This is a genomic window from Streptomyces sp. NPDC101776 (genome assembly GCF_044766845.1).
Classification (GTDB): domain Bacteria; phylum Actinomycetota; class Actinomycetes; order Streptomycetales; family Streptomycetaceae; genus Streptomyces.
In genome coordinates, this window is record NZ_JBIWMV010000010.1 from 1 (window position 1) to 227,582 (window position 227,582).

197 protein-coding genes, 8 pseudogenes and 1 riboswitch (1 of these 206 running past the window's edge) are annotated in these 227,582 nt (G+C 70.4%); of the genes and pseudogenes, 89 read left to right on the top strand and 116 right to left on the bottom strand.

What is annotated here, in order from left to right; genetic code table 11:
- Positions 1-149: 149 nt before the first annotated feature.
- A complete protein-coding gene (locus tag ACIRRY_RS28105; RefSeq protein WP_403977603.1) occupies positions 150-953 on the top strand; it encodes an SAM-dependent methyltransferase in 804 nt (267 codons plus the stop codon).
- A gap of 17 nt (positions 954-970) precedes the next feature.
- On the opposite strand, the gene ACIRRY_RS28110 is transcribed toward ACIRRY_RS28105, so the two are convergent.
- Both ACIRRY_RS28110 and ACIRRY_RS28115 read right to left on the bottom strand, forming a co-directional pair.
- Positions 971-1,861 (bottom strand): helix-turn-helix domain-containing protein, encoded by an 891-nt coding sequence (locus ACIRRY_RS28110; RefSeq protein WP_403978344.1) that lies wholly within the window; start codon positions 1,859-1,861, stop codon positions 971-973.
- A 164-nt stretch (positions 1,862-2,025) separates the two neighbouring features.
- Entirely contained in the window at positions 2,026-2,340 is a 315-nt protein-coding gene (locus tag ACIRRY_RS28115; RefSeq protein WP_403977605.1) for a DUF397 domain-containing protein, read from the bottom strand.
- A 196-nt stretch (positions 2,341-2,536) separates the two neighbouring features.
- Here ACIRRY_RS28115 and ACIRRY_RS28120 point away from each other — a divergent pair, with 196 nt between their 5' ends.
- Both ACIRRY_RS28120 and ACIRRY_RS28125 read left to right on the top strand, forming a co-directional pair.
- Entirely contained in the window at positions 2,537-3,364 is an 828-nt protein-coding gene (locus tag ACIRRY_RS28120) for a DUF1684 domain-containing protein (RefSeq protein WP_403977607.1), read from the top strand.
- A gap of 130 nt (positions 3,365-3,494) precedes the next feature.
- Positions 3,495-4,475 carry a helix-turn-helix domain-containing protein gene (locus ACIRRY_RS28125; RefSeq protein ID WP_403977609.1) on the top strand — a complete coding sequence of 327 codons (981 nt, stop codon included), beginning with the start codon at positions 3,495-3,497 and terminating at the stop codon, positions 4,473-4,475.
- Positions 4,476-4,499: 24 nt separating this feature from the next.
- On the opposite strand, the gene ACIRRY_RS28130 is transcribed toward ACIRRY_RS28125, so the two are convergent.
- The gene (locus ACIRRY_RS28130; RefSeq protein ID WP_403977611.1) at positions 4,500-5,879 is read right to left on the bottom strand and encodes an NtaA/DmoA family FMN-dependent monooxygenase; all 1,380 of its coding nucleotides are present in this window, start codon (positions 5,877-5,879) and stop codon (positions 4,500-4,502) included.
- Positions 5,876-6,976 carry an LLM class flavin-dependent oxidoreductase gene (locus ACIRRY_RS28135; protein ID WP_403977613.1) on the bottom strand — a complete coding sequence of 367 codons (1,101 nt, stop codon included), beginning with the start codon at positions 6,974-6,976 and terminating at the stop codon, positions 5,876-5,878. Before ACIRRY_RS28135 ends, ACIRRY_RS28130 begins: the two co-directional genes overlap by 4 nt.
- 469 nt (positions 6,977-7,445) lie before the next feature.
- Between ACIRRY_RS28135 and ACIRRY_RS28140 the strand changes: the two genes are divergently transcribed.
- A complete protein-coding gene (locus tag ACIRRY_RS28140; RefSeq protein WP_403977615.1) occupies positions 7,446-8,216 on the top strand; it encodes an alpha/beta hydrolase in 771 nt (256 codons plus the stop codon).
- Here the strand turns inward: ACIRRY_RS28140 and ACIRRY_RS28145 are convergent.
- Positions 8,205-9,454: pseudogene (locus ACIRRY_RS28145) on the bottom strand (4-hydroxybenzoate 3-monooxygenase). The gene ACIRRY_RS28140 and the pseudogene ACIRRY_RS28145 sit on opposite strands and share 12 nt — an antisense overlap.
- A 56-nt stretch (positions 9,455-9,510) precedes the next feature.
- Positions 9,511-9,933, bottom strand: a complete 423-nt coding sequence (locus tag ACIRRY_RS28150) for a hypothetical protein (protein ID WP_403977617.1) — start codon at positions 9,931-9,933, stop codon at positions 9,511-9,513.
- A 268-nt stretch (positions 9,934-10,201) separates the two neighbouring features.
- Between ACIRRY_RS28150 and ACIRRY_RS28155 the strand changes: the two genes are divergently transcribed.
- A complete protein-coding gene (locus tag ACIRRY_RS28155) occupies positions 10,202-12,388 on the top strand; it encodes an MMPL family transporter (RefSeq protein WP_403977619.1) in 2,187 nt (728 codons plus the stop codon).
- 151 nt (positions 12,389-12,539) lie between these two features.
- Here the strand turns inward: ACIRRY_RS28155 and ACIRRY_RS28160 are convergent, their stop codons facing one another.
- Entirely contained in the window at positions 12,540-12,902 is a 363-nt protein-coding gene (locus ACIRRY_RS28160; protein WP_403977621.1) for an STAS domain-containing protein, read from the bottom strand.
- A gap of 170 nt (positions 12,903-13,072) precedes the next feature.
- Here ACIRRY_RS28160 and ACIRRY_RS28165 point away from each other — a divergent pair, with 170 nt between their 5' ends.
- On the top strand, positions 13,073-13,582 hold the full coding sequence (locus ACIRRY_RS28165) for an ATP-binding protein (protein WP_403977623.1): 510 nt from the start codon (positions 13,073-13,075) through the stop codon (positions 13,580-13,582).
- A gap of 5 nt (positions 13,583-13,587) precedes the next feature.
- Here ACIRRY_RS28165 and ACIRRY_RS28170 read toward each other — a convergent pair whose 3' ends face one another.
- On the bottom strand, positions 13,588-14,331 hold the full coding sequence (locus ACIRRY_RS28170; protein WP_403977625.1) for a class I SAM-dependent methyltransferase: 744 nt from the start codon (positions 14,329-14,331) through the stop codon (positions 13,588-13,590).
- A 302-nt stretch (positions 14,332-14,633) separates the two neighbouring features.
- On the opposite strand from ACIRRY_RS28170, the gene ACIRRY_RS28175 reads away from it, so the two are divergent.
- Complete coding sequence (locus tag ACIRRY_RS28175; RefSeq protein WP_403977627.1) at positions 14,634-15,710, top strand: hypothetical protein; 1,077 nt, start codon at positions 14,634-14,636, stop codon at positions 15,708-15,710.
- 3 nt (positions 15,711-15,713) lie between these two features.
- On the opposite strand, the gene ACIRRY_RS28180 is transcribed toward ACIRRY_RS28175, so the two are convergent.
- Positions 15,714-16,610 (bottom strand): alpha/beta fold hydrolase, encoded by an 897-nt coding sequence (locus ACIRRY_RS28180; RefSeq protein ID WP_403977629.1) that lies wholly within the window; start codon positions 16,608-16,610, stop codon positions 15,714-15,716.
- 241 nt (positions 16,611-16,851) lie between these two features.
- On the opposite strand from ACIRRY_RS28180, the gene ACIRRY_RS28185 reads away from it, so the two are divergent.
- Together ACIRRY_RS28185 and ACIRRY_RS28190 are read left to right on the top strand one after the other, a co-directional pair.
- Positions 16,852-17,679, top strand: coding sequence for an alpha/beta fold hydrolase (locus ACIRRY_RS28185; RefSeq protein ID WP_403977631.1), 828 nt, complete (start codon positions 16,852-16,854; stop codon positions 17,677-17,679).
- A 177-nt stretch (positions 17,680-17,856) separates the two neighbouring features.
- Complete coding sequence (locus ACIRRY_RS28190) at positions 17,857-18,429, top strand: Dps family protein (protein WP_403977633.1); 573 nt, start codon at positions 17,857-17,859, stop codon at positions 18,427-18,429.
- Between the two features lie 220 nt (positions 18,430-18,649).
- Here the strand turns inward: ACIRRY_RS28190 and ACIRRY_RS28195 are convergent, their stop codons facing one another.
- Positions 18,650-19,135 carry a MarR family transcriptional regulator gene (locus tag ACIRRY_RS28195; RefSeq protein WP_403977635.1) on the bottom strand — a complete coding sequence of 162 codons (486 nt, stop codon included), beginning with the start codon at positions 19,133-19,135 and terminating at the stop codon, positions 18,650-18,652.
- Positions 19,136-19,295: 160 nt separating this feature from the next.
- Here ACIRRY_RS28195 and ACIRRY_RS28200 point away from each other — a divergent pair, with 160 nt between their 5' ends.
- Positions 19,296-20,447: a PP2C family protein-serine/threonine phosphatase gene (locus ACIRRY_RS28200; RefSeq protein ID WP_403977637.1), complete on the top strand. Its 1,152-nt coding sequence runs from the start codon at positions 19,296-19,298 to the stop codon at positions 20,445-20,447.
- Between the two features lie 65 nt (positions 20,448-20,512).
- On the top strand, positions 20,513-21,706 hold the full coding sequence (locus tag ACIRRY_RS28205; RefSeq protein ID WP_403977639.1) for a PP2C family protein-serine/threonine phosphatase: 1,194 nt from the start codon (positions 20,513-20,515) through the stop codon (positions 21,704-21,706).
- Here the strand turns inward: ACIRRY_RS28205 and ACIRRY_RS28210 are convergent, their stop codons facing one another.
- The 5 genes from ACIRRY_RS28210 to ACIRRY_RS28230 all read right to left on the bottom strand — a co-directional run bounded on the left by ACIRRY_RS28210 (position 21,707) and on the right by ACIRRY_RS28230 (position 27,029).
- On the bottom strand, positions 21,707-22,195 hold the full coding sequence (locus ACIRRY_RS28210; RefSeq protein WP_403977641.1) for a MarR family winged helix-turn-helix transcriptional regulator: 489 nt from the start codon (positions 22,193-22,195) through the stop codon (positions 21,707-21,709).
- A gap of 142 nt (positions 22,196-22,337) precedes the next feature.
- Positions 22,338-22,787: a response regulator gene (locus tag ACIRRY_RS28215; protein ID WP_393761039.1), complete on the bottom strand. Its 450-nt coding sequence runs from the start codon at positions 22,785-22,787 to the stop codon at positions 22,338-22,340.
- On the bottom strand, positions 22,784-24,442 hold the full coding sequence (locus ACIRRY_RS28220) for an ATP-binding protein (protein WP_403977643.1): 1,659 nt from the start codon (positions 24,440-24,442) through the stop codon (positions 22,784-22,786). The genes ACIRRY_RS28215 and ACIRRY_RS28220 overlap by 4 nt, the downstream gene beginning before the upstream one ends.
- Before the next feature lie 129 nt (positions 24,443-24,571).
- The gene (locus ACIRRY_RS28225; protein WP_403977645.1) at positions 24,572-25,798 is read right to left on the bottom strand and encodes a PP2C family protein-serine/threonine phosphatase; all 1,227 of its coding nucleotides are present in this window, start codon (positions 25,796-25,798) and stop codon (positions 24,572-24,574) included.
- 202 nt (positions 25,799-26,000) lie between these two features.
- Positions 26,001-27,029: a Ppx/GppA family phosphatase gene (locus ACIRRY_RS28230; RefSeq protein WP_403977647.1), complete on the bottom strand. Its 1,029-nt coding sequence runs from the start codon at positions 27,027-27,029 to the stop codon at positions 26,001-26,003.
- Positions 27,030-27,169: 140 nt separating this feature from the next.
- Here ACIRRY_RS28230 and ACIRRY_RS28235 point away from each other — a divergent pair, with 140 nt between their 5' ends.
- The 5 genes from ACIRRY_RS28235 to ACIRRY_RS28255 all read left to right on the top strand — a co-directional run bounded on the left by ACIRRY_RS28235 (position 27,170) and on the right by ACIRRY_RS28255 (position 34,043).
- Positions 27,170-27,754 carry a carboxymuconolactone decarboxylase family protein gene (locus tag ACIRRY_RS28235; RefSeq protein WP_403978348.1) on the top strand — a complete coding sequence of 195 codons (585 nt, stop codon included), beginning with the start codon at positions 27,170-27,172 and terminating at the stop codon, positions 27,752-27,754.
- Entirely contained in the window at positions 27,751-28,617 is an 867-nt protein-coding gene (locus ACIRRY_RS28240; protein ID WP_403977648.1) for an RNA polymerase sigma-70 factor, read from the top strand. The genes ACIRRY_RS28235 and ACIRRY_RS28240 overlap by 4 nt, the downstream gene beginning before the upstream one ends.
- 186 nt (positions 28,618-28,803) lie before the next feature.
- A complete protein-coding gene (locus ACIRRY_RS28245; protein WP_403977650.1) occupies positions 28,804-29,652 on the top strand; it encodes a hypothetical protein in 849 nt (282 codons plus the stop codon).
- A complete protein-coding gene (locus ACIRRY_RS28250) occupies positions 29,652-31,802 on the top strand; it encodes a bifunctional serine/threonine-protein kinase/ABC transporter substrate-binding protein (protein ID WP_403977652.1) in 2,151 nt (716 codons plus the stop codon). The genes ACIRRY_RS28245 and ACIRRY_RS28250 overlap by 1 nt, the downstream gene beginning before the upstream one ends.
- Positions 31,803-31,844: 42 nt before the next feature.
- Positions 31,845-34,043 carry a bifunctional serine/threonine-protein kinase/ABC transporter substrate-binding protein gene (locus ACIRRY_RS28255; protein ID WP_403977654.1) on the top strand — a complete coding sequence of 733 codons (2,199 nt, stop codon included), beginning with the start codon at positions 31,845-31,847 and terminating at the stop codon, positions 34,041-34,043.
- A 44-nt stretch (positions 34,044-34,087) separates the two neighbouring features.
- On the opposite strand, the gene ACIRRY_RS28260 is transcribed toward ACIRRY_RS28255, so the two are convergent.
- The 6 genes from ACIRRY_RS28260 to ACIRRY_RS28285 all read right to left on the bottom strand — a co-directional run bounded on the left by ACIRRY_RS28260 (position 34,088) and on the right by ACIRRY_RS28285 (position 39,585).
- Positions 34,088-35,098: an ABC transporter substrate-binding protein gene (locus tag ACIRRY_RS28260; RefSeq protein ID WP_403977656.1), complete on the bottom strand. Its 1,011-nt coding sequence runs from the start codon at positions 35,096-35,098 to the stop codon at positions 34,088-34,090.
- 14 nt (positions 35,099-35,112) lie between these two features.
- Positions 35,113-35,880, bottom strand: coding sequence for an ABC transporter ATP-binding protein (locus ACIRRY_RS28265; RefSeq protein ID WP_403977658.1), 768 nt, complete (start codon positions 35,878-35,880; stop codon positions 35,113-35,115).
- A complete protein-coding gene (locus ACIRRY_RS28270) occupies positions 35,880-36,917 on the bottom strand; it encodes a FecCD family ABC transporter permease (RefSeq protein ID WP_403977660.1) in 1,038 nt (345 codons plus the stop codon). Before ACIRRY_RS28270 ends, ACIRRY_RS28265 begins: the two co-directional genes overlap by 1 nt.
- A 128-nt stretch (positions 36,918-37,045) precedes the next feature.
- Positions 37,046-37,126, bottom strand: a riboswitch (cobalamin riboswitch).
- A 54-nt stretch (positions 37,127-37,180) separates the two neighbouring features.
- Positions 37,181-38,071 (bottom strand): helix-turn-helix transcriptional regulator, encoded by an 891-nt coding sequence (locus ACIRRY_RS28275; protein ID WP_403977662.1) that lies wholly within the window; start codon positions 38,069-38,071, stop codon positions 37,181-37,183.
- A gap of 64 nt (positions 38,072-38,135) precedes the next feature.
- Positions 38,136-39,062, bottom strand: coding sequence for an alpha/beta hydrolase (locus ACIRRY_RS28280; protein ID WP_403977664.1), 927 nt, complete (start codon positions 39,060-39,062; stop codon positions 38,136-38,138).
- Between the two features lie 55 nt (positions 39,063-39,117).
- Positions 39,118-39,585 (bottom strand): cupin domain-containing protein, encoded by a 468-nt coding sequence (locus ACIRRY_RS28285; protein ID WP_403977666.1) that lies wholly within the window; start codon positions 39,583-39,585, stop codon positions 39,118-39,120.
- Between the two features lie 146 nt (positions 39,586-39,731).
- Between ACIRRY_RS28285 and ACIRRY_RS28290 the strand changes: the two genes are divergently transcribed.
- The gene (locus ACIRRY_RS28290) at positions 39,732-40,394 is read left to right on the top strand and encodes a TMEM175 family protein (protein ID WP_403977668.1); all 663 of its coding nucleotides are present in this window, start codon (positions 39,732-39,734) and stop codon (positions 40,392-40,394) included.
- Positions 40,395-40,404: 10 nt separating this feature from the next.
- Here ACIRRY_RS28290 and ACIRRY_RS28295 read toward each other — a convergent pair whose 3' ends face one another.
- Together ACIRRY_RS28295 and ACIRRY_RS28300 are read right to left on the bottom strand one after the other, a co-directional pair.
- Positions 40,405-40,635 (bottom strand): NAD(P)-binding protein, encoded by a 231-nt coding sequence (locus ACIRRY_RS28295; protein ID WP_403977670.1) that lies wholly within the window; start codon positions 40,633-40,635, stop codon positions 40,405-40,407.
- Positions 40,636-40,756: 121 nt separating this feature from the next.
- Positions 40,757-43,435: a LuxR C-terminal-related transcriptional regulator gene (locus tag ACIRRY_RS28300; protein WP_403977672.1), complete on the bottom strand. Its 2,679-nt coding sequence runs from the start codon at positions 43,433-43,435 to the stop codon at positions 40,757-40,759.
- Between the two features lie 221 nt (positions 43,436-43,656).
- Between ACIRRY_RS28300 and ACIRRY_RS28305 the strand changes: the two genes are divergently transcribed.
- Positions 43,657-43,923: a hypothetical protein gene (locus ACIRRY_RS28305; protein ID WP_403977674.1), complete on the top strand. Its 267-nt coding sequence runs from the start codon at positions 43,657-43,659 to the stop codon at positions 43,921-43,923.
- Positions 43,924-43,963: 40 nt separating this feature from the next.
- Here ACIRRY_RS28305 and ACIRRY_RS28310 read toward each other — a convergent pair whose 3' ends face one another.
- The 3 genes from ACIRRY_RS28310 to ACIRRY_RS28320 all read right to left on the bottom strand — a co-directional run bounded on the left by ACIRRY_RS28310 (position 43,964) and on the right by ACIRRY_RS28320 (position 46,573).
- Positions 43,964-45,019: an MBL fold metallo-hydrolase gene (locus ACIRRY_RS28310; protein ID WP_403977676.1), complete on the bottom strand. Its 1,056-nt coding sequence runs from the start codon at positions 45,017-45,019 to the stop codon at positions 43,964-43,966.
- Between the two features lie 76 nt (positions 45,020-45,095).
- A complete protein-coding gene (locus ACIRRY_RS28315) occupies positions 45,096-45,776 on the bottom strand; it encodes an SDR family NAD(P)-dependent oxidoreductase (protein ID WP_403977678.1) in 681 nt (226 codons plus the stop codon).
- 137 nt (positions 45,777-45,913) lie between these two features.
- Positions 45,914-46,573 (bottom strand): ScbR family autoregulator-binding transcription factor, encoded by a 660-nt coding sequence (locus ACIRRY_RS28320; RefSeq protein WP_403977680.1) that lies wholly within the window; start codon positions 46,571-46,573, stop codon positions 45,914-45,916.
- Positions 46,574-46,682: 109 nt separating this feature from the next.
- On the opposite strand from ACIRRY_RS28320, the gene ACIRRY_RS28325 reads away from it, so the two are divergent.
- Together ACIRRY_RS28325 and ACIRRY_RS28330 are read left to right on the top strand one after the other, a co-directional pair.
- A complete protein-coding gene (locus ACIRRY_RS28325; protein WP_403977682.1) occupies positions 46,683-47,654 on the top strand; it encodes a ScbA/BarX family gamma-butyrolactone biosynthesis protein in 972 nt (323 codons plus the stop codon).
- Positions 47,655-47,798: 144 nt separating this feature from the next.
- Positions 47,799-48,182 (top strand): DUF6086 family protein, encoded by a 384-nt coding sequence (locus ACIRRY_RS28330; protein ID WP_403977684.1) that lies wholly within the window; start codon positions 47,799-47,801, stop codon positions 48,180-48,182.
- A 166-nt stretch (positions 48,183-48,348) separates the two neighbouring features.
- On the opposite strand, the gene ACIRRY_RS28335 is transcribed toward ACIRRY_RS28330, so the two are convergent.
- Both ACIRRY_RS28335 and ACIRRY_RS28340 read right to left on the bottom strand, forming a co-directional pair.
- Positions 48,349-48,642, bottom strand: coding sequence for a DUF1330 domain-containing protein (locus tag ACIRRY_RS28335; protein WP_403977686.1), 294 nt, complete (start codon positions 48,640-48,642; stop codon positions 48,349-48,351).
- 312 nt (positions 48,643-48,954) lie between these two features.
- Positions 48,955-49,212 (bottom strand): annotated as a pseudogene (locus ACIRRY_RS28340) (MarR family winged helix-turn-helix transcriptional regulator); the annotation flags it as partial.
- Positions 49,213-49,460: 248 nt separating this feature from the next.
- Here ACIRRY_RS28340 and ACIRRY_RS28345 point away from each other — a divergent pair.
- The 4 genes and pseudogenes from ACIRRY_RS28345 (at position 49,461) to ACIRRY_RS28360 (ending at position 53,414) form a co-directional block, all read left to right on the top strand.
- Positions 49,461-50,207, top strand: coding sequence for a dienelactone hydrolase family protein (locus tag ACIRRY_RS28345; RefSeq protein WP_403977688.1), 747 nt, complete (start codon positions 49,461-49,463; stop codon positions 50,205-50,207).
- A 199-nt stretch (positions 50,208-50,406) separates the two neighbouring features.
- Positions 50,407-50,988 (top strand): annotated as a pseudogene (locus ACIRRY_RS28350) (glutaminase); the annotation flags it as partial.
- Positions 50,989-51,136: 148 nt separating this feature from the next.
- The gene (locus ACIRRY_RS28355) at positions 51,137-51,829 is read left to right on the top strand and encodes an aminotransferase class V-fold PLP-dependent enzyme (RefSeq protein ID WP_403978350.1); all 693 of its coding nucleotides are present in this window, start codon (positions 51,137-51,139) and stop codon (positions 51,827-51,829) included.
- Positions 51,830-52,013: 184 nt separating this feature from the next.
- Positions 52,014-53,414 carry a glutamate decarboxylase gene (locus ACIRRY_RS28360; protein ID WP_403977690.1) on the top strand — a complete coding sequence of 467 codons (1,401 nt, stop codon included), beginning with the start codon at positions 52,014-52,016 and terminating at the stop codon, positions 53,412-53,414.
- A gap of 69 nt (positions 53,415-53,483) precedes the next feature.
- On the opposite strand, the gene ACIRRY_RS28365 is transcribed toward ACIRRY_RS28360, so the two are convergent.
- Positions 53,484-53,675, bottom strand: a complete 192-nt coding sequence (locus ACIRRY_RS28365; RefSeq protein ID WP_403977692.1) for a hypothetical protein — start codon at positions 53,673-53,675, stop codon at positions 53,484-53,486.
- Between the two features lie 162 nt (positions 53,676-53,837).
- On the opposite strand from ACIRRY_RS28365, the gene ACIRRY_RS28370 reads away from it, so the two are divergent.
- The gene (locus tag ACIRRY_RS28370) at positions 53,838-54,635 is read left to right on the top strand and encodes an inositol monophosphatase family protein (RefSeq protein WP_403977694.1); all 798 of its coding nucleotides are present in this window, start codon (positions 53,838-53,840) and stop codon (positions 54,633-54,635) included.
- 31 nt (positions 54,636-54,666) lie between these two features.
- Here ACIRRY_RS28370 and ACIRRY_RS28375 read toward each other — a convergent pair whose 3' ends face one another.
- The 14 genes from ACIRRY_RS28375 to ACIRRY_RS28440 form a co-directional block, all read right to left on the bottom strand.
- Positions 54,667-55,080: a DUF6069 family protein gene (locus tag ACIRRY_RS28375; RefSeq protein ID WP_403977696.1), complete on the bottom strand. Its 414-nt coding sequence runs from the start codon at positions 55,078-55,080 to the stop codon at positions 54,667-54,669.
- 124 nt (positions 55,081-55,204) lie between these two features.
- On the bottom strand, positions 55,205-57,868 hold the full coding sequence (locus tag ACIRRY_RS28380) for a family 78 glycoside hydrolase catalytic domain (protein WP_403977698.1): 2,664 nt from the start codon (positions 57,866-57,868) through the stop codon (positions 55,205-55,207).
- A gap of 5 nt (positions 57,869-57,873) precedes the next feature.
- Complete coding sequence (locus ACIRRY_RS28385; protein WP_403977700.1) at positions 57,874-59,448, bottom strand: DUF4038 domain-containing protein; 1,575 nt, start codon at positions 59,446-59,448, stop codon at positions 57,874-57,876.
- A complete protein-coding gene (locus ACIRRY_RS28390) occupies positions 59,445-61,955 on the bottom strand; it encodes a beta-glucosidase (RefSeq protein ID WP_403977702.1) in 2,511 nt (836 codons plus the stop codon). Before ACIRRY_RS28390 ends, ACIRRY_RS28385 begins: the two co-directional genes overlap by 4 nt.
- Positions 61,952-64,132 carry a beta-galactosidase gene (locus ACIRRY_RS28395; protein WP_403977704.1) on the bottom strand — a complete coding sequence of 727 codons (2,181 nt, stop codon included), beginning with the start codon at positions 64,130-64,132 and terminating at the stop codon, positions 61,952-61,954. The genes ACIRRY_RS28390 and ACIRRY_RS28395 overlap by 4 nt, the downstream gene beginning before the upstream one ends.
- Before the next feature lie 59 nt (positions 64,133-64,191).
- Entirely contained in the window at positions 64,192-65,691 is a 1,500-nt protein-coding gene (locus ACIRRY_RS28400) for a glycoside hydrolase family 43 protein (protein WP_403977706.1), read from the bottom strand.
- Positions 65,688-66,614 carry an ATP-binding cassette domain-containing protein gene (locus ACIRRY_RS28405; RefSeq protein WP_403977708.1) on the bottom strand — a complete coding sequence of 309 codons (927 nt, stop codon included), beginning with the start codon at positions 66,612-66,614 and terminating at the stop codon, positions 65,688-65,690. Before ACIRRY_RS28405 ends, ACIRRY_RS28400 begins: the two co-directional genes overlap by 4 nt.
- The gene (locus ACIRRY_RS28410) at positions 66,611-68,485 is read right to left on the bottom strand and encodes a dipeptide/oligopeptide/nickel ABC transporter permease/ATP-binding protein (RefSeq protein WP_403977710.1); all 1,875 of its coding nucleotides are present in this window, start codon (positions 68,483-68,485) and stop codon (positions 66,611-66,613) included. The genes ACIRRY_RS28405 and ACIRRY_RS28410 overlap by 4 nt, the downstream gene beginning before the upstream one ends.
- Positions 68,482-69,423, bottom strand: coding sequence for an ABC transporter permease (locus ACIRRY_RS28415; RefSeq protein ID WP_403977712.1), 942 nt, complete (start codon positions 69,421-69,423; stop codon positions 68,482-68,484). Before ACIRRY_RS28415 ends, ACIRRY_RS28410 begins: the two co-directional genes overlap by 4 nt.
- A gap of 87 nt (positions 69,424-69,510) precedes the next feature.
- Positions 69,511-71,040 (bottom strand): ABC transporter substrate-binding protein, encoded by a 1,530-nt coding sequence (locus ACIRRY_RS28420; protein WP_403977714.1) that lies wholly within the window; start codon positions 71,038-71,040, stop codon positions 69,511-69,513.
- 471 nt (positions 71,041-71,511) lie between these two features.
- Complete coding sequence (locus ACIRRY_RS28425; RefSeq protein ID WP_403977716.1) at positions 71,512-72,507, bottom strand: LacI family DNA-binding transcriptional regulator; 996 nt, start codon at positions 72,505-72,507, stop codon at positions 71,512-71,514.
- A 168-nt stretch (positions 72,508-72,675) separates the two neighbouring features.
- Positions 72,676-72,906 (bottom strand): hypothetical protein, encoded by a 231-nt coding sequence (locus ACIRRY_RS28430; protein WP_403977718.1) that lies wholly within the window; start codon positions 72,904-72,906, stop codon positions 72,676-72,678.
- A gap of 76 nt (positions 72,907-72,982) precedes the next feature.
- Entirely contained in the window at positions 72,983-73,468 is a 486-nt protein-coding gene (locus ACIRRY_RS28435) for a hypothetical protein (protein ID WP_403977720.1), read from the bottom strand.
- Positions 73,469-73,651: 183 nt separating this feature from the next.
- Positions 73,652-74,128 carry a DUF6194 family protein gene (locus ACIRRY_RS28440; protein ID WP_403978352.1) on the bottom strand — a complete coding sequence of 159 codons (477 nt, stop codon included), beginning with the start codon at positions 74,126-74,128 and terminating at the stop codon, positions 73,652-73,654.
- 59 nt (positions 74,129-74,187) lie between these two features.
- Between ACIRRY_RS28440 and ACIRRY_RS28445 the strand changes: the two genes are divergently transcribed.
- Entirely contained in the window at positions 74,188-75,033 is an 846-nt protein-coding gene (locus ACIRRY_RS28445) for a MerR family transcriptional regulator (protein WP_403977722.1), read from the top strand.
- On the top strand, positions 75,030-75,806 hold the full coding sequence (locus ACIRRY_RS28450; protein WP_403977724.1) for an SDR family oxidoreductase: 777 nt from the start codon (positions 75,030-75,032) through the stop codon (positions 75,804-75,806). Before ACIRRY_RS28445 ends, ACIRRY_RS28450 begins: the two co-directional genes overlap by 4 nt.
- Positions 75,807-75,822: 16 nt before the next feature.
- Here the strand turns inward: ACIRRY_RS28450 and ACIRRY_RS28455 are convergent, their stop codons facing one another.
- The gene (locus tag ACIRRY_RS28455; protein ID WP_403977726.1) at positions 75,823-76,692 is read right to left on the bottom strand and encodes a winged helix-turn-helix transcriptional regulator; all 870 of its coding nucleotides are present in this window, start codon (positions 76,690-76,692) and stop codon (positions 75,823-75,825) included.
- 100 nt (positions 76,693-76,792) lie between these two features.
- Between ACIRRY_RS28455 and eno the strand changes: the two genes are divergently transcribed.
- Entirely contained in the window at positions 76,793-78,076 is a 1,284-nt protein-coding gene (gene eno, locus ACIRRY_RS28460) for a phosphopyruvate hydratase (protein ID WP_403977728.1), read from the top strand.
- 24 nt (positions 78,077-78,100) lie between these two features.
- Here the strand turns inward: eno and ACIRRY_RS28465 are convergent, their stop codons facing one another.
- On the bottom strand, positions 78,101-78,397 hold the full coding sequence (locus tag ACIRRY_RS28465) for a putative quinol monooxygenase (RefSeq protein WP_403977730.1): 297 nt from the start codon (positions 78,395-78,397) through the stop codon (positions 78,101-78,103).
- A 146-nt stretch (positions 78,398-78,543) separates the two neighbouring features.
- Between ACIRRY_RS28465 and ACIRRY_RS28470 the strand changes: the two genes are divergently transcribed.
- On the top strand, positions 78,544-79,506 hold the full coding sequence (locus ACIRRY_RS28470) for a GlxA family transcriptional regulator (protein WP_403977732.1): 963 nt from the start codon (positions 78,544-78,546) through the stop codon (positions 79,504-79,506).
- A gap of 12 nt (positions 79,507-79,518) precedes the next feature.
- Here the strand turns inward: ACIRRY_RS28470 and ACIRRY_RS28475 are convergent, their stop codons facing one another.
- Genes ACIRRY_RS28475 through ACIRRY_RS28485 form a run of 3 tightly spaced genes read right to left on the bottom strand, consistent with a single transcriptional unit; the run spans position 79,519 to position 83,171 of the window.
- Positions 79,519-80,451 carry an NADP-dependent oxidoreductase gene (locus ACIRRY_RS28475; protein ID WP_403977734.1) on the bottom strand — a complete coding sequence of 311 codons (933 nt, stop codon included), beginning with the start codon at positions 80,449-80,451 and terminating at the stop codon, positions 79,519-79,521.
- A complete protein-coding gene (locus tag ACIRRY_RS28480; protein WP_403977736.1) occupies positions 80,451-80,906 on the bottom strand; it encodes a MarR family winged helix-turn-helix transcriptional regulator in 456 nt (151 codons plus the stop codon). The genes ACIRRY_RS28475 and ACIRRY_RS28480 overlap by 1 nt, the downstream gene beginning before the upstream one ends.
- Positions 80,907-80,951: 45 nt before the next feature.
- Positions 80,952-83,171 carry an MMPL family transporter gene (locus ACIRRY_RS28485; protein ID WP_403977738.1) on the bottom strand — a complete coding sequence of 740 codons (2,220 nt, stop codon included), beginning with the start codon at positions 83,169-83,171 and terminating at the stop codon, positions 80,952-80,954.
- Positions 83,172-83,355: 184 nt separating this feature from the next.
- Between ACIRRY_RS28485 and ACIRRY_RS28490 the strand changes: the two genes are divergently transcribed.
- Complete coding sequence (locus tag ACIRRY_RS28490; RefSeq protein ID WP_403977740.1) at positions 83,356-84,078, top strand: TetR/AcrR family transcriptional regulator; 723 nt, start codon at positions 83,356-83,358, stop codon at positions 84,076-84,078.
- 32 nt (positions 84,079-84,110) lie between these two features.
- Complete coding sequence (locus tag ACIRRY_RS28495) at positions 84,111-84,767, top strand: maleylpyruvate isomerase N-terminal domain-containing protein (RefSeq protein WP_403977742.1); 657 nt, start codon at positions 84,111-84,113, stop codon at positions 84,765-84,767.
- A gap of 62 nt (positions 84,768-84,829) precedes the next feature.
- Here ACIRRY_RS28495 and ACIRRY_RS28500 read toward each other — a convergent pair whose 3' ends face one another.
- The 4 genes from ACIRRY_RS28500 to ACIRRY_RS28515 all read right to left on the bottom strand — a co-directional run bounded on the left by ACIRRY_RS28500 (position 84,830) and on the right by ACIRRY_RS28515 (position 89,801).
- Entirely contained in the window at positions 84,830-86,608 is a 1,779-nt protein-coding gene (locus ACIRRY_RS28500) for an FAD-binding dehydrogenase (protein ID WP_403977744.1), read from the bottom strand.
- A 156-nt stretch (positions 86,609-86,764) separates the two neighbouring features.
- Positions 86,765-87,688: an expansin EXLX1 family cellulose-binding protein gene (locus ACIRRY_RS28505; protein ID WP_403977746.1), complete on the bottom strand. Its 924-nt coding sequence runs from the start codon at positions 87,686-87,688 to the stop codon at positions 86,765-86,767.
- A gap of 151 nt (positions 87,689-87,839) precedes the next feature.
- A complete protein-coding gene (locus tag ACIRRY_RS28510) occupies positions 87,840-88,805 on the bottom strand; it encodes an SMP-30/gluconolactonase/LRE family protein (protein ID WP_403977748.1) in 966 nt (321 codons plus the stop codon).
- A gap of 108 nt (positions 88,806-88,913) precedes the next feature.
- Positions 88,914-89,801 carry a helix-turn-helix domain-containing protein gene (locus ACIRRY_RS28515; RefSeq protein WP_403977750.1) on the bottom strand — a complete coding sequence of 296 codons (888 nt, stop codon included), beginning with the start codon at positions 89,799-89,801 and terminating at the stop codon, positions 88,914-88,916.
- Positions 89,802-90,393: 592 nt separating this feature from the next.
- Here ACIRRY_RS28515 and ACIRRY_RS28520 point away from each other — a divergent pair.
- From ACIRRY_RS28520 to ACIRRY_RS28530, 3 genes and pseudogenes are all read left to right on the top strand, one after another.
- Positions 90,394-90,813, top strand: a pseudogene (locus ACIRRY_RS28520) (hypothetical protein); the annotation flags it as partial.
- A 56-nt stretch (positions 90,814-90,869) separates the two neighbouring features.
- Entirely contained in the window at positions 90,870-91,139 is a 270-nt protein-coding gene (locus ACIRRY_RS28525) for a helix-turn-helix domain-containing protein (RefSeq protein WP_403978355.1), read from the top strand.
- A 288-nt stretch (positions 91,140-91,427) separates the two neighbouring features.
- On the top strand, positions 91,428-91,799 hold the full coding sequence (locus ACIRRY_RS28530; protein WP_403977752.1) for a hypothetical protein: 372 nt from the start codon (positions 91,428-91,430) through the stop codon (positions 91,797-91,799).
- Positions 91,800-91,805: 6 nt separating this feature from the next.
- On the opposite strand, the gene ACIRRY_RS28535 is transcribed toward ACIRRY_RS28530, so the two are convergent.
- The 3 genes from ACIRRY_RS28535 to ACIRRY_RS28545 all read right to left on the bottom strand — a co-directional run bounded on the left by ACIRRY_RS28535 (position 91,806) and on the right by ACIRRY_RS28545 (position 95,256).
- Positions 91,806-92,408 carry a hypothetical protein gene (locus tag ACIRRY_RS28535; RefSeq protein WP_403977754.1) on the bottom strand — a complete coding sequence of 201 codons (603 nt, stop codon included), beginning with the start codon at positions 92,406-92,408 and terminating at the stop codon, positions 91,806-91,808.
- A gap of 73 nt (positions 92,409-92,481) precedes the next feature.
- Positions 92,482-93,918, bottom strand: a complete 1,437-nt coding sequence (locus ACIRRY_RS28540; protein ID WP_403977756.1) for a carboxylesterase/lipase family protein — start codon at positions 93,916-93,918, stop codon at positions 92,482-92,484.
- A gap of 63 nt (positions 93,919-93,981) precedes the next feature.
- Positions 93,982-95,256: an MFS transporter gene (locus ACIRRY_RS28545; protein WP_403977758.1), complete on the bottom strand. Its 1,275-nt coding sequence runs from the start codon at positions 95,254-95,256 to the stop codon at positions 93,982-93,984.
- 139 nt (positions 95,257-95,395) lie between these two features.
- On the opposite strand from ACIRRY_RS28545, the gene ACIRRY_RS28550 reads away from it, so the two are divergent.
- The 8 genes from ACIRRY_RS28550 to ACIRRY_RS28585 all read left to right on the top strand — a co-directional run bounded on the left by ACIRRY_RS28550 (position 95,396) and on the right by ACIRRY_RS28585 (position 109,101).
- Positions 95,396-96,649 (top strand): ROK family transcriptional regulator, encoded by a 1,254-nt coding sequence (locus ACIRRY_RS28550; RefSeq protein ID WP_403977760.1) that lies wholly within the window; start codon positions 95,396-95,398, stop codon positions 96,647-96,649.
- A gap of 391 nt (positions 96,650-97,040) precedes the next feature.
- Positions 97,041-98,048 (top strand): LacI family DNA-binding transcriptional regulator, encoded by a 1,008-nt coding sequence (locus tag ACIRRY_RS28555; protein ID WP_403977762.1) that lies wholly within the window; start codon positions 97,041-97,043, stop codon positions 98,046-98,048.
- A gap of 257 nt (positions 98,049-98,305) precedes the next feature.
- Positions 98,306-99,640, top strand: coding sequence for an ABC transporter substrate-binding protein (locus ACIRRY_RS28560; RefSeq protein ID WP_403977764.1), 1,335 nt, complete (start codon positions 98,306-98,308; stop codon positions 99,638-99,640).
- A 7-nt stretch (positions 99,641-99,647) separates the two neighbouring features.
- On the top strand, positions 99,648-100,595 hold the full coding sequence (locus ACIRRY_RS28565; RefSeq protein ID WP_403977766.1) for a carbohydrate ABC transporter permease: 948 nt from the start codon (positions 99,648-99,650) through the stop codon (positions 100,593-100,595).
- A complete protein-coding gene (locus ACIRRY_RS28570; RefSeq protein ID WP_403977768.1) occupies positions 100,592-101,449 on the top strand; it encodes a carbohydrate ABC transporter permease in 858 nt (285 codons plus the stop codon). Before ACIRRY_RS28565 ends, ACIRRY_RS28570 begins: the two co-directional genes overlap by 4 nt.
- A gap of 29 nt (positions 101,450-101,478) precedes the next feature.
- Positions 101,479-104,217: an alpha-mannosidase gene (locus ACIRRY_RS28575; protein ID WP_403977770.1), complete on the top strand. Its 2,739-nt coding sequence runs from the start codon at positions 101,479-101,481 to the stop codon at positions 104,215-104,217.
- Positions 104,218-104,274: 57 nt separating this feature from the next.
- The gene (locus ACIRRY_RS28580; protein ID WP_403977772.1) at positions 104,275-107,256 is read left to right on the top strand and encodes a glycoside hydrolase family 2 TIM barrel-domain containing protein; all 2,982 of its coding nucleotides are present in this window, start codon (positions 104,275-104,277) and stop codon (positions 107,254-107,256) included.
- A 120-nt stretch (positions 107,257-107,376) separates the two neighbouring features.
- Entirely contained in the window at positions 107,377-109,101 is a 1,725-nt protein-coding gene (locus ACIRRY_RS28585) for an MOSC domain-containing protein (protein ID WP_403977774.1), read from the top strand.
- Between the two features lie 18 nt (positions 109,102-109,119).
- On the opposite strand, the gene ACIRRY_RS28590 is transcribed toward ACIRRY_RS28585, so the two are convergent.
- The 11 genes from ACIRRY_RS28590 to ACIRRY_RS28640 all read right to left on the bottom strand — a co-directional run bounded on the left by ACIRRY_RS28590 (position 109,120) and on the right by ACIRRY_RS28640 (position 121,678).
- Positions 109,120-110,109, bottom strand: coding sequence for a sugar kinase (locus ACIRRY_RS28590; protein WP_403977776.1), 990 nt, complete (start codon positions 110,107-110,109; stop codon positions 109,120-109,122).
- The gene (locus tag ACIRRY_RS28595) at positions 110,106-110,765 is read right to left on the bottom strand and encodes a bifunctional 4-hydroxy-2-oxoglutarate aldolase/2-dehydro-3-deoxy-phosphogluconate aldolase (RefSeq protein WP_403977778.1); all 660 of its coding nucleotides are present in this window, start codon (positions 110,763-110,765) and stop codon (positions 110,106-110,108) included. Before ACIRRY_RS28595 ends, ACIRRY_RS28590 begins: the two co-directional genes overlap by 4 nt.
- A gap of 30 nt (positions 110,766-110,795) precedes the next feature.
- Positions 110,796-111,614 (bottom strand): hypothetical protein, encoded by an 819-nt coding sequence (locus ACIRRY_RS28600; RefSeq protein WP_403977780.1) that lies wholly within the window; start codon positions 111,612-111,614, stop codon positions 110,796-110,798.
- Positions 111,611-112,756, bottom strand: coding sequence for a galactonate dehydratase (dgoD, locus tag ACIRRY_RS28605; protein ID WP_403977782.1), 1,146 nt, complete (start codon positions 112,754-112,756; stop codon positions 111,611-111,613). The genes ACIRRY_RS28600 and dgoD overlap by 4 nt, the downstream gene beginning before the upstream one ends.
- The gene (locus ACIRRY_RS28610; RefSeq protein ID WP_403977784.1) at positions 112,753-113,511 is read right to left on the bottom strand and encodes a FadR/GntR family transcriptional regulator; all 759 of its coding nucleotides are present in this window, start codon (positions 113,509-113,511) and stop codon (positions 112,753-112,755) included. The genes dgoD and ACIRRY_RS28610 overlap by 4 nt, the downstream gene beginning before the upstream one ends.
- A gap of 34 nt (positions 113,512-113,545) precedes the next feature.
- Positions 113,546-114,289, bottom strand: coding sequence for an SDR family NAD(P)-dependent oxidoreductase (locus ACIRRY_RS28615; RefSeq protein ID WP_403977786.1), 744 nt, complete (start codon positions 114,287-114,289; stop codon positions 113,546-113,548).
- 51 nt (positions 114,290-114,340) lie between these two features.
- Positions 114,341-116,401 (bottom strand): alpha-galactosidase, encoded by a 2,061-nt coding sequence (locus ACIRRY_RS28620; RefSeq protein ID WP_403977788.1) that lies wholly within the window; start codon positions 116,399-116,401, stop codon positions 114,341-114,343.
- Entirely contained in the window at positions 116,398-117,246 is an 849-nt protein-coding gene (locus tag ACIRRY_RS28625; RefSeq protein WP_403977790.1) for a carbohydrate ABC transporter permease, read from the bottom strand. Before ACIRRY_RS28625 ends, ACIRRY_RS28620 begins: the two co-directional genes overlap by 4 nt.
- Positions 117,246-118,181, bottom strand: a complete 936-nt coding sequence (locus ACIRRY_RS28630) for a carbohydrate ABC transporter permease (RefSeq protein ID WP_403977792.1) — start codon at positions 118,179-118,181, stop codon at positions 117,246-117,248. The genes ACIRRY_RS28625 and ACIRRY_RS28630 overlap by 1 nt, the downstream gene beginning before the upstream one ends.
- A gap of 1 nt (position 118,182) precedes the next feature.
- Positions 118,183-119,475 carry an ABC transporter substrate-binding protein gene (locus tag ACIRRY_RS28635; RefSeq protein ID WP_403977794.1) on the bottom strand — a complete coding sequence of 431 codons (1,293 nt, stop codon included), beginning with the start codon at positions 119,473-119,475 and terminating at the stop codon, positions 118,183-118,185.
- 73 nt (positions 119,476-119,548) lie between these two features.
- Entirely contained in the window at positions 119,549-121,678 is a 2,130-nt protein-coding gene (locus ACIRRY_RS28640; protein ID WP_403977796.1) for a glycoside hydrolase family 27 protein, read from the bottom strand.
- A 223-nt stretch (positions 121,679-121,901) separates the two neighbouring features.
- Between ACIRRY_RS28640 and ACIRRY_RS28645 the strand changes: the two genes are divergently transcribed.
- The gene (locus tag ACIRRY_RS28645) at positions 121,902-125,954 is read left to right on the top strand and encodes a discoidin domain-containing protein (RefSeq protein WP_403977798.1); all 4,053 of its coding nucleotides are present in this window, start codon (positions 121,902-121,904) and stop codon (positions 125,952-125,954) included.
- Between the two features lie 45 nt (positions 125,955-125,999).
- On the opposite strand, the gene ACIRRY_RS28650 is transcribed toward ACIRRY_RS28645, so the two are convergent.
- Entirely contained in the window at positions 126,000-126,446 is a 447-nt protein-coding gene (locus ACIRRY_RS28650; RefSeq protein ID WP_403977800.1) for an SRPBCC family protein, read from the bottom strand.
- Positions 126,447-126,619: 173 nt separating this feature from the next.
- On the opposite strand from ACIRRY_RS28650, the gene ACIRRY_RS28655 reads away from it, so the two are divergent.
- Both ACIRRY_RS28655 and ACIRRY_RS28660 read left to right on the top strand, forming a co-directional pair.
- A complete protein-coding gene (locus ACIRRY_RS28655) occupies positions 126,620-127,615 on the top strand; it encodes an ATP-binding cassette domain-containing protein (RefSeq protein WP_403977802.1) in 996 nt (331 codons plus the stop codon).
- Positions 127,612-128,397, top strand: a complete 786-nt coding sequence (locus ACIRRY_RS28660) for an ABC transporter permease (RefSeq protein ID WP_403977804.1) — start codon at positions 127,612-127,614, stop codon at positions 128,395-128,397. Before ACIRRY_RS28655 ends, ACIRRY_RS28660 begins: the two co-directional genes overlap by 4 nt.
- Here ACIRRY_RS28660 and ACIRRY_RS28665 read toward each other — a convergent pair.
- From ACIRRY_RS28665 to ACIRRY_RS28680, 4 genes are all read right to left on the bottom strand, one after another.
- Positions 128,378-131,509 carry an ATP-binding protein gene (locus ACIRRY_RS28665; protein WP_403977806.1) on the bottom strand — a complete coding sequence of 1,044 codons (3,132 nt, stop codon included), beginning with the start codon at positions 131,507-131,509 and terminating at the stop codon, positions 128,378-128,380. The genes ACIRRY_RS28660 and ACIRRY_RS28665 overlap by 20 nt on opposite strands.
- A 9-nt stretch (positions 131,510-131,518) precedes the next feature.
- Positions 131,519-132,745 (bottom strand): MFS transporter, encoded by a 1,227-nt coding sequence (locus ACIRRY_RS28670; RefSeq protein ID WP_403977809.1) that lies wholly within the window; start codon positions 132,743-132,745, stop codon positions 131,519-131,521.
- 243 nt (positions 132,746-132,988) lie between these two features.
- Positions 132,989-133,570 (bottom strand): LuxR C-terminal-related transcriptional regulator, encoded by a 582-nt coding sequence (locus tag ACIRRY_RS28675; protein ID WP_403978358.1) that lies wholly within the window; start codon positions 133,568-133,570, stop codon positions 132,989-132,991.
- A 50-nt stretch (positions 133,571-133,620) separates the two neighbouring features.
- Complete coding sequence (locus ACIRRY_RS28680) at positions 133,621-134,817, bottom strand: histidine kinase (protein WP_403977811.1); 1,197 nt, start codon at positions 134,815-134,817, stop codon at positions 133,621-133,623.
- Positions 134,818-134,950: 133 nt separating this feature from the next.
- On the opposite strand from ACIRRY_RS28680, the gene ACIRRY_RS28685 reads away from it, so the two are divergent.
- The 5 genes from ACIRRY_RS28685 to ACIRRY_RS28705 are packed head-to-tail and all read left to right on the top strand — an operon-like array spanning position 134,951 to position 138,789.
- The gene (locus tag ACIRRY_RS28685; protein WP_403977813.1) at positions 134,951-135,331 is read left to right on the top strand and encodes a hypothetical protein; all 381 of its coding nucleotides are present in this window, start codon (positions 134,951-134,953) and stop codon (positions 135,329-135,331) included.
- A 52-nt stretch (positions 135,332-135,383) separates the two neighbouring features.
- Positions 135,384-135,824, top strand: a complete 441-nt coding sequence (locus ACIRRY_RS28690; RefSeq protein WP_403977815.1) for a MarR family winged helix-turn-helix transcriptional regulator — start codon at positions 135,384-135,386, stop codon at positions 135,822-135,824.
- Positions 135,825-135,852: 28 nt separating this feature from the next.
- On the top strand, positions 135,853-137,610 hold the full coding sequence (locus ACIRRY_RS28695; protein ID WP_403977817.1) for an MFS transporter: 1,758 nt from the start codon (positions 135,853-135,855) through the stop codon (positions 137,608-137,610).
- Positions 137,611-137,650: 40 nt separating this feature from the next.
- Entirely contained in the window at positions 137,651-138,220 is a 570-nt protein-coding gene (locus tag ACIRRY_RS28700; protein ID WP_403977819.1) for a cysteine hydrolase family protein, read from the top strand.
- Positions 138,217-138,789: a YbhB/YbcL family Raf kinase inhibitor-like protein gene (locus tag ACIRRY_RS28705; protein WP_403977822.1), complete on the top strand. Its 573-nt coding sequence runs from the start codon at positions 138,217-138,219 to the stop codon at positions 138,787-138,789. The genes ACIRRY_RS28700 and ACIRRY_RS28705 overlap by 4 nt, the downstream gene beginning before the upstream one ends.
- Positions 138,790-138,817: 28 nt before the next feature.
- Here the strand turns inward: ACIRRY_RS28705 and ACIRRY_RS28710 are convergent, their stop codons facing one another.
- The gene (locus tag ACIRRY_RS28710; RefSeq protein ID WP_403977825.1) at positions 138,818-139,864 is read right to left on the bottom strand and encodes a LacI family DNA-binding transcriptional regulator; all 1,047 of its coding nucleotides are present in this window, start codon (positions 139,862-139,864) and stop codon (positions 138,818-138,820) included.
- Between the two features lie 108 nt (positions 139,865-139,972).
- Here ACIRRY_RS28710 and ACIRRY_RS28715 point away from each other — a divergent pair, with 108 nt between their 5' ends.
- From ACIRRY_RS28715 to ACIRRY_RS28730, 4 genes are read left to right on the top strand one after another with little or no spacing between them, the layout of a single operon-like run.
- Positions 139,973-141,151 (top strand): phytanoyl-CoA dioxygenase family protein, encoded by a 1,179-nt coding sequence (locus tag ACIRRY_RS28715; protein ID WP_403977827.1) that lies wholly within the window; start codon positions 139,973-139,975, stop codon positions 141,149-141,151.
- Between the two features lie 18 nt (positions 141,152-141,169).
- The gene (locus tag ACIRRY_RS28720; protein WP_403977829.1) at positions 141,170-141,931 is read left to right on the top strand and encodes an SDR family oxidoreductase; all 762 of its coding nucleotides are present in this window, start codon (positions 141,170-141,172) and stop codon (positions 141,929-141,931) included.
- 31 nt (positions 141,932-141,962) lie between these two features.
- Positions 141,963-142,964 carry a Gfo/Idh/MocA family oxidoreductase gene (locus ACIRRY_RS28725; RefSeq protein WP_403977832.1) on the top strand — a complete coding sequence of 334 codons (1,002 nt, stop codon included), beginning with the start codon at positions 141,963-141,965 and terminating at the stop codon, positions 142,962-142,964.
- The gene (locus ACIRRY_RS28730) at positions 142,961-143,983 is read left to right on the top strand and encodes a Gfo/Idh/MocA family protein (protein ID WP_403977834.1); all 1,023 of its coding nucleotides are present in this window, start codon (positions 142,961-142,963) and stop codon (positions 143,981-143,983) included. The genes ACIRRY_RS28725 and ACIRRY_RS28730 overlap by 4 nt, the downstream gene beginning before the upstream one ends.
- Before the next feature lie 55 nt (positions 143,984-144,038).
- On the opposite strand, the gene ACIRRY_RS28735 is transcribed toward ACIRRY_RS28730, so the two are convergent.
- From ACIRRY_RS28735 to ACIRRY_RS28775, 9 genes and pseudogenes are all read right to left on the bottom strand, one after another.
- Entirely contained in the window at positions 144,039-144,926 is an 888-nt protein-coding gene (locus tag ACIRRY_RS28735; RefSeq protein WP_403977836.1) for an ATP-binding cassette domain-containing protein, read from the bottom strand.
- A 5-nt stretch (positions 144,927-144,931) separates the two neighbouring features.
- Positions 144,932-146,005, bottom strand: a complete 1,074-nt coding sequence (locus ACIRRY_RS28740) for an ABC transporter permease (protein ID WP_403977838.1) — start codon at positions 146,003-146,005, stop codon at positions 144,932-144,934.
- Positions 145,950-146,591: pseudogene (locus ACIRRY_RS28745) on the bottom strand (substrate-binding domain-containing protein); the annotation flags it as partial. The pseudogene ACIRRY_RS28745 and the gene ACIRRY_RS28740, both read right to left, overlap by 56 nt.
- A gap of 307 nt (positions 146,592-146,898) precedes the next feature.
- On the bottom strand, positions 146,899-147,747 hold the full coding sequence (locus tag ACIRRY_RS28750; protein WP_403977841.1) for a sugar phosphate isomerase/epimerase family protein: 849 nt from the start codon (positions 147,745-147,747) through the stop codon (positions 146,899-146,901).
- 141 nt (positions 147,748-147,888) lie between these two features.
- Positions 147,889-148,776 carry a sugar phosphate isomerase/epimerase family protein gene (locus ACIRRY_RS28755; protein WP_403977843.1) on the bottom strand — a complete coding sequence of 296 codons (888 nt, stop codon included), beginning with the start codon at positions 148,774-148,776 and terminating at the stop codon, positions 147,889-147,891.
- Positions 148,773-148,937: a hypothetical protein gene (locus ACIRRY_RS28760; RefSeq protein WP_403977846.1), complete on the bottom strand. Its 165-nt coding sequence runs from the start codon at positions 148,935-148,937 to the stop codon at positions 148,773-148,775. The genes ACIRRY_RS28755 and ACIRRY_RS28760 overlap by 4 nt, the downstream gene beginning before the upstream one ends.
- A 184-nt stretch (positions 148,938-149,121) precedes the next feature.
- Complete coding sequence (locus ACIRRY_RS28765) at positions 149,122-150,345, bottom strand: cysteine desulfurase-like protein (RefSeq protein ID WP_403977849.1); 1,224 nt, start codon at positions 150,343-150,345, stop codon at positions 149,122-149,124.
- Positions 150,346-150,478: 133 nt separating this feature from the next.
- Positions 150,479-151,273, bottom strand: a complete 795-nt coding sequence (locus ACIRRY_RS28770) for a response regulator transcription factor (protein ID WP_403977851.1) — start codon at positions 151,271-151,273, stop codon at positions 150,479-150,481.
- Positions 151,274-151,459: 186 nt separating this feature from the next.
- On the bottom strand, positions 151,460-151,954 hold the full coding sequence (locus ACIRRY_RS28775) for a PaaI family thioesterase (RefSeq protein WP_403977853.1): 495 nt from the start codon (positions 151,952-151,954) through the stop codon (positions 151,460-151,462).
- Positions 151,955-152,047: 93 nt separating this feature from the next.
- Here ACIRRY_RS28775 and ACIRRY_RS28780 point away from each other — a divergent pair, with 93 nt between their 5' ends.
- The gene (locus ACIRRY_RS28780; protein WP_403977855.1) at positions 152,048-152,530 is read left to right on the top strand and encodes a winged helix-turn-helix transcriptional regulator; all 483 of its coding nucleotides are present in this window, start codon (positions 152,048-152,050) and stop codon (positions 152,528-152,530) included.
- Here ACIRRY_RS28780 and ACIRRY_RS28785 read toward each other — a convergent pair.
- Complete coding sequence (locus ACIRRY_RS28785; RefSeq protein WP_403977857.1) at positions 152,519-154,579, bottom strand: GH92 family glycosyl hydrolase; 2,061 nt, start codon at positions 154,577-154,579, stop codon at positions 152,519-152,521. The genes ACIRRY_RS28780 and ACIRRY_RS28785 overlap by 12 nt on opposite strands.
- Before the next feature lie 210 nt (positions 154,580-154,789).
- Here ACIRRY_RS28785 and ACIRRY_RS28790 point away from each other — a divergent pair, with 210 nt between their 5' ends.
- Positions 154,790-155,752, top strand: coding sequence for a phosphotransferase family protein (locus ACIRRY_RS28790; RefSeq protein WP_403977859.1), 963 nt, complete (start codon positions 154,790-154,792; stop codon positions 155,750-155,752).
- Between the two features lie 79 nt (positions 155,753-155,831).
- Here the strand turns inward: ACIRRY_RS28790 and ACIRRY_RS28795 are convergent, their stop codons facing one another.
- Positions 155,832-156,989 (bottom strand): ATP-binding protein, encoded by a 1,158-nt coding sequence (locus tag ACIRRY_RS28795; protein ID WP_403977862.1) that lies wholly within the window; start codon positions 156,987-156,989, stop codon positions 155,832-155,834.
- 337 nt (positions 156,990-157,326) lie between these two features.
- On the opposite strand from ACIRRY_RS28795, the gene ACIRRY_RS28800 reads away from it, so the two are divergent.
- Positions 157,327-157,911, top strand: coding sequence for a hypothetical protein (locus ACIRRY_RS28800; RefSeq protein WP_403977865.1), 585 nt, complete (start codon positions 157,327-157,329; stop codon positions 157,909-157,911).
- A 50-nt stretch (positions 157,912-157,961) separates the two neighbouring features.
- Here the strand turns inward: ACIRRY_RS28800 and ACIRRY_RS28805 are convergent, their stop codons facing one another.
- Positions 157,962-158,615 carry a TetR/AcrR family transcriptional regulator gene (locus ACIRRY_RS28805; RefSeq protein WP_403977868.1) on the bottom strand — a complete coding sequence of 218 codons (654 nt, stop codon included), beginning with the start codon at positions 158,613-158,615 and terminating at the stop codon, positions 157,962-157,964.
- Positions 158,616-158,766: 151 nt separating this feature from the next.
- Here ACIRRY_RS28805 and ACIRRY_RS28810 point away from each other — a divergent pair, with 151 nt between their 5' ends.
- Positions 158,767-159,822: a medium chain dehydrogenase/reductase family protein gene (locus ACIRRY_RS28810; RefSeq protein ID WP_403977869.1), complete on the top strand. Its 1,056-nt coding sequence runs from the start codon at positions 158,767-158,769 to the stop codon at positions 159,820-159,822.
- Positions 159,823-159,874: 52 nt separating this feature from the next.
- Positions 159,875-160,462 carry an ester cyclase gene (locus ACIRRY_RS28815; protein ID WP_403977871.1) on the top strand — a complete coding sequence of 196 codons (588 nt, stop codon included), beginning with the start codon at positions 159,875-159,877 and terminating at the stop codon, positions 160,460-160,462.
- Positions 160,463-160,510: 48 nt separating this feature from the next.
- Here the strand turns inward: ACIRRY_RS28815 and ACIRRY_RS28820 are convergent, their stop codons facing one another.
- The 7 genes from ACIRRY_RS28820 to ACIRRY_RS28850 form a co-directional block, all read right to left on the bottom strand.
- Positions 160,511-160,945: an NUDIX domain-containing protein gene (locus tag ACIRRY_RS28820; RefSeq protein WP_403977874.1), complete on the bottom strand. Its 435-nt coding sequence runs from the start codon at positions 160,943-160,945 to the stop codon at positions 160,511-160,513.
- 9 nt (positions 160,946-160,954) lie between these two features.
- On the bottom strand, positions 160,955-162,709 hold the full coding sequence (locus ACIRRY_RS28825; RefSeq protein ID WP_403978361.1) for an RICIN domain-containing protein: 1,755 nt from the start codon (positions 162,707-162,709) through the stop codon (positions 160,955-160,957).
- Positions 162,710-162,741: 32 nt separating this feature from the next.
- The gene (locus tag ACIRRY_RS28830) at positions 162,742-164,991 is read right to left on the bottom strand and encodes a beta-galactosidase (RefSeq protein ID WP_403977877.1); all 2,250 of its coding nucleotides are present in this window, start codon (positions 164,989-164,991) and stop codon (positions 162,742-162,744) included.
- A 46-nt stretch (positions 164,992-165,037) separates the two neighbouring features.
- Positions 165,038-165,973, bottom strand: coding sequence for a carbohydrate ABC transporter permease (locus ACIRRY_RS28835; protein WP_403977880.1), 936 nt, complete (start codon positions 165,971-165,973; stop codon positions 165,038-165,040).
- Positions 165,970-166,884, bottom strand: a complete 915-nt coding sequence (locus ACIRRY_RS28840; RefSeq protein WP_403977883.1) for a carbohydrate ABC transporter permease — start codon at positions 166,882-166,884, stop codon at positions 165,970-165,972. Before ACIRRY_RS28840 ends, ACIRRY_RS28835 begins: the two co-directional genes overlap by 4 nt.
- A gap of 2 nt (positions 166,885-166,886) precedes the next feature.
- Positions 166,887-168,275 carry an ABC transporter substrate-binding protein gene (locus tag ACIRRY_RS28845; protein WP_403977886.1) on the bottom strand — a complete coding sequence of 463 codons (1,389 nt, stop codon included), beginning with the start codon at positions 168,273-168,275 and terminating at the stop codon, positions 166,887-166,889.
- Positions 168,276-168,429: 154 nt separating this feature from the next.
- Complete coding sequence (locus tag ACIRRY_RS28850) at positions 168,430-169,467, bottom strand: LacI family DNA-binding transcriptional regulator (RefSeq protein ID WP_403977889.1); 1,038 nt, start codon at positions 169,465-169,467, stop codon at positions 168,430-168,432.
- 348 nt (positions 169,468-169,815) lie between these two features.
- On the opposite strand from ACIRRY_RS28850, the gene ACIRRY_RS28855 reads away from it, so the two are divergent.
- Both ACIRRY_RS28855 and ACIRRY_RS28860 read left to right on the top strand, forming a co-directional pair.
- Positions 169,816-170,670, top strand: a complete 855-nt coding sequence (locus ACIRRY_RS28855) for a chitosanase (RefSeq protein ID WP_403977891.1) — start codon at positions 169,816-169,818, stop codon at positions 170,668-170,670.
- Between the two features lie 218 nt (positions 170,671-170,888).
- Positions 170,889-171,812 carry an SDR family oxidoreductase gene (locus ACIRRY_RS28860; protein ID WP_403977893.1) on the top strand — a complete coding sequence of 308 codons (924 nt, stop codon included), beginning with the start codon at positions 170,889-170,891 and terminating at the stop codon, positions 171,810-171,812.
- Here ACIRRY_RS28860 and ACIRRY_RS28865 read toward each other — a convergent pair.
- Both ACIRRY_RS28865 and ACIRRY_RS28870 read right to left on the bottom strand, forming a co-directional pair.
- Positions 171,796-172,203, bottom strand: coding sequence for a sigma factor-like helix-turn-helix DNA-binding protein (locus ACIRRY_RS28865; protein ID WP_403977895.1), 408 nt, complete (start codon positions 172,201-172,203; stop codon positions 171,796-171,798). The two genes, ACIRRY_RS28860 and ACIRRY_RS28865, sit on opposite strands and share 17 nt — an antisense overlap.
- An 86-nt stretch (positions 172,204-172,289) precedes the next feature.
- Positions 172,290-172,514: pseudogene (locus tag ACIRRY_RS28870) on the bottom strand (RNA polymerase sigma factor); the annotation flags it as partial.
- A 218-nt stretch (positions 172,515-172,732) separates the two neighbouring features.
- Here ACIRRY_RS28870 and ACIRRY_RS28875 point away from each other — a divergent pair.
- The 4 genes from ACIRRY_RS28875 (at position 172,733) to ACIRRY_RS28890 (ending at position 177,345) form a co-directional block, all read left to right on the top strand.
- On the top strand, positions 172,733-173,569 hold the full coding sequence (locus ACIRRY_RS28875) for an alpha/beta hydrolase fold domain-containing protein (RefSeq protein ID WP_403978364.1): 837 nt from the start codon (positions 172,733-172,735) through the stop codon (positions 173,567-173,569).
- Between the two features lie 191 nt (positions 173,570-173,760).
- The gene (locus ACIRRY_RS28880) at positions 173,761-174,408 is read left to right on the top strand and encodes a TetR/AcrR family transcriptional regulator C-terminal domain-containing protein (protein ID WP_403977898.1); all 648 of its coding nucleotides are present in this window, start codon (positions 173,761-173,763) and stop codon (positions 174,406-174,408) included.
- A 376-nt stretch (positions 174,409-174,784) separates the two neighbouring features.
- Positions 174,785-175,519 (top strand): acetate uptake transporter, encoded by a 735-nt coding sequence (locus ACIRRY_RS28885; RefSeq protein ID WP_403977901.1) that lies wholly within the window; start codon positions 174,785-174,787, stop codon positions 175,517-175,519.
- Between the two features lie 32 nt (positions 175,520-175,551).
- Positions 175,552-177,345 carry a CocE/NonD family hydrolase gene (locus tag ACIRRY_RS28890; protein ID WP_403977904.1) on the top strand — a complete coding sequence of 598 codons (1,794 nt, stop codon included), beginning with the start codon at positions 175,552-175,554 and terminating at the stop codon, positions 177,343-177,345.
- A gap of 36 nt (positions 177,346-177,381) precedes the next feature.
- Here ACIRRY_RS28890 and ACIRRY_RS28895 read toward each other — a convergent pair whose 3' ends face one another.
- Entirely contained in the window at positions 177,382-178,071 is a 690-nt protein-coding gene (locus tag ACIRRY_RS28895; RefSeq protein ID WP_403977906.1) for a TetR/AcrR family transcriptional regulator, read from the bottom strand.
- A gap of 158 nt (positions 178,072-178,229) precedes the next feature.
- Between ACIRRY_RS28895 and ACIRRY_RS28900 the strand changes: the two genes are divergently transcribed.
- A complete protein-coding gene (locus ACIRRY_RS28900; protein WP_403977909.1) occupies positions 178,230-179,255 on the top strand; it encodes a LacI family DNA-binding transcriptional regulator in 1,026 nt (341 codons plus the stop codon).
- On the opposite strand, the gene ACIRRY_RS28905 is transcribed toward ACIRRY_RS28900, so the two are convergent.
- Entirely contained in the window at positions 179,238-183,191 is a 3,954-nt protein-coding gene (locus ACIRRY_RS28905) for a glycosyl hydrolase (RefSeq protein WP_403977912.1), read from the bottom strand. The two genes, ACIRRY_RS28900 and ACIRRY_RS28905, sit on opposite strands and share 18 nt — an antisense overlap.
- Before the next feature lie 230 nt (positions 183,192-183,421).
- Between ACIRRY_RS28905 and ACIRRY_RS28910 the strand changes: the two genes are divergently transcribed.
- Both ACIRRY_RS28910 and ACIRRY_RS28915 read left to right on the top strand, forming a co-directional pair.
- Positions 183,422-184,711 (top strand): MFS transporter, encoded by a 1,290-nt coding sequence (locus ACIRRY_RS28910; RefSeq protein WP_403977915.1) that lies wholly within the window; start codon positions 183,422-183,424, stop codon positions 184,709-184,711.
- Between the two features lie 32 nt (positions 184,712-184,743).
- A complete protein-coding gene (locus tag ACIRRY_RS28915) occupies positions 184,744-186,213 on the top strand; it encodes an arabinose isomerase (RefSeq protein WP_403977918.1) in 1,470 nt (489 codons plus the stop codon).
- Between the two features lie 44 nt (positions 186,214-186,257).
- Here the strand turns inward: ACIRRY_RS28915 and ACIRRY_RS28920 are convergent, their stop codons facing one another.
- Entirely contained in the window at positions 186,258-186,524 is a 267-nt protein-coding gene (locus ACIRRY_RS28920) for a DUF6959 family protein (protein ID WP_403977920.1), read from the bottom strand.
- A 94-nt stretch (positions 186,525-186,618) separates the two neighbouring features.
- Between ACIRRY_RS28920 and ACIRRY_RS28925 the strand changes: the two are divergent.
- Positions 186,619-186,837 (top strand): annotated as a pseudogene (locus ACIRRY_RS28925) (hypothetical protein); the annotation flags it as partial.
- On the opposite strand, the gene ACIRRY_RS28930 reads toward ACIRRY_RS28925, so the two are convergent.
- Positions 186,806-187,468: a DUF6629 family protein gene (locus tag ACIRRY_RS28930; RefSeq protein WP_403977923.1), complete on the bottom strand. Its 663-nt coding sequence runs from the start codon at positions 187,466-187,468 to the stop codon at positions 186,806-186,808. The pseudogene ACIRRY_RS28925 and the gene ACIRRY_RS28930 sit on opposite strands and share 32 nt — an antisense overlap.
- Before the next feature lie 275 nt (positions 187,469-187,743).
- Here ACIRRY_RS28930 and ACIRRY_RS28935 point away from each other — a divergent pair, with 275 nt between their 5' ends.
- The gene (locus tag ACIRRY_RS28935) at positions 187,744-187,959 is read left to right on the top strand and encodes a DUF4177 domain-containing protein (protein ID WP_019056094.1); all 216 of its coding nucleotides are present in this window, start codon (positions 187,744-187,746) and stop codon (positions 187,957-187,959) included.
- Between the two features lie 37 nt (positions 187,960-187,996).
- Here ACIRRY_RS28935 and ACIRRY_RS28940 read toward each other — a convergent pair whose 3' ends face one another.
- The gene (locus ACIRRY_RS28940; RefSeq protein ID WP_403977926.1) at positions 187,997-188,992 is read right to left on the bottom strand and encodes a LacI family DNA-binding transcriptional regulator; all 996 of its coding nucleotides are present in this window, start codon (positions 188,990-188,992) and stop codon (positions 187,997-187,999) included.
- A 165-nt stretch (positions 188,993-189,157) separates the two neighbouring features.
- Here ACIRRY_RS28940 and ACIRRY_RS28945 point away from each other — a divergent pair, with 165 nt between their 5' ends.
- From ACIRRY_RS28945 to ACIRRY_RS28970, 6 genes are all read left to right on the top strand, one after another.
- Entirely contained in the window at positions 189,158-189,979 is an 822-nt protein-coding gene (locus ACIRRY_RS28945; protein WP_403977929.1) for an ATP-binding cassette domain-containing protein, read from the top strand.
- A complete protein-coding gene (locus ACIRRY_RS28950; protein ID WP_403977931.1) occupies positions 189,976-191,037 on the top strand; it encodes an ABC transporter permease in 1,062 nt (353 codons plus the stop codon). Before ACIRRY_RS28945 ends, ACIRRY_RS28950 begins: the two co-directional genes overlap by 4 nt.
- Before the next feature lie 100 nt (positions 191,038-191,137).
- Positions 191,138-192,139 (top strand): ABC transporter substrate-binding protein, encoded by a 1,002-nt coding sequence (locus tag ACIRRY_RS28955; RefSeq protein WP_403977933.1) that lies wholly within the window; start codon positions 191,138-191,140, stop codon positions 192,137-192,139.
- A 532-nt stretch (positions 192,140-192,671) separates the two neighbouring features.
- Complete coding sequence (gene argG / locus ACIRRY_RS28960; protein WP_403977935.1) at positions 192,672-194,117, top strand: argininosuccinate synthase; 1,446 nt, start codon at positions 192,672-192,674, stop codon at positions 194,115-194,117.
- A gap of 106 nt (positions 194,118-194,223) precedes the next feature.
- Entirely contained in the window at positions 194,224-195,324 is a 1,101-nt protein-coding gene (locus ACIRRY_RS28965; protein ID WP_403977938.1) for a M20 family metallopeptidase, read from the top strand.
- A gap of 108 nt (positions 195,325-195,432) precedes the next feature.
- A complete protein-coding gene (locus tag ACIRRY_RS28970) occupies positions 195,433-195,966 on the top strand; it encodes a TerD family protein (RefSeq protein WP_329264001.1) in 534 nt (177 codons plus the stop codon).
- Here ACIRRY_RS28970 and ACIRRY_RS28975 read toward each other — a convergent pair.
- Positions 195,932-196,693 carry a hypothetical protein gene (locus tag ACIRRY_RS28975; RefSeq protein WP_403977942.1) on the bottom strand — a complete coding sequence of 254 codons (762 nt, stop codon included), beginning with the start codon at positions 196,691-196,693 and terminating at the stop codon, positions 195,932-195,934. The genes ACIRRY_RS28970 and ACIRRY_RS28975 overlap by 35 nt on opposite strands.
- Positions 196,694-196,847: 154 nt before the next feature.
- On the opposite strand from ACIRRY_RS28975, the gene ACIRRY_RS28980 reads away from it, so the two are divergent.
- Complete coding sequence (locus ACIRRY_RS28980; protein ID WP_403977946.1) at positions 196,848-197,984, top strand: PP2C family protein-serine/threonine phosphatase; 1,137 nt, start codon at positions 196,848-196,850, stop codon at positions 197,982-197,984.
- A 23-nt stretch (positions 197,985-198,007) separates the two neighbouring features.
- On the opposite strand, the gene ACIRRY_RS28985 is transcribed toward ACIRRY_RS28980, so the two are convergent.
- The 8 genes from ACIRRY_RS28985 to ACIRRY_RS29020 form a co-directional block, all read right to left on the bottom strand.
- On the bottom strand, positions 198,008-198,982 hold the full coding sequence (locus ACIRRY_RS28985) for an MASE1 domain-containing protein (protein WP_403977949.1): 975 nt from the start codon (positions 198,980-198,982) through the stop codon (positions 198,008-198,010).
- Between the two features lie 655 nt (positions 198,983-199,637).
- Positions 199,638-200,489 carry a PP2C family protein-serine/threonine phosphatase gene (locus ACIRRY_RS28990; RefSeq protein WP_403977951.1) on the bottom strand — a complete coding sequence of 284 codons (852 nt, stop codon included), beginning with the start codon at positions 200,487-200,489 and terminating at the stop codon, positions 199,638-199,640.
- A gap of 140 nt (positions 200,490-200,629) precedes the next feature.
- Entirely contained in the window at positions 200,630-200,752 is a 123-nt protein-coding gene (ykgO, locus tag ACIRRY_RS28995; protein WP_014669332.1) for a type B 50S ribosomal protein L36, read from the bottom strand.
- The gene (locus ACIRRY_RS29000) at positions 200,749-200,997 is read right to left on the bottom strand and encodes a type B 50S ribosomal protein L31 (RefSeq protein ID WP_403977955.1); all 249 of its coding nucleotides are present in this window, start codon (positions 200,995-200,997) and stop codon (positions 200,749-200,751) included. The genes ykgO and ACIRRY_RS29000 overlap by 4 nt, the downstream gene beginning before the upstream one ends.
- A gap of 171 nt (positions 200,998-201,168) precedes the next feature.
- Positions 201,169-201,333: a 50S ribosomal protein L33 gene (rpmG, locus tag ACIRRY_RS29005; protein WP_403977958.1), complete on the bottom strand. Its 165-nt coding sequence runs from the start codon at positions 201,331-201,333 to the stop codon at positions 201,169-201,171.
- A gap of 94 nt (positions 201,334-201,427) precedes the next feature.
- Positions 201,428-203,311, bottom strand: coding sequence for a Na+/H+ antiporter NhaA (gene nhaA / locus ACIRRY_RS29010; RefSeq protein WP_403977960.1), 1,884 nt, complete (start codon positions 203,309-203,311; stop codon positions 201,428-201,430).
- A 104-nt stretch (positions 203,312-203,415) separates the two neighbouring features.
- Positions 203,416-205,056 (bottom strand): phosphoglucomutase (alpha-D-glucose-1,6-bisphosphate-dependent), encoded by a 1,641-nt coding sequence (gene pgm, locus ACIRRY_RS29015; protein WP_403977962.1) that lies wholly within the window; start codon positions 205,054-205,056, stop codon positions 203,416-203,418.
- Between the two features lie 154 nt (positions 205,057-205,210).
- Positions 205,211-206,134 carry an SGNH/GDSL hydrolase family protein gene (locus ACIRRY_RS29020; RefSeq protein WP_403977964.1) on the bottom strand — a complete coding sequence of 308 codons (924 nt, stop codon included), beginning with the start codon at positions 206,132-206,134 and terminating at the stop codon, positions 205,211-205,213.
- Positions 206,135-206,426: 292 nt separating this feature from the next.
- Between ACIRRY_RS29020 and ACIRRY_RS29025 the strand changes: the two genes are divergently transcribed.
- Positions 206,427-207,074 carry a hypothetical protein gene (locus ACIRRY_RS29025; RefSeq protein ID WP_403977967.1) on the top strand — a complete coding sequence of 216 codons (648 nt, stop codon included), beginning with the start codon at positions 206,427-206,429 and terminating at the stop codon, positions 207,072-207,074.
- A 78-nt stretch (positions 207,075-207,152) separates the two neighbouring features.
- Here ACIRRY_RS29025 and ACIRRY_RS29030 read toward each other — a convergent pair whose 3' ends face one another.
- The 7 genes from ACIRRY_RS29030 to ACIRRY_RS29060 form a co-directional block, all read right to left on the bottom strand.
- The gene (locus ACIRRY_RS29030; protein ID WP_403977970.1) at positions 207,153-207,383 is read right to left on the bottom strand and encodes a chaplin; all 231 of its coding nucleotides are present in this window, start codon (positions 207,381-207,383) and stop codon (positions 207,153-207,155) included.
- 100 nt (positions 207,384-207,483) lie between these two features.
- The gene (locus ACIRRY_RS29035; RefSeq protein ID WP_403977973.1) at positions 207,484-207,936 is read right to left on the bottom strand and encodes a flavodoxin family protein; all 453 of its coding nucleotides are present in this window, start codon (positions 207,934-207,936) and stop codon (positions 207,484-207,486) included.
- Between the two features lie 9 nt (positions 207,937-207,945).
- On the bottom strand, positions 207,946-209,550 hold the full coding sequence (locus ACIRRY_RS29040) for a serine/threonine-protein kinase (protein WP_403977976.1): 1,605 nt from the start codon (positions 209,548-209,550) through the stop codon (positions 207,946-207,948).
- 111 nt (positions 209,551-209,661) lie between these two features.
- On the bottom strand, positions 209,662-211,872 hold the full coding sequence (gene katG / locus ACIRRY_RS29045; protein WP_403977979.1) for a catalase/peroxidase HPI: 2,211 nt from the start codon (positions 211,870-211,872) through the stop codon (positions 209,662-209,664).
- Between the two features lie 34 nt (positions 211,873-211,906).
- Positions 211,907-212,344, bottom strand: a complete 438-nt coding sequence (locus tag ACIRRY_RS29050; protein WP_403977982.1) for a Fur family transcriptional regulator — start codon at positions 212,342-212,344, stop codon at positions 211,907-211,909.
- A 50-nt stretch (positions 212,345-212,394) separates the two neighbouring features.
- Positions 212,395-213,912: an AMP-binding protein gene (locus tag ACIRRY_RS29055; protein WP_403977985.1), complete on the bottom strand. Its 1,518-nt coding sequence runs from the start codon at positions 213,910-213,912 to the stop codon at positions 212,395-212,397.
- On the bottom strand, positions 213,909-214,820 hold the full coding sequence (locus ACIRRY_RS29060) for a CaiB/BaiF CoA transferase family protein (protein WP_403977988.1): 912 nt from the start codon (positions 214,818-214,820) through the stop codon (positions 213,909-213,911). Before ACIRRY_RS29060 ends, ACIRRY_RS29055 begins: the two co-directional genes overlap by 4 nt.
- A gap of 8 nt (positions 214,821-214,828) precedes the next feature.
- Between ACIRRY_RS29060 and ACIRRY_RS29065 the strand changes: the two are divergent.
- Positions 214,829-215,209: pseudogene (locus ACIRRY_RS29065) on the top strand (amidohydrolase family protein); the annotation flags it as partial.
- A gap of 5 nt (positions 215,210-215,214) precedes the next feature.
- On the opposite strand, the gene ACIRRY_RS29070 reads toward ACIRRY_RS29065, so the two are convergent.
- Positions 215,215-216,285: an LLM class flavin-dependent oxidoreductase gene (locus ACIRRY_RS29070; protein ID WP_403977991.1), complete on the bottom strand. Its 1,071-nt coding sequence runs from the start codon at positions 216,283-216,285 to the stop codon at positions 215,215-215,217.
- 161 nt (positions 216,286-216,446) lie between these two features.
- On the opposite strand from ACIRRY_RS29070, the gene mgrA reads away from it, so the two are divergent.
- The 9 genes from mgrA to ACIRRY_RS29115 all read left to right on the top strand — a co-directional run bounded on the left by mgrA (position 216,447) and on the right by ACIRRY_RS29115 (position 226,258).
- Entirely contained in the window at positions 216,447-217,490 is a 1,044-nt protein-coding gene (gene mgrA, locus ACIRRY_RS29075) for an L-glyceraldehyde 3-phosphate reductase (RefSeq protein WP_403977994.1), read from the top strand.
- Positions 217,491-217,542: 52 nt separating this feature from the next.
- Entirely contained in the window at positions 217,543-218,553 is a 1,011-nt protein-coding gene (locus ACIRRY_RS29080) for a Dyp-type peroxidase (RefSeq protein ID WP_403977997.1), read from the top strand.
- A 106-nt stretch (positions 218,554-218,659) separates the two neighbouring features.
- Entirely contained in the window at positions 218,660-219,541 is an 882-nt protein-coding gene (locus ACIRRY_RS29085) for an FAD binding domain-containing protein (RefSeq protein WP_403977999.1), read from the top strand.
- A gap of 2 nt (positions 219,542-219,543) precedes the next feature.
- Complete coding sequence (locus tag ACIRRY_RS29090; protein ID WP_403978001.1) at positions 219,544-220,083, top strand: (2Fe-2S)-binding protein; 540 nt, start codon at positions 219,544-219,546, stop codon at positions 220,081-220,083.
- Positions 220,080-222,476: an aerobic carbon-monoxide dehydrogenase large subunit gene (locus ACIRRY_RS29095; protein ID WP_403978004.1), complete on the top strand. Its 2,397-nt coding sequence runs from the start codon at positions 220,080-220,082 to the stop codon at positions 222,474-222,476. Before ACIRRY_RS29090 ends, ACIRRY_RS29095 begins: the two co-directional genes overlap by 4 nt.
- Positions 222,437-223,369 carry an XdhC family protein gene (locus ACIRRY_RS29100; protein ID WP_403978007.1) on the top strand — a complete coding sequence of 311 codons (933 nt, stop codon included), beginning with the start codon at positions 222,437-222,439 and terminating at the stop codon, positions 223,367-223,369. Before ACIRRY_RS29095 ends, ACIRRY_RS29100 begins: the two co-directional genes overlap by 40 nt.
- Positions 223,366-224,259, top strand: coding sequence for an AAA family ATPase (locus tag ACIRRY_RS29105; protein WP_403978009.1), 894 nt, complete (start codon positions 223,366-223,368; stop codon positions 224,257-224,259). Before ACIRRY_RS29100 ends, ACIRRY_RS29105 begins: the two co-directional genes overlap by 4 nt.
- Positions 224,256-224,921, top strand: a complete 666-nt coding sequence (locus ACIRRY_RS29110) for an SRPBCC family protein (protein ID WP_403978012.1) — start codon at positions 224,256-224,258, stop codon at positions 224,919-224,921. Before ACIRRY_RS29105 ends, ACIRRY_RS29110 begins: the two co-directional genes overlap by 4 nt.
- Complete coding sequence (locus tag ACIRRY_RS29115) at positions 224,918-226,258, top strand: VWA domain-containing protein (protein WP_403978015.1); 1,341 nt, start codon at positions 224,918-224,920, stop codon at positions 226,256-226,258. Before ACIRRY_RS29110 ends, ACIRRY_RS29115 begins: the two co-directional genes overlap by 4 nt.
- On the opposite strand, the gene ACIRRY_RS29120 is transcribed toward ACIRRY_RS29115, so the two are convergent.
- Complete coding sequence (locus ACIRRY_RS29120) at positions 226,209-227,174, bottom strand: LysR family transcriptional regulator (protein ID WP_403978018.1); 966 nt, start codon at positions 227,172-227,174, stop codon at positions 226,209-226,211. The two genes, ACIRRY_RS29115 and ACIRRY_RS29120, sit on opposite strands and share 50 nt — an antisense overlap.
- 248 nt (positions 227,175-227,422) lie before the next feature.
- Between ACIRRY_RS29120 and ACIRRY_RS29125 the strand changes: the two genes are divergently transcribed.
- Positions 227,423-227,582: the 5' end (the start) of an NPP1 family protein gene (locus ACIRRY_RS29125; protein WP_403978021.1), read on the top strand. The gene runs 656 nt beyond the window's last position; 160 of the gene's 816 nt are visible here — the first part of the coding sequence; the start codon lies at positions 227,423-227,425; its stop codon lies beyond the right edge, outside the window.

Genomic DNA, 227,582 nt, shown 5'->3' on the forward strand with positions numbered 1-227,582 from the left:
GGCCGAAAGCGTGCCCCAACCCCGAAAAGACCGCACCTCACAAACACAGAGTCCCCGTCAGCACACCGACGAGGACTCATGAACGATCGAGGCTAGGATGGGCAACTCCCCTTCGGACGGGGCGGAATCGGCGAGGGGACGGGCCGTTGGTGGAGAACAATCATGTCGATCTGTCGTTGCCCAGTGCGGCACGGATGTACGACTGGCTGCTGGGTGGCAGCAACAACTTCGAAGCGGACCGGAATGCCTGCGAGTTATTGCTCGAGGTGGCACCCACCTCGCGTGAGATCGCGCTGAACAACCGGTGGTTCCTCCAGCGTGTGGTCCGGGTGCTGGCCGAGGAACACGGGATAAGGCAGTTCATCGATTTCGGCTCGGGTCTTCCGACGCAGCGCAATGTGCACCAGATCGCGCAGGAAGTCGACCCCGATTCCCATGTCGTCTATATCGACAACGATCCCGTGGTCCTGTCGCTGGGCCAGTCCCTGCTCGACGAGAACGACAACACCGCGATCCTGTCGGTCGACATGACGGACACCGACACGATCTTCGGGCACCCGGACTTCACCCGGCTCATCGACTTCACCCGGCCGGCGGTCGCCCTGTTCATCTCCGTACTGCACTGCCTGCCGGACAGCGCCGGCCCAAAGGCCTTGGTGGAGCGGGTCGTCGACAGGCTCGTCCCGGGCAGCTTCGTCGTCGTGTGCCAGCTCGTGAGCGACGATCCCAAGGTGCGCGATGACGTCACCGAACTCATGCGGGTCCAGACCGGGGGCCATTGGGGCAGGGTCCGGGAGGAGGCCGACGTGGCGGAGATCTTCGAGGGGCTCCTCGTGGAGGATCCGGGACTCGTCGACGTGACCGACTGGCGACCCGAGTCCGAGCTCCAGCAGCGCCAACGGAGCATCGAGTGGACCGAGTTCGGCGGGCTGGGGAGAGTTCCGCCCCGGTAGCGGACCGTGCTCGGCGACTAGGAGTACCGCTCGACGGCCTCGTCCAGCATGCGTCGGCTCTCCATGGGTGAGGCACACGCCTCGCCCTGGATGCGCAGCAGGAGCTGGAGATGCCGCTCGAAGTCGTTCTCCTTCGTCGGCCAGGGCCGGGCCCGCTCCTCGGCGCTCAGCGCGGGCTTGTTGTAGTAGTCGGCCTTGCGGTAGCCCTCGACGTAGACGAGGTCGGGAAGGCCGCCGCGACCGAACTGGAGGTGGGCCATGCCGCCCGCCATCGAGGCCTCGTTGCCCGCGATCATCCGGTCGAGGAGCACGAACCGGACGGTGATGTGCGGGAGTCGGGCCATCGCCGCCAGGTGGCGCATCTGGTCGCGCATCACCTGGTCCGAGCCGGCCCGCCGCAACAGGACGGACTCGTCCATGAGGAACACGCAGCGCGGCGGTTCGGCCTGGCCGAACACCCGTTCCTGACGCTCCCGGCGCATGGCGACCCGGAGCGCCATCTCGGGGCTGTCCCACTCCGTGAGGTGCAGGCCCGTGCGGAGGATGCAGCTCGCGTACTCGGGAGTCTGCAACAGGCCCGACACCAGACGTACGTCGTACGTGGTGAGCCCGATGGCGACGGACTCCAGGCCGAGGAGCCGTCGCAGGTAGTCGGGGGTGCAGTCGTCGAATCTGTTCTGGAACCATTCCGGTTCCTGGGCGCGGGAGAACAACATCGTCAACTCGTCCCGGACCGGTCCGTCGAGTTTCAGACAGGTCATCACCGCTTCGACCGTGCGCCTTTCGGGCATGGAATCGGCGTTTTCCAGGCGACTGATCGTCGAGTTCGAAACGAGGATGGCTTTCGCCAGCTCTTTCTGTGTGAGACCGGCCGTATCACGCACATCCTTGACGGCAAGACCGAGCATGATGACGGCCGCTGTCTTTGTCGTGTCCGGCCCGACCGTATGCCGGGCCAGACGATTGATCGGAATCAGATCCGGGGACACGCCTTCTCCTTCGGCGGGCAGTCAGCTTCACATGATGACACGCCCGATCCGGAGGAGTTGCCCGAACTTGTCTACTCCGCCGCCTAGTTGGACGTGGCGAGGGTGTCGAACTCGCCCCTCTTCGCACCGTCGAGGAAAGCGTTCATCTCCTCCGCGGTAAAGATCAGTGCGGGTCCGGTGGGGTCGGTCGAGTTCCGTACGGCCACGCCGCCCCGGGGCAGCGCGGCCAGTTCGACGCACATGCCGTTCGCTTCGGACATGCGGCTCTTCACCCATGTTCCCGGGATGAGATCGGAAGCCATTCCGTTCGTGAAGTTCTGCATCGGGGACGGACCCTCTCCGCTCGACAAGACCGCTTTTCGACCAGCACACACGACAGCCCCATGAAATCCCGTCATGCAATTTCATGGCTCGACGTGGAAGAAATGCTAGCGGCTGGAAATCGAACAATGCCGTCCCACGTACGGGTGGAAGGTGCCCCGGCTGACACAAAGCTGTCACACGCGCACCGGAATCCCGCGCCGGGCGGCCGGGGTTGGCACTGGTACGACCCCGCTCAGAGGCCGGGGCCCGCACGACGAAGGAGCGACGACCATGACCGTTGACCTGACGACGACGGATCTCCAGGCTTTCACCCAGGACTGGCTGGAGTGGTATCGCGGGCAGGAGGAACGGCTCGCCGCTCCGCACGGGTTCCTGGCGATCACCGGGCTGCACTGGCTCGACGACCGGCCGCAGCGGTTCCCGGACGCGCCGGGCGCCTGGTGGACCGACGCGGCCGGGGTCGCCGTGGCCCTCGACGACGGTGAGGAACTCGTCGTGGACGGAACGCCGGTGCGGGGTGAGCACCGCTTCGGTGTACTGCCCGAGCGGGGCGGGGTCGACGCGGTCTGGGGCGATGCCGTGATCGAGGTCGCCAAGCGCGGCGGGAACGACATCGTGCGGCCCCGGCATCCGGACACGCCGCTGCGCACCGACTTCGCCGGTACGCCCGCCTACGCGCCGGATCCCCGCTGGGTGGTCCAGGGCCGCTACACGGCCTTCGACACACCGCGTCCGACGACCGTGGGCGCGGCGGTCGAGGGACTTGAGCACGTGTACGACGCCCCGGGCCGGGTCGAGTTCGAACTGGACGGGCGTCCGCTGGCCCTGACCGCGTTCCCCGGACGGGGGCCGGGCAGCCTGCTGGTGCTCTTCACCGACGCCACCTCCGGGGTGACCACCTACGCCGCGAACCGGGCCCTCGCCCTCACCCCGCCGGCCGCCGACGGCACGGTCGTCCTGGACTTCAACCGCGCGACGAACCTGCCGTGCGCCTACACCGACCTGGCCACCTGCCCGCTGCCCCCGGCGGAGAACCGGCTGCCGGTGGCCGTCGAGGCCGGGCAGAAGACACCCCGTGAGCGCGGAGGCGCTGCCTGACACGACCCTGCGTCCCCCGTCGACAACCATGCGCGCCCCTCAGTCGTCCCCTCATAGGGGCGCGCCGGTTCTCGCGCGGTCCTGCCCCTCACCGGCACTGCGTACCGATGTCGAGCGGGAAAGAGGCCGCATGCTCCGTATCCACTTCACCTCGCGGGACCTGCAGCACATCTGGGTCGCCCGTCGGCCGCACGTTCTCTGGGAACTCGTGTGCGGTGTCTGCCGGTTGGACGCGCGGCAGGGGGCGCTGGAGTTCGGGCACTGGCGCCGGTCGGTGCGTGAGGGGTTGGCGGAGGATCCGCGTGCGCGGCGCGCCCTGTCGCCGTTACAGACCCTGATTCCCTCCGTGGGGTACATCCCCGACTTCCTCACGCCGTCGGTCCCGGACGGCGGGCTGGCCGCAGGGCTCGACGAGGTGCGGGCCACGTCTCGCACCCGGCTGACCCGTGAGCTGTCCCGGCTCGCCGAGTCGCAGCCGCTGCCGCCCTGGGTGTCCACCCTCGACAGGCCGGGCAGCAAAGGCCTGGTGGCATTCACGCGAGCCCTGGAGGTGTCCGCCGAGACGCTGCTCGAACCGTACTGGCCGCGTATCCGGACAGCCGTCGGCGACGACGTCGAGCTGCGGTCACGGGCGCTCCTGGACGGCGGCACCTCCGCGCTGCTCAACACGCTGCGCCCGCACGCCCGTTGGCAGGCCCCCGTCCTAGAGGTGGACTATCCCGTCGACCGGGAACTCCACCTCGAAGGGCGCGGCCTGCTGCTCGTCCCGTCGTACTTCTGCTGGCGCAGACCCACCGCGCTCGCCGACCCCACGCTCGGGCCGGTGCTGGTCTACCCGGTCGCCAAACATCCCCTGGAGATCGTCCGCGCGAGCCGGGACGGGCTGGAGCGGCTGCTGGGCCGTACCCGGACGGTCGTCCTCGCCCATCTCGCCGACCATGGCGCGCGGACGACGTCCGAGGTGGCCGCGGCAGCCGACATCGCGCTGCCCGGCGCCAGTTACCAGCTCGGCATCCTGCGCGAGGGAGGCCTGATCGCCAGTCGCCGGGAGGGCCAGTACGTACGGCACTCGGCAACTACCCTGGGTCTGCGCCTCCTTGACGAGCACTGACCGCCCGGGCGATGCCGAGTCGGTCTACAGGGCGCGGCGGGTGAGGGGTTCGCGCAGGCCCAGGTGTTCGCGGAGCGTCGTACCGGTGTAGTCGGTGCGGTAGACGCCGCGTTCCTGGAGTGCGGGCACGAGCAGGTCGACGATGTCGTCCAGGCCGTCGGGGATCAGGTACGGCGTGACGTTGAAGCCGTCGACCGCGCCGTGCCGGACGTAGTGGGCGAACTTGTCCGCGAGGCCTTCCGGGGTGCCGACATGGCCGCGCTGGGGGCCGAGCGCGATGACGGTCTCGCGCAGCGACCATCGGTTCGCGTCGGCCTTCTCCCGCCATTCGGCGACGACTTGGCGGGGGTCGGTGATCCGCCGGGCGCCGAAGGAACCGTCGTTCTCGGCGACGACCGGGTCCTCCTTGGGCAACGGCCCGTCGGCGTCGCGGCCGGAGAGGTCGATGCCCCACAGCAGTCCGGCGATGCCCAACGCCGTTGCGGGGGTGACCTGTTGGAGACGGATCCAGCGCTTCTTCTCCAGGGCCTCCTCCTCCGTGGCGCCGATGATGATCTCGGTGCCCGGGAGGATGCGCAGGTCGTCCTCGGGGCGGCCGACGGCCCGCAGCCGGGCCCGTAGGTCGTCGGCGAAGGCGAGCGCGTCGTCGAAGTCGTTGCCGTGCGCGGAGAAGATGACGTCGGCGTTGCGGGCGGCGAAGTCGCGGCCCTCGCCCGAGTCCCCGGCCTGGAAGATCACCGGGTGTCCCTGGGCGCTGCGCGGCAGGGTGGGGGCGAGGTCGACGTCGAACTGCGGTCCCTGGTGGCGGACTTGGCGCACGGCGTCGGATGCCGCCCAGGTCTCGGCGCCGGCCGAGCCGGAGACGGCGCCGTCCGTCCAGCCGTCCCAGAGCGCGCGGGCGACGGTGAGGAACTCCTCGGCGCGCCGGTAGCGGTCGGCGTGGTCGAGGTAGCCGCCGCGGCGGAAGTTGGCGCCGGTCCAGGCGTTGTCGGTGGTCACCACGTTCCAGCCGGCGCGGCCCTCGGAGAGCAGGTCGAGGCCGGACAGGCGGCGGGCGAGGTCGGTGGGTTCGTTGAAGGTGGTGTTGGAGGTGCTGACCAGGCCGATGCGGTCGGTCATGGCGGCGAGCGCGGCGAGTTGGGTGATGGCGTCGGGCCGTCCGGCGACGTCGAGGTCGTGGATCTGGCCGTCGACCTCGCGCAGCCGCAGCCCCTCCCCCAGGAAGAACGCGTCGAACAGGCCGCGTTCGGCGGTCTGGGCGACGCGCCGGAAGTTCGCGGGGTCGATCTGGGAGCCGCTGGCCGGGTCGGACCAGACGGTCCAGTGGTTGACGCCCTGGAAGAAGACGCCCAAGTGGAGTTGCGCGTCGGGGCGGGGGACGTCGAGGGGGTCGGTGCGGGTCATCGGGCTTCCTCCTGGGCGGCCGCGGCGGCGTACCGGTTCGCGGGCCGGTCGAGGCCCAGGTGTGTGCGCAAGGTCGCGGCGGGCAGGGGCCGTAGTGCGTGCCGTCGTTCGAAGAGGTGGGGCAGGACCAGCCGGGACAGTTCCGGCAGGTCCTCGTCCAGGACGAGCGGGTGCAGGCGCACTCCGTCCACCACGTCCCTCAACTCCCCCAGCAGCGCGGCGAGTCCGGCGGCGGAGCCGATGTGGCGCAGCCGTCCGCGGTCGGTCCAGGGCGTGTGGCGTTCGAGGTCGGCGACGCGTTCCTCGGCGGTGGCGTCCGCGGTGTCGAGGGCGATCTCGATCTCGGCGAAGGTGCGGGGTGTTCCGGCGGCGGACGCGCTCGCCGTGACGGCGGCGAGGTCGTGGCCGTCGACGAGTGCGACGTCGAGGAGTTCGCCGGGCACGCGGTCGGGCCGGCCGAGCACGACGAGTTGGCCCTGCGGCGGACGCGGCACGATCGCCGGGCCCTTCACGGTGTAGGTGTCGCCGGTGAAGTCGACGTAGTGCAGCCGGTCGCGGTCGAGGTAGCGGCTGGTGGCGACCGAGCGGATGACCGCGTCGTCCTCCCACGAGTCCCACAGCTCCCGGACGACCTCGACGCCGTCACGGGACTCACGGGCACGGGCCGCTGCCCCGTCCACTAGCGGGCGCCCCCAGACGGAGGCCGCCTCGGACCGTGTCTCCTCGCTCACCAGCCACCCGGCGCGGCCGACCGAGATGTGGTCCAGGGACGCCAACTGGCTTGAGACATGGAAGGGTTCGGCGTAGGTGAGCGGTACGACGGGCGCGATACCGACGACACTCGTCGACGCGGCGATGAACGCGGCCCGCTCCACCGCGCCGATCCGGCCGACCGCGTCGGGTCCGGCGCCGGGCGGGAGTGCGCCGTCGTCCAGGGTGAGCAGGGTGAACCCGGCGTTCTCCGCGTCGACGGCGACCCGGGCCACGCGGCGCGGGCTCAGCAGATGGTCGGGCGAGTGGGCGGCGCGGCGCCAGGCCGCGGGATGGGCGCCGTCACCGTCGATTTCGAGGGCGAGCCGCAGGGCGGGGCCGGACATGGTGGTTCCTTCCGAGAACACGTGGAGACGGCCGGCCCGAGGGACCGACACGGGTCAGGGACGTACGGAAGGACAGACCGCGGAGGCGGTACGGCAGTAGTCGACATGCCGCCGGATGATCAGCCGCGCGCCCGGGACGACACCATGAGGTGCGGCGTCACGTGCGCGCATGGGGGCCTCCACCCGTCCGGGAGCGATCGCCTCAACCTACGTCGTCGGCCCCGGAAGATGTCAAGACATTAGATGCACACGCATACGGCAGTACGGCGACGGCCTGCGAGCAACAAAGCGTTGGCCGCGCTCACGGGCGGGCTGCTAACTTGCCGTAGGCCGTGACAGCACGCGAGGAGGTGAGACCCATGAACACAGTATCCAGGTGGGTGCTCCCCCTCTTCTCCACGGTTGGGCCAGCGACCTAGAGGTCGCCGGGAGCGCCGCACGACAAGGCGATCCCGAAGGGCAACACCCCATGAATTCACAGCACTTCCACTTCACCGCGGAGACGACGTCGAACGGCGTCATCCAGCACGACTTCACCATGGGTGAGGTCACCGGCGCCCTCTGGTCACCCGCATCCGGTGCCGATCGCGCGCCCCTGGTCCTGATGGGACACGGCGGCGGCAACCACCGGAAGTCCCCCGCCATGACGGGCCGCGCCCAACTCCTCGTGGCGCACGGCGGTTTCCACGTCGCCGTCATCGACGCACCCGGCCACGGCGGTCGCCCCCGCACAGCGCACGACGAGCGCGAGATCGCCACGATGCAGAAGGCGATGGCGGCGGGCGAACCCGTCGGTGAGATCGTCGTCCGGTACAACGCCCACCTCGCGGAGCGTGCCGTACCGGAGTGGCTGGCGACCCTCGACGCCCTCCAGGAGCTGCCGGAGATCGGTGCCGACGGACCCGTCGGCTACTACGGCCTCAATATGGGCACCGCGATCGGGGTGCCGCTGACGGCGGCCGAACCCCGCATCACCGCCGCGGTGTTCGGCCTCTTCTGGTACGACGAGTCGCTCGCCGAGTCGGCGCGGCGGATCACCGTTCCGATCGAGTTCGCGCTCCAGTGGGACGACGAACACATCCCCCGCCCGTCCGGTCTCGCGTTGTTCGACGCCTTCGCCTCGAAGGAGAAGTCGTTGCACATCAACTCGGGCGCGCACAAGGAGCTGCCCAGGTTCGAGGCGGACAGCGCGGTCCGGTTCTTCGCCCGGCATCTGACCGGCGGCGGCTCAACTGCCTGACAGGTCAACGCGGTTGCGCCCGGTGTCCTCTCCGAAGTCCATGCCCGTCATGAGTTCGGAGAAGGCGCCGGCCGCGCCGGGGGACGTGAAGAGCCGGTCGAGCCGGGCGCGGGCCAAACTGCGGTGAAAAGGACCGGAGTTGGTGGCATCACCGGCGTCGTGGAGCATGCGGGTCATCCAGTGGGAGAACTCCTGGTCGTTCCAGACCCGGCGCAGGCACCGCTCCGAATAGGTGCGCAGGGCCGTGTCGTCGTCGTCGCGGACGGAGTCCCGCACGGCTCGGGCGAAGAGATCGGCGTCGTAGAGAGCGAGGTTCATGCCCTTGCCGCCCATCGGCGAGACGATGTGCGCGGCGTCGCCGACGAGGAAGAGGCTGCCGTAGTGCATCGGGTCGTGGACCAGGCTGCGGAGGCGGAAGATCTCGCGTTCGGTGATCGGGCCGGAGACGAGGGCCGGGTCGCCGAGCCGGGTGCGCAGCGCGTCCCAGACGCGGGTGTCGGACCAGGCGTCGGGGTGGTCGTCGGGCGGGCACTGGAGGTAGTAGCGGCTGGCGTACGGGCCGCGCGGGAAGTGCGCGGCGAAGCCCTGCGGACTCACGGCCAGGAGCGGATGGGCCGGCGGCGGGGCGTCGGCCATGACCGTCAGCCACCCGATCCCGTGATCGAAGGCGTACGGCGTGAGCGCCCCGTCGGGGACGGACGTGCGGCTGATGCCGTGGTCGCCGTCGCAGCCCGCGACGAAGGAGCAGGTGATCGTACGGAGTTCGCCGTCCGCGGTGCGGTAGCGGACGGTGGGGTGCTCGCCGGTCAGGTCGTGCAGGGAGACGTCCGCGGCCTCGAAGCGCAGGTCGCCGCCGTCCTCCAGATACGCGGCGGTGAGTTCTGGACCAGCATCTGCTGGGGGCAGAGGCGGGCGGTGGGGCCCTCGGAGCCGTCGTAGTCGTTCACCAGATGTGTCTCGCCGTCGACCCGGAGTTCCAGGATGCCGTCGTGCGGGACACCGCCCAGGACACGGTCGGCGAGCCCCCAGGAGGCGAACATGCGGACGGCGCGGGTCTCGACGATGCCGGCTCGCTGGCGCTGTGCCACGTACTCGCGGGTCTGCCGTTCCAGGACGACGCAGTCGATCCCGCTGCGCCGCAGCAGGTTCGCGACGGTCAGTCCGGCCGGGCCCGCACCGATGACCACTACCGTCGTGGATTCCGGCGACCCGCTCAACTCCCGCACTCTGTCGGTCACTTGACCACCTCCGGAAGCACCCTACCGACGCCGGGGCCCGGCCGGCCGGTGGCCGGTCACTTCACCTCGATCGTCACCTTCCAGGTCTCGACGATCAGGGGGCAGAGGCTGCCGGGGTCGGGGACGCAGCGGCGTTGTGCGCTGACGGTGGCGACGCCCGCGGATACCGCGTGGAAGACGGCCGTGGCGTCTCCGGACGGGTATGTGGCGTCGGAAGCATGTGTGAGCACCGCGGAGTTGCCGGATTCCGGAGCGGTCCAGGTGTAGGTGAATCCGCGCTCGCGGGAGTGGGTGAGCCGGATCTCCACATCGCCACCGGAACTCGCGGGCACCGTGCGGCCGTTGTCCGAGTTCGTGAGCACGGCGCGCCCGACCACGCGTACGTGCGGCGGCTGACCCTGGGCGGCGGCGGACGTCGTGACCGCCACGAGGACCAACCCCGCGGCTCCAAAAGCCGTGGACCACTTCGCTGTTCCCATGATTCCCTCTCCTCGCACCCGCCGGGCCGGCGGTCGTGCCGCCCAGCGGGTCAACGGGGCGGAGGAGGACGGGTCACCGACAACCACCCGTTCGTGCGGACCCTGTGCCGCAGCAATGCGCGTGTGATGAATCGTCACGCGTGACCGATAGGACAAGAAGACAGACAACCGTTCGACCGGACCCACGGGTGAGGACCGGTCGGGGTCGCCGATGCCGGGGTCCGCTCCCCGGGCTGCGGTGATCTTCCTTCCCAGGAGGACCTCCCGCATGTTTCGACGTATTGGCAAGGGCGTCGTCAGACACCCTGTCTGGACGATCGTGGCATGGCTGATCGCGGCGGTGGCGATTGTCGCCACCGCCCCGGGCCTGCCGTCCAACAGCGACGAGAGCAGTTTCCTGCCCAAGAGCTACGAGTCCATCAAAGCGGCGGATCTCCAGGTGAAGGCGTTCCCCAGCGCCTTCACCCCGTCCGCGATCGCGCTGTACCAACGCACCGACGGCGGAAAGCTCACCGCCGCCGACAAGAAGGACGTCGCCCGGATCACGACCGAACTGGGCGAGAAGCACATCGACCAGGTGCAGAAGGTGGTCCCCGGCCAGCCGTCGAAGGACGGCAGGTACACCATGACCCTGGTCCAGATGGACAGCAAGAACGCCGGTCAGCCCGTACAGGCGGATGCCGCGAAGGTGCTGCGGGACGACGTGAAGCAACTGGCCAAGGGCACGGACCTCGACGTGAAGCTGGGCGGTTCCGCCGCGCAGGCCCTCGACCAGCAGGACTCCTCCAAGCGCGGTGAGGCGCTGATCGGCATCGGCACCTTCCTCATCATCCTGGTGACCCTGCTGATCATCTTCCGCGCGCCGATCCTCGCGTTCCTGCCGCTGGTGCTGATCGGAGTGGTGGCGTCCATCGCCAACGGGCTGATCGCGTACGCCACCAAGCTGTTCGGCCTCCAGGCCAACAGTTCCGTCTCGTCGATCCTGATCGTCGTGCTGTTCGGCGTGGGCACGGACTACTTCCTGTTCCTGATGTTCCGCTACCGGGAACGCCTGCGGGCGGGTGACGAGCCGAAGCAGGCCATGGTCAACGCGGTCGCCCGGGTCGGCGAGGCCATCGCGTCGGCGGCCGGCGCGGTCATCATCGCGTTCCTCGCGCTGGTGCTGTCGACACTGGGCTTCCTCAAGCAGATGGGGCCGGCGCTGGCCATCTCGGTCACCGTCACGCTGATCGCCGGCCTGACCCTGATCCCGGCCGTGGTGTCGCTGATCGGACCGAAGGTCTTCTGGCCCTCCAAGTCGTGGCAACGGGAGCCGGAGAACGCCCGGTTCGCCGCCCTCGGCCGCGGTGTGCAGCGCCGGCCCGCGCTGACGGCCGCGCTCTCCGGGCTCGTCCTCGTGGCGCTGTCGCTGGGCACCCTCGGCTACAAGGCCACCTTCGACCTGGCCTCGGGTTCCATGCCCAAGACCAAGGAGTCGATGGTCGTCCAGGACGAGATGCAGAAGGCGTACTCGGCGGGTGCCGCCGCCCCCACCGACGTCTATCTCTCCAGCACCGACGGCGGGCCGCTCGACAAGTCCGCCTTCACCTCCTACGCGGAGAAGCTCGGGGCCGTCGACGGTGTGGCGAGCGCCCGGATGAGCCAGGTCAACCCGGGCGGCACCACGGCCGACTTCACCGTCACGCTGAAGTACGAGGCGTCCACGGAGAAGGCGATCGACGCGGTGGGCCGGGTGCGCGAGGTCGCGCACTCCGCCGCGCCCGACGGCACCGAGGCGCTGGTCGGCGGTATGTCCTCGATCTACAAGGACATCGACTCCGCGGTCAACCACGACTACCGGACCGTCTTCCCCGTCGCCGCCCTGCTGATCATGCTGATCCTGGGGCTGCTGCTGCGCAGTGTGGTCGCGCCCTGGTACCTCATCGCCTCGGTGGGGCTCGGCTTCGGCGCCACCCTCGGCGCGACCGTCTGGATCTTCCAGGACGCGCAGGGCCACCCCGGGCTGATGTTCATGCTCCCGGTGATCATGTATCTGTTCGTGGTCGCCATCGGCACGGACTACAACATCCTGATGATCGCCCGGCTCCGAGAGGAGGCCCGCGAGGGCCGCGATCCGCGCGAGGCGGCGAGCATGGCGCTACGGCACGCGGGGCCCACCGTGGCCGCGGCCGGTTTCATCCTCGCGGCGACCTTCGCGACGATGATGCTGGCGGGCAACGCGCTGCTCACCGAGATGGGTTTCGCCGTCTCCTTCGGCATCGCCGTCGCCGCGTTCGTGATGGCGATGTTCTTCACGCCCAGCCTCACCGCCCTGATCGGCCACGCCGCCTGGTGGCCCGGGAACGCCGACCGCTCCAGGGAGACCACGGCCGACCCGGACACCGTTTCCGACACCTCCTCCGACACCGGAGAACAGGACTCGGTCACCCAGGGTCCGACGGGCCGTCGCGGGTAGTACGGCGCGGGGGCCCGTCCGCCGGTCCGTACGACCGGCGGACAGGCCCCACGTCGTGAAACGCCGTCCACCTCAAGGGAGTTCACCAGGATACGGCAGTTGACGGGCTCGTGCGGCCAAGGGTCCGTTCCCGTGCGGCAGGTGGCAACGGTCAGTTCTCGAGGGCCTGTTGGACGGTCGGGTGGCAGTCGATGAATCCGTCGATCCCGACGAGTTGGATGATGCGCAGCACGGACGGGGCGGCCCCGGCCAGTCGCAGCCAACCGCCCGATTCGGCGAGCGAGCTGTGCACGGCGATGAGGATGTTGATGCCGCTGGAGTCCATGAAGGTGACAGCGCTCAGGTCGATGACAACGCGAGGCGCGGCGCCCTCCGGTGGGTCCAGCGCCTCCCGCAGCGAGCCGCCTGTCTGATGGTCGATCTCTCCGGCCGCGGCCACGACCAAGGTGCCGTCGACGATGTCGGTCCTGACCGACAACCGCCCCGGCTGCCCCGCTTGTTCGGTGTTCACCATCGGTCCTCATACACAAGTCGGTGAGCGATACGGATCAGGATTTCATCCGAAGTGCTGCCCCGCATCGTACGGTTGATGCTTGTGTCCGGTGGAGCCGACAGAAAATGACGGAGTGCGCGTTGCCTCACGGGGTATGCGCCGGGCACGCGGAAGGCGGTGAAACGATCCGGATGGAACCAGATTCATCGGAGGACGATGACACAGCGCCGCAGGCCCAGGCCTTGCGGTCCACCGTGGCGTTGGACGGGGACGGCTCGTGCATCGCCGAGGCCCGTCGGCTGGCCGCGCTGTTCCTCGCCCGGGCGCGGACCGAGTACGGGCTGCCGGTGTCTGCCCGCGCCATGGATCTCACGCAGCTGGTGGTGAGCGAGTTGGTCACCAACGCCCGTAAGTACGCGCCCGGTCCGGTGTTGATGGATCTACGGATCGTCGATTCCCTGGTCGAGGTGGAGGTGTGGGACTCCGACCCGGTGCTGCCGGTCGCCCGTGCCGCCGATGCCCAACGGGTGGGGCAGCACGGCCTGGAGATCGTACGGGCCGTGGCACGAGGCTTCGAGGTCCGGCGCGAACCCGTCGGCAAACGCATCACCGCCCGCATCCCGTTGACGGATGCCGCGGACGGCGCGGACGGCGCGGACGGCGCGCACGGCGCCAAGAACCCGCTCACACCGCCCAGTTGAGGCGGCTACGGCATCGCAGGGATCTGGTAGACGGAGACGTGATCACGCGACTCGGCGGTGAACTCCGCGCCGGACCAGTCCCCATGCCTGCTCTCCAGCTCGAACCCGGCCAGTTGGCCCATGAGGTCGAGTTCGGCCGGCCAGATGTAGCGGTGCGGGCTGCGCCCCAGATGCGCCTGCTCGGTCTCGTCGTACCGGAAGTGGTGCGACACGACGCGCTGGTGCAGGACGTCGTAGGTGTCCAGGCCGATGTAGTCGGCGTCGGTCCGCCAGACGGTCGCCGTCTGTCCCGGCGGAAGTCTGCGCAACTCCGGTACCCAGAGCTCGACCACGAACCGGCCGCCCGGCATCAGATGGCGCGCGGCGTTGCGGAAGCACTCGACCTGTTCGGCCTGGGTGAGCAGGTTCGAGATCGTGTTGTAGACGAGATAGACCAGGCTGTACGTCCCGGGCGCCACGGTGGTCGCCATGTCACCGATGATCACGGGGATCGTCGTCTCGTCGGCCTTGGTGCGCAGTCGCTCCACCATCGGCACCGACAACTCGATACCCGTGACAGGGACTCCAAGCTCGGCGAGCGGCACGGCCACCCGCCCGGTCCCGATGGCGAATTCGAGCGCCGCCCCGTCGCCCGCGAGTTGCGCGAGACGGTCCACGGTCGGTTCCAGAGTGCCGGGCGCGAACATGCCGGTGCCGGGGGTGTCGTACCGCTGGGCAACGTCGGCGTTCCAGATCGTCTCCTGTCGCATTGGGTCAACGCTCGCCGCCCGCCGATGTGTTGTCCAACGAATTTCCCTGCCACGGGCTCACTCCGTGACTCACTCCGGTGGCTCACTCCGGTGCCCCAGGCCGCTGCCGCCGGCATCGCGTGAGCGGGCGTCGCCGAGCCGGGTGAAGCGTTCGAAGCCCCGCTCGACGGGTTTCTCTGTCAGCGCGCTCGCCGGAATGGAGCTTCCCGTCCGTCCGTGTCCGCAACTACGTTGCCAGTCCCGCGACTTGAGATGAGAGCCGGTCGGCGGGCACACCAACGGTCCATTGCATACTGACGCCCATGCAGACAACGGAGCGCGCGCTCAGACGCGCTTGGCACAACGTAACGGCGGGCTCCGACCTGCTCGACGACATCATGTTCCCGCCCGTCGGCACATCGGGGGACCACTACACACAGCGCGTGGGCGACTCCGGTAGCCTCTTCCTCGTTCCGGACGAGGACGGCACCGTGCGCGGATACCGCGGCCCGCACTGGGAGTTCTTCGCCACCCGGGACCACGACCAGGTGCTGTACTTCGTCGCGGAGCAAGCGGTCCGTGATCTCGCCGAACACATCGTGGCCCACTCCCCCGGCCGCGGACCCGCCGTCAATCTCGTCACCGGTCAGGCCGAGTTGCTGGACCGGATCAACCCCGCGTGGGGCAGCAGATTCCGCGACGGCGGCATGGACAACGTGGACGGTGCGGACCGTACGCGACCGTGCGGACGCGACCCCCTGGAGCGCTTCGCCTGGATCGTCCGCGAGTGGCGCGACCAGAATCCCTACACCACCCTGGCCTTCTTTCGCGGCGAGGACGTCAGCGCCGAACAGATCACCCTGCTCCACGGGGCCGACCCGGAGCAGATCTCCACCAGGACACGCCTGTTGGATCTGCATGACCTGGACGAGTTGGGCCACGAGTACGGGGACCTCGCCTGGCAGACATTCTGCTTCGGCGACGCGGGCGGTTGGGCGTTCCTGATGTACCACGAGACACCACCCGGTTTCCGGGCCGACGCTGAGGCTCTCGCCCGGCTCGGCGTCACGGAGACCGTGCGGCTGACCGCCACGTCCGCGAAGGGCCTCTACTCCTTCACCTACACGCGGGAGGGGCGTCGCGTCGACGAAGGCCGGGGCACACCGGAGTTGCTCGGGTACGAACGGGGCCGCGCCCCCTATTACCGTGGCGGCCAACTCGACTTCCTCAACCGGGCGTTGCGCCGCGCCGAACTGGACCACCCTTACCTGATGGACGACTTCGAGCTGTACTTCCACGCTCTGGAGGTCTCGCTCGGTCTTCAACTCCCCCAGCAGGACATCAAGGACGGAAAGGTCCGAGCCGCGCGGTGGGCGCGCGGCGACACGGGCCGGGCTTAGCGGTCAGGCGGTCACCGTCTCGACGTGGTGGACGAACTCGCCAATGTGGTTGGCGAGTTCGGGCCACAGTTCCTGCGGAAGGCCGTGGCCCATTCCGGCCAGGATCAGCAGTTCGGCGCCGGGGACGGCGGCTGCCGTGGCTCGGCCTCCGCTGACGTCGCACACGAGGTCGTCCGCGCCGTGCACCACCAGTGTCGGCACCCGCAGTGACCGCAGCCGTTCGGTGCGGTCGCCCGTGGCCACGACGGCGAGGCCCTGGCGCTGGATGCCGAGGGGGTCGTATCCGCGGTCGAAGACCCGGCCGGCCCGCTCGGCCGCCGCGGCCGTGTCGAAAGCGAAGCCCGGGGACGCGACCAGCCGCAGGGCGCGCACCTGCCACTCGACGAAGGCCTCCCGTTCCCGCGGCGGTGCTCCCAGTCCGGCGAACACGGAGAAGTCGGCCTCCCCCACTCCGGGTTCACCGGTCGTGGACATCATCGAGGTGAGCGAGCGGGCCCGGTCCGGGTACTCGATCGCGATCATCTGGGCGATCATGCCGCCCATCGAGGAGCCGACGAGGTGCACGCCGGTGAGGCCGAGCGCGTCGAGCAGACCGACGGTGTCGGCCGCCAGGTCGGAGAGCGTGTAGGACGCCGAGGAGAGGTCGCCGGCCAGGGCCGCCGCGAAGTCCGGCACGGGTGCGTCGGGGAAGTGGGTCGAGCGGCCGGCGTCGCGGGTGTCGAAGCGGATCACGTGCAGGCCCCGGTCGACCAGCGCCCGGCAGAATCCCTCGGGCCAATTGATCATCTGGGCGCCCGCTCCCATGATCAGCAGGACCGGAGTGGCCTCCGGGTCACCGAAGCGTTCGTAGGCGATCTCGATTCCGGACGGGCCGACGTTCCGCGCTGTCATTTCTGGCATGGCCGAAACGGTAGCCATCGCACGGGCGGGAAAGATCGATCCACGGTCCGACGTTTTTCCCTGGCCCCCGGGTTACGGTGGAAGCGGCCCAGGAATTCGCTCGACACGCGGGAGCACCGCGACTCACCTAGAGTGTTGTGGTCGACGTGTTGATTCCGGTCGGCTCTCGCCGCCGACCCCTTTCCGTCGGTTCCCCGTGTGACGTACTCAAGCAGTCCGAGCATTTCGGGAGGAAAACACCATGCCCTTCGCCACCAGTACGGACGGCACGCAGATCTTCTACAAGGACTGGGGAGCGGGACAGCCCGTCGTCTTCTCCCACGGCTGGCCACTGACCGCCGACGCGTGGGATCCCCAACTGAAGGTGATGGCCGACAACGGCTTCCGGGCCGTGGCCCACGACCGGCGCGGGGGCGGCCGTTCCGGCCAGCCCTGGGACGGCAACAACCTCGACACGTACGCCGACGACCTGGCCTCGGTCATCGAGGCCCTGGACCTCCACGACGTGATCCTGGTCGGGCACTCGACCGGTGGCGGTGAGGTCACCCGCTACCTCGGCCGGCACGGTTCCGGCCGGGTCGCCAAGGCCGTGCTGGTCGGGGCGATCCCGCCGCTCATGCTCAAGACGGACGCCAATCCGGAGGGGCTGCCGATCGAGGTCTTCGACGGGATCCGCGACGGTGTGGAGACGGACCGTTCGCAGTTCTACAAAGATCTCAGTGCCACGTTCTACGGCGCCAACCGGGACGACTCGACCGTCACCCAGGGAACCCGTGACGAGTTCTGGCTCTGGAGCATGACCGTGGGAATCAAGGGCGCTTATGACTGCGTCAAGGCATTCTCCGAGACCGATCTCACCGAGGACCTGAAGAAGATCGACGTCCCCACTTTGATCGTGCACGGCGACGACGACCAGATCGTTCCCATCGTGGCCTCCGGCGACAAATCGTCCAAGCTCGTCAAGGACGCGATCTACAAGGTCTATCCGGGCGCTCCGCACGGCCTGGCGATGGTGCCCAGGTTCGCCGAGCGGTTCAACGCGGATCTGCTGGAATTCGCCCGGAGTTGATTCGCGGAGACAGGGGCCGGACGACGGGCCGGAGGCCGAGGGCTTGCGGCCCGTCGCCATGTCGGGCGGCCCGCACGTGACGTATCACGCAGCGACGGCATGTCTGACCGCGTCGGACCCGGGCACCCGAGTGCAGGTAAGGAACCGCACGCCCTACCGAATTGCCTGAGGTGAACCATGACCGAGGAGATCAAGGACCTGACCCCGAAGTACACCGTTCCCGGCATCGAGCGCGAGGCCGCGGGCCGGCTGATCGGTGTGCTGCGACTGCGGCTCCACTCGCTGAACGATCTCCACCTGACGTTGAAGCACGTGCACTGGAACGTCGTCGGGCCGCACTTCATCGCCGTGCACGAGATGATCGACCCGCAGGTCGACCGGGTACGGGAGATGGCCGACGACGTGGCCGAGCGCATCGCCGCGCTCGGCGGGATCGCGCCGGGCACACCGGGGACGCTGGTGACCGAGCGGACCTGGGACGACTACTCGATCGGCCGGGCCGACGCCATCGCGCACCTCGGCGCGCTCGACCTCGTCTACACGGGGTTGGTCGAGGACCTCCGCGCCGGGATCAAGGAGGCGGGCGCGATCGACCCCGCCACCGAGGACCTGCTGATCGGGCAACTGCGCGACCTGGAGCAGTTCCAGTGGTTCGTGCGGGCGCATCTTGAGAGCTCGGGCGGCACGCTCGCCACCGGTGACGCGCACTCCGAGTCCGAGGCGGCGACAAAGGGCGCCGGACTCGGCTGACCGGCCCGCAACCTGCACCGAACTTCCCCCGCTCGACCACACGTCGGCACCGGCACCCGCGAAACTTGCCGTTTGACAACTATGGCCATGAGGCAAGAAAGTAGCGGGTGTCGTCGCAGCAGGGGGAAGGATCTGGGATGTCCCGGTCGGCGGGGGCCACTCCGTGCGCCGGCCACGAACAACGGGCGGCCGCCGAGCGGTCGGCTGCCGGACGGACCGGTCAGGCGGTACGGCTGCCCGAGGACTCGTCGTGGTCGTGTATCTGCGCCGACGCCACCGCGCAGAACGCCTCAAGACCGGTCAGCAGCGCGTTGCGCCCGGCGGCCGGCATCTGCGCAAGCACCGCACCGAGCGCCTCCTCGCGCCGGGCCCGCAGGTCCGACAGGAAGGCCCGCCCCAGGTTGCTGAGGTACAGGCGCACCTCGCGCCGGTCCGTGGGACTCACCTCGCGGTCGACGAACCCGGCGGCCTGCAGACGGTCGCACAGTCGGCTGGTCGACGGCGGTGTCGAGGCGAGGTGGTCGGCGAGGGTGCGCAGGTTGATGCCCTCGTGGTGTTCCAGGATGAACAGGACCCGCAGCTGCGAGGCGGACGCGGGCGCCGTCGAGGCGCGCCCCCACAGCACTTCCAGTAGTTCCGCGGCCGTCGAGGTGACGCGCGCTACCTCGGCGGGTTCGGGGCGGGGGTGGAAGGACGTCACGGTCACACTCTCGCAGGCACAGGGACGGGCCCCAGCCTACTAGGCACCCGCGACCGACACCGATGGACGAGACCACACGCGACGACGGGGCCGTACGGCCCACCGCAGGGCGGGCGACGCGTGCCCCGGGCGAGAGATTGGCATACCTACGATCGTGAACAGATTCATGGCTGTCGAGCGGGCGCTGCGCACAGCGGCTCCCCACGAACTGCCCGACGTCGTCGGCCGGGAGCTGGGCCTGCGGTACGCGGCGGACTCCGTGGACCTGCTCGTGGCCGACTACGGCCTGACCGTGCTGCAGCCCGTGACCGACCTGCCGCACACCCTGCCGGCGGTCTCCGTGCACAACACCCCGGCGGGCCGCGCCTTCGGAGCCCAAGAGCCGTTCGTGGAAGGGAACTTCGGCGACGGAAGCGTGCGGGTGCACCTTCCGATCAGCGTGCGCGGGGACCGTCTCGGCGTGCTCTCGGTGACGCTGCCCGGCGGCGAGCACGCACGTGACTGTCTGCCCGAACTGACCGAGCTGGCCGAGGTGTTGGGACACGAAGTGCTGGTCGCCGAGCGCGACACCGACCTCTATCTGCGGGCCCGGCGCAAGGACCGGCTGACGCTCGCGGCGGAGATGCAGTGGCAGTTGCTGCCCGGCCGCTCGTGCTCGCGCTCCGAGTTCGACCTGGGCGCGCAGTTGGAGCCCGCGTACGCGATCCACGGCGACAACTTCGACTGGTCCGCCACGGCCGACCACCTCACGCTCTACGTCTCGAACGGCATGGGCGAGGGCATAGAGGCCTCGCTCCTGACGAACCTCGTGGTCAACGCCCTGCGCAACGCACGCCGGGCGGGCATCCCGCTCGGCGACCAGGCGGCCCTCGCGGACCAGGCCGTGTACGCGCACTACCGGGGCCGTAGCCATATGTCCGTGTTGATGTTCGACTTCGACCTCACCACCGGGCGGGCGCGGGTGGTGGACGCCGGATCGCCGCAGACGCTGCGGCTGCGGGACGGGGTGGTGGAACGGATCGCGTTCGAGGCGCAGTTGCCGCTGGGCATGTTCGAGGAGACCGACTACGTCGAGCAGGACTTCCTGATCGCGCCCGGGGACCGGCTGCTGTTCGTCAGCGACGGGGTGTACGCCGTCGCCTCCCCCAAGGGCGAGGCCTACGGCGACGCGGCCCTGGCGCGGGCGATCCAGCACACGCGACTGCTGCCCGCCGCCGAGGTGCCGCGAGCGGTGCTGCGCGAGCTGACCGGCCATCGCGGCACGCCGACCCCGGACGACGACGCCTTGGTGGTGTGCCTGGACTGGCGGGGGCGGTGAGGTGTGCGGCGTCGTACCCCGCGACCAGCGGCGTGACGCTAGTGTGAAGACACTGAGCCGGAAGGGTGAACGCCGTGAGCACCTCTGAGCCGCTCCCCTCCGTGGAGAGCGAGTTGCGCTCGGCCCCGCCCAACGCTCTCGTGGAGGCGGCCCGCCGCCTGCTCGGTGACCGCGCCGGAGCCCGGGAGGTCACCCTCCTCCTCGCCGACTACGGCCTGCGCGTGCTGCGTCCGGTCGCCCCGCTGCCGGGCACCGGTGAGACCGTCTCCGCCTACGACGGCCCGTCGGGACGGGCGTTCACCATGCAGACGCCCGTCGTCGAACCGTCGGCGGACGGGACGGCCACCGTGCACGTCCCGGTGACCGTGCGCGGCGACCGGCTCGGTGTCCTCTCCGTCCGGCTGCCCGCCGCCGGCGCCGACGCGGCCGGGGTGCGCGGGCTCGCCGAGTTCGCCACCGCGCTGGGCCACGAGATCGGCACGGCGGAACGCGACACCGACCTCTACCTCCTGGCCCGCCGTACCCGGCGTCTCACGCTCGCCGCCGAGATGCAGTGGCAGCTCCTGCCGGGGCGCGGCTGCGAACGCCCGGAGTTCGTGATCGGCGCCCATCTGGAGCCCGCGTACACCGTCGGCGGCGACAACTTCGACTGGAGCACCGACGGCGGCCGGCTGACCGTGACGGTGACCGACGGCATGGGCCGGGGCATCGACGCCTCGCTGCTCACCAGCGTCACGGTGGGCGCCCTGCGCAACGCCCGCCGGGCCGGCCTCGGCCTCGCGGACCAGGCCCGCCTGGCCGACCAGGCCGTCTACGCCCAGTTCGGCGGCAAGGTGTACGCCTCGACCCTGCTGCTCCGCTTCGACCTCGCGACGGGCACGGTCCAGGCCGTCGACGCGGGCTCGCCCCGGCTCTACCGCCGGCGCGGCGACACGGTGAAGCACATCGAGCTTGAGGCACAGCTCCCGCTCGGCATGTTCGAGGAGACCGCGTACGAGGAGCAGATCTTCAGCGTACGACCCGGTGACCGGCTCGTGGCCGTGAGCACCGGCGTCCACGGGGCCCGCTCGCCGGAGGGCGCCGCGTTCGGCGAGGAGGCGCTGCGCCGGGCTCTCGACACGGCGCCGGCCCAGACTCCGCAGGAGGTCGCGCGCTCGGTGGTGGCGCGGCTGGCCGAGCACTTCGGCAGCACGGACCTGGCCGCGGATGCCGCCGTGGTCTGCCTGGACTGGAACGGGCGCGCCCCCACGACCCCGTGATCATCCGCCCTCTGCGGACGGCCGCCGCCGCTGCGCCTCGACGAACGCCCGCAGGCCGCGCTCCAGGGCCGCACGGTCGTCCGGTTCCATCCCGCGTACGATCTCGGTCAGCGCCCGGGACCTGAGCTCGGCCACTTCGGCGAGGACGTCCCGGCCGTGCGCGGTGAGCCGCAGTTGGATCTCCCTGCGGTTGTGCGCCGCGGCCTCCCTGAGCAGCAGCCCGGCCGCCTCCAGGCGGTCGCACAGTCTGCTCACCGTCGGCAGCCCGGCCTCCAGGCGCTCCGCCAGCATGGTCAGATTCGCGCCCGGTGTGGTCTCCAGGGCGTGCAGGGCGCGCAGTTGATGCGGGGAGAGTCGTACGGACGCCTCGGTCGCCGCCGTGGTCCACAGGTCGGCCAGGCCGTCCACGGCATCGGCGATCCCGCCCGCGACGGCGTCCGCGCCCTCCGCCTGCGCCGGTTTCCGGTCCGCCTCCCCGGGCGCTGCCACGAGTTCGACACCTCAAGGAAGTCGGCAGTGTGGTGATTCGCCGCTCATGGGGTTGGCCTACCCGAGATTCCCGCGCCCAAGCGGCCGGGATCCGCTGGAGCGGCAACCCGATGCGTCACCTCCCGCGAAACCCCGCGGCGCCTCAGCCGAAGCGGTGGGGCAGCCGGACGACCTGCACGAAGAAGTCGTCGATCTGCCGGACCGCGGCGATGAACTGGTCGAGGTCGACCGGCTTGGTGACATACGCGTTGGCGTGCAGTTTGTAGCTGCGCAGAATGTCCTCCTCGGCCGACGAGGTGGTCAGGACGACCACCGGGATGTGCGCCAGCTCGGGGTCGGACTTGATCTTCTCCAGGACCTGACGGCCGTCGTACTTGGGCAGGTTGAGGTCGAGGAGGATGAGGTCCGGCTGCGGGGCGTCGGTGTGCTCGCCGCGCTTGTAGAGGAAGTCGAGGGCCTCCTCGCCGTCCCGGACGACGTGGAGGGTGTTGCCGATCTTGTTGTCCTCGAAGGCTTCCCGGGTCATCAGTTCGTCGCCCGGGTCGTCCTCTACGAGGAGGACGTCGATCGGGGTCGCGTCAGGGAGGGTCATGTGAGGGCCTTCTCGTCGTCGGTGACTTCAGGGGCTTCAGGATCTGAGGCGGCTTCGGTGGATTCTGTGGTTCCGGTGGGTTCCGCGGTCTCCTCGGCGTAGGGGAGCGTGAAGCAGAAGCGGGTGCCCTCGGCGGTCTCGGTGTCGAGCCAGATTCGGCCGCCGTGGTGTTCGACGATCTTCTTGCACAGGGCGAGTCCGATGCCGGTGCCGCCGTAGGCGTCGCGGCTGTGCAGCCGCTGGAAGATGACGAAGACCTTGTCCGCGAACTCCGGGGGGATGCCGATGCCGTTGTCGCCGACGCTCAGGCGCCACATGCCGGGGTTCTCGGGGTCGGGGTCGCAGGTGACGGAGACGTGCGGGGCACGGTCCGGGTGCCGGAACTTCAGGGCGTTGCCCACCAGGTTCTGCCAGAGCATCGTCAGCAGCGTCGGGTCGCCGACGATCTCGGGCAGGGTCTCGGGCCGGTCGATCCGGGCGTCCGACTCCTCGACGGCCGCCGCGAGGTTCCGCAGACCCTTGTCCAGCGCCGGGCCGAGGCCGACCCGCTCCCGGGTGTCGTCGAGGCGCCCGACGCGGGAGAAGGTGAGCAGGTCGTTGATGAGGACCTGCATGCGTTTGGCGCCGTCCACGGCGAAGTCGATGTACTGCAGACCGCGGTCGTCCAGCTTGTCGCCGTAGCGTTTCTCCAGGAGCTGGCAGAACGAGGCGACCTTGCGCAGCGGCTCCTGCAGATCGTGCGAGGCGACGTAGGCGAACTGCTCCAACTCGGCGTTGGACCGGCGCAGTTCCACGGCCTGGGCGTCCAGCTCGTCGGCCTGCCGGCTCAGTGCCTCCTCCTTGTCGCGGGAGACGTCGAGTTCGGCCACGATCCGTCTGCGCATGCCCTCGACGGCTCCGGCCACCGCGATGAGGTCGGCCGGGCCGTCCCCGTGGATGTGGTGCGCGAAGTCGCCGGCCGCGACCTGTTCCGACGCCTTGGTCAGCGCCTCCAGGGGACGGGTCACCAGGAGGCGTACGAGTACGGCGAGGGCGACACCGGTGAGCAGGAAGGCGGCGACCATCGCGCTCAGGACGACGTTGCGTACCGTCCGCTGGTGGGCGAGGTGGGCCCGGCCCTCCTTCACGGCCTTCGCGAGGTCGACGTTCTGCTTCGCCCAGAGACCGCGCAGGTGGTCGAACTCGTGCTTGCCGCTGTCCACGGTGGCCTGGTCGACGGCCCCCGGCCGGCCGGGGGTGACGGCGGCGGCGAGGGGCTCGGCGTAGTCCTGTCGCCAGGCGGCCGCGCCGTGCTCCACCGCCAGCAGATCGGCGAGGAGTTCGGGCCGGTCCTGGAGCTGTGCGCGCAGCCGTGCCGCCGAGCGGGCCTCGTCCTGTTTGCCGCTGGTGTACGGGGTGAGGAACTGCCGGTCGGCGGCGATCGCGTAGCCGCGGACGCCGGTCTCCTGGTTGACCAGGGCGGCCTGCAGTCGGTACACCTCGGTCTGGGCCGGCTGGACGCGCCGGAGCAGATCGTCGGTGACGGCGGCCGTCCGGCTCAGCAGGTTGGCGCCGATCGCGGTGCCGATCACCACCAGCAGCACCATGAGCGACAGCGCCAGGAAGAACCATCTCTGCACCGTCAGCCGGCGCCCGATCCCCGTTCCGCCCGTCATGTCCCTCATCGTTCGTCCCGTCACCGTTCGTCCCGTCTCGACATCCTCTCGTCCCACCTGCTCTTTTCCGACGCGGTGAATCACGTCCGGGGCAGCTGCCGCTTCCTGTCCCGCGCGGGTGCGTCACCTTCATGTCCAGTGCAGATGCATCACGGCCACGTCGTCGGCCAGGCCGCCCTGTGCCTCGGCGAGGCTCTCGGCGCAGGCGATCAGTTCGTCGACGAACGGCTCCGGGGCCAGTGCGGCCCGCTCCCGCGCGAGCCGCAGCAGCCCGTCCTCCCCGAGCCGCTCCGAACCCCGCCCGACATGCCCCTCGAACAGGCCGTCGGTGAACAGCACCACGGCGGCGTCCGCCGGTACGGCGAGGTCCTCGACCGGCCAGTCCGCGAGGCCGGGCACCACGCCCAGGGCCGGACCGCCGGACACCTCGACCCACTCCACACGGCCGCCGTCGCGCATCAGCAGTCCGTGGTGCCCGGCGCGCACCACCCGGGCCGTGCGCTCGCCGGGTGCGGCGGAGAGGCTGACGAGGGTCGCGAAGACCTCGCTCCGGGCGCGCTCGGCGACGAGGAGTTCCTCCAGCCGGGCCACCTGTTCGGCGCCCGTGACACCGCTGAGCACCAGCGTGCGCCAGGCGATCCGCAGGGCCACACCGAGGGCGGCCTCGTCGGGACCGTGCCCGGAGACATCGCCGACCACCGCGTGGACGGTGCCGTCGACGCTCTGCACGATGTCGTAGAAGTCGCCGCCCAGCAGCGCCTGCGCGCGCCCGGGGCGGTAGCGGGCCACCGCCTCCACGCCCTCGCCGCGCAACAGGGGTCTGGGCAGCAGGCCCCGTTCCAGGCGGGCGTTCTCCTGCGCCTGCATACGACTGGCCTGGAGCGCGACGGCCGCCCGCTCGGCCTGCTTGCGCTGGATCGCGTAGCGCACCGCCCGTCCGAACAGTCCCGGCTCGACCCGGCCCTTGATCAGGTAGTCCTGCGCGCCGGCGGCGACGGCGGCCAGTCCGGTCTCCTCCTCGGCGAGGCCGGTGAGGACCACGACGGCCGCGCGCTCGGCGCTCGCGCGTACCCGGGACAGCGCCTCGAGCCCTTGCGCGTCCGGCAGATGCAGGTCGAGCAGGACGCAGTCCGGCACGTCGGCGGCGAGCACCTCGGCTGCCTCGGCCATCGACCGCACCCATTGCAGACGTATCTTCAGCGCGCTGTCGGCGACCAGTTCCTCCACCAGCAGCGCGTCACCGGCGTCGTCCTCGACCAGCAGAACAGTGGGCTCCCAGACCGCCCAGGTCTCCGGGCCGGCTCCTACGCCACCCACCGACAGCAGGTCGTCGGCCCGCGGCTGTGGCACCACCATGGCCCTGCCCTCCCCACCGATCGGTCTCCCACGACCCCTGTCGACATAGTTGCCGTCAGACAACAGTCGAGAGCATACCGGTACGCCGGGACGTCCCGTACGCACTCGCCCTGACCGTAAGCGGAACCGCTCAACAGGCCCTGCGTTCCGCGTCGTTGAGGGTACGACGGTCAGCGGGAGATCGGTGCGACGCGGGCGTCCCCTACCCCCCGACGGGTGTCGGCCCCGGCATCGGCGCGATGCGCAGGGCGACCGCCCCCGCGGCTTCGGTGTCGTCGCTGCGCCGTGCCATCTCCGCCCACCACGAGCCGCCGTCCTCGATGTACCGCAACATGACTCCTTCACGGATGCCCCAGGGACAGACGGTGACGTTCTTGATGCCCGTGAGCTTCATGGCCGTGTGCCCGACCACGGCTCCGGCGAGGCTCTGCGCGGCCCGTGGTGCCGAGACACCGGGGAGCAGGGCACGCTCGGAGGCCGCGAGGGCGGCCAGCCGGTCGAGGCCCACGCGCAGTTCCGACCGCGCCAACCGCCTTTCCACAAAGGGACCTTGGCGTCCGGGAGCGGCACCGCAGAGCCGGGCCAACTGCTGAAAGGTACGGGAGGTCACGACCGTGGTCCGGGGCCCTTCCCAGCGGATCCGTGCGGCCACGTCCCGCAGCTGGTGCCGAACCTCGCGCCGCAGCGCCTTGACCGCGCGCTCGGGCGGCGGGTCCTGGCCGTCGAGGAAGTCCCGGGTGAGCCGGCCCGCGCCGAGCGGCAGGGATGCGACGAAGTCGGGCAACCGGCCACGTCCGAAGGCGACCTCGAAGGATCCGCCGCCGATGTCGAACAGGGCCAGCGGTCCCGCGCGCCAGCCCATCCAGCGCCGCGCGCCGAGGAACGTCAGCTCGCCCTCCACCTCTCCGGGCAGCGTGCACAGTCGTACGCCGGTCTCGGCGCGCACCGCGTGCAGCACGTCGGGCCGGTTCGGCGCGCCGCGAACCACCGCTGTGGCAAAGGCGAGTGGCCCTGCGGCGCCCCATCGCCGGGCGGTCTCCGCGGCGGCCGACACCGCCTTCACGAGATGGCGTACGGAGTCCTCGGGGAGCTCCCCGTACGGCTGCCCGACGCGCTCGGAGAGCCGCAGCTTCCACTTGGCCGTGTGCACCGGCAGGGGTACGCCGTCCACCAGGTCCGCCACCACGAGCCGAACCGTGTTCGAGCCCACGTCCACCACGCTCATCCGCATGGAGCGGTGAGTACCCCGAGCCGGGGTCGTCAGTCGTCCTGCCGGGCCTCTACCGATCTTCGTCCCCGTGTCACATCCGCGAGCCCGCCGGTGTCTTCATGTCCGAACCGCCGATCCGGCGCACCGACAAGGAGAACACCGTGACACTCCGCGTTCCGAAGGCCGAGCTTCCCGCCGAACTGCGGGAGACCATGATCAAGCAGCTCGGGGCCGTTCCCGAGCCCGTCGAAGTGCTGTGGAACAACCCCGAACTCGCCGCGGCCAACCAGGAGTTCTCGGCCCAGGTGGGCACGTGGAACGCGGCCGACGCGAGTCTCAAGACCTTCGCGCACATGGCCGTCGCCGCACAGATCGGCTGCAGTTGGTGTCTCGACATCACCTACTTCCAGGCGCTGAACCAGAGCCTGGACCTGACCAAGGCGAGCCAGGTGCCGCGCTGGCGGCAGTCGGAGGTGTTCACACCGCTGGAGCGGGACGTGCTCGCGTACGCGGAGGCCATGACGAACACACCGCCGACCGTCACCGACGACCTGTCCAAGAGCCTGCTCGACCGGCTCGGCCCGGCGGCGCTGGTCGAACTCACCGTGTTCATCGGCTTCGCCAACATGGCGGCCAGGTGCAACACCGCGCACGGGATCACCTCCCAGGGCTACGCGGACTCGTGCGAGATTCCACCGGCGCTCCGGACAGGGCCCGCCGGAGCCGACGTAGCGTCGACGGCATGACCCAGGACCCGTTCGTCACCCACCGCGGCCTGCTGTTCACCGTCGCCTACGAGATGCTCGGGTCGGCGGCCGACGCGGAGGACGTGCTCCAGGAGTCCTGGCTGCGGTGGGCCGACGTCGACCGGTCCCAGGTGCGGGACCCGCGCTCGTACCTCGTCCGGCTCGTCACCCGGCAGGCGCTCAACCGGCTGCGCACGGTGTCGCGCCGCCGCGAGGACTATGTGGGCGAGTGGCTGCCGGAACCGTTGCTGACCGGTCCCGATGTGGCCGAGGACGTCGAACTCGCGGAGAACGTCTCGATCGCGATGCTGACCGTGCTGGAGACGCTCGGGCCCACCGAGCGGGCGGTGTTCGTGCTGCGCGAGGTCTTCGAGCTGCCGTACGACGAGATCGCCGAGGTCGTCGGGAAGTCCGCGGCAGCGGTGCGGCAGGTCGCGCGGCGGGCCCGGGAGCATGTGGCGGCGCGGCGGCCACGGGTGCGGGTGAGCCGGGCGGAGCAGCAGGCAGTGGTGGAGCGGTTCCTGCGGGCGCTGCGGACCGGGCAGTTGCAGGAACTGCTGGCGGTGATGGCGCCGGACGTGGTGCTGGTGACCGACGGTGGCGGAGTGGTCGCCGCCGCGCTCGCCCCGGTCCACGGGGCCGAACTGGTGGCGCCGATCCTTGCCCGCGCGCACCGGTCGGTAGCCGCGTTCGACACCGTTCCCGTGTGGCTCAACGGTGAGCCGGCGGGTCTGATGGAGACCGACGGCGAGCCGTCCGCGATCAGCCTCGTGGTGGAGGACGGCCGGATCACCACGATCTACGTGGTGCGCAATCCGCGGAAGCTGACGCAACTGGGCGAGTCGACCGAACTCGTCAGGTGAGACCGCCGTTTCGAACTTCGCTTCGCACAGCGGGAGTTGAGGAGTCCGACACTACGATCGACGTGTCCGTACGAATCCTGTGCGAAACCGGAAACAGAAGCGGAGGGCCGGGAACCGTCCCCCGACCGAGCGCATCGGTACTGGCATGGATTCGGCCGCACGACAGGCCGTAGAGGGGGCGACGTCGTGGCGTATGCCAGAGCGGTGCGTGTCGGCGGGGTGGTGGCGGCCTGCGGGGCGCTGGTGCTGGGGTGCACGGGGGGTGGTGGTTCCGCGTCGCCGCCACCGACGATGTCGGGGGCGTCTCGGGGCGGCACCCCCACCGCCGGCTCCCGGTCTTCCGCGTCGGCGACCCCGGAGGCCGATCCGGGCAAGGAGCCGAAGACCGCCGCGCAGGCCCGGGCGCTGATCGAACAGGTCATCTCCGGGCCGGAGTTGTTCGGGACCGGCGTGACACGGGCGACGCCGTACGAGAGCGATCCCGCGCAGTGGGCCGTGCTGGGTGACGACTGTCTGTGGCGGCTGGAGCCGTTACCCGGGGACGCGCTGGCCACGCTGACCCGGCACTTCCAGGTGCCGGCCGCCGGCGCGAAGGGAGCCGTGCGGCTGTCGGCCACGGTCACCGTGCACCGCGCCGCGTTGGACGCGTCGTGGGAACAGGCCCGGATGCTGGAGGAGGACCTCGACTGCACGGAGCAGACACAGCGGCCGGGTGAGCGCCTGACCGGGCTCCAGTCGCTGTCGTTCGCCCGGGGCGAGGGCGGCAACACCAGCGGCGACGATCTGCTGCTGGAGACCGGACAGTGCGTCAGCGACACACACGGGGGCCCGTACCCGTACTGGTGGCAGCAGGCGGTACTGGGCTCGGTGGTGGCCGGTACGTCCGTGTGCGGCGGGCGCGGTCGTAGCCAGGAGGAGCTCAACTCCCTTGTGGCGGAGGTACTTCCGAGGATGCTGCTGCGGGTGCAGGAGGAGATCGGAAGCACCGCCGGTGGGGCGAGCCCCTCCGTGTCGGCCACGAAGGGCGGGTCGTGATGGAGCGGCTCCTTCCCAACGATCCGTCGCGGCTCGGCGGTTACCGGCTGCTCGGGCGGCTCGGCGCGGGCGGCATGGGTGTGGTCTACCTGGCGCGCGGTGCGGCCGGGGAACTCGCCGCGGTGAAGGTGATCCAGCCCGAGTTCGCCCAACAGGCGGAGTTCCGGGCCCGGTTCCGGCGTGAGGCGGAGTCCGCACGCGGGGTGGACAGCCCGTGGGTGGTGCCCGTGCTGGGCGCCGACACGGAGGGCCCGGCGCCCTGGCTGGCGACCGCGTTCGTGCCGGGGCCGTCGCTGGCCGAGGCGGTGCTGGAGTGCGGGCCCTTGCCCGCCCGGGTGGTACGCGTGCTGGGCAAGGTGTTGGCGCGGGCCCTGGAGGCCGTACACCAGGCGGGGCTGGTGCACCGGGACGTGAAGCCGGGCAATGTGCTGCTCGCGCTGGACGGACCGCGGCTGATCGACTTCGGTATCGCCCGGCCCACGGCCGCCGGGGAGACGGAGTTGACCTCGGACAGCATGGTGGTGGGCACGCCTGGCTTCCTCTCCCCCGAGCAGGCAAGGGCGTTGCCGGTGGGTCCGGCGAGCGATGTGTTCTCGCTGGGCTGTGTGCTGGCGTACACGGCGACCGGGCGCCTGCCCTTCGGCAGTGGCACGGCGGACGCGTTGCTGTACCGGACCGTGCACGACGCGCCGGAACTGGAGGGGGTCGAGGATGTCGAGCTGCGGGACCTGTTGGCACGCTGTCTCGCCAAGGAACCCGAGGATCGACCCCAACTGAGCGCGCTGGACGCGGAGTTGGTGGAGGACGCGCCGACCGGTTCGATCGGCTGGCTGCCGGATCCGGTGGTCCGGATGGTCGCCGACCGGTCGGCGGAGATGCTGGCCCTTCCCGGAATCGAACCGACCGAGATCTCCGGCGCACCGGAGGTCGCGGGCCCGGGCCGTCGTCGGGTACTGGCCCTCGCCGCGGGCGGTACGGCACTGCTCGCGGCCGGTGGTGGCACGGCGCTGTGGGCGGCCCTGCGGGACAACGGCGGGAAGACACCGGCGAGTTCGGTCACCGGGCGCGCCTGGACCATCGGGGTGCAGGCCGATCTGAGCGGCCCGCTGAAGGCGGCGGGGACCGCACAGGCGCGGGCCGCGCGACTGGCCGTCGAGCAGTTCAACTCCCGCAAGGACAAGGCGTTTCCGCTCACCCTGCGGATCGTGGACGACCGGGGCGAGCCGGCCCGGGCCCAGGCGGTGGCCCGTCAACTCACCGGCGACCGCAATGTGTTCGCCGTGCTCGGCCCCACCGGTTACGCCTCGGCGCAGAGTGCCGTAGAGGTGTACGAGAGCGCCAAGCTGCCTCTGGTGACCGTGTCCGAACTCTCGGTCTCCGCAGTCCAGTCGGCCCTCCTCGCCAAGCCGAGAAGCTACTTCCGGGCCGCCCCGCTGGCCGCGTACTCCGCGTTCGCCACCGTCACCGCGCTGGCCACCCACAGGTCACGCCGACCGGGACTGCTGGTCGACCGCGCGGGCGGGATCACCGGCATGGAGTCCGTCAACGTCGTCCACAGCGCGACGGGCGCGGTCGGCATGGCGCTGTACGCCAGGGTCGTCCCCGCTCTCGCACCGGACGTGTCGACCGTCGTCGCCGACATGCTCGCCCACGGCGTCGACAGCTTCTACTACACCGGTACTCCCGAACGTGCCGCCCCGCTCGCCCGGGCCCTGGCAGCACGGGACTTCACCGGCCCGCGGTTCCTGGACGTCTCCTCGGCGACGCCCGCGTTCCTCTCGGCGGCGGGCCCGGCGAGCGAGGGCTGGCAGGTCCTGGCTCCGTACATCGACCCGGGCGCCGCGGCCGTACGGTCGTTCGCCACCGCCTATCGGAAACGGTACGGCGCCGCGCCGGGCGACTGGGCGGCCGAGGCCTACGACGTCACCCGCCTGCTGGCCGACCGGCTCACCGCATTCGCCGGGACCGCCAAGCGGCGTCCCACTCGCACCCAGCTCGCCGACGCGCTCGCCAAGGCCAGGTTCAAGGGGCTGGTCGCCACCTACGCGTTCGACGCCGACCACCAGCTCATCACCCGGCAGGTACAGCACTACGAGGTCAGGGACGGGCGCTTCGTCTACGCCGGTCCGGTGGGAGTCACCGCTTCCTGACCAGCAGGGAGGCCAACGCGGAGCGTCAACAGGAGCCACACCATGCAGGCATTGCGGGCCGAGGACCCGGAGACCCTGGGCGGACACCGGCTGCTCGCGCGGCTCGGCGTGGGCGGTATGGGCGTGGTCTATCTGGCCCGCACCACCGACGGGACTCCGGTCGCGCTGAAGGTGATCCGCGCCGAGTACGCGGCCGACCCCGCGTTCCGCGCCCGGTTCCGGCGCGAGGTGCGGCTGGCCACCGGGCTCACCGGCCGCTGGGTGGTCGCGGTGACGGCCGCGGACACCGAGGCGCGTGAACCGTGGCTGGCCACCGCTTTCGTCCCCGGCCCGTCGCTGGCCGAGGCGGTGGACGGCCTCGGCCCGCTGCCCGCCGACACGGTCGTCGCGCTCGGCGCCCGACTCGCCCTGGCGCTGCGCGAGTTGCACGCCGTGGACCTGGTGCACCGGGACGTCAAGCCCGGCAACATCCTGCTGGTCCCGGACGGCCCCCGGCTCATCGACTTCGGCATCGCCAAGGGCGCCGGCGCGACCGCGCTCACCGCTCCCGACGCGGTCATCGGCACCCCCGGCTACCTCTCCCCCGAGCAGGCCCTGACCCGGGGCGGCGAGGTCGGCCCCGCCAGCGACCTGTTCTCCCTCGGCTGCGTGCTGGCGTACGCGGCCACCGGCCGACGCCCCTTCGGCACCGGCGAGCCACCCGCGGTCCTCTACCGCACCGTGCACGAAGCCCCGGACCCCACCGGCCTCGCCCAACTCCCGCCGCCTCTGCGGACGGTGATCGACGGCTGCCTCGCCAAGGACCCCGCGCTACGGCCGACGGCAGCGGCGCTCCACTCCGCGCTGACGGACGAGAAGCACCCGGCCGACGGCCCACCGTCGCCAACCGAATGGCTGCCGCCCGCCGTCCTACGGCTGGTCGCCGAGCGCTCCGCCCGCGCCCTCGACCCACCGCCCCGCACGGCAGGACCGTCCGTCCCCGAGCCGCTCAACACACGCACGCCACAAGGGATTTCACGCCGCCGCATCCTGGCCGTCGGCGGCTCGGCAGCCGCCGTGCTCGCCGCGTCCGGCACCGGCGCGGCCGTCCTGCTCGCCCGAGGACACACGGCGACGGGCGGCTCACGCCACGACGTCCCCACCCACACTCTCGCCCTCCACGCCGACCTGACGGGCACTCAGAAGACGCTGGGCCAGGCGCAGAAGCGGGGCGCGCTGCTAGCGGTCGCCGCCCACAACGCCCGCAAGAACGTCACCTACCGCCTCGCCCTCTCCTCCTTCGACGACGGAGGCGACGCGACCCGAGCGCGGGACGCGGCCCGCCGGGTGCTCGCCCAACCCTCCGTCAGCGCGGTCATCGGCCCGAGCACCACGGCCGGTGCCCGCGCCGCCGCCCCGCTCTACTCGGCCGCGTCCATGCCGGTGGTCCTGGTGTCGGTCGCCGACGACGCCGCCGGACTGTCCACCACGTCCCTGCGCACGCTCTGTACGACCAGGGCGTCCGACACCTCACAGACCCTGCCGATCCTCTTCTACCTGACCAGGACCCGCCCCAGCAGTCGCACGGCGATCATCCAGGACGGCGCGGCGGGCGAGACGGCCGTCGACATCAGCCGGAACCTGGTCGAGACACCGCCCAGCGGTGGCACCGTCACCGTCCACCAAATCGCCGCGAACAGGGACGACTTCGGCCCCGCCGTGGCCAAGGCGCTCGCCACCCGTCCGCAGGCCGTGGTCTACGGCGGCACGTCACCGCTCCGTGCGGCGGCCTGCGCCCGCGCCTTGGCCACGGCACGGTTCACGGGACCGGTGACCGGCTTCGAGCCCGTCATGCGCGCCGACTTCCTCAACGCGGCGGGGGAAGCTGCCGAGGGCTGGGTCTTCGAAGCGCCGTACACCGAGGCACAGTCGGCCGGCACCCCGGCGGCGAAGGCGTTCACCGCGGCCTACCGGGCACGCAACGGCGAGCCGCCCGGCCGGTGGTCCGCCGAGGCGTACGACGCCGTGGGCCTGATCGCCCGAGCCCTGGACGCGCTCGGGACCACCACCTCGATCGAGCCCGCGCAGGTCGCCGAGCGCCTCTTCCACACCTCGTACGACGGCGTGGCCAAGCCGATCCGTTTCGTCCAGGGCACCACCCACGCGCTGAACCCGGAGAACGGCGCCTTCCTGTACCGGGTCAGGGACGGCGCGTTCCGTTTCCTGGGCCGCTACGACCAGGTGCGCGCGGGCGGGTCTTAGAGACTTCCAGGGGCTGAGCGTGCCCAACCCCCTTGAGACAGCCTCTAGTTGGCGGTCTGCGTCGCGGCCACGGTCCGCAGATACGCGCCGAGGCGGGCGATGGCCGACGGGTTGCGGGGGCTCTCGACGAGGTCGACGTAGTCGAGGACGAAGATCCGGCGGTGCTTGACGGCGGAGACGTTGCGCAGTGGGGCGTAGGAGAGGAGGAACTTCTTCTTCTGTTCGGCGCTGACGTCGCCGTAGTTACAGATCACGATGACGTCGGGGTCGCGTTGCACGACGGTCTCCCAACCGACCGTGGTCCAGGAGTCGTTGACGTCGTGCATGACGTTGACACCGCCGGCCTCGCTGATGATCTGGTCGGGGGCGGCATAGCGGCCGGAGGTGAACGGGGCGTCCTGGCCGCTGTCGTAGAGGAAGACCTTGGGGCTCTTCGCGGGGGCATTGCTGTGGACGGTGGCTGTCTGCTTCTTGAAGTCGGCGATCAGTGTGGCCGCGCGCTTCTCGACGCCGAAGAGCTTTCCGAGGTTGGTGAGGTCGGCGTAGAGGGCGTCCAGGGGCGGCATGATGCCGCGTGAGGTGTCGGTGCGGCCGTTGCGGCAGGACTCGGTGAGGATGTACGAGGGGATGCCGAGCTTCTTGAGGGCGTCGGGGGTGAAGCCGCTGTCGTCGCGGAAACCGTAGTTCCAGCCGGCGAAGACCAGGTCGGCGCGGGCGTCGAGGACGTTCTCCTTGGTGAGTTGGTCCTTGGACAGCCACTTCACCTTCTCGTAGCCGTCCTTCCAGGGCACGTCGGTCAGGTCGCCCTTGTCGTCGGGCATGGCGAACCCGGCCATGCGGTTCTCCAGTCCGAGCGCGAACATCAGCTCGGTGATGCCGACGTCGTTGGTGACGACGCGCTTCGGGACCGTCCTGTACGTCACCCGCTGACCGCAGTTGGTGAGGGTGACGGCGGCGGACGACTTGGCGTCCTGCGGCGAGGTCTCGACCGTGGCGCCGCAGCCGGCGGTGGCGGTCGCGGCGAGGCAGAGGGCGGCGGCAAGCAGCTTGCGCATGGGGGCGGTTGTCCTTACGGGGTGGGCGGGAGCAGGTCGAACAGGAGCTGGAGGGCGCCGGTCTCGGGGTGTCGTACCGGGTGGGCGCGGACCCCGAACACCTCGGCGAGCAGGGCGGGTTGGAGCACGTCGTGGGGTGGTCCCGACGCGACGATCCGGCCGCCGGCGATCACGTACAGCAGGTCGCAGTGGGCGGCGGCGAGGTTGAGGTCGTGCAGGGCCGCAAGAACGGTCGGGCCGCTGCCGCGCACCAGGGAGAGCACGTCCAACTGGTGCCCGATGTCCAGGTGGTTGGTGGGTTCGTCGAGGACCAGGACCCGGGGTTGTTGGGCGAGTGCGCGGGCGATCAGGACGCGTTGGCGTTCACCGCCGGACAGGGCGAGGAATCCGCGGTCGGCAAGGTGGGTGACGCCGGTGCGTGCCATGGCTGCGGCGCAGATCTCCCGGTCCGACGCGGCCGTCCGGTCCCGGTGCGGGAACCGTCCCATGGCGACCACTTCGGCGACGGTGAAGTCGAACTCGGCGGACGACTCCTGCGGCAGCGCGGCCAACTTCCGTGCGACGGCGCGCGGTTCCATGGTGTGCACGTCGTCGCCGTCGACCCGGATAACGCCCTCGGCCGGTCGCAGCGCCCGGTACACACACCTCAACAGGGTCGATTTTCCGCTGCCGTTGGGGCCGACGAGCCCGACGAAGGCCCCGCTGTCCACGACGAGCCGGATGTCGTGCACCAGCCGCGTCGCGCCCGCGTCGACGGACAGTCCCTCGATGTCGAGTCGCATCAACGCCCCCCGAACGCATAGCCGCCACGCCGCATCAGCAGCAGGAAAGCGGGCACTCCCACGACGGCGGTGATCACGCCGACCGGCAGTTCGGCCGGCGCCAGCAGCAGCCGGGACAGCACGTCCGCCCAGACCAGGAGCACCGCTCCGGCGAGCGGTGCGACCGCGAGGACCCTGCGGTGATCGGCGCCGACGAGCATCCGTACGAGGTGCGGCACCATCAGCCCGACGAAGCCGATGGCCCCGCTGACCGCGACCACGGTCCCCGTGACGGCGGCGGTGACGAGGAACAACTCCCGGCGCAGTCGGCCCGGTTGGACGCCGAGCGCGGCGGAGGTCTCGTCGCCCATGGCGAGGGCGTCGAGCGACTCCGCCCGCCGGCGCAGCCAGGCCCAGCCAGCCGCCACGGTGCCGGCGGCCAGCGGCACCTGCGCCCAGGTCGCCCCGCCCAGGCTGCCCAGCAGCCACATCATCGCGGAACGGGCCGCCTCGCCCCGGGCCGCGCCGAACACCATCACGGTGGTGACGGCTTCGAAGCCGTACGCCAGCGCGGTGCCCGTCAGGATCAGCCGCAGCGGGGTGAGGCCTTGCGGCGAGCGGGCCACGGCGTACACCAGGACCATGGCCGCGAGTGCCGAGGCGAACGCCGACACCGACAGCGCCCACACCCCCAGACCCGCGAACGCGCCCAGCAGGATGACGGCGTTGGCGCCCACCGCGGCGCCCGAGGAGATGCCCAGCACGAAGGGATCGGCGAGCGCGTTGCGGACCATGGCCTGTACGGCGACGCCGACGGACGAGAGTCCCGCCCCGACGACGGCCGCGAGCACGACGCGCGGCAGCCGGATCTCCCAGACGATGGTGTAGGCGGCGGCGTCGGTGGCGTGCACGGTCCCGCCGGTGACTCCGGCCCACAGGAACCGGAACATGTCCGCCGTGCCGATCCCGGCGGCCCCGAGCCCGACCCCGCACAACAGCGACACAAAGAGCAGGAGGACCAGCCCGAGGAGCAAGGGCGGCAAGGGTATTCGGCGCACGGCGGGCGGTCCTTCACCTGGGGCCGCCTGGTGAGCCTCGATCGAGGAGACAGCCCCGGACGACCGTGGAGGCCGCTCGGTCCCCTCTCGCAGTCCACGGCGAGCAGTCAACGGGTCGCACCACCCACGGGCGATCGGACTCGCGCGACGACCAGGGGTCGCCACGCACACCGTTGCGGGTCAGCGCCGGACTCTCACCGGACTTCCCCCGCGGGAGGCCTGGGGAGCGTAACAAACCGGAGCAACCGGTTCATCCGCACCCCTCAACTCGGACCGCCCGTACGTGACATGGCGTGGGCCTGCTGCGGACAGGCGGCCCGCAGGGTGTCCAGCTTCTCCGCGTCGGTCGTCCCGGCGGCCGCCGTGTACGTGACGATCCTGAGGTCGGTGCCGGCGGCCATCACGACGTCGAGATCGAGGTCGAGGTCGCCCACCCGGGGGTGTTCGACGGTCTTGCGGTCGCCGACATGGGTGCGCGCGGTGCCGTTGGACCACAGGTGGGCGAAGCGCGGGCTGTCGTGCAGCATGCGGTCGACGAGGGCGGCGAGCCGCGCGTCATGGGGATGGGCGGCGGCCGTCACCCGCAGGTCGGCGACGAGGTCCTCCTCCTCGACCTCGTCGCCCGCCCAGGACCGGACCGGCCAGGCCGCGATCGGTGCCCGGCCCAGTGCGCCCCTCGGCCGGAACATGCCGGCCACGAGATTGCGCTCGCCCCAGCCGTACGTGCGGGGATCGCCGATCACCTCGGACCACATGTCGTTCCAGCTGACGAGGGTCCAGTCGGCGGCGAACACCGCGGTTGGGTTTCCCGCCAGTTGACCCACCAGCCGGTGCACTCTCGCGGGCACGTGCAGGGACACGTTCCCGGCCGAGGGCGGCGCGAGGTGCGCGCAGCGGAACAGATGGTCGCGCTCGGACGGTTGGAGCCGCAGCGCCCTGGCCAGCGCGGTGACCACCTGGACCGAGGGGTTGCGGGCGCGGCCCTGCTCCAGCCGGACCACGTAGTCGACGGACAGGCCGGCCAGCCCGGCCAGTTCCTCCCGGCGCAGCCCGGGGATACGCCGGTCCCCGCCCGCCTCCAGCCCGCTGTCCTGCGGCGACACCCGCTCGCGCCACCCCCGCAGAGCGATGCCGAAGTGGTTCGTCGTAGCCATGGAGCACATTGTCGTTCAACTGGCGTGCCGCACACGGCTGTTCACCCGCCGGTCGGCGGAGTCTTTACTCGCCGGACGCGTCCCCTTCGGCCGCGTCCCCGTCGGCCCACCGGGCCCGGATGAACGCGCCCGCGGCGTCGAGCGCGGCGGCGCCCTCGTCGAGCATCGCGGCGAACGCCTGGAAGACGTGCGGTACTTGGGGCCAGACCTGCAGTTCGACGTGGACGTCGTGCTCGGCGGCGCGCGCGGCCAGGCGTACGGCGTCGTCCAGGAGGATCTCGTAGGAGCCGACCTGGATGAACAGGGGCGCGAGGCCGGTCAGTTCGGCGAAGACGGGGCTGGCGTGCGGGTCGGTGGGGTCCGTGTCGCCGAGGTAGTCGCGGGCCCGGGCGCGCAGGCCTTCCGGGGTGAGGGAGGCGTCGACGTCGGCCTTGCTCTTCGCGCTGTCGCCGGACACGCTCAGGTCGGCCCACGGGGAGAAGACCGCGGCCGAGGCGGGCTGGGGCAGGCCCGCGTCCTTGGCGGCGACCAGCGTCGCGGCGACGAGCCCGCCGCCCGCGGACTCACCGACGAAGGCGATGGCGGAACTGGGCACGCCGTCGTCCAGCAGGGCCCGGTACACGGCGAGGGCGTCGTCGACCGCGGCGGGGAACGGGTGCTCGGGCGCCAGCCGGTAGTCGACGCAGACCGCGCGCGCACCGGTGCGCCGGGAGACCTCGCCGGCCAGCCCCGCCGCGTCGGCAGCGGAGCCGATGACGTACGCGCCACCGTGCAGGTAGAGCAGGACGGTCGCCGGGTCGGTCGCCGGCGTCTCGACGATGACGACCGGTACGCCGCCCAGTTCGCCCTCGGTGGTCGAGACGTCGGGCGGCAGCGGGATGGACGTCATCATGTCGTGGAAGAGGGCGCGCTGTTCGACGACGTCCCCGCCGAGGTCGAGCGGGCCGTGCCGCAGCATCTCGAGGAGGGCCTGGCGCTGTTGCCGGGACATGGTGATGCCTTTCGTGGTTCCGGTCGATGCGGTGGAGCGGTCGAGCGGGCGTCGGTCAGCGGGGCGGGCCGACGATGACCTGGCCGTACAGGTCGGCGGCCTCGGCCATGATGTCCCGCGAGATCTCGAAGCCCTCGGGGCGCGGGGTCGTGAGGTCACGTCCCGCGTGCCGGAACATGCCCTCGATGCCGCCGGGCGTGCAGATCATCAGCAGGTCGGCCGTGTCGGAGGTGATCCGGTAACCGTGCGGCACGTTCCGCGGCAGGAAGACGATGCCGCCCTCCGACAGCTCCATCTCCTCGTCGTCGCACCACAGCAGCGCACTCCCCTTGATGAGCATGAAGACCTCGTCCTCACGGGTGTGCTTGTGGTACGGCGGTGCCTCGCCCTTGGCGACGGAGAACCGTCCCACGGTCAACTGGCCGCCGGTGGCCGCCGCGTCCAGGAGGACGGCGAACTCGCCGCCGTCGAGCCATTCGAGCTTCTGCTGCTGCTCGGGCTGTGCGAGGTAGGCCATGGTCATGTGGCGTTCCGTTCTGCGCGATCAGCGGTCTCCGGTCGGGGCCGTGCACTGTCCGTCCCATGATCCGCTTCCGCACACGCCGGTAGCCAGCCGTCTGGGTAGGACCAGCAGTACCACTCCCACCACGTGTGGCATTCTCTGCTGCCATGGATGTCTCGACTGATCGACAACTGCCGTCCGAGGACGAGGACATGGAGATCCGGGCCGTCTCCGGCGACCGGCTCACGTTCTTCGGGGACGCGGTGGTCGCCATCGCGCTCACACTGCTGGCGCTGGAACTGCCGGTGCCGGAGGGGTCGACCAACTCCGAGCTGTGGCACTCGGCCACGTCACACCGTGAGAGCTATCTGGCGTTCATGATCAGTTTCGTGGTGATCGCCGCGCACTGGCGCTCGCACCACCGGGTGTTCCGCTATGTCACGGCGACCAACAGCCGCTTGACGTCGCTGACCATGTACTGGCTGCTCACACTGGTGATCACCCCGTTCGCGACGGACGTGATCGGCGGCGAGGGAGCGTTCCAGGCCCGGTTCGTCTTCTACGCCGCCGTACAGTTCGCGTCCTGTCTCCTGTTCATCCTGATGGTCCGCGAGGTCCGCCGCGACGGCCTCCACCGCGTCAGCACCCCGCCCGAGGTCTTCACCCGGTCCATCCGGCGCATCGGCATGGTGGCGCTGGGCTTCCTGCTCTCGATCCCGGTCTCGCTCGTCACGCACTGGGCGTACCTGTGCTGGATCGTGGTGCCGGTCGCCGACACCGTGCTCGACGCCCGGCGCAAACGCTCCGCCCGGCAGGGCCTGGCGGACTGAGCATCCGGGGTCAACTGCCCCGGTCGGTGCCGCGTGAGGTGTGGCCCCAGTCGTGTTCCGGGTCGGCGATCCGGTCGGCGTCGAGCAGGGCGGCCGGGTAGGCGTCGGCGGCGTAGACGTGCCCGGCTTCGAGCAACAGGACCGTGCGCGCGGGGTCCTGGCTGAGGCGGGCCGCGAGGACCGCGCCGGCGGAACCTCCGCCGACGACCACGACATCGGCGGTCGCGGGTACGTCGGCCATGACGAACTCCTCCTGTTGCGCACGGTGTTGGCGAACAGGCCGCGGGTGGAGGGGACTTGGACCCATGGTCGGGGGCGGACAGGTGAGGCCGCGTCGCCGGAATCCGGTGATCGTGCGGCCCTCAGCCGCGGCCGTTCGACAGGAGGCGCAGCTCACGGCCGCGTTGTACCGCCGCGGAGCGGTCGCCGGCGCCGAGCTTGGCGTAGATCCGGCGGATGTGGGTGTTGACGGTGTTGAGGGACACGGACAGTTCGGTGGCGATCTCGGGGCGGGTGAGGTTCGTCGGGAGGTAGCGCAGGACGCGCAGTTCGCTCGGGCTGAGGTGTTCGGCCGGTTCCGTGGCCGGGCGGTCCGGTCCGGCCGGGGTGTTTCCGCGGACGACGTCGAGGATGTCGGAGACCAACGCGGCGTGCGAGGTGCGCTGTTGGAGGTTCTCCAGCAGTTCCCAGGCGCCGGTCATCGCGAAGGGCAGGATCATCCGGTCCGGTTCGGCGAGGTGCAGCGCCTGTTCCACGGCGGTCGCCGTCGCGTGCTCGTCGCCGAGGTCGCGGCAGGCGAGCGCGTCCAGGAGTCGGGCCTCGATCGGGGTGAGGAAGGAGTTGACGGGGGCGGTGCCGTCGAGGACCGGCCCGAGCTCGCGGCGGGCGGCCATGGGGTCCCGCTCGGCGAGGCGGACCACCGCGGCGGCGGCGCGGATCTCGCCGGTGGCGGCCCGCCGTTCGTCGAGGGCGGCGAGGGTGGCCCACGCCTGCTCGACCATGCCGAGGCGGGCCTGGGTGGCCACCGTCCAGGCGGTCACCTGGGACCAGAGCCCGTGCTCGCCTCTCATGTGTGTCTGCACCTGCTCGGCGGCGGTCAACTCGGCCAGGGCGTCGCGGTGTCGACCGCGCGCCGCGAGAAGCATCGCGGACATCAGATGCACCAGCAGCCGGACACCGGGCTCGCCCTCGGACCGGGTGGCGTGCCGGGCGCGCTCCAGCCACTGTTCCCCCTGGTCGAAATCGCCCGCGCAGATCAGCGTCCCGGCGAAGGACACCTGCGCGGGGACGATGACCGCCTCGGCGCCCCAGCCGTACCGGTCGGCCAGCGCCAGAGCCTGCTCGCAGCGCTGCCTGACCAGGGTGAAGGAACGGTTGCCGGAGGCGAAGCCCAGGTGGGCGCGGCAGGCGACCTCCAGATAGGGGCGGTCGATGTCCTGGGCGAGCGCGGCGCCCTCCAGCAGGTGGCGTTCGCTGGCGTCGAGCCGCAGCGACCAGGCCTCGCTGACGCCCAGGTTGAGGAGGGCGAGGGCTCGTAGGTCACCGGCGAGCGCGATCTCCGTGGTGGACCGGCCGGTGGTGGGGGACGGCAGTGCGTCGGCCTGCTCGAACACGGCGTCGAAGTGCCCGCGCAGCCGGGCCAGTAACAGGTCCAGGCACGCGATCGCCATCCGCAGCCGCTGCCGGTGGTCGGGTGCCGTCGTGTCGGCGTACGCCCTGACGAGTTCGAGGTGTGCCTGGGCCTCGTCGAGGCGGTGCTGGTGCAGCTCGGCGTTGGCGTGCACGAGGGCCAGCTCCGGGGGTTCCTCTCCGGTGCGGGCCGGGAAGGCGTGCAGCAGCGCCACGACCGTTCCGGCCTGTCCGTCCAGGGTGAGGCTGACGGTGTGATCGGCGAGCAGCCGGGCCGCCTCGGTCCAGTCGCCGGCGGCCTGCAGATGCCGTACGGCGTCGGCGGCCTGGCCGTGTTCGGCGAACCAGCGGGCGGCCGGCCGGTGCAGTTCCGGGATGTCCCCGGGGAGTGTGCGGCGCAGTTCCAGCCGGAGCAGGTCGGCGAACATGTGGTGGTAGCGGAACCAGGTCCGGCCGGGATCGAGCGCCACGACGAACGCGTTGGCGTCCTCCAGTTCCAGCAGGATGCGTTCCGAGCCGGTCGCGCCCGTGAGGAGGTCCGCCAGTTCGCCGTTGACCCGGTCGAGCAGCGAGGTGCGCAGGAGCAGCCGCTGTACGTCGGGCGGCTGCCGCTCCAGCATCTCGGCCAGCAGGTATTCGGCGACCGTACGGTGGCTGCCGGAGAACTCGGCGACGAACCGTTCCGGATCGGAATGCCCGGCCAGGGAGAGCACGGCGAGCCGCAGCCCGGCCGCCCAGCCCTCGGTGCGCCGGTGCAGGAGACCGGCCACGTCGTCGGACAGCACGATCTTGGCGGCGGCCAGCAGCTCGCGGGTCTCGGCCTCGGTGAAGCGCAGGTGCGCGGCGCGGATCTCGGCCAGTTCGCCGTCCAGCCGCAGCTTGTGCAGACGCAGCGCCGGGTCACGGCGGGTGGCCACGATCGCGTGGGCGCCCGGGGGAAGACAGCTCAGCAGTGTCCCCAACTGCTCGACGGCCGCTGCGGAACCGAGCTCGTGCAGATCGTCGATGACGAGGAAGAAGGGCTTCGGGGACGCCGTGATCTCGGACAGCACCTTGCCCATGACGGCGTCGCCGTCGAAACCGGGCGTCACGGCCGACGGCTCCGCGGCACCCTCGGCGCCGGCCGCCGCGCGGACCTCGTCCAGCAGCGCGAGCCAGAACAACTGCGCGTCCCACTGGCCCGGCCGTACGGACATGAAGGCGATACGGCGGCTCCGGTCCGGCCGGTCCGCCCAGGTGCGCAGCAGCGAGGTCTTTCCGCTGCCGGCGGGCGCGGACACCAGCGTCACCTGCTTCTCGGCCGCGCGGTCCAGGACGGTGACCAGGTCACGGCGGTCGATGAGCCCAGGTCGCCCCCGGCCCGAACCCGCTGCGGCCCGTGGGGCGGGGGGCGCGCGATGTCCATCAGGCACGCGGTCAGCGTAACCGAGCGCTCTGATCATTCCCACGGGAAACAGACCGTCGCTCCCCCGACGTGGTGGCGTGGCTCGGGTCGTCGGGGTCGACGCGCTGCCGGCCGCGCGCGAGGCGAGTCTGCGCGACCGGCCGGGTCTCTACGCCGACTACGTGGTCGGCGACTTCCTGCGTCCCGACGCGCTCCGTGAGGCTCTGCTCCCGTACGCGCTCGGGGGGGGTGTCGGCGGGGGCGTTCGGCGGCACGCACGCCACGCCTCGGGCCCTCGACAACGCGCTCGCGGTGCTGCCGTCCGGCACTCCCGTGGCCTTCACGATCAGCGAGCGGTGGATGGACGTATCCGATCCGGACGGGTTCGGCGTCGCGGTCGAACGGCTGGTGGCCGAGGGACGCCTCTCGGTGCTGGAACGCACACGGTTCCAGCACCGGGTGACGACGACCGGCGAGCCGATCTTCTACGAGCTCCTCGTGGGCGCGACCGGCTGATCCGGGTGGGTTCAACTCCCTTGCCCGCGCCGGACTTTGATCAGGCGTGGACCTGCGAACCCAGGCCGAGGTCGAGGCGGAGCGACTCGAGGACGATGAACGTCGTGCTGGCCGTGTAGACGTCGGCGGCGGCCAGGACGCCGGTGTACTTCTTGATGACCGGGTCGGCGGCGTAGGCGACTTGGGCGGCCTGGTACTCCTTGACCGCGGCCCAGGCGTTGTCGCCGTACTTGACGAAGTACGGCGTGGGGTCGATCGTCGCCAGCGCCTTCTTGACGTTCTCGACGATGTCGTTCACGTACTGCTGGTAGACGACCATGTCCTGGCGGGTGCCGAGCCGGCCCATGTGGCCGCCGATGTAGTGCTTCCACGGATACGTCAGGGACTTGGCCGGGGCGGCTATGGAGGCGGGCACGTCCTCGTTCAGGTTGAAGCTGTCGAAGGGGACCCAGCCGGGCAGGTTGACGTCGACCAGCATGAGCGTGTCGTGGTCCGGCAGGTGGATGTAGATGTTGTCGGGCGAGTGGTTGGTGCCGCGCCACGCCAGGTCGACGCGCTCGCCGCCCACGCGCAGCGTGTAGCGCTTCTCGAACGTCACGTCGGGCAGCGGCCGGGTCGGGTCGTTGTCGCGGGCCAGGAGCCGCCGGTTCTCGGCGTGGCCGATCCGGGTCACATGCCGGCCGAACAGCGACGACGCTCCGAGGTGGTCGGCGTGGTGGTGGGAGTAGATCAGGTGGGTCACTCTGTTGGAGACACCGTTGGCGGCGGCTATCTCGTCGATGGCGCGCTGGAGGTTGTGCTCGATGGTGGGCGGCGCGTCGAACAGCACGACACCCTCACGGGTCGTCAGGAAGGCCGCCTGGTAGGTGCCGTCGGTCACCCAGTACAGGTTCTTCGTGACCCGACCGATGTGGTAGCCCTGCGCGTTGACGGCGGGACCGAGCGCGGACGGCGGGATCGGCGCGTAGTCGGGCAGCGTGGGAGTGGCGGCGGAGGCCTGGCCGGCGAGCGCGCCGTCGGCCAGCGCGGCAACCGTCGGAACGGCCGCCAGCACCGCGCTTCGGGCGAGGAACGAGCGGCGGTTCGTCGATGACATGGTGGATCCCCTCGGACAGTGGTGAGGTACGGGTGACGGTGGCGTGGATCGAGGTGGGGGCGTCGGACCTGCCCGGCTACACGCCGTGGGCCGGCACGATCGCGCCGCTGATGTTCGTCGCGAGGTCGCCGACGAGAAACGCGATGACGTTCGCGATCGTCTCCGGCGGTACGGCGTGCGCGAGCGCCTCCGGAGGGAGCATCGCCCGGTTCTTGGCCGTGTCGAGGAGCTGCGGCGCCACCGCGTTCACACGGATGCCGTGCGGGCGCAGCTCCAGGTCGAGAACGCGGACGAGGTGATTGAGTGCCGCCTTGCTGAGGCTGTAGGCGGCCACGCCGAGGGTCGGCTCGCTGGCCGGCCGCGCGGACACGTGCACGATGGCGCCTCCGCCGCGCCCGCGCATGTACGGCGCCACGGCCTGGCTCAGCCACAGCGCGGCGCCGAGGTTGACGTCCATCATGAGCCGCAGGTCCTCGGGGGTCGCGGCGAGCGCCTCTCCCGGGCGGAACACACCGAGGGTGTTCACCAGCACCTCGGGAGGTCCGGACTCGGTGGCGATCCGGTCGATGACGTTCCTGGCCACGGTGGGGTCGGTCGCGTCGCCCTCTTCCCGCCGGATGCCGTCGGGCACTGCGTCCAGCGCCTTCTCCGTGCGGTCGACCGCCGTCACCGTGAACCCGGCGTCCGCGAGCAGCAGCGCCGTGGCAAGACCCAGGTCACCGCCCGCACCGACCACCACTGCTACGCGCTCGCTCATGAGACCGCCTCCTTGCCGGGCGTTGCCAGGCTTGCCCGGCATTGCCGAAGTCCCTTGCCGTTCCTGTGCGTTGGCACGCACCCAGGTTTGTCGCGGGACAGGTGAGCGATCCTCACCGGATTCCGGTGATCTGGTGATCAGGCGCTAGCCGCAGGCTGCCCCGGAGTACCCGCAAGGAGCTTCCGGGCCCCCTCCAGACACTTCGCCGGATCGACCGGCGCCGCCTGGAGCCCGGGCAGCAGCAGAATCCACAGGTCGGTCACCGCGTCCTCGATGTTGCGGCGGTCGTCCAGTGCGTCGGAGACGGTGTGCGTGCCGAAGAAGCTGGAGACGAGGACCCGCGCGGCGCGCTCGGCATCGATGCCGGGGGCGAGTTCACCCGCTTCCGTGGCGGCGGCCAGCATGCGGGCAGCCGCGTCGATCCACCCCACGAAGGGCCGGGGCAGGGACACGGGGATGGATCTGCGCTCGCTCCAGAGTCTGTTGCCGGCGCGGACGATCACGTTGTCCCGGAATTCCCGGGCCACGGCGAGACTCAACCCCACCAGTCGGTCGAGAACCGGGGCATTCCGGGATTCCCAGTGCTCCACATAGCGCGGCCATTCGGCGAAATGGGCTTCCAGAACGCCCCGGGCCAGCCCTTCTTTACTGCCGAAATGGAAATAGATCGCGCCGCTGGTGTACCCGCTCGTACGCGCCACATCGCTGATGCTCGTACCGACGTACCCGTGCTGTTCGAACAGCACCGCGGCCGTCGCCAGAACAGCCCGCCGGGTGACTTCCGCACGTTCCTGCATTTTCTCGGTCGCCCCTGTCCTGCGTGCCGGATCGTCTTTTCCGGTGAATCTAGCCGACAGGCCGACGTTTCCCGCACGTATGCCGGAGAACCATAGCTTCTATTATTTTATGACCGACTCACGCTCTCTCGCACCGCCCGAAGCCACCCCGGAACATCTGACGCTGAACTGGGACAGCTGTGTGTCCCGGACCCTCGTGCACCGCAGAGCGGTCGCCGAAGTCCTGCTCACCGACGCCCGGGCACTGGGCGACGACCAGTTCCTCCTCGCCGCCCAGTGGCCGCGCTCGTACGCCACGTCCCGTACTGGTGCCGGTGGCGGTCCCGGGTCCAGTTCCGGTTCCGGTTGCGACGAACGGCACGATCCGATACTGGCCGCCGAGACCATTCGCCAGGTCGGCCTCTACATCTGCCAGCGCTTTCTCGGCGCCCCGAGCACGAGCAGACCCGTCATCAGGAGCGTCGGGTTCCGGCTCGACAACGACACGGAGCCGGTGGTGGGTTACGGCGCCACCGATGTGCTGTGCCGGGCCGAGGTGTTCGACGTGCGCCGCGCTGACGACGTGCCGTGGCCGGTCGCGCTGAGCGTACGGATCCAACTCTCCGCCGCCGGGCGTGAGTTCGGCTCGGCCTTCGGACGCGTCCGGGTCCTGTCCGAGGAGGAGTACGAGACGTTCCGCGGCCCGAACGCCGCCGCCGGCCCCGTTCCGGACGACGTGCACCGGCGCCCTTCGCCCACCGAGGTGTGGGTCCCGTCCCCCGGCGACGTGATGCTCGTCCGCGACCCTTCCGGAGCTCTGCTGGTGGCGCCCGCGGACCTGCGCCACCCACGGTTCTTCGACCACCCCAGCGACCACGTACCCGGCATGGTCCTGCTGGAGGCGGCCCGACAGGCGGCCTGCCTGGCGGGGGCCTCCCCCGGCCGACTGAGCGGCTGCCACATGCGGGCCCTGCGCTTCACCGAGTGGAACTCCCCCGTCCATGTCGAATGCGGACCGGCCGAGGACGGCTGGGCCTTCCAGGTCACCCAGGACGGCGATACGACAGCCTCCGGCACCCTGTCGTTCGCGACACAGGGGTAACTCACCCGCGATGGACGCCTGTTCACGCGAAGAACGGGCGCCCATCGCAAAGAGCGCAACGCGGTGACCACCGACATACCCAAGTGCCGACCGTTCCCCGATCTCCTACTCTGTGCCGGGGCCGTCGATCAGGGGGAACCGACGATGAGCATGTACTTCGACATCGGCGACGAGACGCTCTGGAACCCGTCGAACGGCGCGGGACGCCTCTTTCTACGACAACTCGAGCTCTTCGAGGCGGAGTTGAACCTGCCCTCGGGAATCGGCCAGGGCAAGTACTGGGGCGACCCCGACACACTCGAGGTCGATCCGGCCGTATACGCGGAGTTCGTACGCGCCCTGGTCGCCCGTCATCGCCGTACAGCGCACTCCGTGATCCTCGCGCTCTCCGAGGGGTTCGTGGCAACGGCGGTCGCACTCGCCCGGCGCGCCGAAATCGACGTCCGGATTCCCGACGACCCGCGCACCACATCAGCCGCCGTCGTCACCGCACTGGCCACCCGGGCAAGGGAGTTGGACGGGCTGTGACCCAGATACGCGCCAAAGGGGCAACGAGATGATCTTGAAGCCTGAGCGCCCGTCGGTCATCACCCTTTCCGTTCAGTGTCGTTGGTGGTGATGCTGAAGTCGTACCGGCGGACGGGGTGTTTCCCCGCAGTCGGCTTCGTCTTCGTCGCCGACGCAGCCTCGGTCGTCAGTCGAGGCCTTCGATGATGCGGAAGTCGCGCTCGACGCCGTCGGCAAGTGCGGTCAGCGCCTCCTGGTAGGCCGCGCTCTCGTGCGCCGCGACGGCCTGCTCGAAGCTGTCGAACTCGATCAGGACGGTGCGCTCGGCGATTCCGGCGTCGTGTGCGACGATCCGGCCGCCGCGGGCGAGCGGCCGCCCGCCCGCGGCCTTGACGGCCGGAGCAGCCAGCTCGTTGTAGGCAGCCAGCTTCTCGGGGTCCGCGATGGTGCGGTAGGCGCTGACCCAATAGCCCTTGGCCACGGTTACCTCCTGTGTTCGGAATTGATGCTCAGAAGCATGTTCAGATCCATGGTCGGCGCGCTGTGGGTCAGCGAGCCGGAGACGGCATCGAAGTCGGACAGCTTCGATCCTCAGTCTTCCGTTCGACTCGACCGGCCCGAACCCGGCACACCGACCGGGGCTGTGATCGGATCGTCAGCGTCCACTGCGCGCTGTCGAGGGAGACGTGGAACGTGGTCGCCACGCTGATGATGAGCGGCGTCCCGAGGCTGGCGACCGCCGCCACGACCAGGGCGGTGGACATCAGGGCGGGGACCAGCAGACGTGTCCGTCGATCAATCGCGCGTACGCGTCGACGCCCGCCTGGCGTCGCGTCCGGACGTACGACGCGCCGGCCCCGGTCAGGCACACCAGCCTGACCCGCTTGTCGGACGGATCGCCCTTCCGCTCGACCAGCCCGGATTCCTCCATCACCCGGACCAGGACGGTCATCGCGGGCTGGGTGACGCCCCCGGCCACCGCCAGATCGGTGATCCGTCGCGGGCCGGTCTTGTCCAGGGTGGCCAAGGTGGCGGCGGACGTCAGACTCATGTCGCGGGGAAGGCGTCTCACGGCCCTGGTGGCCAGACCGTAGAGGGCTGACCCGATGGCATCGGAAGCGCCGTGCGCGGCGTCTCGGCGACTCACGCCTGAAGCATTGGCACTATATGAATCCTTTATGCATCTCCGGGTCGGGGTTCTCGTGAGCCCTCGCCGTATGCCAGAGGGATACCCGCGCTGATCTGCCAGCGGCAGAACACCGGCCGAACCAGGCTCGACGATCACTACAGTCCAGTCTCATGGCGACGATTACGACGCGTACGGTCGAGTATCCGGCCGACGGTCTGACGATGATCGGGCACCTCGCGCTCCCGGCCGGTGTCGACCGCCGGCCCGCGGTGCTGCTCGGACCGGAGGGGATGGGCCTCAGCGACGTCGAGCGCCGCCGGGCCGATGCCCTCGCCGAACTGGGATATACAACGCTGGCCTTCGACCTTCACGGCGGGCGCTATCTGGGCGACCCCGAGGAGATGCTGGCCCGCTGCCTGCCGCTGCTCGCTGATCCCGACCGGATGCGCGTCATCGGCCATGCGGCGCTCGACGTGTTGCGCACCGAACCCCGGACCGACCCCGACCGGATCGCCGTCGTCGGCTACGGCACCGGGGGCGCCGTCGGGCTGGAACTCGGGCGCGACGGCGTCAGCCTGCGCGCGATCGGGACAGTCAACGCACTGACCACGGGCCGACCGGGCGAGGCGGCGCGCATTCGCTGCCCGGTGTGGGCCGGGGTCGGATCGGAAGACCCGATCATGCCGCCCGCGCAACGGAACGCGTTCACCGCCGAGATGCAGGCCGCGGGCGTCGACTGGCGCCTCACGGTCTACGGCGGCGCCCTGCACGCCTTCCACCACCCGCCGGTCGACCACCCCATCGTCCCCGGCGTCGGCTACCACCCACGGCACGCGCGGCGAGCCTGGCGCGACGTCGTCGACCTGCTCGCCGAGTGCCTGCCCGTGACGGAGGATCTCGGGCCATGCCCCAGGTAAGCATGCTGGCGCCGGGCATGGTCGGCGCCGGGCACTGACAATCCTCTCCCCTCAAGTCCGCACAGCAGAAACGCATTCGGGCGGATGATCGATCGCGGAAACGCGCTCGCAACTGCCGCAGAAAATGCCGGATTTACCGCGACAGAGCCCCTGCCGTGATCACCGCGACCTGCGGCGGGCCATTCCGGCCGCCGGGGCGATGCGTACGCATTCACTGCGTGCGGCAGTGTCAGGAGGACGGGGCGCCGTGACGATCGAATCGGTGACCGATCTCGGGAGTGGGGACGCGCTTCGGTTGCCGCGCTCGGGTCGTACCTCTGTCCGCCCCGGGAATCACCGGCAGTCCAGCACCGCCCAGCTACTGCCCCGGCTCATCGCCCGCCGCACGTGCGGCCCGCTGTGTCTCACCGCCCGCAAGGCACCAGCCGGAGCACCCCCGGATCCAGGGAATTCTCGACGCGACCCAGGACGGTCCAGGCGAACGGGAAATGGATTTCCGGGAGTTCGTCGCCCTGATCCAGCATCACAGCGGTCTGATCCAGCGGGCCATGCGGAACTCCCTGATCGTTCCCGATTTCCAGTCCCTGACCTCGGAGATCGACCAGATCCACCACGACCTGATTCCGGCGCGCGCGGCGGCGCCGTGGCCGACTGCATCCCCCAACTGGCCCGTATCAACCCGGAACAGTTCGCGATCCCGCTGTGCACCATCGACGGCCAGCGGTACACCGTGGGCGACAGCGAGGTCCCCTTCTGCGTGCAGTCCGTCTCCAAGACGGTGAGCTACCGCATGGCCCTCGAAGAGCAGGGCGTCGAGACCGCCCACCGGCACATCGGCCGTGTCGAAACTCCTCGGCACCCGGTCGTCCGGCGTGCCCTCGCAGAATTCCGCCCCGGCCGGCAAGACCTCCGCCCCGGCCCCCGCCTGAATTTCCGCGTCCTTTCACCGGACTCACAAAAATTACACTGGGTTCCCGGTTCAGGCCGGCCACCCAGCACCTCGCGAGCGCGTCCGGGCCGTCCCCCATCTCCGCGTGGCCGTGGGCGAGTTGGGCGCCGACTTCTACGTCCTGCCCGGCCACAAGCTCTTCGGCCCGACCGGAATCGGTGTCCTGTACGGCCGTTCGGAACTCCTTGGGGAGATACCGCCCTGGCAGGGCGGTGGCGCGATGATCAAGTCCGTCAGTTTCGAGCAGACCCAATACGCCCCGCCCCCACAGAAGTTCGAGGCGGGCACCGGCCACATCGCCGGCGCGATCGGGCTCGGCGCAGCCGCCGACCATCTCGAATCCATCGGCCTGGACGCGGCCCACGCCCACGAGAGGGCACTCGTCGCGTACGCCCGACACCGCCTCGCCGAGGATGTGCCGGGCCTGCGCCCGCTCGGCTCCTCGAACGGGGTCGGCGTCACGGCCTTCACCATCGACGGCACCGACCCCGCCCATATCGCCAGGACGCTGGACACCGCCGGTATCGCGGTCCGGGCCGGCCACCACTGCGCCCAGCCCGTCCTACGGCGCTACGGCCTCACCGCCGCCGTCCGCCCTTCCTTCGCCTTCTACAACACCCACGGCGAATTCGACCGACTGGTACAGGAGCTGAGCCAGGTCCGACGGCGCTGACCTCGCCGTGTCGGGGGCTTCTGCTCTGCAAAAAGTAATGTCCAGTATGTACAAGGGAAAATCCAGTTCATCAGTCCGCAAATCGATCACTGGATCGGTGTAATCGACACATACGCCGCACCTCTCAGCGATCTAGCGTCGGAGTGCACGGGGCCGCACGGACCAGAAAGGCATCCAGACACTCATGCCCATCCCGCATACCGACGTCATGCCCGAAGCCGAGTTCGACACCCTGACCCTTTCCCGCGGCGGCGGTCTCCCGCCGGCCGTCGATCTCCTCCAGCCCGTCGACGAGCTGCCCGAGTTCGCGTCGGAACCCGACCTGGTCTGCCGCCGCGTACGCGACGAGCTGATGCTCGACGGCAACGCCCGGCTGAACCTCGCCACCTTCGTGACGACCTGGATGGAGCCGCAGGCAAGGGAGTTGATGGCGGAAACCGCCGAGAAGAACCTCGCCGACCGCGCCGAGTACCCGCAGATCACGGCGATGGAGGAGCGCTGCGTACGGATGCTCGCCCGACTGTGGCACGCGCCGCGGCCGGAGCAGGTCCACGGCTGCTCGACGACCGGTTCCAGCGAGGCCGCGATGCTCGGCGGCCTCGCGCTCAAGCGCCGCTGGCAGGAACGCCGGCGTGCCCAGGGCAAGGACACCGCGCGCCCGAACATCGTGATGGGCGCGAACGTCCAGGTGTGCTGGAAGAAGTTCGCCAACTACTTCGAGGTGGAGCCGCGTTACGTCCCGATGGAACCGGGCCGCTACCACCTCACGGCCGACACGCTCACCGCGTACTGCGACGACAACACCATCGGCGTGGTGACGATCCTCGGGTCCACGTTCGACGGTTCCTACGAGCCCGTCGCGGACGTCTGCATGGCACTGGACGGCTACCAGGCCGCCACCGGCACCGACATCCCCGTGCATGTCGACGGCGCGTCCGGCGCGATGGTCGCCCCGTTCCTCGACCCGGGCCTCATGTGGGACTTCCAGCTCGAACGCGTCGCCTCCATCAACACCTCGGGGCACAAGTACGGCCATGTCTTCCCCGGCCTGGGCTGGGCCCTGTGGCGCGACGCCGAAGCCCTCCCCGACGACCTGGTGTTCGAGGTCGACTACCTCGGTGGCAGCTCCCCCAGCTTCACCCTCAACTTCTCCCGCCCGGGCGCGCATGTCGTCGCGCAGTACTACAGCTTCCTCCGCTACGGCTTCGAAGGGCTGCGCGATCTGGCGGCCCAGAGCCGCGCCACGGCCCGCGCACTCGCCGCACGCATCCAGGCCGTCGCCCCCTACGAGTTGATCACGGACGGCTCCGAACTCCCGGCGTTCGCCTTCCGGTTGGTGCCCGGCGCGCAGAGCTTCACGGTCTTCGACGTCTCCCACGCGATGCGCACCCGCGGCTGGCATCTGCCCGCCTACAGTTTCCCCGCGCCCTGCCAGGACGTCTCCGTACTGCGTCTGGTGGTGCGCACCGGATTCACCGCGGAACTCGCGGGCATGTTCATCGCCGACCTGACCGAGGTCACCAGGAGCCTGCACACCACCCTGCCGACCCCCGCACCACCGCTCAAGCCACTCGTCACCGCCTGACAAGGAGAGTCCGAGTCGGCGTCAACTCGCCTTGAATGAGCGGGAGTTCGACGGTCCCGCCGCCGCGGATCAGTGGGTGTGGCGGCGGACCGCGTCCAGGAGCCGGTCGATGTCGTCGGCGCTGTGGGAGAAGGCGGTGACGAGGCGGACGATGCCCGGCTCCCACCGGTCGTGGTAGAAGGCGTAGCCCTCGGCGAGGAGTCCTTCGGTGACCTGCTGGGGTAGGCGGCAGAAGAGGATGTTGGCCTGCGGGGTGGCCAACGGGCCTGCTCCGGCGATGGACTTACAGCGCCGCCCTGCCGAAGTGAGCCCCGCCCCGCCCAGGTGTCGCCCTGCGGAAAGTCCACGTTCATCCGGCCGTTCTGGTCTCCTGGGACGTGGACGCGATCATGAGGGACGACCTGGACGGGGTGGTGAAGAGCTGTGCCGAACGGACATGACCTGGACGGTGCTCTGCGGGTGGCCGTGGAGCTGGCCGAGTGGGCATCGGACGCGATTCGTGACGGGAACCGAGGAGGTACGGGTCCGGTCCGGCAGAAAGCGGGCCCGGCCGACATCGTCACGGACACGGACGAGGCGGTGGAGCGACACGTACGGGCGGTGCTGCGGCGGGAGTTCCCCGACTGGGGGATCGACGGCGAGGAGTACGGCGCCGAGGCAGGCACGTCGGACGACGCCCCGCACTGGGTGATCGACCCCGTGGACGGAACGACCAACTACGCCCACGGACTGGGCTGGTGCTCCTTCTCCCTGGGCCTGGCGGAGCCGGACGGCGGTCCACTGCTGGGCCTGGTGGCGGACCCCTGGCGGGGCGAGGTCTTCACGGCGGTACGCGGCAAGGGCGCGCACCTCAACGGGTCTCCGATCCACGCGGCGGACCACACCACCCTCACGGGCCATGTGTTCCTCACCGAATGGGCGGCACACGCCCACTGGCCCGGCCTGGACGCGCTGCTCGCGAAACTCGCCGAACGGCACTGCACGGCCCGCGTGATGGGCTCGACCGCGCTGTCCCTGGTCCAGGTCGCGGCGGGCCGGGCGACGGCCGCAGCCATCGGCGAGTTCCACCCGGTGGACGGCCTGCCCGCCCTGCTCATCGCGACCGAGGCGGGGGCGGTGGCGCTGCCGCAACTCCCTTCGTACGGCGAGCCGTTGCTGCTCGTGGCGCCGGAAGCGGCGGCGGAGGCCGGGGAGTTGTGGCGTACGACGGTCGCACTGTAACGGTTCGGAATCCGGCGGCCCCGGTGGGCGCCTACGACAGGGGCATGACCTTGCGGTAGGCGAACACCGCGGCCGTCGCGACCACCACGTGCATCAGGAGCAGCGCTCCGACACCGGTCGCGCCACCGTCGCCGTACAGCAGGAAGTCGGGGACGAAGGACACCACGACGACGGTCGGCACCAGCCACCGCACCAGCGCCGCCGGGTCCTTCGACACCCTGCGCATGATGGCCCACCCGACGGCACCCGCGATCACCCCGACCGCCGTCAGGAAGATGTACGACGAGGCCTTCAGCGGCTGGAAGTCGTCGGGCGCGCCCGCCGTCCGGGCGAGGAGAGCGAGCACGGCGTCCGCCGTCGAGGCCACCACGATCGCGGCGAGCACGCCGCCGACCACGGCGAGCGGACCACGGCGGACGGCGACGGCATCAGAGGCAAAGGACATGGCAACTCCAGGACAGGGTGACTGCGGGAAGAGTCCCCAAAGACCCACGACGGATCGCTTGAAGTCTCAAACGAGAGTCTGACCGACTCCGCTTGAAACTTCAAGCGGAGTCGGGGGCCGGCAGTCAGGGATGCCGGATCGCCGTCGGCGGCCAGGCCGGGGAGGCGTAGGGGCGGGAAAGCACATGCCGTCCCGAGCCGACCTCGAACGGCGCGCTGCCGTCCGGCAGTTGGACCTCCGCCCGGGTGTTCGGGGGGATCAACGCCTCGACGACGAGGTCGTCGCCCTCGATGCGCCAGCCCGCCTCCGCTCTCCCGTACGGAGTGTCGTGGGCCGCCTTCGCCCAGGTCAGATCGCCGCCCGGGTCCGGGGCGACGCGCAGTCGCCGCCAGCCGGGCGCCGCTGCGGCGAGACCCGCGACCGTACGGTGCAGCCAATCGGCGACGGCGCCAAGGGCGTAGTGGTTGAAGGAGGTCATCTCGCCGGGGTTGACGGTGCCGTCGGGCAGCATCGAGTCCCAGCGCTCCCAGACGGTGGTGGCTCCCATGGTCACCGGGTAGAGCCACGACGGGCAGCTCTTCTCCAGGAGCATGCGGTAGGCGAGTTGGGGTTCGTCCGCCGCGCACAGGGCGTCGCAGATCAGGGGTGTGCCCGTGAATCCGGTGGCGATACGGAAGGACGCGCGGCGCACGATGTGCGCCAACCGTTCGGCCGCGCCCCGCCGTTGGCGTTCCGTAGGGAGGAGCGCGAAGGCGATGGCCAGGGCGTACGCGGTCTGGGTGTCCGAGGACAGTCGGCCGTCCGGCGTGACGAACCGGTCCGCGAATCGCCCGCGCACGGCCTGTGCGTGCGCACGGAACCGGACGGCGTCCTCCTTGCCGTCCAACTCCCCGGCACCGTCCAGGAGTTCGGCGACCTCGGCCAGCACCTCGGCGGAACGGACGACATAGGCGTTGGCGACGAGATCGCCGTCGGTCCGCGCCTCCCCCGGCCGGTCCGGCGGGGCCTGCGGGTCGAGCCAGTCGCCGAGTTGGAAGTCCTGCTGCCACAACCCGTCACCCTCGGCGGTGAGTCGGATCGTCGCCTCGCCCCACGCCCGCATGCTCGGGTACTGGGTGCGCAGCACCTCCAGGTCCCCGAACCGCTGGTACAGGGTCCACGGCAGGAGCACCGCGACATCGGCCCACACCGCCTGAGCGCCTACGCCCTCGAAGGCATCCGGCAACACATCGGGCACGACGAGGGGCGGCACGCCGTCCGGGCGCGCCAACTGCTCCGCGGACAGGTCGCGCAGCCAGCCGGTCAGCATGCCGGAGCAGTCGTGGAGGAAGGACGCGGTGGGCGCGAAGACCTGTATGTCACCGGTCCAGCCCATGCGTTCGTCGCGCTGAGGGCAGTCCGTGGGGACGTCGAGGAAGTTGCCGCGCATTCCCTGCACGACGTTCTCGTGCAGCCGGTTCACCAGCGGGTCGGAGCACTCGAACCAGCCGGTGCGGGCCATGTCGGTGTGCAGTACGACCGCCTCGATGTCGGCGGGGTCGAGCGGTCCGGGCCAGTTCCCGATCTCGGCGTAGCGGAAGCCGTGGAAGGTGAAGTGGGGTTCGTACACCTCCACGTTCTCGCTACCGTCCACCCCTTCGCCGCGCAGCACGTAGGTGTCCGTGGCAGCCGCGAACCGCAGCGGGCGGGTGCTCAGTTCACCGTTCTCCAGCACCTCCGCGTGGCGCAGGGTGACCTCGTGTCCGGCGGCACCCTTGACGCGGATGCGCAGTCTCCCGACCAGGTTCTGTCCGAAGTCCAGGACGGTCTTCCCGGACGGCGTCGTGACGACCTGCACCGGGCCGAGGGTCTGGGTGCGTCGGACGGGCGGTCCCGTCGGCGCCACCAACTCCGCGCTGGGGGGCGGGAGTTCGCCAACGGTCGCCCACTCGGACGTGTCGTGTCCCGGCATGGACCAGCCCGCCCGTTCGCTCCGGGCGTCGTAGACCTCGCCGTCGTAGATCTCCGAACGCAGGACGGGGCTCGACGCCGTGCGCCAGTGCTCGTCGGTGACGACGGTCTGGGTCGTGCCGTCCGCGTATGCGATCTCCAACTGGGCGAGGAGCGCGCGGTGTTCGCCGTAGATGGCACGTCTTCCGCCGTGGAAACCGAGGCGGCCGGTGTACCAGCCCTCGCCGAGAAGTGCTCCGATGGTGTTCTCGCCGGTGCGCAGCAGTGGGGTGACGTCGAACGTCTGGTAGCGCAGGCGGTGTTGGTAGGAGGTCCAGCCGGGGGCCATGACGTGGTCGCCCACGCGCTCGCCGTTGATCTCGGCTTCGTAGACGCCGTACGCGGTGATGTACAGACGGGCGGAGACGGCTCGGCCGGCGAGGATGAAGTCGCGGCGGAGCAGCGCTGCGGGGATCGGTTCTCCGGTGGGAGCGTCTCGGTCGGGGGTGACGGGGTGGGCCGTCCAGTCGGCCGGTTCCAGGAGGCCGGTCTCGGCGTACGTGCGCTCCGACCAGGGCGACGGGTCGTCCTCGGTGTCCCCCCAGACGCGTACGCGTACGCCGACGCGCTCCCGGGAGCCGAGGTGCGGCCCTGGCCAGGGGACGAGGACGGACTCGGCGGACTCCACGCGGCCGGTGTCGGTGAGGACCGTGCCGTCGGCGGCGGTGATCTCCAGCTGGTGGGCGGTCTGCCGCCAGCCCCCGGCATCGGCGACCGTGCGCCAGCTGAGGCGTGGTGCGGACTCGCCGATGCCGAGGGGTTCGCGGTGGTGCTCGAAGGTCGGGGGTGTGACCTGCACGGGGATCAACTCCGGTTCGGGGCGTGGCAGATGTACACCCGGGGGGCTCCGCCCTCGTCGGGCACGGGGTCTCCGGCGTCGGCGCGCACGCCCTCGCGGACGGTCTCGCCGGTGCGGGGATCGATCACTCGGTAAGGGAGCGGGACGTTCTCCGGGGCGGTGATGAACAGCGGGCCGCCCTCCTCCGCGTAGCAGAGGTACAGCTCGCCGGGGACGGACAGTCCCCGGGGCGCCAGGGCGAATCGCCAGTCGGGCCGCATGTCCGTCAGGGGGAGGCCGTCGAGGATGCGGGAGATCAGCCCGACGTGGCGTGAGCCCTCGAAGTCCAGGGCCTCTCGCCAGCCGGCGCCCTCGGCCAGGAAGAACTCCTGGTGGCCGGGTTCGCCGGCGTGCAGCCGCCACTGCCACAGGCTCGCCGCGCCGTACACGACGCCCATCGTGCCGCCGGCGCAGAGGTTGCTCCAGGCCTCGTGCCCCTGCCACCAGCCCGCGGCACGGCCGGGGCGGCCGGTGTTCTCGTACGTCGGCTCGGCGTTGGCGACCGCCTTGGCGGGAGTGTTGCGCCACATGTCGGCGACGCGTTCCTGGACGTGGCCGCCCATGTGGCCGGTCTGGCACCACTGGAAGTGCAGCCAACTCTCGCTCTGGTGGGCGCTGTTGTCGGCGTGCGGGCGGTAGTGGATGCCGCAGGGCTGGCCGTAGCCGTCCCAGCGGCCGACCTCCGCACCGCCCGCCGCGATCTGCGGTTCACGGCCCTCGCCGTCGGCGCCGACCAGGTAGACGACGGGGGCGGCGCCGTAACGGGCCACGAGGTAGCGGCAGTAGCGCGCGTACTCCTGCGGGGGCACCACCGGTCCCGCCACGCGCTGGCCCTTCCAGCCGAACCCGTGGAAGAGCGGCTGGAGTACGGGGACGATCCCGTGGTCGCGGAGGATACCGAGCAGGCGGTCGAGGTACTGGAAATAGGCCGGGTTGAGCACATTGACGTGGCCGGTGGGCAGGTCCTCGAAGCCGACGTCGAACCCCTCGTCGGCGGTGCGGTCGCGTGGTCCGCGTGCGTCCATGTCGGGCTGGACACTCATCAGCAGCGCCGCGTTGAAGCCCTTGGCCCGGCGGTCGGCGGCGTACTCCTCGACCTGTTCCTCGGTGGCCCGCCAGGGCAGGGCCCAGGCGGTGTCGCCGACCAACAGCGCGGGCGTCCCGTCGGCGTGCACCAGGCTGCGCCCGCCGGGCGACATCCGCCAGAACCCGTGCCGGTGAAAGGAGTTGGCGTCGCCGTCGACGGCAGGGCGTACGACGAGCGTGCCGCCCTGTCCGGACAGTCCTTCGTCCGCGACCGAACTGCCGCTGCGCCAGGTCCAGTTGCCGTATACCTCCGGGGAGGCGAACCGGATCTTCCAGACCCGGCCGCCGTCCCAGAAGGCGGGACGGCGCAGGACCGTCCCTGACTCGTGTGTGAACTCGGCCCATACGTCGATGTCGGTGTACGGGTTGGCGTGGTCTCGGACCCCGGTGAGGGTGATCTCGGTCTGCCGCCAGGGGGCGAGCACCGGGTCCGCTTCCGGCTTGGGCTCGCTCATGGCCGGCTGACGATGACGTCGGCGGTGAGCGGCAACGTGGTCGACGACGGGCCGGCTTCCAAGGTGTAGGTCCCCAACTCGGTTGCCCAGGCGCCTGCTTCGGTGTCCCAGTGCTCGAACGTCCGCGCGGCCACGGTGACCGTCGCGACGACCTCCTCGCCGGGCGCCGCCTCGATCACGGCGAACCCGGCGAGCCAGCGGAGCGGGCGCTCCACGGCACCGCCCGGGCGGGAGGCGTAGACCTGCACGACCTCCTTGCCGAGCCGGGTACCGCTGTTGCGGATCCGTACGTCCAGGGCGAGTTCGGCGCCGGACGGCACCTCACCGGGGACGTCGACCGAGACGTAGTCCCAGGTGGTGTAGCCGAGTCCGTGGCCGAAGGCGTAGCGGGGCGGCTGGTATCCCGTGCGGCCGTTGCCGCGGTAGCCGATGAACAGCCCCTCGTCGTAGGCGAGTACGCCGTCGATCGGCTCGGTGGAGGGAAGTCCGTGCTCGGAGACGGGCCAGCCGGTGGGCAGTCGGCCGCCCGGCTCCGCGAGGCCCAGCAGGACGTCGGCGAGCGCGTTGCCGAACTCCTGCCCTGGGAACCAGGCGAGCAGAACCGCCGCCACGTCGTCCGCCCACGGAAGCAGCACCGGGGCACCGGAGTTGACCACGACGACGGTACGGGGGTTGGCCTCGGCGACCCGGCGGACGAGTTCGTCCTGCCGGCCGGGCAGGGCGAGGGTGTCACGGTCGAAGCCCTCGCTCTCGACCTCCTCGGTGGTGCCGACGACGACCACGGCGACCTCGGCCTCGCGGGCGAGTGCCACGGCCCGCTCGATCTCCTCGTCGTCGCTGCCGTGCGGGGGCTGGACGTTGAGCTGGAACATGGTGACGGCGTCACCGAGGGCCTCGTCCGACGAGACGATGTCGTGGGTGAGGACGACCTCGGTCTCCTCGCCCTCCGCCAGCTCGACGGTGTGGAGATGTTGCGGCGGGGTCATCAGACCTTCCACCAGGTCGGCGCCCGGCGGGAGTTGGAGGCGTACGTCGAACACCTCGGCGCCCGCGACGGACAGCCGGAAGCGTCCGATGCCCGAGCCGCCGATGGCGTACCGGCCGGCGACGGTCGCGCGGGCCACGGTGCGCGCCTCCACCCGGGCGACCTGGCCGGTCGGCACTCCGTGACCGTACGAGCCCATCCAGGTGTAGGCGCCGCCGGTGCGGCGTTCGGAGCCGAGCAGGATTCCGTCCTCGGACAGGAAGCTCACCTCCACGCCCGCGCCGGAGCCGTCGGGGTGGCGCAGGTGGGTAAGTGCCGCCGCCGGTACGCGAGTTTGCGGGGTGACGCCGATGCCGTGGGTGACCTCGACGTCGTCGCCCAGGGCGGCGCGGATGCCGTCGAGGGGCGAGACGGTGTAGGACGGGAAGACGGTGGCGCTGCCGCCGCCGAGAGTGCGGGCCGTGGCGGCATTGGGTCCGAGGACGGCGACCCGGCTCAAGGCCGCGCGGTCCAGAGGCAGTTGGGCACCCTCGTTGCGGGCCAGTACGAATCCGGCGGCGGCGGTCTCGCGCAGTCGGGCCGCCACGGAAGCGGTGTCGTAGTGGGGCGGCCGGGCGGGTGCGGGTATGTCGCTCAGCGCGCCGACGCGGGCGGCGAGGCGCAGCAGCCGCAGCACCTTGTCGTCGACGAGTGACTCGTCGACCTTGCCCTTGCGTACGGCGGCGACCAGCGCGTCGCCCCATGGGCCGATCGGGCCGGGCATCACCAGGTCGAGCGCGGCACGGGCGGACGGCTCGGTGGTGCGGGCGGCGAACCAGTCCGTCATCACCAGACCGTCGAAGTCCCAGTCGTCGTGCAGTACTTCGCGCAGCAGCGGGCTCTCGGTCATCGAGTGCCCGTTGACCCCGTTGTAGGCGGCCATCACCGCCCAGACCCCGCCCTCGCCGACGATCCGCTCGAAGGGCGCCAAGTACAGCTCCCGCAGGGCGCGTTCACCGATCCGCGCGTCGAGCGTCATGCGCTGGGTCTCGGAGTCGTTGCCGACGAAGTGCTTGACGGTGGCCGCCACTCCGCCGCCCTGGACGCCTCGGACATAGGCGACGCCGACCCGGGCGGTGAGCAGCGGGTCCTCGCTGAAGCACTCGAAGTGCCGTCCGCCGTAGGGGGTTCGGTGCAGGTTCACGGTGGGGGCGAGGAGGACATCGACGTCCTTGGCGCGTGCCTCGTGGGCGAGGAGTCCGCCGAGTTGCTCGACCAGGGGTTCGTCCCAGGTGGCGGCCAGTGCGGTGGGCGAGGGCACGTTGGCGGAGGGGCTGCGCTCGTCCCACAGCTCGCCGCGGACTCCGGCGGGGCCGTCCGAGACGACCAACCGGCGCAGGCCGACGGCGGGTTCGGGGTGGAGGGACCAGAAGTCCGCGCCGGTCAGCAGTCGTACCTTCTGCTCCAGGGTGAGCGCGCCGAGGCGCCTGGCGAACTCGGCCTCGTCGGCGGAGGGGGCGTCGGTGGTGGGCTGCCGGTTCACGGAGTGCTCCTCGGTGAAGTGGGGTCGGTGGAGGAAAGGGGTGCAGCAAGCGCGTCGCCGTCGCGCTGGACGAGCAACCGGACGTCCCAGGGCCCGAGTTCGAGCGTGGTGCCCGCGGGGAGGTGTTCACCGGTGAACAGGTCGGTGGTGTCCGCCGGGAGGCGGTAACCGACTGGATCCCAGGCCCAGTTGTGGACGAAGCGCAGGACCGCTCCGTCGGCGGTGGTGGCGGCTGTGCAGGTGACGGAGGCCGGGCGGTCCGCGCGCCAGGCGTCGGCGGGGAGCGAGACCGTGGCGATCCAGTCGGCGAGGCTGTGCGAGAGTTCGCGGTCCGGGACCGTGCCGACGTAGGTGACCCGGCCCTCGCCGTGCTCGTGCGTGGTGACGGCGGCGAACTGGCCCAGGTGCGGATGCTCGTAGCCGGCCAGTACGGTGGCGCCCTCCGCGATCAGTCCGTCGGCCCAGGCGGTGGCCCGTCCGTGCAGGGCGGGGCCGTCAGCCGTCCCCTCGCCCTTGGTGATCGTGACCGGGGTCAGCACATTGGTGAACTCCTGGTAGCGCGCTCCCACGACGGGGCGCAGCACTCCGGGCATGACCGTGTGCCGGGCGACGGCCTCCTCGTCGGCGTAGCCGGTGCGTGGGGTGAGGACGAGATGGCCGCCGGCTTCGGCGTACCGGCGCAGCAGGTCGAGTGTCGTGTCGTCCGCGATGTACAGCGCGGGGACGACGAGCACCGGCCAGCGGTCGACCAACTCCTCCGGATCGGACGGGAGTTGCTCCGGGGAAACGATGTCGACGGACAGTCCGGCGTCGAACAGCCCCCGGTAGAAGGCGGCGACGATGCGGTCGTAGGACTGCGGATCGCCGAACCAGGCAGGGGCGTTACCCCTGAGCGGGCCCATGAACTCCATGGCCCAGCGGCTGTCGGCGGACAGCAGCATCGCGACGTCGCTGCGTGGACGCAGGCCCTCGATCGCACTGCCCGCCCGCTCGAACTCCCCGGCGATGACGGCGAGTTCGTCGTAGGTCCGGCCGGGTTCCAGGCTGTGGCCGAGGATGCCGCCCCAGTAGGTCTCGGCGCCGTAGTGCAGGGAGTGCCAGTGCCAGTACTCGATCATCCGGGCGCCGCGCGCGACCATGCTCCACACGGCCTGCCGGGCCTGGCCCCGGTAGAGGGGGAAGTTGTCCGCGGAGCCGCCGATCGAGGTGGCGTTGGTCTCCATGACGAGGAAGGGTTCCTGGCGGATGCCGCGTGCCATGTCGTTCTGGAGGTAGAGCCAGGCGGGTCCCGACCAGGCGACGAAGAACGGGTACAGACCGCCGTCCGGCTCGTCGGAGCCCGGCAGCGCCAGGCCGTCCTGGGTGGCGTAGTAGATGTTCGCGCCGGCGACGTCGAGGGGCCGGCCGATCGCCGAGATGTCCAGGCCCTGCTGGCCGAGCGCGACGCAGGTGGTGACGAAATGCTGCTCCGCGACGAGGCCGCGGACCAACTCGGCGTGCCAGGTGATGTATTCCTGCGTCAGCCGGGACTGGTAGCGGCGCCAGGCGAGGTCGTACGACGGGGTGGAGTTGCCGTCGGGGGTCCACAGGTCCGCCCAGTCCTGCAAGCGGTGGGACCAATAGGTCAGCCCCCAGCGGCGGTTGAGCGTCTCGACGTCGCCGTAGCGGTCGCGGAGGTGGTCGAGGAAGCCCTGGAACACCGAGTCGTTGTGGAAGAGCCGTAGTCCGGGTTCGTTGTCGACCTGCCAGCCGATGACCGCCGGGTGGTCGGCGTAGCGCCCGACGATCTTGCGGACCAGTCGCTCGGCGAGGTGCCGGAAGGCGGGGTGCGAGTAGTCCGCGTCCTGTCGCATGCCGTACGGGATCGGCTCGCCGGTGCGTGAACGGGCCGCCGTTTCCGGGTACTTGCGGCGCAGCCAGGGCGGGACGGCGTACGTCGGGGTGCCGATGATCGCCTTGATGCCGCGCTCCTGGGCGGCGTCGAGCACCGGTTGCAGCCAGTCGAGTTCGAAGTGGCCCTCGCGGGGTTCCCAGGTCGACCAGACCGACTCGCCGACCCGGATGACGCTGAACCCGGCCTCGGCCATCAGATCGAGGTCCTGCGCGAGCCGCTCGTACGGCTGGTACTCGGTGTAGTACGCGGCTCCGAAGAGCATGCGTGAGGAGGAAGTGCCCATACGGTGCTGGTGGCTTTCTTTCAGGTACCGGTCGGCTGGTTCGGGACGGGACGTGGGCGTCAGTCCTCGCCCCGGTAGCTGAACTGCTCGAAGGCGACCGAGCCTTCGACGGCGTACATGCCGACGACCCGGCCCGTGAAGGACGCGGCGGTCTCGGCGGAGACGTAGCGGCCGTCGAGGGCCGCGAGTTCGACCGGCCCGGTCCCGGAGTCGTCGCCGGGTTCGACGGACAGCCGGACCGTGTCGGGGCCCAGGGCGTCGAGGCCCATGCCGCGCACCGGCTCCGTCTCGATCCGTACGGTCACCGGTCCCGGGGGAATCGGCTGCTCCCAGGTCTGGGAGAGCCCGCCCACCCGGGCGCGGGCACGGGCCAGGCCGGCGCCCACCTCGATGTCGTAGTGATGGCGTTCGTCGATGCGCAGGCTCAGCCCGCCGACTCCCTCGGCGCTGTCGACGCGCACCGAGAAGACGGCCGACTCGTGCTGCTGGCGGCGGCCGACGAACCGTGGCCGGGGGTCGTCCATGGTGGAGCCGTCGGCGTGGATGACGAGGTGGCCCGGGCGCTCGGTGAGCGAGGACCAGTCGGCGGCCGGTGTCCGTATCGAGAGCCATTCCAGGCCGAGTTGGGCGCCGCTGAAGGTGTCGTGGTGCTCGACCGGGGCGGTGGGCGGGGTCAGTTCGACCGGCTGCACGACCGGCCAGCCGTCGACCCATTCGAACGTGGTGCTGAACGTCTCCCGGCCCATGGGCGAGAAGGCCCTGGTCAGACCGCCGGGCCGCATCCCCAGCAGGATGAGGGCCCAGCCGTCGTCCGGAGTGCGGACGAGGTCGGCGTGGCCGGTGTTCTGGACCTTACGGGCGGTGCTGCGGGCGCTGAGCACGGGATTGGCCGGGCAGCCCTCGAAGGGGCCGACGGGGCTGGGACCCCGGGCGATGCTCACGGAGTGGCCGCGCTCGGTGCCGCCCTCGGCGATCAGGAGATACCAGGTGCCGTCGATCTCGTAGAGGTGCGGCGCCTCGGGGAACATCAGGCCCGTGCCGGACCACAACGACCGTGGTTCTTCGAGGGCTTGGCCTGTTTCGAGGTCCATGCGGACCTGTTGGACGCCCAGGTGTTCGCCGGCGTGGTCGCCGTCGAGTTGGAGCCCGGAGTAGGTGACGTAGCAGGTGCCGTCGGCGTCCCAGGCGAGGTCGGGGTCGATGCCGGGCGCTCCCTGCATGGCGACGCCGTCGGACCAGGGGCCCTCGGCGCGGTCGGCGGTGAAAATGAGGCTGCCGCGCCCCATCGCGTCGGTGACGACCAGCCAGAAGCGGCCGTCGTGGAAACGGATGGTGGGCGCCCAGGCACCGCCGAGCGTGGGGACCTTCTCGACCGCCAACTGCCCCGGGCGGGTGACCACATGGCCGATCGGCTCCCAGTGGACCATGTCGCGGCTGTGGAACAGCGGAATGCCGGGGAGGTACTCGAAGCTGGAGCAGGCGAGGTAGTAGTCGTCGCCGACACGGGTGACGCTGGGGTCCGGGTGGAAGCCGGGGACGGTGGGGTTGGGCAGGGTCATGCTCGGTCTCCCGACGTCGCGGCGATAGCGGGGGTGGTCGTGGAGGCGTCGGCCGCCGTGGCCGCCGCCAGTCGGCGCCGTTCGGCCCGGCGCTCCGCCTGCCGCTGCGGGTCCGGCACCGGCGCGGCGAGCAACAGGCGCTGGGTATAGGGGTGTTGGGGTGTGGTGGTGACGGTCGCCGCGTCCCCGGTCTCGATGATCTCGCCGCCCTGCATGACCGCCACCCGGTGGCTGATGCGCCGGACCACGGACAGGTCGTGGGTGACGAAGAGGTAGGCGACGCCGGTGCGTTCCTGGATCTCCACGAACAGGTCCAGGACCCGGGCCTGGGTCGACAGGTCCAGTGCGCTGACCGGTTCGTCGCAGACGATGACCCGGGGGTCGCGTGACAACGCCCGTGCGATGGCGATGCGTTGGCGCTGTCCGCCGGAGAACTCGCGCGGCAGCCGGTCCCCCGCGTCGGCGGGCAGCCGTACGTGGTCGAGGAGGTCCCGGACCCGCTTCTCGGCCTCCGCGCGAGGGGTGCCCGCTACGCGCAGGGGTTCGCTGAGGATGTCGTTCACGGTCATCGCCGGGTTGAGGGAGGTGTACGGGTCCTGGAACACCACCTGGATGTCGCTGCTGAGCGCCCGGCGTTCCTTCGCGCCCAGGTCCGAGATGACCTTGCCGTCGTAGCGGACGGTGCCGGAGGTGATCGGGGCCAGTCCGAGGACGGCCCGGCCCAGGGTGGTCTTGCCGGAGCCGGACTCACCGACCAGCCCGAGCGTCTCGCCCGCGCCGATGGTGATCGACACCCCCTTCAGCACCCGGAACGGCGGCCTGCGCCAGCCCTTCGACGGGTACTCGACGACCAAGTCGTCGACCACGAGCAGGGGTTCGGCCGGGAGTTCCTTCTTCGGTGTCCCGTTCATGGTCGCGGTCATGCCGGACCCTCCTGACGTCCGGTGTGGGTGATGCCCGCGCCGCTCGCCGAGACGGCGCGGCTCGGATCGAGCGCGGGCCGCGGCTCGGCGTCCTCCAGCGTGGACGCCAGGAGCATGCGGGTGTACGGGTGTTGGGGATCGGCGAACAACCGGTCCACCGGTGCGGACTCGACGACGGCACCGGTCTGCATCACCGTCACGCGGTCGCAGAGGTCGGCCACGACGCCGAAGTCGTGGGTCACCAGGATCAGGCCCATGTTCCGCTCGCGCTGCAAGGAGCGCATCAGGTCGAGCACCTCGGCCTGCACGGTCACGTCGAGGGCCGTGGTCGGCTCGTCGGCGATCAGCAGGTCCGGTTCGCAGGAGACGGCACCGGCGATGAGGACGCGCTGCGCCATGCCGCCGGAGATCTGGTGCGGATAGGAGCGGAAGACGCGTTCCGGGTCGGAGATGCCGACCCGCTCCAACAGGCCCAGCGTCTTCGCCCGCGCCTCGGCGGCCGACAGCCCGAGGTGCCGGCGTACCGGTTCGACCAGTTGGGCGCCGATACGGAAGGACGGGTCGAGGTTGGACATGGGTTCCTGCGGGACGTAGGCGATCCGGTGGCCGCGGTAGCGGTTCATCGCCGCGCGGCCGAGGCGGCCCAGTTCCGTGCCGTCGAACAGAAGGCGGTCGGTGGTGACTTGGGCCTCGCGGGGCAGCAACCCGAGGATGGCGAAGGCTGTTTGGCTCTTGCCCGAGCCCGACTCCCCCACGAGTCCGAGGACTTCGCCCCGGCGCACTGTCAGGGAGACCCCGTCGACGACGGTCTTCTCGCCCTGGGCCGTCGGATAGGAGACCGTCAGGCCGTCGAGGACGAGCAGGGCGTCGTCCGTCTCGGGCGGGGCGGGCTCTGCCTTCTTGTTCGCTTGCGGCGCCTTCTTGTCGGCGTGCGGTGCCTTCTTGTCGGCGGCCGGTCCGCGGGACGCGGCGCCACGCGACGGCTTCCGCACCGCGACCGCGGTCCCGTCCAGCGCGTCCCGCAGGGCGTTGCCCAGCAGACCGAACGCGGCGACGGTGATCGCGAGGGCCGCTCCGGGCCAGACCATCAACTCCGGCTTGGTGTAGATGTTGCCGAAGGCGTCGTTGAGCATGGAGCCCCAGCTCGCCTGGGTCGCCGAGCCCAGACCGAGGAACTCCAGCCCGGACTGGATGACGATGCCGAGTCCGAGCATCTGGGCGGCCTGGATGATGGTCGGCGCCTGCACCACGGGCAGGATGTGACGACGGATGATCCGGGAGTCCGACAGGCCGGACACCCGGGCCGCGTCGACGTACAGCTCCTCGCGTACGGAGATCACCGAGGCGCGGATCAGCCGGAAGACACCCGGTGACATCAGCACGCCGAAGACCGCCATGGCGAGGTACGTGTTCTGGCCCAGCGCGGACATCACGACGAGCAGCACGATGATCGCCGGTACGGCCATCAGCAGGTTGGACAGCCAACTGCTCACGGCGTCGAACCACTTGCGGTAGTAGCCGGCCACCAGACCGGCGGGTACGCCGATCACCACGGCGACGGCCACCGCGATCAGGGCACCCAGCAGGCTGGTGCGGCCGCCGTAGAGGAGCCGGGCCAGGACGTCGCGGCCGACGCCGTCGCCGCCGAGCGGGTGCTTGCCGCTCATCGGGGCGAGGCTGTCGGTCAGCGAGGAGCGGGCCGGGTCCTGACTGGTGAGCAGGGGGGCGAACAGGCTGGCCAGCGCGATGATCGCGAGGACCACCAGGCAGGCCACGGCCACCGGGTTGCGCAGCAGCCGGCGCAGGAGTCCCGCCCGCCCCTGCGCGGCGACGGCGGGGGCCACCGTTTCTTCGGACTGGGGAAGCGTCATCCCACACGCACCTTCGGGTTGAGCCAGCCGTATGCGAGGTCCATCAGGATGTTGACCACCACGACGAGGGCGACCATGACCACGACGACGCCCATGACCACCGGGGTGTCGCCCTGGGAGCCGGCGGTCGTGGCCTGGCTGCCGATGCCGTTGAGGCCGAAGACCTTCTCGACGACCACCGCGCCGCCGACCAGGCCGATGAACTGGAGGGCCAGCACGGTCAGCGCGGCCGGGGCAGCGTTGCGCAGCGCGTGCCGGAACAGCAGGCTCCGCTCGCTGATGCCACGGCTGCGGAGGGTGCGTACGTAGTCCGCGCGCAGGACGTCGACCATGGAGCCGCGCACCTGTTGGGCGGTGGCGGCGATCGCGCCGACGGAGAGCGACAGCGCGGGGAGGGTGATCGACTTGAGCCAGCCGCCCGCCGAGTCCGCCAGCGGCACGTATCCGGTCGCGGGCAGCCAGCCCAGGTCGACGCCGATCACGACGGCGAACACCAGGGCGACCAGGAAGCTGGGCACCGCGAACCCGAGGACCGCCAGCAGTTGCACCACCTGGTCGAGGGCGCCCCGGCGGACCGCGGCGGCCACGCCCAGCACCGTGCTCAGTACCGCCGACACCAGGAGTGCCGCCAGCACGATCGACAGGGTGACCGGCAGCTTGTTCTCGAGTGAGCTCGTCACGGACTCACCGCTGAACCACGAGCTGCCGAGGTTGCCGTGCACCGCGTCCGCGAGCCAGTGGCCGTAGCGGACCACGAAGGACTGGTCGAGCCCGAGTTCGGCGGACTTCGCCGTCACCTGCTGCTGGGTGGCGGTCTGTCCGACGATCTGGCGCACCGGATCGGAGCCGGTGAGGCTCATCAACGCGAAGGTCGTGGTCGCGATCACCAGGACCAGGACCAGCCCGGCGGCGATGCGCCGGACCAAGAAAACGATCATTAGTCTCTCCACCTTGCCTTTCCCTGACCGGTGTTGGTCGGCGGGCCGGGCGGACGGGTCACCGTCCCGCCCGGCACGCCGACCCGATCAGCCGGCGGGCCTGAAGTTGTAGATCGGCGGGACGGCGGCGAACTCCTGCGGGGTGAAGGTGATCCCCTTGGTCGTCGCGTAGGTGTTCTCCACGGAGTCCCAGGGCGCGTTCCACGCCTGGTCCACGAGGTAGGTGTTGAGCTGCTTGAACAGCGCGTCCTGGGCGGCGCCGGTCGCCGACTGGGCCTTCGTGATGAGGTCGGTGACCTTCGGGTCCGAGCTGTGCAGCGGGTTCCACAGCGCGCTCTTGGCGACCTCGATCTGGATGGTGTCCCAGGGCCGGAAGGAGGCCAACGTCATGTACGACAAGGGGTACTTGCCCGCGAGAAGCGCGCTGATGAATTGACTGACCGGGATCTTGTCGACCTTGACCTTGATCCCGATGTCCTCCAACTGCTGGACCATCGCGGCCTGTTGGTCGGGGAAGACCGACGAGACGTCCGGGACGGTGACCGAGAAACCGTGCGGATAGCCTGCCTCGGCCAGCAGTTGCTTGGCCTTGGCCGGGTCGTAGGAGTACTTGGAGTCGAGCGATTCGTCGAAGGCCGAGCCGGCCGGGTTGAAGATCTGGGTCGTCGCCTTGCCCAGTCCCTGCTTCGCCGTCTTGACGATCGTGGAACGGTCGAACGCGTAGTTCAGGGCCTGGCGGACCCGGACGTCGCCGAGCGCCTTGACGATCTTTCCCTCACGGTCCCAGATGTAGACGCCCTCGACGTCACCGGAGGTGAACTTGGTGACGGTCAGCCCGCTGCTCTTGGCCGGCGCGATGTTCTTGGCGCTGGCCAGCAGGGCGCCGTTGACCTGCCCGGAGCGCAGCGCGTTGAGCACGGCGGTCGGGTCGGTGAGCGGCTTGAGGACGATCTTGTCGAAGGGGAAGGCGGCCTTGTTCCAGTAGCCCTGGTTGCGCACGAAGGTGTACGTACTGCCGTCCGTGGTCGCGGACTTGTCCAGGGTGTACGGCCCCGAGCCCACCGGCGTGGTCTTGATCGTCCCCGCGTCGATGGCCTTCGGGCTGGCCATCATTCCGGCCACGTTGCCGAGGTTCGGCACCAGGGAGGGGTCGGGGGCGGAGAGCTTGATCGCGACCGTGGTGGCGTTGACGACGTCGATGCCGGTGATGCCCTTGAGCTGGCCGGCGGCCTCGCTGGTGCCCTTCTCTGTGTGCAGCAGATTGGTCTTGACCGCCGTCGCGTCCAAGGCGGTGCCGTCGGTGAACTTGACGCCGCTGCGCAGGGTCATCGTGAGCACCGTACGGGCCGCGTTGTACGACCACTTGGTCGCCAGGTTGGGCTTGACGTCGGCCGTCGGGGACAGCCGGAGCAGCGAGTCGTATACGGGCTGGTAGTACTGCGCGTTGTTACCGAGACCGGCGTCGGCCAGATCCCACGGCTGCGCGGCGACCAGGGGGGCCAGGGTGAGGGTGCCGCCGGTGGCCGCCTTGCCCGAACCGGAACCCGATCCCGAGCCGCACGCGGCCGCGGACAACATCAGGACAGCCGATACGGCGGTCAGCGCGATTCTTCGCATGGGTGCTCCGCTGGTGAGTGGATGACCGGGCGGCATCGGTCGACGAGCCGCCCTCAAGGGCCTCGGAGGGAGTGGGAAACCAGGTCCTGACGCGGCCTGGACCGTTCTTGGCGGTCAGCCGTTCCTGGCGGAAGGGGCTATGCATCCACCGTGTTTCGGTGGGTCGAAATCAGCCACTGATACGTACAAGTGAAACGTATGCGTAACGTAGCCCCGCGGTTGGTGGACCACAAGGGGCGTGCGGGAGGTTTTTGGGAAGGGGGGATTCGGACGAACGGGGAGGGGGTGTGAGGGGCGCGGGCGTGAGGGGCCGGGGTGGTGACAGGGACCCACCGCTTGCGCAGAACCGGCCTCGCTTGCGCAGACCTGTCCCCCGTCAGACGAACCCGCGGCTTTGCGCGGACCCGTCCCACGTCAAGCTGACTCGCGGCTTGTGAAGTGCGGGCCTCGCTCGAGCAGACCCGTCCCCCGTCAGGCGGACTCGCGTACCACCAGCGTCAGCGGGGTCACCTGGGGTGCCTGTGGCTGGGATTGGCCGGTCACGCCGCCGACGATCATGCGGGCGATGCGGCCCACGGCGACATCGAGGTTGTTGTCGATCGTCGTCAGCGGCGGTACCGCGAACGGCGCCAACTTGTCGTTGTCGACGCCGATCACGGCCAGGTCGCCGGGGGCGGCGAGGCCCACTCTGCGCATACCCGCGAGGAGGGCGAAGGCCGTCTCGTCGTTGTAGGCACACACTCCCGTGACAGCGGGGACGGCCGAGTGCCACTGCTCCGCCGCCGCGGCGGCCGCCGAGATGTCGAGCGGCACCTCCAGCACGACCGGCGGCTCAAGACCGCGCTCCGCGCAGGCGGCACGGGCACCGTCGAGCCGTAGCGCCAGGAAGTCGACGAGTCGGGGATCCCCGGGCGCGGCGTACCCGATGCGCGTGTGTCCCGTCGCGGCGAGGCGCTCGACCTGCATCGAGCCGATCAGGGTCTGGGGAACGGTCAGGACACCCGGGGTGACCGCAGGGCCCATCCCGGTGCTGACCACGTGGATTCCGGCTGCCCGCATGCTGGCCACATCGTCGGCGGCGACCTCGAAGGTCGTCATCACGGCCGCCGGCATGAGCTCACGCCACAGCGACTTGAGCGGGGCGTGCCGCTCGCGCCTGGTGACGAGGTTCAGGCCGTGCCGCTCCAGTTCGTCACCGAGCAGTTCGACCAGGGCGGTCAGCGTGCCGCCGACGGGAACGTCCGGGAGGAACAGCAGCACCAGGTCACTGCGGCCCAGGCGCAGGGCGCGTGCGGCGGCCGACGGTTCGTAGCCCAGTTTCGCCACGGCGTCGAGCACCTTGCGCCGGGTCTGCTCGGAGATCTTCTGGTGCGACACGTCGTTCAGCACATAGCTGACGGTCGTCTGCGAGACCCCTGCCTCCTTGGCGACGTCGGTCGCCGTCACACGGGCGGTCCTGCGCGCCATGGGGGTCTCCTGTGGAAGATCTTGGACAGTCCTGGTGGGGGGCGTCCGAGTGAGCGGCGAGAGCTACTGAATCGTAACAGTGGGCATGTGGAATGTCCGATACTCCAGACGGCCCGGGCTGTGAAAATCCGGTGCGCGCGGCTCGCCGTCCGGTGTCGGTGCCGTGGCTCATTCGCCGTTGTCGATGCTCCAGGCCCAGAATCCGCCCTTGGCGATCCGCTTGAGGAGGGTGTTGAAGTCGGCTTTGACTGCTTCCGGGGTCTTCTCCGGCGGGAACAGGGGTTTCATCGGCTGCCGTTCCAGTGGCAGGTTCTGGGAGAGGCGGGCCTTGTAGGCGTTGTACACGGCCGCGATGTCCTTACGGATCGTCTCGCCCTCGGTGTTGCCCAGGATCGGCATGCCGCGCCCGCCATCTCCAGGGTGACGAGACCCGGCACCGGGTACGGCACGCCCCTGAAGTTCTCCTCCTCCTCGTTCATCTCGGGTCGGCTTCCGCCATCGGATGCATACCGAACTCATGGCACAGCATGCCCACGATGTAGCCGATGTCGTAGTTCTCGAGGTAGTAGGACGCCAGGGTGACGAAAACGCCTTCGGTCCCCTTGTCGACCACGTTCGCCGGCGTCTCCTTCGTCCGCTTCTCCAGCATGATCCGGCAAGGCCGGTCGCCGAGAAAAGACTTGATCGCCGTGTTGGAGGTCAGGAGGTCCAGAATCCGCGTGGCCTTGCCCTGCGACCCGGGAAACTTGAGGGACACGTTGGTGAGGGTGATGTTCCCGTGCGACAGCTTGTTGCGCTGAACCACCGCCCGCTGTACGGCCGGTGCCGGATCGGCCGCCCGCCCGGCCCACCCATGGCCCCCCTCGCCGAGCATCCGCACGACTCCGGCATTGCCCGCCCTGGCCTGGAGCGACAGCAACTCGTGCGACGGGGTGACGGTACGGACTGCGGGAGCGCTCACCGCGGTACACCTGGCTCCGGCATCCTCCGGTCGGACTTCAACTCGGGCGTGCACGTGCTCACTTCCTGGCCTGGAATCGTGATCATCGCTGTACAACCGCCGACCGGACACCTTCACCAGGTCTTCCGGGGCAATGACGCCCGCCCTGAGATCCACTCCAACTGCCTGTAGGGACACGGAGGTTCAAGGAGTGCGAGACCTTCCCTGCCCATCCCGCCGCGCACACCTGACACGGGCATCACCATGCGCGCCACGCAACAGCTCCACCACCAACTCCCCAGTCCCCTCACCGGGATTGACGACGCAGACCCAGCCGAGCGCCCCGTACACCGGGTGCGGCAGCACGCTGTCGGTGACCGTGAAGTCGCGCGTCCGGACGACACTGCGCGGCTCCTCTCCCGTGAGTTCGCGGAACGCCGTACGGCCGACGTGGATGTTCACGCGCCAGCGGCCCGGAGGATCGAGGTCGGAAGCGGTGTCGCCGGGGAGGTTCTTGGTGACGACGGTCCCGTACGGCTGGACGTGCTGGGGCAGTTGACCGTCGGGGGCGTAGTAGAAGAACGCGTCGCCCCAGGCGAGTTCGGGAAAGTCGCCACCCGGTTCCGGTACGACCACGAGCGCGCCGGTGAAGTCTCGTACGGTCGCGATGATCTGTTCCATACTCATGTCCGTATTCATGGTTCGAGCATGACCTTCAAGTGCTTATGTGGGGTTGGCCGATGGATGAGCCGGTGAGCGCTCCGCGACGCGAGCCGCTCAGGACCGCCGATGTCGCACGGGAGTCGGGGTACTCGGTGCAGCAGGTCCGCGACCTGGAACGGCTGGGCGTCATCCCTCCGGCGGCCCGGGCGAGCAACGGATACCGCTCCTACACACCGCTGCACCTCCACGCCCTTCGGGCCTATCGAGGACTCGCAGGTGCCGTCGGGCCAGTCGTAGCAAGGCAGTTGCTCACCGAGCTGCACACGCGGAGGCTCACGGAGGCGGCCTCGGCGATCAACGAGATCCATGTGCGGCTGGCGCGGGAACGCGAGGAGGCGTTGCGTGCAGGAGAGGCCTTGCGTGCGATCCAAGCCGAAGCGGACACACCGGAGTTCGAGCAGGACTCCGCGCAGGACAGCGACGCGATGACGATCACCGAACTCTCCAGAGCACTCGGCGTGCGCCCTTCGACCCTGCGGTTCTGGGAACAGGAAGGGCTCGTCACCCCCGAACGCGTGACCTCCCTGCGGGCACGCCGCTACGGCCTCTCCGCGATCAGGGCGGCCCGTATCGTCACGGCCCTCCGGAGCAGCGGTTACGGCATCCCCGCGGTGCGCGAGATCGTGGGGTCCCTGCATCAACTCGACGGCACGGAAGAGGCCCGACGCGTCCTGCGTGAGCGTCTCGACGACATCGCGCTACGGACCGTAGGGCTGCTGCGAGCGGGAACGGATCTGGCAGCCGTCGTCACGGCCGCCCAGGAATCACCGGAGGCACCTCCACCGAAGCCGCCGCGCAGAAGTAACCCTGCGAAGAAGGCAGTTGCCCATCCGATTCCGGTCCTGAACGATCTCGGTACATGACACCCCGACCCACTCACCCGTCTACCCGCCCGCTCGCCCTGATCACCGGAGTAGGACGCACCGTCGGCATCGGTGCGGGTATCGCCCGTCGGCTGGCGGCCTCAGGCTGGGACGTCGCCTTCACCTACTGGACGCCCTACGACGAACGCATGGCCTGGGGCCCCGAGTCCGGCGCGGCCTCGGCCATCGCCGACTCACTCACCCAACATGGCGCCAGAACAACGACAGTTGAGGCGGACCTGGCAGACCCGGACACTCCGGCCCGTGTCTTCGACGAGGCCGAGCGCGAACTGGGCGGGGTCACGGCCCTGGTGATGTGCCACTGCGAGTCGGTCGACTCCGGCATCCTCGACACCACCGTGGAGAGCTTCGACCGGCACTTCGCGGTCAACGCCCGCGCCACCTGGCTGCTGATCCGCGAGTACGGCCGGCGGTTCGCCGCCACCCCGGGCACCGGCCGGATCATCGCCCTCACCAGCGATCACACCGTGGGCAACCTTCCCTACGGCGCCAGCAAGGGCGCCCTGGACCGCATCACCCTGGCCGCCGCGCACGAACTCGCCCACCTCGGCATCACCGCCAACGTCATCAACCCCGGCCCGGTGGACACCGGTTGGATGACCGACGAGGGCCGCGCGCAGGTGCTCCGGCAGACGCCGCTCAACCGTCTCGGCACCCCGCAGGACACCGCCCATCTCGTCGACTTCCTCTGCTCGCCGGAAGGCCAGTGGATCAACGGCCAACTCCTCATGAGCAACGGTGGATTCGCCTAGGATCCGCTCACCCGGCTCACGTGGCACGAGCGCGGTCCGCGGCCAGTCGTAGGCCCTCCGCGACCGCGTGCGGGATGTCGTCGACCGGGAACAGGGTGTGTCGTACGGTCCGTTCGGCGTCGACGATCAGGATCAGACGTTTGTGGCGCAGCCGGCCGGCGCCTCGGAAGGTCGGCAACCGCAGGGCCGCGCCCAGTTGGTGGTGGGCGTCGGAGAGAAGGGCGTACGGGATCTCCTCGGCTCGGGCGAACTCCGCCTGTTCGTGCGGGAGTTGGGTGCTGATTCCGCGTATCTCCACGCCCGCTCGGCGGAAGTCGGGCCAGGCGTCGCGAAAGAGCCGGTTCTCCAGGGTGCAGCCCTCGGCCCCGGGGATCGGCGGCTCGCCCCACCCGATGCCTGTGCCGGGGTAGGTGAACAGCACGGTCGCGGCGGCGTCCGGCGGTACCACGGGCAGGTCGGTGCCCTGGGTGCCAGGGAGTCGAAGATCCTCGGGCAGCCGGGCACCGGGGAGGGCGTGCACGCGGGCGTGTTCGGCGCTGTCCTCAGCCGCGGTCGCGGTGAGGCTTCCGTCGCCGAGCCCCCATCGGTCGCCCCAGTCCTGCATCGCGACGAGTAGCGGCAGCAGCGCGAGACCGGCATCCGTGAGCACGTACTCGTAGCGCACCGGGCGCCGCTGATAGAGGCTGCGGCGCAGGACGCCCTGGGCGACGAGCCGGCCGAGGCGCTCGGTGAGGACGTTGCGGGACAGGCCGATCTCGGCGGCCAGCGCGTCGAAGCGGACATGGCCGCGGGCGATCTCCCGCAGGATCAGAACGTTCCACCAGTCCCCCATGACCTCGGCGGCCTGCGCGATGCCACAGGTTTCGTCGGCGTTGTGCTTCCTCATGCGCCCATAGTAGGTTCTCTTTCAGGACTCACTTTGTTTCCGAATGGAACTTACCGCCCGCCGATGCCAGAGAAGCGGGCCCTGCGTGAGGAGTTGCATCGTGACCGCCATCAGCCGGGTCGTCGCACGGGAGATCATCGACAGCCGGGGCAATCCCACCGTCGAGGTGGACGTGGAACTGAAGGACGACTCGCTCGGCCGGGCCGCCGTACCCTCGGGCGCCTCCACCGGCGCCAGGGAAGCCGTCGAACTGCGCGACGGCGATCCAACCCGCTTCCACGGCAAGGGAGTTCGGCGCGCAGTCGACGCCGTCAACGAGAGCATCGCGGACGCCGTGATCGGGCTCGACGCCGAGGCCCAGGCGACCGTGGACCGGACCATGATCGAGCTGGACGGCACGGACACCAAGTCGCGCCTCGGCGCCAACGCCCTGCTCGGTGTCTCCCTGGCCACCGCCAAGGCCGCCGCGGCCGCCCACCGACTGCCGCTGTACCGCTACATCGGCGGCGTCGACGCCCGCCTGCTGCCGGTGCCGATGATGAACATCGTCAACGGCGGCGCCCACGCCGACAACCCGCTGGACTTCCAGGAGTTCATGCTCGCCCCGATCGGCGCGAGCACCTTCGCCGAGGCCGTCCGGATGGGCTCCGAGGTCTTCCACACCCTGCGCCGCGACCTGCTCGCGGCCGGCCACAGCGCGAACGTCGGCGACGAGGGCGGCTTCGCCCCCGACCTGCGCACCGCCGACGAGGCTCTCGACTTCGTCGTGAACGCCATCGAGAAGACCGGCTACAAACCCGGCACCGACATCACCCTCGTCCTGGACCCGGCCACCTCCGAGTTCTTCCACGACGGCGTCTACGACTACACCGGCGAGGGCGTCCGCCGCACCCCCGCCCAACACGCCGACTACCTGGCCGAGTTGGTCGACCGCTACCCGATCGCGTCGATCGAGGACCCGATGGCCGAGGACGACCACGCCGGCTGGCGCGACCTGACCGAGCGGCTCGGCGGGCGCTGCCAGCTCACCGGCGACGACGTCTTCTGCACCAACGAGACGCTGTTGAGCGCCGGGATCCGCGACGGGATCGCCAACTCGATCCTGGTGAAGGTCAATCAGATCGGCACCCTCACCGAGACCCTGGCCACGGTCGCGACGGCCCACCGCGCCGGCTACACCGTCGTCATGTCCCACCGCTCCGGCGAGACCGAGGACACCACCATCGCCGACCTCGCCGTCGCCACCGGCTGCGGCCAGATCAAGACCGGTTCGCTCTCCCGGTCCGACCGCACCGCCAAGTACAACCAACTCGTGCGCATCGAGGAGGACTTGGGCGACCAGGCGCGGTACGCGGGACGGGCCGCGCTGGGGCTGCGCCGCTGACAGCGGGGCGGCGTGCGGTCCCGGTCAGGAGACCTTGGTCGCCAGCAGGTCCACCGGGGCGATCACCGGCGGCGCGCTGAGCTTCGTCTGTGCGGCGTCCCCCAGGGCGGCGGCGATCCGGCCCGTCAAGTGCGCCTGGCGGCCCTGTTCGTCCTCGAAGGTGTCGAACACCCCGAAGACGGTGGCGCTCTCGCGGAACGCGAACCAGGTCACCGTGCCCTCTTCCTGTTCGGCCAACTCCTGGGCGCCGCGCAGCAGGGCCTCCACCTCGTCGGCGTACTCCGGCTTGGCCTCGACGCGTACCAACAGACCGACCTTCACTGTGACCACTCCTTGCATATGAACCGCATGAACCACACGAACCGCCGGACTCCCGGACTCCCGGACTCCCGGCGCACAACGAACCTATGGCGGCCCCCGGTGATCACATCAGCGGCAGAAACGACACGGTTGATAGTGTTTCCGCCATGCGGGTAGCGGTGGTCGTCTACGACGGGGTGTTCGACTCGGGGCTCTCGGCGATCCTCGACGTGCTGAGCAACGCCAACGCGCTGGGCGGACAGATCCACGAGTTGTCGCCCACCTGGAACGTGACACTGGTGGGCCCGGCTCCGCAGGTGCGGACGGGTGCGGGATTCCTCGTGGCGCCTGAGCCGCTCGATGCCGCCGACGCCGCCGACCTCCTGGTCGTACCGGCACTCGCGGCGAGCGATGCCTCGGTGTTGCTCGACCATGTCGGTGGCGGGGCGTCCCTGCCCGTGCGCGAGCTGATCGTGCGAACTCGCCTTCGTGGTACGGCGATTACCTCGGCGTGCGCGGGTACCTTCCTGCTGGCCGAGACCGGAGTGCTGGACGGGCTGCGTGCCACGACGACCTGGTGGCTGTCGCCGGCGTTCCGGAACCGGTATCCCAAGGTCGAGCTGGATCACAGCCGGATGGTCATCGGCTGCGAGGGCATCACCACCGCCGGTGCGGCCTTCGGCCATGTCGACCTCGCGCTGTCGATCGTCCGGACCGGCAGCCCCGCGCTCGCCGACCTGGTCGCCCGCTATCTCGTGGTCGACGAGCGCCCGTCGCAGGCGGCGTACGCGATTCCCAGCGCGCTGGCCCAGAGTGATCCGACCGTCGCGGCCTTCGAGGTCTGGGCCCGCGAGCATCTGGCCGCGCCCATCAGCATCCCCGAGGCCGCCAAGGCCATCGGCGTCAGCGAGCGGACCCTCCAGCGCGCCGTGCAGCGCACCGTCGGGACCTCCCCCATCCGGTTCGTCCAGGACCTGAGGATCGAACGCGCCTCCCATCTCCTGCGCACCACCGGCCTCTCCCTGGAGACGATCTCCAGGAAGGTCGGCTACGAGCACCCCAACACACTGCGGGTGCTCCTGCGCGAACGCACCGGGAAGACGACGTCGGCGCTGCGCGGCAGCAAGTGAGGCCGGCTCGCGTCAGGGAATGAGCACGATCTTTCCGCGGGTGTGACGCTTCTCGAGTTCGGCGAACGCGTCGCGGACGTCGTCGAGCGGGTAGGTGGCGGCGATGGGGATCTCGATACGGCCGGAGGCGACGAGGTCGGCCATCTCGGTGAGGACCTCGCGGTTGGATGCCTCGGCGCTGCCGGCGCTCTTGGTGCCGAGTTCCTGGGCCTTCTGGAACGAGATGATCGTCTCGATCCGGTCCCGGGAAATGCCCAGATCCACGGCGAGTTGGACGTAGTCGGGGCCGAAGAGGTCGATGAAGGCGTCGATCCCGTCGGGCGCCGCCGCGGTGAGCGCACCGGCGAGGTCGTCGCCGTACGGGACCGGGGTCGCGCCGTGGTCGGTGAGCCAGTCGGCGTTGGCGGGCGAGGCGATGCCGAGGACGTGCGCCCCGCGTACGGCGAGGAGTTGGACGACGACGGTGCCCACTCCGCCGGCCGCGGCCGACACGGCGACGGTCTCACCTGGCTTCGGCGCGACCGCTTCGACGGCGGCCCACGCGGTGCAGCCGACGACGTAGAGGGCGCCGGCCGCCTCCCAACTCAGGGCCTGTGGCTTGAGGATGAGCTGCGACACCGGTACGACGACGTGGGTGGCCTGGCTGGAGCGCTGCCAGGAGAAGCCGAGAACCTCGTCGCCGAGGGCGAAGTCGCTGACGCCTTCGCCGAGTTCGGTGACGACGCCGGCGAGGTCGCTGCCCTGGCCGGACGGGAAGGTCGCGGGGAACATCGCGTGCATCGCGCCCGAACGGATCGCCGCCTCCCCGGGGTTGATGCCGGCGGCCCGTACCTCGACGAGGACTTCTCCCGCGGCGGGTCGGGGAATCGGCACCTCGGTGACATGGAGGACGGCACGGTCGCCGTACTCGTCGAAGCGCACTGCTCGGGCTCGGGTGGTGCTCATCAGGTCTCCTTCGTCAGGGGTGTCGGTCCGGGGTCCGGGGTGGTGGCGCGGAGCACGGCGAGCGTGCCGGCGAGGTGGGCGAGTGCCGTGTCCGGGAGCGGGGCGGCCAGCCGGGTCGCGAGTTCGCGGTCGAGGACGGGACCGGCCTCGTCCACCAACTCCCGCCCTGCCGCCGTCAGTTCGACGATCGAGGAGCGGCGGTCGGCGGGATGGGGGCGCCGGGTGCAGTGGCCGAGCCTCTCCAGCCGGTCGACGGCCTGGCTGGCGCCGCCGACTGTGATCGAGAGGGCGGCGGCTATGTCGTTCACCCGGCAGGAGCCCGCGCGTTCGACGACGAGCATCACGTTCAGACCGCCCAGGGTCACCTCGCACTCCTGCCGGAGCCGGGCGTCGATCCCGTTCCACAGGTCGGTCTCGAAGCGCACCAGGTCGTCGAACACTTGCCGCAGGTCCACGGGCGGGCCTCCCCGCTAGATGCATTAGCTCTAATCATATTAGAGCTAATGCACTGTGGACGCATCCCTCGCGGCCAACCCGGGCTCGGGGGTGGGACCGCCCTCGCTCAGACCGAACCGCGCATGGAACCTGCGCAGGAAGCCGGGCGCGTACCAGGCCGAGCGGCCGAGGACGCGCATCGCGGCGGGGACGAGGATGCCGCGTACGGCGACGGCGTCGATGAGGATGGCCAGTCCACTGCCCAGACCGAACAGCTGCATGAAGCTGAGCTTCGCCGTCCCGAAGGCGAAGAAGCTCACCGCGAGCAGGCAGGCGGCGGCGGTGACGATGCGTCCCGTGTGCCCGAGGCCGTTGGTGACGGCGGACTCGTTGTCCTCGCCCAGGTCGTGGAGTTCCTTGATCCGGCTGGTGACGAAGACCTCGTAGTCCATCGAGAGGCCGAAGGCGATGCAGAACATCAGCACCGTCATCGAGACGTCCATGGGCTGTGCCGTGAAGCCGAGCAGGGAGGAGAGATGGCCGTCCTGGAAGATCCAGGTCATGACACCGAGGGTCGCGCCCAGGCTGACCATGTTGAGGAACAGCGCGCGCAGCGGCTGGACGACGCTGCCGGTGAACAGGAAGAGCAGGAGGAAGGTGGTGAGGGCGACCAGGGCCACGGCGAGCGGGAGGCGGCTGCCGACGGAGTGCTTGGAGTCGACCAGGACGGCGTCAACTCCCCCTACGAGTGGGTGTGTTGCGGCGGGCGGGACGACCGCGCGTACGTCCCGGACCAGGCTCTGGGCCGCGTCGGACTTCGGTGTCAGGGTGCTCACCACGTTGAGCTGCTGCGCGTCGGGGCGGCCGAGAGCGGGGTTGCCGGGGTCGGTCGCGGTCGACTGACCGTCGGCGTAGGTTCCCGCACTGGTCTCGACGCGGACGACGCCCTCGATCCCGGACAGTTCGGTCGCGTACGACTCCAGCGGGGCCTTGCTCAGGGGGGCGTCGATGACGATGTGGAGGGCGGAGTCGTCGTTGCCGTTGAACTTCTCGCGCAGTACGGAGGAGACCTGGCGGCTCGCGGCGTCCTCGGGCAGGACGCGTTCGTCCGGTGTGCCGAAGGTGATGCCGAGGAGCGGGCTCGCCGCGGCGAACAGGACCGCGAGGACAGGCAGCGCGGTGAGTGCGGGGCGGCGCATGACGGTGGCGGCCAGCCGTCCCCACAGGGGTGCCCGGCCGGCGGGGCGGCGGCGGTTCGCCCAGGGCAGCCGTCCGCCGTTGACCCGGTGGCCGAGGACGACGAACAGGGCCGGCATGACGAAGAGGGTGCTGACGGCCGCGATGACGACGACCCCGACACCGGCGTAGCCGAACGAGCGCAGGAAGTACTGCGGGAACACCAGGAGTGCCGCAAGCGCTGCGGCCACGGTCGCGGCGGAGAACGCGACGGTACGGCCCGCCGTACTGACCGTGCGCCGTACGGCGTCGTCCACGCTCGCCCCGGTCGCGAGTTGCTCCCGGAACCGGCTGACCATCAACAGGGCGTAGTCGATGCCGAGGCCGAGGCCCAGTGCCGTGGTCAGGTTGATCGCGAAGACGGAGACGTCGGTGACGCTGCCGAGGAGGTACAGCTCCGCGAAGGTGCCCGCGATGGCGGTGGTGCCGATGGCCAGCGGCAGCAGGGCCGCGACCATGCTGCCGAAGACGAGCACGAGCAGGAGCAGAGTGAGCGGGACGGCGATCGACTCGGCCTGGACGAGGTCCTTGGCCGACTGGGTGCCCATGTCGCTGGTGACGGCGGCACCGCCGCCCGCCCGGACCGTGAGGGCCTTCTCGTACGGTCCGGTGTAGGCGTCGATGACGCTCTTCGCGTTCTCGTCCCGCTCGGTGTCGTTGCCCTTCACATGGGCGAGGACCATGGCGTCGCGACCGTCCTTGGAGCGGAGGTCCGAACTGCCCGTGTCCCAGTACGAGATCACGTTCTCCAGGTGCCGGTCCTTCTTGAGGCGCGTCACCAGGTCCCGGCCGCTCCGCCGGGCGGCCGAGTCGTCGACGCGGCCTTCGGAGGCGCTCACCAGCAGGACCAGGTTGGTCTCCCCGCCGAACTTCTCGTCGATGGCCTGCGCGGCCCGGCTGGACTGGGAGGCCGGGTCGTCGTAGCCGCCGCCCAGCAGCTTGCCGAACGCGCCGGCGCCCAGGACGCCCATGAGGGCCACCGCCACGACGGCGGCGACGAGGACCAGCCGGGACCGGCGGATCACCAGCTCGGCTATGCGTTCAAACACGCCCAGTCTCCTTTGCTGTCCATACGGTGAAAGAGGCGCGAAACAGCCGGGGTTGACCACCGGGACACTCTTCGTCGCCGCGTCCGACGTTAGTGAGGAGCAAGAAGATTTGGCAGTGTTAGATTTTCCTCACACATGACACATTCGTTGCAGGCCCCGGGAGTTGGCGCCGTACGGTCGACGCATGCCCGTCGACGAAGCCACGACCGCCCCGCCCTCCCTGCGCCAGCGGCGCCGGGCCGCAGCCACGCACGAGATAGTGGAAGCGGCCGAACGCCATCTCACCGAACACGGGCCCGCGGCCCTGTCGTTGCGCGCGGTCGCCCGCGGTCTCGGCATGACCGTGCAGGCGCTCTACCACTACTTCCCGAGCCGGGACGCCCTGGTCACCGCGCTCGTCACGAAGGCGTACGACGACCTGGCCGACGCCGTGCAGGCCGCCGTCGACACCCCCGACGACCCGGATCTGCCCCGCCTGGTGGTCGCGGCCGAGGGCTACCGGCGCTGGGGCATCGCGAACCCCGAGCGCTTCCAACTCCTCTACGGCACACCGCTGCGGGACTACGCGGCACCCACCGACGGACCGACCACCCAGGCGACGCGTCGGATGAGCGCGATCTTCGAGCGCGAGATGTTCGAGGGGTTCACCGCGGAGCAGCTCGCCGCGACCGACACCTCCACGCTGTCACCCGAACTCCGTTCCTATTTCGAGCAGTTGCCGCACTACGGCCAAGGGCATCTGCCCGCGCCCGCGACCGCGCTGCTGATGAGCGCGTGGGGACATCTGCACGGTCTCGTCGCCCTGGAGGTGTTCGGACACACCGTCTTCCTCGGCGAGCACCAGGGCGAGCTGTTCCGCATGGCGATGCGGAACCTGTTGGCGGACATCCACCGCCGGATCACGTGACACGGTCCGCCCGGGCGCCGTAGCGTGCCGAGATGGATCTCTTCTCAAGCTCCTGGACGGCGCTGCTCACGGCGGTCGCCGGCCTCGCGGACGAGGATTTCGAGCGGCCGTCCGGTTGCGCCGGCTGGCTGGTGCGGGACCTGGTCTGTCATCTGGTCATCGACGCCCAGGACGTCCTGATCACCCTCGTGACGCCCGCCGACACGGAGCCGACCCGCGACGCGGTGACCTACTGGGCCGTCACGCGGACACGGCCCACCGGTGACGATCCGCTCGACGCGCTGATCGTCCGGCTGGCCGCCGCGTACGAGGAGCCCTCGCTGCTCAAGTTCCATCTGGACGACGTCGGTTCGGCCGCCGGCCGTGCCGCTCGACTCGCGGATCCGGGTCTGCGGGTCAGCACCCAGGACGAGGTTCTCACCGCGGGCGACTACCTCTCCGCGTTCGTCCTGGAGTGGACGCTGCACCACCTCGACCTGGTCGCCCGCGTCCCGGGTGCGGCCGGGCCGCCCGCGGAAACACTCGCCGGGGCCCGCGAGTTGCTGGAGAAGATCGCCGGGGCCGCCTTCCCCGAGTCGTTCTCCGACCGGGACGCGCTGCTCGTCGGCACCGGGCGGCGCGCTCCGACGGATGAGGAGAAAGCCCAACTGGGCGCGTTGAGCGCGAAGTTGCCGATGGTCCTCGGGTGATCCGTCGGCAACTCGGTCCGGGTGCGCCCGAGTTGCCGACGGGTGGCGAGCGGCCGTAGCGCTCAGATCGCGGCAGCCGCCGCGCGGCCCGCCTGGCGGCCGGAGAACAGGCAGCCGCCGAGGAAGGTGCCCTCCATCGAGCGGTAGCCGTGGACTCCCCCGCCGCCGAACCCGGAGACCTCACCGGCCGCGTACAGACCGGGAATCGCCGTACCCGTGGCGTCCAGGACGCGGCCCGAGAGGTCGGTCTGCAGACCGCCCAGTGTCTTGCGGGTGAGGATGTTGAGGCGGACGGCGATCAGCGGTCCGGCACTCGTGTCCAGGATCTTGTGGATCGCGGCGGTGCGGCTGAGTGAATCCCCAGGGTAGGAAAGGGCGTTGCGGATGCCCATCACCTGGGCGTCCTTCGAGTACGCGTTGTCGATCTCCCGGTCCCGGGCCTCGATCTGCCGCTGGAGGTCGGCCAGTTTGATCAGGCCGTCGCCGGTCAACTTGTTCATTCCGAGGACCAGTTCGGAGAGCGTGGTGGCGGTGATGAAGTCGACGCCGTTCTTCCTGAACTTCTCGATCGGCTCCGGCGTCTGCCAGATGCGCGAGAGGAGCATCAGGATGTCCTTGTTGGTGAGATCCGGGTTCTGCTCGGACCCGGAGAGCGCGAACTCCTTCGCGATGATCTTGCTCGTGGTGACGAACCACGAGTAGTCGTAGCCGCTGGCGGTGATCGAACCCAGGGTGTGGAGCGTGTCGTAGCCCGGCATGTCGGGGGCGGAGAAGCGCTTGCCCTTGGCGTCGAACCACATCGACGACGGTCCCGGCAGGATGCGGATGCCGTGGTTGGGCCAGATCGGGTCGTAGTTCCTGAGGCCCTCGGTGTAGTGCCACATCCGGTCGGGGTTGACGATACGGCCGCCCGCCGCCGAGGTGATCCCCAGCATCCGGCCGTCCACGTACGCCGGCACACCGGTGATCATGGTCTTGGGTGCGTTGCCGAGCCGGGCCGGCCAGTTCTGCCGTACGAGATCGTGGTTGGCGCCTATGCCGCCCGAAGTCACGATCACCACAGGGGCCTTGAGGTCGAAGTCGCCCACCACGGTGCGGGAGGTGGCCTTGCCGCGCTGGGCGGTGCTGGGTTCGAGGATCGAGCCGCGGACTCCGGTGACGGCTCCGCCGGTGCGGACGATCTCGTTGACCTGGTGGCGGAACTTGAAGACCACCTTGCCGCTGGCGACCCCGGCGCGCACCAGCTTCTCGAACGGCTCGACCACGGCCGGACCGGTGCCCCAGGTGACGTGGAAGCGGGGCACCGAGTTGCCGTGTCCGTCGGCGAGGCCGCCGCCGCGCTCGGCCCAGCCGACGATCGGGAACCAGCGGATGCCGAGGCCGTAGAGCCAGGACCGCTTCTCATTCGCCGCGAAGTCCACATACGCCTCGGCCCACTTGCGGGCCCAGTAGTCCTGGCCGGTCGGGTCGTCGACACCGCGGTCGAAGCCCGCCGTGCCCAACCAGTCCTGCCACGCCAGCTCTTGGGAGTCCTTGATGCCCATGAGCCGCTGCTCGTCGGAGTCGACCAGGAACAGTCCGCCGAAGGACCAGAACGCCTGGCCGCCGAGGTTGGACTCGGGCTCCTGGTCCAGGAGCAGCACTTTCTTTCCTGCGGCGACGAGTTCGGAGGTGGCGACGAGACCGGCGAGGCCGTGGCCGACGACGATGGCGTCGGCGTCCGAGGTGCCGGCCGCGAACGCCGGAGCCGCGTGCGCCGCGAGGGCGGCGCCGGCGGCGACACCTCCGGCCACCGTCAGGGCTCTTCGTCTGCTGATCGTCGTGGGGGCCGAATTCTCCATGGGGTGCCTTCCGGATGCGATACGGGAGGTGCGGGAGGTATGTCCGACACGTGGAACGTGCCGCGACACCTCAAGTGTTACCGCCGGTAGCACCCAGGGAAACCAAGCTGTGTCAGCAGTGTTGCGGGAGTTGGGTTCGGAGCCTCTGGTCGAGGGTCAGTGCTTGGCGAACTGGACCCGTGTGGCCTGTGTGACGTTCGCTCGCACCGCGAGTGCGGGGACGGTGAGTTGCTCGCCGTAGATGTCGGTGAGCCGGAGAGCGCCGCCGCAGCCGGTGCCGTCCTCGGAGAGGAAGTAGTTGTAGTCGGCGCGCGCCAACTGCCGCCACCCACCTCCGGCCTGAACTTCCAGGCGGGCCAGGGGATTTCGGTGTCCGATCGCCTGGATGCCGCACCAGTAGCGGGTGGAACCGGTCTTGTAGCGGATCGAGATCGTGTCGGAGGTGCTGGGGCTCGCCAGGTTCCAGGTGATCGGGATCCGGCCGGCCGAAGGGGCGGCGAGCTTGGCGAAGGCCTGCGCGCTGAGGTCGATCTGCCCGGGGGCGCAGTCCCCCGGGCATTCGTTGGTGATGCGGACGGTGATACTCGCGCCGCCTGCCGCGTGCACCACCACATACGCCCCGCACGCCTTGGACGACTCGTAGTCCGCGGTGTTCATCGCGCCGGTCAGGACATCGCCGCTCGGGTCGTACAGGCAGGCGCCGCCGCCGTCCGCGTCGTAGAAGGTGGCGACCCCTCGGTAGGTGACACCGGGGCGGATGCGGCCGGCCAACGAGGCTGTGCCCGAGGCCGGTTGAGCGGCCTTCGTGGCCGCCGGCGCGGCGGAGGCGGTGGTCGCGTGGGCAGTGGGTGTCGCCTTCGGCTTCTTCGACGCGGTCGCGCTCGCCCGCGCGGAGGCGGGCGAAGTACCGCTCGGAGACGGCGAGTCGGCCGCCGGGGCGGTGGCGGAGGGCGTGGAAGTGACGCCCTCCGCCACGGACTTCACGTCCTCGTCGCCCTTGTTGCCGGGCAGCAGCACCAGGGCCAGGGAGACCACGATGAGTACCGCGGCCGCCGACAGGAACAGCCACCGCTTGGACACCGGACCTCCTTGATGGCCACCACCCGTTGTTCGGAGTGATGAAGGCAGCGATGCTGCCAGCCTCAAGGGGACTGCGGCAAGCCCTTTCTGGAGATGTGCAGTTGGGGGCGGGTGTGGAAGGGGGTGACTGGTGGTGCAAGCGTCGCCGGACTCACCGGTCCAGGTGGGCGAGCAGCAGGTTGGGGTCCTCGGCGGTGACGTAGGCCGCGCTCAGGACGTAGGCCGTGTCGCCGCGCAGGGCGATGGACGTGGGGTTCCGCAGTCCGTCCGTCGCGGTGAGGACGACGGTGGGGCTGCTGTGCGGCTTCGCGAGCACGACCTCGCTCGAACCGTTGACGGTGGCGAGCAGTTGGTCGCCGCGGCCGGTGAAGGCGAAGTCGTCGATCCCCGGCAGGCCGGTGACCTCGGTGCGGACTCGGCCCGCGCGTCCGTCCCTGAGGACGGGGACGCGTACGACGGTGCCCCGGTCGAGGTTGGTCACCCAGAGGGCCCCGCCCCTGATCTTCAGGCCGTTGGCGCCGAGAAAGCCGGTCGACGACAGTTCGGGGGCGGTGGACCAGGCCGTGGGGGTGCCGCCTGCGACAGGCACCTTCCATATCGTGCCGAGCACGGAGTCGGTGACGTAGAGCGTGCGGGAACTGGCGTCCAGCGCAAAGCCGTTGGGCAGTCCGTCGGCAGGCAGCGCGGCGATCCGCTCCGGTGTGCCGCCCGGCCGCAGCCGCCATACGCCGGTGAGGTCGGCGGTACCGGTGGCGTACAGGAAGTAGAGGGTTCCGTCGTGGGCCCGGACGATGCCGGACGTGAGCGGGAAGCCCAGGACGGGGGTGTGGACCCCGCCGTCCGCCGGTGCGGGCAGCGTGGCCAGGATCTGGGTGACTCCCTTGGGCGAGAGCCGGGCGACCTGCCGGGCGGCAGCGAAGGTGACGTAGGCACTGCCGTCCGGAGCCAGGGCGATGTTCTCCGGTGTCTGCCCCTTGGTCAGGTCGAAGTGGCGGGCGATCCGTGCGTCGCTCAGCGGCGCGGAGGCGGCGGACGCGGATGACGGGGAGAGCAGTGTGGTGGCGGTCGCGACGACGACGGCCGTGGACAGGACCGACTTGGTGAGCGTGGTGAGCATGGGGTGGTTCCTTCGGAAAGATGGGTTCGGGCAGGGATTTCGGGCATGCGGCAGCGACGTGCCGATGCGGTGGTGACTTGGGGCGGTCGGATGACCGCCCTGGACGGGTCAGTCCGTGCTGACCCGGGACCGAGCCGGCAGGGGCTCGGCCGGTACGGCGGCCTGGGCGAGCAGGGTCAGTGCCTCTCGTGAGGGTGAGCCCGCCGGGGTGGTGGCGACCACGACGCTGATGCCACGCTCCAGCCCGAGGCTCTGCTGGACGACCGTCAGCGGACCCACGACCGGATGCCGCATGTCGTACGAGGCGAACATGTGGGACTTGACGCGGTGATCGGCCCACATCGAGGCGAACTCGGCGCTCTTGGCGCTCAGTTCACCCACCAGCGCGTGCAGCGCCGCGTCGTCGGGGAACCGGCCCGCCATCAGGCGGAGGTTGCCCACCACCGCCCTGGCCTTGCTCGGCCAGTCCGCGTACAGGTCGCGGGTGTGGGGGTCCAGGAACACCAGCCGGGCCAGATTGGGACGCCGGTCCGGCCGGTCCGGGGTCTCGGGGTCGAGGTGCCCGGCGAAGAGCGCGTGCCCCAGCCGGTTCCACGCCAGCACGTCGGCGCACCGGCCCTGCACGATCGCGGGAGTGTCCCCCAGTACGTCCAGGAGTTGGGCGTTCTCCTCCGTCACCCGCTCTGCCGGGAACCGCCGGCCCCGCGGGCGCTGTCTGCCCGCGCGGGCCAGATCGTGCAGGTAGCGCCGCTCGGGTTCGTCGAGCCGCAGGGCACCGGCGAGCGCGTCCAGCACCTCCGGTGACGCGCTGGGCGACTGTCCTTGTTCCAGCCGGGTGTAGTAGGAGACGCTCACTCCCGCGAGCAGCGCCAGTTCCTCGCGCCGGAGGCCGGGCACGCGCCGCCGTTCCCCGTACGTGCTCACCCCGACGTCCTCAGGACGGAGGTGAGAACGTCGAGCCTTCAGAAAATCCCCGAGCTGCGTTTCTCCGTTCACGCTTCTCAGTATGGGCGGCGACCGCACACGGAGCCTGCCCCAATCATGGGTATGCAACGGCGGGTCAGGGTCCGTGGGGCCGATGCGAATCACCACGCAGGGCGCTTTCCGTTCCGCCGGTGGAATCGTCGACAGTGAGCGCGCTTGACAGTCGCTCGTTGTCGATTCGACAGTGTCGGCCGTGACATTCTCCGCGGTACGACCGGACGGTGATCCGCTGCGCCTGCTGTGCGAGTCGCTGCAGTCCCGCATCGAAGAACTCAGCGACGGGTTCACCGACGGCATCAGGCGCGAGATCCCCGGCTACGCGGTCATGCCGCTGGCCGAGCAGCGCGAGACGGTGCGCGTCCGCCTCGGCGCCGTGCTGCGGGGGCTCGCCCTCGGTGTGGAGCCGACGGCCGAGCAACTGCTGGAGGTTCAGTCCGCGTCCCGCAGAAGGGCGTACTACGGTCTGCCCGCCCAGGACGTGCTCGCGACCTTTCACCTCGTCGCGCGCGGGCTGTGGGGCGAGCTGCGGACCGTGGCGCGTGGTACGGCGGCCGAGGACACCGCGATCGAGCTGGTCGCGCCGCTGTGGTTGTGGGTCCAGGCGATGAGCGGCGTCGTCGCGGACGTCTACGCGGACGAGGCCGGGGCACGGTACGGGCGCGAAGCCGGTCTGCGCCAGCGTTTCCTGGAACTGCTCCGCACCGGTGGGGCACCTCGCGAGCACACCGCCGAGATCGCCCGCGAGCTGGGCTTCGATCCTGACGGCGAGTTCCAGGCCCTGTGCACTCCGGCCTCCGTGTGGGCCGCGGAAGGGCGCCTGGGTCTGCTGCAACGCGCGGCACAGCAGGTTCCCGGAAGAGTCTCCTGCGGACTGAGCGGGCAACTGATGGTGGCCGTCGCGCAACGCGGCGCCCGGGCCGATCTCGTCACCCGCGTGATCAAGCTGGGCGGCGACGACGCTCCCGTGGGCGTCGGCCTCCGACGGCCCGGGCTCGCCGGCGCCGAGATGAGCATCACCGACGCCGAGCGCGCCCTCGTGGTCGCCGAACGAGGGGGCCGCGCCACGTCGTTCGAGGACGTGTGTGGCTGCGGGCGAGCCTGGTCGACAGCCGGGACCGGCTGCTTCCCCTGTTCGCCGATGTCCGCCGGATCGCGGGCGAGCAGCCCCAGTTGGCGGAGACCGTCCTCGCCTTCGCCGACGCCGGGTTGTCGCTCGCGCACGCCGCCGACGCGCTCCGGATCCACCCCAACACGGTGGCCTACCGGCTCGGCCAGTGGCACAGGCTCACCGGAACCGATCCTCGCACCTTCACCGGTCTGCTCCGCTCGGTCGTCGGCATCACCGGTTGACCTCGGCTCTGGAATCCACAGCGATCGGCCCCCTCACTCCATGATCACGCCGAAAACCGCCCACCGTGCGATTCCTACACTCCGTAATCGACGACGTGCCCGGCTCTCTGCGGCACGCCTCAATCGATGGAATGGATCAGGAATGGCACAGACAGACCCGAATTCCTATGTCATGGGAAATACCTCCGAGGAGGCGGACCGGCTCGGGATACAGGCTTCCCTGGTGGCGTCGTGACATTCCAGGACTTCACCATCTCAAGAACTCGCGCCGTCCCTGACGTTCCGCTGGTGACACGGAGCGTGGAGTGGATCTGCGCGGCGCTCAGGGCAGGAGGCCGCGACCCCGACATGGGTGAGCAACTCGCCCACGTGCTGCGGGCTTCGGGGCTGTCCGATCCCCGTGTGGCGGTCGCCGTACCCACGGGTGGCCCCGACTCGGCCGCGGTGACCCTGATCTCCGAGTCGGCACGCAGTCTCCTGCCGGTGATGGAACACGCCGGCATCACCACCGCCGAGGAAGCGGACCTCGACACCTTGCGTGCCCGGATGTCACGCGCGTGCACGGAGGTTCAGGCGACGGTCCATGTACCGGAACTCGTCGCAGCCTGGGCAGAGTTGCACTGGCGGAGACCGAACTCCGGCACCGCTGAGGGTCGATGACGAAACTCACTTGCCCTCGAACCCGTCGGTCCGACTCCAGGTGAGCGTGGTGTCCCTCCCGAAGACCACCCGCTGTCCGTCCTTGGAAACCGTGGCCTGTTCCCAACCGTCGATGTTCTTGGTGACGTTGACGCTCCACTCGGTCAGGCTGCCGATGACGACGGCCGCGACGGACTCGGTCGGTGGTTCACCGTCGTAGCAGTAGGGGCCGAAGTCGGCGATCGCCGCCACGGTCCCCTTCTTGGTGCGCAGGTGGATGCCCTGGCACGCGTCGGTCCGGGTGCGGTAGATGACCTTCGGCTCGGTCCACGCCTTCGCCCGGGGACTGTAGTGCTGCTCGACGAGCCCCTTTCCCTGGCGGTAGTGCAGGGCCACGCGGCGGCCGTCGTCGAGTGTCACCTCGGCGTTGTACGGGCTCGGGCTGCCGCTCCAGGGAAGGTCGCTCTTCTCCAACTCGGCGGCGTACACAGAGGAGTCCGAGGGATCCGGGGAGGCGCCGGCCGAAGGTGCCTTTGTCACCGAGCCCTGGTGACCGCATGCCGCCATGGCGACCAGTACCGGCACCACCGCCGCTGCCCTGGCCGCCATCCGAATGCCAGGCTTGTACATCCGTGCCTCCCGTCGCCTCGTCGCTCCGTCGCAGCTCAGCTTAGGCACGCACCTCGGTGAGACACCCGAGGACTCACGGGGTGGTCGGTGGTGTCGTCCAGATACGCCGTTCGGCGCCCAGCGGGTCGTCGATGGCCTCCGGGACCGCGTCCCAAATCATCGTCGTGCGGCGCTTGTTGGTGTAGCGGGGCCAGTTCGGGCCCGGGTCGAGGTCGCGGACGAAGGCGACCCAGGCTCCGTGCATCGCGTCGGCCAGGGACTGGGGTGGGTGTGGGCCCGTGGCCGCGGTGACGCGTTCGGCGTTCAGGAGGTCGAAGGCGAAGGGGATCTCGACGCAGTGGGCGGCGCTGCCCCAGGTGAAGTGGTAGAGCCAGGTGGGGAGTTCGTGGTGGGCGCGGGACTCGGCGAGGGCGAGGGACGGACCGCGGAAGATGGCGTCGGTGAGGGCCTGGCCGATGCGCTGCTCCGGGTCCGTGCCCTCCCGGAGGGCGGCGTACGCGGTCACGGCCTCGGGGCCCAGGCCGTGACCGGCCAGAACAGCGCCGACCACCTCTGCGGGTACGGGAGTTGGATCGCTACCGGGCGGGGGGTAGAACTCGCGCTCGGTGAAGCCGAGCAGGAGTGGTACGGAGGTCGCGCTGCCGTCCGCGAAGGCGTCCGGGACGGGGACCGGGATCAACTCCCCGTCCGCGAAGGGCGCCAGGGTCAGACCTGCCTCGGGGGTGGCGAGGGCGTCCTGGAGGGCGAGCAGTTCGTCGTCGGTGAGGTCGCGGAGCGCTGCGGCGCGGGCGGGGACGCCGGTGCGTTCGGTCAGGCGGGCCGAGTCGGCGAGGGCGTCGCGGCGGTGCTGGGGGGCCCTGACGGCGCCGGACTCGGAGATCGCGGCGCGGAACAGCCCGTGCGCGGAGGGCGTCGCCATCAGGGTCTGCGCGGCGCCGCCGCCCGCCGACTGACCGGCGACGGTGACCTTCCCGGGGTCGCCGCCGAACGCCTCGATGTTGTCCCGCACCCAGGTCAGCGCCGCGATCCAGTCGAGCACACCGCGGTTGTCGGGGGCGTCTTCGAGGGGGAGGAAGCCCTCGATGCCGAGCCGGTAGCCGAGGGACACGAGGACGATTCCGTCACGGGCGAACGCGGACCCGTCGTACCAGGGACTGGCGGCGGATCCGGCGACGTAACCGCCGCCGTGGATCCAGACGAGGACCGGCAGGTCGGCACCCGGGTGCGGGTCCGGGGTGAAGACGTTGAGGTTCAGTACCCCCTCGCCCGGTATCGACGGCTCGGGGATGGTCGTGGGGCCGTCGAGGATGAAGGGGCGGCGTTGCGCGGTGGGCCCGTACCGGGTGGCGTCGAGGGGGTCGGTCCACGGCTCGGGCGGGACGGGGGCGGCGAAGCGGAGTTCGCCGACGGGGGCCTGGGCGTAGGGGATGCCGAGGAAGCGGGCGGTGGTGTGCTGCCACGTCCCGAGGACGGGGCCCTGGGACGTGACAGCGAGTACGGACTGGGGCACGGAGCAACTTCCTTGTGGAGGTGGGAGGTTACGGACGATGGTCGAAGTCTCGCGCCCCGCCCGCTACTTGACGCCCTTGATCAGCCGGATCGCGAACGCGCTGATCAGGACGACGGCCATGGCGAAGGCGAACAGGACGCGGTAGCCGGGGAGTTTGTCGGAGCCCGCGGCGAACGAGGTGATGAGCACGGAGGCGATGATCGGTCCGAGGGCCTGCGGGACGTTGGTGGCGATGTTGAGGATGCCCAGGTCCTTGCCGGCCGCCGCGCCCTTGGGCAGCACCTCGGTCATCAGGGCCATGTCCAGCGACATGTACGTACCGAAGCCCATGCCGCTGACCAGCGCGTACGCGTACATCGCGGGCAGGGTGGGGCTGACCAGCGGGATGGCCATGGACAGGGCGAGCAGGACCGATGCGCCGATCACGAAGATCTTGCGGCGGCCGGTGCGGTCGGAGATCTTCGCCGCCGGGATCGCGCCGGCGAGGGTGCCGACGAGGGCGAGCACGGACATCAGCTGCTGGGCGCTGTCCACGGCGTCGGCGTCCAGGCCGACGTAGTCCTGGAGGGCGTAGCGCTGGTAGGTGGCGACGCCCCAGTAGCCGAGGATGAAGGTCATACGGGCCACGAACGCCCAGGCGAAGTCGGGGTGTTGACGTGGTGAGACCCAGAAGCCGGTGAAGAACTCCCGCCAGGAGAAGGGTTCCGGAGCCTCGGGGCGGGTGCGGTCGCGGTTGAGCAGCACGAACGCGAGCACGGTCACCAGGACGATCGCGGCGATCACGCCGTAGCCCAGGCCGAGTTGACCGGCGTAGCGGGCGGCGAGGATCACGCCGAGGTTGGAGCCGAGGCCGACGAAGGCGGAGACGATGCCGAACCGTCGGGGAGCGACTCGGTCGGCCATGACGGCGGTGAGCGGGGCCTGGATGACGTTCAGCAGTACCTGCACGGCGACCCACATCAGCGTGAGCCAGAGCAGGGTGGTGGCGTGCGAGATGGCGAGCAGGGAGAGGGTCGAACCGACGGCGCCGAACAGCATCCAGGGGGTGCGGCGGCCCAGGCGGCCGCGGGTCCGGTCGGAGAGGGCGCCGATGATCGGCTGGGCGAAGAGCGTGACGACGGACGAGGTCATCGTCACCAGGGCGAGGTTCGACTCCTTCGCGGCGGCGTCGAGGTTCTGGATCTGAGCGGGGAGCAGAACCACGACGAGGCCGGCGTAAGCGGTGTAGAGAGCGGCGAATCCCGCGCCCATCGACCACATCAGGACGTTGACCTGGGAGCGGCCCAGGGTGTCGTCCGTTCGGACAGTGGCGGGGGCGGAAGAGGTCGAAGCGGACAAGGACGCCTCCACGGGGACGGACCGGCATCGTTGCCGGTGCCGGGAGTATGGCCACGCGGATTTATTTATTTCAAGGCTCGAAAAATAATATCTTGGCCATCTTGACCGGATCCCGTCCCGCAGGGGCACAATCGTCTGCGTGAACGCACCCGCCGACTCGGCCGACGTACGACGCGGCAATCTGGCCCTGGTGCTGCGGTACCTCGACGCCCACGGCCCGTGCGCCCGTACCGAGGTCGCCGCCGGCACCGGACTGGTGCACGCCACGGTCACCGCGTTGGTGGCGGAGCTGATCGACCGAGGCCTGGTCCGCGAGGCGGGTTCCGTGCCGACCGGTGGCCGGGGCCGCCCCCGACGCCTGCTGGGGCTCGTCCCCGAACGCGTGGTCGTCCTCGCCGCCCAGGTGAGCCTGGAGTCCGTGCACGTCATGGCGGCGGACTTCCGGGGCCGGGTCCTGCACCGCGAATCGGCGCCCCATCATGCCCCGTACGGGGATCCGCGCGCCCTGGCCGCGGTGATCGGCTGCGTGGTACGAGCGGCTGAGGCGGCGGCACGGGACGCGGCACCGGACGCGCATCTCGCCCAACTCGCCGTAGCCATGGCCGGACCGGTCGTCGGGACCTCTCAACTGGTCGCCGCCGCGATCGACTTCGGCTGGCGCAGTACCGATCTGCGCGCGCTCGTGACCGCCGAACTCCCCTTGCTGGACTGCCCTGTTGACGTGGTGAACGACGCCAACATGGCGGCCCTGGCCGAATACCACGCCCTCGAAGCCGCCGGTGTGGAGCACCCCGACACCGTCGCCTACATCAAGGCCGACACCGGCGTGGGCGGCGGGCTCCTCGTCAACGGCCGTGTGCACAGCGGAAGTCATGGCATGGCGGGCGAGATCGGGCACCTGCCGATCGCCCTCGACGGCCCCGACTGCCGTTGTGGCACGCGGGGTTGCCTGGCGACGTACATCGGCCCCGAACCCCTCATCCACGCGGCCGGGTTGGACCATGTCGCCAGGTCGGAAGGCGGTGAGGCGGCACTGGCCGAGCTGGACCGCCGACTGTGTGCGGCCGATCCGGCCGCGGTCGCCGCGCTCGACGCGGCCGGGCACGCCCTGGGCGCCGCCGTCCTCGGCGTGTCCGGGGTCACCGACGCCGGCGAGATCATCCTCGGCGGCTACCTCGCCACCTGGGCCTCCTGGCTCCGTCCCGGCCTGGACGCCCGCCTGGCCGGCCGCCGCGCCCTGGCACCCGACATGCAGCCGACCATCACCTTCGGCGTCCTCGGCGCCGAGGCGACACTGCGCGGCGCGTTCCAGACCTGCCGCGACGCCCTGCTCGACGATCCCACCGGCGTTCCGGCACTCCCGCAGGCCCCGGTCGCGGTGGCGTCGCCGTAGGAACTGCGCGGCGGATCATGCCGCGTGGGCGAGGCCCGGTACGTACGCATGTCCGCGGCGGCCGGGCGGCGCTGCCCTCCCCACCCCCGCCGACTCTGCTCTCTGGAAGCCGGGGTCTTCACTAACCGGTCATAGCTCATGACGGTGGTTAGGTTTGCCCCCGGCCTCCAGCACCCACCCACCGCACAGGCGCGCCTCCGAAGCTCGATACCCACATCTACAACGGCCCAGCGCCGCACCTCACAGACCCCCGCGCCGAAGGCGACCGACCCCGACCCGACGCCCCACGACGCCCCGATCTCCCGGCCCGCGGCTTCGTGACCCCGCCCCCGTACATGCATACTCGGGCTCTGCGCGCGCACCTGCGTTCGCGAGAAGCGGGAGGTGGGCGATGGTGGTGCCCTCGGCAGCGGGGACCGAGCCCCGGAAAATCACGATCAATGATGTCGCCGCGTCGGCGGGGGTGTCCCGGCAGACCGTGTCGCGGGCGCTCAACGACAAGGACGAGATCGACAGCGAGACGAAACAGCGGGTGCTGGATGCCGCTCGTGCGCTCGGGTACCGGCCGAGCCGGTTCGCCCGGGGGCTGGTGCGGCAGGACACGATGACGATCGGGCTGGTCATTCCCGATCTGCTCAATCCGTTCTTCACCGAGGTCGCCGCCGCCGCGCTGGAGGCGGCCCGGACGCGTGGCTGGCAGGTCGTCGTGTACGACACCGGGGACCGGGCGGAGGAGGAACGCGGCACGCTCCAGGTGATCAGTTCGCAGGTGGACGCGGTCATCGGCTACTTCAGCTGCCCCGAGAGCGAGTTGGAGAAGTTCACGCGCGGCATGCCGGTGGTGCTCATCGGCCGGGAACAGCGCACGCGGTTCAGCGCGATCGAGATCGACGGCACGGCGGGGGTGCACGCCGCGGTCGCCCATCTGGTCGCGCGGGGGCACACCCGGATCGGCATGCTCGACCACCACACCCGCGCCGAACCGAGCGTCCGGCACGAGTGGTTCACGACCGCCGCGACGGCCCACGGGATCGAGGCCGGCATGGTGGTCGGCGCGGACCAGACGGCCGACGGCGGTGGCGCGGCGCTCAGGACCCTGCTCGCCGACCATCCCGACATCACGGCCGTCTTCACGTTCAACGACATCATCGCGATCGGCGCCCTGCGCGAGGCACGTCGCCTCGGCCGCACCATCCCGCAGGAACTGGCGGTCATCGGCTTCGACGGTCTCCAGCTCGGCGCACTCGTCGAACCCCCGCTCAGCAGCGTCGCCCTGGACACCCGCAGGCTTGGCGCCCTCGCCATCGAGCAGGTCGCGCGCCTGTTGTCGGGAGGGGAAGCGCTTGCCGCCGATGACCTGGTCGTGCGCGGCGAACTGCGGCTGAGCGGCTCCGCCTGACGGCCGCCCGCGCGTCCGGTCCGAATGTCTTGACACCCGCCCGCACCGGAGCGCAAACTTCCGAACATTCGCAACACACTTCAAGAGGTCTATCTGCAAGCAGTCCCGTGAGCGCTCACGGGAGCGCTCACGGGACGCTCTTAGACCCCGCAACAAATGGTGTGCCCACGTCCCTTCCACCCAGAAGGCATCCCGCCCGAGGGATCAGCATCGAAGCCGCCTAGCACCGCCGCTAGTCGTTGTCTGGAACGGAAACCATGAGCAGCACAGTCACGCGCATCCGCCTCGGCGCCGTCGCCGTGGCCGCCAGTGTCGCCGTACTCGCCGGATGCTCGTCATCCGCGCCGTCGGCCAAGACATCCGCGGCCTCCTGCGCGCCCGCGAAGGGCAAGGTCACCCTCCAGTACTGGAACACCGTTCCGGGCATGGACAAGGTCGTCGCCCTGTGGAACAAGAAGAACCCGAACATCCAGGTCGAGACGAAGAACATCTCCAACGACCAGTACGGCACCCTCGGCAACGCCCTCAAGGCGGGCAAGGCGCCGGACCTGGCCCAGGTCGGCTACGACGAGTTGCCCAACCTGCGCACGCAGAGCGCGTTCGTGGACGCCTCGTCCTGCTCCGCGGCCACCGCGGCCAAGTCGAAGTTCGTGCCGTGGACCTGGTCGCAGACCAGCTTCGGCAACACCGGCGTGTTCGCCCTGCCGCAGGACACCGGGCCGATGGCCCTCTACGTACGCAGTGACATTTTCAAGAAGTACGACATCGCGATCCCGACGACCTGGGACGAGTACGCGGCCGCCGCGCAGAAGCTGCACAAGGCGGACCCGAAGCTCGACATCACGTTCTTCGACCCGAACAACGCCGAGTGGTTCAACGGGCTGCTCTGGCAGAACGACTCCCAGATGTACAGCTACTCCGGCGACAAGTGGCAGGTCACGGTCGCGTCGGAGCACAGCAAGCAGGTCGCCGACTACTGGCAGAAGCTGATCTCCGGCAAGCTCGTGCGCACCGACCTCGCCAACGGTTCGACGCAGATGTACGCGGCGTACCAGCAGGACCAGATTGCCAGCTACGTCGGCGCCGCCTGGGGCTACAGCATGTTCCGCGACAACCTGCCCAAGCAGGCCGGGAAGTGGTCCATCGTCCCGATGCCGACGTGGGGTTCGAGCGGCTCCTCCGGTGACTGGGGCGGCTCGACCGTCGCGTTCATGAAGGGCAGCAAGCACCTCTACGAGTCGGTCAAGTTCAACACCTGGCTCAACACCGACCCGGCGGCGCTCGCACTGGAGAACCAGCTCGGCGGCCTCTACCCGGCGGCGAACGCGGGACTTCAACTCCCCGCTCTCTCCAAGGGAGTTCCGTACTACAACAACGAGAAGATCTTCGACGTCTTCGCCGACTCGTCCAAGAAGATCAACACCAGCTTCGCCTGGGGACCCACGCAGAAGACGGTGAACCTCGCGCTCCAGGACGCGATGGCCAAGGCGGCGGCCGGTGACGGCACGCTCAGCGACGCGTTGGCGGCGGCCCAGGCGTCCGCGCTGAAGTCGATGAAGGATCAGGCGATCCCGGCAGCGGCGGGCAAGTGACCGCACGATGACCGACATCGCACCCCGCGCGACGCGCCGGGTGGCGTCACCCGGGGGCCGCCGCCGTCTCAACGGCGGCGGCCCCCGGGCGGGCACCATCTTCGCGTTCGTGATCCCCTTCTTCCTCCCGTTCGTGCTCTTCTACCTGGTGCCGGTCGGCTACGCGCTGTGGCAGAGCGTCCGCGTCGTGCGCCGCAGCGGCGGTCAGTACGGCACCTCGTACACGACCTTCGGCGGCTTCGAGCAGTACGGGAAGGTCTTCCAGAACGACGAGTTCTGGTCCAGCATCGGCCGCATCGGACTGTTCGGCATCGTGCAGGTGCCGGTGATGCTGTTCGTGGCGCTGGTCATCGCGCTGCTCCTCGACACTCCCCTGCTGCGGCTCAAGTCCGTGTTCCGCATCGCCGCGTTCATGCCGTACGCGGTGCCCGGTGTCATCGCCGCGATCATGTGGTCGTACCTCTACTCGCCCCAACTCAGCCCCGTCGTGGACCTGTTGAACGACATCGGGCTCAAGCCCGACTTCCTCGGGCCCGGCGCGGTGCTGTGGTCGGCGGCGAACATCTCCACGTGGCTGTGGACCGGCTACAACATGCTGATCATGTTCTCGGCGCTCCAGTCGATCCCGCAGGAGCTGTACGAGGCCGCCAAGCTCGACGGCGCGAGCAACTGGGCCATCGCCTGGCGGATCAAGGTCCCGATCATCGCCCCGTCGATCATCCTCACCACGGTGTTCTCGATCATCGGCACGCTCCAGCTCTACGCCGAGCCGGCCGTGCTGCGGCAGATCTCCTCGAACATCTCCAGCACGTTCACGCCGAACATGCTCGCCTACGCGGTGGCCTCCGGGAACAACTACCAGCAGGCCGCGGCGATCTCCGTGGTCATCGCCGTCATCACCTTCGTCCTGAGCTTCGGGTTCATGCGACTGACGTCGAAGAGGGCCGGCCTGTGAACAAGCCATCCGTCAACCGCGAGAGCCAGGTCAGCCGCACCGCCGCCATGGCCCTGATGCTGCTCCTGGCGATCTACTTCCTGCTGCCGATCTACTTCCTGATCGTCGCCTCCACCAAGCCGCAGGGCGACCTCGCCGCCACCAACGGCCTGGCGTTCTCGCACTTCAACCTGTTCGAGAACCTGCGTGTCCTGTTCACCCGCAGCGACGGCATCTTCGGTCGCTGGGCCCTGAACACCGTGATCTACGCCGTGCTGGGTGCGGCCGTGGGAACGCTGATCTCGGCGCTGTGCGGCTACGCTCTCGCCAAGTTCCGTTTCCGGGGACGGGAGTTCCTCTTCTCCGTCATCCTCGGCGGCGTCCTGGTCCCCACCACCGCACTCGCGCTCCCGCTGTTCCTGCTGTTCTCGGCGACGGGCATCGTCAACACGTACTTCGCGGTGTTCCTGCCCAGCATCGTCAGTCCGTTCGGCGTCTATCTCGCGCGGATCTTCGCCAACGCGGCTGTCCCGCAAGAGCTGTTGGAGTCGGCGCGACTGGACGGAGCCGGTGAGTTCCGCACGTTCTTCTCGGTGGCGTTCAAGCTGATGACACCGTCGCTGGTGACGATCTTCCTGTTCCAGTTCGTGGCCATCTGGAACAACTTCTTCCTGCCGATGGTGATGCTGCAGAAGGAGTCGCTCTTCCCGATCACGCTCGGCCTCTACGAGTGGAACGGCCAGACCGCCCGTGCCCCGCTCCTCCAGGAGTCCGTCATCACCGGCTCGTTGGTGTCGATCGTGCCCGTGATCATCCTGTTCATCCTGCTCCAGCGGTTCTGGCGCACCGGACTCGCCGCCGGTTCCCTCAAGTGACCGTCCCCGCACAGAAGGTGTCTCCCGCCATGACCGACTCCGCTGTCTTCGTGCCCCATTTCCACTGGGACCGGGAGTGGTACGAGCCTTTCCAGGTGTTCCGGCACCGGCTCGTCGCCGCCCTCGACACCGTGCTGGAGACGGCGGAGACGGACCCGGACTTCCGGTTCACCGTCGACGGTCAAATGGCCGCGATCGAGGACTACTTGGAGATGCGGCCGGAGAACCGCGACCGGGTCGCGGCCCTGGTCGCCGAGGGCCGACTCGCGGTCGGGCCCTGGCTGATCCTGCTCGACGAGTTCCTCTGCTCCGGCGAGACCATCGTCCGTAATCTGCGGATGGGCTGGGCGGCGGCGGCCGAGCTGGGCGGCGCGATGCCGATCGGCTATCTGCCCGACATGTTCGGCCACATCGCGCAGATGCCGCAGATCCTGGCCCGCGCCGGCATCGAACACGCGGCGCTGTGGCGCGGAGTGCCCGGCTCGGTCGGCGGCCACGCCTTCAACTGGCGGGCGCCGGACGGCTCCCAGGTGCGTACCGAGTTCCTCTTCGACGGCTACGACAACGGCCTCGACGTCCTCCTGATCCCCGAGCAGATCGGCCGCGCGCTCGGCGACTACGCGGAGATGACGGCCGAACGGTGGGGCCGCGACCCGGTGTTGGCGATGGCCGGCACCGATCACAACGCGCCCGACCCCCAACTCGCCTCCTGGCTGCGGCAAGCCGCCGCCGAAGGCCGCGCGATCACCATCGCCACCCTCGACGAGTACCTCCGCAAGCACGTCCGTGACGAGGTGTCCGCCGTCGTCACCGGTGAGCTGCGCGGTCATGTGCGCGGCAACATCCTCCCCGGCGTGCTCTCGGTGCGGCTCGGGCTCAAGCAGCGGATGGCGCTCGCGGAGCGCACGGTCGACCACGCCGAGCGCATGAACGCCCTGTGGTCCTGGCGCGACGACTCGCCGTTCCTGGACCTCGCCTGGCACAAGATCATCGAGTCGACGGCGCACGACTCGGTCGTCGGCTCGGGCACCGACGAGACCTGCGACCAGGTCGCCGCACGGCTCGCCGAAGCCGCGCAGACGGCGCGCGCCGTACGGGACGCGGCACTCACCGGGCCCGCCGCGCGGGTGCCGAGCGACGGCCAACTGGTGGCCAACCCGCTGCCGTTCGGCCGCTCGGCGCTGGTCGAGGTGGACGTCGTGGCCCCGCCCGAGGGCAGCGCGCTCGTCGCGACGCTCGCCGACGGCTCCACGGCCCCCGTGCAGTTGATCTCCCAGGCACCGACCGTCCTCAGCGACGAGCGCATGGACGCCTCGCAGCTCGAACGCGTCCTGCGCCGTATCCACCGCCGTGAACTCTTCGGCCGCCAGATCGACCACTACGAACTCGCCCCCGGCGCCCTCGTCTTCCACCTCGCCGAGGTCCCGACCAGCGGCCCCTTCGACCTGCTGATCCTGCGCCGCGAGGTCGCCGAAGCGGCGGTCGCACACCCGGGTGAGTGGCGGGTCCTGACCCTGGAGGAGGCCCGGGCGACCGCACTCGTGCCCGTGCGCGTGCCCGCTTCCGGGCTGACGTCCTTCCGGGTCGAACCGAGCGACCGCGCCTCCGTGGCCGTACCGTCGCACGCTCCGGCTACGGCGACGGAACGCACCCTCTCCAACGGCCTGGTCGAGGTCGCGGTCGCCGCCGACGGCACTCTGGACGTCACCGGCTCCGACGGGACCGTGCTGCACGGAGTCGGGCGGCTCGTCGACGGCGGGGACCGGGGCGACAGCTACAACTACGCTCCTCCGGCGCACGACGTCCTCGTGTCGGAGCCGACGGAGATCACCGTCGAGCTGGTCGAGAACGGCCCGTTGCGCGCGCGGCTGCGGGTCACCCGTGTCTACGCGTGGCCGGCCGCGCTCTCCGCCGACCGCGATGTGCGCGGCGAGCGGACCGTGCCGACGCCGGTGGAGACGCTCGTGGAGGTGCGCGCGGGCGAGCCGTTCGTGCGGGTGGCCACGTCCTTCCTCAACCAGTCAGCCGACCACCGGCTGCGCTTCCACGTACCGCTGCCCGAGCCGGTCACGACCTCCGCGTCCGCCGGTCAATTCGCGGTCACCGAGCGCGGATTGACCGCCGAGGGCGGCTGGGGCGAGTACCCGCTGCCGACCTTCCCGGCCGACGCGTTCGTGTCGTCCGGTGCCGCCACCGTCCTGCTCGACCACTCCAGCGAGTACGAACTGGTCGGCGAAGGCTCCGAACTCGCGATCACGCTGCTGCGCGCGATCGGCTCGATCAGTGTCAACATCCATCCCCTGCGCGACGAACCGGCGGCGAGCGAGATCCCCGTACCCGGTGCGCAGGACCTCGGGATGCGGATCGAGAACCGGTTCGCCGTCGTCCCGTCGGCGAGCGCGACCGGCTGGCGCGGCGCGAACGCGGTCGCCCTCGCCGAGGAGTTCCGCAACGACGTACTGGTCACTCGTGGGACCGCGCCCGCCGAGGCTCAACTGCCGCCCGACACGGCCGGGTTGCGGGTCGACGGGAAGGACGTCCTCGTCTCGGCCGTCCGCCGTGTCACCGACGACGAGCACGGCTCCGGCACCGAGGTCCGGCTGACCGCGATGAGCGACGACGCGTCGACGACGGTCCGGGTGACGGGGCCGTTCACCGAGGCCGCCACCGTCGATCTGCTGGGCCGGACGATCTCCCGATCCCAGGCCCGGGGCGAGCTCGAACTCGGCCTCGGTCCATGGGAGATCCACAGTCTCGTGCTCCGGTAGGCCGCCATGATCGAATGCAATACGCCCGTTCTGCTCTCACGAAAGCGTTGTGACCTCGTGCTTCCCGAGTTCTCCCCCCATGTTTCCGACCTCGCACCCGGGCGTGGCGCCCTGCGCCCGGCGCGCTCGTGGCTGCACTCCGACGCGAAATCCCTTTCCCTGAACGGGTCTTGGCGGTTCCGCCTGTCCCCCACGGCATCGGCGGCGGAGGACTTCGCGGCCGAGGACTTCGACGCCCAGGGCTGGGACGGCATTCCGGTGCCCTCCCACTGGGTGCTGGAGGGTGACGGCGCGTACGGCCGCCCGATCTACACGAACATCCAGTTCCCGTTCCCGATCGACCCGCCCCACGTCCCGGACGAGAACCCGACCGGCGACTACCGCCGTACCTTCGACGTCCCCGCCGACTGGTCGGACGCCGAGCGGGTCGTGCTGCGCTTCGACGGTGTCGAGTCGCTGTTCCGCATGTGGGTCAACGGAGTTGAGATCGGCAGCGCGAGCGGCAGCCGGCTCGCCCACGAATTCGATGTGACCGACGCCGTACGACCGGGCGAGAACGTCGTCGCCGTGCGAGTGCACCAGTGGTCGGCGGCCAGTTACGTCGAGGACCAGGACCAGTGGTGGCTGCCGGGCATCTTCCGCGATGTCACCCTGGTCGCCCGGCCGGCCGGGGGCATCGAGGACGTCTGGCTGCGCACGGGCTTCGACCAGGGGCGCGGGCGGGTCGAGGCCGAGGTCGTCGCCAGCGCCACGGCGTTCCCGGTCACCCTGCGCATCCCCGAACTCGGCGTCGAGCAGATCTGGGCGACACCGGACGACGTGGCCCCCGTGGACCTCGCCGAGGTGGAGCCCTGGTCGGCCGAGCTGCCCCGCCTGTACGACGCCACGGTGTCGACGGCCGCGGAGACGATCACCCTGCGGGTGGGTTTCCGCACGGTCGAGATCCGCGGGGACCAGTTCCTGGTCAACGGCCGCCGGGTGGTGTTCCACGGGGTGAACCGGCACGAGACCCACCCGGAGCGCGGCCGTGTCTTCGACGAGGCGCACGCCCGCGAGGACCTGGCGCTCATGAAGCGGTTCAACGTGAACGCGATCCGCACCAGCCACTACCCGCCGCATCCCCGGCTGCTCGACCTCGCCGACGAGCTCGGCTTCTGGGTGATCCTCGAATGCGATCTGGAGACGCACGGCTTCGACAAGGTCGGCTGGGTCGGCAATCCCAGTGACGACCCGGCCTGGCGCGAGGCGTACCTCGACCGGATCCAGCGCACGGTCGAGCGGGACAAGAACCATCCCAGCATCGTGATCTGGTCGCTGGGCAACGAGGCGGGCACCGGCAGCAACCTCGCCGCGATGTCGGCGTGGGTCCACGCCCGCGACGCCGAACGCCCCGTGCACTACGAGGGCGACTACACGGGCGAGTACACCGACGTGTACTCCCGCATGTACGCGTCCGTGCTGGAGACCGAGCAGATCGGCACCGACGGCTCTCGCGCCCCGCTGCTCAACTGCACGCCCGCGCAGGGCGCCCGGCAGCGCACCAAGCCGTTCCTGCTGTGCGAGTACGCGCACGCGATGGGCAACGGGCCGGGCGCCTTCGACCAGTACGAGACTCTGGTGCACGAACATCCGCGCCTGCACGGCGGTTTCGTCTGGGAGTGGCGCGACCACGGCACCCTGGCCACGACCCCGGACGGGACGCCGTACTACGCGTACGGCGGCGACTTCGGCGAGGTCATCCACGACGGCAACTTCGTGATGGACGGCATGGTGTTGAGCAACGACGTGCCGACGCCGAGCCTTCACGAGTTCAAGGCCGTGGTGGCGCCGGTGCAGTTCGCCTTCGACGGCGACAAGGTCGCGATCACCAACCTCCGGCATACGACCGACACGTCCGACCTGCGCTTCCGCTGGCGGGTCGAGCACGACGGAGTGCCGGTGGAATCAGGGGAGTTGGAGGTTCCCCTCGTCTCGGCGGGCGATTCGAGCCGGGTGTCGCTGCGGCCGGTCCCGGTGTCGCCGGACGCCGAGACCTGGCTGACGATCGACGCGGAGCTGACGACCGCGACCGCCTGGGCGCCCGAGGGTCATGTCGTCGCAACTGCCCAGCTGGACCGGTCGGTTCGCCGTCCGGTACCCGCTGCCCGCGCGCGGTTCGACTGGCAGCCCGGCGACGGGACCCTCACGCTCGGCATCGCCGAGTTCGCCGGCGGATCTCTCGTACGGCTCGGCGAACGGGCCGTGGCCGGACCGCGGTTGGAGCTTTTCCGGGCGCCGACCGACAACGACAAGGGCGCATGGGGTGACGTCAAGGAGAGCGACGCCAACGTCGCCGGAGTCTCCAACGCCGAGCTGTGGCTGCGCGACGGACTCGACCGGCTGACCTCGCGCCGGGTCTCCGTGGAGCAGAGCGGGGACGCGCTGCGCACGGTCGACAAGGTCGCGTCCGCCGACTCGGGACTGTCGGTACTGGTGGAGTCCGTCTGGTCGCGCGAGAGCGACGGCGAGGTGGAGCTGCGGGTGGAGATCCAGCCCTCGCACGGCTGGCAGACGGTGTGGCCGCGGATCGGGGTCCGCTTCGATCTGCCCGACGGCACGGCTCCGGTCGACGGCGCCGAGTGGTTCGGCCTGGGCCCGCTGGAGTCCTACCCCGACAGCATTCGGGCGGCCCGCACCGGCCGTTTCGCGGCCACTGTCGGTGACCTTTCGGTCGACTACGCGCGACCGCAGGAGACCGGTCACCGCTCCGAACTGCGCCGACTGGCGCTGACCAGCGGCGACACCGAGGTGCTGCACATCGTGGCACTCCCCGACACGCACGGGCGCCGCCCCGGCTTCACGCTCAGCCGCCACACCCCGCAGGAGATCGCCGGGGCCGGGCACCCCTTCGAGCTGCCGGAATCGACGACGAGCCGGCTGATCGTCGACGCCGCCCAGCACGGGCTCGGCTCCCGGGCCTGCGGTCCGGACGTGTGGCCCGAGTTCGCGCTGCGTCCGGAGTCCCGGACGATCAGGCTCCGGATCACGGCACCGCGCTAGGCCGGTACCTCGGAGGGTGCGGTCTCGCACAGTGGGGACCGCACCCTCAGTATGGGAGGGGACGACTGCCGTCTCGGGGCCCCGCCCCTCACCGGGCGCCCCTACGGGAAGGAGCTCCCGATGCCCACCCTGCTGTCGGTGAATGTCGGCATGCCGAAGGACGTTCCCTGGCAGGGCAAGACCGTCTGCACAGGTGTATGGAAGTACCCGGTGATCGGCCCCGCGACGGTCCGGCGGCTCAACATCGACGGCGACGGCCAGGGCGACACCGGAGGTCACGGCGGCGAGCAGCGGGCCGTACTCGTCTACCAGATCGAGTCGTACCGGCACTGGCAGCGGCACTTCGGCCGGGACGATCTCGGCTACGGCCAGTTCGGCGAGAACCTCACCGTGGACGGCCTGCCCGACGACGAGGTGTGCATCGGCGACCGGTACCGCATCGGGGAGGCCGAGTTCGAGGTCACCCAGCCGCGTGTCACCTGCTATCGCGTCGGCATGCGCTTCGGCGAGCCCGAGCTGGCCGCGCTGCTGGTGAGCCATCACCGTCCCGGGTTCTACATGCGGGTCGTACGGGAGGGCCGGGTGCAGGCCGGCGACCGGATCGTACGGACCAGGACCGGTCCGGGCGAACTGAGCGTGGCCGACACCGACGCGCTGCTCTATCTCCCCGGCCGCGACCCCGCCAAGCTGCGCCTCGCCCTGGACATCCCCGCGCTGAGCCCCGGCTGGCAGGGCTCGTTCCGTGAACTGCTCGCCGCGGCCGACGGTCCGGAGCCCGCGGCCCACCCGGCCTGGGCCGGTTTCCGCGCTCTACGGGTGACGGAATTGATCCCGGAGAGCACGACGGTCACCTCGATCCGGCTCACCGCCCTCGACGACTCCCCGCTCCCGGCCGCCCGCGCGGGCCAGTACCTGACCCTGCGCGTCCCGACCACGACCGGCCCCACCCCCGTGCGCAGCTACTCGCTGTCCGCCGCACCCGACGTCGGCAGCTACCGGATCAGCGTCAAACACGAGCCCCACGGCACCGCGAGCGGCTATCTGACCACGCGGCTACGGCCCGGCGCCGTCCTCGAAGTCGCCGCGCCCCGTGGGGAGTTCGTGTACGCCGAGGGCAGCGGACCCGTGCTCCTGATCTCCGCCGGCATCGGCCTCACGCCGGTGCTGTCCATGCTGCACGAGCTCGCGGCGCAGGGCAGCAAGCGTGCGGTCTGGTGGATCCACGGCGCCCGCGGTCCCCGCGAACACCCCCTCGCCGCCGAGGCACACGGCCTCCTCACCGCACTGCCGGACGCGCGTGAGCATGTGTTCTACAGCGCGGCCACACCCGAGGAACGACAGCTCGCCCACGCCACCCCGGGCCGTCTCACGAAGGAGCGACTGCTCGCGCTGTCGGTCCCGGCCGACGCGACCGCGTACATCTGCGGCCCCGCCCCCTTCATGACCGACATGCGGCAGGCCCTCACCGAGGCCGGCCTCGACCCGGCGCACATCCACACCGAGTTGTTCGGAACCCTGGACGCCATCAACCCCGGCCTCACCGACCGACCCGCCCGAGCGCCGCACCGGCCCCCGGGTACGCCCGGAACGGGCCCGCTGGTGACCTTCGCGCGCAGCGGCATCGCCGTCCCGTTCGACGACGGCGACCGCAGTGTGCTCGAACTCGCCGACGCCTGCGACGTACCCACGCGCTGGAGCTGCCGCACGGGCGTCTGCCACACCTGCGTCACGCCCCTGCTGTCGGGCACGATCGCCTACTCCCCCGATCCGCTGGAGCCACCGGCCGAGGGCGAGATCCTGATCTGCTGCGCCCGGCCGGACACGGACATCGTCCTGGACATGTGAGCCCGACGCGTCGCCCGACTAGGTCAACTGCCCTGCCCCCGCGGCCCATTCGTGCGTCGGCAGCTCAAGGAGCCGCTCGATCCGGGCGCTGTCCGGAAGGGGGCCGTGATCGGCCGTCACCTTGAGCGCCGAAGCTGCCGTGATGTGCCCCAGCCGCAACGCCCGCTCCATGCCCTCGCCCCGCAGCAGCCCGGTCAGCACCCCGGCGGCGAACGCGTCACCCGCGCCCACGGGCTCCACCACGTCCGTGTCCAGCGCGGGCACGACCCGGATGCCCTCGTCGCTGAAGGCGATCGCCGAACGACCGCCGTCCTTGACGACGAGGAGCCGCGGACGCGGCAACAGCCCCCGTACGTCTGCCGGTTCGAGGTCCGCGCCCCAGAGATCCCGCGCCTCGTCGAGCCCCACGAAGGCGATGTCGGCCCGGTCGGCGAGATCCCGCAGCACGGTGGCGGCCCTCCCGGGAGCCCACAGCGCGAGGCGGTGGTTGACGTCGAAGCTGATGGCGTACGGCCTTTCACCGGCCGGTACGGCGAGCGCCTCGGAGACCAGGCTCAGGCAGGACGGGGACAACGCCGGTGTCACACCGGTGAGATGGAGGACGGAGGCCGATCTCAGCCTGTCGTCGTCGAGTACGTCGGGGCCCATCGCGGAGGCCGCCGAGTTGCCGCGGTAGTAGTGGACACGGGTCCGCGAACCGTCCGGCTCCTTCACGAGCAACCCCGTGGGCCGCTCCGGATCGCGGCGCACCCCGCTGACATCGACGCCCGCGGCCCCCACCTCCGCGAGCACGCGCCGCCCCAACGGGTCGTCGCCCACGGCCGAGAGCCAGGAGACGGGGACCCCCAGGTCCGCCAGATACATGGCCACGTTCGACTCGGCCCCGGCCACCGACACCCGCAGATCGTCGGCGCTCTCCAGCGACGAGGACGGAGCGGGCGCCAGCGCCGCCATGGTCTCCCCGATGCAGACGACCGCGCCTTCGGCCGGCTGCCATCCGTTCTTCATGACGTCTCCCCGGCGGACGACGTGTTCCGTACGACGGTTCGTACGACGGCGAGGAAGGCGCGGGCCCGGTCGCGCAGCGCGGTCAGGTCGCCGCCGTCGGCCGCGTCGCCGACCAGGGGCGAACCGACGCCGACAGCGGTCGCTCCGGCGTCCAGATACGCCCGGGCTGCCACCTCGTCGACACCGCCCACCGGCACGAACACCTCGTGCGGGAACGGGCCGCGCAACGCCTTCAGATAGGCGGGGCCACCCGCTTCGGCGGCCGGGAAGATCTTCAGCGCGGCGGCACCGAAGGAGCGCGCGGCGAGGATCTCGGTCGGGGTCAACACCCCGGCCAGCACCGGCAGTTCGAGCCGGTTGGCCTCACGGATACCGTCGCCGAGTGCGGGGGTGACGGCGAAGTCGGCACCGGCGTGCCGGGCGGCACGGGCGTCCTCGACGGTGAGGACCGTACCGGCGCCGAGCGGCCGGTCGGGGCCGAGTTCCTTGCGGGCGCGCTCGATGACGGAGAGGGCGTCCGCACCGGTCAGGGACACCTCGATGAGTTCGACGCCCTCTTCGGCGAGGGTGAGTACGGTGCGTACGGAGGCCTCGGGATCGGTGCCGCGCATGACGGCGACAAGGCGGTGGGCGGCCAGGGCCGCTCGAAGATCCATGTGACGAATTCCCTTCCTGTACAGGTCGGTTCAGGCACAACGGCAGTTGGTGGTCAGCGTCAGCCGCCACCGGACCTCGCCCGAGGCGGGTACCCGGGCCGCGTCACCGGGGCCCGCCTCGGCGAGGTCGAAGACGCGGCCGAGCATCGGTTCGACGCCTGTGCTGCGGTAGGGGTTCGGGGCGGGGTAGCCGCGCAGGTTGCGCCACAGCGCGATGGACAAGGGCTGCCCGTCGGCTTCGAGGGCGAGCGAGAGCCGGTCGGCCCGGTCGTGGACGCAACAGTGGGCAGCGTCCACGACGGCTCCTACGGCGGTGCCGTCGTCCGGCCCGAACCGGTCCAGGCGCAGTCCGCACGGCGCGGGCCAGGCGCCCTCCACCCACGCGGCACCGTCCGGCCACGCCCGGTCCACCAGCGGCGCCACCTCGGGAAAGAGCCGGGTGCGTACTCCGCTGTCGATGTGTGCGAGCGCCCGGTCGGAGAGGTCGAGCAGCGCATGCGCGGCCCAGACGAAGCGGAAGCCCGCGTCGGCCGTCAGGACGTAGTCGGCCACGGCACCGTCGCTGGTGGCACGCACCGTGCGCGCCAAGGTGAAGCGGTCGCAGCGAAGGACATCCGCGCCCGCCTCCCTCGTCCAGGGCCGCGACCAGGCGTCACCGTGATCCGGGGTGCCCCGGACCGTGGGGACGCACTCCTCCAGTCCGCCCGCGTCCACGAAGGCGTCGCCGGGGAACGCCTTCTCCCGCTCGGGTGCGTCGCGCCGCCACAGCCATTCGCGGTCCCCCGCCCGCAGCGAGGTCCAACGGCCGCCGTGCGCACGGTCGATAACGATGTCCAACGGCACGGTCACCACTCCGCGAAGGAGCCGTCGGGGTGCCGCCACACGGGGTTGCGCCAGGCGTGACCGGTGCGGTCGGCGGCGCGTACGGCGGCCTCGTCGATCGTGATGCCGAGGCCGGGGGCGTCACCGCGCACGGCATGGCCGTCGACGAACCGGAACGGTGCCGGGTCGACGAGATAGGAGAGCAGATCGGCGTCCTTGTTGTAGTGGATGCCCCGACTCTGCTCCTGGATAAGGAAGTTGGGGGTGGCGAACGCGACCTGGAGGCTGGCCGCGAGCGCGATCGGGCCGAGCGGGCAGTGCGGGGCGAGCTGGGCGCCGTACGCCTCCGCGAGGGAGGCGATGCGGCGTACCTCCGAGATACCGCCGGCGTGGGACAGGTCGGGCTGGACTACGGCGATGCCCGCGGCGAGCGGGGGCAGGAACTCGGCGCGCCCGTAGAGGCGTTCACCGGTGGCGAGGGGTACCGGGCTCGACTCGACCAGGCTCGCCAGCAGATGGCCGTGCTCGGGCAGGACGGGTTCCTCGACGAACAGCGGGTGCAGCGGGGCGAGTTCGGCGAGGACGCGGCGGGCGGCGGGGGCGGTGAAGCGGCCGTGGCAGTCGACGGCGACATCGCGGTCCGGGCCGAGTGCCTCACGGGCGGCGGCCACGCGGGCGACGATCGCGGCGGTCTCGGCGGGGGTGGGGATCGCCGAGGTGGCTCCGGCGGCGTTCATCTTCACCGCGGTGAAACCCGCCTCGACCTGGGCGGTTATCTCTTCGCCGAGCTGGGCGGGTTCGTCGCCGCCGACCCAGGCGTAGACCCGGACGCGGTCGCGCACGGGACCGCCGAGCAGGGCGTGCACGGGGGCGCCGTAGGTCTTCCCGGCGATGTCCCACAACGCCTGATCGAGGCCGGCGACGGCGCTGGAGAGGATCGGGCCGCCCCGGTAGAAGCCGCCCTTGGACATGACCTGCCAGTGGTCCTCGATCCGCAACGGGTCCTGGCCGACGAGGTGTTCGGCCAGGACGTCGACGGCGGCGCGGACGACCTCGGCGCGTCCTTCGACGACCGGTTCGCCCCAGCCGATCACACCGTCGTCGGTCTCGACGCGGCAGAACAGCCAGCGGGGCGGGACGAGGAAGGTCTCGACACGGGTGATCTTCACTGAGACCGGGAGCCTTCCGTTTCTTCGGAGTCGGCCGCGGAGTCCACGGCGTCGTCCAGGCGGTCCAGGTCGCGGCCGGCCTGGTCGAGCAGGGCGCGCATCGCGGCCTCGGCGGCCTGCGGGTCCCGCTCGCGTACGGCGTCCAGTACGGCGCGGTGGGCCGGGACCGGGTCCTCGCTGTGCGGGGCGCTGTGCACGATGCGGTCGCGGTGGGCCAGGCCGGACTCGATCACCATCTCCATGCGTTCGAGGAGTTCGTTGTGGGTGGCGGCGAGCAGGGCGCGGTGGAAGGCGAGGTCGGCCTCGACGGCGTGGGCGGCGTCGCCGCCCTCCTCCCCCATCGCGTCGAGGGCGCCGTCCAGGGCGACCAGGTCCGCGTCGGTGCGACGCAGGGCGGCCAGCCGTACGGCGGCGGGTTCGATGATGGCGCGCACCTCGGCGAGGTTGTGCAGCAGCGCCCGGTCGGACTCGGTGGTGGAGGCGCCCGCGAACTGCCAGCGCAGCACGTCGGCGTCGAGCAGGTTCCACTCGGCGCGGGGGCGCACGAAGGTGCCGCGCCGCTGCCGGGCGTCGACCATCCCCTTGGCCGCGAGCACCTTCAGCGACTCGCGCAGCGCGGTCAGGCTCACGTCCAACTCGCTCTGCAGCGCCACGAGATCGAGCGTGGCCCCTTCGGCGATCTCGCCGCCCAGGATGCGGCGGGCGAGGACTTCCACGGTCTGGCCGTGGACGCCGCGTCGGGCATAGGGCGTCATGTCGTAGAACCTTTCTGCTGGTTGGGGAGCGTGGTCATGCGGAGGCCTTGACGACGCTCCAGCCGCCGTCCACCACGAGACTCGTGCCGGTGATGAAGGCGGCTTCGTCGGCGCTGAGGAACGCGATGGCGGCGGCCACTTCCTCGGGTGAGCCGAAGCGGCGCAGGGCCGTCTCGGCGATGCTGCGTTCCCGTTCCTCGGGCGGCACCCGGTCCCAGGCGGCGGTCAGTATCGGTCCCGACACGACGGCGTTGACGCGCACAACAGGACCGTATTCGACGGCGAGTTGGCTGCACAGGGAGAGCAGGGCGCCCTTGGCGGCGGCGTAGGCGGGATGCCCGGGAATGCCCTTGTGCGCGTGCACGGACGAGGTCAGCACCACCGCGCCCCGGCGCTCCTCCAGATCGGGCAGGACCGCACGGAAGCCGAGGAAGCTGCCGGTCGGATTGACGTCGAGCTGCCGCTGCCAGGACGGCAGGGTCATCTCGTGCGCGGGTGTGACATCGACGGTGAAGGCGTTGCTGACGAGGACGTCGACGGGCCCGAAGGCGTGCGCGGCCGCGACATCGGCGGCCACGAACCGGGCCCGCCCGCCGTCCTTGCCGATCCGCTCCGCCACCGCTTCGCCCAGCTCCTCGGCAATGTCGGCGGGCACGACGGCGGCACACTCCTCGGCGAGGCGTACGGCCGTGGCAGCGCCGATTCCCGAAGCCGCTCCGGTGATCACGGCCGTGCGCCCGGTGAAGCGGGTGCCGTGCCGTCGTACGGGCTGGTCCATCGTGGGGTTCGACTCCTTCGCGCGTCAGGGCTTGCTGGAAACATAAGGGGCTCACTCGCGCACGAGCACGACCAGGTCCGCGTCGTGACCGGCACTCCAGGCGAACGGCAGACCGTAGTGCAGCAGATGCGCTCCGCCGTACGACGTCCCCGTGGCCGTGTCCCGGTAGCGGGCCGTCGCTTCGAGGCCCCGCAACCGCAGCCGGGCCGGACGCCCCGGCACGAGCGGCGCGCCGTCGAGCCGCCCGGTGCTCAGCGCGGCGACGACGGTACGGTCCCCGGCGTCGTACTGCACTCCGCGGCTCGGCTCCTCCGGTGTGCCGAGGAGCCGTGCCTCACCATGGTGGAGCACGTCCCGCACCTCCTTGTACCGGCCGATCCACCGGGCGGCCTCGGCCCGCTGCTCCGGCGTCCAGATGCGCAGGTCGGCGCCTACGCCCAGCACTCCGCACATGGCGTTGACGAAGCGGAAGGCGAGACTGCGCGGGCGCGGATCGAAGACTCCGGGCGCGTCGGTGACCCAGGAACTCATGAGGTGCGGCGCGTGCGCGTGCAGGAAGCCGTACTGGACGGAGAGCCGGTCCAGCGGGGCGGTGTTGTCGCTGGGCCACACCACGTCAGTGCGCGCGATCGTCGTGTGCTCGATCCGTCCGCCGCCGCCCGCACACCCCTCGACGGTGACCTCGGGGTGCGCGGCACGGAGGTGGTCGAGGACGCGCAGGTACCCGGCGACGTGCTCGGCGTCCAGGTCGACGCGGCCGGCGCCCGGGCGACCGCGCTCGGTGGGCGGGCGGTTCATGTCCCACTTGAGGTAGCCGATGTCGTAGGTGCCGAGCAGCCGGTCCAGCGTCCCGATCACGAAGTCCTGGACGTCGGTCCGGCCGAGGTCGAGGAGGAGCTGGCCCCGGACGAGTCGGCCGGGGCGGCCCTCGATCCGGTAGACCCACTCGGGGTGCTCGGCGTGCAGACGGCTGCCCGGGCTGACGGCCTCGGGTTCTATCCACAGACCGAAGTCCATGCCCAACGCCCTTACATCCGCCACGAATTGGTCGAAGCCCTGAGGGAAGGCCGCCGGGTCCGGCCACCAGTCTCCGAGTCCCCCGGTGTCGTCGGCGCGCCCGGTGAACCAGCCGTCGTCCACGACGAACAGCTCGGCCCCTATCTCGGCGGCCGTCTTCGCGAGCTCCAGTTGCCCCGCCGCGTCGACGTCGAAGCCGGTGGCTTCCCAGGAGTTGTAGAGGACCTTGCGGGGGCGGTGGAGGCGGTCGCCGGAGAGGTGTCGTTCGTAGCGGTGCCAGACGCGGGAGAGTCCGTCGAGTCCCTCCGCGCTGAAGGCGCAGGCGAGTTGGGGGGTGGCGAGGGTTTCGCCGGGTGCGAGGATCACCGCTCCCTCGTGCGGCACGCGGCCCGCTCGCACCCGTACGGAGCCACCGGGTTCGGCCTCGGCGGTGATGTGCCAGTTGCCGGGCCAGGCGAGGGCGATGCCGTACGCGGCCGGCGCGTCGCCGTCCTGCACCGCGAGCCAGGGCGCGTACGCGTGACCGGGCACGCCCTGGAGGCTGCCGATGGTGAACGTACCTCTGGGCAGGCCGAGTTGGGTGCGCTGGAACTCCTGCGACCACTGACCCGTGAGGTAGGTCAGACGGGCGACTCCGCTGATCGGGATGTTCACGGCCGCCGAGTCGAGGCGCTCCAGGCGGAGTTCGTCCGTCGCGGTGAACTCGGCCCAGCGGAGGATCACGTCCGTGCCGGGGACGGTCTCGTAGCAGAGGACCGTGCTCAGGCCGAGGAGCTCGTCGCGGAAGGTGAGCCGCAGGGCGCCCTCCCCGACCTCCGCACGGTCGAACTCCCACCAGGTCCCCCGGTCACCGCCCGGACCCGACGCCACCAGCTCCGAACCGGTGAACGGCCGTAGCCCGTACGGCAGATACTCGGCGGGCGCCGCGTCCGCGGGCGTGATGAAGTGGGTGCGCCTGGACCAGTCGAGGGCGGACGGGCCGTCCTCGGCGCCGAGCGGTCCCCATGCGTCGAGTTCGGCCCAGGGGCCGTCCGGGGACAGGCGCACGGTGTAGCTGGTGGTCTCGGTGCGCAAGGTCCAGCGCTGGTACGTCACTTGACCGCCCCGAGGTTGAGGCCGGCCACGAAGTGCCGCTGGAAGCGCAGGAACACGGCGACCGTGGGCGCGGCGGCGATGACGGAGCCGGCCGCGATGACGTTCCACATCGACACGAACTGGCCCTGAAGTCCGATCAGGGCGGCGGTGATCGGCATCTTGGTGTCGCTGCGCAGGACGGTGATCGCCCAGAGCAGGTCGTTGAAGATCCAGGTGAAGGACAGGGCGCTGAGCGCGGCCAGGGCCGGGCGGGTCAGCGGGAGGATGATCCGCCAGAAGATCTGCCAGGGCCCCGCGCCGTCGACGACCGCCGCCTGTTGGATCTCGGCCGGGATCGACCGCATGAATCCGTGCAGGACGAAGACGTAGAAGCCGACGCCGAAGCCGATCTGCACACCGATGAGCGCGGGCAGGGTGTCGAAGACGCCCATCACCTCGCTGAGCTTGGACACCGGTATGAGGAGGATCTGCGGCGGGAGGAGGTTGCCGCCGAGCATGAGGAGCAACAGGGAGCGGCGGAAGGGGAGTTCGTAGCGGCTGAGGGCGAACGCGGCCATCGCGGCGAGGGCCAGCGTGATCAGGACGCAGGGAATCGTGACGATCAGGCTGTTGATGAGGGCGCGCTGCTGGCCGCCGTCGACCCAGGCCTGGCGGAAGTTGCCGAAGGTGAAGGAGTGCGGCCAACTGCCCAGGCCGTTCGCGGCGATGTCGTCGAAGGAGCGCAGGCTGGTCACCAGGACCAGGGCGATGGGCAGCAGCCACAGGATCGCCAACGCACCGGCACCCAGGTGGAATCCGGCGGTCGCGGCCCGTTTGCGGCGCAGGGCCGTGGAGTTGGCGGACATCAGTCGGCCTCCCGGAACGCGCGGACGAGGTAGGAGCAGATGACGCCGAAGGCCAGCACGAAGATGACGACGGCGAGTGCTGAGCCGTAGCCGAGTCGTAGGGACTGGAAGGCGGTTGAGTACATGTAGGTGCTCAGCAGCTCGGAGGAGTGGTAGGGGCCGCCGCGGGTCAGGGACCAGACGACGTCGAAGGAGCGCAGTGAGTCGATGACGATGACGGACAGAACCACCGCGTTGACGCTGCGCAGTTGGGGCAGGGTGATGTGCCGCAGGCGTTGCCAGGCGCTCGCGCCGTCGACCTTGGCGGCCTCGTACAGGGCCGGGTCGATGCCCTTGAGGCCGGCCAGGTAGAGGACCATGACATAGCCGATCTGGCGCCAGAGCGCGGGCACGATCACGGCGTAGAGGGCGGTGTCCTGGTCGGCGAGCCAGGCGTGGCGGAGGCTGCCGAGGCCGATGGACTGCAGGAGTTGGTTGAGGACGCCGTCGGGCTGGTAGATCGCCTGCCAGACGAGGGCGGTAGCGACCAGGGAGAAGACGACGGGCAGGAACAGGGCCGCGCGGTAGAAGCCGACGCCGCGGCGCTCCTGTTGGAGCAGGAGCGCGGCGGCGAGGCCGAGCACGGCGGACAGGCCGCCGAAGAGGACGAGCCAGAGGACGGTGTGGCCTGCCGCGCTGCGGAAGACGTCGTCGTGGGCCATCTCCCGGAAGTTGTCCAGGCCGATGAACTGCGGTGGGGAGACGCCGTCCCACTTGGTCAGGGCGAGGTAGAAGCCCTGCACGGCGGGCCAGAACACCCACACGGCCTCGACGAGGAGCGGGATCAGGACGAAGGCGAGCACCAGCGGGGGTGTGCGCCGGGGGCCCCGAACCCGCTTGCCCTGGGCGGGCGTTCGGGTCGGGGACTTCCGGTCGGGCGCGGTCAGGACGGCCATGTCAGGCGTTCCAGATCTTCTCGGCGTCGCGCTGCCAGTCGGTGAGGATGCTCCCGATCGACTTGGGCTTGGCCAGGAACTTGGTCAACGCGTTGTCGGCGGTGGGCTGGAGGGCGTCGCTGGAGTCCCGGTTGAAGAACTGGGTGATCTCGGCGGCCGCCGCGATGTGCTCGCGGCCCTTCCTGACCAGCGCCGTACCCGCGTCCTTCGCGGCGGGATTGCAGGGCAGGACGGTGCCGGAGGAGCCCTTGATGTAGATCTCCTGGGCCTCGGCGGTGGCGAGGTACTTCATCAGGTCGATCACCTGGTCGTGCCGGCCGGTGCGGGCACTCGCGAAGTAGCCGTCGGTGGGCGCCTCTTCGGCGAGCGGGACCTTCGCGTCGACGATCGGGAAGCGGAAGAAGTCGACGTCGTCGAGGGCGTTCTTGGGGGTCGCGTCGGCGAAGAAGGTGCCGATGAGCATCATGCCGCTGCGGCCGTTGAGCAGGGAGGTCGACGCGTCCTGGAAGGCGACGGCGGCGCCGTTCGGGTCGAAGTACGGCAGCACCTCCTGCCAGCGGTCGAAGACCTTGCGCACCTCGGGGTCGTCGAACCGGTGCTTGCCCGCGAGGAGTTGGCGGTGGTACTCGGCGCCGTTGATCCGGATGTCGAGGTAGTCGAACCACGCCGAGGCCACCCAGGCCGTGCCGCCGCCGGCTCCCAGCCCGATCGGGTTGACGCCCTTGCTCTTGAGCTTGTCGCACAGGTCGAGGAACTCGTCCCAGCTCTTCGGCTCGCTCACGCCCCACTTGGCGAAGTTGGACTTCCGGTAGAACATGCCCCACCAGTAGTAGGTGGTGGGCACGAAGACCTTCTTGCCGGAACTCGGCGACGTGCACAGCGAGTTGAGCGCCTTGGAGTAGCGCTTGAGGTCGGGCGAGGTGCTCCACGCCTCGTCGAGGTCGAGCAGCAGGTTCTTCTTGGCGTAAGCCTCCGCCACCGAACCGGGGTACCAGGTGTACACGTCCGGCGGGTTGCCCGAAGTGAGGTACGTCGGCAGCTGGGTGCGGAAGGTCTCCGCCGCGACCGTGTTGAGGCTCGCCCGGTCCGACCCCTTCTTGGCGTAGGCGGCGACGAGGTCCTCCATCGCGGCCTTGGCCTGCGGGGCGGAGAGGTTGGACTGGAGGGTCACCGCCCCCTTCGAGGAGCTCTTGCCGGAGGAGGTCGAGGTGACACAGCCGCTGAGCAGCGCCGCCGCCCCCGTGGCACCGAGTCCGGCGAGGAACCGGCGTCTGTCTGGCTGGTGGTTCGTCATGGATGGCTCCCTGCGGACCCCGTGCGGATCCAGATTCACGTGGCGTCCCCACCACGTCAAGAATAATTACTAATTATTTGACCTGGGCCAGGTGGACGTAGCCGTCGACTCCGCGGAACACCGCGTCGACCGTCCCGGCCGGCCCGGCCACCGCGCCGAGCGCACCGTCGAACGCGGCGCTGGGGAAGGCCTGTTGCTTGGTCCAGCCCTGCCAGACATCGTTGTCGTACCGCTGCTGCCAGAGCGTGTAGTCGGCGGCTCGCGCGTACAGCATCACCGCGTCCCCCACAGCGACGAGCGTCGGACTCCCGCTGACGGTCCCGCCGAGGGACGCCCACGGCGACCACTCCCCCGACGCCTCCCGGGCCCGCGTCCACACGTCGTCCGCCGCCGTGCGCACGGCGACATGGACCCGCCCTCGCGTGTCCACGACGGCGGACGGCCGCCCGTACACCGCCAGGCCACCGGGCGCGCCGAGCGAGGACCAGCCGGTCGCCGGACCGCGCTGCACGACCTGCCCGTCCGAGCCGGTGGCGAAGAGCGTCCAGTCGGCGGGGCCGGTGAACGCCACCGACGGCGCGTCCGCCGCCCGACCGCCGAGGCTCTGCCACGCGCCCCAGTGGCCGCCGACGGAGACCCGCCGGTACACCCGGGAGTCGGCGCCGCGCACAAAGACGTCGATCCGGCCGCCGGCCGAGGCGTACGCGGCGGGCTGGCCGAGAATCTCGCCCTTCGTGGGACCGCCGAGGTCCTTCGTCCCGCCGTCGGTCCGCTGGACGAGCGAGCCGTGCGGGCCGCGCAGGAAGGTGGTGAGCGTGTCGCCGTCGCGGACGACGGCCGGGCTCGCCGTGGCCTTGGCGCCCAGGTTCGCACCGGGCAGGGCGTCCGCGCCGGTCAGCTTCAGGAACGCGGTGCCGTGCGCGGGGACCTCGACGGTGTACGAGCCCGTGTGCGTGCCCCGGTCGGTCCGGGCCCGCAGCTCCCGCACCCGGACCGCTCCGCCGAGCTCTGCGTCCGCGAACTGCACGGTGCGCAGGGCGGGTTGGTCGGAGCGGTTGAGCAGGACGACCGCCCGCTGCCCCTGTCCCTTCAGCACCTTGCTGTACACGTCGCCGACCGAGTCCGAGGCCACCCGTACGCCCTGGATGGCGAGGGGGTCCTGGTCGACGGCGATGATCTCCGGATTGCGCAGGGTGGCCAGCATGGAGGCGGACAGGGTGCGCGGGTCGGAACCCAGGACGAGCGGCGAGCCCATCTCGGCCCACATCACGTACTGCGAGGTGGACTCCTCCTGGGTCAACTCCAGGGTTCCGTCCGCCATGTGGCGCATGGGGATGAGGTAGTCCGGGTCGTTGTAGTGCCCGGGTCCCTGCGCCTCGGGGTGCCAGGCGTTCGCGTCCATGTTGCGCAGGATGTTGGGCCACTGACCTGGACTCGCGGTGCCCCAGGCGATGTCCGTGCCGGTGCGCCAGGAGTCGGCGGTCGTCGGACCGTAGACGTAGGTGTTGTGCGCGTCCTGCTCGGGCGTGTGCGGCAGGCCCCAGTCCTCGGTGAGCGGGTTGCACAGGTTGAGCAGCATCTTGCGGCCGGACTTGGCCACCGCGTCGCTGAACTCCTTGAACGCCGGGCCCGGATCGAGCTTGGCGCCGATCCCGCACAGGAAGTCGACCTTGACCGCGTCGATCTTCCAGCCGGCGAACTGCCTCGCGTCCGCGTCGTAGTGGCCCCGACTGCCGAGGCCGCAGCTCTTGCCGCCGTCGTAGGCGCCGGCGTCGGAGTAGATGCCGGCTTTCAGGCCGCGCTTGTGCAAATAGGAAACCAACGCCGGGATGCCGGACGGGAATCGGTCGGGATGGGCGACCAACCGCCCTGCCGCGTCACGCGGGTTGTCGGCCTGCCAGCCGCCGTCGAGCCACACGATGTCGTAACCGGCGTCCCGCAGACCGCTGTTGACCAGCTTGTCCGCGACGGACCGCACCTGCTGTTCGGTGGGTGCGCCCAGCCCGTAGTAGGTGTTCCAGCCCATGTAGGGCGTCGGCGCGAGGCCGCTGCCGTAGTAGTCGGGGGCGCCCTGGTCGACGCCGGTCCGTGCCGTGGCCACCGGGGCGGCGGTCGCCGCCAGCACGGTGGCGATGGCGACGACGGTGGCCCGGCGGGTCCGTCTCGAAACCGCGGGTGTGCGGACCTGCGGATGTGAAGTCACTTGCCTCTCCGGGGGGTTGGGAAGCAGGAGGACGTGACCCGGGCCGCACTGCGACAGGGGGCTACCGGCGTCACGGCGACGACTGTGGCGCGGGACCGAAACCCTGTCAACGTTAATACCTAATTTATTAGAACGCTGCGTCAGGGGTTGACACAGCTTCCCTCGCGTCCCAGCCTTTGGCAACGTTGTCAGTGCCGCCGGTTTTTGATGGGACTTCACGCTCATGACAGATCAGTCGAGTTCACCGCGCCTGTCGCGCCGCTCCTTCGTCAGCACGGGTTCCGGCCTGCTGGCGGGGTTCGGACTCGGTTTCCCGCAGCCCGCGTCGGCCGCCTCCCCCGGTCGACCCGGTGAACTCGCCCTCCACCGGCCCGTGTCGGTCTCCTCGACGGCCTACGCGCCCACCCCCGGTTCGTTCGTGGTGGACCGGCTCGCCGCACCGGGTGTGCGCGGCAGCGGATGGCGGGCGGCGGCGGGCGACCCGCAGTGGATCTCGATCGATCTGCAGGCCGCGTGCGAGGTCACGTCGATCCGCCTCACCTTCGAGGGCGACGCGAGCGACCCGGTGTTCACCCCGCCCACCTCGGGCAACCCGGCCGACGGCACAACGGGCCAGGAGATCCAGTCGAGTTACTCGGTCGAGTACGTCGTCGAGACATCGACCGACCACACCTCCTGGACCGCCGTGCACCGCACCACGACGGGCACCGGCGGAGTGGTCGACATCCAACCCCCGCGCCCGCTCACCGCACGCTGGATACGGCTGACCTCGACCCGTCGCTCCAGCCCCAACCCCCTCGGCCTCAACGGCTTCGAGGTCTACGGCACCGTCAAGGGCCACCGGCCCGCGGCCACGGGCTGGACGGACTGGGGCACCCACGCGGGGCCCGCGCCCAAGCTGGCGGTGGCCCAGGACGGCACGGTCCCGGTGGAGTCCGGCTGGCGGCTGACGCTCGACGACTGGGCAGGCGCCGACGGAGCGGGACTGTCCAAGACGTCGGTGGACACCAGCAGTTGGCTGCCGGCCACCGTTCCCGGCACGGTGCTCGGCTCCCTCGTGGACCAGGGCAAGCTGCCCGACCCCGTAGCCGGGCTCAACAATCTCCACGTCCCCGAGGCCCTGTCACGCCACGCGTGGTGGTACAAGCGGGACTTCGAGCTGCCGCGTGGTCTGCGCACCGGGCCCGGACGCCGGACCTGGCTGGAGTTCGACGGCATCAACCACACCGCCGACATCTGGCTCAACGGCCACCACGTGGGCGGTCTGACGTACCCCTTCGCCCGCTCGGCCCACGACGTGACCGAGCTGCTCGCGAAGGACGCGGCGAACGCACTGGCAGTGAAGATCACGCCCATGCCGGTACCCGGCAGTCCCGGCGACAAGGGTCCGGCCGGCGAGTCCTGGGTGGACGCGGGCGCCAACCAGATGAACCTCAACTCCCCCACCTACCTGGCCTCTTCGGGCTGGGACTGGATGCCTGCGGTACGCGACCGGGCCGCCGGCATCTGGAACCACGTCCGGCTGCGCTCGACCGGTCAGGTCGTGATCGGCGATCCGCGGGTCGACACCGTGCTGCCGGACCTGCCCCAGGTGTCGATCGCCGAGGTGACGATCGTCGTCCCGGTCCGCAACGCCGACACCGCCGACCACCGGACGACGGTCTCCACCGCCTTCGACGACGTGCGGGTCAGCAAGGCCGTCACCGTGCCGGCCGGCAAGAGCGTCGACGTCACGTTCGCGCCTGCCGACTTCGCGCAACTGCGGCTGCGCAACCCCACGTTGTGGTGGCCCAACGGGTTGGGCGACCCGGCCCTCCACAGGCTCACCCTGATCGCGACGCTCGACGGCGCCGAGAGCGACCGCCGCACGACCCGCTTCGGCATCCGTCAGTTCGGTTACGAGTACGAGGTGCCGTTGCCGTTCGCCAACTCCGGTGACGCGTACACCCAGTCGGTGACCTTCGACCGGCAACAGGCCCGGTACGTGCGCGTCAAGTGCCTGACCAGAGCGTCCGGTTGGGGCTACTCCCTGTGGGCCCTGGCCGTACGCGACAGCAATCGGCCCGCGACCGACCTGGCCCTGCACGCGCAGGCCGACGCGTCGACCACGGACGGGGACGACCACGGCGCGGGCAACGTGACCGACGGTGATCCCGGCACCCGCTGGTCCTCGGCCTACGAGGACGACCAGTGGATCCGGATCGACCTGGGGTCCGTGCAGTCCCTCGACGGGGTGGACCTGACGTGGGAACAGGCTTACGCGAAGACTTACTTGGTGCAGGTCTCCGCCGACAACGCCATCTGGACCGATGCCGCGGCGGTGGACAACAGCGCGGTTCCACTGCCCTTCAACAACGGCAACGCCAGCCTCCAGGCAGAGGACTTCGCTCCCCGGACCGCGCGCTACGTCCGTATCAACTGCGGTCTGCGCAACACCAGTTGGGGCAACTCCCTGTGGTCCCTGGGCATCATCGACAGCACCGCGCCCGGCACCGACCTCGCTCTCCGTCGTACGACGACCGCGTCCACCGAGGACCCCGACCACCCGGCCGCGCACGCCACGGACGGTGATCCGGGCACCCGGTGGTCGTCCGCCTACGAGGACCACCAGTGGATCCAGGTCGACCTCGGGGACTCGAAGAGGTTCGACCGGGTCGCCGTCCTGTGGGAGTCGGCCTATCCGAAGACCTATGTGATCCAGGTGTCGGACGACGCGGACACCTGGACGGACGTGAAGTCGGTGTCCAACACGCCCGATCCGTTGAAGCTCAGCGTGAACGGGGTGCGCGTCTTCGCCCGGGGCGGCAACTGGGGCTGGGACGAGTTGCTGCGCCGGATGCCGCCGGAGCGGATGGACGCGGCCGTGCGGATGCACCGCGACATGAACTTCACCATGATCCGCAACTGGGTCGGCACATCCGACCGGGAGGAGTTCTTCGCCGCCTGCGACGAGCACGGAATCCTGGTGTGGAACGATTTTCCCAACGCGTGGGGCATGGACCCGCCGGACCACGAGGCCTTCAACTCGATCGCGCGGGACACCGTCCTGCGCTACCGCATCCACCCCAGCGTGGTCATCTGGTGCGGGGCCAACGAGGGCAACCCGCCCGCCGCGATCGACCAGGGCATGCGCGACGCTGTGGAGGGACAGGCGCCCGGCATCCTCTACCAGAACAACTCGGCCGGCGGCATCATCACCGGCGGCGGACCGTACGGCTGGGTGGAGCCGGACAAGTACTTCGACCCGTCCACGTACGGCAGCAAGGACTTCGGCTTCCACACCGAGATCGGGATGCCCGTCGTCTCCACCGCCGCCAGCATGCGCAACCTGACCGGCGACGAGCCCGAGTGGCCGATCCGGGGCGCCTGGTACTACCACGACTGGAGCGAGCGCGGGAACCAGGCACCGCAGAACTACAAGGCGGCCGTAGAAGCGCGCCTCGGAGCGGTCGCCGGACTGGACGACTTCGCGCGCAAGGCGCAGTTCGTCAACTACGAGAACACGCGGGCCATGTTCGAGGCCTGGAACGCGAACCTGTGGGACAACGCCAGCGGTCTGATGCTGTGGATGTCCCACCCCGCGTGGCACAGCACGGTCTGGCAGACCTACGACTACGACTTCGACGTCAACGGCACGTACTACGGCGCCCGTTCGGCCTGCGAGCCGCTGCATGTGCAGGCCGATCCGGAGGGGCGGGTGCTCGCCGTGAACCACACGCGGGACGGTCTGAAGAACGCTGTCGTGTCGGCGCAGTTGCTCGACCTCTCCGGTCGCCGGCTCGGCGCGCGCAGGAGTGCCCGGGTGGATGTGGCAGCGGCGGCGACGGCGGAGGCGTTCACGTCGGCCTGGACCGACGGCCTGCCGGACCTGCATCTGCTGCGTCTGACGTTGGAGAGCGGTGACGGCCGGGTCCTGTCGCGGAACACCTACTGGCGTTACCGCACGCCGGACGCCATGCGCGCGTTGAGCGGCGCGCCGCGGACCAAGGTGTCCGCGACGGCCGGGCGCCTGTCCCGTTCCGGAGACCGGAGCCAACTCACCGCCACCGTCCGCAATCAGGGGCCGGCCGTCGCCGCCATGGTCCGGCTCTCCCTGAAGGACGGGGCGACCGGCGATCGTGTGCTGCCGACGCTGTACAGCCACAACTACCTGTGGCTGCTGCCCGGCGAGTCCCAGGCCGTCACCTTGTCCTGGCCGAGCCGGGCCATGTCCTCGGGCCGTCCGGTCCTGGAGGTGGAGGCGTACAACAGCCGCCCCTCCAAGGCGAGTTCCTAGGAACAGGTAGCTCCTGGGAACCGGTAGTTCCTGGGAACCGATGGTTCAGGAGGCCTCCACCGCCGTCTTGATGCGCTGCCCGAACGCGGGCGCGTCCTTGCGTGCCGCACCCAGCGCGAAGCCCACGAGCAGTTTTCCGACGCCGTGGCCTTCGAGGACGTTGAAGATCCTCACCTTGGTCGTGCCCGGACCGGTGGCTTCGAGGTCGTAGCCGCCTTGGTCCGCCGTCACGACGTTCTTGGAGGTCTCCGTCCAGCGGATGCGGTGGGGTGCCTCGTACTCGGTGATCCGGAAGGTCCGGCCCGTCTTCATGCCGGCGTCCTTGACCGTGCTCGTGAAGACGGTGCCCACGGCCGTCGGGCCCTGGGGAGTCTTGGTGATCTCCTGGACCCGGGGGCTGAACTTCGGGTCGTTCGTGCCCTCGGCGAGGAAGGCGAAGACCTCCTCGACGGGGCGGTCGATCTCGGCAGTCGCCTCGAACTGTCCGGCCACGATTCCTCCTGTGCAGCGATGGGAGTGCTGGCTGGGTGCGCGCTGATGGGCCGAGCGTCCTCAGTTTATCGGCGCGGCTCCGCCCGTGCTCCCTGTCGGCGGCGACGCCGGTTCCAGGGCGCTGAAACCACGGTGAAACCGAGCTGAAGGCCCCCTGCCGCAAGCTCTGCGGCATGACGACAACGACCCATGAACTCGCGATCTCGGCCGCCGGGCTGCGCAAGGCCTACGGGGACAAGACGGTGCTCGACGGCATCGACCTGGCCGTGCCGGCCGGTACCGTCTTCTCCCTGCTGGGTCCGAACGGCGCCGGCAAGACCACCGCCGTCAAGATCCTCTCCACGCTAATCACCGCCGACGCCGGCGAGCTGCGGGTCGGCGGTCACGACCTGGCCACCGACGGACAGGCCGTGCGGGCCTCGATCGGTGTCACCGGGCAGTTCTCCGCCGTCGACGGGCTGATCACCGGCGAGGAGAACATGCTCCTGATGGCGGACCTGCACCACCTGCCCAAGCGGGAGGGACGGCGGGTCGCCGCCGAGCTGCTGGAGCGCTTCGACCTCACCGAGGCCGCGCAGAAGCCCGCGTCCACCTACTCCGGCGGTATGAAGCGCCGCCTCGACCTCGCCATGACCCTGGTCGGCGACCCGCGGATCATCTTCCTCGACGAACCGACCACCGGCCTCGACCCGCGCAGCCGGCACAACATGTGGGGCATCATCCGCGAGCTGGTCTCCGGCGGTACGACCGTCTTCCTCACCACCCAGTACCTGGACGAGGCCGATGAACTCGCCGACCGCATCGCGGTGTTGAGCGACGGCAAGCTCGTCGCCGAGGGCAGTGCCGAGGAGCTGAAGCGGCTCGTCCCCGGCGGGCACGTACGGCTGCGGTTCACCGACCCGGACGCCTACCGGTCCGCGGCGGTGGCCCTGCGCGAGGTCACCCGGTTCGACGAGACGCTCTCGCTGCAGATCCCCAGCGGCGGCAGCCAGCGCGAGCTGCGCTCCATCCTCGACTGGCTGGACGCCGCCGGCATCGAGGCGGACGAGCTCACCGTGCACACCCCCGACCTCGACGACGTGTTCTTCGCCCTGACCGGCGGCACCACGGTCCCCAGCCAGACCAGCCAGACCAACGAGCCCAGCCAGACCAAGGAGAACGTCCGATGAGTGCCCTCTCCCTCGCCGTCCGCGACTCGTCCACGATGCTGCGCCGCAACCTCCTGCACGCGCGCCGCTACCCGTCCCTCACCCTGAACCTGCTGCTCACGCCGATCATGCTGTTGCTGCTCTTCGTCTACATCTTCGGCGATGTGCTGAGCACGGGCATCGGCGGCGCGGACCGCTCCGACTACGTCGCGTACCTCGTCCCGGGCATCCTGATGATGACCGTCGGCGGCACCGTGATCGGGACCGCCGTGTCGGTCGCCACCGACATGAACGAGGGCATCATCGCCCGCTTCCGGACGCTGGCGATCCACCGCGGGTCCGTGCTCGTCGGACACGTCGTCGGCAGTGTGCTCCAGTGCGTCGCCAGCGTGGTCCTCGTCGGGGCCGTCGCCGTGGCCATCGGGTTCCGGTCCACGGACGCCACGGCGCTGGAGTGGCTGGCGGCGTTCGGGCTGCTCGCGCTGTTCTCCCTGGCGCTCACCTGGATCGCGGTCGGGATGGGCATGGTCAGCCCGAGCGCCGAGGCCGCTGCCAACAGCGCACAGCCGCTGATCCTCCTCCCGCTCATCTCCAGCGCCTTCATCCCGGCCGACACGATGCCGGGCTGGTTCCAGCCGATCGCCGAGTACCAGCCCTTCACCCCGGCCATCGAGACCCTGCGCGGCCTGCTGCTCGGCACCGGGATCGGCAACAACTGGTGGATCGCGCTGGCCTGGTGCGTCGGCCTGACCGTGCTGGGCTACTTCTGGTCCACGGCTTCCTTCAACCGCGACCCGAAGTAGCCGCCATGACAGCGCGGGCCGCCTCCCGCAACTCGTCCCGCCCCAGCGCGGCGTACTCCGACACCGCGTCGGCGTACGCCGCCCTGTCGGCGTCCTCGGCCGCCCGCCGGGCGAGCTCCGCCGACATCGTCGGCTGGAACTCCCGCAGCACGCCGAGCCGTTCGGCCAGCGCGATCATCCGTACGGCGGAGCGGTCACCGTCGGCGAGCCCCACCGTGCCGAGGGCGTGCAACATCGTTCCGTACAAGGGGAGTTCCGAGGGCGAGCCGTACGGCTGCGCCAACAGGCCGCGCAGATGCCGGCGCAGCCGGTCGGTCACCTCCGCGACCAGCGCGTGCCGGCCGGCCCGCGCGTGGGCGGTCACCGCCACCGACTGGACCATGAACGCCCAGGGATCCAGCGGGAGTTCGTCGTCTCGCGGCGAGGCCGCCGCGAGCATGCGCTCCACCGCGCCGCGCCACAGGCCGAGCCCGACCTCCGTCAGTCCGCGGGCGAGCGCGATCTCGGCGCGCCCACCGAGGTCGGGCCGGTAGAAGTCGTCCTCCGACGGGGTGTTGTCGCTCTCCGCCTGCCGCAGCCAGTACTCCGCCTCGTCGGCGTCGCCGCGCTGCAGACAGGCCAGGACGAGGAGCGAGCGGACGCCGATGTGGTCGTGCCCGTCACCGAGCCGCGGCAGCACGGCGAGCGACGCCTTGAGATGCTCGTACGCCTCCTCGCCCCGCCCGGTCCGCAGGCACAGCTCGCTCAGCCGGGAGTGCACCATGAGCTGTACGGACGGATTGTCGACCCGCGCCAGTCCGGTGACTGTCCGCCGGGCGGAGACCAGCGCGCGCTCGATGTCGTGCTCGAACTCCCAGACGTAGCAGGCGACGCACTCGGCGATGCCGGAGAGCAGCGCGTCCTCGCCGCCCGCGCCTTCGCTGAGTCCGCGCAGCACGTCGTAGTCGGGCGGCCTGATCTCGGGGATCGCGCTCAGCACGATCGCGGCGGCGCGCATCAGTGTGTCCGGCGGGGCCGACGGCAGTCGCCGGAGCGTGACGAGCTGGCGTACGGCACGCGGGCCCGGGCCCATGAAGACGGTCACCGTCCCCAACACCGCGGCGGTACGGGCGACTTCGACGTACTCGGGCGACGGGTAGTAGTGCGAGAGCGTCGGGCCGGTGTCCGCGGTGAGGGCCATCAGGCGGGAGTAGTCGGTGCCGGTGGACCACATGCTGCCCAGGGCCGCGGCGAGGGCGGCGGTCGCGGGCTGGTCCGTACGGGCCAGGGCATGCCGCAGGGCCGCCACGAGGTTGTCCTGCTCGGCCTTGATCCGCTCCCACGCGGCCTGCGAGTCCGAACCGAAGAGCACGTCGTGGTGCGCGACCCCGAAATCCCTTGCCCAGACCAGGAATTGGTCTACGGCCGCCTCGTCCTCGCCCGCCTCGGCGCGCCGGGCCGCGCTGAACTCCCGTACGGTCTCCAGCATCCGGAACCGCACGCCGGCCGTGGTGTCGGCGACGGTGAGCAGGGACTGGTCGGCCAACTGCTCCAGCAGGAGCAGCGCGTCCTCGCCCAGGACCTGCTCGGCGGCCTCGCCGGAGAAGCCGCCGGGGAAGACGGAGAGGGTGCGCAGGGCCGCCCTGGCGTCCTCGGCGAGCAGGTTCCAGCTCCACTCGACGACCGCGTGCAGGGTGCGGTGGCGCTCGGGCACGTCCCGTGCCCCGCCGCGCAGGAGCGCGAAGCGGTCGCCGAGACGACGGGCGATGTCGGGAACCGACAGGACGCGTACCCGGGCCGCCGCCAGCTCCACGGCGAGCGGCAGTCCGTCGAGGTGGCGGCAGAGCTCGGCCACCGCGTCCGGCGGCAGCTCCACACCGCTTCTGGCGGCCCGGGCCCGCTGGGTGAACAGCTCGACGGAGACGGCGAGTCCGAGCTCCGGGAGCGCGTACGCCGCTTCCGAGGTGAGGCCCAGCGGGGACCGGCTGGTGGCGAGCACCCTGAGGTCCTTGGAGGACGAGACCAGGGCCTGTACGAGGTCGGCGGCGCCCCGGATCACCTGCTCGCAGTTGTCGAGAACCAACAGTGCGGGCCCGGAGCCGAGCACGCCGAGGATGCCGGACACCGGGTCTCCGGAGGCAGGCCCGCCGATGGCACCGGCGCCGAGCGCGGAGGCTACCTCGGCGGCCACGTCCGCGTCCTCGGTGACGCCGGCGAGCGGCACGAAGTACACCACCCGCTGTGCGGCCCGGCGGCTGACGGCGTGCGCGAGCCGGGTCTTGCCGAGGCCGCCGGGCCCGACGACGGTGACGGCACGGGAGGCACCCAACAGCCGTTCCACCGTCGCGACGTCCTCGTCACGGCCGAGCAACGGGTTCGGCTCGTGCGGCACCCCGTGCCTGGCCACCGGCGCCTCGCCACGCAGCAACTCCTGTTGTACGGCCCTGAGTCCGGCGCCCGGGTCGGTGCCGAGGTCGTCGCGCAGCTCACGGCGGTACGCCTCGTACCGGGTCAGCGCGGCGGACGGGCCCGCCGTGGCCGCCTCGCCGCGCAGCAGCTCGCCGAGCACCTCCTCGTCGCGCGGATGCGCGGCGGCGGCCACGGCGAGTGGTCCCGCGGCTTCCGCGTGCCGTCCGAGGCGGGCGAGCGCGAGCGCCTGAGCGCGGACGAGCGTGTCGCGGACGGGGGCGCGCTCGGCGCGCAGCGCGGCCAGGGGGTCGTCGGTGTCGGCGCCCTGGTCGGGGGTGCCCTCCCACAGCGCGAGTCCGGCCTCGGCGGCGGCCAGCGACCCTGCGTGGTCCCCGGCCCTGGCCCGGTCCGCGCTCGTGGCGGCGTGCAGCAGCAGGGCGGAGCTGTCGACCTGGTCCTGGGCGAGGGCGAGCCGGTATCCGGTCGGTGTGCTGGCGATGAGGTCCGCGCCCAGTTGTGACCGCGCCCGGGACACGAGGACCTGCAACGCCTTCCCGGGCCGCTCCGGCAGCTCGTCCGGCCACAGCCCCGCCACCAGCCGCTCGGTGCTGCAACCGGTGCGCAGGTCGCCCGCGAGCAAGGCGAGGAGGCCGCGCAGCCGGGGTGCGGTGACCTCCTGTCTTCGGCAGACGACACGCGGCAGCAGGGTCAGGTCAATGGTCACCGGTGCAGGTTAACCAAGGTCGCGCCCCAGGCGTGCGAGAGGAGACAGTGCCATCACCGCCGGGGACAGCAGCATGCCCGCCGCGGTCACCAGGAGGCCGGTGCGCAGCCCCAACTCCTGGGCGAGGAAGCCGCCGAGCAGAGATCCCAGCGGGCTCACTCCCATGCCGACGAAGTTGATCGTCGCGGCCGCACGCCCCTGCATCCCGTGCGGGGTCACGGCCTGCCGGACGGCCATGACCGTGACGTTCACCAGTTGTCCGGCGATCCCGAAGACGAAGTTGACCGCGAGGAGTACGGGCATCGTCGTCGCGGACGATCCGTGCAGCGCGGGCACCCACAGGAAGACGCCGTCGCCGAGTGTCGCCGCGACGACGAGCACCGTGCCGTAGCCGAGGCGACCCGGCAGCCGGGCGGCCAGCATCGCGCCGATGAGCGCGCCCGGCCCGGTCGCCGCGAGCGCCAGCCCTACGGCGGTGCCCGACAGGTGCAGTTCGCGCGGGAGGAAGAGCAGATAGACGGTCATCGTCGCCGCGAAGAAGAACTGGAAGGGGGCGGCGGCGAGGCACACGGCACGCAGTGAGGAGTCGCCGACGACGAAACGTAACCCCTCATGAATCTGCCGCCACACCCGAGGGGGACGCTCCGTGCGCACCGGGACGGATTCGGTTCGGCGGATCCGGCGGACGGACAGGAACGACAGCGCGAAGAACACCGCTCCGGAGGCGACGGCGATCGGCGCCGACAGCAGGGTCACCAGCGCGCCGCCGAGCGCGGGCCCACCGATCTGGGCGGCTGACCGACTTCCCTCCAACACGCTGTTGGCACGCACGAGTTGATCGTGCGTCACCAGCCGTACGGCAGAGACCTGGTAGGCCATGTCGAAGTACACGGACAGGACTCCGGAGACGGCGACCACCACGAACAGCGCGGGCAGGCCAAGCCAGTTGAGCAGTGCGGCTGCCGCGGCACCACCCAGGACCAGCGTCCGGCCGAGGTCCGCCAGCACCATCACCGTGCTTGTCCGCCATCTGTCCACCCAGGCACCGACAAAGAGCGAGAGCAGCAGAACCGGTGCCTGCTCTGTCGCACGCAGGGCACCCAACTCGCCGGAACCGATGTCGAGCGTCAGGACGGCGAGGAGCGGAAACACCACCAGGCTTGTCTGCTCGCCGAGTTGGGAGGCCGTCTGACCCAGCCAGAGCCGACGGAAGTCGTTGTTCGAAGTGGACGGCACAGGAACCCTTCGAGTTGCCGACAACGAGACCCGCGCCCAGGGTTCGGACGGGGAAAGGCTCGCTGTGCCGCAGCATCAAGGGCGGCACGCGATGACGGGCCGAACACGGCCTACGACGTCAACGCGCGCCCGGACGACCGGGCATCTCGGGGCTCCGACTTCCTGGCGGTCAGTGGCGGTTGGGACAGTAGCTTCTGGGGGCTTTGTGCGAAAGGCGATTACCGCCCTCTCGGAACGCCTCGCTCACCCGGCGCTGCGGAACCGCAGCACCGCCAGCACCCGGCGGTGGTCGCTGTCCACCGACGGCAGGTCGAGCTTCGTGAAGATGCTGTTGATGTGCTTGGCCACGGCGCTGTCGCTGACGACCAGTTGGCGGGCGATGCCGGAGTTGGAGCGGCCCTCGGCCATCAGGGCCAGTACCTCGCGCTCGCGGGGGGTCAGCCGGTCCAGTGGGTCGCTGGCGCGGCGCAGCAGGAGTTGGGCCACGACCTCGGGATCCAGGACGGTGCCGCCGGCGGCGACCCGGCGGAGGGCGTCGACGAAGTCCTCGACGTCGGCGACGCGTTGCTTCAGCAGATAGCCGACGCCACCGGTGTTCGTCGTCAACAGGTCGGCGGCGTACCGCTCTTCGACGTACTGGGAGAGCAGCAGTACCGCGGTCGTCGGCCACTCGCGGCGGACCACCAGCGCCGCGCGCACCCCCTCGTCGGACTGGGCGGGCGGCATGCGGACGTCCACGACGGCGACGGCGGGCCGGTGTTCGGCGACGGCGGCGAGCAGGGCGTCGGCGTCACCGACTTCGGCGGCGACCTCGTAGCCCGCCATCTCCACCACTTTGGCCAGGCCGATCCTGAGCAGGACCGAGTCCTCGGCGATCACGGCGAGACGGCGCACGGCAACTCCACGGTGATGACGGTCGGGCCTCCGGCGGGGCTGCTGATCGTGAGCGCGCCGTCGACGGAGGCGGCCCGGCGGGCGAGTCCGGCCAGGCCGGAGCCGTACGCGGGGTCGGCACCGCCGGGACCGTCGTCCGCGACGGCGACCCGCAGCCTACCGTCGTGGATCGCGACGGTGACGTCAGCCCGGGAGGCCCCGGGGGCGTGCTTGGTGATGTTGGCCAGCGCCTCGGAGACGGTGAAGTAGGCGACCGCCTCGACGGTCGGGGCGAGCCGCCCGGGTACGTCGACGCGCAACCGCACGGGCAGCGGGCCGCGCGCGGCGATACCGGACAGGGCCGCGTCCAGTCCCCGGTCGTCCAGGACGGCCGGGTGCAGGCCTCGTACCAGGTTGTTGAGTTCGTCTATCGCCTCCTTCGCCTCCCGGTGGGCCTGGTCGATGACCTGTCTGGCCTCGTCGGGCAGGTCGGTGAGCGTGGCCCTGGCGATGCCGAGGTTCACCGCGAGGGAGACCAGGCGTTGTTGCGCCCCGTCGTGCAAGTCCCGTTCTATGCGCCTGCGTTCGGCGTCGGCCGCGTTCACCGCTCCGGCGCGGCTCTCGGTGAGGTCCTCGACCCGGCGCGTCAGTTGTTCGGCGCGGCTCGGGCCCAGCAGGGCCAGGGCGGCCCGGGTGTCGAGGCGGACGACGACGAAGGTGAGCCACCCGGCGAGCAACAGGGCGGCGAGGCCGGACGCGTCGATGTACACGGCCTCCGTAGAGGTCCGCAGGAACTTCGGCCACTGCTCAGGAGGGACGCCCCACATCCACACCAGGGCGGTCCCCGCGAACGCGCCCCAGACCCACAGCACGACGGTGACGACCGTCGCGCAGGATACGAGCGGCCCCACCAGCAGGTGGTAGGAGACCTGCCGCCAAGTCCCGCCGAGGCGGAGCCAGTTCATCACCCCATGGAGTGTGGGCCTGCGCTGCGCTGCGGGGAGCAGCGGTATGTCGACGCCGGCAAGTGCCGCGAACCTGCGGCGCTGGACGGCGGTCAGCGCTCCGGCGAGGAAGAACAGCCACGGCTCCGCGAGCAGCAGCAGCGGGAGCACCTGGAGCAGTACGCCGGTGACGTTGAAGACCGTCGCACGTCCCAGGTGTGCGAACGGGCCGCGCAGCGCGGCTAGATGGGCCATGTGCCCACCGTAGATCTCGGGCGGACCGGCGGACCATGCGGCTGGCTTCAGCTTCGGGCTGTACCCAGCACCACCCTCAAGTCGGAAATCCGCGCTACCGACCCCAACACCCGTCCTGACCAGGCTTGTTCGCATGGAAACGACAACGTGCTGGAACTGGTCCGCCCGTGTGCTCACCGCCTCCGGACTGGCCCTCATCCCCTGGATCTTCGTGTTGGCGCGGGTGGCGGGCGCCTACCCCGTGGCATGGATCGGTCTGGACACGATGGAGGCGATGGGCCTGGTCGGCACGGGTCTCTTACTGGCCCGCCGCGACCTGCGGCGGGTCGCCGTGGCCCCGGCCACCGCCGTCCTGCTGGCGGTCGACGCCTGGTTCGACGTACTGACCGCCGGTCCCGGAGTGCTCGTGGCGCTGCTGATGGCCGCCTGCCTCGAACTGCCGCTCGCCGCGCTGTGCACGGCGGTGGCGTGGAACGCCCTGCGGGCGCTGTCAATGGCGCCCGGCAGCCACTGACGGAACCAGCCCGGCGATGTACTAAGGCAGGTTTATAAAGTAGCCTTACTACATGAACGACGACCTGGACCCGAACGCCGTCGCCTCGGCCCTGCTGGCGAGCATCGGCGTGCTGGTGCGGCGGGCCCGCCAAGTGCCGGTCGAGGGCGGGCTCACGATGCCCGAGCGGACCGCCCTGGCACAGTTGGACCGCGCCGGCCCCACGACCTCCTCGGCGCTGGCCCGGGAGGCGCAGATCACCGCGCAGGCCATGGGCGCGACGCTCAGCTCGCTGCGGACCCGCGGCCTGGTCGAGCGCCGCCCGGACCCGGACGACGGTCGGCGCGTGGTGCTGACGGTGACCGACGCGGGCCGGCAGGCGCTGAAGAACAAGCGCAACGCGCGGGCCGAACTCCTCGGCCGCGCCATGACCAGCGGGGCGTTCACCCAGGCGGAGCTGGAGCAACTCGCCGCGACCGCACCGCTGTTGGAGCGGCTGGCTCAGCACATCTGACGGCGACGGAGCCACGAGGAAGCAGACCATGACAGACCCTGCCCAGCCGCGCGCCCCGCGCCGCCCGACCGCCGACGACCGGTACAAGTGGACCGCGCTGACGAACACGACCGCCGCGGTCTTCATGTCCGCGCTGGACGGTTCCATCGTGCTGATCGCCCTGCCGGCCATCTTCCGGGGCGTCCACCTGGACCCGCTTTCACCGGGCAACATCGCCTATCTGCTCTGGATGATCATGGGCTACCGGCTGGTCCAGGCCGTCCTGGTGGTCACGGTGGGCCGCCTGGGCGACATGTACGGCCGGGTCCGGATCTACAACTCCGGGTTCGCGGTCTTCACCTTCGCCTCGGTCCTGTTGTCCTTCGACCCCTTCGACGGCGGCCACGGAGCGATGTGGCTGATCGGCTGGCGGGTGCTGCAGGCCGTCGGCGGCTCGATGCTGACCGCGAACTCCGCCGCGATCCTGACCGACGCCTTCCCCGAGGAACAGCGCGGCTTCGCTCTCGGCATCAACCAAGTCGCCGCCCTGGGCGGGATGTTCATCGGCCTGGTCGCCGGCGGCCTGCTCTCGGCCTGGGACTGGCGCGCGGTGTTCTGGGTCAACGTGCCCATCGGCGTGTTCTTCACCGTGTGGGCCTACCGCACCCTGCGCGAGACCACCAGGCACGACGGCGGCCGAGTCGACTGGTGGGGCAACATCACCTTCGCGGTCGGCCTCAGCGCCACCCTGATCGCGATCACCTTCGGCCTCCAGCCCTACGGCGGCCACACCATGGGCTGGACCAACCCGCTGGTCGACGTACTGATCGCCGGCGGACTGCTCCTCCTGGCCGCGTTCGTCGTCATCGAGAACCGCGTCTCCGCGCCGATGATCCAGCTGAGCCTCTTCCGTCAACGGGCCTTCACCTTCGGCAACTTGGCGAGCCTGGCCATCTCGATCGGCCGGGGCGGGATGCAGTTCGTGCTGATCATCTGGCTACAGGGCATCTGGCTTCCGCTGCACGGCTACGACTACAGCGACACTCCCCTCTGGGCCGGCATCTTCATGCTGCCGCTGACCGCGGGCTTCCTCGCCGCGGGCCCGGTGTCGGGCTATCTTTCCGACCGGCTCGGTTCCCGGGGGCTGGCCACCGGCGGCGCGCTGCTGTTCGGCTCCAGCTTCCTGGGGCTCATGTGCCTGCCGATCGACTTCAGTTACTGGATCTTCGCGGTGCTGATCGCGCTCAACGGGATCGCCAGCGGGATGTTCGGCGCCCCCAACTCCTCCTCGATCATGGGCAGTGTGCCCGCCCGGCTGCGCGGCGTCGCCTCCGGCATGCGCGCCACCTTCCAGAACTCCGGTACCGCCGTCTCCATCGGCGTGTTCTTCTCCCTCATGATCGCCGGGCTGGCCAGGAGCCTCCCGCACACGCTCACCGCCGGACTGCAACAGCAGGGCGTACCGGCCCACTTGGCCGCCCAGGTCGGCGGTCTGCCCCCGGTCTCGTCGCTGTTCGCGGCGCAGTTGGGCGTCAACCCGATCCAGCATCTGCTCCAGCCCAGCGGCGTCCTGACCCATCTGACGGCGGCGCAGCAACACACCCTGACCGGCAGCGAGTTCTTCCCGACCCTGATATCCGGGCCGTTCCACTCCGGCCTGGTCATCGTGTTCGCCTTCGGCGCCACCCTCGCCTTTCTCGCCGCGATCGCCTCCCTGCTGCGCGGTGCCGGCACCGGCCCCACGGCAAAGACTCCGGGGCCGCGCAAGGCCACCACCGGCGACGCCCTCGCACGACCGGACAGATAGCCCCCTCCCCACACAGACACCGGAGAAACGAGCAACTCCCATGCCACTCACAACGATCGACCCCGCGTCCGCGCTCGTCGTGGTCGACCTGCAGAAGGGCATCGTCTCGGCCCTCGCCGACGATCCGGCCATCGCCACCGCCGTCAAACAGGCGACCCACCTGGCCACCGAGTTCCGGCGGCACGGTCTTCCCGTGGTCCTGGTCAATGTCACCGGCCGCGCTCCGGGACGTACCGACGTCGGACGGTCCGCCAACACCACCGCCCCGGCCGCCGGTTGGGCCGACCTCGTCGACGAACTCGACGTACGGCCGACCGACCATCTGATCACCAAGCGGCGGCGCAGCGCGTTCCACGACACCGGACTCGACACGCTCCTGCGGGACTTGGGCGTCGCCCAGGTCGTGCTCTGCGGTATCGCGACCGGCTCGGGCGTCGAGTCGACGGCACGCTCCGCCTCGGACTACGGCTACCACGTCGTCCTGGTCACCGACGCCATGGGCGATCCCGATCCCGAGATCCATCGGCACAGCGTCGAGCGCGTCTTCCCCAAGCTCGGCGAGACCGCGACCACATCCGAGGTCGTCGACATGGTGGAGGCGACACGATGACCCTGCTCGGCCGACTCCTGAAGAACCGCAGAGCGGGCGAGACGCACGCGGCGTGGAACCTGCCCGCCCTACGAGGCACCGAGCAACTGACCCTCACCAGCCGGGACTTCGGCGATGGCGAGGCCATGCCGCTGAAGCACTGCGCGAAGACGATCGGCGGCGAGGACGTGTCACCGCACCTGGCCTGGGCCGCGCTCCCGCCCGGCACCGCTCAACTCCTCCTGGTCGTGGAGGACATCGACGTCCCGATGGCCAAGCCCGCCGTGCACTGCCTCGCTCTGCTCGACCCGGCGACCGGGCATCTGGAGCCCGGCGCGCTGGCCGCACGGCACCCGGGACCCGGAGTGCGGATCCTCCGCTCCACCATCGGACGGGGCTATCACGGTCCCGCACCCGTCAAAGGCCACGGGCCACATCGCTACGTCTTCCAGCTCTTCGCCCTCGCGACCCCCCTGGACAGCGCTCCCAGCACCGCACACGTGGAGCGGGCCCGACCCCGTGCCCTCCTGGCCACGGTCACCGGACCCGTCCTCGGTCGCGGCCGGCTGACCGGCGTTTACAAGCGCTGACCCCAACACCCTTCAGCGGGCGCCCAGTTCAGTCGACCATCGGTACGGACGGAGCCCCCGGCGGCAGGTTGAACGGTGTGACCACCTGGATCACCGAGGGCAGCGACGGGCCGTCGTCGGGAAGAGCCTTGTGGGCGCGCATCACGATCTGGCAGGCACGGCGCATGTCCTGGCGCAGGTCGTGGTGGAGGACCGCGGACAGGCGGCGCTCGCGCAGCAGCCGGGTGTTGTCGTGGTCCAGGTCGTGGGCGATGAACACGGCGCACTCGCGGCCCAGCGCGTCGAAGGCGTCGAGGGTGGCGACGTTGCCGCCGCCCGCCGAGTACACGGCGACGATGTCCTCGTCCCGCTTCAGTGCCTCCAGGACGAGTTCGTGCTGGGTGGCGTCCAGGCCGTCGCTGTCGGTGACCTCGACCAGGGACCGCCGGGGGTCGGCGAGGCGCATCGCGCTGCGGAAGCCCATCTCGCGCTCCTCCTCGCCCCGGAACGAACCCCGGCTGATGGTGGTGAGCACGTTGCCGGGCCGCTTCCCCAGCCACTGTCCGAGGAGGTAGGCGGCGGTGGCGCCGGCCGCGCGGTTGTCGATGCCGACGTAGGCCAGGCGTGCGCTGTGGGGCAGGTCGGTCACCAGGGTGACGACGGGGATGCCGACCGCGATCAGCCGCCCGACGGCGGCGGCGATCTCCGGCTCGTCGGGGGCCTTGAGGATCACGCCCTGTGTGCCGCGCTTCGCGATCGCGTCCAGCGTCGCGGTCAGTTCGGCGGGCGGGCAGGTCTCCCGGAAGTGGAAGCGTGAACGCACCAACGCGGGGTGCAGGGAAGGCAGTTCGGCTTCGAGTGCGTCCCGTACGGCGGTGGAGAACCGCTCCGGCGTCTGCATCACGATGTCGATCATGAAGGTACGGCCACCGAGCCGCACCTGGCTCTGCTGGCGGTCCAGGTCCTTGATGGCTTCCTGGACCTCCCTGATGGTGCTCTCCGTGACGTTGCCCCGCTGGTTGAGGACACGGTCGACGGTGGCCGTGCTCAGCCCGGCCTGGCGGGCGATTTCCCTGATCGGGTACTGATGTCGCATGTCTGATCCCCCAGACCGATGATGCACTTTTGATGTTGCGGTAGGCATTGAATGATGGGTTTGAGTTATCAAGACTGTCAGAAACACACGGACAGCGAAAGGACCCAGATGTCTCCCATAACCGCAAGGACGCGGACTTGGTTGACCGAGGCGGACTGCGACCTCGACGCGTTCCGCTCCCTCGTGGAGCAGCGCACCGACCTCGCCGACCACCCCTCGGCCGAGCGCATCGAACAGAACGTCCCGCTCTACGACAGCGCCCGGCTCCGCGCTCTCGCAGGCACCGCCGAGGGCCGCCGCGACGTGCAGAGCGAGCTCGTGGGGGCGCTGCTCGACGGCCCGGGCATCGTGGTCCTCAAGGGTGCCTTCCCGGACGAGGCCGTCGTGGACCGTGCGTCCGAGGCCTTCCGGGCGCTGATCGAGGAGGAGCGCGCGAGCGGTGCGGGGCGCGGCGACCACTTCGCCAAGCCCGGCGCGAACGACCGTGTGTGGAACGCGCTGGACAAGGTGGCCGTACGAGCACCCGAGGCGTTCGCCGACTACTACGCCAACGACATCGTGGGGCTGATCTCCGAGGCCTGGCTCGGCCCCGCCTATCAGGTGACCTCGCAGGTCAACGTGGTCAACCCGGGCGGCGCGGCGCAGAACGTGCACCGCGACTACCACCTCGGTTTCCTCTCCCAGGAGCAGGCGGCGGCCTATCCCGCGCACGTCCACCGGCTCTCCCCGGTGCTGACTCTGCAGGGCGCGGTGGCCCACTGCGACATGCCCGTGGAGTCCGGCCCGACGCTCTATCTGCCGCACTCGCAGAAGTTCGAGCCCGGTTATCTCGCCTGGCGGCTCCCGCGGTTCGTGGAGTACTTCGACGCGAACCGCGTCCAGCTCCCCCTGGAGAAGGGTGACGCGGTCTTCTTCAACCCTGCGCTCTTCCACGCCGCCGGGCACAACCGCTCGGCCGACATCAAGCGCATGGCCAATCTGCTCCAGGTGTCGTCCGCGTTCGGGCGTGCCATGGAGACGGTGGACCGCGAGGCGATGGCGAACGCCCTGTTCCCGGTACTGCTGAGCCGCAAGGCCGAGGGCGTCTCCGAGGACTGGCTGCGCCGCGTGATCGCCGCCACCGCCGAGGGCTACCCCTTCCCCACCAACCTCGACCTCGACCCGCCGGTCGAGGGTCTCGCCCCGCCCTCGCAGGCGGACACCCTCCGCCAGGCCGTCGCGGAGGAGTGGGACCCGGAGCGGCTGCGCCACGAACTGCAGGCCGGCGCCAAGCGCCGCCAGAGCTGAAGAGGACACCTCACTTTCATGGGACTGCTTGAGGACAGAGTCGTCCTCGTCAACGGCGGCAGCCAGGGCGTCGGCGCCGGTGTCGTACGGGCGGCCGTGGGGGAAGGCGCGACCGTCGTCTTCACCGGCCGCCGTGCGGAGGTGGGCGAGAAGCTCGCCGCGGACACCGGCACGCGCTTCCTGCGGGCGGACCTCGCCGATCCGGCACAGGCGCGGGACAGCGTCGTACACGCCGTAGAGGCCCACGGGCGGGTCGACTGCCTCGTCAACGCGGCGGGGCTGACCTCACGCGGCTCGCTGCTCGACACCACACCCGAACTGTTCGACCAGCACATGGCCATCAACCTCAAAGCCCCGTTCTTCGCGATGCAGACCGCGGTCGCCGACATGACCGCCCGCAAGGCGCCGGGCACGATCGTCAACATCGGATCCAACTGCGCCCACGGCGGCCCGTCTTACCTCGCGCCCTACTCCACGGCCAAAGCCGGACTCGCGGGACTGACCCGCAACGCGGCGCACGCGCACCGCTTCGACCGGATCCGCATCAACACCGTCAACATCGGCTGGACCGACACCGAGGGCGAGGACGCCACCCAGCGCGCGTTCCACGGCGCCGGGGACGACTGGCGGGAACAAGCCGCCCGCGCACAGCCGATGGGCAAGCTCGGGCAGGTCGACGAGATCGCCGAGTTCGTCGTGTTCCTGCTCTCCGACCGCAGTGGCGTGGTGACCGGCTCGGTCATCGACTGGGACCAGAACGTCTTCGGCGGCCAGGACTGAGCCGCGTGCCGGCAGAAGGAGCACGATTCGCATGCGCATAGGCATCATGGGGCTGGGCCGCATCGGCGCCTTCCATACGGAGACCCTCGCCGGGCTGGACGCGGTGGACTCGCTGGTGGTCACCGACCCGGTGGCCGCCGCCGTCACCGCGGCCACCGAACTCTTCGGGGCCGTCGCCGCCGACTCCCCCGAGGCTCTGCTCGCCGCCGGAGTCGACGGTGTCGTGATCGCCGCCGCGACCGACGCGCACCCCGAGCTCATCCTCGCCGCCGTGAAAGCGGGCATCCCCGTGTTCTGCGAGAAACCCGTGGCCCGCGGTGTCGAGGAGAGCCTGGCGGTGCTGCGCTCGGTGGAGGGCGGCGGCGTCGAGGTGCAGATCGGCTACAACCGGCGTTTCGACGCGGGCTGCGTGGCCGCGCGCCGAGCCGTGGTGAGCGGTGAACTCGGCGAGCTGCACACCGTACGGTCCACCACCCTCGACCCCGCCCCACCGCCGGCCGCCTACGTGGCCACCTCGGGCGGCATCTTCCGCGACTGCGCCGTGCACGACTTCGACATCGTCCGCTGGGTGACCGGCCGCGAGGTGGTCGAGGTCTACGCGACGGGCGGCAACCGCGGCGCGGAGTACATCCGTGACGCGGGCGACGTGGACACGGCGTCCTCGGTGCTCACCCTGGACGACGGCGCCCTCGCCGTCGTCTCCAACTCCCGCCACAACGCCCGCGGTCACGACGTGCGCCTCGAACTGCACGGCATGAAGGACAGCATCGCGGTCGGTCTGGAGGACAAGCTGCCGCTACGGTCCGTGGAGCCGGGCGCGACCTTCCCGGCAGGCACTCCGCACACCTTCTTCATGGACCGGTTCGCCGATGCCTACCGCGCCGAACTCACCGCGTTCACCGAGGTCGTGGCCGGCACCCGCACCTCCCCCTGCACGGTCGCCGACGCCATCGAGGCGAGCCGGATCGCCGACGCGTGCACCCTGTCGCTGCACGAGCACCGACCCGTACGACTCGAAGAGGTACGCGCATGACGACGGACGAGCCCCTGCGGATCGGTGTTCTGGGAGCGGCCCGGATCGCCGAGTTGTCGATCGTGGGCCCGGCCCGGGCGACCGGCCACCGCCTCGTCGCGGTGGCCGCCCGCGACCGCGACCGCGCCGAGGCGTTCGCCGCCAAGTACGGCGTGGAGCGGGTGGTTGGCTCCTACGCCGACCTCGTCGCCGACCCGGAGGTCGAGGTCGTCTACAACCCGCTGGCCAACAGCCTGCACGGGCCGTGGAACCTGGCCGCGCTCCGGGCCGGCAAGCACGTCCTCACCGAGAAGCCGTCCGCGAGCAACGCGACGGAGGCGGCCGAGGTCCACGAGGCCGTCGCCAAGACCGGCACGGTGTTCATGGAGGGCTTCCACTATCTGTTCCACCCGGTCGTCCTGCGCCTCCACGAGCTGCTGGACAGCGGGGAGTTGGGCGAACTCCGACATGTCGACACCATGGTCGCCATGCCCGCGCCGCCCGACGACGACGTACGGTGGTCGCTCCCGCTGGCGGGCGGCGCGCTGATGGACCTCGGGTGCTACAGCCTCCATGCCCAGCGCATGCTCGCCCCCTGGGCGGGTGGCGCACCCCGGCTGGTCTCCGCACGCGGCGGCGAGAAGGCCGGCGCACCGGGGATCGACGAATGGCTGGACGCGGACCTGGAGTTCCCGAACGGCGCCACGGGCAGCGCCCGCTGCCACATGGCCCACGGCACCTGGCAGATGAGCTGCCGCGTGGTGGGCTCACGCGGCGAGGCCACGGTGATGAACTTCGTGCAGCCCCATCTGGACGACCGGGTCGTCGTGCGCACGGCGGCCGGTGAGCGCACCGAGGAACTGGGGCGCCGCTCGTCGTACACCTACCAACTGGAGGCGTTCGCCGCCCACTTGAGGCACGGTGAGCCGCTGGTGCTCGACGCCGATGACGCGCTGACCACGATGCGGCTCATCGACGACTGCTACCGGGCGGCAGGGTTCCCGGTCCGACCGCGTACGACACTGCCGGAGAGCGGCTGAGAAACGGCAGTTGGGGCGGTACCCGGATCGGTGCCGCCCCAACTGCCGTGCGAGGTCAGCCGACTTTGAGCGCGGCCTCCTCGGGGAGTTCGTCGACGTCGAGTCCGCGGACCTGGGACAACTCGTGCTTGAGTGCGGCGAGTTCGGTGCCGCCGGCCATGTGGTTGGTCAGCTCCTCCAGGGTGATGTCGCTGCGTTCGGCGGAGAGTTCCATGGTGCCCAGGCGCAGGACGCTGAAGTGGTCGCCGACCATGTAGGCGTGGTGGGGGTTGTGGGTGATGAAGATGACCCCGAGTCCGCGTTCGCGGGCCGCGGCCACGTACTTGAGGACGACACCGGACTGCTTGACGCCGAGGGCGGCGGTGGGTTCGTCGAGGATGAGGACGCGGGCGCCGAAGTAGACGGCGCGGGCGATGGCGACGCACTGGCGCTGGCCGCCGGAGAGGGTGCCGATGGGCTGGTCGAGGTTGTCCAGGACGATGCCCATGTTGCGCAGTTCCTCGTCCGCCGTCTTCTTCATCCGCTCGATGTCGAGACGGCGCACGGGCCAGGGGCCCTTCGTCATCTCGGAGCCGAGGAAGAAGTTGCGCCACACCGGCATCAGCGGCACGACCGCCAGGTCCTGGTAGACCGTCGCGATCCCCCGGTCCAACGCCTGGCGGGGGGTGGTGAAGTGGACGGGTTCGCCGTCGACGAGGAACTCGCCCTCGGTGTGCTGGTGCAGCCCGGAAATGATTTTGATCAGCGTGGATTTGCCGGCGCCGTTGTCGCCGAGGACGCAGGTGACCTGGCCGGGACGGACGGTGAGGTCGACGCCGTGCAGGGCACGGACGTTGCCGTACGACTTGCCCGCGTTGCGCAGTTGGACGAGGGGGTGGTCGCCGCCCTCGGGCACGGTGTCGGTCAGGATCGCACCGTGGGTGCTGGTCGTGTTGTCGGTCATGTAGGTCACCTCCGGGTCGCGGTGCGCTGGACCCACAGATTGATGAGGACGGCGCCGAGCAGCATCACGCCGAGGAACGCCTTGAACCAGTCGGGGTTCCAGCCCGCGTAGACGATGCCCTGCTGGACCATGCCGAACATGAACGCCCCGAAGACGGGGCCGATCGCCGAGCCGGCACCACCGGTCAGCAGACACCCGCCGATCACCGCCGCCGAGATGAAGATCAGCTCCTGGCCGACACCCTCACCGGACTGCACCGTGTTGAAGGAGAACAACTGGTGCATGCCGATGAACCAGGCACCGAAACCCACCAGCATGAACAGCGAGATCTTCGTGAACGCCACCGGCACACCCACGGCCCGCGCGGAGTCCTTGTTCCCGCCGACCGCGAAGATCCAGTTGCCGTACTTCGTCCGCATCAGCACCCACGTCGCGATCGCCGCGAACACCAGCCAGTAGACGATGGTGATCTTCACGTTGACGCCGCCGACCTCGAACGACGACGCGAAAACCTTCTTGGCCTGGTCGAAGCCGTCCATGTTGCTGATGTCGTCGGTCGCCACGTTCCCGGTGACCAGCTTCGTCACCGCCAGGTTCACACCCTGCAGGATCAGGAAGCTGCCCAGGGTGACCAGGAAGCTCGGCAGCCCGGTCTTGACCACCAGCCAGCCGTTGAGGAAACCGATCCCCAAAGACACCAGCAGCGCGACGACCACACCGACCCATACATTCATGGTCAGTTGGTAGCTGAGCATGCTCGCCGTGAGTGCCGAGGTGATCACCGCGACACCGGCGGACAGGTCGAACTCCCCGCCGATCATCAACAGCGCGACCGGCAGCGCCATGATCCCGATCGTCGACGAACTGTAGAGAATGTTCGCCATCGAGGCGCCGTCCCGCACCGGCGGAGCGGCGGCGAAGAAGAACACGTACACCGCGAGGGCCCCGAGGAAGACACCGACTTCAGGCCGGGCCAACAGCCTTATCGGCAAGGGCCGCTCAGAGGTCCGCCCGTCCGTCTCGGGGACCGGCGGAGCCGGCGACGGGGAGCCCGTCGCCGGAGCCGCGAGCTGAGTCATGGGCGTCACCGCGTTCCCTTGGCCCCTGTTCCATGATCACGCAGATGGTGTGCTTGGCGCCGGCCGCGTTGAGCTTCCGGCCGAATGCCTCGCCGGCGATGCTCTCGTCCTGGCCGAAGTACTCCAGCAGGCCCTGCTTCTTCCAGTCCTGCACACCGGTGTTGAAGCCGACGACGGGGATGCCGGCCTTCTCGGCGGTGGCCACCACGGACTTCATGGCGTCGGGTTTGGCGAGGGTGACCGCGATGCCGTCGACCTTCTGGTCGATCGCGTTCTGCACCAGGTTCGACTGGTTGGGGCCGTTGGGGTCGGACGAGTAGATGAGCTTGACGTTGTCCTTGGCGGCGGCGGCCTGCGCGCCCTTGCGGATCGTGTCCCAGAAGGTGTCGCCGGGGGCCGCATGCGTGATCATCGAGATCGTCATGCGTGGTGTGGTGGCCTTGCCCGCGGAGGCGCCGGAGGTGTCCTCCGTGGACTTCTTGCCTCCGGAACTGCTGGAGCAGCCGGCCACAAGCAGTGCGGCGGCTGCCGCCGCCGCGACGACGGGGACGATTCTGCGGGAGCGGGGGTGGGATGTACGGTCCATCTTTCCGGCACCTCACTGTGCTGCAGGGGAAAGGAGAAGCGGCTGGCCGAGCGAAGGCCGGGGATCACATGCCGTTAACACGGCTGTTGCTTATGACGAGATAGAACCGTCACGCCACCCCGGGGTCAACGCTTGCCATGACATCATTCGTCCATCACGACAAGATGTCTGAACAATTCCCTGACGTCGGCTAAAGAATGGCCGATACACCGAATAGCGCGGCCCTCAGCGACGTATTACCGCAAGCACAGGAAAAACAAAGATGGCGGGGACGACCGTGGTTTCGTCCCCGCCATCTCTGTGGCTTTTACTTCACGAGCGCGGCGGCACTCCGGTACGCCGCGGCGGCGGCCTCCCGCACCGGCAGCGCGCGGTGCGCGTCGGAGAGGATCTCCACGCCCCAGGGGCCACGGAAGCCGACCGCACGGAGCGCGGCGATGATCCCCGGCAGATCGAACGAGCCCTCTCCGCACAGGCGCCGGCGGTGGACGGTGTCCTCGAAGAGCGTGCCGACGAGCTCGCTGTCCGCGTCGTTGAGTTCCACTCCGACGATCCGCGACCCGGGTATGTCCGCCAGGTCGGCGGGCGGTGTGTGGGCGCGCTCGACGTGCCAGACGTCGATGATGAGGCCGCCCGCCGGGTGGCCGGCGGCCTCGACGAGCCGTAGCCCGTCGTGCACGGTCCTGAGGTTGGACCAGGGCAGCGGTTCGACGCCGAGCCGGGCGCCCACCCCGTCGGCCTGCGCTGCCAGCACCGCGAACTCCTTGGCCCAGACGTCGGGTTCCCAGGGTTCGTCCGCGACGTCGGGGCCGATCTTGAAGGTGCGTGCGCCGAGCGCCTCGATGGCTCTCAGCATGCCGGCCCGGACGGTGTCCGACGCGGCCCGCCGGGATCCGTCGGCCCACCAGTCGGTCAGCAGCTCCAGCTCGACATGGCTGATCCCGTTGTCCTCGAACAGGGACCGGATCCCGGCGATCCCGTACTCGCGCTCGGCCTCCACCAGGTCCGCGTACAGCAGCCCGAAGGCGGTGAATCCGGCGTCGCGTGCCGCTTCCACACGGTCCCGCAGATTCAGCGGACTGCGCTGGTCCGCCTCGTCGGGAGCGGCATCGCCCGCCGTGGTCCAGCACGTGGCCAGAAATTCGTCAGCGGTCATTTCTGATTCCTGGATTCCTCATGTTCGGATTCCTCGAGTTCACAAAAAAGCGGCACCCGATCGCCCCGGCATTCTGAAATGACCCGCACACATCGGTCAATCCCTCAGAACACATCAAAAGCACATCAGGCCCGTATACGGCTACGCGACGCCGCGCAGCACCGAGCGCAGGTACTCGGCGCTGGCCCACACGTCCTCGACGGGGCCCTTCGCCTTGGGCTCCTCGGTGAGGATGGTGTCCTGTTCGAGGACGTACCAGCCGTCGTAGCCGCGTGCGCCGAGGTGGGTGACGATGGCCTCGACGTCCACGTCTCCGGCGCCAAGCGGGCGGTACATGCCCTTGCGCACGGCGTCGGTGTAACTGAGCTGTCCGTCCTGGACCTTGGCGGCGAGGGAGGCGTCCACGTCCTTCATGTGGGTGTGGGCGATGCGCTCGGGCGCCTGACGGGTGAGCTCGGCCGGGTCGGTGCCGCCGATGAGGAGGTGGCCGGTGTCGAGACAGAGCGAGATCGCCGAGTGCTCCAGGACGCGCCGGACCTCGTCGCCGTTCTCGATCATCGTGCCGACGTGCGGGTGCAGGACGGCGCGGACGCCGCGTTCGGCGGCCAGTGAGGCGAGCCGGTCGAGGTTGGACAGCAGCAACTTCCAGCCCTCGGCGTCGAGTTCGGGGCGGGAGTCGTAGCCGTCCTGGCCCGTGATGGCCGACAGGACGAGCACCTCCGCCTTCGAGGCGTCGTAGCCCGCCAGGAGCTGTTCGGCCTCGGGCAGCGGGTCGTGGCCGGGCACGTGCAGCAGCAGCGGGGTGAAACCGCCGACGGCGTGCAGCTCGTGGTCGGCGAGGGTGCGGGCCATCGCGGACGGCTCACCGGGCAGGAAGCCCTCGGGTCCGAACTCGGTGGCGGCCAGGCCGACCTCGCGCATCTCGTTCAGCACCCGCTCGGGCGTCAACTGATAGCCCCAGCCGGGCACTTCGCACACACCCCACGAGATGGGGGCGCCGGCGATCCTGTTCAGGGGGGAGGTGGTCATGCTGTGGCCTTTCTGAGGTTCCGGTCGGGACGTGCGGACAAGGGGTGATGGACGGCTGGTTCGGGATCGAGGACATCCGGGCCCGCGTCGCCGCGCGTGGCGCCCCGCTCGGGCGCGGCGAGAGCCCGCTCGGCATCCATGAGCGGTTCCGCGGGCGCCATCGCCTTCTCCCTCCAGGCGCCGTCCCGACCGAAGAGGCACTGATCAGCGGTCGGTCGGGCCGTTTACCTGCGCGCAACGGTAGGTGCGGTGCGGGGTATTACTGAAGAGGCAGAACCCATCATTCTCCCGTCAATGGACCCATCTTTTCTCCCTCATCGGATACAACCGCGGCCGTCCCGACGGTCAGCGGGGCCCCTGCTTCAGGAACAGGGCCAGCCCGGTCAGGAGCCGGTCGACGTCGTCCGTACCGGTGTAGGGCGCGAGACCGATACGCAGACCGCCCGAATCACCCAGGCCGAGGCGCCGGGAGGCCTCGATGGCGTAGAAGGAGCCGGAGGGCGCGTACACGTCGCGTTCCGCCAGGAAGCGGGAGGCGTCCTGGGTGCCCTGCGCGCCGAAGGCCTCGTCGAGGGTCAGGAGCACGGTCGGTGTGCGGTCGGCCGCCCTCGAGTGGACGGTGATCCCGTCCAGCCCGGCGAGTCCCTGGTCGATGCGTGTGCGCAAGGTTTCCTCGTGCCGGTGGAGTGCGGCCAGGCTCGTGGTCAGGCGCTCGCGGCGGCTGCCGTCGGCCTCCGTGTCGAGGCCGGCGAGGACGTCGACCGCAGTGGCCGTACCGGCGAGCAACTCGTAGGGCAGGGTGCCGAGTTCGAAGCGTTCGGGTACCGCGTCGGAGGACGGCAGGAGCTTGTCCGGCCGCAGGGTGGCGAGGAGTTCGGGCCGGGCCGCGAGGAGGCCGTGGTGCGGGCCGAGGAACTTGTACGGGGAGCACACGAAGAAGTCCGCGCCGAGCCGGTCGATGTCGACCAGGGCGTGCGCGGTGTAGTGCACGCCGTCGACGTGGACCAGGGCACCCGCCTCATGAGCCAGCCGGGCCAGCTCGGTGATCGCGGGAAGTGTGCCGATCAGGTTGGAGGCGGCGGTCACGGCGACCAGCCGGGTGCGGTCGGACAGCACGGCACGGAGGTGGTCCGGGGTCAGTTCACCCGTCGCGGGGTCGAAGTCCACCCAACGGACGGTGGCGCCGACCCGCTCGGCCGCCTGTACCCAGGGGCGGATGTTGGCGTCGTGATCGAGGCGCGTGACGACGATCTCGTCGCCGGGCGCCCAGGTCGCGGCGAGCGTGCGGGAGAAGTCGTAAGTGAGCTGTGTGGCGCTGCGGCCGAAGACGATGCCCGAGGGCTGCGCCCCGAGGAGGTCGCCCATGGCCGCACGGGCCTGCGTCACGATGGTGTCGGCGTTGCGCTCCCCCGCGGTGACCTGGCCGCGGTTCGAGAGGGGGTTCGCCAGCGCCCGGGTGATGGCCTCGATGACCGGCCGGGGCGTCTGGGTGCCGCCGGGGCCGTCGAAGTGGGCGGCGCCGCTCAGGGCGGGAAACAGGGCGCGCAGGGCGGTGAGGTCGTAGGCCACGGAAGTGAGCTCCTGTCGGTGCCGTGTGCGGGCTCTGGGGCCCCGGGTGTCCACGACGATCATCTGACATCGGCGCCCGGGCGGACAGGGACCCCAAGCGATCGAAAGCGACCTGGAGTGATCCGCTGGTGGCTCAGCGTCCCGTTCGACGCGGGAGCAACCCGATCTCCTGCGCCCGCAGCACCGTGCTCACACGATCGCGCGTGCCCAGCTTCCGGTACAGGCTCTCCACGTGTTTGTGGACCGTGCGTACGGAGATGCCCAGGCGGTGGGCGATGGCCGCGGCCGTGAGGGCGTCGGCGAGCAGGAGGAGGACGGTGACCTGGCGGGGCGTGAGCCGGGAGTCCGTCGGCGGCTCGGGCGGTGCGGTGGCCGCGCGCCAGCGTTCGAGGAGTTGCCGCTGCTGTTCCACGCCGGCCAGCAGGGGTTGCAGTTGCTCGGCGGCCCGGACGTGGTCCTCGGTGAAGTCGGCGCCCGCGCGGTAGACGAGGCAGCCGGTGACCGGGGTGGTCGTACCCGGCAAGGGGATCGCCAGGACGTGGTCGGCGTCCATCAAGCGGCTGATCGTGCCAGCGGTCCGGCTGTGGGTCCATCCCCGGCCGGCCATCCGGTGGGCGGTCCCGGGGCGGCGGACGGCACCGGCCCTGGCGTAGTGGTCCGCGAAGGGGTAGCCCCGGCGCAGCACCGCCATCCCCTCGTCCCCGATGTCGTCGATCCGCCCGAAGTGCGCCTCGACGGAGGGCGAGAGGCCCATCGACCCGGCCCGGTCCGTCCACTCGCCGAGTTTGTAGATCAGCGCCTCACCGCCGCACAGGCCGGGCAGGGCCGCGGCGACCATCGGCCACAGCCGCTCGGGTTCCCGTTCGTGCAGAGCCGTCACCGCCACGGCCAGCATGCGTTCGTACGCCCCGGCCGGCCCGCCCGCCATACGCCCTCACGATCCCGCGTGTGTCACGTCCACGTACCCGTGTACGTACTTCTCCCCATAGCACCACGGTCGCCGCGCCGGGCAAACTGCACAGCGTTCCGGCACTGCCTTCGACCGTAGGGATCAAGGGAGTTGACGGTACGGATCCGCCTGCGCGGGGGACAGGCGGATTTCGGTCGTCCCGGGTCAGGGACCCGTGACGGGAAACAGCAGGCAACTGCTCGTGGCGTGCGCCAGCAGCCGGTCCCTCTCGTCGAACAGCTCGGCCTGCGCGAGGGCGGTGCGCCGTCCGCCGTTCAGGACGGTGCCGACAGCGCGGATCCGGCCGGTGTCGGCCGTGACCGGGCGCAGGAACTTCACGTTCAGGTCGAGCGACGTGTATCCCATGCCCTGCGGCAGCGTGGACTGCACCGCGCAGCCCGCCGCGGAGTCGAGCAGGGTGGCGTAGACCCCGCCGTGCACGCTGCCGATGGGGTTGTAGTGCTCCTCCCCCGGTATCAGGGAGAACACCGCGCGCCCGTGTTCCACCTCGTCGAGGGTGAAGTTCACGGTGGCGCCGATGGGCGGCGCGGGCAGGCGTCCGGCCATCAGCTCCCGCAGGAATTCCAGACCTGTGGACCGTCCTACGGCGGCTGCCGAGACCTCCGGGTCCTCCCACTCGTACGTGCGTGACCGTCCCATGCGGTGCTACCTCCCAGGCTGGCTTCTTGAAAAGAAGCTAGATGGGCTCGCAGCTGACTGTCAATGACAGAGCCAGGTGGTTAGGGTGGCGGCATGGAATGGCTCGACGTGAGCACGGAGAACTGTCCGGTCCAGAGCACGCTCGACCTCGTCGGCGAGAAGTGGACCCTGCTGATCCTTCGGGACGCGTTCATCAGGGTCCGTCGTTTCGACGACTTCCGGCGGCATATCGGGCTCTCGGACGCGGTGCTGTCCGACCGGCTCCGCAAGCTGGTCACAGCCGGGATTCTGACCACTGTGCCTTATCAGCAGGCGGGAAGCCGGACGCGCCACGAGTACCGGCTGACGGGCAAGGGCCGCGATCTGTGGCCCATCCTCATGGCCCTGCGGCAGTGGGGCGAGACGTACACCGCCGACCCCGAGGGCCAGGTCCTGGACGTCCGGCACGCCGCGTGCGGTGCGCCGGTGCGGGTGGTGGTGGAGTGCGACGGACCGCACGGCGCACTCGCACCGACCGAGGTGACGGCCGTTCCCGGACCCGCGGCCCGTCCCGTACGAAGCCCGCTACCGGAGTGAGTGCCTGGGCGACGCGGCGCCGACCGTGAGCGAGGTGCCGTCGCCCCGGTGGACGGTGGCGGTGGTGAACAGGGGTGCGGTGCGGGTGAGTTGGGCACTGCCGGGCACCTCGGGGTACAGGCCCAGGCTCGCCCACACCGCCCAGGACGACATGGCGCCGAGGTCGTCGTTGCCGACGAGTCCGCCGGGTGCGTCGGTGAACAGCGTGGACACCGCGCGGTGGACGACGGCCTCGGCGCGGTCGGTGTGGCCGACGTGGGTGTACGCCCAAGGGGTTCCGAACGAGGGCTCGTTGCCGAGGTAGGCGTAGGGCTCCGAGGCGCCCGCGTTGAGGCTGCTGAAGAAGGTGTCGAGGCGGGCGGTGACAGCGGCGTCGCCACCCATGGCCGCGAACAGGCCGGGCAGATCCTGCGGCACCATCCAGGTGTACTGGGCGGCGTTGCCCTCCACGTACTCCGTCTTCTGGGCCGGGGTGAAGGCCGGCCAGGTGCCGTCGGCGGCGCGGGGCTGGATGTAGCCGGTGGCGGGGTTGAAGAGGTTGCGCCAGTTCCCGGAGGCGCGCAGCAAGGTGTTGTAGGTGGTCAAGTCCCCGAGCCGGTGCGCGAGTTGGGCGAGCGCGTAGTCGGCGACGGCGTACTCGAGGGTGGTGGAGACCGAGCCCCAGACGCCCTTGGTGCCGGCGGGGACGTAGCCGAGGGTGTCGTACTGCGCGTGTCCGGGACGCTGGCGGTTGTCCTGCCGGTCCGCGAGGGCCGTGCGCAGCAGGGTGGTGGCGTCGAAGTCGGTGCCGCCGAAGGCGTGGATCGCGGAGGCGATGGCGGGCAGCGGGTCGCCGACCATGACGGCGCTGCCGCCGTTCGCGAGGGTCCAGCGGTCGAAGTACCCGGCCTGGAGGCCCTGGTTGAGGACGGACTGCGCGATGTCGGAGGCCTCGCGCGGGGCGAGCAGTGCCAGGAGCTGGACCTGGCAGCGGTAGACGTCCCAGCCGGAGAAGTTCGCGTACTGGACGTGTCCGGTGCGGGTGCGGTGGACCAGCCCGTCCATGCCGGTGTAGCGGCCGTCGGTGTCGCTGAAGACGCTGGGGTGCAGGAGGGCGTGGTAGAGGGCGGTGTAGAAGACCCGGCGCTGGGTGTCCGTGCCGCCGCCGACGGTGACGCGGTTGAGCCACTGGTTCCAGTCGGCGCGCACGGCCTGCCGGATCGTGTCGTACGACCGCGCCTTCTGCTCGGTGAGCGCGTTGCGGCGGGCGCCCTCGACGTCGACGAAGGAGACGCCGACCCGGGCCGTCACGGTGCGTACGCCGGGGGCGAAGGTGACCATGGCCGCGCCGGCTCTGCCGTCCGGGTGGACGGACTTGGCGAAGGGCTGGTCGAAGGTGGCGTGGAAGTAGAGCCGGTAGCGGTTCTTGGACTTGCAGAAGGCGCCGCTGTCGCTGTAGCCGGACAGGGTGTCGGTCCCGATGTCGACCGATCCGGTCGCCGCGGTGAACGCCTTGGCCGCGTCGATGCTCACCGATGCGGGACGGGCGTCGGTCGCCGGGTAAGTGAAGCGGGCGATGCCCGAGCGCTGGGTGGTGGTGAGGTCGGTGCCGATGCCGTTGTCGAAGGTGACGTGGTAACTGCCGGGCGCCGCCTGCTCGTTGGCGTGCGAGAACGTGGCGTACGACGGCGGTACGGCTTCCTGCGTGGGCATGAAGGGGACGTTGCCGTAGGCCGCGCAGCCGGCGCCGGAGATGTGCGCGAGGCCGAAGCCGCGGATGCGGTTGTCGCCGTAGGAGTAGCCGCCGTGCTGGTAGGTCACCGTGTCGGGGCTCCACTGCATCCCGCCGAGCGGTGCCGAGGCCCCCGGGAAGGTGTTGCCCGCGCCGCCGCCGTGGCCGAAGTCGGGGCCGCCGGGGGCGGTGCCGACGAACGGGTTGACGTACCGCGCGAGATCGTCGACGGCCCGGGGCCGGGGCGTGCCGTCGGCGCGGACCGGGGCGGCGGCGGCCGTTCCGGACGCCACGAGCACCGAGGCCGCCAGTACGGCCCGAAGCAGGGGAAGTCGCACCACGTTTCTCCAGCCAGTCAGGGGACCCGCCGCCGCGCGGCGCCGGACCGCGAGTGTCCCCAACGCGCCCCCGGCTCCCCTGCCGCCACACCCGGCCGGGCGCGAGGACCAGCCGGTCGGGTCAGCACTCCCCCTCGTGTCGCGACGGGCGGGCGTGGGCCGGAAAGAAAGCGGGTGCGGACCGCGAGCGAATGATGATGGGGTGGCCGGGTGACAGATCACGACGAGGCGTGCGCCCTACGACCATTGACCCTGGCCTGGGTGAATCGGCGGCTCGGCCCGGGCGAACGGATCGTCGGGACCGGGGCGCTGCACGGCGGTATCACCGCCGAGATGCGGCGGCTGACCGTCGCCGCACCGGACGGGGGCACCCGCGCCCTGGTCCTGCGCAGCTTCGTCGACCCGTACTTCGCGGAGCACGCCGGAGGCCTGCTGAACCGCGAGGCCGATGCCCTCGCTCTGCTCGCGGAGACCGATGTACCGGCTCCGGAACCGGTCGCGGTGGATCCGTCCGCCGCGCACTGCGAGTACCCCTCGCTCCTCATGACCCATCTGCCGGGCCGGACGGTCCTCACCGACGAGGGACTCAAGGCGCGTGTCCCGCTTCTCGCCCGGCAGCTCGTGGAGATCCACGCGTTCGACCCCGTCGACCGGCCCCAGCACTACAAGGCGTGGACGACCGCCGACGCCGTCGTCCCGGCGCAGGGGGCCGACAGGGCGGCGTGGACCGCGGCGATCGACGTGATCCGCGAGCCCGCGCCGCCCTTCGAAGGCCGGTTCATGCACCGGGACTTCCACCCCGGCAACGTGCTGTTCGACCTGTCGCCCGAGGACTCGGCGGCTCTCCGTGTCACCGGGGTCGTCGACTGGGTGGAGAACTCCTGGGGACCGGCGGACCTCGACGTGGCGCACTGCTCCACCAACCTCGCGCTGCTGCACGGCCCGGCCTGGGGCCTGCGGTTCGCCGAGGCGTACGAGGAGGCCGGCGGGATCCTGGCGTCAGCGGCGGGCGAACGGCTGTACTGGCGGCTGTTGGACGCGCTGGCCTTCACCGGGGAGGTGGGACCCGTGGTGCGGCCGTGGCAGGAGGCGGGGAGGGTGGAGCTGACGACGCGGGTCGTGGAGGAGCGGCTGGACGCCTATGTCATCTCCCTGCTGGACGCGCCGAGTTGAGCCGGCGGAGGCGCTGACTGCCTTCTCCCGCAGCCGAGCGCTGTCCGCCGGATCACCCGTATCGGCACTCAATCGCTGCTCAACACTCCTCGTCACCTCCAACGATTCGGTCGACCAACTCCGGTGCCCGCTCGGGCTGTTCGGCGAACCACTCGCCGAGGCGCTCCTGGACGGCCTCTGCGACGCAGACCCGCACTTCGGTGTTGCCCAGCAACTCACGTGTGGAGCCGAGGAATTCAGGGTGGTCGAGCTTCACCGACACGACCGCGGTGAGCCCCTCGACGATCCGGTCGGCGCGGGCATCGGAGTCGGACGCGGCCGGCAACCCCCGTTCCCGTGCGAACGCGGTGACCGCGGCCACCACTCCGTCCCGCAGGCCGTACACGTGCGAGCCGCCCTCGCGCGTGGCCCGGCTGTTGGCGAAGCCGCGTATCCGCGCCTTGCCGGAGCCTCTCCACAGCAGGGCCACCTCCATGGTCCCCGCCATTCTGGCGTCCTCCCGCTCGAAGCCGAAGACGTCCGGCTCCAGCGCCACCCCCGTCTCCGCCTCCGCGGAGAGGGCGGCCACGAAGTCCCGTACTCCGTCCGGGAATTGGAACACCACCCGCCGGACCCCAGCCGCCGGGCGTTCGTCGGTCAGCGAGATCGCCAGACCCTGGTTGAGGAAGGCCAGTTGCCGGAAGCGCTCCGCCACCACGGAGAACGAGCACCAGGTCGTCTCGAAGATCTCGGCGTCGGGCCAGAACGAGAGGGTCGTCCCGCTTCCGGTCTCCGACCCCACGGTGACGGGCGGGTCGGCCTCGACACCGCGCGCGTACTCCTTGACCCACCGGGTTCCCGCGCCCCGCACCTCGGCCGTCAGTCGACTCGACAGGGCGTTGGCGACGAGGAGCCCCACGCCGAAGTGGGTGACGATCGCGGTGCGCCGGCCGCTGGGCCCGGGACCGGTGTAGAAGCTGGTCAACTCCCTTTCGAGATCCGGGGTGTGGGCCTCCCCGTCCCCCGCCCCGTCGTCGGCGACCCGTACTCCGCCGTCGGCCGTGAGCGTGACGTCCACGGAGCGGGCGCGGCCGGCCAGAACCTCGCTCACGGCTCGGCCGACGACATCCAACACGAGGTGGTGCAGGCCACGTTGGCCGGTCGAGCCGACGTACATGCCGGGCCGCTTCCGTACGGCTTCCCCGCCCTCCAGCACCTTGATGTGCGTGGCGTCGTACCGCATGCCTCCGTCACTCACGAAGACCCCTCCCCTGGTGTTCGGCAGATCACCCCAGCGTAGGCGAAATCAGGTAAAACACCAGGTCAGAGCCACTTTACCGAGGCCATGAACGGGCGGGTGAGGGCGTTTCGGGAAGCGGACGGCGGCGCTGTCGCGCACCGCACCCGGAACGCGTCCGAGGGCCCGCCGAGGCCGCGTACGACCCCACTGCGGACGCCCCCTGGGGCCTCAATTCCTTTCTGCGGCAGGCCCTTTGAGGGCGGACCGGCTACGGTGGACGGCCGGTCCGACAGGTTCGCGGCCACAGGGGACGGAGCCGGTCGAGGGGGAAGCCGTAGCGGGGGAAGGAAGAGCGATGCCGGAAGCCGGTCCGTTCGAACTGGAAGCCGTCGTGGTGGCGCAGCCGAAGCGTTCACGGTGGCGCAGATATGAGGGCCCCGTGCTGGCCGTGTCCACCGTGGAAGGGACGCAACTCGCCCTGCTCACGCACACCGACGACACGAACTCCCTCCTCACGGACACGTCCGGCAGGTTCCTCGTCCATATCAACAGGCGTGCCTCGTACGGGCAGTTCGGGCCGGTGCGGTTCCGCTTCACCGACGTCACGGATCGGGAGCTCGGCACCGCACGCACCCACGGACTCATCAACAGCCGGCAGTTGAGCCTGCGGACGGGAGGGGGACGTCAACTCCTCCTCACACGGCGGGGTTACACCTCCATCGAATGGCAGCTCACGGAGACCGACCCGGAACAGAGCCCGGCGCCGGAGATTCTCGGCCGGGTCACGGTGAGCAGCATCGACTCGGTGCTCGGTCTACAGCAGTACGTCGTCGAGACCGACGCCCGCCTGGACACCTCCGAACGGCGCACCGTCATCGCCTCGGTCGTCTGTCTGCACCTGGTCCGCCGTCCTCCGGACGACCACGGCACGTCCTTTTGAGAGGCGCGGTGCCCCACCTCACCGAGCCGGATCCGGCGGGTCCCGCACCGTCATGTCGACGGTGCCGCCAGGTCCGCGAGTTCTGAGTCGAACAGCAGCGCCGGGTCGAACCCCATACCCGTGAAGTGGCCCGCGAGTTCCAGGGACAGCACGCCGTGCAGGCGGGTCCAGCAGGTCAGGGCGCGGTGCAGGGACGCGGGTGGGGCGGGGTGGTCGCCCGCCCAGTGCCGGTGGGCCGTCAGGTCGACTTCGAAGGGTGTCAGGGGAGCGTCCGCGGGCAGGCCCGCGCTCGCGTCCAGCAAAGTCCGCATGATCTCGGACGCGATCCCTGTGACGTCGTCCGGCGCGTGGTAGCCCGGGACGGGTGTGCCGTAGATGAGGAAGTAGCGCTGCGGGTCGTCGAGAGCCCAGGCGCGCAGGGCGTGGGCCAGGCCGGGCAGGTCGGCGCCGGACTCGGCGGCCGTGCGGAAGGCGTCGGCGAGGCTTCGGTACGCGTCCCGGATGAGCTCGGTGATCAGGTCGTCACGGCTGGCGAAGTAGCGGTAGAGGGCGGGCCCGCTCATGCCCATCCGCTTGGCGATCGCGTTGAGGGAGAGCGCGGAGGCGCCGGCCGTGCCGATCTGCTCCCGCGCGTGTTCCTTGATCTCCGCGCGCACCTGGTCGCGATAGCGCTCACGCGGTGTCTTCGTGCCCGTTTCCACCATGGCCGACCGCCTCCCACTCCCACTGAACTACACGCTCAAGTTTCAGTTAGAAGCTATCACGATCACACTTGACGACCCCTTCTCGCGTGAGTTACAACTTATAACGAACACGAAAGCCCATAGCTCGCCGCGGATCACAGTGGAGGCCGCCATGAACAACACGGACAGCACGAAGAACACAGCCGACGCACTCGTCGAGGTCGTCCTGCCGGGCAAGGTGGAGCCGGAGGGCCTGGAGGTCCGGCAGGGAGCCCTGCCCGTCGCGGGCCCCGGGCAGGTCGTGATCCGGATGGAGGCGACCGGGATCTCCTTCGCCGAGCAGCAGATGCGCCGCGGCAAGTACTACGACCAGCCCCCATTCCCCTTCGTCCCCGGCTACGACCTGGTCGGCACCGTCCTCACCACCGGCGCGGGCGTCGAGCCGGGCCTGGCCGGCACCCGCGTCGCAGCGCTGGTGAAGGTCGGCGGCTGGGCCAGTCATGTGCTCGTCGACGCGGCCGATCTGGTGCCGGTGCCCGAGGGGGTCGGCGCGGCCGAGGCCGAGACCGTGGTCGTGAACGGCATCACCGCCTGGCAGATGCTGCACCGCAAGGCCCGTATCCGCGCCGGCCAGACGATCCTGGTGCACGGGGCGAACGGCGGAGTCGGCACGGTCCTGGTCCAACTCGCCCACGCGGCAGGGGTGCACGTGATCGGCACCGCCTCCCCGCGGCACCACGACACACTGCGCGCCCAGGGCGTTCAGCCCATCGACTACCGCACCCCCGACCTCACCGCACGCGTCCGCGAACTCGCCCCGCGCGGCGTGGACGCCGTCTTCGACCACGTCGGCGGCCCGGGCATCGTCCGGTCCTGGCACCTGCTCGCCCCAGGCGGCACGCTCGTCTCCTACGGCAGCGCCTCCACCCGTGACGACGAGGGCTCCAAGCAGTTGCCCGTACTCAAGCTCCTGGGCCGGGTCTGGACGTGGAACGCGCTGCCGAACGGCCGCCACGCCTACTTCTTCAACGTCTGGGCCGGACGGGCGTTGAGCAAGAACCGCTTCCGGGCCCGGCTGAGTGCCGACCTCGCCCAGGTCTTCGCGGCCCTCCAGCGCGGTGAGGTCAACGCCCAGGTCGCCGCCCAACTGCCGCTCGCCCGCGTCGCCGACGCCCTGCGCCTGGCCGAGTCCGGCACGGTCGCCGGCAAGGTCGTCCTGACCCCGTGACGTGCCCGTCGCTCAATCCCCCACTCCCCCGCCTGCGTTGAGAGGATCTGCCATGACCACCGTCCCGTCCGCCCGCACGCCCCGACGTCACCGCGCCCGGCTGCTCGTCCCGGTGGCCCTGGCCGTCCTGGTCTGCACGGCCACGACCGCCACCGCCTCGGACACCTCGCCGAGGACCCCTGCGGCAACGATCACGGATGTCCGGAGCCACCACGACGGCGCGGGAAGAACGAAGGCGATGCTCGACGACTGGATCCGGCTGTGGAACGGCGACTTCGACCGGGCGCCGGGGATCATCTCCCCCTCCTTCCGCGTCCACGCCGCCCTCCTCGACGGCGGTGACGGCAGCTCGATCCGGGGTGTCGACGGACTGGTCGCCTGGATCGCGCAGACACGCGCCGCGTTCCCCGACCTCCGTTTCACCGAGCAGGTCGCCCCGCTGGTCGACGGGCGCTACGCGTCCGTACGATGGACGGCCACCGGCACCTACGTCGGCGGTTTTCCCGGCGCCGAGGCCGCCCCCGGGACGGTGGTCACGTTCACCGGCACGGACACACTCCGTATGCGCGACGGCAGGTTCGTGGAGTACTGGGTCAACACCGACACCCTCCAACTCCTCACCCAGCTCAAGGCGTTGTGATGACAGGGCGACTGTGATGGCAAAGCGGTCGCGATGACAGGGCGGCTGTCAGGCGCCCCACGCATCGACGTGTCCGAGGACGTAGTCGGCCAGCTCGGCCGGCTGGAGGTTGAGGGCTGCGACGGCCGGACGGGTCATCGCGACCCTGACCGGTTCGAAGTCGCCCGTGTCGGGGTCGTCGAGTTCGGGACCGTGGCGGCGCTCCAGGTCCATGTCCAGCAGGTCGGCGAGGAAGAAGTGCTGGACGACGCTGGTCGTCCCGAGCGGTTCGGTCAGAGTGAGGACCTCGGTGGCGGGGCCGATCGTGGCACCGATCTCCTCCAACGCCTCGCGCCGCAGGGCCGCTTCGAGGTCCGCGTCGGCGGGTTCCACGCTCCCGCCGACGGTCGTGCAGTACGCGTCGCCGCCCGGCCAGCCCCGCTTCAGGAACACCAGATGACCGTGGTCGAGCAGGACGACACGCGCTTTGTGACGGACCCTCATGGGCGGAGCCTAGGGGACGAGCTTCCACTCCTGCGAGCCGTCCGTCGCCGCGCTCTGCAGGGTCAGCGGCGCCCCGTCGGACGCCCCGGTCAGGTACAGGGCGGTGTTCTTGACCGACTGGAGCGTGTAGTACCCCTGCGTGGTCCTGATCAGGTTCCAGCTGCCGGTCGCGCTGTTGTCGACCCACTGCCCGATCCGCTGACCGGCCGTCGCGTTGCCGGTCCAGATGGCCGCCGCACGGCCACCCGACTTGTTCAACAGGGTTGCCCCGCCGTTCGGTTCGGTGACGACGTGCCAGTACTGGGTGTCCGGATTCGAGGCGGAGCCACGAGCCTCCAGGACGACATCGGGAACGTTCCCGTTGCCGATGTTCGCGTCGTTCGTCTTGCTGCCGGTGCCGATCACCTGACCGGTCTTCCGGTTCACCAGCCGGTAGTAGGCACCCTTCGACCGGCCGAGGTCGACCTCGGAGAAGGCGATCGTCGAGGTGCCCTGGTTGTTGAGGATCGCGATCCGGCCGGTGCCGTCGACGTACTGCAGATCGCGGCTGTATCCGGCCCGCGAGGTCGTCTGGTATTCCGTCCAGACCCCGTCGCTACGACCGCTCTTATTGACCCAGACGTTGCCGCTGCCGGCCGCGTTGTAGGCCAGGCGTCCCCCGGGCAGCCTGATGAGGACCGGACTGCCGCCGGTCGCGAGCGCACGGGAGCCGGTGTCGAGCGGCAGCGAGGTGACGGCGTCGCCGGTGGTGGAACTCCGGTAGAACTTGAGCGGGTTGTCGGCGAGCAGGTACCGGGTGTTGGCCCCGCCGCCCCAGTACTCGTACGTGAGCAGCCACTTGCCGTCCGTGGTCCGCACGACGTTCGTCATGCCCGGCCGCCCGCCGCCGATCTCCGTCTTGCCGCCGCCCATGTTCTGGGTCAGTCCCGCGACATCGACGACCGGCCCGCTCCACTTGGCGCTACGGCCGTCCCAGGTCCTGTGGGCGAGGATCTGCCCGTGCGAGTCCGTGGCAGTGTCGTTGGCGGGGTCGAGCGTCGGGGCACCGGTCTTCGCGTCGAAGCCGGTGTAGTCGTTCTCGTCGGAGTAGTAGCAGACCAGTTGGCCCTTGTAGACCATCAGGTACGGCTCCCAGATGGGGTCGACCTGCTGGTGCGTGTTGGCCGTGGCGACGTTCTGCCCGATCGCGCCCGCGCTGCCGCCCTGCCAGTCGCCGGTCGCGACGACATTGAGGACCTTCCAGGACTTGCCCTGGTCGGTGCTGGAGTACAGCGCGATGGCGAGGTCGCTGCGGTCGCCGTCGTTGGAGGGCGTCCAGTTCGGGTCGGCCGCCTTGTGCTCCTTGTAGTACTGGTCGTCGCCCGACACGACACTCGCGAGCAGCAACGTGCCGCGCTTCAGCTTTCCGACGGTCTGCGGCAGCGTGTAGAGAAAGGGGTTGGTCCAATTGCTCGTGTACTTCGCGTACTTGGGGTCCTTGGACAGATACGCGGGAGCCTTGACCTCCGACAGCGGCTGCCAGCTCGTCCCGTGGTCGTCGCTCTTGTAGACCGGGAGCGTCTGTCCGTCGGCGCTGCCCGTCGCCGGTACGACGGTGGACTTCTCGAAGGACGCGACCAGCCGCCCGTTCGGCAACTGGGCCGACTTCGGGTAGACGGCGCAGTTGCCCCGCCCCTTCAGGCACGGCTCGTTGCCGAGCTGGTAGAGGACTCCGCCGGTCGGGTTGTACGCCTGAGCACCGGTCGTCATGGGGATCGCCAGCATCGCGGCGGCCCCGACGAACGTGCCCAGCGCCTTCACTGCTCTGCTTCTTCGCACAGCTGCTCCTTCGAGTCGTTCTCTGTGTCCTGTTTCGGGTCCTGCTTCGGGTCCTGCTCCGAGTCCCTCTGCGGGGAGACGAGTACGCGGACGTCCCACGGGCCGAGTTCCAGCACCTCGCCGGCGGCGAGGGACGTGCCGTTCAGGGCGTCGACGAGATCTGCCGGGACCGCCGAACGGGCGGGCTCCCAGGTCCAGTTGTGGACGATGTGCACCCGTCGGCCGTCGGGCGAGGTACCGGTCGTGGCCGTGACGGACGCGGGCAGATCGCCCCATCCGCTGCGGGCGACCGGCGCCAGCCACTCGGTGAGCGCGCGGGCGAGATCACGGCCGGGCACGGTGCCGACACAGGTGACCCGCCCCTCCCCGTGCCGGCGGCTGGTCACGGCGGGCCAGCGCCCGAAGTGCGGGTGCTCATAACTCACGAGCACCTCGGCGTCGGTGACGGTCAGCCCGTCCGCCCAGTGCGTCGCCGTCGCGGACTCCGGCAGGGAGAGGGGGCTGTCCGGCACGGCACGGACGGGCACGGGCTGCGCGAGGTTGCTGAATTCGTCGTACGACACTCCCGCCGCGCCGGTGAGACGGGCGGGGGCGGGCTCGTGCCGGGCGCGGGCCTCCAGGTCGGCGTAGCCGGTGCGGGGGCCGAGGACCAGGTGGCCGCCGGCCTGCGCGTAGGCGGCGAACCAGTCGAGCGTGCTGTCGTCGGCGAGGTACAGGGCGGGCACGACGAGGACGGGGTGGCGGCGGACGGCCTCCTCGGGGGCCACGCCTGCGCTCCCCCGGAGGGGGGACCCCCAGCCGCGCGGGTCGTGCAGTTGACGGGCGTGGACGACGCGGACCTGGCGTCCGGCGTCGAAGGCGCCGCGGTAGAAGGGGTCGAGGATGCGGTGGTAGGCGGTGGGGTCCGGTTCGCCGTCCGGGGTCGCGAGGGGCGGGTGCTTCTGCATCAGCCATTTGCTGGGGGTGGAGTAGACGATCGTGATGTCGGCGTCGGGTTCGAGTCCGGCGACGAGCGGCCCGGCGGTCTCGAACTCCTCGCCCAGCACGGCGAGTTCGCCGTAGGTGCGGCCCGGTTGTCCGCTGTGCGGGAGGACTCCGCCCCAGTAGGTCTCCGCGCCGAAGCGCAGGGTCTGCCACTGCCAGTACTCGATCATGCGGGCGCCGCGGCCGACGAGGGCCCAGGCGGCCTGGCGCCACTGGCCGTCGTAGGCGGGGCGGTTGTCCCAGGCGAAGCCGATCGAGGACGCGTTGGTCTCGGTGACCAGGAATGGTTCCTGGCGGGAGGAGAACATCCAGTCGGCGGTCTGGTAGAGCGACCAGACGCCGGTGGTCTTCCACTTCTGCTCGTGGGTGTCCGGGGTCGGGTCGGGCAGGAGCAGGCCGTCCTGCATGTCGTAGTACGGGTTGCCGGTGGCGATGTCGAGGCGGTCGGTCAGCTCGTCGTCCTCGACTGCCGGGCGGGTGTAGGAGATACAGGTGGTGACGAAGTGCTCGGGGCGGGCGTACTCGCGGACGAGGTCGGCCTGCCAGCCGATGAACTCGGTGACCTGGCGGGCCTGGAACTCCCGCCAGGCGACGTCGTACTGGGGCTGCGCGTTGCCGTCGGGCGTCCACAGGTCGGCCCAGGTGGACAGGCGGTGGGACCAGTAGACCAGGCCCCACTCGCGGTTGAGGGTCTCGACGTCTCCGTACTTGGCGCGCAGGTGGTCGGTGAAGCGCTGGAAGACGCCGTGGTTGTGGAACAGTTCCAGGCCCGGTTCGTTGTCGACCTGGAAGCCGATGACCGCCGGGTGGTCGGCGTACCGGGCGACGATCTTGCGGATGATCCGCTCGGCGTGGAAGCGGAACGCGGGGTGGGTGAAGTCGACTTCCTGTCGGGCGCCCCAGCCGATGCGTTCGCCGGTGCGCCGCTCGCCGGTGATCTCCGGGTACTGGCGGGCCAGCCACGGCGGTACGGCGTAGGTGGGGGTGCCGAGGATGACGGAGATGCCGCGTTCATGGGCGCCGTCCAACACCGGTCGCAGCCAGTCGAGTTCGAAGCGGCCGTTCTCGGGTTCCCAGGTCGACCAGACCGACTCGCCGATCCGGATCACGGTGAAGTGCGCGTCGGCCATGAGGTCGAGGTCGCTCTTGAGCCGTTCGTCGGGCTGCACGGTGGAGCCGTAGGCCGGCGAGTACTCGTGGTAGTACGCGGCGCCGAACAGGACACGGGCAGGCAGAGCCGCCATGGGGGGAAACCTCCGGGGAAACGAGAAGTGGTACGGGGAACGCGGGTTACTGCTTGACGCCGCCGGTGGCGAGGCCGCTCTGCCAGTACCGCTGGAGCAGCAGGAAGGCCAGCACGAGCGGGATGATCGAGATCAGCGATCCGGTCACGACGAGGGCGAGCATGTCGCTGCTGGCTCCGGCGCCGCCGTTCTGTGCCTGGGCGGCCCAGGAGGAGAGCCCGACCGTGATGGGGTACAGGTTCGGGTCGTTGAGCATGATCAGCGGCAGGAAGTAGTTGTTCCAGGTGGCGACGAGCGTGAAGAGGATGACGGTCACCAGCCCGGGCGCGAGGAGCCGCAGCGCGATGGTGGTGAAGATGCGGAACTCTCCGGCGCCGTCCATGCGGGCGGCCTCGATGAGGCTGTCGGGGACGGCGTCCTCGGCGTAGATCCGCATGAGGTAGAGGCCGAAGGGGCTGATGAGGGAGGGCAGGATGACGGCCCAAGGGGTGTTCACCAGACCGGCTTTGGCGAAGAGCAGATAGGTGGGGATCGCCAGCGCGGTGGTGGGGATCATGATGGCGCCCAGCACCAGGTTGAAGGCCGCGCCGTGGCCGCGGAAGCGGTACTTGGCGAAGCCGTAGCCGGCCGCCGCCGCGAGCAGCGCGGCGCCGAGCGCGCTGACCCCGGCGTAGAGAACGGTGTTGAGCAGCCAGCGGCCGAACACGCCGTCGTCCTGGGTGAAGGTGGCCTTGATGTTCGACAGGAACTGGGGCGCGTGGGAGAACCACAGGCCGAAGCTGTTGAACAGGTCCTGGGTGCTCTTGGTCGAGGCGACCAGCAGCCAGAACAGCGGCAGCAGGAAGTACGCGAGGACGGCGAGCATCGCGATGGTGAGCGGGGTGCTGCGCCGGTGCGCGGACCGGCGCCGCGCGGGGCGGGCCTCGGAGGTAACTCCCTTTTCCTGCACGGGGGTTGAGGCGGTGGGCGTCACGGTGGTCATGCGCTCCTCCTGCGGTTCGCGGTGAGCAGGAAGGCGTACGACACGATCACGATGACCAGCCCGAGGATGAAGGACACCGTGGCCGCGTAGTTGGTCTGCTGGCTGATGAAGGCGACGGAGTAGGCGTAGAGGTTGGCGGTGTAGGAGCTGTCGATGACGTCCGGGGCGACCTTCATCAACAGGCTCGGCTCGTTGAAGAGCTGGAAACTGCCGATCACCGAGAAGAGCAGGGTGAGGGTCAACGCCGGGCGCAGCGCGGGGAGTTTGATGGACCAGGCGATGCGCCAGGCGCCGGCGCCGTCCATGGCGGCGGCCTCGTACAGCTCACCGGGGATGGTGCGCAGGGCGGCGTACAGGATGATCATGTTGTAGCCGACGAACTCCCAGGTCACGATGTTGGCGAGGCTGCCGAGCATCCAGCTGCCGGAGAGGAAGTGCGGGGCCGGCAGATGGAGGTCGTGGCTGATCTGCGCGAAGGGGCCGAAGTCGGGGCCGTAGAGGTAGCCCCACATGAGGGTCGCGATCACGCTGGGGACGGCGTACGGGACGAAGATGCCCAGGCGGATCACGCGGGCGAGGCGGAGCAGGCCACTGTCCAGCGCCAGGGCGAAGAACAGCGCGAGCAGCAGCATCACGGGGACCTGGATGACGAAGAACAGGGCCACCCGGCCTATGCCCTTGAGGAGTTGGGGGTCCTTGAGGGCGGTCACGTAGTTGTCCAGGCCGACGAAGGTCGAGCCGCCGATGAGCTTCTCCTGGAAGAGGCTGAGGTAGGCGGCGTAGCCGAGCGGGGCGAGGAAGAGGAGCAGGAACAGCGCCATGAAGGGGGCGATGAACAGGACGCCCGCGGTGCCGACTTGGCGCCTTCGGGGCGGTGCCTTGGTGCGCGCCGCCGTTGTCGTGGTGGCCATGGTCAGCCTCCCTTGACGGTGAAGCCCTGGCTCTTGGCGAAGGTCGTGATGCGTGACTGCCAGGAGCCGAGCGCGCGGACGGTGTCCGTCTTGTCCGCCAGCGACTTGCCGACGGTCTCGGTCCAGTCCGTGGCCACCCGGTCGAGGAACGGCGGCCACTGGAAGGCGGGGTCGACCTGGGCGCTGATGTCCGCGAAGACCTGGTTGACCTTCTGGCCGCCGTAGAAGGCGGGCGCGTCACCGAGGAAACTCGCCTCGGAGAGCAAGGTCTTGGTCGCCGGGAAGAAGAACTGCTCGGTGGCGAACATCTTGGCGCTGGTGGGGTCGCTGTTGAGGAACTGGGCGAACACCGCTGCCTGGATGGGGTTCTTGGTGGAGCGGATGACGGCGGTGGTCGAGCCGCCCCAGTTGCCGGAGCTGGGCTTGGCGGCGTCCCACTGCGGGAGCGGGGCGGCGCGCCACTTGCCGGAGGTGGCCTTCGCGGAGCCGGAGAGGAAGGCCGGCCCCCAGGCGCCGGTGAGCCAGGTCGCGTACTTGCCCTTGTTGAGGGCCGCGTACCAGGAATCGGTGAAGTCCGGCTCCACGCCGATCACGCCGTCCTTGGCGAGTCCACCCCAGTAGGCGCCGAGCTTCTGGGAGACCGCGTCGTCGACGCTGACGGTGATGTCGCTCTTGCCGGAGGTGACGTACGGCTTGGCGCCCGCCTGCCACAACAGGCCGTGCCAGGCGGCAACCTGGTTGGCGGCGAGGTTGGTGAGGTAGACGTCCGGGTCGGCCTTGTGCAGCCTGCGCGCGGCGGCCGCGAACTCGTCCCAGGTGGCGGGAACTTGGATGCCGTGCTGGTCGAAGATGTCCTTGCGGTACAGCATGCCCATCGGCCCGGTGTCCTGCGGTATCGCCCACACCTCACCCTTGCTGCCGCTGACCTGGCCCCAAGTCCAGTCCACGAACGTCGACTTGAGCGCGGAGGCGCCGTAGGGACGCAGGTCCAGCAGGCTGTCGGTGATGGTGAACGTCGGGATCGCCTGGAACTCGATCTGCACCATGTCCGGGGCGCCGCTGTTCGCCTTCAGCGCGGTCCGCAGCTTCGTGTACTGCGGCGTGCCCTGACCGGCGTTGACGACCTTGACCTTGACGGCCGGGTACTTCTTCTCGAAGAGCGCGACCTCCTTGTCGATGTTCGGCACCCAGGTCCAGAAGGTGAGCTGGGTCGGCGTCTTCATCGCCTTGTCGATGTCGGCCTGACTGACCGCCTTGCTGGACGAGCCACTCGTACCACCGTTGTCGCCGCCGCAGGCGGACAGGGTTGCGGCCAGCGACACGGCTCCGGTGGCGGCGAGAAAGCCCCGACGACTGAGAGACGAGGGCGAGTTGGAGAAGATTCCGGACATGATGAACTCCCGAGAGAGGGTACGAGGAACCAGCACACCAACAGAGGCGTGCTGAAATTTCAGGTGAGGTGAGCGCGCCCCTCAGGGGCGCGGGGAACGGCGCGACCAGCCCCCACCGGCCCGCTGACAAAAATCAACGGACCCGGCGGAGGAACTAGCGGGGCGAAGCCGTAGACGCCCGAACAATGAGCTCAACCGGCGGATCAGCCATAGGCAACGGTTCCGCCTGAGGGTTCTCGATGGCATGAACCAACAGCTTCAAACCGTCCTGCGCCATCGCATCGAACGGCTGCCGCACAGTGGTCAACGGCGGCGTCACATACGCGGCAACAGGCGTGTCGTCGAACCCGACCACGCTGACATCCTCCGGAACCCGCCGCCCCGCTTCCGTCAGCGCCCGCATGAGCCCGATCGCCATGTCGTCATTCGCGGCGAACACGGCGGTGACGGCAGGATCGGCGACGAGTGCGAGGCCGGCCGCGTAACCGGACGCCGCGGACCAGTCGCCCTGCACGACCGGCGGCTCCACCCGCCCGTGCGCGGCGAGCGCGGCACGCCAGCCGTCGAGCCGGTCCCGCGCCGAGTACCAGCGCTGGGGCCCGGCCAGATGGTGGACCGTGGTGTGGCCCAGTTCCAGCAGATGCTCGGTGGCCGCCCGCGCCATCTGCCCGGAGACGATCCCGCCCGTCACGACATGCGGAGCGACTAAGGGCGGCGGCGCCCCGAGGACGAGCACCGGCACATCGACCCGCGCGGACAGCTCCGCGCCGCCCTCCTCGTCGATCGGCTCGGAGATGACGATGCCGTCCACGCCCTGGTCGAGGAGCGAGTCGACGGCGCCGGCGATGCCCGCCGACTCGCCTTCCATCGTGTTGACCACGCGGAGCGCGTAGCCGGTGTCCCGGACGGCCCGCTCGACGCCCATGAGCAGCGAGGCGGGACCGTAGAGGGCGGTGCCGAGCGTCACGACGCCGATGGACCGGGTACGTCCGGAGGCGAGGGCGCGGGCCGCGTTGTTGGAGCGGTAGCCGAGTTCCTCGGCCGCCGACAGGACCCGACGGCGTACGTCTTCCGAGACGTACGGCTCGTCGTTCATGACCCGGGACACCGTCTTCTGCGACACGCCCGCCAGGCGCGCCACGTCCACGCTGCGCGGCGCGGCTCCCGCGCCGCGTCCTGCCACTGGTGTCATGGTGTCTCCCGATCTCCGGCAGTCGAATCCTAGCCTCAGTCCGGTGTATGACTGCGCTGTCATGACTGCGCAGTCATATCTACGCAACCGGACGGGGCACGTCAAGAGTTCGCGCAACATCCGCGAAATATGACGACATCCGCGCGACTTCGGACACCTCGGACACCGTGAGCGACAAGAGCGGGCAAACCGTCAAACACCGCCATCGCACAGACACGCGACTCTCGTTCATATCTACGAACTTGGCTCCGGGTGGGTGCCCACGAGGCCGAACCTCTGATAGTTAACTTTCCTATCAGTTCCACGGCACGACCAACTCCCCACCCCCCACCACCATTTGGAGTCCCCGTGGTCCACCCGTTCCACGACCCCGCGACCACCGAGCCGACGAGCCCCTCTCGTCGTACGCTGCTCGCGCTCATCGGTGTGTCGCTCGCGGCGGCACCTCTGCTGCGCACTCCGCAGGCCTCGGCGGCCACCAAGGCCGCCAAGGCGATCGGCCTCGACGACCCGGCGAAGAAGGAGATCGCCATGAAGCTGGTGTCGAGCGCGGAGAACTCCTCCCTCGACTGGAAGGCCCAGTACAAGTACATCGAGGACATAGGCGACGGCCGCGGCTACACCGCCGGCATCATCGGCTTCTGCTCCGGCACCGGCGACATGCTCGACCTCGTGCAGCTCTACGCGACCCGCAAGCCCGGCAACGTCCTCGCGAAGTACCTGCCCGCCCTGCGCAACGTCAACGGCACCGACTCGCACTCCGGACTCGACCCGAACTTCCCCAAGGACTGGCGCACCGCGGCGGCGGACACGGTGTTCCAGCAGGCGCAGAACGACGAACGCGACCGCGTGTACTTCAACCCCGCCGTCAGCCAGGGCAAGACCGACGGGCTGCGCGTGCTGGGCCAGTTCGCGTACTACGACGCCATCGTCATGCACGGCGACGGCGACGACTCGACCAGCTTCCGCAACATCCGGGCCCGTGCCCTGCGTTCGGCCAAGCCGCCGGCCCAGGGCGGCAACGAGACGACGTACCTCAACGCCTTCCTGGACGCGCGTGTGTGGGCCATGAAGCAGGAGGAGGCCCACAGTGACACCACCCGCGTCGACACCGAGCAGCGCGTCTTCCTCCGCAACGGCAACTTCGACCTCAACACTCCGCTGAAGTGGAAGGTCTACGGAGACAGCTACACCATCAACTGACCGGTCACGTGGCCCAGTTGGGCGTGACGCGGGCGGACAGAACGGCGCCGGGACCTGTGCGAGGGTCCCGGCGCCGTGCCGTCAGGGGTGATGCCTGCGGCGTATCGCCTTATGCGACACAGGCGTTGGACGCCGGCACGGGCCGTTCCTAGCGTGGTGCACGAGCCCGCCACGTTCTGCTGTCGGGTCGACCCGAACAGACCTGGGGGATCTCCACTGTGCGTGTTTTCGTTGCGGGCGCGACGGGTTACATCGGCTCCGCCGTCGTGCGCGAACTCCTCGACGCGGGGCACCAAGTACTCGGCCTGGCCCGCTCGGACCCGGCCGCCGACTCCTTGACGCGCTCCGGCGTCGCCGTGCATCGCGGTGACATCGACGACGCCGACAGCCTGCGCGCCGGAGCCGCTGCCGCGGACGGCGTGGTCTACGCCGCGAACCAGCACATCTCCGAGACCACCGACCCGGCCGCACGTGCGAAGGCCGAGTTGAACGCGGTGGACGCGATCGGCGCGGAGTTGGAGGGCACGGGCAAGCCCTTCGTGGTCACCTCGGGAGTCATCGGCCGTACGCCGGGCCACCTGCTCACCGAAGAGACTCCCTCAACTGCCAACCCCGTCACGGCACTACGGCTCCAGGTGGAGCTGTCCGTCCTCGCCGCGGGCGAGCGCGGAGTACGGTCGTCCTCCGTACGGCTGGCCCCGACCGTGCACGGCCGAGGGGACGCGCGCGGATTCATCCCGACGCTCGTCGGCGTCGCTCGTACGACGGGAGTGTCCGCCTTCGTCGGCGACGGGTCGAACCGGTGGCCGTCGGTGCACCGACGTGACGCGGCGACCCTGTACCGACTGGCCCTGGAGTCCGCCCCGGCCGGTACACCCCTGCACGCGGTCGCCGAGGAAGGGGTGCCGTTCCGGGACATCGCGCGGGCCATCGGGCGCCAACTGGGGTTCCCCGCCGTCAGTTTGACCCCTGAGGAGGCGGGCCGGCACTTCACCGGTTTCCTCGCCCCGCTGGTCGCGCTCGACAACCCGGTGTCGAGCGCCCTGACCCGGCAGCGCACGGGATGGCGGCCGACGCACCCCGCGCTGGTCGCGGACATCGAAGAGGGTCATTACTTCGGGGAGTTCAGCGCAGAGCACTGATCCGGTCCGGGGTGAGGCGAGGGTTCGACCGAAGGTCCTCGCGTCCCTCGGCGGCCACCAGCTCGCGGGCCTCGACCCGGCTGGCGCGGACCCGTTGCGTGGCGTCGCCGTGCCGGGTGTCGGCCGTGGCGGCGAGGGCGGCCGCCAACTGGGCCCGGCCGCGGTTCAGTCGGCTGCGCACCGTGCCGACCGGTACCCCGCAGACCTCCGCGATCCGTTCGTACGAGGAGCCCCCGGTGGCGAAGTGACGCAGCACCAGTGGCATGCGCAACGCCGGTGACAGCTCCTGCAGCGCCTCCCAGCCCCAGTCGCGCAGCGCGTTGCGTTCGAGCCACTGTTCCGGGCCCAACTGCGTTGACCGCAGCGGCAGTTCGTCCGTGGGGCGGACCACCACCGCCTCCGCCTCCGCAGCCGCAGCCGCAGCCGCAGCCGGGCGGCGTTGCGCACGATCATCCGCAACCACGCGCCCACCGCCTCCGGATCACGTACGCCCCCGATCCGCAGCAGTACCGTCAGCGCCGCGTCCTGCATCACGTCGTCGGCGTCCGCGCCCGGCCCCAGGATGCTCACCGCCACGGCGCGCATCCCCGCACGGTGTCGCGCCAACAGCAGCCCCAGCGAGGCGACTTCGCCCGCCTGCGCCGCGTCCTCCGGGTCCTCCGTGTCGTCCGGGTGTGGCACCCTCGCGACGTACCCCATCATGAGTCCTTCCCGGCTCCTCCTGGCGTCGGCTGTCGGTTCCGGCTGTTGGTTCCTGCTGCCGGTGCCTGCTGCCGGTTCCGGTTGTCGGTTCCGGTTGTCGGGGCACCCTGACGAGAGCCGTCCTCCGGGCCGGAACGCCCGGGCCCGGAGGACGGCTCACCGTTCACGGCTTCGGCCGGGTGCCGTGGGTCAGGCGTCCGCCAGCCAACTGCCGATGAATCCGGCGGGTACCCGTCGGGGCAGCTGGCAGCGGCTACGACCTGCTGAAAATGTTCGACACCTCGCTCGGTTACGTCTGGCCCGCCAAGCAGAGCCAGATCTACGGCGAGCTGACCAAGCTGGACGCGACCGGCCTGATCAAGGTCACGGAGGAGGGCCCCCGGGGACGCAAGCAGTACTCGCTCACCCCCGAGGGGCACGCGGAGACCCTGCGCTGGCTCACCGAGAACCGGGAGAGCAGGCCGCAGCGCAACCCGATGCTCCTGCAGACCTTCTTCCTGGGGCTCCTCCCGCGCGACGAAGCGATCCAGCGACTCCTCGACCACGCGGAGGCCTCGGCCAAGGAGCACGACACCCTGGTCGCACTCCGGGACACGGAGGAGTGGGACAAGGACATGCTCACCGTGTGCGGCAGGCTCGTCCTCGAACACGGCATCCGGCAACGGGTGTTGGAACAGGAGTGGGCCCATTGGGCCGCCGAGCAGCTCCGCGCGGGACACATCCGTACGGCCGACGAGACCGGCTGGACCGCGCTGCTCGGGGCCTCGCGGGGCGGCCCGGACGTGTCTCCCTGTGCCGCGCCCGCCCGTGCCGAGGACCTCGCGGGCCTTCCGCCGGCCTTCCTCGATGTCGGCACCTCCGAGACCTTCCGCGACGAGGTCGTCACCTATGCCGACCGGATCCGGCAGGCGGGCGGCACGGCCGAACTGCATGTCTGGCCCGGCGGTTTCCACGGTTTCGCCGGCTTCGCCCCGCAGGGGCGGCTGTCCCGGTCCGCGATCGCCGCCCAACTGGACTGGCTGCGCAGGCTGTTGGGAGAGAGGAGCGCGGACTGACCGCACGCCACCCCGCTCGGGACCGATCCGACCACCTGCCACCTGCCACCTGCCACCTGCCACCTGCCAGAGCGAACGGATCGGCTCCGCTCCCCCGCCCCTCATCGGCTAGCGTCCGCATCGCTGGATCTGTCGTCCCAGCTCCCTCCTCGCGACTCCCCAAAGAGGGCGATAACATCGTTATCACGCCCATGGGTCATGGCACTTCCGCCCCCGCACAGGCGGGCCCCCCACCGCCCGCGAACCGCGCCAGGGCGCTGGTGACCGCCGCGCTCCGGATCGTCGACGAGGGTGGGCTCGACGCCCTCACCATGCGTCGGCTGGCGGATGCCAACAAGCTCCAACTGCCCGCCATCTACCGGGTGTTCAGCAACAAGCAGGCCCTCCTGGACGAGATGGCCGAGGCGATCCTGGCCACGGCGCTGCCAGACACCCCCGAGAACCACTGGGAGGCCGAAGTCCCGCTCCTCGCCCGGCAGTTGCGGCAGGCCCTGCTGGCCCAGCGCGAGGGCGCCCGGATCGTCGGCGGCAGCTACGCCGCGAAACGGCACAGCCTCACGCTCACAGAGCGCCTCGTCGGCGTCATGCGAAGCGCGGGGTTCGACGAGGTCGCCGCGCTCTGGGCCACGTCCACCGTCTTCTGCTACGTCCTCGGCGACACCCTGGAACAGCAGGGCCTGACCGACGACGCCCGCGACAGACTCACGTTCCCCGGCGCGCGCGAGACGTACCCCCACCTGTTCTCCACCCCCGTCGAGGAGATCCTCAACTTCGACGACCGCTTCGAGTTCGGCCTCGGACTCATCCTCGGCGGCCTCCACGGGCAGCTCCCGCAGTAGCGCCGCCCCTCGTTTCGAGGACTCCCCACCCTCGTTATGGAGAATATATCTCCACTTTTTTCGGCCCGGGAAGCCCTACGACCCACCTCTCCCGGACGATCACCCGCCGCCCGCCCGGCCACTCCGGGCGGGACTCCGGATACCCCTTCCCATCAGGGACGATCCCCGAGATCCGCGCACTGACGCCGCACCCATGAAGCCGCCCCCGCACCGCGGCCGACCCGCCGAAAGCCGCCGCCGAGGCGGCATCGAGGGCGTTTTCCACTTCGGTTCGATCCCTTGGCAGCCCCAACGGTCGTTCCCAAACTACCGACCATTCGGTAGACGGCACGGGTCGAGCGCCCCCGCTGTCGACATTCCAGAAGGGTTGATCACCATGGCCGAAGTGTCGCTTCACGCTGCCCAGAGCCCGCCGGTCCAGGCCGTCACCACCACCTCCCACATCGGTCACGCGACAGCCGTGGGGGCGGCCGGATTCGCGTGGTGCTCGCTCATCCTCGGCCTGCACACCGCCGGCGTCATCGACGCGGCCGACGGCACGATCCTGCTGGCGGGCACCTTCTTCTACGGCGGCCTCGTCCAACTCGTCGCGGGCTTCTTCGCGTTGGCCTCCGGCGCGACCTTCGCCGCCGCGTTCCTGACGGCGTACGGGGCGTTCTGGTTCGGCTACACCGCCATCGAGTTCTGGGCGGCACCCCATATCGCGGGAGCGGCGGCGGCAGCGGCGAAGGCCGGCGGGGCGTCGGCGGAAGCGTCGGCAGCGGCGGGCGGACATGCCGTGATGCAATCGCTGGGGCTGTTCCTCATCGCCTGGCTGGTCGTGACGCTGGTCTTCGCCGTGGCCAGTCTGGGCACGAACGCGGTGATCGTGACCGCGTTCTCCCTGCTGACGCTGACGATCGTGCTGCTGGTGACCGCCTACCTGGGCGCTTCGAGTGCGGGCGTGCCGAGCGACTCGGTGCTGCACGCCGCCGGATACGTCGAGATCCTGCTGGCCGCCGTCGCCTTCTATCTGGTCCTGGCCGAGCTGACCAACGACATCCGCGGGCGCACCGTCCTCCCGCTCTTCGCCCTGGCCCGGGACCGGCAGGCCGTCGCGCAGCCGGCCTGACGCGGAAACCCCCCACCAGCTCAAGGAGCCGCATGAAGAAGCCCAAGGCAAGAGACCGGACCAAGCTGCCCCACCGCATGTCCGTACTGAGCAGCGCCTCCGCGGTGCTCCTCCTCGTGGCCGCAGGCCGGACGGCGGCCACCGCACTCCCCACGCACGCAACCAACTGGCAGCCACCCACCGCCAGTTACGCGACGAGCGCGCCCGTCCACACCACCGTCACCATGGACGACGGCGTGAAGATCGCCGTCGAGGTCGTCTACCCGACCGCCCCGAGCACCGGCGCACGCGCGTCGGGCCCGTTCCCCGTGCTCCTGACCCAGAATCCCTACGGCGCACAGCGCTCCGACCCCACGGACAGCGGCACGTACTTCGTGCGGCGCGGCTACATCTACGTGGCCTCCGCGGTGCGCGGCACCGGTGACTCCGGCGGGCAGGTCGACTGGTTCGGGGACCGGCAGGGCAAGGACGGAGCCGCCCTCGTCGACTGGGCGGCCCACACACTGTCGGGCTCCAACGGCAAGGTGGGGCTTGACGGTTGCTCCTATCTCGGGGTCGACCAGTGGTTCACCGCCGCGGCCGTGGGCAAGAACTCCCCACTGAAGGTCATCACGCCGTTCTGCACCGACTCGGACTTCTACAACGACCTCACGGCGAACGGCGGTATCCCGACCCCCTTCGTCGCCGGTATCGCCCAGGCCGAACCGCGCGGCCCCGAGGACGACCCCGCCACCGACTCGCAGTCGGTGACCATCGCCCAGCAGGCCACGGGCGGTTCACGCTCGTACGACGACGCCTACTGGCAGTCCCTGAACGTCCAGAAGCTCATGCCTCGGATCGTGGGCAACAACATCCCGGCACTGACCGAGGCCGGCTGGAACGACCTCTTCCCCGGCGGCAACCTCGGCGCCTATGTGTCCGCCCAAAACGCTTACTACCACCGCCCGTTGACCGATCCGATCTCCTCGGACGACCCCGTCACCGGGCGGTATCAGGCGATCGTCGGACCCTGGACCCACGGCGAGCACGTCAACGAAGAGGCGCTCCAGGCCATCCGCCTGGAGTGGTTCGAGACCTGGCTCAAGAACGCGCCCACGGGCATGGCCAACACCTCGAAGCCACTGCACCTGTTCGAGAACGGCGCGAACACCTGGGTCGACAGCGCCGCCTGGCCCCTGTCCTCCGACACCCGCACCTACTACCTCGGCAACGGCTCCCTCACCCCCGGGAAACCGACCGACCAGGGCACCGACTCGCTCTCCTGGAGCGCGGCGACGGCGGCCGACACACTGACGTACACCACCGCCCCGCTCACCAAGTCGGCCCTGCTCGACGGCCCGACCGACATCACCCTCTACGCGAAGTCGACGCCACCGGAGACCGAACTGTCGGCCAAGCTGAGCATCGTCGCCCCGGACGGGACGGTGACCAAGCAGGCCGACGGAATCCTCCTGGGCAGCCAACGCGCCGTAGACTCTCAGGAGAGCTGGTACGGCGACAACGGCACCCTGATCAAGCCGAGTCACCCCTTCACGCAGGCGTCACAGCACCCGGTGACACCCGGGCAGACGACCCGCTACGACATCTCCCTGCTGTCCAACTTGACCAAGATCCCGGCCGGTTACCGGATCCAGATCAGCATCAACAGCCAACCCCCCGCCGACTTCCACTTCCCCGTCGCCCCGACCCCACAGGAACTGGTGAACCTGGCCGGGGGAACCTACACCGTCGAACGGTCCCCGCAGTCCGCGTCCTTCGTCAACCTGCCCCTGACGACGCCGAGTTCGGCCACTCCCAGCAGCGACAACTGGGGACCGTCCTCCTGACACACGGGTGGCAGGTCCGTCCGTACGACGGACCTGCTACTCCTCCTCTACGGAGGCGGGCCTGACCAGACCCATCACCTGTTCCACCGTCTCGTTGCTCAAACTCGGTGTCGTCAGCGGCAGGTTGTCGGGACGCTGCCGGATGCCGTTGAGAATGATCTCGAAGTACCGGTGCCAGACATCGGGCCGCTTGCCCTGGGTGAACTGACTGGCGGCACTGAGCATCTGCACGACGACGGGAATGTCGGAGGGAGTGATCTCCGCACGCAGATCCCCGCTCTCCTGTGCCCGGTGGATCAGGGCCTCCAGGAAGGGGAGCATCCCGCCCCGCACCGTCTCCATGGGCTCGGAACTGTGGCTCCCCAACATGATGACTTCATGCAGGCCACGGTTCTCGGCGAGGTCGGCCCCCATCTCCGTCAGGAAGTCCACGAACCCTTCCCACGGATCGGGGTGAGCGAGTGCCCGCTCCACGGACGCCTGCCGCATCCCGAGATCCTGCTCGAACAGCGCCCGTACCAGGGTCTCCTTGTCGGGGAAGCGCCGGTACACGGTGCCGACCCCGACCCCCGCGTGCCGGGCCACGTCGTCGAGCGTGACCCCCAGCCCGTGCTGGCCGAACACCTCCCGCGCCGCACGCAGGATCTTCTCCCGGTTGAGGGCGGCATCGCGCCTCAGCGGGCGGTTGCCCTCGCTCGGAGCATCGGCTCCGGAACCCTCAGCCATAACTCCATGTTAACCCTGTTGATCACAGGCCGATTTGGCCACGGCCCCCAGCTCCCCGAGGCACCCGGCGGAAAACGTTGCAACACCCGTCGGGGTAGACTGACGCCGCCCATGGGAACCGCGTCGTGCCTGGTCGCACGGCTGTCACAGCGAGGGGGGTGGGCGCCATTCAGGTCCGCCCCGCCCGTATTCAGGATGTCGCGGCCGCCGCAGGCGTCTCGGTGTCCACGGTGTCGAACGTCCTGAACCGGCCCGAGCGGGTCAACGCCCGCACCGCCGAACGGGTCCGTGACGCGGTCGCCGCGCTGGACTACGTCCCGCATCCGGGAGCCGCCGGGCTGCGCACCGGGCACTCGTCCTCGATCGGCCTGGTGCTGCCCGACGTGGCCAATTCGTTCTACTCCCGCATCGCCCGGGGCGCGGCGGACGCGGCCTACGACCACGGTTACTCCCTCGTGCTCTGCGACAGCGGTGACGCCCCCGAGCGGGAGGAGGGCTACTTCACGATGCTGATCGAGCAGCGGGCCGTGGGCGCGGTGGTCGTGCCGCTCGGCGCCGACCCCACCCGGCTCACCCGGCTGCGCGAGCGCGGCATCCCGCTGGTCCTCGCGGACCGCGCGCTGCCGGCCCAGGACGGCTGTTCCGTCTCGGTCGATGACATCGCCGGCGGCCGGATCGCCGTGCAGCACCTCCTGGACTGCGGAGCCCGCGACATTCTCGTCGTGAACGGCGAGCGCGGAATCGTGCAGTGCGCCGACCGCTACCAGGGCGCCCGCCAGGCCGTCCGCACCCGGCGCGAGGCACGGGTCCGCCAACTCGTCGCCGACGAGATGACGGTGTCCTACGGCCTGGAGATGGCCCGCGGACTCGACGAACTGCCCGACGCCGTCTTCTGCACCAACGACTTCCTCGCCGCCGGCCTCTGCCGCGGGCTGGGCGAACGGGGTGTCCGCATACCCGAGGAGATACAGGTCGTCGGCTACGGCGACCTCGACATCGCGAGCTTCGTCGGCACGACCCTGACGACGGTCCGGCAACCCGTCGAGGAACTCGGCAGAGCGGCCGTGGGGATGCTGCTCGACGAGGTGGAGGCCCGCGCCGAACACGCCCATGAGACAAGGGTGTTCGCCCCCGACCTCGTCCTTCGGGACTCCACCCGGCCACTGTCAGCCGCGAACCCGTAGCGTCACCGGCCCCATCAACCCCGAAGCGAGCTGCGACGGGAAGGCCCAGGCGGTCGGGGTGGCTTCGGCGAGATACGGCGCCAGGGTGTTGTTGACCGTCACCTCCAGTCGCACCAACCGCCCTGCGGCACCCGGGAGTTGGAAACGGTACGGCGGGCAGAACGCCTCTCCGACCGGCTCCCCGTCGAGGGCGACCGACACACTCCCCCGCACCCGCCCGAGATCCAGCACCGGGTCCGGCCCAGCCGGTACCTCCACCTCTCGCGCGTACGTGACACCACCGCTCCAGCTTCCCAGCCCCAGCAAACTCCACTCGCCCAGCGGCAGTTGAGCGGGTGCGGTCCGCACCCGTACCGGTCCGCGCCAGGCGGAGCCGCCCCGCAGTACGGCCGTGGGCGCGGTGACGACCTCGACCTCCGTGGCCTCCGGGAGCGGTCGGTCCAGTGTCAGGGTCCGCCCGTCGAGCCGCGTCCCGGTACCGTCGCCGATCCGTACCAGCGCGGGCAACTCCAGTGGCAGGTCAAGCGATTCGGTGCCCGGTGGCACGGTGAACCGGAAACGCTGGGCGCGTTCGCGCACGCTGTCCGTGGCCCGCAGCGGCAGTACGGCGGCGGCGAGCACCGGCGCGCCGGTGAGCCACTCGGTGTCCGGCAACGGGTGCGGTCGTACGGCCGCGTAGCAGTGCTGCAACTCCCCCCACCGGCCCTCGTGTTCGACGGTGCGGCCACGCCACTCCCCCGTCCCGGCCTCCCAACCGGCGCCGCTCACCAGCGAGTTCACGACACTCTCCGCACGCACCACGCAGTCGACGAACAGCGCCTCGCGTGGATGGACGGCGTCGGCCACCACCTCCAGGGCGTGTTCGCCCTCTCCGAGGGCGAGTTCGTGCCGGAAGAACATCGGCACCGCGCCCCAGTCGGACTCGTAGTACTCCACCTTCTCCTGCCGCGCGACGACCACCCCGTCGAGCAGCACGGTCACGCCCACCGCCGCGCCCACGACAAGTACCGCCGGACCAGGGCCGTGCAGCGCACCTCGATACGTCACGCCGCCGGACGGCCGTACATCCTCGGGGAGACACATGAACTGCGGACGCGTGCCGAACCCGTCCGGGCGGGTCAGGCAGAAGTAGCTGCCCAGCGGTGTGCCCGCCGAGCCGGAGATCAGTCTCGGCCTGTCCTCGGCGTCCGCCAGCTCGTATTCGAGGAGGTTGCGCGAACTGCCGATCCCTACACGGGCGGTGGCGAGATATCCGGTACCGGTGGTGTCGAGTCGCTCGCCGTTCCACCACACGCGCTTCGCGGCCGCCGCACCGATGTGCAGATCGGCGGGGCCGCGGTGGTCCGTCTCCACGATCGAACGGACCCGGGCGACCGTTCCGGGCCCGGGCACGGGGACCCGTACGAACTCCTCGGGCACCAGGCCCTTGTTGCCGAGCAGACCGTCAGGGTCCGGGATGCCACGGCTCGACGAGTAGAGCGAGACGCGCCAGCCCGACTCGGCGGGCGTGAGGGGCAGTTCACCGGCGAGGACCTTTTCGACTCGGGGCCCGTCGAGTGGATCGGGGGCATGGGCGGACGGCACCGGAGAGAGGACTTGGACCCGGTTGCCGTAGGTCGCCCGGGTCCGCTCCCCACGCGCGTCGGGCCCGTCCGTCTCGGACCACTCCATGGTCCAGATCTGCGGTTCGGCGACGGACGAGCCCGGGGGCAGCGCCATGTCTCCCCAGGTGTTGTCCATGGTGGGAACCAGACGCCCCTCCCAACCGGTCGAGAGGTCGATCACCCGCTCCGGAAGGGGAGTCGGCGCAGCCGTCCGCCGTGTCTGCGGAGCGCCTTCGCGCCATACGACGAGGACGGCGGGGGCTCCCTCCAGTGGCACCTCGATGGTCGAACGGCCCTCGGAGACGGTGACTTGGGCCGGACTGCGGGCGCCGGTCGCCGGGTTCCAGATCTCGGCCTCGGCGACCGGGGCGCGCACGGTGACGGTCGAGTGGCGGGCGTAGCGCGCGGGGTCCGCCACATGGTCGGCGTTTCCCGGCAGCGTCCGGGCGTCGGGGAAGGCGCCCGTCACCAGGGCGACCGCCTCAACTCCCTTTCTCCTCACGAGGATCGGCGTCTCGCCGGTGGCGTGACCGGCGAGGTCTGCCACTGTCGCCGCTCCGGCCTCGGCGTCGCTCGCCCGCTCCAGTCGTGGGTGCTTCAGCAGGGCCGTGACGACGGAGTCGTCACCGGCCCGACCGGCCGCCGTCGCGGGCGGACGGCCCACGACCACCACCCGGCCGCCCGCGTCGAGGAGTTGGACCAGGCGCCGTGCGGTCTCCTCCTCCAGCACGCTCGTCGAGGGCAGCAGCACCGCGCGATACGCCAAGTCCCTTACCCGCAGGGCTCCTTCGGTGGCCGTGGCGCGCTGCACGGACGCGTCGTCGATGACGTCGTAGGAGCTGCGGCGTCGGTCCAGTGAACCGGTGTGCGGGTCGACCCAGTTGTTCGTGCCGCACAGGTCCAGATAGTGGCGCTGTGTCTCGTCGGCGTCGGCGTGGTCGTCGCCGAGGCGGCCGTCGCCGAAGTGCTGGACGGGGGCGTCCAGCGGGATGAGGGACTGCATGGTGGCGGTGGGGTGCAGGACCGCGACATCGGCGCTGTAGGTGCCCCAGGACATGATCGAGCAGATCCGGGCGACGGCGCGGGAGAACGCCGGGTACTGCTGCCAGTAGGGCTGGCGCCAGTCGGTGGACGGCGGCGCCCACTCGAACCAGCCACCCGCGGTGCCGAAGTAACTGGCGTGCGGGTTGTACAGGTTGGCGCCGCTGCGCAGGAACGGCAGGAGCCAGTCGTAGGTGTCCGCCGGTGTGCCGCCCCAGCCGGAGGAGTGGAACGCCTCGATCCAGACGCGCTCGTGGCCGTAGAGCTGGGCCATGGAGGAGTGGACTTTGGAGTCGCCTTCGTGGTCGCTGCCGACGGCGCCGTACCAGCGGTGGGTGCGGAAGTAGTCGGTGTAGATCTGCGTCGACTGGGCCGGGAAGCCCGCCCGCGCCGGGTTGCTCTGATCGGCTCCGATGAGCATGCCGCGTTCGTGGTGCCAGGCGGCCAGGGGCTTGAAGAGGGCCTCTTCGGTGAGTTCGGCGCGGACCGCGTAGTAGTCGGCGCGGATCTTCGCCGCGCGGGCGGTCAACTGGCCGAAGAGGGCGGGCAGATGGTCGAGGAGGTCGTAGCCGCGACGGGCGCGGAACTCGTCGGGGAAGCGGTGGCTCCAGGAGTTCGTGCCGGGCAACTCGTCCTGGAAGCTGCCCGCGATCACATTGCCCAGGAACTCGGGGACGCGCCGGTCGTACTCGTGGTGGACGGCGTCCAGCAGCAGACCCACGGCGTGCGGGTCCAGGTAGTCGAAGGCCGTGCGGACGGCGACGACCAGCCGTACGTCCGTCCCCTCGGCGGCCGGAATCCGCAGGAGGCCGGAGTCGGGTGCCACGGCGAGCCGACGGCCCGTCAAGTCGTAGGCGGCGACGAGGCTTTCGGCTCCGCGCAACGCGACCGTGCCGCCGGTGACGGTGGCCGTGCGGGAGCGCAGGGCACGGCCGGTGGCCTCGGGGTGGTGTCGGGTGACCGTGCCCTGGACGTTGGCGCCGGAGAAGCCGATCTGGTCGTAGAACCACAGGCGGGTGCCGATGTCCCGGGCGATCCGGCAGGCGTCGGTGAAGCGGGACCACCACTCCTCGCCGAACCACGGCGGGTTGTCCGTCCGGGCGCCGAAGGCCGGGCCGGCCGGGGCCAGGTTGATGACGACGAGGTTGTGGATGCCGCCGTCCGCGAATCTGCGCATCTGCCAGTCGAGGCGCTCACGGGTGACCTCGGCGCCCGACCACCACCACAGCGGGGTGGGGCCGAAGTCCCGGGGCGGGGCGTCGAAGAGCTGCTGGAGCGCGGGCGAGATCACGATGTTGGTCCTTCCGAGTGCGGCTCGGTCGCCCTCGCGGCTCAAAAAACGTTTTAGGTCGGCTCAGGCGTCCGCCACCTGCGATGTTGGCACCGGATCCACGGCGCGGGAAGGAGGCAGACCCTGATTGCCCCGTACGCGTGACGGATACGTGCACGAGGGCTTGTTGGAACGTTTTTTGAACCCTATATTCACTGCGACCCCGGCCCAGAGCCGCGAGGAGCCGCATCATGATCCGATTCTCACCTGCACCGGAACACGCGGAACAGCCCATCCCGAAGCACCTGTGGAAGGTCGCGGCCCTCTCGGGCATGGCCTCCTACCTCGACGCCGCGCTCATCGTCAGCATCGCCGTCAACCTGGCGATCTACCGCGACAGTTACGACATGGGCGTGTGGATGGCCGGGGCGATCAGCGCGATCGTCACCGGCTGCATCGCGGTCGGCTCCCTCGTCGGTGGACGGCTCGCCGACATGTTCGGGCGCCGTCGCGTCTACAACCTGGACATCCTCTGCTACGCGATCGGCGCGATCGTCATCACTCTGGCGCCGAACGACATCGTCCTCTTCGTCGGCGTGCTCATCGCGGGGCTGGCCGCCGGTGCCGACCTGCCGACGTCCCTGGCCGTCGTCTCGGACGCCGCGCCGCCCGAGGGCCGGGCGCGGCTCGTGTCGTTCACCCAGGTCATGTGGGTGCTGGGCATCGTCGTCGTGATCTTCCTCGGCTACGTCCTGTCGGACACCGGAATGACCGGGGCCCGGTTCATCACCGGCCATCTGGTCGTCGCCGCGCTGGTCACCTGGCAGCTCCGCGCCCGGCTCGAACTGCCGGACGAGCAACCGGAGTCGACTGCAGAGGAGAACGCGGCACCGCGCGGCATCGAGCTCAAGAACGTGTGGAACCGCGCCGCGCTGCTGCCGATGGCCGCGACCTTCGTCTACTACGTCACCTGGGGCATCGGCGCCAACACCTTCGGCCAGTTCGGCACGTACCTGCTGGTCACCGTCAGCGGTGCCTCGCAGAGCCTGGCCACCGGGATCAACCTGGCCTTCCTGCCGATCGCGCTGGTCCTGACCTTCGTCTTCGTCCGGCTCGCCGACACCCCTTGGCGCGACCGGCTGTTCTACGTCTTCACGGTCGTGCAGGTGGTGGCCTTCTGCATCGCCTCCGTCACGGCCGGCGCGCTCGCCGGCATGCTGGTCTTCTTCGTGCTGTACCAGATCTCCAACCCCTTTGCCGGCGAGGCCAGTTACAAGGTCTGGTCGCAGCTCACGCTGCCCCCGGACACCCGCGGCACCACCCAGGGCCTCACCTACGCCCTGTCGCGCGGGGTCTTCGCGGGCGTCGCGTTCGTCACGCCGGCGCTGATGGACTACAGCGCGTCGCTCCTGCTGTGGTTGATCACGCTCTGCATGGCGGCGTCGGGGGTCGCGGGTGTGTACGTCATCCATGTCCTCATCCGGCGTTCCCCCGAGACAACGACCGCTCCGGTCAAGGGACTCGGCGTGGCCCGCACCTGAATCCACGCCGGAACCCGGAAGGAACACCCCGCATGACGACGACCGACCCCACGACCGTGACCGCGGAACGCGCCGCCGCCCTGCGCGAGTTGCTCCCCCCGGTGTCCCGCCGCCGTACCCGCATCGGCCTCGTGGCGGGTGGCCTCGGCGCCTACTGGCCCCAATTCCCAGATCTGCTCCCGCAGTTGAAGGAGTCGTCCGCGTACGTCGCCGAGCGTTTCCAGCGGATGGACGCGGAGGTGACCGACGTCGGTTTCATCTCCGACGCGGCGGAAGGGGCGGCAGCGGCCGAGCAACTGCGGCGGGCGGACTGCGACTTGATCGTGCTGTTCCTGACGACGTACCTGACCTCGTCGATGGTGCTGCCGATCGCCCAGCGCTCGCACACTCCCGTCCTGGTCATCGACCTCCAGCCGTCCGAGCGGATGGACCACGCCTCCTTCGACACGGGAGCCTGGCTCGCCTACTGCGGACAGTGCCCGGTGCCCGAGGTCGGCAACGTGTTCCGGCGGGCCGGCATCCCCTTCCGGTCGGTGTCGGGCTGGCTGCGTCAGGAGTCGGCCTGGCGGCGCATCGAGCAGTGGATCCGGGCGGCGGGGGTACGGGCCGCGCTCCGGCACGCCCGGCACGGTCTGATGGGACATCTGTATCCGGGCATGCTCGACGTGTCGACCGATCTGACGCTGCTGCCGGCGACGTTCGGCTCGCATGTCGAGGTGCTGGAGTTCGACGATCTACGGCATCGGGTCGAGCGGGTCAGCGAGGCCGAGACCCGTGAGCGCACAGACCTCGCCCGGCGCATCTTCGCCGTGGACGACAGCGTGGTCGACGAGGACTTCGCGTGGGGAGCGACCGTGTCCGTCGCCCTCGACCGGCTCGTCGAGGACTTCGGCCTCGACACCCTCGCCTACTACCACCGGGGCCTCGACGGCGAGGCGCACGAACGGCTCGGCGCCGGCATGATCCTGGGCGCCTCGCTGCTCACCGCCCGGGGCGTGCCGGCCGCCGGCGAGTACGAACTCCGCACCAGCCTGGCCCAGTTGACGACGCAGAGCATCGGGGCCGGGGGATCCTTCACCGAGATCCAGGCCCTCGACTTCGAGGACGGCGTGGTGGAGATGGGCCACGACGGACCCGCCCACCTGGCCGTCAGCGCCCGCGACCCGCTGCTGCGCGGCCTGGGCGTCTACCACGGCAAGCGCGGCTGGGGCGTCAGCGTGGAGTTCGACGTCCAGCACGGGCCCGTCACCCTCCTCGGCCTCGGCCAGGACGCCGACGGCACCCTGTCGTTCATCACGTCCGAGGGCACCGTCGTCCCCGGACCGCTGCTCGCGATCGGCAACACCACCAGCCGTGTCGACTTCGGCCGTGACCCCGGCGAGTGGGTGGACGCGTGGAGCGCGACGGGCGTGGGCCACCACTGGTCCCTCGCGCTGGGCCATCACACGGGCGACTTCCGGGCGGCGGCGAGCCTGCTGGGGATCGAGCACCGGGAGGTGTGAGCGCGGGCGGCAGGAAGCGGACGGCAGGAAGCGGTCGGCCGCGCTCAGTACGGCCGCTTCATCCCATGGTTCTCCAACGCGGTGGAGTAGCGGGCCAGCAGAGCGTCGAGTCCCGCCAGCAGCAGTTCCGCGGACTCCCCCGCGTCGGCGAGGTCGCCCCGGCCGCAGGCCTCCACCACCTCGGCCACATCGCTGCGGAGGATGTGAAGGGAGTCCCCCTGGATCAGCACACCGGGAAACCGGCGTCCGGGGAGACGGACCACGGCATCGTTCCCACCGTCAGTGAACAGCTCTACGTCGACACGCTCCATGGAGCCATCCAACCCGAGAGCATCGGATGACACCAACGACTTAGCGCGCGGGGCGACTTGGACACCGCTCGACGAGCACCCGGATCTCGTCCGCTGGACCGTGGACGTCGTCAGCCCCGAGTGGCCGCACGAGCGGGCCTTCCTCTCGACGGGCCGCGGGTTCCGCCAGGGACAACCCGGCGAGACCTGGTGGCACGTCTTCGACGTCCACTACTCGGAGTTGCGCGCCGCCGGCTTCTCGCCCTCCGGCCGGACCCTCGCCGTCGCCACGAGCAGCGACCTCACTCTCTGGACCCGCCGCGCGCCACACTGACGTAGCCCCGCTTCCGCGGATCCTCCTCCCGCCCGTTCACCCAGAGGAACAGGACCACCGAGGACACCGCCGCGACCGCGCACCACGTCGAGACGAACTCCAGCTCCCACAGGGTCCAGCAGATCAGCGCGCCGACCGTGACCAGGACTCCCATCACCACCAGGCCGCGCTCACCGGACAGGAGCAGCGAGCCGACCGTCGCCACGAGGTAGCCGGCGATGACCAGTTGGGCGTAGGGAAGGTCGACGACGTAGCCGAGGGTGTGGCCGCGGATCTCGGCCGTCACGGGGTGTGCGGCGAGGGCGTGGGCGAGGGCCGCCGCGGTCGCCGCGCCGAGCGCGACCAGCACGGCGATCCGGGGCCGGGCCCTCGGTGACGCGGCGCACCACACGCCCACCGGGACCCACAACGCGAGCAGCGGCATGGCGATGACGGCCCAGGCGAGGGTGGCGGGCCCGGTGCCCCCGTCGGCGGCCCACACCGCGGACTCCACGATCTGATGGGCACCCAGCAGCAACGGCAGCGCGGCCAGCGGGAGATCGGTCCGCCGCCGCGCCCGCACCACACAGGCCACTCCTACGGCGGCGACCGCCGCGCCCGCCACGAGGTCGGCCTTCGCACTCCAGCACATCGCACCTCCATGGGATCCGTTCGCGTCAGCGCGAGTCTGCGGTCACGCTACGGCCCCGGGCCGCCGTGTCCGGGGTGACACGACCGCCGTGGCGCCGCGTGATCACCTGCCCACCGGCACCCTTTCGACGCCGGGGCCGGACAACTCCCGGCGCTCCGGGTCCAGTTGGCGGCTCTGCCACGAAACCACCCCCGGCCTGCGCGGGAACGCCCCGCCATGATTGGCTGACCCCGCCCGCCGCACACCGTGCGCACGCACAGGAGGACACCGCAGCCATGAGCAACGCCTACACGTTCGAGTACAAGGTCGTCAGCTTCCGGGAGTCGCTGATCGGCGACGCGCTGGACAGCGACAAGCTGGAGAAGGTCCTCAACAAGCACGCCGAGGACGGCTGGGGCCTCAAGGCCATCACCGCCGCCGACGTCAAGGGCCGCATAGGTCCCGGCGCGGTCGAGGGTCTGCTCCTCACCTTCGAGCGGCCTCGCGCGTAACCACCGGAACCGTACGCGGGACGGGGGCCGGGAGTCGTCAGCGCCGAGGCGTGCCGGGGCCCGGGATCTCCCCCGACCCGCGCGGGATCAGCTCGGTCGGCATGACGACCCGGCGCGGCGGTGACGTGTCCCCGTGGATCCGGGCGAACAGCAGATGCGCGGCGCTCGTCGCGAGGGCGACCGGATCCTGCGCGATGACCGTGACCGGTGGCGTCAACCGCGCGGCGAGCGCGATGTCGTCGAAGGCGATGAACGCGACCGTCGCGGGCAGCACGGCCAGCACCCCCAGCGCGAGGACCTCGTTGCCCGCGAGGACCGCCGTCGGTGGCTCCGGTGCGGAGAGGATCGCGGTGACGGCCCGGGCGGCATCCGCGCCGGACCGCAATCCGTGCCGGGCGAGCGCCGGATCGGCGTCGATGCCCGCCGCGCCGAGCGCCGCCAGATAGCCGCGGTGGCGTTCGCCGAAGGTCCAGATCTCCCGCCGGTCGCCGAAGTAGCCGATACGGCGGTGCCCGTGCGCGATCAGATGGTCGACCGCCCGCCGTACCGCGCCGAAGTTGTCGACCACCACGGTGTCCACGTCCAGGCCCGGCGCCGCCCGGTCCACGCACACGATCTTCGTGCCCCGCGCCTGCGCCGAGCGCAGAAAACGCTGGTCGCCCGCGACCGGCGTGAGGATCAGCCCGTCGACGCGGCGCGCGGTGAAGGCCGCGACGACCTCGCGTTCACGGCGCGGATCGGCGCGGCTTGAGCCGATGAGGACCATGTTTCCGCGCCGGTGGGCAACGTCCTCGGTGGCCGAGGCGACGGCGGCCATGAAGGGGTCGGCAACGTTGTCCACCATCAGTCCGATGGTCTGGCTGAGCCGGTCCGTACGCCGTAACTGCCGTGCCACGTCGTCGCGTTGATAGCCCAGCTTGCGGACGGCGGCCGCCACGCGGGCGGCGGTGCGGGGCGCCACGCCGGCCTCGCCGTTGACCACCCGGGACACCGTCATCACGCTCACGCCCGCTTCCGCGGCCACGTCTTTCATCCTGGGACGACTGGCCACGCCGCGTCCTCCAGATCTCGCCCAGCGCGACCGGACCGACGGGCCGGCAGCCTGCGCCCGAATCCCTGTCCGTCCCGACCCTTGACGCCCACTCATGGGCCTCCCAGAATCGACGAACTGTTAACGATACCAACCAGAAAGCACAGCATGGCCTCTGCAAGAGAACCACTTCTCGCGGCACACGGCGTGGTCAAGCGTTTCGGTCATGTCGAGGCGCTCTCGGGCGCCGACTTCACGGCGTACGCCGGCGAGGTGGTCGCACTGATCGGTGACAACGGCGCCGGCAAGTCGACTCTGGTGAACGTCCTTTCGGGCGTGCTCACCCCGGACGAGGGCGAGGTGCGCCTGGACGGGGTGCCGGTCCGCTTCACGGGTCCGATGGACGCGCAACGGCACGGAGTCGAGACCGTCTATCAGGATCTTTCGCTCGCGCCGGATCTTGACGCGGCGTCAAATCTCTATCTCGGCAGGGAACTTGTGCGCGGAGGCCTGCTCGGCCGCCTGGGCGTGCTCGACCGGCCCACCATGCGCCGGGAGGCGGTCGCGGCGTTCGGTGAACTGGGCGTGGAGCTGAAAGATGTGACGGCTCCTGTGACAACGTTGTCAGGAGGGCAACGGCAGTCCGTGGCCGTGGCGCGCGCGGTCGCCTTCGCCAACAAGGTCATCTTCATGGACGAGCCGACCGCCGCCCTGGGCGTCGTCCAGCGCGCCCGGGTCCTGGAGACCGTCCGCAGGGTCGCCGACCGGGGTATCTGCGTGGTCCTGATCAGCCACAACATGCCCGAGGTGCTGTCGGTGGCCGACCGGGTCGAAGTACTGCGGCTGGGGCGCCGGGTCGCCTCGTTCACCGCGGCCGACGCCACGATCGAGAAGCTCGTCGGCGCCATGACCGGATCGCTGGACGAGCCCGCAACGGGCGGGGACGACGGCCCGGCCCGCGCGACGGAAGAAGCGGAGAACGGGCGATGAGCGCCAACAGCCAGGACATCGAACCGGCCGCCCCCGCGCAGGACGTGACGCCGGCCGACGGCGGACGCCTCGCGATACCCCCGTGGCTCCGACGGGCCGCCGGCATCAGCGAGTTGTGGACGTTCGTGATCCTCGTCGCGCTGGTCGCGTTCTTCACGATCGCGGCACCGGGCAAGTTCTTCACCACGTACGACATCACGCAGATCGCCGTGAACGCGGCCATCTATCTGGTGCTCGGCGTCGGCATGACCTTCGTGATCATCACCGCGGGCATCGACCTGTCGATCGGCTCGGTGGTGGTGCTGGCGGCGGTGGCCGCGGGCGAGTACAACATCCACCACGGCGGCCCCACCGCGGGCTGGTTCACGGTCGCGGTCTGTGTCGTCATCGCCCTTGCCGTGGGCGCCGGTTGGGGCGCGATGCAGGGAGCGGTCGTGGCCACCGGGAAGGTGCCGCCGCTGATCGTGACCCTGGGCGGTCTGGGCGCCGCGCTGGGCATCGCCGAACTCATCACCGGCGGCCAGGACCCGTCCGGCGCCGCGGCCACCCACCTCCAGAACAGCCTGGGCTTCGGCAAGTTGCTCGGCATCCCCTGGATGGTGATCCTGGCCGCGGTGGTCACCGCCCTGTTCGGCGCGGTGCTCGGCGCCACGAAGTTCGGCAGCAACACCCTGGCGATCGGCTCCAACCCGACCGCCGTCCGGCGCGCGGGCATCCCGGTGGGCCGCCATCTGATCAAGGTCTACGGCCTGATGGGCCTCCTCGCCGGTCTCGGCGCGGTGATGTGGCTGGCCTCGTACGGCACGACGTCCATCGCCGGGCACTCCACCGACAACCTGAAGGTGATCACCGCCGTGGTGCTGGGCGGCACCAGCCTGTTCGGCGGGCGGGGGTCGGTGCTGGGCACCGTGATCGGCGTGTTCATCCCCGCGGTGCTCACCACCGGACTGATCGTCATCGGCGTTCAGCAGTACTGGCAGGACGTCGCCGTCGGTGTCGTCCTGGTCGCCGCGGTCTACATCGACCAGATGCGCCGGAAGACCCGGGAGCGCGCATGACGCGCGGCACGACTCCCGGCACGGCTCCCGCCCCGACGTTCGCCTTGCCCTTCGCTCCAACGTTCGCCCCGACCCTCGTATGACCCAGGAGGACACCCTCATGTCGAACATCCGCATCACGCGCAAAGTACTGGTCGCCGCGGGCACCGTGCTGGCCCTGACCGGCGCCGCCGCCTGTAGTTCGTCGAGCGACAGCGGCAGTTCGGGGTCGAAGGGAGGCGCCTCCGGCAAGAAGGTCCGGCTGATCACCGGCGTCAAGAGCGACCCCTTCTACATCACCATGACCTGCGCGGCGCAGACCGAGGCCAAGGCCAAGGGCATGGACTTCTCCGCGGACGGCTCCGCGCAGTGGGACGTGTCGGTCCAGCGCCCGCTGATCGACTCGGTGGCGGCGACCCGGCCGGACGGGCTGCTGATCTCGCCGGTCGACGTCAGCGCGCTCACCCCCTCGCTGAAGCAGATCCAGTCGTCCGGGACCAAGGTCGCGCTGGTGGACACCACGGTCTCCGACGCCTCGATCGGCATCACCCGCATCTCGTCCGACAACGAGAAGGGCGGCCGGGTGGCGGCCGACGCGCTGGCCAAGCTGATGAACGAGAAGGGATCGGCGATCGTCATCAGCGTCAAGCCCGGTGTCTCCACGACCGACGCCCGCATCAAGGGCTTCACCGAGGAGATGGCGAAGTACCCCAACATCAAGTTGCTGCCGACCCTCTACGACAACGACCTGCCGGCCACCGCGGCCTCCCAGATCCAGGCGACGCTCGCGGCCCACCCCGACCTCGCCGGTGTCTTCGCGGGCAACACCAACACGGGTACGGGCATCGCCACCGGTCTCAAGCAGGCCGGCAAGCAGGGCAAGGTGCAGGTCGCCGCGTTCGACGCGGAACCGGACGAGGTCGCCTCGCTCAAGGCGGGCACCCTCCAGGTCCTGGTCGCTCAGGACCCGGCGGCGATCGGCAAGGAGGCCGTCGACCAGCTCGCCGCCGCGTTCGAGGGCAAGACCGTCCAGAAGTCGATCGGCACGAACATGGTCGCCATCACCAAGGCGAACATGGACGAGCCCGAGATCAGCAAGTACTTCTACAAGGCGGGTTGTTGAGCGATCCGCGACGATCGGTCCCGCCGGGTGCCCGCCCCTTCCGGGGCGCCCGGCGGGACGGGCCGCGGAGACGGACTTCGAGACCTGGCGGGGCGGGGCGAGGGGACGGATTTCGAGCCCCGGCGGGAGGGGCCGAGGAAACGGGCTTCGACGCGTCGGGGCGGGGCGAGCAAAGGGACTTCGGCACCCGCCGGGGCGAGGCGAGGGGACGGATTTCGAGCCCCGGCGGGAGGGGCCGAGGAAACGGGCTTCGACGCGTCGGGGCGGGGTGGGCGGCGAGAGGGGCTTCGGCGCGCGGCAGGATGGGGCGAGGGGACGGACTCGGAGACCTGGCGGGACGGGCCGAGGAAGGAGTCTTCGCCGACCGTCGGGGCGGGGCGAGCAAAGACACTTCGACCCCCAGCAGGGCGGGGCAAGGAAACGGACTTCGACCCCCAGCAAGGCGGGGCAAGGAAACGGACTTCGGCACCCGGCGGGCCTGGCTGAGGAAACGGACTTTGCATGACCATGCACGAGGGTGCATACTCTTCCCATGTCTAAGGTCCTCACCTCCCTCCCCACCGGCGAGCGCGTCGGCATCGCCTTCTCGGGCGGACTCGACACCTCCGTCGCGGTCGCCTGGATGCGCGACAAGGGTGCTGTCCCCTGCACCTACACCGCCGACATCGGCCAGTACGACGAGCCCGACATCGCCTCGGTGCCCGGCCGCGCGCAGGCCTACGGCGCCGAGATCGCGCGTCTCGTCGACTGCCGTGCGGCGCTGGTCGAGGAAGGTCTGGCCGCGCTGACCTGCGGGGCGTTCCACATCCGCTCCGGCGGGCGCGCCTATTTCAACACCACTCCGCTGGGCCGTGCCGTCACCGGCACGCTGCTGGTCCGGGCGATGCTCGAGGACGACGTCCAGATCTGGGGCGACGGCTCGACCTTCAAGGGCAACGACATCGAGCGGTTCTACCGCTACGGCCTGCTCGCCAACCCGCATCTGCGGATCTACAAGCCCTGGCTGGACGCGGACTTCGTGACCGAGCTGGGCGGCCGCAAGGAGATGTCGGAGTGGCTGCTCGCCCATGAGCTGCCCTACCGCGACAGCACGGAGAAGGCGTACTCCACCGACGCCAACATCTGGGGCGCCACCCACGAGGCGAAGACCCTGGAGCACCTGGACACCGGCGTGGAGACCGTCGAGCCGATCATGGGCGTCCGGTTCTGGGACCCGTCGGTCGAGATCGTCACCGAGGACGTGACGATCGGCTTCGACCAGGGCCGCCCGGTGACGATCAACGGCAAGGAGTTCTCCTCCCCCGTCGACCTGGTGATGGAGGCCAACGCCATCGGCGGCCGGCACGGCCTGGGCATGTCGGACCAGATCGAGAACCGGATCATCGAGGCCAAGAGCCGCGGCATCTACGAGGCGCCCGGCATGGCCCTGCTGCACGCGGCCTACGAGCGTCTCGTGAACGCGATCCACAACGAGGACACCGTCGCCCAGTACCACAACGAGGGCCGGCGCCTCGGCCGGCTGATGTACGAGGGCCGCTGGCTTGACCCGCAGGCCCTGATGGTCCGGGAGTCCCTGCAGCGCTGGGTCGGCTCGGCCGTCACCGGCGAGGTCACCCTGCGGCTGCGGCGCGGCGAGGACTACTCGCTCCTCGACACCTCGGGCCCGGCGTTCAGCTACCACCCGGACAAGCTGTCCATGGAGCGCACCGAGGACTCGGCCTTCGGCCCGGTCGACCGCATCGGCCAGCTGACCATGCGCAACCTCGACATCGCCGACTCCCGCGCCAAGCTGGAGCAGTACGCCGTGCTCGGTCTGATCGGCAGCGGCAACACGGCGATCGGCGCCGCGCAGGCCGCCGCGACCGGCCTCATCGGCAGCATGCCCGAGGGCGGCGCCGAGGCCATCGCGTCCCGTGGCGAGGTCTCCGAGGACGACGCGCTGCTCGACCGCGCCGCGATGGAGTCCGGCACGGACTGACCGAACTCCGGGGATCAGCAACGCCGTTGGGCCGGTTCGACGCGTTCGCCGTCGGGTCGGCCCTTCGTCGGTCGGGGTAGAAACGGGGCCCACGTACGCTTCCCCTGTGACAACGAGCGAGGCGGTCGACGTGAGTGTCGACGCGATGATCGAAGACCTCCGGACCCTCGTCGAGGTCGAGTCCCCCTCCCGTGACCTGGACGCGTTGCGGACATCGGCCGAAGCTGTCGCCGCCGTCGTCGAGGCACGGCTCGGTGGCCGGGCCTTGATCGTCGACAGCGAGGGCGGGCCGCACGTCCACTGGTCCGGCGGTGGCACACCTCGGGTGCTGATCCTTGGTCACCACGACACCGTGTTCCCGCTGGGCACCCTCGCCCGCCGCCCCTTCCTGGTCGAGGACGGCCGGGTGACCGGCCCCGGTGTCTTCGACATGCTCGGCGGTCTGGTGCAGGCGATCCACGGGCTGGCCGCGCTGGAGGACCGCTCGGGCGTCGAGATCCTGGTGACCGCCGACGAAGAGGTCGGCTCCCACTCCTCCCGGGCTCTCATCGAGGAGCGCGCCCTCGCCTGCGGTGCCGTGCTCGTGGCCGAGGGAGCCGCCGACGGCGGGGCCGTGAAGACGGGCCGCAAGGGATGCGGCACGTTCGAGGTCTCCGTCGCGGGCCGGGCCTCGCACGCGGGGCTGGAACCCTCCGCCGGGGTCAACGCGCTGGTCGAGGCGGCGTACCAGGTGCTGGACATCGCGGCCCTGGCGCGGCCCGAGGTCGGCACGACGGTCACGCCGACCGTGGCGTCCGCGGGCACGCTGGACAACGTGGTCCCCGCGCGGGCGACCGTCGTCGTGGACGTCCGGGTCGAGTCGGCCGACGAGAAGGACCGGATCGAGTCCGCGTTCGCCGCCCTCGCCCCGCATCTCGACGAGGCGCTGATCACCGTACGGGGAAGTGTCGGTCGGCCGCCGATGCCCGAGTCCGCTGCGGCCGAACTGTTCGCGGTGGCGCGGCGGTTGCTGCCCGGTCTCGAGGGCCGGGCGGTCGGCGGTGGGAGCGACGGCAACTTCACGGCCGCGCTGGGGGTGCCGACGCTCGACGGTCTGGGAGCGGTCGGCGGCGGAGCCCACGCCGACCACGAGTATCTGCTCGTCGGGTCGATGGCCGAGCGGGCGAGGCTCGTCGCCGGGCTGGTGAACGCGATCCGGAGCGCTTGACCCCGGGCATGACAGGTCCGTCCGATGGGCATCAACAGGCCGTCGAAGAGCCATACTTGACCATGCGGGGGATCGTCCCGACATGGCCCGATACGGGAGCGGCGATCAGTGAGCAGTGTCAGCAAGGTCGTGGGGAAGGTCGAAGTACGGCTCCGCTGGGATCCGAGTCCCTGGGGGCAGCAGCCGCGCCACCTGGACATCGTCGCGGCGACCTACTCGGCCGACGCACCGCACGGACGCCCGGTGTACGTCGTCAACTCCGAGAGCCGCTCGCCGGACGGCACGATCAACATGAGCCGGCACAGCCAGAGCGGCCAGGGGTACGGCTACATGGAGGTGATGGTCCTCGAACTGGACCGGCTCGCCACGTCCTTCGCGCGGGTGGTCGTCGGAGTGGCCATCCATCAGAACGGCGGGACCAGGACGTTCGGTGATCTGTCGCACGCCAGGGCGCTGGTCGTGGAGGGCTACAAGGAGCTGCTGTCGGACGACTTCACGGAGGTGGCCGGGTCCACCGCCGCGACGGTCGCGGAGTTCACCAAGGACGCCTCCGGAGCCTGGGAGTTCCACGCCATGGTGCGGGGGTTCGACAGCGAACCGGCGGGGTTCACCGCGGAGATGGGCAGCGCGTCCCGTCCCTGACCGGCTGGTCCGTGCTGAACTGCGGCAGCAGCGCCGTGACGGTCGGCCGCTTGTGGCGCAGCTCGTGGACCAGGCCCAGGACGACGGCACTGGCCACCGCGACCAGGTGCTCGCGGCCGGCCAGGTTGGGTTTCACGATCGACTCCCACACCATCGATCCGCCGGTGAGGAAGAACACGATGGGTGCGCGCCGGACCACGGCGAGATACGTGAACAGTCCTACGACCGCGGCGGACGGCCCGGTGTCGAGCACCTGCCCGATCTCGGGCCGCAGCCCGATGCCGCCGCAGCCCGGCCCGATCAGCAGCATCACCCGCACTGTGAGGGTGCCGGCCAGCGTGGTCGCGTAGGCGACCACCAGCGTCCGGGCCCGGCCGAGGGCCAGCTCGGCCAGCGCGAACGCGAGGAACAGCTGGGTGATGCCGGCCCATACGGGCAGGTCGAGGGCGGGGACGTACAGCGAAATGGGGGTCCGCAGCAGGGCGAGCCACAGGGGCAGGTCACCCTGGACGCCGCCGAGGTGCCGTACGGCCGAGGCGCCGGCCGGACGCTGGGCGAGCCAGTGGAAGAAGATGACGCCGAAAGCGGCGACGAACGCCAGGGACACCCCCTTCAGTCCGCGCCGCAGCAACTGCCGTACCGGATCGACGACAATGCCCTGCCATTCACCCCGCAGTGTGCGCCAGATGAACAACGATCCCCAACTCCCCCACCATCGGCCCAACATTCGGATCGGAATCTAGTCCCCTGTGCGCATCCTGTGCGTCCCGGGTCGGCCCGAGCTGTTGCCGCAGCTCGCGGACGGTACGCGTGGGGCTGATATTGAAGAGTGGGAAGCTTTCCCGACGGTTGTCCGACGACCGCAGACAGTGGGAGGGCCGGTGCGCAGCTCCGGAGATCCGGTCGGCTCGACGGTGGCCGACGCCGGGCACAGATCGACGCCTCCGCTTCGCTGGGCCGTGGTGGTGTTCTGGCTCGTCGGCGGTACGGCACTGGTGGCGTTGACCGGTATCGCCCTGGGCCGGGACACCCGGCCGGCCCCCTTTCTGGTGGTGCTGCCGGCGCTGATCGCCGGGCGCGGGACGGTACGGCAGACCACCGTCGCCTCCGTGTGGGTGACAATCGTCATAGCCGGTTCCCTCTTCGACACCCCGCTGCGCACGGCGGGTGCCGACGCGGCCGTCATCGCCTTCACCCTGGTGTTCAACGGCCTCAGCGTGGCGCGGGCGGCGCAGCGGATCCGCTGGGAGGGCGAGATCGCGCGGCTGCGCTCAGCGGCGGCGGCCCTGCAACGGCAGATCCTGCGCCCCTTCCCCCTGATGACCGACCAACTGCTGGTCCACGGCCTGTACCGACCGGTGGAGGAGGACAGTCGCGTGGGCGGCGACGTCTACGAGGTCGTCTCCTCGCCGTACGGCAGCCGTGTCTTCATCGCCGACGTGCAGGGCAAGGGCCTCCAGGCGATCAGCGCCGCGTTCGCCGTGCTCAGCGCCTTCCGCGAGGCGGCCGTGGCCGAGCCCACACTCACCGCCGTGGTCGACGCCCTGGAGGAGGCGGTTCTACGGCACAACTCCTTCGCGGCGCAGACCGGTGAGCGGGAGCGGTTCGTGACGGCGCTGGTGCTGGGCATCGACGGTGAGGAGGAGGTCCAGGCGATCAACTGCGGTCATGTGGCACCGCTGCTGCTGCGCGGGGAGCGGGCCGAGCCGGTGCTCCGGCAGGAGCCCTGCGTTCCGCTGGGCCTGGACGCGCTGGCCCCTGAGCCTCGTACCGTCGAATGGTTCGCCTTCCCTTCGGACGGCACGCTCCTGCTCTGCACGGACGGGGTCACGGAGGCGCGCGATCCGTCCGGCGCGTTCTATCCCCTGGAGGAGCGCGCGGCGGGCTGGGGCGAGGTCCTCCCGAAGGACGTACCGGCCACTGTCTACGGCGATCTGCGCCGCCACACGGCCGGCATGCCCCGGGACGACACCGCGCTGCTGGTGCTGCGCCGGAGGGGCGACGCGGGGCTCCTCTGACGGGGCTGGTCTCTGCCGGCCGGTCAGGGGCGGCCGCCCTGGCGGGGATCGCCGGCGGTGAGGTGTTCGAGGACCTCGGCCAGTTCCTGGCAGGCCTTCTCCACCGAGAGTCTGGTGTTGCGCTGCTCGGTGATGACCGAGGACAGCAGCAGGGCGGTGAGGGCCATCGTGCCGTTGAAGGCCTGCAGCTTCATCATGACCTCGACATGGGTGAGGTCGGCGAAGGGGCCCGTCTCCCGGGTCGCCGCGATGGTGGCCATGACGGAGGCGAACAGGGCGCACAGCATGCTGCCGGCGAACCGGAACCGCAGCGCGGCCCAGATCAGCAGCGGATAGATCAGGAACAGCAGGCTGACGTGGCTGTGGGTGACCAGCGGGACGATCACCGCGATGGTCACCACGAGCAGCAGGGCCTCCTTCCAGCGGTGCAGGTCCAGGGGCAGCCGCACGGTGTACAGCATGAGCAGGAGGGGGGTGATGATCAGTACACCCATCGCGTCGCCGACCCACCAGCCCAGCCAGACCGGCCAGAAGGAGTGTTCCGCCAGCTTGCCGGTGAGGACGAGCAGTCCGGCGCCGCAGGTCGCGCTGATCAGCATGGCGGAGAGGGCGCCCAGGAACACCAGCGCGAGGCCGTCGCGCAGTCTGCCGAGGTCGGTGCGGAAGCCCACCCGGCGCAGCATGAGGCAGGCGCAGGCGGGGGCCAGGGTGTTGCCCGCCAGGACCACGAACACCGTCGGCCGGAGCGAGGTGAGGGACATGATCACGAGCACCACGCCGAGGGCGATACCGGGCAGCACCCGCAGCCCGAAGATCAGCAGGCACGCCACCGCGACGCCGGTGGGCGGCCAGATGGGGGTGAACACCGCGCCCTCGACCACCAGCTGCCGCAGCAGCCCGAGCCGTCCCGCCGCGAAGTAGCCACCGGCGACGGCCAGCGTCAGGAGGGCGTACCCGGCCGGTCGCCGCAGAACCTCGAAACCCACCACAGCAGCCATCAGACACTGACCGGGCCGTGTCGGCGAGGCGAGCGGTCGCGCGCGGCGGGGTGGGCTGCGGGGTGGGCGCCTGGCCGGTGCCCGCGCGCGGGGTGCGGTGTGCGCGGTTGTCAGGGGGCGGAGACGCCGGGATCTGCGGAGTTGGGTGCGGGTCGGGCGGTGGGTGCGGGTCGGGTTCGGGCCGGGCGCGGGTGCGGGTCGGGTGCGGGCGCGGGTCGGGCAAGGAGATCGGGCGCAGGCGCGGAGCCGGGTGCAGGCGCGGAGCCGGGTAGAGGTCGGGCCACGGAAGCGGGAGCGAGTGCAGAGCCGGGTGCGGGTCGGGCCACGGGAACGAGCGAGGACGCGCCTCAGATCCGAACCCGCCTGCGGCTCCAGCCGCAACCTCGGCCCCGGCCGCGGCCCCGGCCCCCGCTGCGGCTCCAGCCACAGCAGCGCCTCTGCTCCAGCCACAGCCCGGCTCCGGCCCCGGCTCCGCCACAGCAGTGGCTGCAACTCCAGCCCCAACCCCCAACCCCGGCCCAGCTCCAGCCCGGCTCTGGCTCTGGCTCTGGCTCTGGCTCTGGCTCTGGTCACAGCTCCAACTCCATCCCCGGCTCAGGTCCCGGCCCTGGCTGCAGCCACAGCTCCGGCTCCGGTCACGGCTGCCTCTGCCGCTTCACGCCCCGCCGGACGCCCCCTGTATCCCGGTGCTGGGATCGTCGTGCCCCACGACAAGCACCGCCGCGTCGTCCTCGTGGCCCACACGCTCGGCTCCCTTGATCACGGCGGCCGCCAGCGAGCTTGCCTCCATGCCCGCCACGGCGGCGATTCCGGCGAGGCGCATCACCTGGTCGAGGCCTTCGTCGACGCTCATCGAGGGGCCCTCCACCACGCCGTCGGTGACCAGGACGAAGACTCCGCCGGTGGTGAGCCGGTGCTCGGTCACGGGGTACCGCTGCCCGGCGACGATGCCGAGGGGCGGGCCGCCCTCGTCGTCGGCGATACCGCACCGGCCGTCCGCCGTGGCCCAGACGGAGGGTATGTGTCCGGCCCGCGCGCTCTCCAGCACTCCGGTGACAGGGTCGAGCCGCACGAAGGTGCAGGTCGCGAAGAGTTCGGTGCCGAGGGACAGGAGCAGGTCGTTCGTCAGGGCGAGGAGTTCGCCGGGCTCGCTGGTGACGGACGCGAGCGCCCGCAGGCCGACCCGGACCTGGCCCATGAACGCGGCCGCCTCGATGTTGTGGCCCTGGACGTCGCCGATGGACAGGCCGATGCGTCCGTCGGGCATCGTGAAGGCGTCGTACCAGTCGCCGCCCACATTGAGCCCGTGATTGGCGGGCGAGTACTGGACCGCGAGGTGGAACCGGGGCGTGACGGGCATGTCGCCGGGCAGCATGCCCCGCTGCAGGGCGACGGCCAGCTCGACCAGGGAACGCTGGAGCTCCGCCCGCTCGCGTGCCTGGGCGGTCAGCGTCCCCAGTCTGGCCAGCAGTTCGTCACCGTCGTCCACGGGGAGCCTGCGCGACATCGACCACTCCAAAGGGGTTGGTACCGCTATAAGCATAAAGAACGGATTTTTCTCCCTCCGGAGCACGAGGACGGGAGCGGCACGACGAAGGCCCGGCCACCGCCGTAGCGGGGCCGGGCCGACCAGTCGTACGCGCTGCGTCAGCCCTGACGAGCCTTGAAGCGCGGGTCCTTCTTGTTGATCACGAACGTCACGCCACGACGGCGGACCACCTGCGCGCCGGGCTTGGCCTTCAGTGAGCGCAGCGAGTTACGGACCTTCATGACTGCCTCCCATAACGGCGCTCAAAGCGCTCCACACGGCCCGCGGTGTCCACGACGCGCGTGTTGCCGGTGTAGAACGGGTGGCTGGCCGACGAGATCTCGACCTCGATCAGCGGGTAGGTGTTCCCGTCCACCCACTCGATCGTGCGCGCCGACAGCGCGGTCGAGGTGGTCAGGAACGCGGTGTCCGCCGCACGGTCGCGGAAGACGACCGGACGGGACACGGGGTGGATGCCAGACCTCATGGTGCTTCCTTCCTGAGGCCGTCCACGGAGGGACGACCGCTCTGCCTGGTTCGCGGGACTGCCGCCGCGCTTACTCGACGCTCCTCGCGGAACGTTTCTCGACGCCCCTCACGGAGTGCGGATCAACGCTCTTCACGGAGCGCCGATCAACGCTCGGTCACGGAGTGCGGATCAACGCTCTTCGCGGAAATCGACGTGCTCTCCGGCGACCGGGTCGTACTTGCGCAGGACCAGCCGGTCGGGGTCGTTGCGACGGCTCTTGCGCGTCACGTAGGTGGCGCCGGTACCGGCCGTCGACTTCAGGGTGACGACGGGACGGTTCGTGGTGCGTGCCATGAGGACCTCCTTCCGCCCACATCCCGGGATCTTGTCCCGAGCATGTCAGCTACATGCGTTCCAACACCGGCACCCCTCGGTCCATTCCCGCCCGCTAGACCGCCACCGCGGCCCGCAGACGGGCGGCCTGTACGGCCTGGGAGAGGCCCTCGATGTCGTAGGCGCCGTGGTGCCGACGGCCGTTCACGAAGAAGGTCGGGGTACCCGCTACGCCGCTGAGGTCGGCCGACTCGACGTCCTCGGCGACATGGCCCGCCCCGGCATGGGCCCGCATGTCCCGTTCGAAGCGGGCGGTGTCCAGGCCGATCTGTTCGGCATAGCCCCGGAGGTCCTTGAGGCGCAGGGCGCCTTGGTGGCCGAGCAGCAGGTCGTGCATCTCCCAGTAGCCGCCCTGGAGCGCGGCGGCCTCCGAGGCCTCGGCGGCGAGCTGCGCGTGCGGGTGGACGTCGTTGAGCGGAAGGTGCCGCCACACGTACCGCACCTCGTCGCCGAAGGAGCCGAGCAGTTCGCGGACGACCGGCTCAGCCTGCCCGCAGAAGGGGCACTCGTAGTCGCCGTACTCCACGACGGTCACCGGAGCGTGCCGTGGTCCGCGCAGGTGGTCGCGGTCGGGGTCGACCGGCACCGACAGGTCCACGACGGTCTCCGCCCTGCCGAAGAGCACCCTCGGCCGCACCTGCGGCGGCAGCAGTCCGATCGCCCCGGTGACCAGCCGGCCGACCAGGAACGAGCAGATGACGGCGGTGAGGATGCCCGTCTTCGCGTCCTCCAGGGTGGTCCCGTCGAAGGCGAGGGTCGCGATCAGCAGGGAGACCGTGAAGCCGACGCCCGCCAGGGTGCCGCCCGCGGTCACCGCTCCCCACCCGACCGGCGGCCGGATCCGGCCCCGGGACAGGACGCTGGTCAGCGCCGTCGAGGAGACGATGCCGAGCGGCTTGCCGACGACGTACCCGATGAGGATGCCCAGGCCGACGGGCGAGGTGAAGGCCCTGGCCAGTTGCTCCCCGCTGATCTGGAGCCCCGCGTTGGCCAGCGCGAACAGCGGCACCACGACGTAGCTCGCCCACGGGTGGTAGATGCGCTGGAGCCGGTCGTTCGGGGAAATCGACGCGGCGATCCCGGCGCGTACGTCGCGTTCCAGCTCGGGTGTGGGCTGCTCGCGGAAGAGCCGGAACAGGCCGGTGGCGCGCTCCAGGTCGTCGCGCCCCGCCGGATAGGCGTACGTGATCAGCCCCATGGCGAGTCCGATGACGACCGGGTCCACCCCCGACTTCAGCAGGGCGACCCAGGCGATGAGCCCGAGCAGCGCGTACAGCGGACCCCGGCGCACCCGGAACCGGCGCAGCACGACGACGACGGCGAACGCGCCCACCGCGACCAGGAGTGCCGGTACGGCGATGTGGTCGCTGTAGAAGACGGCGATCACCACGAGCGCCAGGAAGTCGTCGACGACGGTGATCGTGAGGAGGAACACGCGCAGCCCGGGCGGCATATGGCGGCCCACGACGGCGAGCATGCCCAGCGCGAACGCCGTGTCCGTGGACATCACCGCGCCCCAGCCGTTCGCCGTCCCGTGCCCGCTGTTGATCGCCAGGTAGATGGCGATCGGCACGAGCATGCCGCTGGCGCCCGCGACCATCGGCAGGGCCAGCCGCCGGCGTTCGCGCAGCTCCCCCATGTCGAACTCGCGGCGCGCCTCCAGGCCGACGACGAGGAAGAACAGCGTCATCAGCCCGCTGTTGACCCACTCCCGCAGATCGAGCGAGACCCCGTGCGAACCGAGCCGTACGGAGAGATGGGTGTGCCAGAACGTCTCGTACGCCGACGGTGTGACGTTGGCCCAGACGAGCGCGACGAGCGCCGCCCCCACCAGGACGGCGGCACTGCCGGTCTCGGTCCGCAGAAAGTCACGCAGCGGCGTGCGGGCTTCGTCGCCGCACGTGGTCTGCCCCGTGTAGTCGGTCGTTTCGAAGGACATACGGGGTTCACTTCCGCCTTGCGTCATGGCTCATGTGTCCGCCCAACACCGGCCGCCGCACCATTCATTCCTACGGCAGCCCGTACCACGGCAGACAGTCCAGGTCAGCCGCCCAGTGCCGCGCCGACCACGGCCTTCGCCTCCTCCTGCACCTGGCCGAGGTGGTCCGGGCCGAGGAAGGACTCGGCGTAGATCTTGTAGACATCCTCGGTGCCGGAGGGCCGCGCCGCGAACCAGGCGCTGGCGGTCGTCACCTTGATGCCGCCGAGGGCCGCGCCGTTGCCGGGTGCTTCGGTGAGGACGCCGGTGACGGGCTCACCCGCGAGGGTGTCGGCGGTGACCTGGGCGGGCGAGAGCTTGGCGAGGAGCGCCTTCTCCTCGCGTGAGGCCGGGGCGTCGATCCGGGCGTAGGCGGGCGCCCCGAACCGGTCCGTGAGCGCCGCGTAGTGCTGCGAGGGCGTCTTCCCGGTGACGGCCGTGATCTCGCTGGCGAGCAGCGCGAGGATGATGCCGTCCTTGTCGGTGGTCCACACGGAGCCGTCCCGGCGCAGGAAGGACGCGCCGGCCGACTCCTCGCCGCCGAAGCCGAGCGAGCCGTCGACCAGTCCGTCCACGAACCACTTGAAGCCGACGGGCACCTCGACGAGCCGGCGCCCGAGGTCGGCGGCGACCCGGTCGATCATCGAGGAGGACACCAGCGTCTTGCCGACGCCCGCGTCGGCGGGCCACTGCCCTCGGTGGGCGTAGAGGTACGAAATGGCCACGGCCAGATAGTGGTTGGGGTTCATCAGACCCGCGTCCGGGGTGACGATGCCGTGCCGGTCGGAGTCGGCGTCGTTGCCGGTGGCGATGTCGAACCGGTCGCGCTGGGCGATCAGCGAGGCCATCGCGTACGGCGACGAGCAGTCCATGCGGATCTTGCCGTCCCAGTCCAGCGTCATGAACCGCCAGGTCGGGTCCGTGAGCGGATTGACCACGGTCAGGTCGAGCCGGTGCTCCTCGGCGATCCGGCCCCAGTAGGCGACGGACGCCCCGCCCAGCGGGTCGGCGCCGATCCGTACCCCGGCCGTACGGATCGCGTCCAGGTCGAGGACGTTCGGCAGGTCGGCGACGTACGCGCCGAGGAAGTCGTAGCGGCCCGTGCCGGGGGCGGCGAGCGCCCGCGTGTAGGGGATGCGGCGTACGTCCTTGAGACCGCCCGCGATGATCTCGTTGGCGCGGTCCTGGATCCAGGAGGTGATCTCGGAGCCGGCCGGGCCGCCGTTCGGCGGGTTGTACTTGAAGCCGCCGTCGGCGGGCGGGTTGTGGGACGGGGTGACCACGACGCCGTCCGCGAGGCCCGAGGTCCGGCCGCGGTTGTGGGTGAGGATGGCGAGGGACACCGCCGGGGTGGGCGTGTAGCCGTCCGCGCTGTCGATGAGGACCGTCACCTCGTTGGCGGCGAACACCTCCAGCGCGGTGACCGTCGCGGGCTCGGACAGCGCGTGGGTGTCCGCCCCGAGGAAGAGCGGCCCGTCGGTGCCCTGGCCCGCGCGGTACTCGCAGATGGCCTGGCTGGTGGCGGCGATGTGGTCCTCGTTGAACGCCGTGTTCAGGGACGACCCGCGGTGCCCGGAGGTGCCGAACGCCACGCGCTGACCCGGCTCGGCGGGGTCCGGGTGCAGCGCGTAGTAGGCGGTGACCAGCCGGGCCACGTCTACGAGATCCTCGGCGCGGGCCTGTTCGCCCGCTCGCTCGTGTGGCATGTGCCCGCTCCTCCGCATCGACCGACTTCGCGTACGGCCCCATCTTTGCTCGTCAGGGCCGGATTTCGCGAGTACACCACCTCCGCCTGTGGAAAACCCGGGCCGCCGCTGTCCGCCGATGCCGGTGACCCAGTACCTGCTCGGTACCGGTGACTCAGTACCGGTGGTGCCTGTCCAGTTGCTTGAGGACCGCGCCCGCCATGGCCGCCTCGCCCTTCGCGTTGGGGTGCGCCGGGGCCGCCGGGGAGGCGGGCTGGAGCGGCTCGATCCAGCGGTCGGCGGGCGCCTTGCACATGTCGTGGCCGACGGTCGGGCCGTAGGTGTCGACGTACTCCGCGCCGTTGAACGCGGCCACCAGACGGAGCATCAGGTTGAGGCGCTTGCCGGTGTCACGGAGGTAGGGGAAGTCCTTCGCGGCGAACGGCACCGACGGGTAGCAGCCGCTGCCGTCGTCGGGCAGCAGGTCGGGGTAGCCGACGACGAGCACGCGCGCGTGCGGTGCCTTCTTGTGGACCGCGCGCAGCACCTTGGCCACCTTCGGCGCGGTGTTGAGGATGGTGAGCGCCAACTGGTCAGCGCCGGAAGAGGTGGTGTAGTAGCGCTGGCACGGGTTGCCGGCCAGATCGGTGGCGCTGAGCTTGGCACAGGTGCCGATGATGGTGCTGAACCCGATGTCGTTGCCGCCGATCTGGACGGTCACCAGGTCCGTGTTCCGCTGTACGGCGTCGAGTTGGGGCCCGTTGGTGCCCTGCGCCTGCCACATCTCCGCGGTCGTCGCCCCGCTGCAACTGACGTCCTTGAGGACGGTCCCTCTTTGGTCCGCCGTGACCACGGAGGGGTAATTGTGGTCGGAGCGGGCACAGTTGGCGTCCACCTGGGTCGGTATGTACGGACCCGAGGTGTACGAGTCGCCGAGCGCCACGTACTGAGTCGAACGGCCGTGCCCCTGACCCGAGTTGTGTGCGGCCGCCGGTGCCGCGGAGGCGACGACGAGGGCGCAGCCGCTGACCGCCGCGGCGACCGCCACGGCCCTGCCGCGATGGTGCGCCGTCGTGACCTGATGCGTCTCACGCTTCATGAGGTTCCTCCCCAGGTACGAGACGGTGCGACGGGGCGGCCCCGATGCGGTCGTCTCTCGTTCAACTGGCCTTGTATACCGGTCGGTAAGTCCCTTGGGCCAGAGGTCGGGAGGGACGAGTTCGCTGCCCGAAGGGTCACGGTGTCCGCCGAAACAGTTCGGCCGGTTTGGTGGCCGGTTCCCGTCCACGCGCACGTGCGGCACCTTCGGCGGGTATCCCTACCGCAGACGTCAACGCGCTTGGGGGTGGGGGGAGTTGACCCTGGTGACGCAGTGGCGGCAGAGGCACGAGATGCGCGACGCACGGCGCTCGCGACGACGGGAGGCGATCCGCGCCCTGCGCGCCCAGGGACGCTACGGCCCCGGACTGCACGAGGTGCTGCCCGCGCTCGTCGTGGTCGCCCTCGTCGTGTGCGGGATCGTGGCCGGCCTCGCCGTGGCGTACCGCGCCCTCGGCACCGGCGCGCTCATCGGCGGCCTGGCGCTGCTCGCCGTGATCACGGCGGCCGTGGTCCGGCACAACCGGCCGCTGACCCGTCGCCGGCTGGGCTACTACACGCCCGAGGAGATCGCAGACCTGGATGTGGAGGGGCTCGCCCTGGCCGTGTCCCGGATCCTGCGCCGGGACGGCTGGCGGGCGCTCGCCCGCCCCGACGCACAAGGCCTTCAGCGGGTCCGGGCGCGCGACCGGCTCGGTCGACGGCTGGAGGTGGCCTTCCGGCCGGTGGCCGAACCGCTGCCCGACGAGGAGACACCGACGCGCTCCGCACGGTCGGCGGGCTCAGGACCGCACCTCCGTCTGGTCGTCCACCGGGGCACCTTCAGCCGACGGGACGTGCAGTGGGCGCGCCGGCAGGGCGGCGTCCAGCTCATCGACGGTTCACGCCTGCGGCGCTGGGGCCAGGGCACGCCCCTGCACCGGCTGCCCGAGGTCCCCTGACACGTCTCCCGACACGTCCCCTGACACACGGAACGAGCCGCGGGCGCGTGGCCCACGGCTCGTTCACGGTACGGCTCGTCAGCTCTCGCAGTGGTTGCCCAGCGCCGGGTTCAGCAGACCGATCACGTTGATCGTGTTGCCGCACACGTTGAGGTCCAGGTCGATCGGGATCTGGACGACGTTTCCGGAGAGCACGCCCGGGCTGTCGACGGCGGTACCGACAGGGTCGGGGTCCGCGCTCGCCGTACCCGCGCACAGCAGCAACGCCGCACCCGCCAGACCCACCGCGGCCGTCAGACGCTTCCTCATGAAGAACTCCTGTCACTCGGAGGGGCATGTCCCTCCACGCTGAGGGTGCTCCGGGTGGTCACGACACTCTTCGGCGGCCGAACGGGTGGTGGCCGCCCGCTCAGGCCGCCAGTCCGGCGGCGACCGTGGCCCCGAGTTCCCAGCAGGATTCGACGCCCTTCTTGTCCGGCTCGCCGGTCAGCGTCACCGGCTCCGCGACCCGCCGCCAGCCCAGCCCGGTCGTGATCGACTCGATGCCGCGCACGGCTCCCGTCACGTCGTTGCCGCCGTGGACGTAGTAGCCGAAGGGCCTGCCGCGCGTCTCGTCCAGGCACGGGTAGTAGACCTGGTCGAAGAAGTGCTTGAGGGCGCCCGACATGTAACCGAGGTTCGCGGGCGTGCCCAACAGAAACCCGTCGGCGGCAAGCACGTCCGACACGGTCGCGGACAGGGCGGCGCGGCGTACGACGCGTACGTCCTCGATCTCCGGGGTTGTCGCCCCGGAGACGACGGCCTCGAACATCGCTTGGCAGTTGGGCGAGGGGGTGTGATGGACGATCAGCAGGGTGGGCACTCGCCGAATCTACTCGTCGGCCGGTTCCACCCTGGTCACGGTGCCCTTGGTGTTGGCCTCCAGGAAACCGCCGGAACCGTAGTCGTCGCTCAGGTAGATCGCCATGCCCGCCGGGGTGACGCTGCCGTTGGTGCTCGGCGACCGGAGCAACAGGTAACGGCTCGTCGGGTCCTTGACCTTCAGATCCTTGTTCGCGCGCTTCAACAACGCTGGAACGGCATCCCAGTTGAAGTCGTCCAGCTTTACCGGCTCGTCTCCGTCTGTCACCGTGCCCTTGTTGTCGAACGCCTCGTCGAAACCGGTACCGGAGCGATAGGTGTAGCTGGTGTACCTGGTCTGGCTGCCTTTCACCATCACATCCGCGATGACGTATCCCGGGTAGACGGAGAAGTCGGCAAACCTGTCGCTCCCCGTCTTATCCTTGAACGCCTTGATCGCTGTCCGAATGCCGGCCGGGGTCAACATGTCCTGCGTCTTCACGGCGGTGCTGCTCTCGCTCGCCGAAACAGAGGGCGTGCTCTTCTGGGTCTGCCCGGATGCACCCTGGGACGCCGCCGAGCCGTTGTTGTCGCTGTTCCCGTCCGGCAACACCTTCCAGGCCAGCGTGCCGATCAGCACCACGCCCACCACGCTGGAAACCACGGCGACCCCCCGCGACCGCTTCTCCGGAGGCCGCCGCCGACTCGTCGTCTGCATGCCACTGGTAGGCGGCAGCGACGGAGGAGCCGGGGGTGCGAGCCGGTACGAGGTGGTCTCCGGGCGACTGTCCTCGGGCTGTGCCGCGGCAGCGGTCAGCATCCGCCCCACCGTCCCCGCATCCGGCCGCGCCTCGGGATCACGGACCAACACACAGGACAGCACCGGCATCAACGACCCGGCCCGCACCGGCGGCGGAACGTCCTCTTGCAGTACGGCGGCCAGCGTGGCCAGCGTCGTACCGCGCCGGAGCGGATGGTGGCCCTCGACGGCGACGTACAACATCATCGCCAGCGACCACAAGTCGGCCGCGGGACCGCCGCTGTGGCCGGAGACCCGCTCGGGGGCCATGTAGTCGGGGGTGCCGATGATCGAGCCGGTGGCGGTGAGGGCGGTGGAGTCGCGGATCGCGGCGATGCCGAAGTCGGTGAGGACGGGGCGGCCGTCGGTGCGCAGCAGCACGTTGGCGGGTTTCACGTCGCGGTGCTGGACGCCCGCCTCGTGTGCCGCGTTCAGGGCGTCGAGCACGCCGGAACCGAGCCGGGCGGCCTCCGCCGGTGACATCGGACCGCGCTCCAACCGGTCGGCCAGTGAGCCGCCTTGGACGAGTTCCATGACGAGCCAGGGGTAGGTGCCCGTGCCGCCGTCGACGATGTGATGGATCGTCACCACGTTCGGGTGCTCCACCCGGGCCAGCGCCCGTGCCTCGCGCAGGACCCGCTGGCGCAGCATCTCGGCGGCGCCGGGGTCGTACTCGGCGAGGTCGACGTCCGGCGGCCGGACCTCCTTGACCGCGACGTACCTGTGCAGCAGCAGGTCGCGGGCGCGCCACACCGTGCCCATACCACCGCCGCCGAGCCGGGACTCCAGCTCGAAACGGCCGTCGACGACCCGTCTGTCGGTCTCCCCCTCGTTCATGCGGAGGAGCTTATGTGACGAACGTGCACTCCTGTGCCGCGTGTTCGGTGATTGAGAAACGTCCGGGCCGACCCGCGAGGGCCGACCCGGACGTCAGGTGGTGCGGACTGCTCAGACCAGGTCGAAGCGGTCCAGGTCGGAGACCTTGACCCAGGCGGCGACGAAGTCGTTCACGAACTTCGCCTTCGCGTCGTCGCTCGCGTACACCTCGGCGAGCGCGCGGAGTTCGGAGTTCGAGCCGAAGACCAGGTCGGCACGGGTGCCGGTCCACTTGACCGCGCCGGAGGCGTCGCGGCCCTCGAAGGTCTGCTGGTCCGAGGAGGTCGAGGACCAGGTGGTGCCCAGGTCGAGCAGGTTGACGAAGAAGTCGTTCGTCAGCGTGCCGACCTTGTCGGTGAGGACACCGTGCGTGGACTGGCCCTGGTTGGCGCCCAGGACGCGCAGGCCGCCGACGAGGACCGTCAGCTCGGGGGCGCTCAGCGTGAGCAGGTTGGCCCGGTCGAGCAGCAGGTACTCGGCGGGCAGGCGGTTGCCCTTGCCGAGGTAGTTGCGGAAGCCGTCGACGGTGGGCTCCAGCGCGGCGAACGACTCGACGTCCGTGTGCTCCTCGGTCGCGTCGACCCGGCCCGGCGTGAAGGCGACCTCCACGTCGACGCCGCCGTCCTTGGCGGCCTTCTCGACCGCGGCGGCACCGCCGAGGACGATCAGGTCGGCCAGGGAGACCTTCTTGGCGCCGGAGTTGAACTCCTGCTGGATTCCCTCGAGGACCCGCAGCACCTGGGCGAGCTGGTCGGGGTCGTTGGCCTCCCAGCCGCGCTGCGGCTCCAGGCGGATACGGGCGCCGTTGGCGCCACCGCGCTTGTCGCTGCCGCGGAAGGTGGAGGCGGACGCCCACGCGACGGAGACGAGCTGCGAGACGGTCAGGTCCGAGGCGAGGATCTTCGCCTTGAGGGTCGTGACGTCGGCGGCGTCGATGGTCTCGCCCTCGGCCTGCGGCAGCGGGTCCTGCCACAGCAGGGTCTCGGACGGGACCTCCGGGCCGAGGTACAGGGACTTCGGGCCCAGGTCGCGGTGGGTGAGCTTGAACCACGCGCGGGAGAAGGCGTCCGCGAACACGGCCGGGTTCTCGTGGAAGCGCTTCGAGATCTCACCGTAGATCGGGTCGAAGCGCAGCGCGAGGTCGGTGGTGAGCATCGTCGGGAGCTTCTTGGCGTCGCTGTGGGCGTCCGGGATGATCGCCTCGGCGTCCTTGGCCACCCACTGGTTGGCGCCGGCGGGGCTCTGGGTCAGCTCCCACTCGTAGCCGAAGAGGATGTCGAAGAAGTCGTTGCTCCACTGGGTGGGCTTGGTGGTCCAGGTCACCTCGAGGCCGGAGGTGATGGCGTCGCCGCCCTTGCCGGTGCCGTAAGTGGACTTCCAGCCCAGGCCCTGCTGCTCGATGTCGCCGGCCTCGGGGTCGTTGCCGACCGACTCGGCCGGGCCCGCGCCGTGGGTCTTGCCGAAGGTGTGGCCACCGGCGATGAGGGCGACGGTCTCCTCGTCGTTCATCGCCATCCGGCGGAAGGTCTCACGGATGTCGCGGGCCGAGGCCAGCGGGTCCGGGTTGCCGTTGGGGCCCTCGGGGTTGACGTAGATGAGGCCCATCTGGACGGCGCCGAGCGGGTTCTCCAGCTCGCGGTCGCCGGTGTAGCGCTGGTCGTCGAGCCAGGTGGTCTCGGGACCCCAGTACACGTCCTCGTCGGCCTCCCAGACGTCGGCGCGGCCACCGGCGAAGCCGAAGGTCTCGAAGCCCATCGTCTCCAGCGCCACGTTGCCGGTGAGGATCAGCAGGTCGGCCCAGGAGATGGACTGGCCGTACTTCTTCTTGACCGGCCACAGCAGTCGGCGGGCCTTGTCGAGGTTGCCGTTGTCCGGCCAGCTGTTCAGCGGCGCGAAGCGCTGCTGACCACGGCCGCCACCGCCGCGGCCGTCGCTGATGCGATAGGTGCCGGCGCTGTGCCAGGCCATCCGGACCATCAGCGGGCCGTAGTTGCCGAAGTCCGCGGGCCACCAGTCCTGCGAGGTGGTCAGTACCTCGGCGATGTCCTGTTTGACGGCCGCGTGGTCGAGGGCACCGAACGCCTCGGCGTAGTCGAAGCCCGCGCCGAGCGGGTTCGCGACCACCGGGTCCTTGGCGAGGATCTTCAGGTTGAGGCGCTCCGGCCACCACTGACGGTTACCGCCGCCCTGGGTGGGGTGCGCGGCGCGCCCGTGCGCGACGGGGCAGCCCCCGGCATCCTCCGACTTCGCGTCCGTGACGATTGCGTCGTGGTTCTCAGACATGGGAATCCTTCCAAAACGGGGTGGAACACGTGGCTCAGGAACTGGGGACCGCGGTACAGGCGGGGCACAGACCCCAGTAGATGACCTCGGCCTCGTCGATCGAGAAGCCTTGGTCGTCGGCGGCGGTCAGGCAGGGTGCCTCGCCGACCGCGCAGTCGACGTCGGCGACGACACCGCACGACCTGCACATGAGGTGGTGGTGGTTGTCGCCGACGCGTCCTTCGAAGCGGGCGGGACTGCCTGCCGGTTCGATACGGCGTATGAGTCCGGCCGAGGTGAGCGCGTGGAGGGCGTCGTACACGGCCTGTAGCGATATGTGTCCTACGCGGTCACGGACCCCGGACGCGACCGCCTCGACATCGAGGTGGTCGCCGTGCCGGACGGTCTCGAGCAGCGCGACGCGGGCTGCCGTCACCCGCAGGCCGGCACCGCGCAGCTCCTCGGCGGTGGTCGGTGTCTGGGATACGGTCATGGCGCTCAACCTACAGCCATAAACACTAGTGATTCAAGAAAACAAATGGTTCAAGTTTGATGTCGTGCCGGGGTGGGTGGTGTGGAGCGGTCCCAGGTGGTGGCGGTGACCCCACGTTCCCGCAGTACCGCCTTGCGAACTTTGCCGGTCTCGGTGAGCGGGAGCTCACGGACGGTGTCGAGGTAGCGGGGCACCGCGAAGGGGGGCAGCTCGTCCGCGCAGTGCCGTACGAGGTCCCGGAGGTCCAGCACCTGCCCGGGCGCGGGGACGACGGCGACCATGACCTCGTCCTCGGCCAGCTCCGAGGGCACCGGGAAGGCCGCCACGTCGGCGACAGCCGGGTGCGCGCGCACGACGGACTCGACCTCGTGCGAGGAGACGTTCTCGCCGCGCCGCCGGATGACGTCCTTGATCCGGTCGACGAACCGGAACCACCCGTCGGCCTCGCGGACCACCCGGTCCCCGGTGCGCCGCCACGCGGTGGGTCCGGGCTCCGGCTCCCCCAAGTAGCCGGTGCAGAAGGCGAATCGGTGTGCGCTGCGGACCAGCAGCTCGCCGGGGACGCCGTCCGGGACGGGGGCGAGCAGTTCGTCGACCACCCGCACGGAGAAGCCCTCGCGCACGGTGCCGACGTAGCCGGGCCGCTGATCCTCGGGCGTCGACCCGATCACGAGGTTCGTCTCCGTCGACCCGAACCCGTCGACGAGCGTGACCCCGAACCGCTCGCGGAACGGCTCCCACGCGGACCCGGGAGTGGCCGGGGAGAGCCCACGCCAGGCCCGGTGCGCGCGGTCGGCGGGGCCCGGCGGCTGCGCCAGCAGCATCGGCGCCATCGCGCCCAGCAGATAGACGACGGTCGCCCCGGTCTCGGCCACCCGCCCCCAGTACCGCGTGGCGGAGAACCGTTCGTCGAGCACGCAACTCGCGCCCACGGCCATCGCCTGCGTCAGGGTGGTCAGGGCGTTGGTGTGGAAGAGCGGCAGGGAGGTGTACAGCACGTCGTCGGCGGTGAGGCGGAGCGAGTCCGACACGTTCCGGCCCCACCAGACGGCCTGCGCGTGCGGACAGCGCACACCGCGCGCCGCTCCCGTGGTCCCCGAGGTGAACAGTACGAAAGCGGTGTCGTACGGGCGCACTTGGGCCGGCGGCACGGCGGTGCTCACGCCCGGCGTCGGTGCGTCGTCCCTGCCCACGACCCACAACTGCCCCTGAAACCCCGCCGATACGACACGCTCCGCCAACTCCTCGTCCGCCAACAGGAACTGCGGATCCGCCGTACGCAGTACCTGGCGGAGCCCGCTGCCCCGCAGACCGGTGTTGAGCGGGAGCAGCACCGCTCCCAGCCAGGCGCAGCCGAGGACGAGATCGACGAACTCGATCCGGTTGCGGGCCATGACGGCGACGCGGTCCCCCGGTCGGCAGCCGCGCTCCGCGAGCGCCCCCGCCGTCGTCGACGCGACCGTACAGGCCTGCTCGTACGTGCGCGTCACCTTCCCGCACCGCACGAAGGGCCGTTCGCCGAACTCCGCTGCCGCCGCCTCGACGAGTCCGGGGATGGTGTCGATCACCGCAGGACTCCCGCCTCCCGAAGCTCCCGGACGCGTTCGGCCGAGAACCCGGCGACCTCCCTCAGTACGGCGTCGGTGTCGGCGCCGAGTACGGGCGCGGCCTCGCGGATCGCGCCGGGTGTGCGGGTCAGGCGGATCGGGAGGCCCTCGTGGAGGAAGGCGCCCGCGACCGGGTGCTCCTTGCGCACATAGAAGCCGCGGGCCCTCAACTGCGGGTCGTGTTCGACGAGTTCACGGCCGTCCTGTACGGCTCCGGCCGGGATGCCGCGTGCCTGGAGCGCTTCGGCTGCGATGTCGGCGGGGAGCGTGCGGGTCCACTCCCCCAGCGCGGCGTCGACCAGGTCCGTGGCGTGTCTGCGCGCTTCTGCCGTCAACGTCCGTTCGTCGGTGGCGAGTTCGGGACGGCCGATGACCTCGCACAGCGCGGCCCACTCGGTGTCGTCGCGCACGCTGACAGCCAGCCAGCGGTCGGCGCCGAGGCAGCGGTGGACGCCCTGCGGGCTCCAGCTCGGGTGGGTGTTGCCGGCCGGTGTCACCTTCGGGCCGCCGAGGAGGCTGGTGCCCATGTGGGCCGCTATCGCCTCCAGTTGGGACAGGGCGACGTGCTGCCCGCGTCCGGTGACGGAGCGGTGCTCCAGCGCGGCGACCGTGGCGAGGGCGGCCTGGAGGCCCGCGACGATGTCGCCGTGGCCGTAGATCACCCCGACCACGTCGTCCGGCCCCCAGCCGGTCAGCCCGGTCAGTCCCCCGCTCGCCGAGACCGTGTCGGCGTACGACACCCAGCCGTTGCGCGGTCCGGTGTGCCCCATGCCCGACATGCTGATGTACACGAGGTCCGGGTTGATGCGGCGCAACTCCTCGTAGCCCAGGCCGAGTTTGCGCATGACCGTGGAGCTGAAGTTCTCCACGAGGACGTCACTTCCAGAAGAAGGTCCGCTGGTCGGGCATCACCAAGGAGAACATCGCCCGCGCCGTCGAGCGGAACGCCCGGATCGCGCTCGGCACCGACGCGGCGGTCTGCCCGCACGGCCAGAACCTGCTGGAACTCCGCTTCCTCGTGGACCTGGGCATGGACCCCATGGACGCGATCGTCGCCGGGACCCGCGTCTCCGCCGAACTCCTGGGCCTGGCCGACCGGTTGGGCACCCTGACCGTGGGCAAGACCGCCGACCTCGTCCTGTGCGACGGCGACCCGCTCAAGGACATCGGCGTGCTCGGCGACCCCGCCAACATCGTGTGTGTCGTCCAGGACGGCGTCGTACGCAAGGATCTGCTGCCGACGGCCGGGGCCCGCTGAGCGTCTCACCGTTGGAGGGCTGGCAGGCCCGAGGCGCCGACGGTCTCGATCAGGTCGGTGGGCAGGTCGTAGGAGCCGACGTGCTGGAGAAAGACATCGGTCACGCCGGAGGCGCGCAGATTGCGCAGCCGGTCCGTGATCCGGGTGGCCGTGCCGAAGAGGCAGAACTCCTCGGCGAAGCGGACGGCCGCCTCGTCGCTGATCCAGGCCGAGCAGATCTCCACGGCCGCGTCCCAGTCCTCGGCGTGCACGAGGTCCGGGTGGACGCCCTCGATCGTCGGGGGGACGTCCACGTCGATGCCGGCGAGGGCGAGGAAGGACGCGCCGCCGTTCTGGGCGATCGAGGCGCAGATCGGTTTGATCAGGCGGGCGTCGGCCTCGATGTCGTCGGTCACCTCGCAGAACGCGGACACGGTCACCGGGAGGGCCGCGGCGCTCCGGCCGGCCGCCTCGGCGCCTTCCCGCACCTTGGCGGTGGCGGCGGCCAGGGTCCGGGGTGAGACTCCGCTGAGCAGGATGACCCCGTCGGCGATCTCACCGGCGAGCCGCAGGTTGCGCGGCCCGCTCGCCGCCAGGTGCAGCGGTACGGACGGCTGGGGATCGCGGAGCCGGGAGGTGACCTTGCCCTCGAAGTCCCACGCGCGCCCGTCCAGCAGGGCCCGCAGCATGCTCAGCCCCTCGCGCAGCGCCGCCGAGCCGGTCTGCGGCAGACCGACGGGGGCGACGGAACTGTTGCCCACGCCGAGGCCGAGGGTGAACCGGCCGGGCGCGAGTTCGGCGACACTGCGGGCGGCCGACGCGACGACGGACGGATGCCGGGTCGCCAGGTTGGTGACGGCGGTGCCGAGGCCGATCCGCTCGGTGGCGAAGGCCGCGGCGGTGAGGGTGGTGAACACGTCCCGCCACAGCAACTGCGAGTCCGGGAACCACACTTGGTCGAAGCCGAGATCCTCGGCCCGGCGCGCGGTCCCGGCCACCCGGTCCGCCCGGTCGCAGGGCGGGACACGCACGCCGATCCGCAGCGGTTCCTCGTCGACGCCCACCGGATCGACGCCCACCGATATGTCGCAGTTCATGAAAAGGACCCTAGGGACGAGCGAGAGGCCGCCGAATAGCGGCGGTCCGCTCAGCGAGCCGCTGCCGGATTCAGTGCCGACGCCATTCAGTGCCGACTCTGCTGAATCCGATGACGAGGATCGGTTGGACGCGTGCGGCGGGCGCGGGCAGAGTGGGCCGGGTGAACCACATCGCAGATCCGGGGCGCTACGACAGCACGATGCGCTACCGCCGCACGGGCCGCTCGGGGCTCGACCTGCCGCTCCTGTCGCTGGGCTACTGGCACAACTTCGGTGACGACCGCGCCTTCGAGACCCAGCGTGAGATCGCGTTGCGCGCCTTCGACCTCGGCATCACCCACCACGACCTGGCGAACAACTACGGCCCGCCCTACGGCGCCGCCGAGTCCAACTTCGGCCGGCTGCTGAAGCAGGACCTCGCGCCGTACCGGGACGAGCTGGTCGTCTCCACCAAGGCCGGCTGGGACATGTGGCCGGGCCCCTACGGCCAGGGCGGCGGCTCCCGCAAGTACGTCCTGGCCTCGCTCGACCAGTCCCTCAAGCGCACCGGCCTCGACTACGTGGACATCTTCTACTCCCACCGCCTCGACGCCGGCACCCCGCTCGAAGAGACCATGGGCGCGCTGGACACCGCCGTCCGCCAGGGCAAGGCGCTCTACGTCGGCATCTCCTCCTACGACGCCGAGCGCTCCCGTGAGGCCGCCGCGATCCTGCGCGAGCTGGGCACACCGCTGCTCATCCACCAGCCGTCGTACAGCATGCTCAACCGGTGGATAGAGCACGACGGACTGCTCGACGCCGCGCGGGACGAGGGCTTCGGGGTCATCGGGTTCACCGCGCTGGCGCAGGGGCTGCTGACCGGCCGGTACCTGGACGGCATCCCGGAGGGGTCGCGGGCCGCGCAGGGCACGTCGTTCGACGCGGGCTGGCTGACCGAGGACATGGTGCGCCGGCTGCGCGCGCTCAACGACATCGCGGCCAAGCGCGGTCAGACCCTGGCGCAGATGGCGCTCGCCTGGGCGCTGCGCGACGAGCGGGTCACCTCGCTGGTCATCGGTGCCTCGCGCCCGGAGCAGCTCGAACAGAACGTGGCCGCGCTGGACAACCTCGACTTCAGCGCCGATGAGCTGGCCGACATCGACTCGTACGCCGTCGACGGCGGGGTGGACCTGTGGCAGGACGCGCGGACTGGGAAACTCGGCTGAGTTCCGAGGTGCCGCCGGGCGCCTCGGAGGACGCAGCGGAGGCGTGGAGTACATGACAGTTGACGGCTCGGTGGAGAGCACGGACGGCACCGTCGGCGGCGAGGGGACCGTCCCGACCACGCAGGCGGTGCTGGAGACCCTGACTCCCAGCGCGACCTTCCTCGTCGTCACCGTGGAGCCGGGCGGCGAGGAGGCGGTGCGCCAACTCCTCGGCGATCTGGGCGGGTTGATCCGTTCCATCGGGTTCCGCGCGCCGGACGGCCGCCTCAGTTGCGTGACCGGTGTCGGATCGGAGGCGTGGGACCGGCTGTTCGACGGGCCGCGCCCCGCCGAGCTGCACCCGTTCCGCGAACTCACCGGCGCCCGGCACACCGCCGTCTCCACCCCCGGCGACCTGCTGTTCCACATCAAGGCCGTACGGGCCGACCTGTGCTTCGAGCTGGTCACCGAGATCATGGGCCGGCTGGGCGGCGCGGTCGCCGTGCGCGACGAGGTGTCCGGGTTCCAGTACTTCGACGTACGCGATCTGCTGGGCTTCGTCGACGGCACCGAGAACCCCGTCGGGGAGACGGCACGCCAGGCGGTGGTGATCGGCGGCGAGGACCCGGAGTTCGCGGGCGGCAGCTATGTGATCGTGCAGAAGTACGTCCACGACATGGCGGCCTGGAACGCGCTGACGGTCGAGCAGCAGGAACGGGCCGTCGGACGCTCGAAGTTGACCAACATGGAGATGGACGACGACGTCAAACCGGCCGACTCGCACATCGCCCTCAACGTCATCACCGGCCCGGACGGCACCGAGCGGAAGATCCTGCGCGACAACATGCCCTTCGGCAGCGCGGCACAGGGCGAGTTCGGCACCTACTTCATCGGGTACGCCCGCACGCCCTCGGTCACCGAGCAGATGCTGCGCAACATGTTCCTGGGCACCGACTCCGCGTCCCACGACCGCATCCTGGACTTCTCCACGGCCGTCACCGGGAGTCTCTTCTTCGTCCCCTCGGCGGACTTCCTCGACGACCTGCCCGCCGCCCCCGCTCCCCGGGACGAGCAACTTAAGTGAACGGTTAACCAGCCGTTGACACCCCCGTCCGCCGGGCGCCCAATGAGGCCCGGACACGGCGCTCGGCCGACCGGCCAACTGCCGTGCAGGACAGGGGGATTGCGGTATGCAGGTTCCCGCTCCGTTCGAGTACCAGCGGGTCGGCAGCGTCGGCGAGGCGGTCGCGCTGCTCGACCGGCTTGGCGACACGGCACGGCTGGTGGCCGGCGGGCACAGTCTGATCCCGATGATGAAGTTGCGGTTGGCCAACTTCGAGTACCTGATCGACATCAACGACCTGCACGACGAGCTGGGTTACGTCCGTGTCGAACCCGGACTGATCCGCATCGGCGCGATGACCCGGCACCGCGAACTGCTGGAGTCGGACGAACTGGCCGCCGCCTTCCCGGTGTTCCGTGACGCCGAGCGCGTCATCGCCGACCCCGTGGTTCGCAACCGGGGCACGCTCGGCGGCTCCCTGTGCCAGGCCGACCCGTCCGAGGACCTCTCCGCGGTGTGCACCACGCTCGACGCCAGTTGCGTGATCCAGGGCGTGGACGGCCAACGGGTGGTCTCCATGGAGGACTTCCACCGGGGACCGTACGAGACCGCCGTCGGCGACGCCGAGATCCTCACCGAGGTCCGCTTCCCGGTCCGCCCGAACGGGTCCAGCGCGTACGAGAAGGTCGAACGGCGGGCCGGTGACTGGGCGGTGGTCTCCGCCGGTGCCGCGGTGTGGCTGGACGACGACGGACTGATCGCCGACGCCCGGGTGGGTCTCGCCGCCGTGGGACCGAACACGGCGGGCATCCCCGGTATCGCCGACGCCCTGCGCGGCCGGCGCCCGACCGAGGAACTGTACGGACAGGCCGGGGACATCGCCGCCGAGGCCTCCTCTCCCGTGACCGACCGGCGCGGCAGCGCCGAGTACAAGCGCCATCTGGCAAGGGAGTTGACCGTGCGCGTGCTGCGCCGGTCGGTGGCCCGCATCGACGGACAGGAGGTGTGATCGTGCAGGTGAGCATGACCGTGAACGGCGAAGAGGTCACCCGGGAGATAGAGGGGCGGCTGCTGCTGGTCCACTTCCTGCGCGACCACCTCCGGCTCACCGGCACCCACTGGGGGTGCGACACCAGCAACTGCGGTACGTGCGTGGTGTGGTTGGACGGCGAACCGGTCAAGTCCTGCACCGTGCTCGCCGCGATGGCGGGCGGACACGAGGTGCGCACCGTGGAGGGGCTCGAACAGAACGGTGAACTCGACCCGGTACAGCGCGGGTTCGTCGAATGCCACGGCCTCCAGTGCGGCTTCTGCACCCCCGGCATGATGATGACGGCACGTGCTCTCCTGGACCGCAACCCCGACCCCTCCGACACGGAGATCCGGGAGGCGATCTCCGGGCAGATCTGCCGCTGCACCGGTTACGCGACCATCGTCCGCTCGGTCCGGTGGGCGGCGGCCGAGGAGGCAGGCACTCGAACTTCCTTGGAAACACAGGCCACTTCGGCTACAACTACAACTACAGCTTCGGCTTCGGGGAGCGCGTCATGACCGCCGTCTCCGAGAACGGCCATCGCACCGCCTTCGTCGACAACGACAAGAAGCCCTGCGGCCACGGCCGGATGCTCCGCAAGGAGGACCCGCGCTTCGTCCGCGGCAAGGGCCGCTACGTCGACGACCTGGACCTCCCCGGCATGCTCCATCTGGCCATCCTGCGCTCGCCGTTCGCACACGCCCGCGTCCTCTCCGTCGACACCACGCTCGCCGAGGCCCACCCGAAGGTCCGCCTGGTCGTGACCGGGGCGATGCTCGCCGAGAAGGGCCTGGCGTGGATGCCGACCCTCTCGAACGACGTGCAGGCGGTCCTGGCCACCGACAAGGTCCGCTTCCAGGGCCAGGAGGTCGCCTTCGTCGTGGCGGAGGACCGCTACGCGGCGCGGGACGCACTGGAGTTGATCGACGTCGAGTACGAGCCGCTGGACCCGGTGATCGACGTCCGCACCGCCCTCTCCCCCGACGCACCCGTCATCCGCGACGACCTGGAGGGCAAGGCCGACAACCACTGCTTCGACTGGGAGACCGGCGACGAGGCCGAGACCGAGGCCGTGTTCGCCCGCGCGGACGTGGTGGTCACCGAGGACATCGTCTACCCGCGTGTGCACCCGGCGCCGATGGAGACGTGCGGCGCGGTCGCGGACTTCGACCAGGTCGACGGACGCCTCACCCTCTGGTCCACCACCCAGGCCCCGCACGCCCACCGCACCCTCTACGCGATCGTCGCCGGGCTGCCGGAGCACAAGATCCGGGTGATCTCCCCCGACATCGGCGGCGGCTTCGGCAACAAGGTGCCGATCTACCCGGGTTACGTGTGCGCGATCGTCGGTTCACTCCTCACCGGCAAGCCGGTGAAGTGGATGGAGGACCGCGCCGAGAACCTCATCAGCACCGGCTTCGCCCGCGACTACGTGATGCGCGGCGAGATCGCGGCCACCCGCGACGGCCGCATCCTCGCCGTCCGCACCCAAGTCCTCGCCGACCACGGCGCGTTCAACGGCACGGCCGCACCCGTGAAGTACCCGGCCGGCTTCTTCGGCGTCTTCACCGGCAGCTACGACATCGAGGCCGCCCACTGCAAGATGACCGCCGTCTACACCAACAAGGCCCCCGGCGGGGTCGCGTACGCCTGCTCGTTCCGCATCACCGAGGCCGTCTACCTGATCGAGCGGATCGTCGACTGTCTCGCCTACGAACTCGCCATGGACCCGGTCGAGTTGAGGATGAAGAACTTCATCCGCCCCGAACAGTTCCCCTTCCGCACCAAGACGGGCTGGGTCTACGACTCCGGCAACTACGCGCCCACCATGGAACTGGCCATGGAACTCGCCGGCTACGACGCGCTGCGCGTCGAGCAGGCCGAGAAGCGGGCCCGCGGTGAACTCATGGGCATCGGCGTCTCGTTCTTCACCGAGGCGGTCGGCGCGGGCCCCCGCAAGGACATGGACATCCTCGGCCTCGGCATGGCCGACGGCTGCGAACTCCGGGTGCATCCGACCGGGAAGGCGGTCGTACGGCTCTCGGTGCAGTCGCAGGGGCAGGGGCACGAGACGACGTTCGCGCAGATCGTCGCCGAGGAACTCGGCATCCCACCACAGGACATCGACGTGGTGCACGGCGACACCGACCAGACCCCGTTCGGCCTGGGCACCTACGGCAGCCGGTCCACTCCCGTCTCGGGCGCCGCCGCCGCGCTGGTCGCCCGCAAGGTGCGGGACAAGGCCCGGCTGATCGCCTCCGGGATGCTGGAGGTGTCGGTCGCCGACCTGGAGTGGGAGAAGGGCTCCTTCCATGTCGCGGGCGACCCGGAGGCCTCGGTCACCATCCAGGCCATCGCGATGCGGGCGCACGGCGCGGGCGACCTCCCCGAGGGCGTGGAGGGCGGGTTGGAGGCGCAGATCTGCTACAACCCGGAGAACCTCACCTACCCGCACGGCGCCTACATCTGCGTCGTCGACATCGACCCGGGCACGGCGAAGGTGACCGTCCGCCGCTTCGTCGCGGTCGACGACTGCGGCACCCGCATCAACCCGATGATCATCGAGGGGCAGGTACACGGCGGGCTCACCGACGGCGTCGGTATGGCGCTCATGGAGATGATCTCCTTCGACGAGGACGGCAACTGCCTCAGCGGCTCGCTGATGGACTACCTGATCCCCACCTCGCTCGAAGTCCCGGACTGGGAAACGGGGTTCACCGTCACGCCCTCCCCGCACCACCCCATCGGCGCCAAGGGGGTCGGCGAGTCCGCGACGGTCGGCTCGCCGCCCGCGATCGTCAACGCGGTGGTCGACGCCCTGAAGCCGTACGGCATCCGGCACGCGGACATGCCGCTCACACCCTCCCGGGTGTGGGAGGCGATGCAGGGCCGACCGACTCCGCCGATCTGAAGGTGGTCGTGATGACCGGCAAGTTGAGTGCCCGCGCGCTCGAACTCACCGAGCGGCGCGTGCCGTTCGTCCACGCGCGCGTGGTCCGCGCCCAGGCGCCCGCCTCGGCGCACCCGGGCGACGAGGCCATCGTCCACGGCGACGGCACCATCGACGGTTTCGTCGGCGGCCAGTGCGCCGAGGGCTCGGTCCGTACGGCCGCGCTCGGCGCCCTGCACGACGGCGGACCCCTGCTGCTGCGCGTACTGCCGCAGGGGGACGCCGAGTTCCCCGAGACACCCGGGGCACGGGTGGTCATCAACCCCTGCCTGTCCGGCGGCGCGTTGGAGATCTTCCTGGAGCCGGTGCTGCCGCCGCCGCTGATCGAGATCGTCGGCACCACCCCCGTGGCGGAGGCATGCGTAGCCTTCGCCGCCCAGCTCGGGTACGCCACGGCCCGCTCGCTGCCCGAAGGACCGCCCAGCGAGCACACCACCGCCGTGATCGTGGCCGGGCAGGGCCGGGGCGACGCGGAGTCCCTGCGGGCCGCTCTCGACGCGGGGGTCGGCCACATCGCGCTGGTCGCCAGCCACCGCCGTGCCGCCGCCCTGCTCGACGAACTCGGCCTGACGGAGGCGGAACGAGCCCGCGTCCAGGCTCCGGCCGGGCTCGACATCGGCGCCCGTACGCCACCCGAGATCGCGTTGTCGATCCTCGCGGACGTGGTGCGGGTCGTCCATGCGGCGAAGGCCCCCGTGCCCGAGCGGCCTTCCCAGGTCGTCGACCCGGTGTGCGGGATGACCGTCACCGTGCGCCCGGAAACACCCCATCTGGCCACCGGGGAGGGCGAGTTCTGGTTCTGTGGGACAGGCTGCCGGGACCGCTGGTCCGCGAGCGGGCGAGCCACCGGGTGAGCGGACTCTTCACGGACGCCGACGACGTACGGCGGCGGCTCGGCGAGGTCGGCCACCTCGTCGACGACGGCACGGCGACCGCTCTTCTCCTCGCCACCCTGCTCGACCGGCCGCTCCTCCTGGAGGGCGAGCCGGGCGTGGGCAAGACCAGTGCCGCGAAGGCCCTCGCGAAGGCCCTGGGCACCCCGCTGATCCGGCTCCAGTGTTACGAGGGGCTGACGGCGGGCGAGGCGCTGTACGAGTGGAACTACCAGCGTCAACTGCTCGCCGTCCGGCTCACCGAGGCGCACGGGCGGGAGTTGTCCGACGCCGACCTGTTCAGCGAGGAGTTCCTGCTCGACCGGCCCCTGTTGCGGGCCGTACGCCATCAAGGCCCGCTGCCACCCGTGCTGTTGATCGACGAGATCGACCGGGCCGACGACGAGTTCGAGGCGCTGCTCTTCGAGTTTCTGGGCGAACGGTCCATCACGGTCCCGGAGTTGGGCACCTTCACCGCCGTACGGCCGCCCGTCGTGGTGCTCACCTCCAACCGCAGCCGGGAACTCCACGACGCGCTGCGCAGGCGCTGTCTCTACCACTGGATCGACTTCCCCACGCCCGAACGCACGGCGGAGATCCTGCGCCGTACGGTACCGGCCGCGAACGCGCCGCTGATCGCGTCCACGACCGAATTCATCGGCCGGGTGCGGGAGTTGGACCTCGACAAGGCGCCCGGCATGGCGGAGGCCATCGACTGGGTCTCCGCCCTCGCGGCCCTGCGGGTCGCGCGGCTGGCCCGGGACGACATCGTCCGCACGCTCAGCACGGTCGCCAAGAGCCCCGACGACCGCATCGCCGTCGTCGGGGCCCTCGACGCGCTCGGCTATCCCGAAGAAGCGAGGAGACCATGAAGATCGACAACGAGTTCAGCGTCGGTGTGCCGGTCGAGCGGGCGTGGCAGGCGCTCACCGATCTGGAGGCCCTCGCCCCGTGCATGCCCGGCGCCGAACTCACCGGTGTCGACGGTGACATCCACCGGGGCAAGGTCAGGGTCAAAGTCGGGCCCATGGTCAGCCAGTTCGCGGGAACGGCACGCTTCGTGGAACGGGACGAGGCCGCCCATCACGCCGTGATCAGCGCGGCCGGCAAGGACATGCGCGGGGGCGGCAACGCGTCCGCGACGGTCGACGCCCGGCTGCGCGGCGAGGGCACGGGCACGGTCGTGACGGTCAGCACGGACCTCAACATCAGCGGCAGACTGGCCCAGTTCGGCAGCGGCATGATCAAGGAGATCTCGGAGAAGCTGTTCGCGCAGTTCGTGGCGAACGTGGAGACGCAGTTGCTGGCGACGCGGGAGCAACCGGAGGAAGAACCGGAAACGGAGGTCGAGGCGGTACCGGAAGCGGAGGTGAAACCGGTACCGGAGACGGTCCCGACCTCCGTGGCCCCGCCGGCGCCGGCCGAGCCGCTGGACCTGATGCGGGTGGCCGGCGCCTCGGTGTACAAGCGGCTGATCCCCGTCGTCGTCGGGGCCGTCGTCGTCGCCGTGGTGGTCTACCTACTGCTCCGATGACACCAACTGGCCCGCTGCTGCCCGCAGTCGACCGGTCCGCCTTCGCCACCGCGCTGGCCACCCGGCTCAGGGAACACGGCGTGCCGGTGGGCCCGACCGCCGCCCGGGACTTCGTGCTCGCGCTGGCAGCGGTCCCTCCCAGGACACGGACGTCGCTGTACTGGACGGCCCGCGTCACTCTCGTACGCGACCATCCCCAACTGGCCCGCTTCGACGAGGTCTTCGACGCGGTGTTCGGGCAGTCCGTCCTCGCCCTCGACCCGAACGCACGCCGCAACGGGCACGGCGCGGGGGCCGACGGCCAGGACTCCGGGGGCACCGACGCTCACGGCGGTGACCCCGTCGGCGGTTCTGGGGTGCCATGGGTGACCCTCCCGCCCGTCGTGGCCACCGCCGACCACCATGCGGACCGCCCCCTCACCGTGCCCGAGCGCCTGCCGAGCGATCTGGCGGCAGCGGTGGACACACCGTTCGCTGAACTGGACCCGGATCAGGCCGAGTTGCTCGGCCGCTGGTTGGAGACGCGACTGCGCGAATGGCCCGTGCGCCGCACCCGGCGCCTCACCGTGCGGACGGGCGGTCATCGGGTGGCGATCCGGGAGACGGTGGCGCAGGCCCGGCGCACCGGCTGGGAGCCCGTACGGCTGGTCCGGGCGGGCCCGGTGGACCGGCCGCGCCGCGTCGTGGTGCTGTGCGACGTGAGCCGCTCGATGCAGGCACAGGCGGTGGCGTATCTGTACCTGATGCGGGCGCTAGCACTGACGACCCGTGCCGAGGTCTTCGCGTTCGCAACATCACTGACCCGGCTGACACCGATACTCGCGCACCACTCGGCACAGGAGGCTCTCGACGAGGCGACCGCCCGGGTCACCGACCGCTTCGGCGGCACCCGCATCGCCCACTCCCTGGGCACCCTCCTCGCCTCGCACCACGGCGGCACCCTGCGCGGCGCGCTCGTACTGATCGCCTCGGACGGCTGGGACGGCGACCCACCCCATCACCTGTCCACAGCCATGGCCAGACTCCACCGCCGCGCCCACACGGTGATCTGGCTCAACCCCCGCGCCGCAGCCCCCGGTTTCGCACCCCGCACGACGACGATGGCGGCGGCCCTGCCGTACATCGACCTGCTCCTACCGGCGGACACCTTCGGCGCGCTGCTACGGGTGCCGGGTGAGATGGCAAGACTCGGGGGGCCGCGCGGAGCGCGCCTCCCAGGGGCGCGGGGAACTGCGCGACCAGCCCCCACCGGCCCGCACAAAAACGACTACAGCCCCATCGGAGCCCTCAACTCCACAACGTCACATGAATCGCAGGCCGAAACCGCCCCGCAGTAACCCCCGCCCCACGCAGCATCGCCTGCGTAGCCCGAGGCGTAGTAACAAACCGCCGCAACTCCGCCGCAGCAACCGCCGCTTCACGATCGGGAAGGGTGAGCAGATTCCAGGAGCCACGCGCAGGAAGCTGAGGACCGGCAAGCTGACGGAGGTCACCCTCGGCGAGGTCTTTCGTCACGGCGAAGGCGACCGCCAGAGCAACTCCCTTGCCCCGCTTGGCCTCATCGACAGACGCGGCATGACTCTGAAAGATCCGCTGGTTGTGTTCCGGGATACCCAGCCGCCGCAGCACAGACGGCACCATCCCCGTCCGCCCGACCGCGGAAGGCCCCAACAACCAGGTCTGCCCCCGCAGTTCGGCCGCACCCGCACTCACCCCGGCCCCGGTCGCGAGCGGATGATCGGGCCCCACGACAGCGATGACCTGGTAGTTGAGGAAGTGCGTGCAGGTCATCGCGTCGTCGAGGGTGGCGGGGCGCGGGCCGATCGCCACGTCGACGGAGCGGTTGAGCAGCAGGGAGGCGAAGTTCTGCGGGCTGTGCACGCTCAGTTCGACGTCGAGGTCGTCCGCGCGCCCCGCGAACAGTTCGATCAGCCCGGGCGCCGCATGCTCGGCGAACAGACTCGACGCGGCGACACGCAGCAACCTCCGTCCGGAACCGGCCTGTCGGACTTCGAGGATCGTCCGGTCCTGGAGTCCCAGCAGCTCGGCGGCCCGGCTGGCCAGCCGCAGCCCGCCGGGCGTGAACGCGAGCCCGTTGGCCGTACGGGCGAACAGCTTGTCGCCGAGTTCCCTGCGCAGATGCGCGATGTGGATCGACACGGCCGACTCGGTCACCGCGAGATCGGCCGCGGCGGCCTTCACGGAACCGAGGCGGACAGTGGCGGCGAAGGCCCGTAACTGTGCCGGGGTCAACCAGAACCTCCCGCACTCACCACGGGTGCCCATTCACCTGTGCCGTGGACCTCAAATTAGCGCACCTGTTCGCCGAGGGCCATGGTCGCGCCGAGAGGTACCGGAACACAGGAAAAGCACAGACAGGAGAGTTCAGCGGTGCGCCAAAGTTCGTACACCGCGAGGGTGTTGACGTGCACACACCGGCCTGCAAAGGTCTGGACCTGGCGCAGCCAGTAGCGCCCCCACCGCCAGGAACTGGAGCCAGCGTGCCTGATCTGACACCCCCCACCGACAGCCCGGCGAGAGCCCCGAAGTCCCGCCGCCGGCGCCTGCGCCGCTCGGCCGTCGTCACCGTCCTCGGCGCGCTCGGCCTCGTGATCGGGCAGGCGACGGCCGCCCAGGCCAACGTGCTCACCCTGCTCCCGC

Excerpts from the sequence above, each read along its gene's own strand:
- ACIRRY_RS28685 (WP_403977813.1), top strand. The coding sequence starts at position 134,951 with ATGGAAACGACAACGTGCTGGAACTGGTCCGCCCGTGTGCTCACCGCC.
- ACIRRY_RS28755 (WP_403977843.1), bottom strand. The coding sequence starts at position 148,776 with ATGACCACCTCCCCCCTGAACAGGATCGCCGGCGCCCCCATCTCGTGG.
- ACIRRY_RS28190 (WP_403977633.1), top strand. The coding sequence starts at position 17,857 with ATGACCGAGGAGATCAAGGACCTGACCCCGAAGTACACCGTTCCCGGC.
- ACIRRY_RS29030 (WP_403977970.1), bottom strand. The coding sequence starts at position 207,383 with ATGAGGAAGCGTCTGACGGCCGCGGTGGGTCTGGCGGGTGCGGCGTTG.
- ACIRRY_RS29115 (WP_403978015.1), top strand. The coding sequence starts at position 224,918 with ATGACACCAACTGGCCCGCTGCTGCCCGCAGTCGACCGGTCCGCCTTC.
- ACIRRY_RS28730 (WP_403977834.1), top strand. The coding sequence starts at position 142,961 with ATGACGACGGACGAGCCCCTGCGGATCGGTGTTCTGGGAGCGGCCCGG.
- ACIRRY_RS28455 (WP_403977726.1), bottom strand. The coding sequence starts at position 76,692 with ATGAGGAAGCACAACGCCGACGAAACCTGTGGCATCGCGCAGGCCGCC.
- ACIRRY_RS28565 (WP_403977766.1), top strand. The coding sequence starts at position 99,648 with ATGACCGACATCGCACCCCGCGCGACGCGCCGGGTGGCGTCACCCGGG.
- ACIRRY_RS28880 (WP_403977898.1), top strand. The coding sequence starts at position 173,761 with ATGGGTCATGGCACTTCCGCCCCCGCACAGGCGGGCCCCCCACCGCCC.
- ACIRRY_RS28825 (WP_403978361.1), bottom strand. The coding sequence starts at position 162,709 with ATGCTGGCGATCCCCATGACGACCGGTGCTCAGGCGTACAACCCGACC.
- ACIRRY_RS28940 (WP_403977926.1), bottom strand. The coding sequence starts at position 188,992 with ATGAAAGACGTGGCCGCGGAAGCGGGCGTGAGCGTGATGACGGTGTCC.
- ACIRRY_RS28800 (WP_403977865.1), top strand. The coding sequence starts at position 157,327 with ATGCCGGAAGCCGGTCCGTTCGAACTGGAAGCCGTCGTGGTGGCGCAG.
- ACIRRY_RS28695 (WP_403977817.1), top strand. The coding sequence starts at position 135,853 with ATGACAGACCCTGCCCAGCCGCGCGCCCCGCGCCGCCCGACCGCCGAC.
- ACIRRY_RS28175 (WP_403977627.1), top strand. The coding sequence starts at position 14,634 with ATGCAGACAACGGAGCGCGCGCTCAGACGCGCTTGGCACAACGTAACG.
- ACIRRY_RS28385 (WP_403977700.1), bottom strand. The coding sequence starts at position 59,448 with ATGAGCGAGCCCAAGCCGGAAGCGGACCCGGTGCTCGCCCCCTGGCGG.
- ACIRRY_RS28635 (WP_403977794.1), bottom strand. The coding sequence starts at position 119,475 with ATGACGAACCACCAGCCAGACAGACGCCGGTTCCTCGCCGGACTCGGT.
- ACIRRY_RS28655 (WP_403977802.1), top strand. The coding sequence starts at position 126,620 with ATGACGACAACGACCCATGAACTCGCGATCTCGGCCGCCGGGCTGCGC.
- ACIRRY_RS28720 (WP_403977829.1), top strand. The coding sequence starts at position 141,170 with ATGGGACTGCTTGAGGACAGAGTCGTCCTCGTCAACGGCGGCAGCCAG.
- ACIRRY_RS29050 (WP_403977982.1), bottom strand. The coding sequence starts at position 212,344 with ATGACCGTATCCCAGACACCGACCACCGCCGAGGAGCTGCGCGGTGCC.
- ACIRRY_RS28445 (WP_403977722.1), top strand. The coding sequence starts at position 74,188 with ATGGATGAGCCGGTGAGCGCTCCGCGACGCGAGCCGCTCAGGACCGCC.
- ACIRRY_RS28360 (WP_403977690.1), top strand. The coding sequence starts at position 52,014 with ATGCCCATCCCGCATACCGACGTCATGCCCGAAGCCGAGTTCGACACC.
- ACIRRY_RS28280 (WP_403977664.1), bottom strand. The coding sequence starts at position 39,062 with ATGTCCCGGCAACAGCGCCAGGCCCTCCTCGAGATGCTGCGGCACGGC.
- ACIRRY_RS29070 (WP_403977991.1), bottom strand. The coding sequence starts at position 216,285 with ATGAACTGCGACATATCGGTGGGCGTCGATCCGGTGGGCGTCGACGAG.
- ACIRRY_RS28725 (WP_403977832.1), top strand. The coding sequence starts at position 141,963 with ATGCGCATAGGCATCATGGGGCTGGGCCGCATCGGCGCCTTCCATACG.
- ACIRRY_RS28405 (WP_403977708.1), bottom strand. The coding sequence starts at position 66,614 with ATGACCGCGACCATGAACGGGACACCGAAGAAGGAACTCCCGGCCGAA.
- ACIRRY_RS28840 (WP_403977883.1), bottom strand. The coding sequence starts at position 166,884 with ATGGCCACCACGACAACGGCGGCGCGCACCAAGGCACCGCCCCGAAGG.
- ACIRRY_RS29025 (WP_403977967.1), top strand. The coding sequence starts at position 206,427 with ATGCGCGACGCACGGCGCTCGCGACGACGGGAGGCGATCCGCGCCCTG.
- ACIRRY_RS28805 (WP_403977868.1), bottom strand. The coding sequence starts at position 158,615 with ATGGTGGAAACGGGCACGAAGACACCGCGTGAGCGCTATCGCGACCAG.
- ACIRRY_RS28260 (WP_403977656.1), bottom strand. The coding sequence starts at position 35,098 with ATGCGCAAGCTGCTTGCCGCCGCCCTCTGCCTCGCCGCGACCGCCACC.
- ACIRRY_RS29095 (WP_403978004.1), top strand. The coding sequence starts at position 220,080 with ATGACCGCCGTCTCCGAGAACGGCCATCGCACCGCCTTCGTCGACAAC.
- ACIRRY_RS28835 (WP_403977880.1), bottom strand. The coding sequence starts at position 165,973 with ATGACCACCGTGACGCCCACCGCCTCAACCCCCGTGCAGGAAAAGGGA.
- argG (WP_403977935.1), top strand. The coding sequence starts at position 192,672 with ATGTCTAAGGTCCTCACCTCCCTCCCCACCGGCGAGCGCGTCGGCATC.
- ACIRRY_RS29110 (WP_403978012.1), top strand. The coding sequence starts at position 224,256 with ATGAAGATCGACAACGAGTTCAGCGTCGGTGTGCCGGTCGAGCGGGCG.
- ACIRRY_RS28110 (WP_403978344.1), bottom strand. The coding sequence starts at position 1,861 with ATGCTCGGTCTTGCCGTCAAGGATGTGCGTGATACGGCCGGTCTCACA.
- ACIRRY_RS28950 (WP_403977931.1), top strand. The coding sequence starts at position 189,976 with ATGAGCGCCAACAGCCAGGACATCGAACCGGCCGCCCCCGCGCAGGAC.
- ACIRRY_RS28915 (WP_403977918.1), top strand. The coding sequence starts at position 184,744 with ATGACGACGACCGACCCCACGACCGTGACCGCGGAACGCGCCGCCGCC.
- ACIRRY_RS29080 (WP_403977997.1), top strand. The coding sequence starts at position 217,543 with ATGACAGTTGACGGCTCGGTGGAGAGCACGGACGGCACCGTCGGCGGC.
- ACIRRY_RS28395 (WP_403977704.1), bottom strand. The coding sequence starts at position 64,132 with ATGGGCACTTCCTCCTCACGCATGCTCTTCGGAGCCGCGTACTACACC.
- ACIRRY_RS28510 (WP_403977748.1), bottom strand. The coding sequence starts at position 88,805 with ATGCTCACCACGCTCACCAAGTCGGTCCTGTCCACGGCCGTCGTCGTC.
- ACIRRY_RS28230 (WP_403977647.1), bottom strand. The coding sequence starts at position 27,029 with ATGCGGATGAGCGTGGTGGACGTGGGCTCGAACACGGTTCGGCTCGTG.
- ACIRRY_RS28985 (WP_403977949.1), bottom strand. The coding sequence starts at position 198,982 with ATGGCTGCTGTGGTGGGTTTCGAGGTTCTGCGGCGACCGGCCGGGTAC.
- ACIRRY_RS28535 (WP_403977754.1), bottom strand. The coding sequence starts at position 92,408 with ATGTACAAGCCTGGCATTCGGATGGCGGCCAGGGCAGCGGCGGTGGTG.
- ACIRRY_RS28810 (WP_403977869.1), top strand. The coding sequence starts at position 158,767 with ATGAACAACACGGACAGCACGAAGAACACAGCCGACGCACTCGTCGAG.
- ACIRRY_RS28135 (WP_403977613.1), bottom strand. The coding sequence starts at position 6,976 with ATGTCCGGCCCCGCCCTGCGGCTCGCCCTCGAAATCGACGGTGACGGC.
- ACIRRY_RS28555 (WP_403977762.1), top strand. The coding sequence starts at position 97,041 with ATGGTGGTGCCCTCGGCAGCGGGGACCGAGCCCCGGAAAATCACGATC.
- ACIRRY_RS28955 (WP_403977933.1), top strand. The coding sequence starts at position 191,138 with ATGTCGAACATCCGCATCACGCGCAAAGTACTGGTCGCCGCGGGCACC.
- ACIRRY_RS28930 (WP_403977923.1), bottom strand. The coding sequence starts at position 187,468 with ATGTGCTGGAGTGCGAAGGCCGACCTCGTGGCGGGCGCGGCGGTCGCC.
- ACIRRY_RS28490 (WP_403977740.1), top strand. The coding sequence starts at position 83,356 with ATGCCCGTCGACGAAGCCACGACCGCCCCGCCCTCCCTGCGCCAGCGG.
- ACIRRY_RS28240 (WP_403977648.1), top strand. The coding sequence starts at position 27,751 with ATGACCCAGGACCCGTTCGTCACCCACCGCGGCCTGCTGTTCACCGTC.
- ACIRRY_RS28625 (WP_403977790.1), bottom strand. The coding sequence starts at position 117,246 with ATGTCCGCCAACTCCACGGCCCTGCGCCGCAAACGGGCCGCGACCGCC.
- ACIRRY_RS28440 (WP_403978352.1), bottom strand. The coding sequence starts at position 74,128 with ATGGAACAGATCATCGCGACCGTACGAGACTTCACCGGCGCGCTCGTG.
- ACIRRY_RS28705 (WP_403977822.1), top strand. The coding sequence starts at position 138,217 with ATGACCCTGCTCGGCCGACTCCTGAAGAACCGCAGAGCGGGCGAGACG.
- ACIRRY_RS28130 (WP_403977611.1), bottom strand. The coding sequence starts at position 5,879 with ATGACCCGCACCGACCCCCTCGACGTCCCCCGCCCCGACGCGCAACTC.
- ACIRRY_RS28760 (WP_403977846.1), bottom strand. The coding sequence starts at position 148,937 with ATGGCGCCCGCGGAACCGCTCATGGATGCCGAGCGGGCTCTCGCCGCG.
- ACIRRY_RS28420 (WP_403977714.1), bottom strand. The coding sequence starts at position 71,040 with ATGCGAAGAATCGCGCTGACCGCCGTATCGGCTGTCCTGATGTTGTCC.
- ACIRRY_RS28690 (WP_403977815.1), top strand. The coding sequence starts at position 135,384 with ATGAACGACGACCTGGACCCGAACGCCGTCGCCTCGGCCCTGCTGGCG.
- ACIRRY_RS28250 (WP_403977652.1), top strand. The coding sequence starts at position 29,652 with ATGGAGCGGCTCCTTCCCAACGATCCGTCGCGGCTCGGCGGTTACCGG.
- ACIRRY_RS28215 (WP_393761039.1), bottom strand. The coding sequence starts at position 22,787 with ATGACCCTCCCTGACGCGACCCCGATCGACGTCCTCCTCGTAGAGGAC.
- ACIRRY_RS28975 (WP_403977942.1), bottom strand. The coding sequence starts at position 196,693 with ATGTTGGGCCGATGGTGGGGGAGTTGGGGATCGTTGTTCATCTGGCGC.
- ACIRRY_RS28475 (WP_403977734.1), bottom strand. The coding sequence starts at position 80,451 with ATGAGCACCACCCGAGCCCGAGCAGTGCGCTTCGACGAGTACGGCGAC.
- ACIRRY_RS28750 (WP_403977841.1), bottom strand. The coding sequence starts at position 147,747 with ATGACCGCTGACGAATTTCTGGCCACGTGCTGGACCACGGCGGGCGAT.
- ACIRRY_RS28740 (WP_403977838.1), bottom strand. The coding sequence starts at position 146,005 with ATGACTCAGCTCGCGGCTCCGGCGACGGGCTCCCCGTCGCCGGCTCCG.
- ACIRRY_RS28780 (WP_403977855.1), top strand. The coding sequence starts at position 152,048 with ATGGAATGGCTCGACGTGAGCACGGAGAACTGTCCGGTCCAGAGCACG.
- ACIRRY_RS28400 (WP_403977706.1), bottom strand. The coding sequence starts at position 65,691 with ATGACCCTGCCCAACCCCACCGTCCCCGGCTTCCACCCGGACCCCAGC.
- ACIRRY_RS28895 (WP_403977906.1), bottom strand. The coding sequence starts at position 178,071 with ATGGCTGAGGGTTCCGGAGCCGATGCTCCGAGCGAGGGCAACCGCCCG.
- ACIRRY_RS28120 (WP_403977607.1), top strand. The coding sequence starts at position 2,537 with ATGACCGTTGACCTGACGACGACGGATCTCCAGGCTTTCACCCAGGAC.
- ACIRRY_RS28830 (WP_403977877.1), bottom strand. The coding sequence starts at position 164,991 with ATGGCGGCTCTGCCTGCCCGTGTCCTGTTCGGCGCCGCGTACTACCAC.
- ACIRRY_RS28200 (WP_403977637.1), top strand. The coding sequence starts at position 19,296 with ATGGCTGTCGAGCGGGCGCTGCGCACAGCGGCTCCCCACGAACTGCCC.
- ACIRRY_RS28990 (WP_403977951.1), bottom strand. The coding sequence starts at position 200,489 with ATGTCGCGCAGGCTCCCCGTGGACGACGGTGACGAACTGCTGGCCAGA.
- ACIRRY_RS28425 (WP_403977716.1), bottom strand. The coding sequence starts at position 72,507 with ATGGCGCGCAGGACCGCCCGTGTGACGGCGACCGACGTCGCCAAGGAG.
- rpmG (WP_403977958.1), bottom strand. The coding sequence starts at position 201,333 with ATGGCACGCACCACGAACCGTCCCGTCGTCACCCTGAAGTCGACGGCC.
- ACIRRY_RS28500 (WP_403977744.1), bottom strand. The coding sequence starts at position 86,608 with ATGGAGAATTCGGCCCCCACGACGATCAGCAGACGAAGAGCCCTGACG.
- ACIRRY_RS28935 (WP_019056094.1), top strand. The coding sequence starts at position 187,744 with ATGAGCAACGCCTACACGTTCGAGTACAAGGTCGTCAGCTTCCGGGAG.
- ACIRRY_RS28290 (WP_403977668.1), top strand. The coding sequence starts at position 39,732 with ATGGATGTCTCGACTGATCGACAACTGCCGTCCGAGGACGAGGACATG.
- ACIRRY_RS28140 (WP_403977615.1), top strand. The coding sequence starts at position 7,446 with ATGAATTCACAGCACTTCCACTTCACCGCGGAGACGACGTCGAACGGC.
- ACIRRY_RS28590 (WP_403977776.1), bottom strand. The coding sequence starts at position 110,109 with ATGAAGAACGGATGGCAGCCGGCCGAAGGCGCGGTCGTCTGCATCGGG.
- ACIRRY_RS28615 (WP_403977786.1), bottom strand. The coding sequence starts at position 114,289 with ATGGACCAGCCCGTACGACGGCACGGCACCCGCTTCACCGGGCGCACG.
- ACIRRY_RS28320 (WP_403977680.1), bottom strand. The coding sequence starts at position 46,573 with ATGCAGGAACGTGCGGAAGTCACCCGGCGGGCTGTTCTGGCGACGGCC.
- ACIRRY_RS28160 (WP_403977621.1), bottom strand. The coding sequence starts at position 12,902 with ATGGTGAACACCGAACAAGCGGGGCAGCCGGGGCGGTTGTCGGTCAGG.
- ACIRRY_RS28495 (WP_403977742.1), top strand. The coding sequence starts at position 84,111 with ATGGATCTCTTCTCAAGCTCCTGGACGGCGCTGCTCACGGCGGTCGCC.
- ACIRRY_RS28295 (WP_403977670.1), bottom strand. The coding sequence starts at position 40,635 with ATGGCCGACGTACCCGCGACCGCCGATGTCGTGGTCGTCGGCGGAGGT.
- ACIRRY_RS28715 (WP_403977827.1), top strand. The coding sequence starts at position 139,973 with ATGTCTCCCATAACCGCAAGGACGCGGACTTGGTTGACCGAGGCGGAC.
- ACIRRY_RS28225 (WP_403977645.1), bottom strand. The coding sequence starts at position 25,798 with ATGGTGGTGCCACAGCCGCGGGCCGACGACCTGCTGTCGGTGGGTGGC.
- ACIRRY_RS28315 (WP_403977678.1), bottom strand. The coding sequence starts at position 45,776 with ATGAGCGAGCGCGTAGCAGTGGTGGTCGGTGCGGGCGGTGACCTGGGT.
- ACIRRY_RS28255 (WP_403977654.1), top strand. The coding sequence starts at position 31,845 with ATGCAGGCATTGCGGGCCGAGGACCCGGAGACCCTGGGCGGACACCGG.
- ACIRRY_RS28265 (WP_403977658.1), bottom strand. The coding sequence starts at position 35,880 with ATGCGACTCGACATCGAGGGACTGTCCGTCGACGCGGGCGCGACGCGG.
- ACIRRY_RS28710 (WP_403977825.1), bottom strand. The coding sequence starts at position 139,864 with ATGCGACATCAGTACCCGATCAGGGAAATCGCCCGCCAGGCCGGGCTG.
- ACIRRY_RS28375 (WP_403977696.1), bottom strand. The coding sequence starts at position 55,080 with ATGTCCTTTGCCTCTGATGCCGTCGCCGTCCGCCGTGGTCCGCTCGCC.
- ACIRRY_RS29085 (WP_403977999.1), top strand. The coding sequence starts at position 218,660 with ATGCAGGTTCCCGCTCCGTTCGAGTACCAGCGGGTCGGCAGCGTCGGC.
- ACIRRY_RS28920 (WP_403977920.1), bottom strand. The coding sequence starts at position 186,524 with ATGGAGCGTGTCGACGTAGAGCTGTTCACTGACGGTGGGAACGATGCC.
- ACIRRY_RS28185 (WP_403977631.1), top strand. The coding sequence starts at position 16,852 with ATGCCCTTCGCCACCAGTACGGACGGCACGCAGATCTTCTACAAGGAC.
- ACIRRY_RS28430 (WP_403977718.1), bottom strand. The coding sequence starts at position 72,906 with ATGCCGATCCTGGGCAACACCGAGGGCGAGACGATCCGTAAGGACATC.
- ykgO (WP_014669332.1), bottom strand. The coding sequence starts at position 200,752 with ATGAAGGTCCGTAACTCGCTGCGCTCACTGAAGGCCAAGCCCGGCGCG.
- ACIRRY_RS28450 (WP_403977724.1), top strand. The coding sequence starts at position 75,030 with ATGACACCCCGACCCACTCACCCGTCTACCCGCCCGCTCGCCCTGATC.
- ACIRRY_RS28170 (WP_403977625.1), bottom strand. The coding sequence starts at position 14,331 with ATGCGACAGGAGACGATCTGGAACGCCGACGTTGCCCAGCGGTACGAC.
- ACIRRY_RS28735 (WP_403977836.1), bottom strand. The coding sequence starts at position 144,926 with ATGACCGACAACACGACCAGCACCCACGGTGCGATCCTGACCGACACC.
- ACIRRY_RS28680 (WP_403977811.1), bottom strand. The coding sequence starts at position 134,817 with ATGGCCCATCTAGCCGCGCTGCGCGGCCCGTTCGCACACCTGGGACGT.
- ACIRRY_RS28410 (WP_403977710.1), bottom strand. The coding sequence starts at position 68,485 with ATGACGCTTCCCCAGTCCGAAGAAACGGTGGCCCCCGCCGTCGCCGCG.
- pgm (WP_403977962.1), bottom strand. The coding sequence starts at position 205,056 with ATGCCACACGAGCGAGCGGGCGAACAGGCCCGCGCCGAGGATCTCGTA.
- ACIRRY_RS28330 (WP_403977684.1), top strand. The coding sequence starts at position 47,799 with ATGAGCATGTACTTCGACATCGGCGACGAGACGCTCTGGAACCCGTCG.
- ACIRRY_RS28775 (WP_403977853.1), bottom strand. The coding sequence starts at position 151,954 with ATGGGACGGTCACGCACGTACGAGTGGGAGGACCCGGAGGTCTCGGCA.
- ACIRRY_RS29020 (WP_403977964.1), bottom strand. The coding sequence starts at position 206,134 with ATGAAGCGTGAGACGCATCAGGTCACGACGGCGCACCATCGCGGCAGG.
- ACIRRY_RS28220 (WP_403977643.1), bottom strand. The coding sequence starts at position 24,442 with ATGACGGGCGGAACGGGGATCGGGCGCCGGCTGACGGTGCAGAGATGG.
- ACIRRY_RS28345 (WP_403977688.1), top strand. The coding sequence starts at position 49,461 with ATGGCGACGATTACGACGCGTACGGTCGAGTATCCGGCCGACGGTCTG.
- ACIRRY_RS28885 (WP_403977901.1), top strand. The coding sequence starts at position 174,785 with ATGGCCGAAGTGTCGCTTCACGCTGCCCAGAGCCCGCCGGTCCAGGCC.
- ACIRRY_RS28560 (WP_403977764.1), top strand. The coding sequence starts at position 98,306 with ATGAGCAGCACAGTCACGCGCATCCGCCTCGGCGCCGTCGCCGTGGCC.
- ACIRRY_RS28165 (WP_403977623.1), top strand. The coding sequence starts at position 13,073 with ATGGAACCAGATTCATCGGAGGACGATGACACAGCGCCGCAGGCCCAG.
- ACIRRY_RS29040 (WP_403977976.1), bottom strand. The coding sequence starts at position 209,550 with ATGAACGAGGGGGAGACCGACAGACGGGTCGTCGACGGCCGTTTCGAG.
- ACIRRY_RS28645 (WP_403977798.1), top strand. The coding sequence starts at position 121,902 with ATGACAGATCAGTCGAGTTCACCGCGCCTGTCGCGCCGCTCCTTCGTC.
- ACIRRY_RS28415 (WP_403977712.1), bottom strand. The coding sequence starts at position 69,423 with ATGATCGTTTTCTTGGTCCGGCGCATCGCCGCCGGGCTGGTCCTGGTC.
- ACIRRY_RS28945 (WP_403977929.1), top strand. The coding sequence starts at position 189,158 with ATGGCCTCTGCAAGAGAACCACTTCTCGCGGCACACGGCGTGGTCAAG.
- ACIRRY_RS28910 (WP_403977915.1), top strand. The coding sequence starts at position 183,422 with ATGATCCGATTCTCACCTGCACCGGAACACGCGGAACAGCCCATCCCG.
- ACIRRY_RS28610 (WP_403977784.1), bottom strand. The coding sequence starts at position 113,511 with ATGACGCCCTATGCCCGACGCGGCGTCCACGGCCAGACCGTGGAAGTC.
- ACIRRY_RS28310 (WP_403977676.1), bottom strand. The coding sequence starts at position 45,019 with ATGTCATCGACGAACCGCCGCTCGTTCCTCGCCCGAAGCGCGGTGCTG.
- ACIRRY_RS28890 (WP_403977904.1), top strand. The coding sequence starts at position 175,552 with ATGAAGAAGCCCAAGGCAAGAGACCGGACCAAGCTGCCCCACCGCATG.
- ACIRRY_RS28845 (WP_403977886.1), bottom strand. The coding sequence starts at position 168,275 with ATGTCCGGAATCTTCTCCAACTCGCCCTCGTCTCTCAGTCGTCGGGGC.
- ACIRRY_RS28470 (WP_403977732.1), top strand. The coding sequence starts at position 78,544 with ATGCGGGTAGCGGTGGTCGTCTACGACGGGGTGTTCGACTCGGGGCTC.
- katG (WP_403977979.1), bottom strand. The coding sequence starts at position 211,872 with ATGTCTGAGAACCACGACGCAATCGTCACGGACGCGAAGTCGGAGGAT.
- ACIRRY_RS28595 (WP_403977778.1), bottom strand. The coding sequence starts at position 110,765 with ATGGATCTTCGAGCGGCCCTGGCCGCCCACCGCCTTGTCGCCGTCATG.
- ACIRRY_RS28850 (WP_403977889.1), bottom strand. The coding sequence starts at position 169,467 with ATGACACCAGTGGCAGGACGCGGCGCGGGAGCCGCGCCGCGCAGCGTG.
- nhaA (WP_403977960.1), bottom strand. The coding sequence starts at position 203,311 with ATGTCCTTCGAAACGACCGACTACACGGGGCAGACCACGTGCGGCGAC.
- ACIRRY_RS28700 (WP_403977819.1), top strand. The coding sequence starts at position 137,651 with ATGCCACTCACAACGATCGACCCCGCGTCCGCGCTCGTCGTGGTCGAC.
- ACIRRY_RS28820 (WP_403977874.1), bottom strand. The coding sequence starts at position 160,945 with ATGAGGGTCCGTCACAAAGCGCGTGTCGTCCTGCTCGACCACGGTCAT.
- ACIRRY_RS28585 (WP_403977774.1), top strand. The coding sequence starts at position 107,377 with ATGCCCACCCTGCTGTCGGTGAATGTCGGCATGCCGAAGGACGTTCCC.
- ACIRRY_RS28770 (WP_403977851.1), bottom strand. The coding sequence starts at position 151,273 with ATGGCGGGCGGGCCGGCCGGGGCGTACGAACGCATGCTGGCCGTGGCG.
- ACIRRY_RS28575 (WP_403977770.1), top strand. The coding sequence starts at position 101,479 with ATGACCGACTCCGCTGTCTTCGTGCCCCATTTCCACTGGGACCGGGAG.
- ACIRRY_RS28325 (WP_403977682.1), top strand. The coding sequence starts at position 46,683 with ATGACCGACTCACGCTCTCTCGCACCGCCCGAAGCCACCCCGGAACAT.
- ACIRRY_RS28285 (WP_403977666.1), bottom strand. The coding sequence starts at position 39,585 with ATGACCATGGCCTACCTCGCACAGCCCGAGCAGCAGCAGAAGCTCGAA.
- ACIRRY_RS28630 (WP_403977792.1), bottom strand. The coding sequence starts at position 118,181 with ATGGCCGTCCTGACCGCGCCCGACCGGAAGTCCCCGACCCGAACGCCC.
- ACIRRY_RS28275 (WP_403977662.1), bottom strand. The coding sequence starts at position 38,071 with ATGGCTACGACGAACCACTTCGGCATCGCTCTGCGGGGGTGGCGCGAG.
- ACIRRY_RS28675 (WP_403978358.1), bottom strand. The coding sequence starts at position 133,570 with ATGGCGGGCTACGAGGTCGCCGCCGAAGTCGGTGACGCCGACGCCCTG.
- ACIRRY_RS29000 (WP_403977955.1), bottom strand. The coding sequence starts at position 200,997 with ATGAGGTCTGGCATCCACCCCGTGTCCCGTCCGGTCGTCTTCCGCGAC.
- ACIRRY_RS28155 (WP_403977619.1), top strand. The coding sequence starts at position 10,202 with ATGTTTCGACGTATTGGCAAGGGCGTCGTCAGACACCCTGTCTGGACG.
- ACIRRY_RS28815 (WP_403977871.1), top strand. The coding sequence starts at position 159,875 with ATGACCACCGTCCCGTCCGCCCGCACGCCCCGACGTCACCGCGCCCGG.
- ACIRRY_RS28115 (WP_403977605.1), bottom strand. The coding sequence starts at position 2,340 with ATGACGGGATTTCATGGGGCTGTCGTGTGTGCTGGTCGAAAAGCGGTC.
- ACIRRY_RS28180 (WP_403977629.1), bottom strand. The coding sequence starts at position 16,610 with ATGCCAGAAATGACAGCGCGGAACGTCGGCCCGTCCGGAATCGAGATC.
- ACIRRY_RS28150 (WP_403977617.1), bottom strand. The coding sequence starts at position 9,933 with ATGGGAACAGCGAAGTGGTCCACGGCTTTTGGAGCCGCGGGGTTGGTC.
- ACIRRY_RS28660 (WP_403977804.1), top strand. The coding sequence starts at position 127,612 with ATGAGTGCCCTCTCCCTCGCCGTCCGCGACTCGTCCACGATGCTGCGC.
- ACIRRY_RS28125 (WP_403977609.1), top strand. The coding sequence starts at position 3,495 with ATGCTCCGTATCCACTTCACCTCGCGGGACCTGCAGCACATCTGGGTC.